The sequence below is a fragment of the Streptococcus sp. Marseille-Q4154 genome (assembly GCF_916700545.1).
Lineage (GTDB): Bacteria > Bacillota > Bacilli > Lactobacillales > Streptococcaceae > Streptococcus > Streptococcus infantis_I.
Genome location: NZ_CAKAKN010000002.1, coordinates 115,343 through 346,028 on the forward strand (window position 1 = coordinate 115,343; position 230,686 = coordinate 346,028).

The window sequence follows — 230,686 nt, forward strand, 5'->3', positions numbered from 1 at the left end:
AACTGGATTTTTATGTGGATAATAGCTGGGGCTGGCTTCCGTGGAACTGGTCGGACGGGATTGGAAAACAGGTCATGTATGGACTATATGCCATTACCAATTTTATTTGGACAATCAGTTTGTATGTTTCCAATGCGACAGGTTACTTAGTACAGGAAGCCTATTCCTTAGACTTCATTTCCGCTACAGCAGATTCCATTGGTAAGAATATGCAGACCTTAGCTGGTGTGAGTGCAAACGGATTTTCAACAGAGGGTTTCTATGTTGGATTCCTCTTACTCTTGATTTTGGTTCTTGGGGTTTATGTTGCCTATACGGGACTGATAAAGAGAGAAACCACAAAGGCAATTCATGCCATTATGAATTTTGTGCTGGTGTTTATCCTATCGGCTTCCTTTATTGCCTACGCTCCCGACTACATTAAAAAAATCAATGACTTTTCATCAGACATCAGTAATGCCAGTTTATCACTTGGCACGAAGATTGTCATGCCCCATTCCGATAGTCAAGGCAAGGACAGCGTGGACTTAATCAGAGATAGCCTGTTTTCCATACAGGTTCAGCAACCGTGGCTACTGCTTCAATACAACAGTTCAGACATTGAAAGTATCGGTATTGACCGTGTGGAAAGCCTGCTCTCCACCAGCCCAGATTCCAACAATGGCGAAGACAGAGAAAAAATTGTTGCGGAAGAAATTGAAGACAGAAGCAATACCAATCTAACCATTACAAAGACCATTAACCGTTTAGGTACAGTCTTCTTCCTATTTGTCTTCAATATTGGGATTTCCATATTTGTATTCCTATTAACAGGAATCATGATTTTCTCGCAGGTACTTTTTATCATCTATGCTATGTTTCTGCCTGTGAGCTTTATTTTAAGCATGATTCCATCATTTGATGGTATGTCAAAACGAGCCATAACAAAGCTCTTTAATACCATTTTGACACGAGCTGGAATCACATTGATTATTACGACAGCATTTAGTATTTCAACCATGCTCTATACCTTATCGGCTGGTTATCCGTTCTTTTTGATTGCTTTTCTACAGATTGTGACCTTTGCAGGAATCTACTTCAAGCTGGGCGATTTAATGAGTATGTTTTCTCTACAGAGTAACGATTCTCAAAGTGTGGGAAGTCGTGTGATGAGAAAACCTCGTATGCTTATGCACGCTCACATGCACCGTCTACAGCGGAAACTTGGACGTTCCATGACTACTCTAGGGGCTGGGTCTGCCATTGTTACAGGTAAAAAAGGACAGTCGGGTTCGGGGAGTTCTGCAAGGACACAAGCAGATCACTCCCGACCAGACGGAAAGGAAAAATCAACACTTGGAAAACGTATCGGTCAAACCATCGGTACAGTAGCTGATACCAAAGACAGAATGGTAGACACTGCTAGTGGTTTGAAAGAACAGGTTAAAGATTTGCCGACCAATGCAAGATATGCAGTATATCAAGGAAAATCCAAAGTAAAAGAGAATGTCCGTGATTTAACCAGTAGTATTTCTCAAACCAAAGCGGACAGAGCCAGTGGACGCAAGGAACAGCAGGAACAAAGGCGAAAAACCATTGCGAAGCGTCGCTCTGAAATGGAACAGGTCAAACAGAAAAAACAGCCTGCTTCTTCTGTTCATGAAAGACCGACTACAAGACAAGAACAATATCATGATGAACAGACCTCAAAACAGTCTAATATTCAGACTTCATATAAGGAATCTCAACAAGCCAAACAAGAGCGTCCAGCAGTTAAGTCCGATTTTTCAAGTCCAAAAGTGGAACGCCAAGGCAATACCGTTCAAGAAAAAACCGTTCAAAAGCCAGCAACTTCAACCACTACAGCAGATAGAACTTCACAACGTCCAATCACAAAAGAACGTCCGTCTACTGTTCAAAGAGTACCACTACAAAATACAAGAAGTAGACCACCAATCAAAACCGCCACCATTAAGAAAGTCGGTAAGAAACCATGAAGTTGAAAACTTTAGTGATTGGTGGTTCTGGATTATTCTTGATGGTCTTCTCACTGCTTCTGTTTGTTGCCATTTTATTTTCAGATGAACAGGACAGCGGAATTTCCAATATTCATTATGGAGGTGTGAATGTTTCCGCAGAAGTGCTGGCTCATAAGCCTATGGTAGAAAAATATGCCAAAGAATATGGCGTTGAAGAATATGTCAACATACTTCTTGCGATTATACAGGTGGAATCGGGCGGTACTGCGGAAGATGTTATGCAGTCCTCGGAATCCCTCGGTCTTCCACCTAATTCATTGAGTACAGAAGAATCCATTAAGCAAGGTGTGAAGTATTTCAGTGAATTATTAGCCAGTAGCGAAAGGCTCAGTGTAGATTTAGAATCGGTTATCCAGTCCTACAATTATGGTGGTGGTTTCTTAGGGTATGTGGCTAATCGTGGAAATAAATATACCTTTGAACTGGCTCAAAGTTTCTCAAAAGAGTATTCAGGTGGCGAAAAAGTGTCTTACCCCAATCCCATAGCCATACCTATCAATGGGGGCTGGCGATACAACTATGGCAATATGTTTTATGTGCAACTGGTAACGCAGTATCTTGTCACAACAGAGTTTGATGATGATACGGTACAAGCCATCATGGACGAAGCACTGAAATATGAGGGCTGGCGATACGTTTACGGTGGAGCTTCCCCGACTACTTCTTTTGATTGTAGCGGACTGACACAATGGACGTATGGAAAAGCTGGAATTAACTTACCACGAACCGCACAACAGCAATATGATGTGACCCAGCATATCCCACTATCGGAAGCACAAGCTGGCGATTTGGTTTTCTTTCATTCTACCTATAACGCTGGCTCTTATATTACTCATGTTGGGATATACCTTGGCAATAACCGTATGTTTCATGCAGGCGACCCAATCGGTTATGCCGACTTAACAAGCCCCTACTGGCAACAGCATTTAGTGGGAGCAGGACGAATCAAACAATGAGAAAGGAAGATTTAATGATGAAATTTAGAAAAAATCAGAATAAAGAAAAACAGATACCAAAGGAAAAGAAACCTCGTGTCTATAAGGTCAATCCTCATAAAAAGGTTGTGATTGCCTTGTGGGTACTTTTAGGGCTTAGTTTCAGCTTTGCGATATTCAAGCACTTTACAGCTATAGATACTCATACTATTCACGAAACAACTATCATAGAAAAGGAATACGTTGATACTCATCATGTAGAAAATTTTGTAGAGAACTTTGCGAAAGTCTACTATTCATGGGAGCAATCCGATAAGTCCATTGATAATCGAATGGAAAGTCTAAAAGGCTATCTGACAGATGAACTTCAAGCTCTCAATGTTGATACAGTACGCAAAGATATTCCTGTATCGTCTTCTGTAAGAGGATTTCAGATATGGACGGTAGAGCCAACTGGCGACAATGAGTTTAATGTAACCTACAGTGTAGACCAGCTCATTACAGAGGGAGAAAATACAAAGACCGTCCACTCTGCTTATATAGTGAGTGTCTATGTAGATGGTTCTGGAAATATGGTACTGGTTAAGAATCCGACCATTACCAACATACCTAAGAAATCAAGTTATAAACCAAAAGCCATTGAAAGTGAGGGGACGGTTGATTCCATTACAACCAATGAAATCAATGAGTTTTTAACGACGTTCTTCAAGCTCTATCCTACAGCGACAGCCAGTGAACTTTCCTACTATGTGAATGACGGGATATTAAAACCAATCGGAAAAGAGTACATCTTTCAAGAACTGGTAAATCCTATTCACAATCGTAAGGATAATCAAGTCACGGTATCGCTGACAGTGGAGTATATCGACCAGCAGACCAAAGCAACGCAGGTATCTCAATTTGATTTGGTACTTGAAAAGAACGGGAGTAATTGGAAGATTATAGAATAACAAATATTGGTACATTATTACAGCTATTTTGTAATCACGTACTCTCTTTGATAAAAAATTGGAGATTCCTTTACAAATATGCTCTTACGTGCTATTATTTAAGTATCTATTTAAAAGGAGTTAATAAATATGCGGCAAGGTATTCTTAAATAAACTGTCAATTTGATAGTGGGAACAAATAATTGGATGTCCTTTTTTAGGAGGGCTTAGTTTTTTGTACCCAGTTTAAGAATACCTTTATCATGTGATTCTAAAGTATCCGGAGAATATCTGTATGCTTTGTATGCCTATGGTTATGCATAAAAATCCCAGTGATAAGAGTATTTATCACTGGGATTTTTATGCCCTTTTGGGCTTTTGAATGGAGGAAAATCACATGAAAATTATTAATATTGGAGTTTTAGCTCATGTTGATGCGGGAAAAACTACCTTAACAGAAAGCTTATTATATAACAGTGGAGCGATTACAGAATTAGGAAGCGTGGACAAAGGTACAACGAGGACGGATAATACGCTTTTAGAACGTCAGAGAGGAATTACAATTCAGACAGGAATAACCTCTTTTCAGTGGGAAAATACGAAGGTGAACATCATAGACACGCCAGGACATATGGATTTCTTAGCAGAAGTATATCGTTCATTATCAGTTTTAGATGGGGCAATTCTACTGATTTCTGCAAAAGATGGCGTACAAGCACAAACTCGTATATTATTTCATGCACTTAGGAAAATGGGGATTCCCACAATCTTTTTTATCAATAAGATTGACCAAAATGGAATTGATTTATCAACGGTTTATCAGGATATTAAAGAGAAACTTTCTGCCGAAATTGTAATCAAACAGAAGGTAGAACTGTATCCTAATATGTGTGTGACGAACTTTACCGAATCTGAACAATGGGATACGGTAATAGAGGGAAACGATGACCTTTTAGAGAAATATATGTCCGGTAAATCATTAGAAGCATTGGAACTCGAACAAGAGGAAAGCATAAGATTTCAGAATTGTTCCCTGTTCCCTGTTTATCACGGAAGTGCAAAAAACAATATAGGGATTGATAACCTTATAGAAGTGATTACGAATAAATTTTATTCATCAACACATCGAGGTCAGTCTGAACTTTGCGGAAATGTTTTCAAAATTGAATATACAAAAAAAAGACAACGTCTTGCATATATACGTCTTTATAGTGGCGTACTGCATTTGCGAGATTCGGTTAGAATATCGGAAAAGGAAAAAATAAAAATTACAGAAATGTATACTTCAATAAATGGTGAATTATGTAAAATCGATAAGGCTTATTCCGGGGAAATTGTTATTTTGCAGAATGAGTTTTTGAAGTTAAATAGTGTTCTTGGAGATACAAAGCTATTGCCACAGAGAGAGAGAATTGAAAATCCCCTCCCTCTGCTGCAAACGACTGTTGAACCGAGCAAACCTCAACAAAGGGAAATGTTGCTTGATGCCCTTTTGGAAATCTCAGATAGTGATCCGCTTCTACGATATTACGTGGATTCTACGACACATGAAATTATACTTTCTTTCTTAGGGAAAGTACAAATGGAAGTGATTAGTGCACTGTTGCAAGAAAAGTATCATGTGGAGATAGAACTAAAAGAGCCTACAGTCATTTATATGGAGAGACCGTTAAAAAATGCAGAATATACCATTCACATCGAAGTGCCGCCAAATCCTTTCTGGGCTTCCATTGGTTTATCTGTATCACCGCTTCCATTAGGGAGCGGAGTGCAGTATGAGAGCTCGGTTTCTCTTGGATACTTAAATCAATCGTTTCAAAATGCAGTTATGGAGGGGATACGCTATGGCTGTGAACAAGGATTGTATGGTTGGAATGTGACGGACTGTAAAATCTGTTTTAAGTATGGCTTATACTATAGCCCTGTTAGTACCCCAGCAGATTTTCGGATGCTTGCTCCTATTGTATTGGAACAAGTCTTAAAAAAAGCTGGAACAGAATTGTTAGAGCCATATCTTAGTTTTAAAATTTATGCGCCAAAGGAATATCTTTCACGAGCATACAACGATGCTCCTAAATATTGTGCGAACATCGTAGACACTCAATTGAAAAATAATGAGGTCATTCTTAGTGGAGAAATCCCTGCTCGGTGTATTCAAGAATATCGTAGTGATTTAACTTTCTTTACAAATGGACGTAGTGTTTGTTTAACAGAGTTAAAAGGGTACCATGTTACTACCGGTGAACCTGTTTGCCAGCCCCGTCGTCCAAATAGTCGGATAGATAAAGTACGATATATGTTCAATAAAATAACTTAGTGTATTTTATGTTGTTATATAAATATGGTTTCTTGTTAAATAAGATGAAATATTTTTTAATAAAGATTTGAATTAAAGTGTAAAGGAGGAGATAGTTATTATAAACTACAAGTGGATATTGTGTCCTGTATGTGGAAATAAAACACGATTAAAGATAAGGGAAGATACTGAATTAAAAAAATTCCCCCTCTATTGTCCGAAATGCAGACAAGAAAATTTAATTGAAATAAAGCAGTTCAAAGTAACTGTGATTACAGAGCCAGACGCAAAGACGCAGAGCCGATAAAATGAGATTAATACAATCTCATTTTATCGGCTCTTTCCGTTATGTATGGATTCTTTTAATTAGTCTTCGATGTTTCTTGCTTCGTTGATACCGCTGGCTAAAGATTCCATTAAGGATAGTTCTTTGTCTGTAAAGCTATCCATGTATTTCTCTATCTGTAATCGTCGGGTGCTTTTTACCAAGTTATTAGCAGGTAGGGGTCCCGAGCGCCTACGAGGAATTTGTATCGATAAGAAATAGATTTAAAAATTTCGCTGTTATTTTGTACATTTAACTTGACGGTGACATCTCTCTATTGTGAGTTATTAGTGGTACAGTTTTCAACCGTTTTAATTATAAAAAAGTGGTGCATTTTTAAATTGGCACAAACAGGTAACGGTTATTGCAGGTGTATTTCTTATCTATGGGTTTAACATGGATTTTATCATTAAAATCATGAGTATTGTCCGAGAGTGATTGGTCTTGCGTATGGTTAACCCTAAAGTTATGGAAATAAGACTTAGAAGCAAACTTAAGAGTGTGTTGATTGTGCATTATCTTAAAATTTTGTATAATAGGAATTGAAGTTAAATTAGATGCTAAAAATTTGTAATTAAGAAGGAGGGATTCGTCATGTTGGTATTCCAAATGCGTAATGTAGATAAAACATCTACTGTTTTGAAACAGACTAAAAACAGTGATTACGCAGATAAATAAATACGTTAGATTAATTCCTACCAGTGACTAATCTTATGACTTTTTAAACAGATAACTAAAATTACAAACAAATCGTTTAACTTCTGTATTTATTTATAGATGTAATCACTTCAGGAGTGATTACATGAACAAAAATATAAAATATTCTCAAAACTTTTTAACGAGTGAAAAAGTACTCAACCAAATAATAAAACAATTGAATTTAAAAGAAACCGATACCGTTTACGAAATTGGAACAGGTAAAGGGCATTTAACGACGAAACTGGCTAAAATAAGTAAACAGGTAACGTCTATTGAATTAGACAGTCATCTATTCAACTTATCGTCAGAAAAATTAAAACTGAATACTCGTGTCACTTTAATTCACCAAGATATTCTACAGTTTCAATTCCCTAACAAACAGAGGTATAAAATTGTTGGGAGTATTCCTTACCATTTAAGCACACAAATTATTAAAAAAGTGGTTTTTGAAAGCCGTGCGTCTGACATCTATCTGATTGTTGAAGAAGGATTCTACAAGCGTACCTTGGATATTCACCGAACACTAGGGTTGCTCTTGCACACTCAAGTCTCGATTCAGCAATTGCTTAAGCTGCCAGCGGAATGCTTTCATCCTAAACCAAAAGTAAACAGTGTCTTAATAAAACTTACCCGCCATACCACAGATGTTCCAGATAAATATTGGAAGCTATATACGTACTTTGTTTCAAAATGGGTCAATCGAGAATATCGTCAACTGTTTACTAAAAATCAGTTTCATCAAGCAATGAAACACGCCAAAGTAAACAATTTAAGTACCGTTACTTATGAGCAAGTATTGTCTATTTTTAATAGTTATCTATTATTTAACGGGAGGAAATAATTCTATGAGTCGCTTTTGTAAATTTGGAAAGTTACACGTTACTAAAGGGAATGTAGATAAATTATTAGGTATACTACTGACAGCTTCCAAGGAGCTAAAGAGGTCCCTAGCGCCTACGGGGAATTTGTATCGATAAGGAATAGATTTAAAAATTTCGCTGTTATTTTGTACAATAAGGATAAATTTGAATGGTACCATAAACGACCGTTTATGGTACCTTTTCATTTTCCTGCTTTTTCTAAATGTTTTTTAAGTAAATCAAGTACCAAAATCCGTTCCTTTTTCATAGTTCCTATATAGTTATACTTAATGAGTTATGGTACATTTAAATTATAAAATTAAGGAGGTTTTTTTATGATTTTTGGCTATGCTCGAGTGAGTACGGATGATCAAAATCTTAGTTTACAAATTGATGCACTTACTCATTATGGAATTGATAAATTATTTCAAGAAAAAGTAACTGGTGCGAAAAAAGACCGACCGCAATTAGAAGAAATGATCAACCTACTACGTGAAGGAGATTCTGTTGTCATTTACAAGTTAGATCGAATTTCACGATCAACTAAACATTTGATTGAACTTTCTGAATTATTTGAAGAACTTAGTGTCAATTTTATATCTATTCAAGATAACGTAGATACTTCAACGTCTATGGGAAGATTCTTTTTCCGAGTTATGGCTAGTTTAGCAGAACTGGAACGGGATATTATTATTGAACGAACTAACTCTGGTCTTAAGGCAGCCAGAGTCCGAGGAAAAAAAGGGGGCCGTCCAAGTAAAGGTAAGCTATCAATTGATTTAGCTTTAAAAATGTATGACAGCAAAGAGTATTCTATTCGTCAAATTCTTGATGCCTCTAAATTAAGCAAAACAACCTTTTACCGTTACCTCAATAAAAGGAATGCTTAAGATATGGCTATGAAAAGAATTTTAACTACTTCACAGCGTGAACAACTTCTTTCTGTAGACCACTTATCAGAAGAGGATTTTAAAGCGTATTTTAGTTTTTCTGATTATGATCTGGAGGTTATTAATCAACACCGTGGAAAGGTCAATAAACTAGGATTTGCGATACAACTTTGTTTGGCCCGGTATCCTGGGTGTTCTTTAAGTAATTGGCCGATTAAATCAACCAGACTAACTTCTTATGTGAGTCGACAGCTCCATCTTGATGCAATTGATTTAAATTCATATGATCATAGAAATACACGTGCAAATCACTTCAACGAGATCTTAGAAGTATTCAACTATCATCGATTCGGTAGTGCTAATACACAAAAACAGTTAATAGAATATTTAATTGAACTAGCTTTAGAAAATGATGACTCTATCTATCTAATGAAAAAAACAATTGATTTCTTAACTCGAAAAAGAATTATTTTTCCATCTATAGCTACACTTGAAGACATTATAAGCCGCTGTCGAGATAAAGCAGAAAACAACTTATTTTCAATATTACTCTGTTCATTAACAGATATACAAATTGAAAAACTAGAGAGTTTGTTTCAAATTTATGAAGAGACGAAAATAACTAAACTCGCTTGGCTAAAAGACATTCCAGGTAAGGCAAATCCAGAAAGCTTTATGAGTATTTGTAAAAAAGTGGAAGTGATTGCTTCCATGGGACTCGGGACAATTAATGTCTCCCATATTAATCGGAACAGGTTTCTTCAGCTAGCTAGACTAGGGGAAAATTATGATGCATATGACTTCTCCCGTTTTGAGCTTGAAAAAAGATACTCTTTACTTATTGCTTTTTTAGTCAATCATCATCAATATCTGATCGATCAACTGATTGAGATTAATGACCGCATTTTAGCAAGTATTAAACGCAAAGGGACACGTGATTCACAAGAACAGTTAAAAGAAAAAGGAAAATTGGCTACTAAAAAATTGGAACATTATGCTTCTTTAATTGATGCTCTTCACTTTGCAAAAGATAATGATAGTAATCCTTTTGACGAAATTGAACGAATCATGCCTTGGGAAGATTTAGTACAAGATGGAGAAGAAGCTAAAAAAATTACAGGTAATAAAAATCATGGCTATTTAGAAATGGTTCGAAATAAAGCTAATTACCTCCGAAGATACACGCCAATGTTATTGAGGACCCTTTCGTTCAAAGCAACTCCGGCAGCAAATCCAGTCCTCATGGCCCTAACTCAACTAACTGATTTACACAATAGTGGTAAAAGAAAAATACCGGCAGATACTTCTACTGATTTTGTGAGTAAAAAATGGAAAAGCCTTGTTCGGCCAGAAGAGGGGAAAATAGATCGGTCTTACTATGAGTTAGTAGCTTTCACCGAGCTAAAGAACAATATTCGATCAGGAGATATTTCAGTTGAAGGAAGTATGATCCATCGAAATATTGATGATTACTTAGTTGATTTATCTGCTTGTATTGATTCAGAAACTATTCCAGACACGTTTGAGGACTATTTAAAGGATCGGGAAATAATTTTAGATTTACAGCTTCAATTTTATTCGACAGTTGATAAGAGAATTTCAAGAGCAAACCTTAAAAAGTTGGAAAAAGTTACACCTAGCGAAGCAGAAATATATAGAAAAAAACTTTATTCAATAATTCCTAAGATAAGGCTTAGTGATCTTTTAATTGAGGTGGACAGTTGGACCAACTTTTCACAAGAATTTAGTCATGATTCTACAGGGAAACCGCCGAGTGAACAAGAAAGAAAAATTATTTTTGCTGCTTTGCTGGGTTTAGGGATGAATATTGGTCTTGAAAAAATGGCCCAATCAACTCCTGGAATTTCTTATTCTCAGTTAGCCAATGCCAAACAATGGCGCTTTTATAAAGAAGCTCTGACTCGTGCTCAATCTGTTTTGGTTAATTATCAGTTAAAGCTTCCTGTTGCAGACTTTTGGGGTGAAGGAAAAACCACTGCTTCAGACGGAATGCGCGTCCCAGTGGGCGTCTCAGCTCTAAAATCCGATGTTAATCCACATTACAAAAGTATGGAAAAAGGAGCTACAATGATTCGATCAATAAATGATAGGCATACGACTCATCATATCGAGGTTGCTTCAACTAATACAAGGGAAGCTACTCATACCCTTGATGGCCTACTTTATCATGAAACAGATCTAGATATTGAGGAACATTTTACTGATACAAATGGGTATTCTGATCAGGTGTTTGGAATGACCGCATTACTAGGCTTTGATTTTGAACCTCGCATCAGAAATATAAAAAAATCACAATTATTTTCTATCAAATCACCTTCCTACTACCCTAACTTATCAGAAGATATAAGCGGAAAAATCAATGTAAAAATTATTGAAGAAAACTATGATGAAATTAAACGAATCGCCTATTCGATTCAAACAGGAAAAGTATCTAGTTCTTTACTATTAGGAAAGCTAGGCTCATACGCACGTAAGAATAGAGTAGCTCTTGCACTGAGAGAACTAGGTCGCATTGAAAAGAGCATTTTTATGATAGATTATATTACAGATAGTGAGCTACGGCGAAGGATCACTCATGGACTAAATAAGACAGAAGCGATTAATGCTTTAGCTAGAGAACTATTTTTTGGGCGACGCGGAAAATTTATGGAGCGCGATATTCGCCGACAACTTCAAAGTGCTAGTGCGCTTAATGTGTTAATAAATGCAATAAGTATATGGAACGCCGTCTACTTACAAGCAGCTTATAATTATCTCGTCAAAATAGATCCCGAAGTAACTAAGTATATGAAGCATGTATCTCCTATTAATTGGGAGCATATCACTTTTCTTGGAGAGTATAAATTTGACTTGTTATCTATTCCTAAACACTTAAGAGAATTGAATATAAAAAATAAATAGGCCTTGAAACATTGGTTTAGTGGGAATTTGTACCCCTTATCGATACAAATTCCCACTAAGCGCTCGGGACCCCAGGTAAGAAAAATTCATCAACGGAAACATGAAGTAACGATACAAGGTCATAAAGAACTTGTATGCTGGGGTGTTGCCCTTTATTTTCAATATTAGTTAAGTACCGTGGGTCAATTTCAATCAATGCTCCCACTTGTTCACGAGTTAAACCTCGTTTCAATCGAGCTTCTTTAATGGCTAAACCAAAGGCTCTAAAATCATATTTATCTTCTTTTTTACGCATAGTAGACCACCTCTATACATTTTATTGTTCCTACTGAATTAAAAACAGGTATAGAAAAACGTGTTATATGGTTTATAGGTTTATATTTAATAAAAAGCACTACTAAACGCCAATAAAAAAAACCGTTATATGGTAGTGCTATTTACGCTGTTAAAATATTGTATATTACTTCCAAATGGCGGTTTGTTGGAGGTCAACGTCGCCATGAAGTACATCATATACAATAAATTTCCTTACATTGGGTTCTTGTCAAAAAAAGTCGTCTATCTGCAATAGATAAGTACGTCCACCAATGTGGTTTTATAAATCATATAGATAGAATAACAGAAGCATGTAAACAGAGAAATAAATCTGTTTATATGCTTTTTTGGCTATTCAGAACTTTTTTACAAAGTTTATTTATCAGTAATGCAACAAATCCCCCTTTCACATTGGGACTAAGAGTGAAAGGAGATAAACGAGCAAGGCTCACTTCCTTTCCTAGACAGAAAGGGGGTGAGAAACATGAAACCATCTTCTTTTCAGACCACAATAGAAAATCAGTTTGACTATATCTGTAAACGTGCTATGGAAGACGAGCGAAAGAATTATATGCTTTATCTTTCAAGGATTGCAAAGCGTGAGGTGTCCTTTTCGGATGTTGGCGATTATCTTGTTAGCCAGTTTGCGACAACAGATAACTATTCAACTGACTTTCAGATTTTTACACTCAATGGGTTATCAGTAGGCGTTGAAAATGATTTGTTGAGTGAAGCATTACGTGAGTTGCCAGACAAGAAACGTGAAATTCTACTGCTGTTTTACTTTATGGACATGAGCGATTCAGAAATTGCAGACCTGTTGAAATTGAACCGTTCTACTGTCTATCGGCATAGAACCAGTGGACTAGCCTTAATTAAAAAGTTTATGGAGGAATTTGAAGAATGAAAACACAATATCCTATGATTCCCTTTCCTCTCATTGTAAAGGCAACAGATGGCGATACCGAAGCGATTAACCAGATTCTACATCATTACAGAGGGTACATAACGAAGCGTTCCCTACGACTTATGAAAGATGAATATGGCAATCAAAGTATGGTCGTTGATGAAGTCTTACGTGGAAGAATGGAAACCAGACTGATTACAAAGATTTTGTCATTTGAAATTAAGTAATATCCTCTCTCCTTTCGTGGAAGCGTGCTAAACCATTCCACGCTTCCCGAACAGGGAGGTTTGTTATTCCACCAAAGCATATTGAGCTTTCAATGTGTTTTGATAGGCTAACGAGCCATTGTTCTTTGAAAACTGAATAAAAGTAATCGAATACGTTTCGATAAGAAAAGAGCCAACGGAACTAACCGCCATGACCTATCTTATAAAGATAGCGAGCGATTCATGTTAGTGATCCGAGAAGCAATCTTTAGCAGGATTGCCTGCAACGACATTCTTATCGTGATAATGATACTCCCATACAGTCAATAGTCCGAGCGTGATAAAACCGTCGCAGGCAATGAGTATGGCTACATGAGAACCATGCAGGGGTGGAACTCCCGTGAGCTTTGCTAAAGCTGTTCGATTGCTGGTAAAACAACTTTTATGAAATCCAAATAAGTGATTTGGAAAGGAGGATTTTATGAAGCAGACTGACATTCCTATTTGGGAACGTTATACCCTAACCATTGAAGAAGCGTCAAAATATTTTCGTATTGGCGAAAACAAGCTGCGTCGTTTGGCAGAAGAAAATAAAAATGCAAACTGGCTGATTATGAATGGCAATCGTATTCAGGTTAAACGAAAACAATTTGAAAAAATTATAGATACATTGAACGCAATCTAGCGTAGCCAAAGGGTCTTGTATATGATAAAATAGTATTAAGTCGTATCAGGGCTCTTTCCATAATGGAAAGGAGCAAATGCCATGTCAGAAAAAAGACGTGACAATAAAGGTCGAATTTTAAAGACTGGAGAGAGCCAACGAAAAGACGGAAGATACTTATACAAATATACAGATTCATTTGGAGAACCGCAATTTGTTTACTCGTGGAAACTTGTGGCTACAGACAGAGTACCAGCAGGAAAGCGTGATTGTATCTCACTTAGGGAGAAAATCGCAGAGTTACAGAAAGACATTCATGATGGTATTGATGTTGTAGGAAAGAAAATGACACTCTGCCAGCTTTACGCAAAACAGAACGCTCAAAGACCAAAGGTTAGAAAAAACACTGAAACTGGACGCAAATATCTTATGGATATTTTGAAGAAAGACAAGTTAGGTGTAAGAAGTATTGACAGTATTAAGCCATCAGACGCTAAAGAATGGGCTATTAGAATGAGTGAAAATGGTTATGCTTATCAAACCATCAATAACTACAAACGTTCTTTAAAGGCTTCATTCTATATTGCTATACAAGATGATTGTGTTCGGAAGAATCCATTTGACTTTCAACTGAAAGCAGTTCTTGATGATGATACTGTCCCTAAGACCGTACTAACAGAAGAACAGGAAGAAAAACTGTTAGCCTTTGCAAAAGCTGATAAAACCTACAGCAAAAATTATGATGAAATTCTGATACTCTTAAAAACAGGTCTTCGTATTTCAGAGTTTGGTGGTTTGACACTTCCAGATTTAGATTTTGAGAATCGTCTTGTCAATATAGACCATCAGCTATTGAGAGATACTGAAATTGGGTACTACATTGAAACACCAAAGACCAAAAGTGGCGAACGTCAAGTTCCTATGGTTGAAGAAGCCTATCAAGCATTTAAGCGAGTGTTAGCGAATCGAAAGAATGATAAGCGTGTTGAGATTGATGGATATAGTGATTTCCTCTTTCTTAATAGAAAGAACTATCCAAAAGTGGCAAGTGATTACAACGGCATGATGAAAGGTCTTGTTAAGAAATACAATAAGTATAACGAGGATAAATTGCCACACATCACTCCACATAGTTTGCGACATACATTCTGTACCAACTATGCAAATGCAGGAATGAATCCAAAGGCATTACAGTACATTATGGGACATGCTAATATAGCCATGACGCTGAACTATTACGCACATGCAACATTCGATTCTGCAATGGCAGAAATGAAACGCTTGAATAAAGAGAAGCAACAGGAGCGTCTTGTTGCTTAGTAGTACAAATGAATTTACTACTTATTTACCACTTCTGACAGCTAAGACATGAGGAAATATGCAAAGAAACGTGAAGTATCTTCCTACAGTAAAAATACTCGAAAGCACATAGAATAAGGCTTTACGAGCATTTAAGAAAATATAAAAAGATAATTAGAAATTTATACTTTGTTTAGAACAAATAAAATAAACTCAGATAGTCAATACCTATCTGAGTTTTAATTTTACAGTTATATGTAAATCCAGTCATAGAGATTATATGCATAGCCTTATTAGTTGTATGTTTTGTAATATTTCAATTTTATCCAATATATTTCTTCGAGAATTGGTAATTTCGAACCATACCAATAATACTCCCTATGCTAAGACCAAATAAAATAAAAATAAACAGTGCAAACCCATCACCGATTGCTTTACTATTAAATAGATGATTAAATAGTAAAAATAGAGGTAGAACGATAGGGAGTAATACACTACTTACAGCTGCACGTCTCATCTCCTTTGTCTCTCCTGTAATAAACCAAGTAAAAGGTAAAAATCTCATCCAATTTAGATATTCTTTTTGTTGAATTTTTTCTTCAAACAAATGAGTAAATAGGGCATAAAATGGTAATGCGATGTAATAAGTTACTTTAACCAAGAAGTACATTGCACCAATAAATACTGCAACTCCCCACCACATTCCTTCCATTGTTTCTTCGTAATCGTGTTGATATTTTGGTTTTCTAGACATAATAGTTCTCCTTTAGTTTTTCATCCATTATTTCATTAAGTTTGTAAATGTATTGATCGTTGTCAATTTATTATTGTAACTAACTTGTCTTTGTAACTCTTGAAACTGATGATTTAATTGCTCATTTCTTTTCAGTTCTTCATATAAATTTTGAGCTTGACCAAGATTTTGGGCTCTACCTTGATCTATCAAATTAATCATGTATATAAAAGCATTAAAATGAACATCTAAGCCAGCTTGTTGTCTTGCATTAACAAATGGAAGACTATTAAATTTTTCTATAAAGTAATTTCGAGCATCAATAATTTCATCCTTATGATTTATCAACTGTTCAGCTTTTGGCTTATCCTTCTTTACTCGTTGAAAAGCAAAATATATTGGGGACCAAAGAGCCAGCCATAATCCTATCCAGACAGAATATTCAAAAGGTCTGCTAAAAACACCTAAGCCAGATGAGCTAAATTCACCAAGTCTAGGCATATATAATATCAAAAATAAAGAGCCTAATAGCCTAATAACCCATCCAAATCCACTTAGCTTTAGATGAATCAAATCAACGTATTTACTATGTACACTATAGAGATAATCTGTCGTTTCTTTAATACGCTTTGACCAAATTGCAGCATCGATGAGCAATTCTCTACTTCGCTCAGGCTCTTCAAGAGTTGAAACATGTTCTTGAATTACCGTCAGGTATGGTTGTGGATTAGCAATTGGGTAGTATTTATAAGTTTTACCGTCTTTAGTAATGATTTCCATTGAATGGTATTCCCCATTATCAAATACCTCTGACCAACGTTTATTTGGTAGCCTACCCCTCGCATATGCATCCCAAATTGTCCAATCATTAAAACTAGCTGATTTAAAATCTTCAGGAACAAGACCTAAAAAATAATCTAACTCCTTCTCCTCTTGAGAAAAAATACTTTTCATATAAAATTCTCCTTCCACACATATTTTAACATATTGTGGTTATATACACAATATGAAGAAGAGTTATTTTTACTTATAATTAAGTTGAAGGAGTTGATAACGATTATAAGTTTTAACCCACTTTGGGCTACAATGAAGAAAAAAGAAATTTCTCAATATAGATTATTAAAATCAGGGATTGATAACAAAACCCTAGATAGTTTGAAGAAAAATAAAAACATAACTTTACTGACATTAGAAAAGCTATGTTGTATTTTAGATTGTCTTCCAAATGATATCGTAGAATTTATCGAAGAAACTCCTGACTATAATCAAAATCAATAATACCATCTTGGTTAGTTAAAATATTTAATGTAATTAAATAACTATATAGAGTTATTTAACCAATAATTGTAATCAACTCTTGGTTAAATTATTCTAGAAAAAAACACATAAAATATAGATTTGAATTATCTTATTTTATGTGTTTTTTTGTTTTAGATATAATATTTCAGTTCAAATTAGAGTTTAAACCTTTGTATTTTCAATCTATTAGGCTCCTTGCCAATTTTCTTGGTCTTCTTTAAAGCGTTTGAGGAGAGCAAGTCCTTCTGGTGTGATGTAGCCTTCTTCTTGGGCTAGGTGAATGAGCTCACTGTAGTTTGAAAGAGTCACTAATTTGACACCAGCATCCGCAAAGTTTTTATCTGCTTTTGGTAATTGATAGCTGAAGATAGCCACGACACCAAGCACATCTGCTCCTTCACGTTTAGCAGCTGCTACGGCTTCAAGAACAGACCCACCAGTTGAAATTAGGTCTTCAACAACAACCATCTTTTGTCCTTGAGCTACACGGCCTTCAATTTGGTTTCCAGCGCCATGATCTTTTGGTTTGCTACGGATATAAGCAAATGGCAGATTCATCTTGTCAGCGATGATGGCACCGTGTGGGATACCCGCAGTCGCTGTTCCTGCAATCACTTCTACCTCTGGGAATTCTGCCTTGATGGCTTCCACAAAACCATTCTCAATCAAAGTTCGAGTTTCTGGGTAGGCAAGCGTCACACGGTTGTCCGTATAAATTGGTGACTTGATACCTGATGCCCAAGTGAAGGGCTCTTCTGGTTTGAGGTAAACAGCTTGAATTTTCAATAGATGGCTAGCAATGTCTTTAGCAAGTGTCATGGGTTTCTCCTTTGTATTTTAAACTATATTCTTATTTCCAGTCTTGTGTCCATTCATCCTTGATAGCATGATAAGCTACTACTGGATCAGTGGCTTGAGTGATTGGGCGTCCGACAACGATATAGTCACTACCAATATGATAAGCATCTGCGGGTGTCATGACTCGTTTTTGATCTCCTACTGCAGCGCCTGATGGACGAATGCCGGGTGTCAGGCAAATAAAGTCTGGACTGGTAGCTTCTTTGATGAGCTTCACTTCCTGAGCTGAACAAACCACACCATCTAATCCCGCTTCAGCGGTTTTCTTAGCATAATGAATAACCGATTCTTGAAGACTGGTTTGGATATTTTGAAAGTCTCTCATTTGTTCCTCAGAGGTTGAAGTTAACTGAGTGACAGCAATCAATTTGGCTTCTTTCCCAAGGCCTTCACGCGCAGCCTTCATCATCTCAACGCCACCTGCTGCATGAACATTGGTCATATCAACGCCCAGATGAGACAAGACCTTCATGGCTGATTTGACCGTATTTGGAATATCATGGAGTTTAAGATCCAGAAAGACACTATGTCCCAAATCTTTCAGATAAGAAACAATCTCAGGACCTGTAGCATAATAGAGTTCCATACCTACCTTTAGATAGAGGCTCTCTCCTGCTGGAAAAAGAGCTAAAAATAGCTTGACTGCCTCAAAACTTGGAAAATCAAGAGCAATAACTGGACGAGCTTCACGCATACTTTTCTCCTTTTACCTTTGTCAGCAAGAGAGCATGAAAAAAGGAACCTGCCTGCAGCAAGGTTCCACGAAAATTGGGTAGTCTCCACCCTTTCACCGTCTAACCTTAGCTGCCTCTCTGGACTGCTTTAAAGGTTTTTTACTATTCTATTATTTAAAGCGGTACTTGTCAAGTAAAAACCAGTAACTGAACAAATCATCTGAAACTTAGCGACTCTGTGTTGTTTGAGTCGTCTGTGTTGTTTGATCTTGATTTCCTTGATCAGCTTGTTTTTTCTTCTCTTCTTCCTGCTTCTTCTTTTCCTCTTCTTTGGCTTTGACTCTTTCGTCATCCAGAGCCTTATCCACTAGACTATAGCTATAGATACCGACCTCCATGTCAATACCGCTAGGAACTGTCAACTGTGGTTTTATCTTACTATAGTAAGGTAATTTCTTCCCTAGTTCTGATAATGGCACCAAAATCTCGTCTGTATCATACATGGTAATCTTTAGAAGGTCACTTGTTACCTTACTTGGTGCAAGTTCAATCTTCTCAATCTCTTGCTTAATTTCTGGACTAACTTCATTTAGCTGAGAAATTAAGGTTTTAATCTGTTCCTCATCGTTAAATAAAACAGATATATATTTCTCAGGTAAACTATCAGCATTAACAGCTGTTGATTCAATACTTCCACTAGATAAGATTGGATAATGGCTATCTCCAGAAACAGAGTAGGCTACAATCTCAAATTCCCTCACTTCAATGGTGAAGTGAACTGGGAATTGATAAACTATCTTAGCCGATTCAATCCAGTGATTCGATTTGACCATTTCCGCATGCTTATCTTTATTTAAGAGCAGGCTGATCGTATAGTCACTGTCACGAATACCAGACGCTTCTTTGACTTGGTCTGCACTTGTCTGAACGTTACCCGTAACCTCAATATGTTTCATTGTAGCTAGAGGACTTAGAAGATAAATAGACAAGAATAAGATTATAAAACTTGGGACGAGGATTGTAACTGCTCGCCAGATATGTACAGAAGGAATGGGAGGTTTAGGAGCTTTACTCTTGGTTTTTACCTTTTTCTGTTTCTTAACCTTTTCGTCAGCTTTTTCTTTCTCTACTTGATCCTGACTCTTAGAGTCTTCTTGAGGAGTTTCCTCCGAATCTTTCTCTTCATTTGAAGTCTCATCGCTAGTATCCGAATCCTTCTCTTCAGATTTTTCGGATTCTTCGTCCACTTCTTCAGAACTCGTAGATTGTTCTTCCATTCTTTTGCTCAAATACTCGTGGTGTTGTTTTTGCCATTCTGACAATTCTTGAGCACTTTCAGAAGACTCTGATACTTGTTCTTCTTTTTCACGAGATTCTTCTTCGGCACGTTTCGCCTCTTCTTCAGCTTTTTTTTGAAGATATTCTTGATTTCGTTTTTGCCACTCTGACAATTCCTTGCCTTGAGTGTGCTGATTCTTTTTATCCTTTGACATCAATTTTCCTTATGATAAATCTTTTTTGAGTAGCTCATAAAAATCTGCCACAGATTTTAATTCCTGAGAATTCTTCATCTTGTTTTGGTAAATCTCTTTGTTAGTCAAAAGTTGATTTACTTTTTCCTCCAAAGTAGACAAGGTCAAATCGCTCTCTTGCAATTCCTCTGCATAGCCTTTTTTCACAAAATAGGCTGCATTTTCGATTTGGTCCCCACGGCTAGCTTCACGTCCTAGAGGGACAATGACATGCAATTTAGCCATGGCAAGGAGCTCAAAAATAGTATTGGCGCCACCACGAGTAATGACCACATCAGCCAGATTCATGAGCGGTTGATAGAGGTCAGTCACATAGTCAACACGATAGAGATTTTGACTGAGTTCATTTAAACTAGCATCTCCTGTCAGGTTGATGATATTATAGCGACTAGTCAGTTCTTCCTTGTGGTCTGTAACTAATTGGTTAAAGACACGCGCACCAGCAGAACCACCGACGAAAAGAAGGGTTGGTAACTTGTCGTTGAAATAAGTTCGAATGTCTACCATTTCTTCAGGTTCTTCCACCGTAGGACCAGAAACCTTAGTCACAGCTCCTACATGCTCTACCTTAGTCAGACTAGACGCTTGTTCAAAAGTAGAGTACATCTTGGTCGCAAACTTATAGGCGATTTTATTGGCCAAGCCCATAGAGAGGTCAGACTCATGGATAAAGACTGGCACTCTACATACTCGCGCTGCAATAACAGGCGGCACAGATACAAATCCTCCCTTAGAAAAGAGAGCTTGTGGACGAAGTCGAAGCATGATAAAGAGCGATTGAATAATTCCAAACACAACTTTAAAGACGTCAACCATATTTTGCCATGAGAAATAACGACGTAATTTCCCTGTAGCAATAGAATGGAAGGTGACGTCCAAACCTGACTTGAGGATTTCATGATGCTCAATCCCGTTTTTATCACCAATATAATGGACTTCCCAACCATCTTCGATGAACTTAGGCATTAACAAAAGGTTGAGGGTAACGTGTCCAACCGTTCCCCCACCAGTAAATACTATTTTTTTCATATTATTCCTTTAACTCCGCTACAGTGTCGATGAAAAGATCTCCACGTACTTCAAAGTTAGCATACATATCCCAGCTAGCATTAGCAGGGCTGAGGAGAACCACATCTCCTTCTTCCGCAATTTCATAAGCCTTGCGGGTTGCATCTGCAATATCTGTCGCATCGACATAAGTTACACCTGCCTTATCGGCTGCACGTTTGACACGTTCTGCAGACTGGCCGAGGATGACCATTTTCTTAAGTCCAGTAATATCTGGCACCAATTCGTCAAATTCGTTACCACGGTCTAAACCACCGGCAATCAAAACAACCTTGCTATTGTCAAATCCAGACAAGGCTTTTTGAGTTGCTAAGATATTAGTTGACTTACTATCGTTGTAGAATTTCACACCCTTGATTTCGTCTACAAATTGGAGACGGTGCTTCACACCACCAAAGGCTGACAAGGTTTCCTTGATGGTTTCATTGTCCACACCACGAAGTTTAGCAACAGCAATGGTTGCAAGAGCATTTTCCACATTGTGGCTACCCGGAACACCGATTTCATCAGCTGCCATGACTTTTTCACCACGGAAGTAGAGAAGACCATCTTCAAGATAAGCTCCGTCGACCTTTTCAAGTGTTGAGAATGGCACTACAGTCGCATTTGTCTTTGTCGCAAGTTCTTTGGCTAATTCCTGATTAAAGTTCAATACTAGGTAATCAGTTGCTGTCATATTGCTTTGGATATTCCACTTTGCTTCAACATAAGCTTCAAAAGAACCGTGATAGTCAATATGTGTTGGCATAAGGTTGGTGATAACAGCAATTTCAGGATGGAATTCCTGGATTCCCATTAATTGGAAAGAAGAAAGTTCCATGACAAGGGTATCCTTATCTGTCGCAGTTTGGGCCACTTGACTAGCAGGATAACCGATGTTCCCTGATAAGAGGCCATTTTGCCCAGCCGCAGTCAGAACTTCTCCAATCATGGTTGTCGTCGTTGTCTTCCCATTTGAACCAGTTATACCGATGATTGGTGCTTCTGAAATCAAGTAAGCCAACTCAACTTCAGTCAATACTGGAATCCCTTTTTCTAGTGCTTTTTCAATCATCGGATTGCTATAAGGAATTCCTGGATTTTTTACCATAAGTGCAAAATCTTCATCCAATAATTCCAAAGGATGGCCGCCAGTGACAACCTTGATGCCCTCTTCCAAGAGACTTTGCGCAGCTGGATTTTCCTCAAAAGGCTTGCCATCATTCACTGTCACAATGGCACCTAGCTTGTCCAAAAGACGAGCTGCAGATTCACCAGATTTGGCCAAACCTAGGACTAATACTTTCTTATTTTCAAATTGATCAATTCGTTTCATATCTAGAACTCCATTTCTACTCTTACTATTTTACCATTTTTATGAAAATAAAAAAGCCACAAAGGGCTTTCTTATTTGTTTTTTGTTATAAAAAACCTATTCTACCGACTTGAGGGCTTCTAGCATATCGACCTTTCTGAGATAATGATTTACAAAAAATCCTAGGATGGTCAGAATGACACTAACTGCTAGAACTGGGATTAGATAAACTTCCCAGCCTACGTTTGGTTGAAAGCGGAAGGTCCCTGGTGCAATCATCTGAATGAGAAATTGATGGAGATAAAAACCTGAAAACAAGCCTACAATCATTCCAACTAGTGACAATATGATTGTTTCTCGATAAATATAAAGAGTGACTTCTTTATTATGGAAACCAAGAACCTTAATGGTTGAGAGTTCCCGAATCCGTTCAGCAACATTGATATTGGTCAGATTATAGAGAATCACAATAGCTAGTAGCACCGATACCAGCACCAAAATCGCCATGGTTTGATTCAAAGAATCGGCAAAACTTTCAAAGAGCTGAATGGTTGAAGCATTTTGAACGAGGCCACTGACAGCCGCCTGGTCCATAAATTCTCCTGCGACTCTTTCGGTATTGACTTCACTTTTATCCTTGAGTTGGACCAAATAGGTATTCATCTTGGGTGCTTGACCGTATATCTCCTCATAGGTCGCCTGATTCATATAGACAAAATGGCCCACATAGTGCTCGGTAATAGCACCTACTTTAAAGGTTTTCCCATCTATTGTAAAATTGTCACCAACAGAAACTCCTGCCAACTGGGCCAATTTTTCTGTCAAGACAACTCCATTAGATAAGCTCAGTTTTTCCCCATTTTTTTCCAAGAGGACAAAGGGAGCCAGGTCATCTTGATCCGTCACCATGATAGTCACGGTTTGAACACCTGCCTTGCCAGCATAGTCTTCCTCAATCTGTTTGGAAGAAATTAAACGATAGTTTTCAACTTCATCACTTTTCAGTTTTTCCTCTAGCTTGGCCTTGTCAGAATCAGAAGCTCGAGAATTGACAGAGAGAATCATTTGGTATTGTTGCAGATCCTTAAACTGCCTGTCGGCCACTCCAACAACAGAGGATTGAATCCCAAGTCCTGCAAAGAGGAGGGCTACTGAACCAGCAACTCCAAAAATGGTCATCAGCATGCGTTGTTTGTAACGGAAAATGTTGCGGGCTGTTACCTTCTGAGTAAAACTCAAACGTGACCAGATAAATGTTATCCGCTCCAAGAGAATTTTAGAACCCTTGACTGGTGGCTTAGGTAGTAATAATTGCGCTGTTTCTTCATGCAATTCTCTGCGAGATACAAGGTAGGCAGGTAAAACGCTAGCTATTAAGCTTAGTCCCAGAGCCAAGCAACTATAGGTCCAATAGAAATTCTGCTGACTCTCTCCAACAATCATTCGCTCGGTGATGATATGTGAGATTGTGGGTGCTAGGACATAATGGCCAATCAGAATCCCTAGAAGAGTTCCAAGAGTGCCAGCAAACAGACCATAAATTACAAACTTAGCGATGATGTCTTTGCTATGGTAGCCTAGAGCTTTGAAAATCCCAGCATTTGTTCTTTCCTCATCTACAAATCGAGTCATGGTGGTAAAGGTAACCATAGCTGCGACGGCATAGAGAACAACTGGAAAGATATTTCCCACGGCACGAATACTTATGGCTGAGTTACTATACATGAGATAACCTTGACCAGTAGGAGAGCTTTTTCGATTGTAAACATGATAGGTTGGCTCTGTGAGAAGATTGACTTCATTCTGGCTAGTCTGCCATTTAGCCTTCTCACTAGCAAAATCTGACTCAGCATGACTTAGTTTTTCCTTTTCTTGTTTCAATTGTTCTTTAGCTTCTTCTATCTGGCTCGAAACTTGGCTCTTTTGTGGTTCTGGAAGTTGGCTTAACTGTACTTCTTGTCCTTGAAGCTGAGTCTCGATTTCTTGTAGACGTTTCTTGCCAGCTACCAGGTTGGTCTCTACCTGGTCCAGTTGCTTCTTTCCTTCATCAAGTGATTTTTGAGCGTCTTTCTTCATTTTCTCAAGTCGAGCTTGACCATTATCAGCAACTAGTTCCTTTAAAGTCTCCTCTTCTTCCTCTAGCTTCTTTTCGTAATCACTAGAGAAAGGATTGACATCTGTTAGGCTAGCAAAACGCAGGCGGGCAATCGTGTAAACAGAGCTCTTAAAATTTTCTTCAGTTACAACACCATATGCTACTAAGTTCCCATTACCACTGGCTGAACTCCCCATATCTGATTTTGAAAAAATATCTGGAGAGTGGACAAAGCCTGTAATGGTATAACTATCCCGCTTTAATTGAGAATTACTGCCTTTTTTTTGACTCAAATAAATGACTTGACCAATCTGATATTGATCTTTCCAAAAGTCCGCCAAGGCCAATTCATCTTCTTTTTCAGGCAAACGACCTTCCGTTACTTGAAATTTTGAAATCTTATCAGTATTTGAAAAGATTCGTATGGCATCTTCACTATTTGCCAGAATCAAATCTGTCATATAACCAAACTCGACATCTGCTCCTGATAGAGTTTGCAATTCTGCCTGGTCTGCCTGATCAAGCCCATAATCTCCTATGACGGTCACATCTGCCGCATTGGTATTTTTCAGAAAAGTCCAAGCTGTTCGCTCCATATTGGGACTGGCCACTTTGAGACCGACTAGGGCCAAAGAACCTAACATCATCAAAGTTAGAATGGATAGAAATCGCCCTTTTGAACCTGTGAAAGACTGGAGCAGGTCTTTCCAATATATCTTCCTTTTCATATCAGTACTCCAAATCATCAATATCCTGTGGTTGAGGATTGATATCAACGCTCTTGACACTGGCATCATGCATCTGAATCACCCGATCAGCTATAGGAGCTAGGGAAGCATTGTGGGTCACGATGACAACGGTAGCGCCCTTCTTACATGACATTTCTTGAAGAATCTTTAAAACCTGCTTACCAGTCTGGTAGTCCAAAGCTCCCGTTGGTTCATCACAGAGGAGAATTTTGGGATTTTTAGCCACAGCTCGAGCTATTGCTACCCGTTGTTGTTCACCACCTGATAGCTGAGCTGGAAAATTATTGAGACGATGGCCTAGACCTACGTCCTTTAGAACTTGCTCAGGATCTAAGGCATCTAAGACAATTTCTGATGCCAACTCGACATTTTCTTTAGCAGTCAAGTTAGCAACCAAGTTATAAAACTGAAAGACAAAACCAACGTCATTTCTACGATAGTTGGTTCTCTGATGAGAAGTGAAATTCGAGATATTGATTCCGTCAATCCAAACTTGTCCTTCATCATTGGTATCCATTCCACCTAGAATATTTAAGACCGTTGACTTTCCTGCTCCAGATGAACCAAGGATAATGACCAGTTCTCCCTTTTCAATCTCGAAGTTGACGTCACGATTGGCTACAATTTCTGTTTCTCCAGTATGATATCTCTTATAGCTATTTTTCATTTCAATGTAAGCCATCCTATCTCCTCCTCTTCTATCCCTATTTTCATCTTTATTATAACTCTTTTGCAGTGAGAATTAAAGCAAATATAAGATAGAAAAGAGAGGACACTTTGGTCCTCTCTGCTTCAGTTTTTCTCATTACTTCCACGTGTGTGCTCAACAGAAGTGGAGATGGTATTCACCTAGAATATCTCCGTTTTCAGCCTTAACGACAACACGAACTGGATCCCCTTCACGCACGCTTGGAATCACTGTAGCAATACCATTATCTGATACACTTGCCGTTACAGTTGCTGCTTGGTCTTCTTTAGCTTCTAGATAATAGTCAGTCAAGCCAGGGTTGAAGTTTGGCAAATCTTTTCCATCTACTTGGATTTTAGCTTGAGCTTTCTTAGCTGCAGCTACTTGTTTAGAGAAGATTTGAATTTCTGTAATGGAAGTACCCCATTTGCCATCTGGTCTAACCATACGGATACGAACCGCATAGGTATTGACTTTATCAAAGCTAAAGTGATTCATTTCTCCAGCTCTCACTTGATCTGGAGCTTTAAGATTTGTCACTTGTTTCCAGTTATTGTCATCGTTAAAGACGTGGTCTTCACTAGCTACAAAGCTTGGGTTCTTAGGAACTATTGGAACATCTTTTCCTACATAGTATTCGATGACATAAGACTTAGGTGCACCAACACCGTGGTCTTCGTGGAAGGCAACATTGAGATTGTCAACCGAACGTTTAGACAGGATACCAGAATCACCAAATAGGATTCCGACCGATGCTTCACTTGTACGTTTCCAGTTTGTCCAGCGGTTTGCCGGTTGATCATTAAATGAGATTAGTTTGTCATTGACATTGGCTACTGAGTCACTTGGATTTGAGTCTGATGCAAAGGCAAGTGGCAACTCTGAACCTGTCCACTGGTCAGAAATATTAGCACCAGTTTCTGTCTGAGCAGACACACGAACATGAAGTTTTGTTGGTAAATGAGTACCTTCAACATGCCCTGTCACTGTAAAGCTGCCTTCATTTGCATATTGGCTTGGGTCAATTGCGTCCCAAGTTACCTTAGCTGAAGATACTTGGCCATTTGAGTGGTAAGTACGGACGCTTTCTGGTAATTGAGGAGCTTCTGAAACCGGAGTTGTTGTAGTCACTTCTTCGACTGCAATGATACTTTCTACAGAAACTTTAGCATGAGCTTCGTTCTCAATTCCTTCTACTTTACCAAGAACATCAAAGCTATGGTATTTAGCAAGGTCTTCCTTAGCAACTGCTTGCCAAGTTACCTTGTGAACTTTTGGAAATCCTTTATCGTACTCTACAGTTACTGTATCAGGTAGACTTGGTTCTTGGTTCAAACCTGTCACGACACTTACTGGACGAATGGCCTGGACAACTTTATTTTCAGTATTTGCCTGAATGTTCAAGTCAATCTGACCTTCAGCTCCTTCAAATTGAGCTTTCAAAGTTACTTGACCAGGTTTATGCAATTCAAGCATACCCTTACGAACAGCTACGTCTCCTTCACCTGATGTTGAGAAGGTTACCTTGTCAGCTTTTAATACGGCCTGAGTTCCATCTTGATAATGAGCCAAGACTTTGATACCAACTGTTTGGTCTTCTTTCAGTGCGTCTGCATTTTCAACTTCTAGGCTTAAACGTTCAATCTGAGGAGCTTCTTGTAAGAATTGGATAGCATAAGTCTGAAGTGCTCCACCATCATTTGGTTGAACATAAATACTAGCACGCATACCATTTGCTTCGTTAGCTTGAATAACAGTAACTTGCGCGTTTTCAGCTAAAGCTTTAACTTCAGACAAAGTAGCTCCATAAGCAAGTTTATGGTATAGAACTGGTTGATCAGTTGAGAGTCCTTCTACAGGCTGGTCTGCAACAGTTACAGTCGGTACTACTGGTGAAGCCGCTTGACCTTCGGCGACTACAAAGGTTGCAGCGATTTCATCATCACCTGAAATTCCTTTGGCTTGGATACGAGAGCCTGGGATAGTTAATTTAGCTTGATCTTCAGCTGCAACTTCCCACCTATCAACGTCATAGCTTCCTAGAGTACCATCTGACAATACATAGGTAACAGATGGATCAACCGTACTCAGATCTGTACTCGGTGCAATTCTCTTAACTACAGGTAATTCTGCTTCGAGTGCCAAGACTTCAACACGCGCTTCTACATCTCTTCCTTCTGCTACACCTTTAACAGCAAAAATACCAGGTTGGTTGACATCAACTGCGGACCATTCTACTGGAAGTTTTGCACGGTTGCCATCACTGTAGATAAATCCTACTTTTGAAGGCATTTTCGCTGCTTGACCGATTACTGTACGAACTTTAGGAACCTCTGTACCTAAAACAGTTTTTTCCTCTTGGTCTTTCTTACCTGTGAAGATAGTTGTTTGACCAGATTTCAAGAAATCAGATTGAGCAGTCAAGGTGAATTTACCCGCTTGCTCAGTTGATTTGACAATCACAACACCCTTACCATTAAAGGCTTTGCGAATCCATGAACCGTCTGCTTGTTCTTTGTAACGTTCACGGCTAGCTTGTTCCCCGTTATCCACACCGACAATCTGACCTTGTCCATGCAACTGGAAGCGAACAAGATTATTGGCTGTAGGAACTACGTTACCTTTACTGTCAACAATTTCGTAATAGATATAAGTGAGGTCTTTTCCGTCAGCTGCGATAGCATTTTCTTCTTTGATCAAACGAACTCCTGCAGGTTCTCCAGCAGTCACAATCTTATCACGAGCAACGATATTACCAGCTTCGTCACGAGCTACTGCTTCTAAAGTACCAACTTCAAAAGCAACCTTCCATTCAAGGTAAAGTTCATTCGGTTTAGCACCCTCTTGGTAAGTACGTCCATCACTTGTTTGTTTTTTAGTAAATGTCTTCTTGCCTAGAGTTTCACCATTCAAATATAGTTCTACACTTGCAGCATTAGAATAGGCACGGACTGGAATATTACCATCTGCATCCGCTACATTCGCTTTTAGAGTAGGATTTTCCCAGTTCCAGTGAGGAAGCAAGTGAACCATTGGTTTCTTCTGAGCAGAAACCCATTGGCTTTGGTACAAGTAGTAGTCATTCTTTGGAATGCCGGCTGTATCTACGATACCAAAGTACGAGCTTTTAACTGGAGTGTGGTTTTGGTTATGCCATGGAGTTGGTTCACCGATATAGTCAGTACCTGTCCAGATGAACTGACCTGCATAACCAGCATTGTCACGGTCAAAAGTCCAAGATGCAGTAGATGTTTTACCCCAAGCAACATGGTCATTACCATAGTCTGATTGTTCATAGTTACGATCGTCTTGGTTACTATGTACTAAGTCATTCTCTGGACGATAGTAACTTCCACGTGTACGAGTAGCTGAAGACGTTTCAGATCCGTAAATCAACCAATTTGGATGTTTGGCACGAAGTTTATGATAGTTGTCTTCTGAATAGTTAAATCCAACCGCGTCAAGTTCATTGGCAATCTTTTCATGGTCACCACTACCATCACCAAAACGGAACTTATCTGCTCCCATAGTGACATAGCGTGTCTTATCAACAGCCTTGATAACTTGAACCAAGCGTTTAACTGTTGCTAAAGAACGAGGTTTTCCGTCTGCTTCACCGATTTCATTACCGATTGACCACATAACGATAGCAGGGTTATTTTTTCCTCTTTCAACCATGGTACGAAGGTCGAAATCAGACCATTTTTCACCTTTCTTAGCATCTGGGTGAGTGGCATCTTTGTCAAAGAAGCAACCGTAGTCATATGGTTTCTTACCACCATACCAAGTATCGAAGGCTTCTTCTTGAACCAATAAACCAAGCTCAGCAGCAATCTGTAAAGTTTGCTCACTAGCTGGGTTGTGAGTTGTACGGATAGAGTTTACACCCATATCCTTCATTTGTTTCAGACGACGGTATTCTGCCTTATAGTTTTCTTCAGCCCCTAGAGCTCCATGGTCATGGTGAAGAGAAACCCCATGGAATTTAATGCGTTCACCATTCAAAGAGAAGCCTTCATTTGGTGTCCAGTTGTAATAACGATAACCAAACAAGTCCTTCTTAGCATCGACCAATTGACCATCACGATAGACACGTGTCACCAATTCGTAAAGGGCAGGCTTGTCGCTATTAACTGTCCAAAGTTTTGGTTTGTCAACTTGTAAAATAGCATTCAAGCTGGTTGATTGATGAGCTTTCAAGACTTGACTAGCGGTACGAACTAGATCAGTTACAGCTTGACCATTACGTTCAATGATTTGATACTCAGCAAGAATTTCATGATCTTTATCATCAGTATTGACGATCTTACTTGTTACATGAGTATCTACCTTACCATTTTGTTGTTTTTCAAGGTCTGGAGTTAAGATAGTTGTTCCGTTTTTCTCAGTATGGACTTTATCTGTGACTTGAAGGGTAACATCACGGTAAATCCCGCTTCCTGAGTACCAACGGCTACTTGGTTGTTTGTTGATAGCATGCACTGCTACGACATTCTCGCGACCGTCTTTATGGAGATAGTCAGTGATGTCATATGAGAATTGGTTGTAACCATTTGGATAGTGACCAACTAGCTGACCATTTACATAAACTTGAGAATCCATGTAAACCCCATCAAACGTGATGCGTACATTTTTATTGAGGTCTTCTTCATCGAGTTTAAAGGTCTTACGATACCAAGCATCACCACCATTGAGTTGCCCACCTTCGTTTTGGGCAGGTGAGTCATGGTCAAAGTCATTATAGATACTCCAGTCATGAGGAAGGTCTAATTTCTTCCAACTAGAAACATCGGCATCTGGCTTGACCGCATCTTTAGCATTGGCATTGAGCTTGAAATGCCAGTTTTGGTTGAATTCTCTTACTCGACTATCAATCAATATGTTCGCCCATCCTTGCTCTTTATTTTCATGAGTCATCATCTTCATTCATATTTTATACAATTATAATAGATACATCAATAGTTTCTCGAAAAAAGCATACTTCAGACTATGATTACTAAAATTAGTAGAAAATATTGGATATAAAAAACTGTATTGAGGCATTATGTAGAATTACTAAATCATATACAAAATAAAAGACTGCTCCTTTATAGAAACAACCTTCTAAATTATTTTTCACTGATATGACATAATACCCCAATGAACCATGCTAGTCTAGCATATAAACAACAAATCCATCTGGCAAGATGACTTGCTGACCATCTTCAAACTGGCAATGGCTCGCTAAGTCAACTGAATCTCTGTCTAAAGTATATTTCTCAGAAGACTGATTAAAGATTGCTTGAACTTCTTTCCCTTGGTAGTTCCACTTCAAAGATAGGACATCTGATTTCACTTCTTCCAAGCGATAATTTCCATGCTGAATAATACTTGCCACTTCCTTACGGACTTGGATCAATTTCTTCATAAAATTCAGCATGTCATTGTCTTCAGAAACACGGTCCCAACGCATGACACGACGGCAATCAGGGTCTGGTCCACCAATTAGTGCTAGCTCTGTTCCGTAATAGATACAAGGGGTTCCTTTTTGAAGATAGAGGAAAGTTAGGGCAGCCTTGACATGCTGGATATTTCCTTTGGCAGTTGTAAGGATACGCTCTGTATCATGAGAATCTAAAAGGTTAAACATCACCTCTGAGATTTGTTGCTTGTAGTACATAGACTGGCTGTTGATTTCTGAAATAAACTGCTCTGTCTTTTTACGCTGACGCAAGAAATAATCCTTGATACTTTCAGAGAGTGGGTAATTCATGACCGCATGGAACTCGTCCCCTTGTAGCCAAGGCTGAGAAGTATGCCAGATTTCACCTAAAATATACAAATCAGGCTTTTTAGCTAGAACTGCCTTTCTGAAATCTCTCCAGAACTGATGGTCAATTTCATTGGCAACGTCCAAGCGCCAAGCATCGATATCAAAATTCTCAATCCAGTAAGTTGCAACGCTGAGGAGATAGTCCCTTACCTCCGGATTTGCTGTATTTAACTTAGGCATGTAACTAGCAAAGGCAAAGGTATGATAAGGGAGTTCTCTCGCTTTCTTAAGCTTATCTTCTGTAATTGGAAATTCTTGGATATGGAACCAATCTTTATAAGGAGAATTTTCTCCGTTTTTTAAGACATCCTGCCATTGGGCTGACTGGTAGCCGATATGATTGAAAACAGCATCTAGCATAATCTTGATGCCCCGTTTGTGAGCTTCCTCGACTAGATTAGCAAAGACTTCCTTGTCTCCAAAGTGACGGTCAATTTCAAAATAATCCGTCGTGTCGTACTTATGATTGGTCGTAGCTTCAAAAATCGGACATAGGTAAAGTCCTGTGATTCCCAAATCTTTAAGATAGTCTAAGTGGTCAATAATCCCTTGTAAATCTCCACCAAAAAAATCATCAATATTAGGTGCAATGGCAGCATCCCACTCTCGAGCTCCATCTGGAGTCAGATTAGGATTTCCATTAGCAAATCGTTCTGGGAAAATCTGGTACCAAACGGTATTTGAAACCCAGTCAGGAACCTGACATCCGTCTATTTCGTGAATATAAGGAAGCTTAAAGCCGTTTCCATCAGCATCCAAGTTTTCTTGAGTATGTTCTACACAACCCTTATCCCCATAGTAGACACCATGACCTTCCTCATCGAGGAGCTCAAAGAGATACTGAATCCGTGCAAAATCAACCGAGACTGTAACCTGCCAATAGTCAAATAGGGCATCTGAGGTTACTTTGGTCATTTCTTTCTTGGCTTCATACTTATCCTCAATGAAAATAAAGGGATCTCCATAGTGTAAGATAACCTTCTGGACATCATTTATCTTGGTTCTAATTCGGATATGTAGCTGATCTTCCTTGTAAAGATATGCATACTCTGATTCTGGTCTATGATAAATAGCTGTTAATTCCATCATTTGTCTCCTAAATAATCTATCATCAACAAAAACGCAAACGTTTTCATAATTAACAGAACTAGTATACTATTTTAGCTGTTTATTTGCAAATTTTATACCAGTTTTACGATAGATATATAAGATGGACAAGGGTAAAATTGAGTAGACTCTTTTTGAGCTTTAAAAAGAGAGTTTCCATGAACTGAAAAACTCTCTCATCATTACGAATCAGATGATTAAAATAAAAGCTATCTGATATCTTTAATCTTCTAAAATGAAAATTTCTTCAACATGTAGTCGTAGCAACCTTGCAATTTTCATTGCTAGTTCAAGTGTAGGATTGTACTTGTCATTCTCTATAGCAATTATGGTTTGTCGACTAACGCCTAATATTCTTGCCATATCTTCCTGACGTAGTCCCTCAGACTTTCTTAACTGTTTGATGTTATTTTTCATACAGCATTAGTCTTTCTGAAAAAAATAAACGCCAACAGCCAATACTACGATAACAGTGACAACTGCTAGAATGACTCCTTGAACAAGTTTATTTGGTTCTTTATACTCTTCATCACCAGCAATCATATTGCGTTTTATTGCGGTTTGAGCAAATCCTTGCACACTTACAGATAAGATCAAAATTAAGCAAGGAAGCATTTCAAGTTTGCCACCAACAACAAGTGCTTGATAGATATTAAATCCTGTCCATGCACATAAACCCAAAAGCGCTGTTTTATAGCCCCACTCCTCAGAACGCAACTGAATATCTCTGTCCATTTCATCCATCTTTTTCATGGCTTTGTTCCTCCAAATTTTTGTAATAATGTCAAGAGCTCTTTACATTTCTTATTATACTCTAAATCGATAAAATGTCAAGATATTTTAACATTTTTACTTTTTTTATTTTCTTCATCTATTCTAAGAATATTCCTAACTCCAATTTACAGTCTAATCAATCTGACAAAGGGCAAGTTCTTTTAATCCTATTTTATCTTGACTTCATAAGCTTCGGCTATAGATATACTTTCAGTTATGTTAGACTCGAAGTTTATCCTCTCTTTTCTGCTTTTTTATCTCTATTTATACCTTAAATGGGCTTAATCGTTATAAACTGCCTGTTTATCATGTGGTATTTTTCTACAAATTAGCAACCGAAAAAAATAAAAAGCCATTCCTCAAGGGAACAGCCTTTTCACTTATAATTAAAGGTTTCCCCAGCCAACTTATCTGCTAACTTGGGAAAGAGGGTATAAAACTTATGGGCTAGATTCAGTAAGAGCGGAAGATTGATTTCACGTTTGTTTTTGCCTATGGTCTTAACAATCTTTTGCGCGACAGCATCTGGTTCCAATAGAAAACGGTCGACCGATTTGAGGTAGGTCCCATCTGGGTCTGCCTGGTCAAAAAATCCTGTACGGATAGGTCCTGGATTAACAGTTGTCACATAGACACCATAGGGCATGAGCTCAAGGCGAAGAGCATTTGAAAAACCGATAGCCGCAAACTTAGTCGCAGAGTATAGACTAGACTTGCCAGTTGCTATCAAACCTGCCATGCTGACGATATTGATGATATGGCCTTTTCGAATCTCCTTCATACGAGAAGCAACCAAACGAGAAAGGTTCATGAGGGCAAAAGTATTGACTTCAAACATCTGGTGAATGTCTTGATCAGAAATTTTGTCAAAATCTTCAAAAATTCCGTATCCAGCGTTGTTAATCAAGACATCAATCTTGCTATAACGCTGATAAAGTTCAGTTACTAGTTCTTCTAAAGCTTGAGCATCAGTAATGTCAATCTCGACCAATTCTGCCTGAGGATGATTTCCGTATAGTTGAGCTAGTTTTTCCTTATCTCTACCTAGCAAAATGAGTTGGTCTTGAGGCAAGAGTTTGACCATTTCTTGGGCTAGACCACCACTAGCACCTGTAATGAGAATAGTAGACATACTTTTCCTTTCTCAAGATTCTAGATTTCCACTTCTTCCAAGTCTTTGACCACATGGACATTTTCAAAGATACTAGAGGCATCCTTTTTAAGCTGGCTGATATCTTTTGAAAGAAAACGAGCACTGATATGGTTGAGTAAGAGGCGTTTAGCTCCCGCTTCTGTTGCCACCTGCGCAGCCTGCATATTGGTTGAGTGGCCATGATTGCGGGCAATTTTCTCATCACCTTTACCATAAGTGGATTCATGTACAAGGACATCTGAATTGACAGCCAAACGCACACTGGCATTGGTTTTTCGAGTATCACCCAGGATAGTGATAATCTTACCTGGACGTGGCGCTGAGATATAGTCTGAAGCCTTGATCTCGGTGCCGTCTTCTAGGACTACATCCTGCCCGTTTTTGATTTTACCAAAAAGCGGTCCAAATGGTACGCCGGCAGCTTTGAGTTTTTCAGCATCCAAGGTCCCTTCTAGGTCCTTTTGCATAACACGATAACCAACGCAGAAAATAGTGTGATCCAACTCTTCCGCATATACTGTAAATTTATCTGTTTCAAGAATTTTCCCAAGAGAAGCTTGGTCAAATTCATGGAAATGAATCTTATAGGGCAGGCGTGAACCTGACACTCGTAGACTGGTCAAGACAAAAGATTTGATGCCTTGGGGACCATAGATTTCCAAATCTGTTTGCTCTTCATTGGCTTGAAAGGCACGACTAGAGAGAAAACCAGGCAATCCAAAGATATGGTCTCCATGTAAGTGGGTGATAAAGATTTTGCTGATCTTTCGTGGTCGAATCGTAGTTTCCAGAATGCGATTTTGCGTTCCTTCTCCACAGTCAAAGAGCCAGACTTCGTTAATCTCGTCCAAGAGTTTCAGGGCAAGACTTGAAACGTTGCGGGCTTTAGAGGGCTGACCAGCCCCCGTTCCTAAAAATTGAATATCCATTCGATACTTTCTAATTAATCAATATATAACATAGCAGTGCGATTTTCTGAGCGATAATAAAACTTGCCAGAAAAAGCTCTAGCTTCTTGCAGTAAATCCTCTTGGCTATATCCCTTAAGTAGCTTTCTTCCATCTGCTAAATTTTCCAAATCTGTCAAAGCTGTGAGATTTTCCAGGCTAACTACTTCCTCTTCACCAATCGCCTTCATGTAAATCTTACCAGACTCTACAAAAACTAACTGATGGGGAAAAATTTGCGCTATCTCAAAGAGTAATTCATCCGTAATTGCTTCCTCGTTCTCTGAGAAAATCCTCCCCAGTCCTTCACTCTCGTAGCAAAATCCAAAGGATTTACCAGATAGGTTAAGGCGAATAAAAGGCTTATTCTCTATGGTAAAACTTGGCTCAGCATTGTAGAGGTTCAGTTCTTGGCTGACTTCTGCAAAATAATCGGTCGCAGCCTCTGGGCTCTTTTTCTGGTAGAGCTCGGCAAAGTAGGCATTCACTACGCTAGGTGGAGGTGTAATGAGAGCTAGTTGCTCCTCTTCAGACCTACCAGCTAAAAGTTGGTCCAGATAGACCTTGTCTAGACTTGTATAGCCACCATACTTGAGAGCTAATGTTTTGATATCAGTCATAAAATTCCGCTAATCTCCATTTGTTTCTATCTGCAATGTAGCCAGTGATGACCTCACAGTCATCTTGGTAGTCACGCTCTTCTAGAATCGCAACACTTTCCAAATCATGAATCTTATAAGACTTAGAAAAAGGCACGCGCAGGGTAAATGCTTCAAAAATTTCCTTGATCTTATCTAGCAATAAAGCTTGCAACTGTTCTCGACTATCCTTGGACTTTGCCGAAATCAAGGCATAAGGCGTTTGAGTAGGCGTAAAGTCTTCCACCAAATCTGCTTTATTATAAAGGGTCAAGCGAGGAATATCCTCCATGTCCAAGTCTTTCATGATAGAGAGGACTGTTTTTTCATGTTCCTCATGATAAGGATTGCTGGCATCGATGACATGGACCAGGAGATCTACATGCTTGCTTTCTTCTAGGGTTGATTTAAAACTCGACACCAACTCTGTCGGTAGGTCTTGGATAAATCCAACGGTATCTGTCAAGGTTACCTGTAGATTGCCCCCCAGATGGATGCTCTTAGTCGTCGCATCCAAAGTCGCAAATAATTCATCTGCTTCATACTGGGTCTTGCTGGTCAAGGTGTTCATAATAGTTGACTTCCCAGCATTGGTGTAACCAATCAAACCAATCTTAAAGGTACTTGACTCCAAGCGTTTTTCTCGAACTGTCGCTCGATTTTTCTCAACTACCTTGAGTTGACGTTCGATATCTGTAATCTGATTTCGAACGCTACGACGGTTAAGCTCCAGCTGACTCTCACCTGGACCACGGGAACCAATTCCCCCTGCCTGACGGCTGAGCATAATCCCCTGACCAACCAAACGAGGCAAGAGATACTTGAGTTGTGCAAGATGAACTTGTAGCTTACCTTCATGGCTTCGAGCTCTCATAGCAAAGATATCCAAAATCAACTGCATACGGTCAATGACCTTGACACCTAAGACTTCCTCTAAATTGACATTTTGCCGTGGAGTCAAGCGATTATTGACGATGACAGTTGTGATTTCTTCTGCGTCCACCATTTGAGCAATTTCTTCCAACTTACCAGATCCGACGAAGGTCTTGGAATCGTATTTTTCACGTTTTTGTCTGTAACTATCGACTACAACTGCCCCTGCTGTTTTAGCTAGACTAGCCAGTTCTTCCATGGAGAGATCAAAATTATCCATGCCCTGGAGTTCAACACCAATCAGCAGGACTCGCTCCTCTTTTTTCTCCGTTTCAATCATTTAAAAACTCCTCAATCTGGCTTAAAATACGCTCTTTTACACCAGATTCTCCTATCTGATAAAAGGTCACCTGCATGCGATTGCGGAACCAGGTTAGCTGGCGCTTGGCAAATCGACGAGTCGCCTGCTTGAGACTATCGCTAGCCTCCTCCAAACTTTGCTCCCCTCTAAAATAAGGAAAAAGTTCCTTGTATCCAATACCTTTGGCTGCCTGCACATCTGGATAATGGTCAAACAACCACTTGGCCTCATCCAATAGTCCAGCTTCAAACATGAAATCCACACGATGGTTAATCCGTTCATACAATTGACTGCGCTCATCGTCCAAACAAATAACCAGTGGCTCATATAAAGTCTCTTGATTTTCCAAATCTTGAGCAAAATGGGCAATTTCCAAGGCACGCATAGCACGGCGACGATTAAATTGGGGAATTTCAAGGCCTGCTTGATCCACCAGATGTGCTAACTCCTCATCTGAAAAAGGTTCTAGACTAGCACGATAAGCTAAAATATCCTCATGGGGTGTCTCCCCACCAAGATGATAGCCTTCTAGCAGACTCTGGATATAAAGTCCAGTCCCACCAGCAATAATTGCAAGCTTACCTCGGCTTTGAATATCCTCAATAGCTGTCTTGGCCTCTGAAACAAAATCAAAAGCCGAGTAAGACTCGGTTACATCTCTCACATCAATCAAGTGATGAGGGACAGTTGCCTGCTCCTCTGGACTAGCCTTGGCCGTTCCAATATCTAGCCCTCGGTAGACTTGTTGGCTATCTCCACTGACTACTTCGCCATTAAATCGCTGAGCAACTTCAATGGCTAGTGCAGTCTTTCCAACAGCTGTTGGACCAACAATCACAATTATTTTTGTTTTCATCGTTTTTCCTTGAAAAATTCCCATTTTTTCGTTACTATTATTATATCACAAAATGGACAGGCAGAAAAATGCTATCTCTTAAGCTATTTCCGTCTGATTTATAAATAAAAGGAGGAAGACTCATGGCTAAAGGATTTGCTAAAGGTCTCGTAACAGGTGTTGCAGGAACTGTGGCTGCTGTTGCAGGTGCAGTATACGCATTCAAAAAGAAAGTGATTGAACCAGAAGAACAAAAAGCAGCTTTCATCGAAGAAAACCGTAAAAAAGCAGCTCGCCGTCGCGTATCACGCTAATAAACAAAAAGAAGTTGGAAATTCCAACTTCTTTTGTTGTTCTTAAATAGCCAAATCAAATTTCAATTGCGGTTTCACTGGATCATAGTCAACCAACTCAAAATCTTCTGCTTTAATATCAAAGAAGTTGGTCTTGTCTGGTACATTCAAGACCAAACGTGGTTGGCAATTTGAAGGTTCACGACGGAGCAATTCCTGAGCTTGTTCAAATTGATTGTCATAGATATGAAGGTTATTGATAAAATAGAAGAATTTTCCAACTTTCCAACCAAAGTGTTTGGCAATCATCATTTGAAGAGCTACATACTGCATGGCATTGATGTGATGAGCAACCAGCATATCGTTAGAACGCTGGGTCAAGGTTGCATCCAGGTAAATTTCCCCATCTACTCGACGGACATCAAACATGGTCTGGAAGGCACACGGAAGAAGGCCATCTGTTTCTTCGAAGGCTTGGTAGTCCCAGAGAGAGATGATATTACGACGGTTCCAAGGATTAGCTTCCAACTGTTTGAGAATCTTGTTAATGATGTCATGCTTCTTAACAACAGCCCCGTAACGCTCACCGATTGTCCCTGTATCTCCTACTTCCCAGTCATTCCAGTAGTGAACATTGTACTTATCATTGAGAACTTCCAGGCTATTTGATTGATCTTGGTAAATCCAGAGCACTTCTTTAATGGCTGATTTGATAGCAATTGGACGCAAGGTTGTAATTGGAAATTCACCCTTAGACAAATCATACTCTGCAAAAGCACCTGTAATGTACTTGGAGTTGGCAACTGTTCCATCCTTATACTTGGGACGAGCTTGTTCTGAAAAGACTCCTTCATTGAGAATTCGCTCAATATTTTCTTTAAAAATCTTATCTGCTTTTGTCATTTACTCTCTCCTCAACGTTTATTCTTAACTAGTATAGCATAAAAAAAGAAAGGAGGAAAATCACTCGCTTCAAGATAGTGATTTTCTCCTTCTTTTGTTTCTTATTGCAAGACAAGAGATGCTGCTCCGATAACTCCAGCGTCATTTCCTAGAGTCGCAAGAGCTAATTTCGTTGTTGTACGAACTTGTGGGAAGGTATTTTCATCATAAACCTTTTGCACACCTTGGAGAAGGAATTCCCCAGCAGCTGAAACTCCACCACCGATAACGATTGTTGATGGATTTAGGATAGAACCGATGTTGGCACATGCAATACCCAAGTAACGTGAGAAGTTACGGTAAACGATCAAAGCGAGGTCGTCCCCTTCTTTTGCCAAATCAAAGACGGTTTTAGCAGTTACTTCTTCTCCGTCATCAATCAAGCGTTTTAAGGCTGCATCACCTTCATACTCATCTGCATAACGACGAGTCAAGTTGACAATACCTGTTGCTGAAGCTACTGTCTCAAGACAGCCTTTTTTACCACAAGTACATGGGATTGGTTGGTCAAAGTCAACAGTGATGTGTCCAAGTTCACCTGCAGCACCTGCAACACCGTGGAGCAATTTGCCTTCTGCCACGATACCGCCACCAACACCTGTACCCAGAGTCATAAAGACAACGTCTGGTTGGTTTTCACCGGCCCCCATCCAACGCTCACCAAGAGCAGCTACGTTAGCGTCATTGTCAATAAAGAATGGAATACCCAAGGCTTTTTCCATCTTTTCTTTGATTGGTTGAAGAGTTTTCCAGTTGAGGTTGTAGGCTCCGATAACAGTTCCATTTTCACGATCAACCACACCAGGTGAACCCATACCAATCCCTTGGAAATCCGTAGCTGACAATCCAAGCAAGTTCAAACGATGTTGAATTGATTCAATCATATCGTCTACGATATGGCTTCCTTCATCCAAAATGTTAGTTTTAATAGACCATTTTTCTTGGATTTCTCCTTCTTGAGTTAAAATTGCAAACTTGACAGAAGTTCCACCAAGGTCAATCCCAATAATCTTTTGACTCATCTTTTTCTCCTTTATATTTATTAATGGAAATGCTTACAGACATAGTATAACAAAATCGTTAGATTTGTGCAAAGCTTTGCATTACCTTTCCAGATTATTTCTACTCTATGGTTTCCACAAACCAGAAGCATCTACATAATAGCGTCCACCATCCACTCGCTCATTCTTAGCCATTTTACCATCCGATTTCAAATAGTAATTTCCTTGCCATGCATTGCGAGCATAAGATCCATCTGATTTCAAGTAATACCAGGCTTGGTAAGAAGAATCATAGATCCACTCACTCTGAGCCATTTTCCCATTTGACTTGAGGTAATATGAACCTTGCCAAGTATTATGCGCATAAGCTCCATCTGATTTGAGGTAATACCAGGCTTGGTAGTAAGAATCATAAATCCATTCACCCTGAGCCATCTTACCATCTGATTTGAGATAGTAACTTCCCTGCCAAGCATTACGTGCATAAGATCCATCTGATTTAAGGTAATACCAGGCTTGGTAATAGTTATCGTATACCCACTCATTCTCAGCCATTCTTCCATCTGACTTGAGATAGTAAGCACCCTGCCAAGTATTTGTTACTGTTTTCCCATTTTCAGAAAAATAGTACCAAGACCCATTTTGACGAACCCAGCCACTTTCAGCTGCTACACTTGGGGTAGGTGCTACATTGGCGTTAGTTTGAGATGTACTCGACTTTTTCTCTTTTAAAACACCCTTAGGCGCATTCTTTGATTCACAGGCAATCCCATCATGATCTTTATCTAAAGTAGCAGAATACCCTGGTTCTCCCTTATGAATATCTGCATAACCATTCTCCCAAGCTTCCTTACAGCTTGAAAAATGGATACTTTCATCTGCCACAACTGGATGTAAAAACAAAGCTAGAGCAGGTAAAGAAGCTAGACCAAGTTTTAATAAATGACGTTTGTTCATGATTTCCTCCTAAAATTATAATATTAATCTCGATATTATTTTATCAAACTTATTTCAGCAATTCAAGAAAACTTCTAGTTATTTCTGCAAACTCTTTTGGTTTGGCCCTATTCAAGATATGAGGGCCCTCAGGGATAATCTGGAACTGGGAATTTGGCATCAGTTCTTGAATAGCTTTCATTGAACTGAGATTAGGCTTATCCTGACTACCACAAATTAACAAGCTTGGATAGGGACAATTCCTTGCAATCTCTCTTAAATCAAGTGTCTTTAATTCCTCAGAAACTCCAACCATAAGAGCCTTATCTGCTCCCTGTTTCTCAAATATCCTTTTGGGAAGCAATTTAAATATCAGCAACTGAATATAAAAAGGAATGTTACCCGCTAGTTTCAGTGGACAGCCTGACAAAACCAAGGCCTGAAGATTTGATATATCAGAACTTGAAAGCTCCAATGCAAGTGCAGCCCCTAAGGACAAACCGATTAAGACAAAAGGTTCTGTCTCCTCTGACAAGTGCTGATAAATGCGCTCCTTAGCTTCTTGGTAGGTAGCAACTCCGGAAGGGAATAACTCTAGGGCTTCAGAGGGATAATCTGCGAGAAAATCCTGAACTTCTTTCCAACTATATGCTGACTGTCCTAAACCGTGTAAAAATATTAGTTTCATTTAGTCCTCCTTTACTGACAACTCATACAAGCCTCTCACTGCATTACAGCCATAGATGACTTCTGCTTGCTTCAAATCTTCTATGGTTAAGACCCTCTCTTCCAGCTGCCCGATTTCAAGTAAATGCTGGCGATAAATTCCTGGTAAAAGACCTAGCTGACTAGGAGGTGTATAGAGCTTGCCATCCATTTTTAAGACCAGATTCCCAATAGAGGTTTCAAGTAATTTTCCATCAGCAGTGTGATAGATGATTTCCTGCTCTCCCACTGTCAAATGTGGTCGGTGTGTCGTCTTAAAGTAGGTAAAGACCTGCTCCAAATCAGCTTCTTGCTGACAAAGCTTGGCCTGACAAAAACTAGAGCTAAGCGTTGTCAATACTTGTCGTTCAATTTCAATCTCTCCAGATTTGCTGAGACTGATTCGTATCCGATAATCTTGATGGACGCCACAAGACTGGTACTCCTTCTCTATTTTTTGTTTCAAAACTTCTTGGTCAAATGGAAAGGCAAAATAACGACTAGCCTTTTTCAATCTTTCTAGATGTTGCTTTTCAAAGAGCAATTTTTTCTGGCTGATTTTCCCTGTCGTAATCAATTTAAAACGAGGTTGTTTTCGGTAAAGAACAGCTGCCTTTTGATGGACTTCACGGTATTCTGACTCCCAAGTACTATCCCAAGTGATGCCACCTCCGACACCATAGATAGCTTGCCCTCCATGCAGTTGAATAGTTCGAATAGCTACATTGAAAATCCGTCGTCCATTGGGAAGTAGGAGGCCAACAGTTCCACAGTAAACTCCTCTAGCTTGTGGTTCCAAGTTTTTGATAATTTCCATGGTCGCTATCTTGGGAGCTCCTGTGATGGAGCCACATGGAAAGAGCGAACGGAAGATTTCTACTAGATCAACATCCGGTCGTAACTGACTCTTGATAGTCGAAGTCATCTGCCACACTGTAGAATACTGCTCTACTTGGCATAAATGCTCCACATGCTCACTACCAACCTCAGAAATACGATTCATATCATTTCGCAAGAGGTCTACTATCATCATGTTTTCTGAACGATTTTTGGGATCCTGTTCCAGCCAAGTGGCCTCTTTCAAGTCTTTATCGTCAGTCAGACCACGTTTAGTCGTCCCCTTCATAGGACGAGTCGTCAACTCACGACCATTTTGCTCAAAAAAGAGTTCTGGACTCATGGAAATCACTGCCATATCATCATGCTCTACGTAAGCATTATATCCCGCTTCCTGCTCCACCACCATACGATTATAGATAGCAAAAGGATTTGTAGACAACTCCTGCTTGAGTTGGACAGTATAATTGACCTGATAGGTATCTCCTTGTCTTAAATGATGGTGAATTTGCGTAATCGCCATTTCATAGGCCTCTGGAGATGTTACTTCCTGCCAGTCTGATGGCAAATCCACCTCCTCATAAGTCAGAGGGATACTGGATTTTTCTACACTATCATGAATAGTGAAATAGAGGAGATACTCTCCTAACAAGGGACCCTCGTGAACCACTAACTTCTCATCAAAAGCAGGTGCAGCCTCATAGCTGACATAACCCACCACATAATAGCCCTGTTCTTGGTAGCTTTCCACTTGTGCCAGTAAGTCTGTCACTTCTGCTAAATCTCTGGTTTTTAACTCTTTGATAGGCTTGGTAAAGGTGTATCTCTCGCCCAAAGCCCTAAAATCAATCACTGTTTTTCTATGCATATCCTAAGTATACCATAAAAGCCAGACCCCAAACAGGAGATCTGGCTTTTTAACTAATATGGTTGAGAAAACTTACTCAACATAATCCAACAAATAACCATAACCTTTTTCTTCCATTTGATCCTTCGGAATAAAGCGGATGGATAGACTATTGATACAATAGCGTAGACCTCCCTTGTCCTGAGGTCCGTCTGTAAAGACATGTCCTAAGTGGGAATCACCAGTTCGGCTTCTGACTTCTGTTCTGACCATATTATAAGACTTGTCTTCCTTGTAGGTCGCAACATCTGGACTGATAGGCTGGGTAAAACTTGGCCAACCACAGCCCGATTCAAATTTATCTTTCGAAGAAAAGAGAGGTTCACCTGTTGCTACATCCACATAAATACCTGCTTCAAATTTATCCCAGTAACGATTTGAAAAGGCCCGTTCTGTTTGACTATTTTGAGTCACTGCATATTCCTCAGGAGAGAGGAGTTTTTTCAATTCATCGTCACTCGGTTTTGGATATTTACTCGCATCAATAACAGGATAGGCTGCTTGATTGACATTGATATGGCAATATCCATTTGGATTTTTCTGGAGATAATCTTGGTGGTAGTCTTCAGCCACGATAAAATTACTTAAGGCTTCCTTTTCAACCGCTAGAGGTTGCTCGTATTTCTTAGAAACTTGATCAAAGACTTGATTGATGACTTCTAGGTCCTGCTCGTCCTTATAGTAGACTCCTGTTCTGTACTGAGTTCCCACATCATTTCCCTGCTTATTCTTACTGATTGGATTGATAATGCGGAAATAATGGAGCAAGATTTCTTTTAGAGAAATTTGATTGGCATCGTAGGTCACATGAACAGTCTCAGCATGGCCTGTTTGGCCAATCAATTCATACTGGGTTGTTTCTCCTCTGCCATTCGCATAGCCAGAAACAGCATCTGTCACACCTGCTACTCTTGAAAAATACTCTTCAACTCCCCAGAAACAGCCTCCCGCTAGATAGATTTCATGTAAGTCAGCATCTTTACTTGGCTCAGTTTTTTTCGTGACTTTTTGCCCTTGACTAACTGCTGCCTTCTCAATTTGAGAGGTATCGGTGTAGCTAGCGCTTCTTCTTTCCAAAAGAAACAAAATTCCGATGATGATGCAAATGATCACTCCAATTAAGAGTATTGTTTTTAATTTATCATTCATAATAATCCTCTAATTCATAGTCTTTAAATTCTCTAAAATAGTTTCCTTGTCCATAAAGCCTGGCTGGGTCTTAACTAGTTTACCTTCTTTATCAATAAAGGCCTGAGTCGGATAAGAACGAACTCCGTAACTCGCTAAAAGTTGTCCCGAAGGGTCTAGAAGGACAGGGAGATTTTTATAGTCCAATCCTTGATACCATTTTTGGAAGGCTTCTTCTGCTTGTTCCCCTTTTTGACCAGGAGAAATCACTGTCAAGATGATATAGTCATCACTTTCTTCTTTAGCCAGCTCATCTGTATCAGGGAGGCTGGCTAGACAAATAGAGCACCAAGATGCCCAAAATTTGAGATAGACTTTTTTGCCTTTGTAATCTGATAGACGATAAGTTTTACCATCAACTCCAGTGAGCTCAAAGTCTGGAACTTCTTCCCCTTGTTTTGCCATTTGAGAGCTAACTTGCCCTTGTTTGTCTCCACTCTGATTATCAGCCTGGTTTGCTGACTGATTTTTACAAGCCGATAGACAAAGCAAACTAGCACAGACCAATACAGATGTTTGCCATTTTTTCATCTTCATCACCTTTCTCGTTCATCATATGAATATAGATATTGTATTATATCTCTATTATATAACTAGCGGACTAAAAATACTTGAAATCTGCTTGGAAAATAAGGCATCTTTTCTTGCACAAAAAACTCCCACCTGCTAAGCAGGTGAGAGTCAATTGATTATTTAAAGATAGAAGTTTTAAAGCTATCTGTTTGTTGAAGAAGTTTCTTAAAGAGTTTTTCTTTAAGTGATACGGTGTTGTCAAATTTGACAGAACCATTACTTAGAGTGGTCTTATCTTTATCAACTGCTTCAGCAAATGCACGCTTCAAGTCTTCATAGCTATTGTATGTTTTACCATCGATTTCAATAGATTGAATTCCATTTTTAGCGTTATTCACTACTTCTTCGAAGTAAGCTTTCTTCCAATCTTCGAGATTGTTGAATTTTCCTTCAGAAATCTTGTTAATGATGAAGTCATCACCTAGAGTATCTTTACCAGCTTTTTTAGATTCAGCTTTTAGCATGTTAGAAGCATAGTTTAGGAAGCCTTTTTCGTAGCCATAGTAACCCCAGATTCTAAAAGTATTATGTTTGAATGACATAGCTCCAGGAGCACCTTCACTGGTATTACCACCATAGATACCGGTCATCATTGGAACATTCACATAAGCAGAATCAAAGTCAGATGGATTATAAACTCTATTACCTGGACCACGATTGGTCATAAAGTTGTTGGTAATGAGATCATTTACTGTATGCAAAGGAATAGTCTTTTCATCATCACTTAAAGGTCGAACCTTATCGAATTGATTCTTGGTGTTGTTTCCTCGGTACTGTTTGTCTACTTTCTTGAACCAAGCATTGTTTAAATCTTGATTTGCTTTATTGAGGACAGCTTCTCCTTCAAGATAATCTAGAAGCATGAGAGTGTCATTATAGCCCTTCATGTAACGATCAATTTCATCACGTGATTTAAGGTCATTTGGATTAGTGTTATACCATTGATTTCCATCGTTTGGACGTTCATAAGCCATGTTGAGACCTAGGGCTTTGTACTCACCATTTGGATTTGATACTGACGGAGTTTGTAACATTCCTTGAGCAAATGCTTCAAGATCTGTTCCTTCACGGTGTCTTGAGCCACCTAGGTATACCATTCGGTCATTGACGTGAGTTGTTTCATGAGTAAAGGCAGATACCCCAAAATCACTAATCATGTCCGTCACCATAAAGAAGACAGAATCATCCTTATATGGATTCGCATAAACGCGAGCAACAGCTCCCATACGCCAATCAGTCGCATGGTAACGGTCTGTAGGTCCATACAATTCACGGATAGGTGCCACATCTTTACCACTGTTTGTATGGCCATAACGGTCAGTACTAATGCCTTTATAATTCTGGTTGTCCAGTACAGGTGTTGGAACCATATTATTGCTCTTCAAGAGCTGATTACGTACTTTATCTAGAGATAGACGTGACCAGAAATCTAGGTAATTCTGTTGTCCTTTAGCAACCTTATCAATTTCAGCTTTGAAGGCATTACGCTCTGCTTCAGTGTTCTTACCATACTTTTCAAATGAACTGTAGGCCATGGTATTATATGTTGAAATCAAGAACATATGGGCATCTTTTAAGTTCAAGAGTGGTAAAATCATCTTGCCATGCATATCGTTATTTAAGCCTTCGTAAGCTCTATGTTTCTTATCAGCAAAATCAGGATTTGTTGTTTTTGGTTCCACGATATAGACATTATCTTTAGTTGCTTTTATAAACCAATCATTCAAGTCTGTATCTTTTGTGAAGAGTTCCATGTTATATTTCAGGAAGTCATTTAGGTTGCCAGAAAGAGTATTTTTAGCAACTACTTCACGGAAGGCATCGTGTGTACGAGTTCCTTTGACATAATCTTCTTTTGAACCAATTTCAATCAAACGGTCTAATACACTTACATTCTTACCATAAAAGTCTGGCTTGAACAACATGAGTTGCTTGATATTGAAATCATCAAACTTCACTCCGTAATAACGGTTAAGGTAAGATAGTCCAAGGAGAACCGCTGCCTTGTTATCATCAATTTTCTTGATCAAAGCACGTTTAGCAGCTTCATCTGTGTTTAATTGATGATCCTCATTTTCAACTAACTGTTTCACAAATTTAGTAAGATTATCCTTAACTTCTTTGAAGGTTTCTTCAAGATAAAGGTTCTTAATAGCATTAACTTTATTTGGACCAGTTCTACCAAGGTGCGTGTAGATTGGATCAGATTGTAATTCCACAGGACTTAATTTTTCAACAATAGCATTGATGAGATCACGACGGTCCTTGTCAACCATATTCGGAGTATAAACAACTTCACCAAGTTCTGCAATACCATACTCTTTCACTTGTTTCACTTTTGAATCTTTAGGTGAAATGGTAAAGATATCTTTTGTCTTATCTGCATAGTGGATCATAATATGATCAGCATCAGCTAATTCCGTCACAAAGGTATTGCCTTTCATAGCAGTTACAGACAATACTTCTTTAGTCAAGAGAGGACTTCCTGCGGCTAATTTATTACCTTGGTCTACAATCCACTCCTTATTATAGAAAGGTTGAAGTTTTGCGATATTACGGTAAGCTAGCTCACGATTCGTATCATAACTATCAATTGCTTTGTACTGATCGTCTTTGTTTAGACTGTTATTAAGCTTGTCTTCAATAGGTTTGCTGCTGGTAAATTTATCAGCAGTGATTCCCATTGCTTCAATTTTCTTCTCGGCCTCAGCCAGTGAGATACTTGGAATTTTACGTGAATTGTTAAAGGATTTTTTACCTTCACTCACGCCATCAACACTATAATTACGTTTGGTTCTTGAATATGTGAAGTAGTCGTCAGCATCAATATCTGAGTGACCAAACACCATCTCACCTGTTTTGACTTTCATCATAGTGATGTTGTCTTCAATAGTACCTAAGGCCCAGTTAGTACCCAGCAATCCACCAGACTGAACGGCTTCTTTCAGTTCGATAGAACCTTTAGCAACTGAATTTCTTAGGACCCCTTCTGTACCGACCGTGTAGTTATTAGCACCATTTTGAGATGAATAGACTAGTCCTGCAGCTTTTGCTTTATTACCAGTGATCTCAGCATCAACGTATGCTTTCTCAACAACACCCTTCCAGTTTTCACCAAGAATACCAGCTAAATAGCCTCCTCTATTGCCAGCAGCGTGAAGTTTACCGATAAAGGCGACATTACTTACTTTTCCACTACCATCAATTTTATTGATAATACCAGCTACATCATTGTTACCAACAACACTTCCGGTTACTTTGACATTTTCAATAGTTGCATTGTTTTTGATAACACCTGCGATTGGAGCTACTCGATCAACTCCAGGCATATCAATATTGACATTTTCCAGTAAGAGATCCTTAACAGAACCACCTTCAATGTTTCCAAATAATGGTCTAGTGATATTATGAATAGCAAATTTATTACCATCAGTACTTCCTAATGAACCTTTAAAGGCATTGGTTACATAAGATTTGCCAGCCGGTGGTACATTATTAGCATTCATATTGCTACCAAGCTTAAAGGTACCAGTAGGATTTGCTTGCATAGCTTTTACAAGTTCATAAAAGTCGTAATACACATCACCTTCATGAGCTTTTGGTTTAGGCAAATAGTGTACATACTCTTCAGTGAAACGATTTTCTGCAGTACGTTGAATCAAATCTGGTGCTTTTGCAGTTACCTTGTATAGTTTATCTCCATCTACAGTAACTTCTTCGATTTTATCAACAGCTAGTTTCGTAACCTTGTTATCGTAAGTCGTAACTTTTAAGTAGTATGGCTTAACATTCGATGGTTTCTCGGACAAGAGACTACTATCGGTCTCATTACCTTGGTCATCCACACTGATTAAGCTTGTTTCCTTAATATTTTTGACTTCAACTTTTTTAAGGTCGATTCTCAATGGTTCTTCCTTAAGAACTTCTTCCTCGTCACCATTACCACGATCATACACCATGGTCGTTGCAAGTGTATAATCCTTGTAATAATCTAAATCAGCTAAAGCTGTCGCAAGATTAGACTCTGAAATAGCAAATGTCTTAATAACTTGATCGCCTTTTTTCAACACTGCTTGAATAGATTTGATAGTCACTCCATCTGGTTTTTTAAGGCTATAAGTTGCATTTGCACTTCGATTCAATTCTTCTGTATCAACTTTAGTTAATGTTAGAGTAGGTTTTTCTAATTCCTTAGTACCTTTTTTGATAATGTGGTCTTGTGCCTGTTCAAGAACTTCTTCTGAAACAGTAGGTGCATCTGCAGTTTTCACACCCTTGATAGTCTTGTAGACTTTAGTAATTTTCTTCTTACCATTCTTACCAACCTGAGCAACTGTTTCAGTTCCCTTGAGTAGACTAGAATCTTGTTCCGTTATCGTTTTAAAAGGAACTTCTTCAACAGAAACTTCTTCGGTTTGGCCTTCAATTGCTTTGGTTCCGCGACTGATTTTTTCAGCTACAGGAGCTTTAACAACTTCCGTACTAGTGGTGATAGCTTCGCCAACTTTCTCCCCATCTACAGTTTTATAGACACGATGTATGAGTTGACTACCAACTTCACCCTTTTGAACAACACTTTCTTCGTCTGTATAGCGATTAGAATCCGATAGGTATTCTGTAGAATATGGAATTGTAACAGTTTCTGTTTCAGTCACAGTTGACTCAGTCACATTGTATTCTGGCAAGCTCGGTTGAATGAGAGGTTCACCTTCGTGTCCTTCTTCTTGAGTGCCCTTAGCTGTTACTTCATCTGTATAGGCTGGGAGTTCCGGTTGGATTAGAGATTCGCCTACATGACCTTCTTCCTGAGTACCCTTGGCTGTTACTTCTCCTGTATAGGCTGGTAATTCCGGTTGGATTGGAGATTCGCCTACATGACCTTCTTCCTGAGTACCCTTGGCTGTTACTTCTCCTGTATAGGCTGGTAATTCCGGTTGGATTGGAGATTCGCCTACATGGCCTTCTTCTTGAGTTCCTTTATCAGTTACTTCTCCTGTATAGGCTGGTAATTCCGGTTGGATTGGAGATTCGCCTACATGACCTTCTTCTTGAGTACCCTTAGCTGTACTATTCTCTGGTTGGGCTGGAGACTCTGGTTTGACAGGGGATTCACCAATAGGAGCTTCTTCTTGGGTGCTCTCTGTTGTTTCTTCACTTGTATGAACAGGAGGTTCTGGCTGAACGAGAGATTCGCTTCCTTGAGTTTCTCCCTGTGTTGCTGTAGTTGTAGTCTCTTCGCTGTAGGTTGGAAGCTCTGGTTGAACAAGTGATTCGCCTTCACGAGCTTCTTGTGTCACTTTATCTGTAATCAAGTTATTGCCTTGATTATTTTCAGGCATTGAAACCTTCAAATCAGCTTCTTTGAAGTAACCAATGTAGTCATATCCATCAATTTGAATAACTCCGTTGGCTAAATCTTCTTGACTACAAGCAGAAATTGTTTGGTTATAAGATAAAAGAATTTGATTTTCAAAAGCTTGAATAGTCTGAGGAATGAAGTAGCTACCTCCAAGTGCACCAATAAAAAGAATACCTGCTATCTTATTAGGTCGCTTCTTAGAGAACACTAGTACAGCTAATGCAGCTGTCGCAAAGCCAAAACCAACGAGACCTAGCTCTTTACTTCCAGTTTTTGGTAATTCCTGAGAAATAGTGGCTTTCCTTCGGTAAACAAGATAAACAACATCATCTTGTTTTAAATCAGAAGGAAGTTCCTTATGAATAAGGGCCTTTTCAGCTTCTGTTAGCTCTTGCTCTGCTAAATAACGATAGTGTACCTGATTTGGCTCACAAACTTCATTAGCCACTACTGGATCAAGCAAGAGGTTGTTAGCACCGAAAAGTACGGCTCCGATAACAGCAGAACCGACTCCAACAGAGAACTTTCTAATAGAATATTTTATAACCTTTTCAATATGTTTCTTTTCCATTTTACAATTTCCTAATAGCATCTTGTGGGTATTGGGCACGCGCCCCTCCAATAAGCTTGGGACGACTAGCGAGGGCAGTTACATGTGCATGGCCGATTGATTTCAAGACTGGACGTATAGGCACTTGCACATGCTTTATATGCATCCCTATAGCCGTATCTCCAATATCGAGTCCTGCATCAGCTTTGATAAATTCGACCTCAACTGGGTCTTTCATATAGCGAAAGGCCGCCAATTGCCCTGATCCTCCAGCGTTCAGTGTCGGAAGAACACTAACAATCTCAAGATTGTATTTGATTGCAACCTCTCGTTCTACTACCAAGGCCCGATTAACATGTTCGCACCCTTGAACTGCTAGGTGGATTCCTTTAGCTGATAAGATTTCTAAGATTCTTTTAACAATTAATTCTCCAATTTCTTGACTAGAGGCTTTCCCGATGTGTCCTCCTATCACCTCACTGGAAGATAAGCCCAAAACAAAGAGAGCCCCCTCATGGAGAGAAGCCTTTGCCAACACATCTTCTAGGATTTCCTCTACCTCTTTTTGTAAATGTCCTTGGTCCATACTTTACCTCGCTTATTTCTTTCTATGATATCGTTTTTTCATTATTTTAGCAAGCTAAGTGACGTAATAGAAAGTATTCATCTATAGCACCTCAATTGAGTTTACAAAAATTATCGTATAGTCTAAACCTAATCAAATTCAAATCTAAAACGAAAAAACAGAGAATTCTATTTCTCTGTCTTTTTTCAAATACTTCAAACTTTTCGGAGTCCTTGGACGGCATCGTGATTGATGATGATTTGACCGTATTCTTGGAGAACTGAACGGCTAATATCACTATCATCTGCAAATTCACGCATGCGAGCCAATAACCAAGCTGGATAAATACTTGGATGATCTTCTACATCAACCAAGACTGTTAGATAGTATTGGTCGTTCATTTTGTAAAGTTCTGAAGTCTCCATTTGGTAATCAACTGTTTTCGCAAAAGAAACCAAACTAGTTAAGTCGTCAAAGCGTAGGATGTAGTAGACATAAGGTTCTCTTTTCCCTTCATCCACCTCAGCAATTTCATCAATCGCTGCTTCCTCTTCTTTTTCAACCTGCTCTAGAGATTGAATAGCTTCAATGTCTTCTTTAGTTTTCTCTGCCATGGTCTTTTCCAATGTTTTCAAGAACTCATCTGGAGACATTTTTGCTAGTTCATCCATGTCAGGAAGGTCTGCCAAATCCTCAAAATCCAAATTTTGGTCAATCTTAGACTTGGTTACAAAGACGTCGACCTTATCAGGCTTCGGTGTCACTCGGAAGCTAAGCATACCTGTATCCAAGAAACTATCTGGCATTTCTAACTCATCCAGAATGGCATAGAAAAACTCTTCTGTTTTTTCTTGTGGAACGAGAAAGTCTGCGATTTCCATTCCACGATCCATCAAATCTTCTAAAGACATGGTGATTTTTAGTGTGGTATCACTGATTTGTTTCATTTTCATAGTTCGTAACCTCATACTTTCAGTTCTATCTATTATACAAGATTTAAATGATTTTATCAAAAGAATGGCGTTTGAATGTGATATAATACTAGTATCTATTTTAGAATGTAAGAAAGAAAGTTCCATGAAAAATATAAAAGTTAATGCTTTGGCCAGCTTGCTGGTCAATATTTTAAACATCGTTTTTCCCCTGATTACTAATCCCTATCTAACGCGGATTCTTAGTAAATCAAATTATGGCTACTTTAACACAGCTAACACCTGGGCGAGCTTTGTCATTCCACTAGCTGCCTTTGGGATTTACAATTATGGGATTCGAGCAATTAGTAAAGTAAAGGATGACAAAAATAAGATTAATTATGTCTTTTCTAAGTTGTTCTATATTTCGCTCATTACTTCAGTTGTAACAACAGCTATCTATTTCCTCTTTATTTATTTTGATACTAGTATTGTCAATCTAAAAATTCTTTACTATATCCTTGGAATCCAAGCTCTCTTCCAATTTCTGAATATCGAATGGATGAATGAAGCCTATGAGAATTATTCTTTTATCCTTTATAAAACACTCGTGATTCGTATTGGAATGTTAGTCGCTATCTTCGCTTTCGTTAGGACACCTGATGATATTGTTCCTTATGCTACAATCATGAGTGCAACAACCATTATCAACTATCTACTCAGCTTCCTATGGATTAAACGAGAAGTTTCCTTTGTCAAGATCGAAGTTATTGAACTCATCAAAGCATCTAAGCCTCTTCTAACCATGTTGCTTCTAGCAAATGCCAATATGCTCTACACCTTGCTAGACCGTATGTTCATTACCAAAGGACCTGATGAGAATTACATCTCCTACTACACTATTGCTTCAAGTATTGTTATGCTGATTGCTAGTGTCCTGAGTGGAGCTATCAATGTCAGCATTCCTCGACTTGGTTACTACTTAGGAAAAAAAGATTTTCATTCTTATAAGTATCTGGTCAACCAAGGTGCATCTCTCTTTTTCTTCCTCATGATTCCGACTAGTATCGGAATCATGGTTTTAGGAACCTATGCGACTGTTATTTACTCTTCTGAGAAATATATAGAAGCAGGAATTGTAACAAGCGTCTTTGCCTTTCGAACCATTATCTGGGCTATCGAATTAATCCTTGGAAAGCAAATTATCTTTATCAATGACCATGAAAACCGATTAACAGCTTTCTACTTTATGGGGGGCGGTGTCAATGTCATCCTAAACTCTCTACTCCTTTTCAACAACATCTTTACTCCTGCCTACTACATCGGGACAACGATTATTGCTGAGGCAATTGTGGTTCTACTTGAAATCCGCTTTATTCAGAAGCATAAACTCTTGGATTTGAAAGAAATTTTTGGAACATTAACTCGCTACACAATTGTGTCACTAGGCTTTATTCCAATTTACTATATCTGTAAAATTCTCTTCCAAGTTCATTCATACACAGTGAATATGGCTATGCTCAGCATGGTGGCATCAACAATCGCCGGATGTGCAATCTATTATGCTTTCGCTCTCTTTGTAATTAAGGATAAAACCCTTCACTATGCACTAGATCTAGTTCGTGCAAAAATCAAACGAAGTTAACAAAACACCTATAAAGCTTAAGCTTTATAGGTGTTTTTATTGTAGAAAAAATTAATTAAAAATCAGTTAGAAACTTAATTCTATTCTTAGCTCGCTTGTGTTTTAGGTTCAGTAGATTAATTTTTTTCCTCAGATGTAACAGATAAGCTTTCTGTTTGTTGAGTTCTCTCAACTTCTGTTGTTTCGAAAATATGCCCCTGACTTCTTGCCACAGTTTGTTCCTGAGTTGTTTCCTCGGTTGTAACAGTCGTCCAAATTCCATCTGCATTGAGCTTGTACCCGTCAGGACTTGTTCCATTTCTTAGGAGAGAACCATTTGTTTGGAAATAGTACCAGTTACCATTCAGTTGTTTCCAGCCAGTTTCCATGGCACCACTTGCATTGAGGTAATAGCGTGCCCCATTTATCTCTTGAAGGCCTGTTTGCATGATACCATCCTTATCTAGATAGTACCAAAGTCCATTTTCTTTGAGCCAGCCTGTCTTCATCGCTCCACTATTTGTAAAGAATCTGTATGAGTCATCGAACCACTTCCAGCCCGTTTGCATAGCTCCACTTGCATTTAGATAATAGCGAGTACCTTCGATTTCTTGGAGGCCTGTTTGCATGATACCTTCTTTATCTAGATAGTACCAAAGTCCATTTTCTTTGAGCCAGCCTGTTTTCATCGCTCCACTGCTTGTAAAGTAGCTATAATGATTATCGAACCATTTCCAACCTGTTTGCATAGCTCCACTTGCATTTAGATAATAGCGAGTACCTTCGATTTCTTGGAGGCCTGTTTGCATGATACCTTCTTTATCTAGATAGTACCAAAGTCCATTTTCTTTGAGCCAACCTGTTTTCATCGCTCCACTGCTTGTAAAGTAGCTATAATGATTATCGAACCATTTCCAACCTGTTTGCATGGCTCCACTTGCATTTAGATAATAGTGAGTACCTTCTATTTTTTGAAGGCCTGTTTGCATGATTCCTTCTTTATCTAAGTAATACCAAGTATCTTTATCCTTGATCCAGCCTGTTTTCATTGCTCCGGAACTTGCAAAATAGCTCCAATGTCCTTCAATCGAGACCCAACCGGTTTGCATAACTCCCTTATTATCAAAGTAGTAGTTTACTCCATTGATTTCCTTTTTACCAACTATTTGTTTTCCATCTTCATCAAAGTAGTACCAGTTTGATTCAATTTTTTGCCATCCAGAGCCTGTCTCATCTGACTGTAATGCCCCACTACTTGCAAAGAACATTTTCTTACCATTAAAGACTTGTGAGCCAGTAAGCATTTTACCATCTTTATCAAATAGGTACTTTTTGCCACCTATTTCAGCTAGTTCATTGTAACGTCTTGCACCGTTTGACTGGATGTAGTACCAAGTATTATCATGATAGAACCAACCACCCGTCTGCATTTTACCATCATTGTTTAGATAGTAGTCATTAAATTTTGGTTCTCCATTCCATTCGTCAGTGATACGGAGCCAACGACCACTCTGCATTTGACCTTTTCCGTTAAAGAAATATGTAGCACCAGCAATATCTTGCCAACCGATAGCCATCTGACCATCTTTTAAACGATACTTCCAGTAACCATCTTCTTGATACCATTTCTCATCAACAGTAGGAATATTCGGAAAATCTCCTGAAACATTTGTAAAACCTTTATCACTAATATCAAATACAGTTGCATCCTGAGTTTTACTTGATGCATGAATCACTTGAATATTTTTATTTTTTAGATAGTCTCTCGTTGAAGCGAGGTTAATATCTCCTCCAGTTGTTTGGATAATCATACTAGGAGAAAGGTGATCTATGAAACCAATTGTATTAGAAACCTTGGCATCGTAGTGGTGATTCCATTTCATCATATCTACTTTTCCAATAACAGGCCCTAATTTATCTTCAGCTCCCTCAGCATTATCCAAATCACCACCAAGATAAATTCTTTTTCCTGCTACAGTTACTACTGCAACAATTGAATTGGAATTATCATCAAGAACTCTTTTTAAGTTCCCATCAGAATCATATTCATTTTTATAATTATAAAGCTGAATATCCATGTCCCCAAATTTGAACTTGCTATCTTCATCTTTTATGTCTTGAATAAGTGTAACTCCCTTATTCTGTGCAGCACGAAGAGCATTATCATAATTGAAGAGGTTATCCCACAATCCCCAAGTACTTGTAATTCGTTGATCCGAATATTTTTTCAAATAGAATTTATCGACTTGATAGCGATTAAGAATTTCATCTGCTCCACCTATATGGTCGCTATGAACATGAGTTCCTAATATAAAATCTAATTTCTTGACACCTAATTGATCAAGGTGGCGAATCAACCGATCTTCCAAAACTTGATAATTGTTAATAGAAATTCCCCATCGATTTGGATAACGTGTATCCGTTCCATCCGGAAAATCATAATCCTCTCCCATATCAATCAAAGCATAGTGGCCATTACTTTCTAGTAAAATAGCATCACTTCCAGAGTTAGCTTTTGTATTGATAAAGTGGATACGATTCCCTGAACCTGTTGAAATAGTATCTGCATTCACTGTTTGTGCTTGAATTATTGATGCCGATAAGATCAAGGCACTAAGTAATATTGATTTTTTCATAGTTTTCATAAGGCATTCAACTTTCTCTTTTTTATATACTCTTTCATTAATCAATCCAATAATTGTTTTCATTCCCTGGTGTCTGTTGGTCAACAGGGGGTGGGGTCATATAATCTTCACCAAACTCATAGACAAGAACCTCATGGTATCTTCTTGGTACTTTTAAAATTAGATTTTCATACGTCATATCAATTGTATCATACAACCATTCTTTTTTAATACCAGCTGGATAGTAAGAGTCATAAGTTGAACAAACTAAGTCTGTAGAATTATCAACACTATATTTTAATGCAAGTTGTTCAAGTTTTTGATTCCATAATTGAGGAGAAGAAAATCTAAATATTGCTGATGCAATATAACGAGGAAGATTTTTAATTCCTCCGTTTTCATATTTAATTCCCTTAAAGTTTAACGACGATAGACGAATTAATTGCTTATAGAGCTTCATTTTCTTACGATCTTGTTCATCTGTAACAAGACCATCATACGGGAAGACATCTACACAAGTTCCAAGAACAACACTTGAATCTAAAAGATTCGAATCTCTCCGTGTTCGAATATCGTAAACTCGCATATAACTATATGGATATCCCTTGGTTTCTCTAAAAGAAATCAGCTTATAGTATGGGTGGTTATCATTTTTTAGAACTGCATATAACTTTTCAAATTCATCTCTAGCTAAAGAAATGTCTGTATCATCATCCCAAGGAATAAAACCTTTATGACGAACTGCACCTAATAAAGTGCCAAAATCGATAAAATATTTGATATCATGTTTTTCACAAACTTGGTGTAAGTATTCTAGAATTCCAAGCTCAATTTGCTTGATTTCTTCAAGGCTTAAGATTTTTTCAGACATTATTTATCGCTCCTAATCTCTACTTCTTTGTTTAAATAATAATCTATTGGTTTTCAGTAATCTTCCACAATTTGAAGTCATGATGCGAAACTTGTTGCTCAACTGGTGGTAACTGCATATAATTTCCATAATCTGAAGTTAAAACTTCATGATAATGTTTTGGAATCATAAATTTCTTACCTTCAAAGCTACCAGCTTCAACTTGTTCTAACCACTCACGTTTCCAAACGGGCTTATTCATATCTTTATAGACAACATAGTCCACCAATTCATAATCTTCTACTTTTCTAGATTTAGCCAATTCATCAATCTGGGAAACATACTTATTTGTGTTAGTGAAATAAAAGATAATAACAGAAATATAGCGGATAATTGAATTTACTACACTTTTAGTATTGGTAATTCCTTTAAAAGTGTAACAACTTAATTGACGCTTTTTAATAATCTTGGTCATCTTGTCCTTAAATGCCTGATCATCTTCATAACCATCTACGGGGAAAATATCAACATAAATCCCCATATCTGAATCAATTCGAACATCTTCTTCAACCAAATAGGTGTGATTGTCTTGAACTTTCATAAATGGATAGACATAATTGACATTATTTTTATAAGACATTAATTCATAGCGCTCGTCTGGATGTGCAATCATATAATCTTGCAGCTTTTCATAATCATCACGAAGCATACAAATATCCATGTCATCGTCCCAAGGAATAAAGCCTTTATGACGAACTGCACCAATTAAACTACCATAGGACAAGAAGTATTTGACACCAATTTTATGACACACTTCATGGATATACTCCATGATTCCTAACTCCATTTGTTGAATTTCAGAAATATCAGTTACTTCTTTGTAACGAATATTTTTTTCTTTCTCACAAATCATTAGACCATATCCTACAACTAACCAAAAAATGATGTTGATGAAGTTGGTCGAATACATAATTTGGCTCTCAAACAACTGACCAAATAAAATTCCAAAGAATAGAATCATAATCAGTTTTTCAGTATTTTTCTTGGATTTAATCAAGTAAGAAACAAAGCGGAAACCTACATAAACAATGATAAGTATGAAAGAAAAGAGGCCCAAGAATCCAGAACTCACAAAAATGGTAACAAAGATATTGTGGAAATTACCTCCAATAAGTGAGTTTTTAATTTCAAATTTACTAAAATATTTTGTGTAATAATCTGATACGTTTCGAACACCATAACCAAATAGAGGTTTTGCACGTCCCATTTTGATTGCATTTTTCCAAATATATGTACGTCCACTTGGAGTTGTTTCAATCAAGTGAAGCTCCCCATTTTTCTTAGCAACATCCGAATCAGTTTCAGAATAAGATTCACCTTTATTTAAGTCAATTACAGTTGCCTTGGCCGCTGAAATATATACCGATGTTAAATAACTAATACCAATATTGCTACCTGTTAATAAGATACTAGCTACTAGAAAAGTTAGCCATTTTTTGGCAAATTTTCCCCTAGCGATAAAAACACAATAGAATACTAGCATTAGAAGAACTGATAAAAGTGCGCCCCTACTCTGCATAGCTGCAAAATAAACTAACTGAATGATATTATTAATTTTAAGATAAACAGAGTATTTGCTTCCCTTATGTATTAAATACATAGCAAAAACTATACTAATGTATGAGAAAATCGCACTGGCGTTAGGGTTAACAAGTCCCCATAATCGGCCATTCATTACTCCGTAATAATAAGAGTTCTCTCCAATCTGAAATAGAATTAAAACTCTTGAAAGTAATAAAGCAAAAGCAAATATAGCCGAAGCAAATGAGACAATCTGTATGGTTCCTGCAATCATACCTAACAACTTCCTTAGCTGGTTAGGTTTTACCATGGTAAATAATAAAACATAAGCCAGCATAAAGAAAATTTCAACCATATTTCCGAGCAGGTGTCCAGATCTATTAATGAGCGCTGATAAAAAGTGACTGCCCACTAAAAGACCAAATAGGGTAAGAAACTTCTTATCTATCTCTATTCGTTTCCAATTAAAAAATAAAGTTAAACAAATTGACAGAACAACAACTGCTGAAAGTCCCTTATAAATCGGATTGGTTACTTTATAAATTAGCGAACTCATACTTAAAATCGAAATGAAAATAAAAAGATAAGAAATCCACAGTTTTGATTTTTCAAAGCATTCATTCGTTTTTGAAAAATTCATCTTCAACTCCTTTAATAACATTATTTATTCAAGCCTACAATTTGTCTATAAATCCATGGAGAAATTCTTAGTGACAAAATGGCTATTTTCCGAAAACTAGTAAAATAAGGATCTCTCAATATTTGTGAGGTATGACTAAATATCCACTTTCTCAATTGAGTTTTCTCTTTTTTATATTCTGTCGAATCTGTGAAGATTATTTTATCGTAGACTGTAATATAGGACCAAGATTCTCTATTTACTAATTCGGGTTTTAATTGAGGGAAACATTGATAAACTTTAGGAATAATGATTTTATATACTTCTATAGTATCAAAAACATGATAATTAACAGATGTAGTTGCGCTCCCTTCTCTATGATCATAATAGTATATTGGTTTATCTATAAATACACTATTACATTTTGTTTCAAGCAAAACTTCTGTTAAGAATAGAGCATCTTCTGCTAAATGATAATCTGTACTAAATTTAAAATCTTCAATTAATTCCTTTTTAAATAATTTTGCAACAGGGAAAAAAGAAGTTCGAGTAGTCATCAAAAGTTCTTTCATGGTTTGCTCAGCAGACCATACTGACTCTTGACCTGAAAAACCAGGCAAATCTGTCACTTGTCCATTTTTTACATGATGCAAACGAGCAACTGAGAAACCAACAGAAATATCTGATCTTACTGCACTTATCAAAGTTTCCAAATAATCTGGCGTAATAAAATCATCACTATCAACAAAAGTTATCCATTCTCCGGTTGAGTTTTGAATACCTACATTTCTAGCATTGGAGACTCCAGCATTCTCAAGATGAAAAACCTTGATATTCTCATTTTTAGAAGCCAGCTGATCACACAAGTCACCACTCTGGTCTGTCGAACCATCATTAATAAGAAGCAATTCAAAATTGGTATAAGTCTGCTTTAAAATCGACTCAACACATCGTTCAAGATAATTTTCTACGTTGTATACAGGAACAATGATACTAATTTTTTCTTGCATTGTATTCTCCCTTATATTCTGTATAGCTCTTATCCATATCTGCTATTATGGCATCGTGGTGAGGTACTTGCTTGTCTGCAGGCGGTGGTGTCATATAGTCACCAAAAGCTGTGCTAAGATAAGCGTCATAACCAACCGGAATAGGCATTTCTGTTCCCTCGAATGGTAGGAAAACGTTGTCTTCAAAGGCCTGAATTGGATACTTTTTCTTCATGTATCCTGGCCCTGAACATAATTCTGTAATGCCATCACTTTCGGCTGGCCCATACTTGGTCATTTCTTTCTCAGCCTTTTTCCAGATACGATAGCGAAGCGATTTAGGAGTTAATCCTAGTAAAATGGTACTACCCCACTTCATGAGAGCTCCATGCTTTTCTGGAATGGTTTGTGCACAAAATAGAGAATAAATCAAAGCCCAGCGGACTTGTTTCTTGCGCTCTGCTGGATTTTTAGGGTAGTAGTCCAAGGGAAGAACATCCAAAGCCAAGCCGTGGGGAAGGTCCAAATCTTGTTGATAAGGCTTGATACAAGTCGTCTCCTTATCACGAATGGTGATAAAGAGGTTACGGTCTACATAGTCTTTAGAACTCTTTGATAGGAAGTAACGCTTATCCGCATATAGAGGCCATAACTCTGCTAGTTTTTCATAGTCCTTTCGTGGCATAAAAAAGTCCAAATCATCATCCCAAGGGATAAAACCTTTATTTCGTAAAGCTCCAATTGCTCCACCACCACACAAATAACAGAGCAAGTCATGTTCTTTACAAAAGGCGACAAAATATTCAGCCATCTCTAAGCTACGGGCTTGAATTGCCTTTAAATCACTCATCTCATTCTCATCCTCTTCTATAGAATTATATCATTTCATTATACCATAAAAATGGTCAAAAAATCCATCTAACCATGTGAAAAATCAAAGCCCGAGACACCCATTTAATGAGGTGTTTCAAGCTTTGATTTTAATGTTTTTATCATCTAAATCCCATTTGGGCTAGCTTATTCTGATAAGCTTTTTGATCCACTCGAAGGGCTTGGCCTCCATAGACATCATAGTCATCTACCCAGTCTCCAAGTTCCGGTACTGTTAGTCTTTCAATACCGTTCTGACCTCCTTCGAGGACGGATAAACCGTTGGTCAATAAGAAGGTATACGGAAGGTTTGTAGATGTCATGGCGAATACTTTACCAAGTGCTTCTGAACCTGTGAAAAGTTTTGTAGGATCTTTGATTTGCTGTAAAACAGCAGTCATGACTTGTTGCTGTCTACGAGTACGTCCATAGTCCCCTTCATCATCATCGCGGAAACGTGCATAGTTGAGAAGAGTTGAACCATTCATTTGTTGCGTTCCAACTTTAATAGTCTGTGTTGGTGATTCTGTCTCTGTTGCATGCAAGTCATCACCAACTGTAGCTTCTGTAACTGGAACTCCATTTAGGGTTGAAAATTGAGCATCAATGGTCACCCCGTCAGGGAAAAGCGTGTCAATAGCAGTCGCAAAGGCTTGGAAATCTACAAGAGCATAGTATTTGATATCTAGGTCAAAATTATCTTTAAGGACCTTACGCACCATTTCAGCACCTTGTTTTCCTTCTTGTTCACCTAATTCGTAGGCTAAGTTCAACTTGTGGTCAGTTTGTTTTTGTCCGTTAATAACTTGGCTATAACCATCAATATAAACTAGGTTATCTCGCATAAAACTTACAAGCTTAAGTTTTTTATCTTTACCACTTACATTCAGAACCATAATAGAATCTGTCCGTGTTTCTGCACTATTCTGCCCAATACGGCCATCTGTTCCTAAGATAAGAATATTGACACCATCTCTTGTATCCTGTCCATTAAAGACTTCAACTTGGGCAGCCTTGGCATCTTTCGACCCGATTGAACCATTCGGATTGGCTGACTGGAAACCTTTCAAGAACATGAAAATCATTCCTACTGCAGCACAAAGCAACAGCATTCCTAACCAAGCAAGTATGCGTTTAAAGCGAAAGACTCTTTTTTTCTTTGGTTTCTTCTGCTTAGGAATTTTAGCTTTTGGTTGCGGTAGACTACTACGTCGACTAGCACGACTTCGATTAGTATAACTCGGAAGACCTGTGTTAGGTTCCGTATAGTCTTGGTTTTCTGCTTCTTCTACGACAACTGAACGAGCTTCTTGTTGACCATCCAGCTTAGCTTGTAAAAAAGCAAACTCTCTGTTTTCTTTATCATTTAGATAGTGGATGTTTTTTAATAGATAGTCGTAACGTAGTTTCTCATGGTGTGTCAGAGGATTTTCTCTAGTCATTCCTTCTCCTTCCCTTTATCCTGTATAGTATAGATAGGGTAAGCTCCTAGTACTTTATAGTGGATCCCAATCGTTTCTAATTCTTTTTGAGCAAAATGGACCAATTCTTTATCAGTATAGTCCACATCAATGATAAAAAAGTACTCACCTAGTGCTGTTTTTAGGGGGCGACTCTCAATCTTAGTTAGGTCAATCCCGCGCCAAGAAAAGGTAGAAAGCGCCTTATATAAAGCTCCTGGAAGATTTTCTGGCAAGGTCAATGCTAGACTCATTTTCTTAGCATTTGCATTCAAGGGCATTTGCGGTGCCTTGGGACCTAACACCCAAAAGCGAGTGAAATTGGCTTCCATCTCTTGAATATCTTGAGCAATTAATTCCAAACCATATTCTCCAGCCGAACTTTTGGGGGCAATGGCCGCAAAAGGCTGATCTGGATGCTCGGAAACATAGCGCGCAGCGTAGGCTGTACTGGCAGTGACCTCCAGTTGAGCGTCTGGATAATGCTCATCGATAAATTTCTTTCCCTGCGCCAAAGCTTGTGGGTGAGAAAAGATTTTCTCAATTTTAACTTGCCCTGGCACTGCCATCAACTGTTGATGAATTGGCTGCACAATCTCCGCCACAGCTTGAATACGAGCTTGATGAAAAAGATAGTCTAAGGTCTCATGAACACTACCTTCTATAGAATTTTCAACTGGCACTACTGAATAGTCTACCAAACCTTGTTCATAGGCCTTGATAACGTCCGTAATATTTGAAAAAGGCTCTAGTTCCTCATGAGGAAAGGCCGTCTGCACCACATGGTGCGAAAAAGATCCTTTAGGACCTAGATAGGCAATTTTCATGTCAATTCCTCTATAATTTCCTCTGGGCTTAGCTTGGACACATCGATAACTTTACTAGCTACTTCCTGATACCAGGCCTGTCTTTCGTTAAAAATCGCAGCTAAACCTTCCTTGCTATTCTTTAAAAATAGTGGACGTTGATTGTCCTTATCAGCTGAAATTCGCTGGTAAAGTGTCTCAAAATCTGCTTTAAGGTAGATGTTGTCTGGATTTTGCTTAAGCAAGGCACGATTTCGAGGAGAAATGACTATTCCTCCTCCTGTGGAGATAACTTTATCTGTCTTTAGCAAGTCAGCTAGGACTTCTTCTTCTAGCTGGCGAAAGGCTACTTCTCCTTTTTCTTCAAAGAAACGAGCAATCGACATCCCCAGTCGGTCTTCCAGCAATGCATCCATATCTACGAAGTCAGAATCCAGCTTTCTAGCAATAGTAGTTTTTCCTGAACCCATAAAACCTAGTAAAACCTTAGCCATGAATCAAAGTCTCCAAATCATCAAAGAAGCTAGGATAGCTAGTATTAATAGCTTCAGCTCGATCCAATTCAACTTCTCCATCTGCAACTAAGAGAGATGCAATGGCTGTCATCATACCGATACGGTGGTCTCCAAAGGTGTTGACTTTGGCTCCATGGAGGGCAGATTTCCCTTTGATAATCATTCCGTCTGTTGTAGGAGTAATAGTTGCTCCCATGCTATTTAAAGCATCTGCGACAACTTGAATGCGATCCGTTTCTTTGACCTTTAGTTCTTCTGCATCTTTGATAACTGTTTGACCTTGAGCTTGGGTAGCAAGGAGCGCGATAATCGGCAATTCATCAATTAAACGTGGAATCAAGGCTCCACCAATCTCTGTTCCCTTCAAATCTGAAGTTTCAACAGTCAAGGTTGCAGATTTGGCAATTGGATCCATATCAGTAATCTCTAATTTCCCGCCCATAGCTCGGATAACATCGATAATACCTGTACGTGTTTCATTAATACCGACATTCTTAAGTACCACTCGAGAATTTGGCACAATCAAACCTGCTACCAACCAAAAAGCTGCACTAGAAATATCTCCTGGTACGACAACCGTTTGTCCACTAAGTTTCTGTGGTCCTTGAACAGTGATTTTCTTACCATCGACACTCAAATCACCTCCGAATTGTTGGAGCATATCTTCTGTGTGATTACGAGTGCACTCCTTTTCGATAATGACTGACTGTCCTTGAGCCTGCAAAGCCGCAAAAATCAAGGCTGACTTGACTTGAGCAGAGGCAATTGGCAATTCGTATCGAATAGGTCTTAAGTTTTTCGTTCCTTTTAAGTGCAACGGTGGCAAGTCTCGCTCTGTCTGACCAGAAATGCTAACTCCCATTTTTTTCAAGGGAAGAGTTACACGATCCATAGGGCGCTTGGAAAGACTATCGTCTCCAAACATCTCTACTTCAAAGTCTGCACCAGCAAGGACACCTGAAATTAAACGAATAGATGTCCCAGAATTCCCCATATCCAGGGCTTTCTGAGGTGCTTTCAATCCATCCATCCCAACACCTTGAATGGTAACGACACCATCCTTGTCCTCAATCTCTACGCCGAGGTCACGAAAAACTTGCATAGTTGATAAGACATCTTCTCCACGTAGGATATCATAAACCTTCGTTTCACCCTCAGCCAAGCTTCCAAAAATAATAGAGCGATGACTGATGGACTTATCTCCTGGTACGCGAATAGAGCCGTTCAAGTGGCTAATAGTTGTTTTTAACTTCATACTAGACCTCATACTGACAATACTTTTTCTTATTTTATCATAAAAAGTCAGAAATTTCTTAAAAATTCCTGACTTTATGAGGTAAATTCTTATTTTAAAAGTTCTGATATTGGTTCAAAGACAATTTTTTCAATATCAGAAAGGTAGATAGAAAGTTGTTGCTGTTTGGCAAAGAATTCTGACAGAAGAGAGTTGCCTTGAATCTGCTTGCCAAAATTTTCCATTTTTTCTTGGAAAGAAGCATCTGGAATTTGACCAGTTTGTGCCATGATTTGGATTTCATGTTGAAAAGCAATATAATCTGCAAAAATTTTGCTTGCTTCTGCATCGGCTTGGATGGCATCTCTAGCTTCTTTAACTGCCTTGTATTCAGGCAATTCGCGTAGTCCACGACTTAGTGCATTTGCACTATCATAAATATTTGACATAATTGTCCTCCTTATTTAATAACGACTGTGTAGTCAGTATTTTCTGTAATGACTTGCTCAGCACGTTTTAAATCCTGAGCATTCTTAAAGGAAATTTGCAGAATCCCGTGAACATCCTCACGGTTCTCCTCATTGATATGGATATTGACCAAAGAAGTTCCGCGTAGCAATTCCAAGATGCGTAAAATCACATCTTCTTCATCGGGAACATCTACATAAAGGTCAAATGAGCTATCTACTCCACCGCGTTTATGGATTTCCATAGCTTGACGTTGCTCACGCGCTTGATTGAAAAAATTCCAGATTTGGTTTTCGTCACCCTTACTGATAGCTTGTCCAATCTCGTCCAAACGACCCTTGAAGTCCTCGATGCGTTCTATAATGGTATCCCGATTGGATAAGAGGATAGAAGTCCACATACTAGGCTCACTTTCGGCAATCCGAGTCATATCTCGAAATCCACCGGCCGCAAAGCGTCGCACCATTTCATGCTCTTCAGCATAACTTGCAGTTTGTTCCATTAGGCCTGATGCTAAGATATGCGGAAAATGGCTAATCTGAGAAGTCACTCGGTCATGCTCTTCAGCATCGATTTCAATGAAACGAGCATGAAGGCCCGACAGCAAGTCTCTCATTTCTTCGAGCGTATTCGGAGTTGTCAGACTAGATGGCGTGAAGATATAATAGGCATTTTCAAAGAGGTTAACATCTGCAGAGGCAGCTCCTGTCTTATGGCTCCCTGCCATAGGATGAGCTCCAACAAAGCGAACAGACTTATCAGCAAAATACTTCTCTGCTGTAGTTACAATAGCTGACTTGGTCGATCCAGCATCAGAAATAATGACACCTTCTTTCAATCCCAAGTTGGCCAATTCCTTAATAAAGGCAATAGTTTGCTTGATTGGCAGGGTAAGAATGATGACGTCTGCAAGTGGAGCAAAACTGGCAAAATCATCCGTCGCACGATCAATCATCCCTCGCTCCAAGGCAATATCTCTAGACGCTTGACTACGATTGTATCCTAAAATTTCATAATCAGGATGATCCCGCTTGATTCCGAGTGCCATGGAAGCACCAATCAAACCAAGGCCTGCGATATAGATGGTTTTTGCCATAAGAACTCCTTAATAATTCTTTGTATACTCCCGATGTTTCGCAACAGCTTCTTTTAATTCTTCTAGATTATCAGATGAGAATTTCTCTAAGATTTCCTGGGCCAAAACCGTTGCTACGACTGCCTCCATAACGACACCTGCCGCTGGAAGAGCAGTAGGATCACTTCTCTCTACTGTTGCTTTATAAGGCTCGTGGGTTTCGATATCGACACTCATCAAGGGCTTGTAGAGAGTCGGAATTGGCTTCATAACTCCACGAACGATAATCGGTTGGCCGTTAGTCATACCACCTTCGAAACCTCCAAGGTTGTTAGTCCGACGAGTATAGCCATCTTCTGATGACCAGAGGATTTCATCCATGACTTGGCTACCCTTGAGAGAACCTGCTTTAAAACCAAGACCAAACTCCACACCCTTAAAGGCATTGATAGAAACAACAGCTTGAGCTAGCCTTGCATCTAGTTTACGATCCCATTGGACATAAGAACCAAGACCAACCGGAACACCTCCGACAACTGTTTCTACAACACCTCCGATGGTATCCCCATCTCGCTTAATCTGGTCAATATAGTCCTTAATCTCCTGCTCACGTTCTTGGTTGACGATAGAAATTTCAGACTGGGCAGTCAGTTTCTTAATCTCTGAGACTGTTAAGTTTTCTGGAACATTGATTTCCTTACCACCAAAGACAACAACATGGTTAGCAATTTCGATATCAAGCTCAGCTAAAAGCCTCTTGGCTACTGCTCCAACTGCAACCCGCATGGTCGTTTCACGGGCAGATGAACGTTCCAAAGAATTTCGCAAGTCATCAAAGCGGTATTTAATCCCGCCAACTAAATCTGCGTGACCTGGGCGCGGATGAGTGATTTTTCGTTTGCTTTTAAGTTTGTCCTCAATATCCTCGGTAGACATGATATCTAGCCATTTTTGATGATCCTTGTTAATGACATCCATGGTGATAGGAGCCCCTGTCGTCTTTCCGTGACGAACTCCAGAAGTAAAGACAACCTGATCAGTCTCAATCTTCATTCGTCCACCACGACCGTAACCGCCTTGGCGACGTTTGAGATCCTCATTGATATCTTCTGCAGTCAAAGGCAGTCCCGCTGGAATTCCTTCAATAATTGCTGTCAGACGAGGACCATGTGATTCTCCTGCTGTTAAATATCTCATACATTCTCCTTATTTTACTAAGTAATCTTTCATTTCTTCGAGAGAAACTGGGTGAATCATCGCTGAACCAAGTTCTGGTACCAAGACTAACTTCATGGTATTGCCACGCGCTTTTTTGTCATGAGTCAAAGCCTGATAGAGCTTGTCAACATCCCAGTTTTCATAATCAACAGGAAGACCAAACTTCTGACACATCTCTCGGATAGACCGAGTTATTCCAGCTGGCATGAGTCCTTTGCCTTCGGCTACCTTAGAGACCTGAACCATTCCCATAGCTACTGCCTCACCGTGCATGACTTTTCCATAACCAGCAGTTGCTTCAATAGCATGGCCAATTGTGTGACCAAAGTTGAGATATAAACGAATGCCATTATCCAACTCATCTTCAACTACCATCTTGCGCTTGACCTGGCAAGAATGCTCAATCAAACTCTCTGAATGTTCCAAAATGCTTTCCACAGAACCATCCAAATTAGATAATAGGTCCCAGAGCTCAGGATCTTCGATCAAGCCATACTTGATGACTTCACCCATTCCTTCAATCAACTCTCGCTTTCCTAAGCTTTCAAGAACAGTTGGGTCAATCAAAACGCCATCCGGCTGAGCAAAAGTTCCCACCATATTCTTGGCAAAAGGTGTATTCACACCTGTCTTACCACCGATTGAAGAATCCACCTGGGCCGTCAAACTAGTCGGAATTTGGACAAAGTGAATACCGCGCATATAGGTAGAGGCCACGAAGCCTGCCAAATCACCAACTACACCGCCACCTAGAGCCACAATTCCATCGCTACGAGTCAAATCCTGTTTGACCAAGAATTCATAAGCCTTTTGAACCGTGGTTAAATTTTTTCGCTCTTCACCCTCTAGGAAGTCAAAAACTGCCACTTGGAAACCAGCATCCTCTAAGCTCAATTTAACCTTTTCTGCATAGAGTGAAGCCACACGGTTATCCGTTATGATAACAATTTTTTGTGGTTGCCAAAGTTCTCGCAACCATTTTCCTGCTTGAGACAAGCATCCTTTTTCAATCTGAATATCGTAGGGATGATGTGGAAGGTCTATTCTAATTTTCATAGCAGGTCTCCTTTTTCTTTATTGGTACTTTTGTTTTAATAATTCCCAGATTTGATCTGTTGGCATTTCCTTGCCTGTCCATAACTCAAAAGCTTCAGCAGCTTGGTAAAGCAGCATGCCAAGGCCATTGATAGATTGATTTCCCTGGTTTTTTGCCCATTTTAAAAACGGTGTTTCAAAGGGTTGATAAATCACATCTGCCACCAAAAGCTTCTCTGGTAAAACGATGCTGGTCGGGATCGGCTGAGAAGATCCATCCATGCCCACACTAGTAGCATTAACCAAGAGGTCGGCTTGAGTGATGCTGTCTTGAAGATCTTGAACATCCTCTAATGCAAATAAATCTACTCTAAATCCAGTCGCATTCTGTATTTTTTCTAAGTAAGGTCTTGTTTTTTCCATGGATGAAGAACGAACAAAGATAGAAATCTGACTCACTCCATCCAAGATTGCCTGTGCCAAAATTGCCTTGGCTGCACCGCCTGCTCCTAACAAAACCAGTCTTTTCCTTGATATTTTAAAAGAAGGCAAGCTCTTAAAGAATCCCTTGCCATCTGTGTTATATCCAATTAATGTTCCTTCTCGATTCACAACTGTATTAACTGCACCAATTAAACAACCCTCTTCGCTCAACTGGTCCAGATAAGGAATCACTTGTTCCTTGTAAGGCATGGAAAGATTGATTCCATACATCTGGTAGCGACGAATATTAGCAACTGTTTCTGCTAGTTCAGTAGCATCTACTTCCCAAGCAAGATAAACACCACTGGTATTGGTTGCTTCAAAAGCGCTATTGTGAATAAAGGGAGAAATGGAGTGTTTGATAGGATTTGCGACTACAGCTGCTAAACGTGTGTAGCCATCAATCTTCATTTAGAAGCTCCCTAATTTTTTTCATACTAGATAGTGAAATTTGTCCTGGTGCACTAGCTTCATCTAGACTTGCAAAAGACCAACTAGAACCAGTCACATCTGAAGTAATACGAGAGACCTTGCCCACTTTTCCCATAGAAATCGTTACATATTCTTGTTCAGGATTCAGTGTTTTAAAGCCACGTGTAAAGTTCATCAGATCCAATACATCTTGTTCTGTATTAGCCATAACAGCTATTTTCACAACTTTAGGATTTAAACTTGTTAACTCAGACAATATTTCCATTAGATTTTCAGGTGTCTCTTGGAAGTTATGGTAGCTCAAGACGAGATTTGGAAAGTCCAACATCTGATCAAAAACATCCTTGTAGCTAAAATACTCAAAATCAATATAATCTGGTTGATAAAGCTGTGCCACTTCCTTGATAATTTGAACATACTCTTCTGAAGAGAGCTCAATTTGACCACCCTCGGCGCGAGTACGTAAAGTGAAAACAAGCTCACGACCTGCAAATTTTTCAAAAATAGCTGGCGCTACCTGCAAGATAGCTTCCTTGGGTAAGAAGTCTGCTCTCCACTCAATGATATCTGCATCATGATACCGCATAACATCAATAGCCTGAGCCTCTTCTATACTTCTTGGCATGACAGAAACAATTAATTTCATTTACTAACCTTCATGGTAATCACTTTGAGGTAATTACTACTTTCATCTTTTTCATTGTAGACAAAGTCTGCTGGAAGTCCATATTTATGAAGGACCTGATACTTTCTACCTGCAAATCCTTTGTCGATTTGTTCTGTGAATTTTTGACGGGAAACATTAGCAGCATTAGTACTAGCAATAATGATTCCACCTGGATTTAAAATCTCTAGGCTTTGGGAAATCAACTTGTGATAATCCTTAGCTACAGAGAATGTTTGTTTTTTATTTCGGGCAAAGCTAGGCGGATCCAGAACAATCACGTCATAGCTTAAACCTTTTCTTTTAGCATATTTAAAATATTCAAAGACATCCATGACAAGCAGTCGATGATTGTCTAGATTCAAACCGTTTGCATGAAAATGAGCTTCTGATAGTTCTCTTGAACGTTTGGCTAGGTCTACAGAGGTTGTTTCACTAGCTCCCCCCATAGCTGCAGCAACTGAGAAGGCCGCTGCATAGGAAAACATATTAAGCAAGGTTTTCCCCATTGCTAAACCATCAACTAAGCTCCCACGAACTTCATGCTGATCCAAGAAAATCCCTGTCATAAGACCATCATTCATAAAGACTTGGTATAAGACTCCATTCTCGAGAACAGTGAAATATTCAGCTGCTTCTTGACCATAGATATGAGCAGACTCATAGTCTAGACCTTTAAAGCGAATCTTTTCATAGGCACCTAAGACTTCCGGGAATACCTGAGAGAAGGCTGCTATAATCTCTTGGCGAATTCCATAGATATAGGAGTTATACCAAGAAAAGACAACATAATCTCCATAGAGATCCAGCGTCATTCCACCAAATCCATCACCTTCTTGATTAAACAAACGAAAGGCAGTTGTAAACTCATCTTGATAGTAGGAAGAACGTTTTAGTTTGGCTTGCTTAAACAAACTTTCAAAGAAGGTTTGTTTAAAAGAAATGTTCTGGTTGGTTACAAACCAACCAATCCCCTTATTTTGTCGGGATAAATAAGCCTTTCCTAAAAACTCATTGCTTTGGCTGAAAAGTTCAACTTCTTGATCAGTTTCAGATAAGTCTGGAAAATCAACTTCTTCCAGAAGAACCTGACCTTTGCGGAGCTTTTTTTCGACACGCCGACTGACGAATACTTTATTCATAGTTACAATTATATCAAATTTGTTGAAAATTCACAAAATAGAAAGTGATTTCTCCATTGATGTCATAGGAACTATCCAAACTTTTCGTTTCTGCTTGATTGATTTCTAAATGAGAATGGTCATTTGTGTTGAGAAATTTCATTTTATTACTGTAAAAATAGACATTCACATCCTGAGGTCTATTTTTCAGCGCAAACGTTTGCGCATTTGCTTGCTTTGTGGTAAAATGATTCTCAAATTGTTAAGTATGAGGACTATCTATGAAAAATCAAACCCTAATGCAGTATTTTGAGTGGTACCTTCCCCACGATGGACAACACTGGACGCGACTTACCGATGATGCTGAGCATCTTGCAAATCTAGGAATTAGCCACGTCTGGATGCCACCTGCCTTTAAAGCTACCAACGAAAAAGATGTCGGTTATGGTGTCTATGACCTTTTTGACCTCGGTGAGTTTGACCAAAAAGGAACTGTGCGTACCAAGTACGGTTTCAAAGAAGACTATCTTCAAGCCATTCAAACACTTAAATCACATGGGATTCAACCTATGGCTGACGTCGTCTTAAACCACAAGGCAGCTGCAGACCGTTTAGAATCCTTCCAGGTTATTGAAGTCGACCCAGAAGATCGCACAATTGAACTTGGAGAACCTTTTACCATCAATGGTTGGACAAACTTTACTTTTGATGGAAGACAAAACACCTACAATGATTTCCACTGGCACTGGTACCATTTCACTGGAACTGACTATGATGCCAAAAGACGGAAGTCTGGTATTTACCTTATCCAGGGAGATAATAAGGGGTGGGCCCACGAAGAATTAGTCGATAACGAAAATGGTAACTATGACTACCTCATGTATGCGGACTTAGATTTTAAGCATCCAGAAGTCATACAAAATATCTATGATTGGGCTGATTGGTTCATGGAAACGACTGGCGTAGCTGGTTTTCGTTTAGATGCAGTCAAGCATATCGACTCCTTCTTTATGCGCAATTTTATTCGCGATATGAAAGAAAAATATGGACAAGACTTCTATGTCTTTGGAGAATTCTGGAATCCAGATAAGGATGCCAACCTTGACTATCTCGAAAAGATTGAAGAGCGCTTTGATCTTGTCGATGTCCGACTCCATATGAATCTCTTTGAAGCAAGCCAAGCTGGTGCAGACTACGATTTGCGTACCATCTTTAATGATAGTCTGGTTCAAATCAAACCAGATAAGGCTGTAACCTTTGTCGAAAACCATGATACTCAACGAGGACAAGCTTTAGAATCTACTGTTGAAGAATGGTTCAAACCAGCAGCCTATGCCCTTATTCTCCTACGTCAAGAAGGGCTTCCATGTGTATTTTACGGAGACTACTATGGTATCTCTGGTCAATATGCTCAGCAAGATTTTAAAGAAGTTCTTGACCGTCTACTAGCTATCCGAAAAGATTTGGCTTATGGAGAGCAGACGGACTACTTTGATGACCCTAATTGTATCGGTTGGGTTCGTTCTGGAGCTGACAACCAATCGCCTCTTGCCATTCTTATCTCAAACGCTCAAGAGAATTACAAAACCATTTTTGTAGGTCCAGAATGGGCTGATCATACTTTTGTTGATTTACTTGACAACCATTCAGACCAAGTGACTATTAATGCTGAAGGATATGGTGATTTCCCAGTTGCTGAACGTTCTGTAAGTGTTTGGGGACTTGCTAATTAAAAATAAAAGAACTTGCCAAGCAGGCAAGTTCTTTTGTTATTCATTATTAGTCTTTCCATAGATCCATAGCATTTTTAAAATCAGATGAAACCTGAACATTTTGAGGGTTGGTTGCTTCTCTCTCCTGACGTTTCGCTTCTACCTGGGCTACACTCCTAATTCCTTCATGACGCCAATTTCGTAGGATAGCTTGGATATATTTCCAATTTGGTTTACCATTCAAAACAGCTTCTCGTAAGGCTTCTTTTATCAAATCCGCACTAGTTCCGTCTTCTTTCAAACTCTTTTCCAAGTCTTCAATTTCAAATGGGCTCAATAGACGACCTAGTTCCTGTTGGAAAGTATCTACCAAGCTCTTTAAGTCATTTGGAGCAGATTGCACCTGGTTTGGAGCTTGTTTTTCAAACAGTTGGTCTAAGCGCTCCAAGGCAAGAGTTGCATCGAAGATTACTTCTATTTCGCCATTAAGTTCAATGGTTCGGTATTGAAGCAACCCTTTCTCAGTCAATCGTGAAATAGCCTGATTGACTTCAGTGACATTTTTGCCGATTTTTTCAGCAATCTGACTTGGAGACAATTCACCTAAAGCCGTTGTATTCTGTAGGTAAAAGAATTGCCAAACCAAGAAATCATCGCTTGACGAGAACAGTTGATTGTAATGTAAGAGCAGGTCACTCGGTAACACTAAGTTTCCTGATTTGAAAGCATCTAAATATGTCATAATTCCTCTTATAAATATCCAAAATGAGACACATCATCTTCCACACTTTTCCACTCAAAAGGCGTTTCTTGGTAAACTGCATAATTTACCCAGTTACTAAAGAAGAGAGCTGCAGATGAACTCCAACGCATACATGGGAGTTCATGAATGTCATCATTTTTGAAATAATTTTCTGGTATATGTGGATCTAAACCAGCATCTAGATCTCTGAAATATTCCTTTGCAAGCGTATCGCGATCATACTCTAAATGCCCAAAACTATAGACTTCTCTCAAATCTCGACTCGCAAGGATAGAGATTCCCACCTCTTTTCCTGATGCTAAAATCTCTAGATTTGTTTTGTTCAGGATATCTTCTTTGTGAACTTCTGTATGGCGAGAATGAGGGGATACATATAAATCATCAAAACCTCTCAATAGGAGATGACCTTCTTTCAAAACATCTTGAGGATAAATCCCAGAAAGTTTCTGGTCCATCTGGTATTTATCTACGCCATAGCGATAGTATAGACCTGCCTGTGCTCCCCAACAAATATGCAAGGTCGAAAAGACATGAGTCTTAGACCAATCGATAACTTGGGTAAACTCTTGCCAATAGTCAACCTCCTCAAATGGAAGGTGCTCAACTGGAGCCCCTGTGATAATCAAGCCATCAAAATACTGGTCTTTGACTTCCGAGAAGGTCTTATAAAAAGTCTCCATATGCTCAGAACGAGTTGTTTTTGATTGGTGACTTTCCATATATAAGAAATCAATATCTAACTGCAGAGGAGTATTGGCCAAATGTCTTAAGAGTTGAGTCTCTGTTACAATTTTTTGTGGCATTAGATTTAAAATAAGAATTTTCAAGGGTCGGATATCCTGATGAGCCGCCCGTTGATCATCCATGACGAAAATATTTTCTGTTTGTAAAATCTCAACTGCTGGTAATTTTTTATCAATTCGAATCGGCATGGAAATCTCCTAACTGTATCATACTGGACTCAAGTAACCTGACTGTCATCAAATGGAATAATCCAGCTGATGACACTTCTTCCCTTTATTATACTGTAAGAAGATATAGTTTTCAATTATAGTTTTTCTCTAACTAGATATAGCCTTTTTTTATATCATCATTAAGAGAAAACAGCCCTAGGGACTGTTTTTCATTAATAATGCATCAAAACTTTATAATCGTAATCTCCGATTGCCTCACGACCTTTTAGCTCGTCAAGCTCAATCAAGAAGGCACAACCAGCTACGACACCACCTAATTTCTCAATCATTTCGATTGTCGCTTTAACAGTACCACCTGTTGCCAAGAGATCATCTACAATAAGAACACGTTGACCTGGTTTGATAGCATCTGCGTGCATGGTCAAAGTATCAACACCATATTCTTTTTCGTAGTCAGCTGAAATGACTTCGCGTGGCAATTTCCCTGGTTTACGAACAGGTGCAAAACCAATTCCCAACTCAAAAGCGACTGGACATCCAACGATAAATCCACGCGCTTCTGGCCCTACGATCATATCGATCTTTTTGTCAGTAGCATATTGAACAATTTCACGAACAGCGTAGCTGTAGGCATTGCCGTTAGCCATCAAAGGGCTGATATCACGGAATGTAATTCCTTCTTGTGGATAATTTTCAATACTTGCAATGTAATCTTTTAAGTTCATAGCGTTTCTTTCTTTTAAAGTTTTTACTCCCTATTATACCATAATTCCTAGAAAAGCAAAATAGAAAGAAGCCTTGGAATATCCTTCCAAAGCCCCTCAGCCCTTCATAAAATTCGGAGATTCGCTCGCTCAATGAAATCTTTACTTCTTTTTGCTTTTAGAAGTTTGATTCCGTTGACGATTCTGTTGGATGCGCCACTCTCGCTCAAAGTAAGACATGGTTTCAAATACTCTCTTTGGTAAGCCAACATCCAGCAAATAGATTGGGATTTTCAAAACGTTAGAATGTTTTGAACTTGTAAATCTACTTCGAAGACGATTCCAGAAAGAGTTGGATTTTAAAAGTTCCTTGTCATAAAACCGAACCTCAATCATATAAAAATCCCTTGCATTTCTACTACCCTTAATTCTCGTGAGAGCAAACTGTTCTACCTGTCCCCAGGAATAAAACTGCCAGTCTTTCTTTGGATATGGTTTATAGAAAAATCCTTGAGCCGTACATTTCAAATACTCTTTATCAGAAAAAAGCAGTCGCAAACGTTGATACAAAATGAAGCCAACGATGATGATTAAGAAACCAATAAAGAGAATGAAAGCCACCAATCCCATAGGTGGTTCTTCGGGATAGCTCAGCAAAAACGAAAAAATCCAAAGTAGAAGAGCCAATTCTAGTAGGTAAAGAATAAGGCTCAAAACGATTTTCTTACTACTCCATTTAATAATTGTTTCTTCCATTATATTAACTCACTTAAATATTCATAGCGTTCATATTTTTCCAGCAAGTCTTCATTTTTCTCGTCTAACTCTTTTTGAAGGGTAGCTAGTTTCCCAAAGTCAGAACCATTTGCTAGCATTTCTTCCTCTATAGAAGAAATGCTGTTTTCCAAGGCTTCGATGTCACCTTCAATACTTGCCCACTCCTGCTTTTCTTGGTAGGTCATCCGTTTCTTTTCTTCACGGACTTTAACGACTTTTTCCTTCTCAACTTTTTGACTTTGTGTTACTGCTTCTGCTTCAAAGGCCTTTTCATCTAGATAATCTGTATAATGGCCAAAGAAAGGACGGATGGTCCCGTCTTCAAAAGCAAGAATCTTAGTTGCTACCTTATCAAGGAAATAGCGGTCGTGACTAACTGTCAAGACTGGTCCTGCAAAACCTTGCAAGAAATTTTCTAGAACTGTTAAGGTTGCAATATCAAGGTCATTTGTTGGTTCATCTAATAAAAGCACATTGGGTTTTTCAAGGAGTAGTTTGAGGAGGTACAGACGCTTCTTCTCTCCACCTGACAGCTTCTCAATCAAGGTGCCGTGCGTTGAACGAGGGAAAAGAAATTGTTCTAATAATTCTGCAATGGATGTCGTGGTACCACCGCTAGTCTTAACCTCTTCTGCCACTTCTTGCAGGTAATTGATAACCCGCTTACTTTCATCTAAACCTTCGATTTGTTGAGAGAAATAAGCGATACGAACTGTTTCACCGATGATAACTTGTCCTTCAGTCGCTTCAAGTCTTCCTGCAATAAGGTTAAGAAGGGTTGACTTCCCAACACCATTGTCCCCGACGATTCCGATACGGTCTTTGGCTTGTACCAAAAGATTAAAATGTTTCAGAATCGGTTTATCGTCATAGGCAAAGGAAACATCCTTAAACTCGATAACTTTTTTACCGATACGGCTAGTTTCAAAATTCATGCTCAAGTCTGTCTCAACGCTAGTATTTGAAACTTCCTTTTTCAAGTCATGGAATCGATTGATACGAGCCTGTTGCTTGGTTGCACGAGCTTGAGGTTGCCGTCTCATCCAAGCTAATTCTTGTTTGTAAAGTTGTTCCTTTTTGTGAAGAAGAGCTGCGTCACGCTCATCCTGTTCAGCCTTAAGACGGACATAATCTTGATAATTCCCCTGATACTCTGTTAATCCACCTCTATCCAATTCAAAAATTCGCGTAGAAAGAGCATCTAGGAAATAACGATCGTGGGTGATGAAGAGGACGGTCTTCTTGGAATTCTTCAAGAAAAGTGTCAGCCACTCGATGGTCGCAATATCCAAGTGGTTGGTAGGCTCATCAAGAAGCAAGAGATCATGATTCCCTAAAAGCACTTGCGCCAATTGAACCCGTCTACGAAGACCACCCGACAAAGCTCCAACAGGAGTTGATAATTCTTGAATACCTAGTTTACTGAGAACAGTCTTGACCTGACTTTCAATTTCCCATGCTTGGAGAGAATCCATCTCCGCCATGACCCGTTCTAGACGCGCCTGCTTGTCCTCACTGTAGTTGAGCATAAGCAGTTCATACTCCCGAATCAACTGGATTTCTTTCAAATCACTTGATAAAACAGTATCCAAGACAGTCTTGCTGTCATCAAAATCGGGATTTTGAGTCAGGTAGCCAATCTTGTAATCACTCTTTGCTGAAAAAGGGCTAATATCGCCATCAAAACCTGAAACACCTGAAAGCACATCTAGAAGGGTTGTCTTTCCTGTTCCATTGACACCAATGAGTCCTATACGATCTAAGTCGTGGATGATAAAAGAAATATCCTTAAAAACGGTCTTGTCACCAACTGATTTACTTAGTTTTTCAACGATAAAATCACTCATTTTCTCTCCCTTAAGTATGCATGAATGGCTTCCACTTCATTATCTAGATTACCATCCACAATAGCGTACTCAATTTCCTCTAAAACATCTCCTAATTCTGGACCTGGATGATAGCCATATTCCTTGATGAGAATGCCACCATTAATTTGCATCTCTTTCTTATCATGAATAGTCAAGCTCTCGTAGGTTTCTGTGATCGCTTGTGGATTGACTTCCTTCCCTTGAGCTCTGCGAAGATTTTCAGCTTGTAGAAGCAAGTCCAAATTAAAACGGTAACAATCACGGTTACCTAGTTCCCCTTCTTCTCGAAGAGCCAAAATAGACAGCAAATCCTGTACCTGCTTAGCAAATTGGCGTGAAGTCTTCCAATGTTTCAAAAATTGTTGAGCATCTTCCACTTCTAAAACCCATAAAAGTGCTGCCCAAGCTTGCTCAGAAGATTCAAAAGTAAAATCTTTTTCTAAATCAAACAAAGACTGGAGTTTCTCCTGACTGCCTACCATATCTGGAAGATAATCATAAGCTTGACTCTCAATCATAGATGATAAACCTACTCGCCAATAGGGAGCCAGTAAAAGCTTATCAAACTCGACAAAGGTGCGCTCCACAGAGATTTTATCTAAGAGTGGCGTCAAGGCCTTCATCGCTTCAAACGTTTCTTGCTCGAGTTCAAAACCAAGACTAGCTTGGAAACGAAAGCCACGCATGATGCGTAGCGCATCTTCATTGAAACGTTCACTAGCTACACCAACTGCACGCAGGACCTGATTTTCTAAATCTTTGAGACCATCAAATAAATCGACGATTTCCCCTGTCTCATCCAAGGCAAAGGCATTGACTGTGAAATCTCGGCGTTTAAGATCTTCTTCGAGTGAACGAACAAAAGAAACAGAACTTGGTCTCCGATAGTCTACATAGACATCCTCTGTTCGAAAAGTAGTTACTTCGTACTCTTCATCTCCATCTAAAACCAAAACGGTCCCATGCTCAATGCCGATATCAGCTGTGCGTGGAAAAATCTGCTTAGTCTCTTCAGGATAAGATGAAGTCGCGATATCCACATCATGGATGGGACGATTGAGTAGGGCATCCCTAACAGAGCCACCCACAAAATAAGCCTCAAATCCTGCTTCTTTAATTTTTTCTAATACTGGTAAAGCCTTCTGAAATTCAGAAGGCATTTTTGTTAATTTCATAGTAAGTGTTCTAATCCATAGACAAGCTCATGACGCTTGACAACTTCTTTGATTCCCAAATTCACCCCTGTCATGAAGGAGCTACGATCATAGGAGTCATGACGCAGAGTCAATCCCTCTCCTTGATTTCCAAAAATGACCTCTTGATGAGCTACCAAACCTGGCAAGCGAACTGAGTGGATACGCATACCATCAAAGTTAGCCCCACGTGCTCCCGCAATGAGTTCTTCCTCATCAGGCGCACCTTGCTGAATAGACTCTCGGACTTCAGCCATCAACTCAGCTGTTTTGATAGCTGTCCCGCTCGGCGCATCTTTTTTCTTATCATGGTGAAGTTCAATAATCTCCACATTTGGGAAATATTTAGCTGCTTGTGCTGCAAACTGCATGAGTAAGACAGCACCCAAGGCAAAGTTAGGAGCAATCAAGCCACCCAAATCTTTTGAACGTGAAAATTCTTTTAATTCTTCGATTTCTTGACTGGTGAAACCTGTCGTTCCTACTACTGGAGCAAAGCCATTTTCAAGAGCAAAGCGTGTATTCTCATAGGCGACAGCTGGTGTAGTAAAGTCTACCCAAACATGGGCATCAAAGCCTGCTAAGTCATTTTTATCATTGAATACTGGAATTCCTTGCCATTCAGATGCAGACTCAAAAGGATCCAAAACAGCTACTAGTTCAAGTTCAGGATCAGACAAAACCATCTGACAAGCAGATTGGCCCATTCTTCCCTTAAAACCAGCAATAATCACTCGAATACTCATCTTTACTCCTATCTAAGATACAAAGCCTGTAAGAACACAAAGTGAAAATAGGAGTTCTGATCAAGGAGTTTCTTCTCCTTGGAAGAACTATCTTTTTCACACAGGGTTCCAGGCGTGTTCAATTCTAAGATACAAAGGACGTTAGCTGCCCACATTACGAGACTATACAATTGGAGTGTAACTCAGAGCGATACTACCTTCACCAAGGTGAGTCCCAATAACACTACCGAAGGTTGCAATTGAAATGTCTGTAGCTACTCCGCCGTCTAACAAAAGCTGACGCAAATCAGCTGCTTTTTGAGGAGCATTCCCATGAATGACAGTAATCTGATAATTTCCATCACTTGTTACTTCTTTGACAATTTCAACCAAACGTTTTGTTGCTTTCTTCTCTGTACGAACCTTCTCATAAACTTCGATAACACCTTGGTCATTGAAATATAGAATTGGTTTAATGCTAAGAAGGTTTCCTAAAATGGCTGCGCCATTTGATAAACGACCACCTTTAACCAGATGATCAAGGTCATCTACCATGATAAAGGCAGAAGTATTTTCAATCTGTTCTATTAACTTGTCTAGTATAGACTGGAAATCATCTCCCTGCTCAGACCATTGAAACACACTTTCCACCATGAATCCTAGTGGTGCACTTGTAATTCGAGTATCAGGAAAAGCAATGGTTAGACTTTCGAACTCATCCGTCATATACTGGATATTCTGGTGAAATCCTGAGATTCCAGAAGAAAGGAAGAGACCCAAAACATGAGTATAGCCTTTTTCTTTTAATGATGATAAAATTTCATCCAACTTTGCAATACTTGGTTGACTTGTTTTAGGTAGTTCAGATGAACGAGCCATTTTTTCATAAAATTCTTGAGCGGTTAGATTTACACCTTCAACATACTCCTGTCCGTCGATATTCACAGGAATGTCAAGCACAAATAAATCTTCTTTCCGCAAGGTTTCCGCTTGTAGAAAAGCAGATGAGTCTGTTATGACCGCTAATTTCATTTTTTTAAAACTCCAAATTAATTCCTGGTAAGTCTAGTGCAATTTCCGTTACTTCATAAGTCAAACGGTTTAGCATATCCAAAGAAGGACGAGCAAGCGTCTCAACTTCTTCTTGACTAAAGTCACTTGGTTGATCTACGATACGACCTTCAACGTGGTTGACTTGAGAAATAGTACCACTGATTACAAATTTATCAAAGACAATCATAAAGCTCAAAACAACTACGAGAGAAGTCACCTGATTTTCTTGGTCATGTTGAAGTAGTTGGAAGTTCACATCAACCTTTGTTTCAGGAATTCCGTTCTCATTTTCCCATTCAAAATTACGCGCATCAAAGTGATACTGACTTACAAATTCTTGTTCACGTTTTAAATTCATCATATTCTCCATGGTTACAATTTACTTTGACATTGTAACATATTTTCTTATTTTCTGCTAACTTTCCTAAATTCCGATTTCTGCTTTCACAACTTCAGCAATGGTATCCACATAGTAATCTACTTCTTCAGTTGTTGGTGCTTCAGCCATGACACGCAAGAGTGGCTCAGTTCCACTTGGGCGAACAAGAATACGTCCGTTCCCTGCCATCTCTTCTTCCATCTTATCGATAATAGCCTTGATAGCTGGTACTTCCATGGCCTTGTCTTTCATGGCATTTTCCACACGGATATTAACCAATTTTTGTGGGTAAATTGTTACTTCTGAAGCCAATTGAGATAAGCTCTTCCCTGTTTCTTGCATGATCTTAGTCAATTGAACTGCTGAAAGTTGACCATCACCAGTTGTATTATAGTCCATCAAGATAACGTGACCTGACTGTTCTCCACCGAGATTGTAGCCTGATTTTCTCATTTCTTCAACTACATAGCGGTCTCCAACAGCAGTGACAGCTTTATTAATGCCTTCACGATCCAAGGCTTTATGGAAACCAAGGTTGGACATAACTGTTGTTACAATTGTATTTTGTGCCAATTGACCTTTTTCAGAAAGGTATTTACCGATGATATACATAATCTTATCACCGTCGACAATCTCACCATTTTCATCTACTGCAATCAAACGATCGCTGTCCCCATCAAAGGCTAAACCAATGGCAGATTGACTTTCTTTTACAAGTTCTTGCAAAGCTTCTGGATGAGTCGAACCAACATTCAAGTTAATGTTCAAACCGTCTGGAGTTTCTCCAATGACAGTGATTTGAGCACCCAAATCTGCAAAAATTTGACGAGCACTTGTAGAGGCTGCTCCATTTGCAGTATCCAAGGCTACCTTCATCCCTTCAAGACCTGTTCCAGTTGAAACCAGGTAGGCTTCATACTTGCGTAATCCTTCTGGGTAATCAACAACAGTACCTAATCCTTCAGCACTTGGACGTGGGAGAGTATCTTCACTGGCGTCAAGCAAGGCTTCGATTTCTGCTTCTTTTTCATCGTCTAGCTTAAAGCCATCTCCACCAAAGAATTTAATCCCGTTATCAAGGGCTGGGTTGTGGCTAGCTGAAATCATGACACCTGCGCTCGCTCCTTCAGTTTTCACCAAATATGCTACTGCAGGCGTAGCAAGTACACCAAGTTTATAAACGTGAATTCCCACAGAAAGAAGACCAGCAATCAAGGCTGCTTCTAACATTTCCCCTGAAATACGTGTATCGCGTCCAACAAAAACCTTAGGCGCTTCTGTCGCATGTTGACTGAGGACATATCCTCCAAAGCGACCCAATTTAAAGGCCAATTCTGGCGTTAATTCTACGTTTGCTTCTCCACGAACTCCGTCCGTTCCAAAATATTTACCCATTTTATCATTCCTTTTCTAGTATAATATTTATTTTAAGATTCTGACTTCGTCTCTGCTGCTGTCGTTGAAGAGTTTTCAGTAGATGAAGTATTACTTGTTGTGGTTGTGCTACTTGTTGTTCTTACAGCTTTGGTCGTTACTTTCATAGTAGTTTCAAAAGGTGTAATCACTGTTGGTAAGACAGCTCCATTTTTATCAACAGCTTGCAAAGGAACTGATCCAGAATAGTTCCCTGTAATCTGTTCACTCGTTGGTAAAACTGCAACAATCCGATCAATCTTAGATAGTGTATCCGCATCACTAGTTACTGAAACTTTTTCATCAGAAACAGTCACACGTTCGATTATAATCTTCTCATCAATTTGACTAGAATCAATTTGAGGTATAACAGGTACATTATCTCGAGTAACTTTCTTACCAACCTTGACTGTGATCTTTTGTGGTGTTGCTACAGCTGTCAAACCACTTGGAAGATTTTCAATGGTCAAGGGAACTTCAATCGTTCCTTCTGTAGCTTGCGTCAAATCAGCAGTCACTTTAAATTTACGAGTGCTCTCTTGCATCTCACTAGCCAAGGTGACTCGATTCGAACCCGTCAAAAATACCGTTACTTCTGAGCTGAAACCACTGATAAAATATTGCTCACTATCATACTGAATATCAATCGGTACATTGACTACTGTATTGGTATAGGTTTCAGTTTTAGTTTGTCTTGCGTTGGTATTGTTTTGATAATTGATTGATGTTGCATAGATAAACAGGACACATGCAAAGAGGAGTGAGGAGATGATATAAAGACTATTTCTTTTCATTATTCCAGCCTCCTAATAGACGTTCTTTTAAGCTTAGTTCTTGTTCATCCTTAGGTATCAGAATACGACGTAGTTCTTCCTCGAATTCTTCCAAACTTAGATCATGTTTGAAGACACCGTTATAGGTGATGGATATACCTCCAGTTTCTTCAGATACAATAAAAGTAAGGGCATCTGAAACTTCTGATAAACCTATGGCTGCACGGTGACGAGTTCCGAACTCTTTGGAAATACCTGTGTTTTCAGTCAGTGGTAAATAGGCAGAAGTTACTGCAATCCGATCTCCACTGATAATGACTGCACCGTCATGGAGAGGCGTATTAGGGATAAAGATGTTAATTAATAACTCAGCAGAAATCTTAGCATCCAAAGGAATTCCTGTAACGATGTACTCCTGCAAGGTTCTCACACGTTGAACAGCTACTAAAGCTCCAATCTTTCGCGGGCTCATATACTCAACCGATTTTACAAAAGCCTGGACCATTTGCTCTTCTGAACTCATAGGAGTATTTGAAAAGAAGTCCGTAGCTCGACCTAATCGTTCCAAACCTGTCCGAATTTCTGGAGAAAAGATAACAACCGCTGCGATAACTCCATAGGTAATCAATTGGTTAATCAACCAGGAAATAGTCGTCAAGCCCAAAAAATTAGCCGCAATCTGAGCTAAGATAAAAACTAAAACGCCTCGAACCAGAATCATAATCTTGGTTCCTGCAATTGATTTTGTAAATTGATATAAGATATAAGCGACGATTAGAATATCAATCACATTTATCGCAATACTCCAAGGACTGGAAAACAAACTAGACCAGTATTGAAGATTAGATAATTGCTGAAAATTCATCCTGTGTCCCCTCTCCAAAAAAGCTTCTCTTCATTATACCATTTTTAATGGAAATTTTCTCCCCCCTACCTCATTTTAAATTGGCAGAATATATGATAGAATAAAATGATAAAAATGAAATAAGGAGAAACCATGTCTGAATTATATGATATTACCATCATAGGGGGTGGCCCAGTTGGTCTTTTCGCAACCTTTTATGCAAATTTACGTCAAGCTAAAGTACAAATCATTGACTCTCTTCCTCAATTAGGTGGCCAACCTGCCATTCTTTATCCTGAAAAACAAATTCTTGATGTCCCAGGTTTCCCAAATCTCACTGGTGAAGAACTAACTAATCGCCTCTTAGAACAACTAAAAGGTTTTGATACACCAGCACATCTCAATGAAACTGTTCTTGACATTGAAAAAGAGAATGATGTATTTAAGATAACAACTACTAAAGGTATTCATAGTAGTAAAGCTGTCATTATCGCTATGGGTGGAGGTGCCTTTAAACCACGTCCACTTGAATTAGAAGGTGTTGATAGTTATGAAAATATCCATTACCACGTTTCTAACATTCAACAATATGCTGGCAAGAAAGTAACCATCCTGGGTGGAGGAGACTCTGCTGTGGACTGGGCCTTAGCTTTTGAAAAGATTGCTCCAACTACACTTGTTCACCGTCGAGATAACTTCCGGGCTCTCGAACATAGTGTCCAAGCCCTTCAAGAATCATCTGTTAGCATCAAAACACCATTTGTACCAAGTCAACTTCTTGGAGATGGAAAAACTCTTGACAAGCTTGAAATCACAAAAGTCAAATCCGATGAGACTGAAACTATTGAACTCGATCACCTCTTTGTCAACTATGGCTTCAAATCATCAGTTGGTAATCTTAAAAACTGGGGATTAGAACTGAATCGCCATAAGATTATTGTCAATAGCAAGCAAGAGTCAAGCCAAGCTGGAATTTACGCTATCGGTGACTGCTGCTACTATGAAGGTAAGATTGACTTGATTGCAACAGGTCTTGGTGAAGCACCAACTGCTGTCAACAATGCTATTAACTACATTGACCCTCAACAAAAAGTGCAACCAAAACACTCAACAAGTCTATAAGAAAAAAACCACGAATCCTAGGATTCGTGGTTTTATAGTTCATCAGCAATTTTATTGATTTTTCGTAATCTATGATTGACACCGCTTTTGGTGAGTGGATTTGTCAAACTGTCTGCCAATTGCTGGATAGAGTAGTCCGGATGTTGGATACGCAAATGTGCTACTTCTTGCAAATCTACTGGTAGGCTATCTAGACCAACGGTATCTATGATTTTACTGATATTGTTGATGGTTTTCATGCTCGCAGAAACCGTACGAGCAATATTTGCTGTCTCTGCATTATTAGCACGATTGAGATCATTGCGAGTTTCTCGGAGAATCTTGACGCCTTCAAAAGTATCTCTCGCCTCCATGGCTCCCACTAAAATCAGGAAATCCATAATATCTTCCGCTCGCTGAAGATAGGTCACTGCCCCCTTTTTTCGTTCGATCACTTTAGCATCTAGCAAGAACTGCTGCAAGAGCGAAGCAATCCCTTGGGCGTGGTCCAGATAAACAGAACTTATTTCTAACTGATACTTGCCTGACTCAGGATCCCGAATACTCCCATTTGCCAAAAAGGCACCACAGAGATAGGCACGACCTGCTTCCTCATCTCCTAAAATATCTGGATCAATACCTGTTTCCAAACCAAAGAAAGAATCGGCCAAACGCAAATCTGCTAAAAGTTCCTGGACTCGCTCATCCGTAAATACAGTATAGACGCGATTTTTCCGTAAATTACTTCTCTGGTGGTGACGAATCTCAGACTTGATGCCGTAAAAGTGCAAGAAAGATTCATAGAGATGACGGGCCAACTTAGCATTTTCTGTAATGACGGACAAGGTCAAACCAGAGCTAGATAAACCAATACTACCGGACATCTTGATAATAGCTGACAATTCATGACGACTCAGGTGATGCTGACTTAAAATTTCTTCTTTTACTGCTACTGTAAAACTCATTTTCTCACCTGTATGATATGCATGAGCTCATCTACGATTAAATCACCATCGTGAAAGGCTCCCCCATTTTCCAAGCGTAGAAAGTTGGATGAAATGACACGTGGGACTTGCTTACGCAAACCTTCAAAATCATGCTCAACCTGCACCAAATACTCATCAAAACGGTTGGTATCCATATAGTCCCTCGGAACCTTTTCGATGTTAACAAGGACAGTATCGATAAATGGACGGCCCAAATGACGATGCAAGACTGCTACGTGATCACTATCTGAGAAATGCTCCGTTTCTCCACGTTGAGTCATAATATTGCAGACATAGGCAACCTCTGCCTTAGTCTCTAGAAGAGCCTGTCCAATTTCTTCAATAACAATATTTGGTAAGATGGATGTAAAGAGCGATCCCGGTCCCAAAACAATCATATCACTCTCAAGAATAGTATTGACAACTCGGCGACTTGCCTGTGGCTTTTCATCATCCAGAGTGTTTGTCACATAGACATGGTCAATCATACCTGGATGATCTGCAATGTGACTTTCCCCAGCTACTTCTGAACCATCTTTAAAGACAGCATGGAGTGTCAAAGGATGGTCACTTGATGGGAAAATTTTCCCTGTAGTATGGAAGAATTTACTCAGCAATTGCATGGCATTATAGGTCGAACCCTGCATTTCAGATAATCCAGCTATGATAATGTTTCCTAATGGATGACCTGCAAAAGCACCTGCATCCTCTGAAAAACGGTATTGAAAGACCTTTTCATAGAATTTTGGCATATCTGACATGGCTACAAGGACATTACGTAAATCCCCTGGAGGTGTCAACTGTTGAATATTCTTACGCAATTCACCTGAAGAACCACCATCATCCGCAACGGTTACTATGGCTGCAATTTCGACGTCTTTTTCCCGTAGACTATTTAAAATAACAGGGATTCCGGTTCCTCCACCGATCACCGTAATTTTGGGTTTTCTCATGAACGGTTTACCGTTTCCTTTCTTCGATCTTTATCACGATGACTTTCGTTTACAGGCCACTTTTTAGCTAAATCATTGGCTAATCGTTTCGCAAAAGCAACACTTCGGTGTTGACCACCAGTACAACCAATCGCAATAGTTAAGACTGATTTGCCTTCTTTTTTATAGCCTGGTAGGATTGGTTCAATCAAGGCTAACAAATGACGGTAGAAATCTTCAGATTCCTCATGGTTCATGACATAGTCATAAACTGCCTGATCTTCACCTGTCTGATTGCGAAGTTCTGACAGATAGTAAGGGTTTGGTAAAAAGCGAACATCAAATACCAAATCGGCATCAATTGGAATGCCGTATTTAAACCCAAATGACATGACCTCGATACGGAAAGACTGCGTTTGTTCCTGGTCCGAAAATTGCTCTGCAATAGTCTTGCGAAGTTCACGAGGAGTTAACTCTGTTGTGTCAACCACATTTTGGCTCATATTTTTTAATGGAGCTAAGAGTTCACGTTCCAGCTTGATACCGTCCAAGATACGACCATCTGCTGCAAGAGGGTGACTTCTTCTAGTTTCCTTATAACGTGCCACCAATTCCTTATCAGCAGCATCCAAAAAGAGAATTTTGAAGTCCAAATCATCTTGATTTTCCAATTCATCCAAGACAGCCTGAATCTCTGAGAAGAAAGAGCGGCTTCGCATATCCACCACTAGGGCTAACTTGTGGTCGTCATCCTTGGTCTCTACCAACTGCAAAAACTTTGGCAATAGAGCTGGTGGCATATTATCAATAGTAAAATATCCTAAATCTTCAAAGGATTGAATGGCTACAGTTTTCCCTGCACCACTCATCCCTGTTACAATCACCAGGTGAAGTTGTTTCATTGTCATCATAGTCTCCTTATATCAAAAGAAGTTTGGAAGAACCAAACTTCAACTCGCTTATCCAATCTCAGCGATGACTTCAATTTCGACTTTTACATCGCGAGGAAGACGAGCTACTTCCACAGCTGAACGAGCTGGAAATTCCTTATTAAAGGCTGTTTGGTATACCTCATTGAAAGGTACAAAGTCGTTCATATCACTCAAGAAACAAGTTGTTTTAACAACATGGTCAAAATCTGTACCTGCTTCTGCTAAAATAGCTCCAATGTTTTTCAAAACTTGTTCAGTCTGTTCTTGAATCGTTTCTCCTACGATTTCTCCAGTTTCAGGAGATAAAGGAACTTGACCGCTAGCAAACAAAAGGTTCCCAACGATCTTTCCTTGAACGTAAGGCCCAATTGCCTTTGGAGCTTTATCTGTATGAATTGTTTTTGCCATATGTATTCCTCACAATTTTTCTAAAATAGCATCCCAAGCTTGATCCATTCCTGCTTTTGTTACGGATGAAAAGAGGACAAAATCATCACTTGGATCAAAGTTTAATTTCTTTTTAATGGCTGATTCGTGCTTGTTCCATTTACCTCGCGGAATCTTGTCTGCCTTGGTCGCCACAATGATGACAGGAATCTCATAATATTTAAGAAATTCGTACATCTGTACATCATCTGCTGACGGATCATGACGAAGGTCAACGAGACTAACCACTGCTCGAAGATTTTCTCGAGTGGTTAAGTACTCCTCAATCATGCGTCCCCATTTTTCGCGTTCCTTTTTGGACACACGGGCATAACCGTAACCAGGCACATCTACAAAACGCATCTTATCATCAATATTAAAGAAATTAAGTAGTTGTGTTTTCCCTGGCTTTCCAGAGGTACGAGCTAGATTTTTACGATTGAGCATGGTATTGATAAAGCTCGATTTACCAACATTTGAGCGTCCTGCAAGAGCAATTTCAGGGAGTTCATCCTGCGGATAGTGGGACTTATTGGCAGCACTCAATAAAATCTCAGCATTGTGTGTATTGATTTCCATAGTCACCTCTAGGCTGTCTCTAGGATTGGCTTAGCTGTTCCATCAACTGCTTCTTTTGTGATACGAACTGTTTTCACATTTTCTTGACTTGGAACTTCAAACATAACATCTAGCATGGTTTCTTCGATGATTGAGCGAAGACCACGAGCACCCGTTTTACGTTCAATAGCTTTGTTAGCAATCTCTTGGAGAGCCTCATCGTCAAATTCAAGCTCAACATCGTCATATGAAAGCAAGGTCTGGTATTGTTTAACCAAGGCATTTCTTGGCTCTTTCAAAATGCGAACCAAGTCATCCACTGTCAACTGCTCCAAGGCTGCAAAGACAGGCAAGCGTCCAATTAATTCAGGAATAATACCGAATTTCTGAATATCTTCTGCAATGATTTCTTGCATGTAAGAACTGTTTTCGTCAATAGCCTTGCTATTTTGTCCGAAACCGATAACTTTTTCACCAAGACGCTGTTTGACAATCTCTTCGATGCCATCGAAGGCTCCACCCACGATGAAGAGGATATTCTTGGTGTCTACTTGAATCATTTCTTGTTGTGGATGTTTGCGTCCACCTTGAGGAGGAACACTTGCTACTGTACCTTCGATAATCTTAAGGAGGGCTTGTTGCACACCTTCACCAGAAACATCACGTGTGATGGAAACATTTTCGCTCTTCTTAGCAATCTTATCAATCTCATCGACGTAGATAATCCCACGTTCTGCACGTTCAATGTTAAAGTCAGCTGTCTGCAAGAGTTTGAGGAGAATGTTTTCCACGTCCTCACCTACATAACCAGCCTCAGTAAGAGCCGTTGCATCAGCAATAGCAAAAGGTACATTCAAACTTCTAGCAAGAGTCTGAGCAAGGAAGGTCTTCCCTGATCCAGTTGGGCCAATCATTAGAATGTTTGACTTTTGCAAATCCACATCTTCAGTCTCTTCACGAGTGTCATGGAAATTGATGCGTTTGTAGTGGTTATATACAGCCACTGCCAGAGCCCGTTTGGCACGATCTTGACCGATCACATAGTGGTTCAAAATGTTTAGGAGTTCGATTGGTTTTGGTACCTCAGACAAGTCCGCCAAAACTTCCTCAGCCAACTCCTCACGAATAATTTCCTGGGCCAACTCCACACATTCATTACAGATAAAGGCATTGTTCCCAGCAATTATTTTTTTAACTTCTTCTTGGCTTTTGCCACAAAATGAGCAATAAACCATCATATCATTTTTCCTATTTGTAGGCATGATTCCCTTCCGTTCTAACTATTCTTTCTATCTAAAATAAGGTCATATAAAAAGCATGAATGCTATTCACCAAGTTTGTAAAAGCATTAAGCCAAAGCAGAGTAGCAAGTCCAAAGCGCTTTTTACGAAAAGCGTGTGTTCCAGCTACTAGACAGACAGCACACAAAAGAGCTGTAAAAAATCCAAAAATACTGCGCTCCATTAGACTTCCTTTCTCTTTCTATATTCGATGGTAAAATCATAGGCATTTTTTTCATCTTTGCTATAAGATTTACTTGTAATAGTTTCAAAAGCAGTCAAGTCAAAATCTTCTGGGAAATAGGTATCCCCTTCAACTTGAGCATGAATTTGTGTCACAATAAGCTCATCTAAGAAAGGTTCAAAAAGCTGAAAAATTTGCTTGCCACCAAGGATGTATAGATTTTTATCCTGATGATGATACCAGTCTAAAACATCCTCAACATTTTGGAAGACCAGAGCACCATCGATTGTTTCTTCGGGATTACGCGTCAAAATCAAGGTTTCACGTCCTGGAAGCAATCGTCGACCCATCCCATCAAAGGTTACACGACCCATTAAAATGGCATGATTCAAGGTTGTTTCTTTAAAATGTTTTAACTCTGCTGGCAAATGCCAAGGTAAACGATCCTCTTTCCCGATTACACCCTTTTCATCTTGAGCCCAAATGGCTACGATTTTCTTTGTCATGCTTTCATCCTTTTCATTGATAGTTCTATTTTATCAAAAATCTTCAAAAAAGACTGTTTTGGAATGCCCTCCTGAATAGAAAAAAACCGTAGAAAATTTCTACGGTTTTTTAGAAAAATACAGTATCTTACAAACCAGGTGTTTGTCCTAATTCTGCTGCAAGCATCCAGACTGTTTTTTCAAGGTCAGCTTTAGCACCAACGAAGATATCATTGGTTACATCATCACCTTCTTCATCTGTTACATCCAATGCTTTTTGGAAAAGAGTGATAAGGTAACGATAAATTTCAAGGACACGTTCCAAACTTTCTTCTACGTTACGGAACTCTCCAGCTCCTTCTTCGATTTCACTGTGTTGAAGGAATTCTGTCAAAGTAGAGTAAGGTTTGCCACCAAGAGTGATCAAGCGTTCGCTGATTTCATCAAGGTAACCATCAAGGCTATCCATGTATTCATCCATCTTAGGATGCCATACCATAAAACCACGTCCACGCATGTACCAGTGAACTTGATGAAGAGCGATATGCGCTACGTACAAGTCAGCCACGGCTTGATTCAAGACTTCCTTTGTTTTTACTAGCGCTTCAGGAGCTGTCTTAGATAATGTTGTTACATCTTTTAATGCATCTTTTTTCAATTCAACCATTTTTCTCACCTCATAATATTATTTTTGTAACCATATTTATTGATTACTACCTCAGTATACTACACCTAGTAGACAAAAGCAAGAAAATTAACCCATATTAAAAAAGTTGTAATTGACTGATAATTTAAGAAAATGAGTGGCTATTTATCCTAGCTATTTTCTCCGTTTTTATTCGAAAATTGGCTTTGATAAAGGTCATAATAGAAACCTTTTGCGTTTAAAAGACTTTCATGATTTCCTTGTTCGATAATCTGCCCATCTTTAAGGACCAATATCTTATCAGCTTCTTGTATCGTAGAAAGTCGATGTGCAATGACAAAGCTTGTTCTTCCCTTCATCAAACGCTTCATAGCTTTTTGAATCAAGAGTTCTAAACGGGTGTCAACTGATGATGTCGCTTCATCAAGGATTAGAATTTTTGGATCTGCCAAGAGGGCACGCGCAATGGTTAAAAGCTGTTTCTGACCAAGAGAAATATTACTTGATTCTTGGTTCATTTCCATGTTATAACCGCCAGGAAGAGTGCGGATAAAGTGGTCTACATTGGCAGCCTTAGCTGCTTCAACGATTTCGTCATCTGTTGCCTCAAGATTTCCAAAGCGAAGATTTTCCTTGATACTGCCTTCATAGAGCCAGGCATCCTGTAGGACCATACCAAACTGTCGACGATAGTCCTGACGAGACAAGTCACGAATATCTTGGCCATCCACTAAAATGGCACCAGCTGTCACATCGTAAAAACGCATGAGAAGGTTAATCAAGGTTGTTTTCCCTGCTCCAGTAGGTCCAACGATAGCTACCATCTCTCCAGGTTCAACATCTAAATTAAAATTGCGAATCAATGGTTTGTTTTCCACATATTGGAAATCGACATTTTTGAAACTAACTTGACCTGTCAATGGTGCTAGTTCTTTCAGTTCAGCGGTTTGGACTTCTTCCTGTTCATCTAGAACTTCAAAGACACGGTCAAGCGAAGACTTAGCACTTTGCATTTGTCCTGCTAATTGAGTAATATTTTGGATTGGTTGGCTGACTTGCCACACATACTGAACAAAAGCCTGCATATTACCAATGGTTAAGCGGCCTGCGATAACCTGCAATCCACCTAATACTGCAACAATTAAGTAAGTTAAATCAGACACGATATGAAGGGCAGGCATCATCAATCCTGAAATAAAGCTAGCCTTGAATCCGACTTGTTGCAATTCATCCGTAATCTTTTCAAATCTCTCTTGAGAGTTTTCTTCACGTCCGAAAAGTTTTAGAACATTGAAACCTGTCAAGCTTTCCTGTACAAATCCATTCATTTGTCCCAGAATGGCTGCTTGCTGTTTAAAGTATGGTTGCGAACGATTCAGAATCGTTTTAGCCCCAAAATAAGTTATCGGAATCGACAAGATAACAATGATAGCCAACTGAAGATTTAGATAGAGCACCATTCCCATAACAAAAAGAATGGTAAAGACTGCATTGACAATCTGTAAGAAGGATTGTTGAAGGGCATTTGAAACAGTCTCTACATCACTGGTAAAACGGCCTAACAAATCTCCAAACTGGTGCTTGTCAAAGTAAGACACAGGGATGCGGTTGATTTTTTCACTCATTTCATTTCGCAAATCCTGTACCATAGACTGCACAGCATTGGTCATAAAGTAGTTTGAGTAGTAAGAACCCAACTCATAGAGAAGACCACGCAAGAGATAGAACACTAGAATTGCTGCGATATAGCTGGTATTGATACCCGCTCCTGCAACACCATTTGCCATAGCAAGGAGATTGCTAGTTAATTCTGTGATGGCAAGCCCCAATATGAAAGGCTCGATAACACTCATAATGACGCTGACTATTTTCAAGAAGACTGCAAAGAAAACAGAGAAACGGTAGGCTTTTAAATAGCTCCATAGACGAGCTAGACTAGATTGTTGTTTCATCCTTTACCTCCTATTCTTCTGTCAGAGACGCATTTTTCAACTGCGACTCAGCAATTTCTCGATAGATGTCATTAGTTTCCATCAATTCTTCATGACGTCCACGACCAACGATTTCGCCCTTATCAAGGACGATAATCTGGTCCGCATCCATAATGGTTCCAACACGTTGCGCAACAATCAATACCGTAGCATCTTGAGTCACTTCCTTGAGACGACGACGCAAGATAGCATCTGTACGGTAGTCCAAGGCTGAGAAGGAATCATCAAAGATATAGATATCTGGCCCCTTGATGACTGCGCGGGCAATCGACAAGCGTTGCTTTTGACCACCTGATAGATTGCTTCCCCCTTCAGCCAGATGAGTTGCAAAACCTTCTTCTCGACTCTCGATAAAGTCCTTGGCTTGGGCTACATCAGCTGCTTGGTGCAAGTCCTCATGACTGGCGTCCTCTTTTCCGTAACGGAGATTATCTGCGATAGTCCCTGTAAAGAGCAAGGCTTTTTGTGGAATAAATCCAATCTTTTGGCGGAGTGATTTGAGTCGGTAATCTCGGACATCAACACCATCGACCTTAATTTTCCCTAGCGTAACATCGTAGAAACGAGGAATCAATTGAACTAGAGTAGACTTACCTGACCCAGTCGAACCGATAAAAGCAATGGTTTCTCCCGGTTTAGCAGTAAAGGAAATATTATGCAAAACAGGGCTTTCTGTTTCCCCAGGATAGGCAAAGGTTACATTATCAAATTCTAGATAACCATGGGTTTCTGTTTCTTGAATTCCGTCCTCATTTGGATCAATGGAAATCGGCATATCCATGATTTCCTTCAAGCGTTCACTGGATACGGCCGTTCTAGGATACATGGTAAAGAGGTTTGACAAGAAAAGGAAGGACAAGAGAGCGTGGAAACTATACTCGATAAAGGCCACCAAATCCCCAATCTGCAAACTTCCATGCTTCAGTGGATCAAGGGCAAACCAAACGATAGCTACAATCATGGCAATAATGATTTGCACAAAAAGTGGTTCCGTCAAACCAGTTAATTTGAACAAGCGATTCGAATTATCCGCATAGATTGCATTTTTCTCTTCGAAACGTTTTTCTTGGAAATCTTCACGAGCAAAGGCACGAATCACTCGTAGACCCATCAAATTTTCACGAACATACTGGTTAATCTTGTCCAGTGTTTTCTGTTGCTTTTCAGATAAAGGACGCGTTTTGACTGCCACATAAAAAACTACAACAGCTAGAAAAGGAACGGAAAAAGCGACAATCCAAGCTAATGAAGGGCTAGTCAAGAAAATCATGAGAATGCTCGACAGCATCATCATGGGAGTGATAACACCCAACTTAAGCGTCTGCTCTGCAAACTGCATAAGGACAAAGGCATCACTGGTAATACGAGTCACCAATGAAGAAACACCAATTTGTTCATATTCGTGATGAGAATACTCTTGCAGCTTAGCATAGACATCATTCCGCATGTCCTTAACCATATTTGTGGTCAGTTTACTAGCAGCATAGGATAGAACAACCCGCCCAAATGTCCCCAAGACGATAATAACCAACATGACGATAGCCCAAAAATAGAGCTTTTCTTCATTACCTTGATTAATCCCCTGGTCAATCATGCGCGCAAGAACAGTCGGTAGCCCAAGATTGACAATCACAAAGAAAATAGCTCCGAAGAAGTCTAACACTAACCACTTGGGATAACGTTTGAGATAAGACCAAATATAAAGCATAATTCTCCTTTCTTTTTCATTCAAAATGCAGAAAAGAGCGTGCTTTCGCACGCCTTTTTACTAAAAAGAAGACAGGCAGTCTTAACCTCGTGGGAGGGAACTGTCTGTCTCAGATATTTGAAGCTTATTTTACAAAGTCAAGTAATGCTAAGAAGCTTTCTGGATCAAGTGATGCACCACCAACAAGAGCTCCGTCAACGTCTGGACAAGCCATGTATTCTGCAACGTTTTCAGGTTTAACTGAACCACCGTATTGAACACGTACTTTATCAGCTACTTCTTGACCAAAGTCAGCTGCTACAACGTCACGAACAACTTTACACATTTTTTGTGCGTCGTCTTGTGAAGCTGATTTACCAGTACCGATAGCCCAGATTGGCTCATAAGCGATAACTGATGAAGCTACTTGTTCTGCAGTCAATTCTGCAAGAGCAGCTGAAACTTGAGCACCTACGAATTCAGCAGCTTTTCCTGCTTCGTAAGTTTCAAGTGACTCACCACAACAGATGATTGGAAGCATACCGTTAGCAAAGATTGCTTTTGCTTTTTTGTTGATGTCTTCATCTGTTTCGTGGAAGTAGTCACGACGCTCTGAGTGACCGATCACAACATAGTCAGTACCGATTTCTTTCAAAACTTGTGGGCTAGTTTCACCTGTGAAAGCACCTGCATTTTCAAAGTAGCAGTTTTGAGCAGCAACTTTAAGGTTTGAACCTTTAGCAGCAGCAAGAACAGTTGTCAAGTCAAGAGCAGGTACAGCAATCCCAGCTTCAACAAGGTCTGATGAAGGAAGTTTTGATGCTACAGCTTCAACGAATGCTTTTGCTTCTTCTGGGTTTTTGTTCATTTTCCAGTTACCAGCGATAAATGGTTTACGTGACATTTCACATACCTCTTTTTTCATTTTATTTTCTACTTATTTTATCATAAATAGAGGGAGCTTGCAAATCTTACTCTGTAACTAGAAGTCTTCTTTTCAAATACTTTCCAGTCGTCATTTCTATTTAGAGTCTAGCTTTTTCCTGGTCAATTTAACCACTGCTTCCGTCCGCGCAGTGTGTGGAAACATATCAACCGACTGGATATAATGCAGGTCATAGACTTCAACCAAGCGGACTAAATCACGCGCCAGGGTAGATACATTGCAGGAAATGTAGACCATCTTTTCAGGAGCGTATTTAACGATGGTATCTAAGAGTTTGTCATCTAAACCGGTACGAGGCGGGTCCACAATCAAGGCATCGGCACGATAGCCTTCCTTGTACCAACGAGGGATGATTTCTTCTGCAGTTCCAGCCTCATAGTGAGTATTGGTATAACCCATGCGCTTGGCATTTTCTTTGGCATCCTCAATAGCTTCTGGAATAATATCCATCCCCCTCAGACTTTTAACTTTTTTGGCAAAGGCAAAGCCAATAGTACCAACACCACAATAGGCATCAATCAGATGGTCATTCTCATTTACGTCCAAGGCCTTAACGGCTTCACTATAGAGGATTTCAGTCTGTTCAGGATTGAGTTGGTAAAAAGCTCGTGGTGAGAGAGAAAACTCATAGTCTAATACACCCTCACGAATACTATCCTGTCCCCAAATAATCTCTGTCTTGTCCCCATAAATCTCACTAGTTTTAGCGGTATTGGTATTGACTGCGACAGTCACTACTTCAGGATAATCCTTGACTAAATCTTTCACAAATTGAGTCAGATTTAATTGACGATTGGTCACAATGATAATCTGAACTTGCCCAGTTTTCCGTGCTCGACGAACCATGATGGTTCGAACTCCAAGGATTTTCCGTTCATCTGTAATCGGAATTTGATGATAGGTCAAGAGTTCAGCAATGCGATTAGCAATAGCTTGCGTTTCCTTGTCTTGGACTAGGCAGTCTTTTAACTCGACCAAATAATGGGAATTTTGAGCATATAATCCTGCCTTGACTTGACCCTTAAACTTTCGAGTTTGGAATTGTAGTTTAGCTCGATAATACTTGGGTTCCTGCATACCAATTGTTGGTCTAATCTCAAAGTTTTCATAGCCTGCAGGTGCAAATTTTTTCAGAGCTTGATGGAGAAGATCCGTCTTGAACTCCAGCTGCTTGTCATAGTGCAGGTGCATGATTTGACAGCCACCACACTCATTATAAATGGTGCAGTCTGGTACCACTCTAAACTTAGATTTTTTATTAACCTCAAGTAGTTTAGCCTCAACGTAGTTACGCTTAACGGAAGTCACCTGACAATAGATATCTTCTCCCTTGAGGGCTCCAGGTACAAAAACAAGGGTTTTCTGGAAAAATCCGATACCTTCCCCGTTAATCCCCATACGCTTGATTTTTAATGGAATTTTTTGTTTGACTTTAAGACTCATAAGTCTATTATACCACGTAGTTTCTCAATGTTTAAGAATATGTTACAATAAAACCATGAATACAAAGATATCTCATTTTTCCTCATTGGATTTTCCTGAGCAATTACGAACTTATATAGAGGGAGCAACTCTTTCTGACAGCTCTTCTCATTCAGGCGCAAGGGTTCTCTATCTTGATTCAGGTTACTATTTGAAAATTGATCAAAAGGGGAGATTAGAGCGAGAAGCTAGAATTGCAAGCTTGTTTGAACAAGAGGGAATAGGAACTCCAGTCATCCACTATCTATCTACAGATAAAGACTACCTTCTGACGAAAGAGGCTATTGGCCATGATGCTCTCGCTTTTTTAGATCAGCCAGAAAAAATTTGCCGAACCATGGCAGAGGCTCTTAAAAAACTTCACAGCTTTTATCCGCAAAATTTTCCATCAGAAAATCATTTACAGGCCTATAAAGACAGAACCTTTAAAAACTATGAAAAAGGTGAGTTCTATGCTAAGGCGCTCCTACCCCAATTCCGGATTAGCAGCCGCGAAGAGGCCTTCCAGCTCATTCGAGAACAAGGGCACCTTTTAAAGACAGATGCCTTTATTCACGGGGATGCCTGTCTACCGAACTTTATTCTAAAAGATGCTGACCACTTCTCTTGCTTTATTGACCTTGGCTTAGCTGATTTCAGTGACCGACATATCGATCTCTTTTGGGCAATTTGGTCCCTCAACTATAACCTACATGACCCTAAATACGCTGAACTATTTCTTGACTATTATGGGAGAGAACAGGTCGATGTACATAAACTTCGACTCGTTGCTGCCTTTGAAGCGTTTGGATAAAAGGAAAACCATGAAAATCACAAAACTAGAAAAGAAAAAACGTCTCTATCTGCTAGAACTTGATAGCGACCAAACTTGCTACATTACCGAGGATACCATTGTTCGCTTTATGTTGACCAAGGATAAGGAAATTAGTCCTCAAGAGTTTGCAGAAATTCAGACCTTTGCACAATTTTCCTACGGAAAAAACTTGGCACTCTATCACTTATCCTTTAAAGCTCGCACTGAAAAAGAGGTCAGAGGCTATTTAGTTAAACATGAGATTGATGAGAAAATCATACCACAAGTCATCCAAGCCCTCAAGGATGACAACTGGATCAATGACCGTCAGTATGCCTATGCAATCATCAATTCCAATCAGCTATCTGGTGACAAGGGAAGCTACATGCTGATACAAAAGATTTCTCAAAAAGGAGTTGCTAAGACCCTTATCCAAGACGTCTTACAAGAATTTGATCTGACGGAAGTCGCGGAGCGTACAGCCGAAAAACTACTGAAAAAATATCAGGGTAAATTGCCTGCTCGCGCTCTACAAGATAAGATAATCCAAAATCTTACCAACAAAGGGTTTTCCTACTCGGAAGCTAAAACAGCCTTTGACCAACTGGATAGCCAGGTAGAAGAGGAAACTGTTCAGGAACTAATCTTTAAAGAGTTGGAAAAGCAATATCGAAAATATTCGCGTAAGTATGAAGGATACGAACTCAAGCAGCGTTTGACCCAAGTTTTAGCACGAAAAGGCTACGATTTTTCGGATATAGCCAGCGCTCTCAGAGAATATCTTTAATTTTTTCATGAAAAACTAAGAACTTTAAACAAAAATGTGATACAATAGTAAACGATAAACTTATAAATTGTAGAAAGTTGGTTAGTTATGAAACTTCCAAAAGAAGGCGACTTTATTACAATTCAAAGTTATAAGCATGATGGGAGTCTTCACCGTACTTGGCGAGACACCATGGTACTAAAAACAACAGAGAACGCTATTATCGGCGTCAACGACCACACACTTGTTACCGAAAGTGACGGTCGTCGTTGGGTAACTCGAGAACCGGCTATTGTTTACTTTCACAAAAAATATTGGTTTAATATCATTGCCATGATTCGTGATAATGGGATTTCCTACTATTGCAATATGGCTAGCCCTTATTATCTAGACGAAGAAGCTTTAAAATACATCGACTATGATTTAGATGTTAAAGTTTTTACAGATGGCGAAAAACGCCTCTTGGACGTTGAAGAGTATGAGCGCCACAAGCGCAAGATGAATTATCCTGATGATTTAGACTATATTTTGAAAGAGCATGTTAAAATTCTTGTTGATTGGATCAACAATGAACGAGGCCCCTTCTCAGAAGCCTATGTCAACATTTGGTACAAACGCTACGTAGAACTAAAGAATCGGTAAAGTTGTCAAACTAGGGTGTCTGCCCTAGTTTTTTTAAAATCAAAAAACCTGCCTTAAGGCAGGTTTTCCTTTAAATGTCTAATTTTGTAACAGTGAACTTGATATGGGAGTAATCTTTCTCGATATCCTTATCTACCATAAAGGCTGTTGCATCCTTCTTGACCTGTACCAAGTCAATATTCTGTGCTTGAGCGGCATAGACACAGCCACAGTAACATTGACGATAGATATCGTACTCTTCACACATCTCTACAGAACGTTTGTAACCCTGATTTTTCTTAAAATCACTCGGAAGATAATGAGTGGTGTAAATTTTCTGCACATCGATCCCGATACTATTGATGGTTTGTGAATTTTTATGGGGACTGATAGTTAGGGCCGAACCAAAGTAATCAAATCCTAAGTCCATAGCCACCTGCGCTGTCTTATCCAAACGATAGTCAAAACAAACCTTGCAACGATCACCACCTTCAGGTTCTTCTTCCAAACCTCGAACCAGTTTACGGTACTCATTGGGTTCATAAGGTGCTTCTAGATATTGGACATTGTTGCCAGTTCGCTCATTAAAATCACTGACAAACTTTTGGGTCACATAAGCACGCTTATGATACTCAGCCTTGGGATGGATATTGGAATTAGCAAAATAAATGGTCACATCGGCATACTTAGTCAAGTACTCTAAAGTGTAGGTACTGCAGGGAGCACAACAGACGTGCATGAGAATAGTTGGTCTTTCTTCATTTTTTTCCCAAACTTGGACCATCTTTTGCATGACACGGTCATAGTTGATCTTTTGATTGGGATTCATCTTGCTTAGAATTTCTTCTACATCAATCATGCTCTTCTCCTTTTCTTCTTGTTATTGTACCACAGGATACTACTTTGAGCAAATAGGGTTTCGTGCTTTATTCAGTTTTCAAGTCCTGATTTAATAGCTTACCCATCTTTTTTAGGCTGATTATTAATATAGGATAAATTAAAAGTAAGATAAGGCCTAGAACTAAAAAGACAGCAACAAGACCCCAACGATCAATCAACCAACCTATCAATGGGAAAATGACAATCATGGAAAGACTAAAGAGCATGGAATTGATACTAAGCATAGTTGCTCTTACACTGGAAGGTAAATAACCTTGTAAGTCATTGAAATAGATAGGCTGATAAACTGCATAAAGTGTATTGGTTAAAAGATATACAAGAAGAAAAGCAAAGGGTGTTCCAGAAAACACCAATAGTAGGGACAAGCCCGTTAGTGCAACAAGAGTCGGAAAAACTAGATTGCTATTCCATTTTTTACCAATTTGACTAGCTACATAAACTGCTATAAGATTTAAGCCACTACCAATCAGCATGACCAGCGATACCTGCCATCCTACTAAGTCACTTATTTTCTGCTGATAGTAAAAGTAAAACATGCACATGAGAGTCCCGACTAGCTGATAAGTCATCATCCAGTAAAAGAGTACTGGTTTTTCCTGCCATTCTTTTCGAACTTGCAGGACAATCGTTTTAAAGGTTAAGACTTCATTTCTTCCTCTCTTAGCCATTGGTTCTTTCATAAAATAAATCAAGATTATAGAAAGAAAAGATAATCCAATAGCAATTAGATAGGTCCAAGCCAATGCTCCGTGAATAAAGAAGCCTGCGACAACTGTACCTAGAGTTCGGGTGACTTCTGCCACACCAGACAAAAAGCTAGAAATCTGAAGATATCGGTCCTTTTGACCCGCTTCTACCGCAGAATCATATAAGAAAGCGGTGCTGGTTCCCGAGTCAAAATTATAGGACCAAGCACTGACCATCATGGCAAGAGCATAGATCCAAAAATTCCCCTGACCAAACAAAATCAAGATAGAGGATACAATACTGGCCAAGCGAGCCAAATAGAGATTGGTCTTGTAGCTAAATCGATCGGCCAACATACCAGATGGGATTTCACATAAGAGACTTGTCCCATGAAAGATACTCTCTAATAGACCGATTTGAAGCAAGGAAAGACCATTCTGAATGAAAAATAAAATCCAAAAACTGGTGATTCCAAAATAAGATGTAAATTCCAGACCTGCTAGGAGTGGAATATTGCGTTTGTAAGTTCTTTTAAACATTGTTTTCTCTCTTTCAATAAGTAATATGATTGTTTCTAAAAGACTTACTTAGATTTGCCTACATTTTCTCCACCTCTTTCATTTAAAGTAATACTCAATGAAAATCAAAGAGCAAACTAGGAAGCTAGCCGCAGGCTGTACTTGAGTACGGCAAGGTGAAGCTGACGTAGTTTGAATTTGATTTTCGAAGAGTATAAAAACGCCAACTGGCGTTTTTATAGTTATTAAGGTTTGATACGGTGCAACATACGTGGGAATGGAATGGCTTCACGGATGTGTTTTGTTCCAGCTGCGAAGGTTACCATACGCTCGATACCGATACCAAATCCACCGTGTGGTACTGTACCATATTTACGAAGGTCAAGGTAGAATTCGTACTCTGTAAGATCCATTCCAAGTGATTCCATCTTAGCGACAAGCGCATCGTAGTCTTCCTCACGCATGGAACCACCAATAATTTCTCCGTAACCTTCTGGCGCAAGCAAGTCTGCACAAAGTACGCGATCTGGGTTCCCAGGAACTGGTTTCATGTAGAAAGCTTTGATGTCTGATGGATAGTTGATCACAAAGGTTGGTACACCAAAGTGGTTTGAAATCCACGTTTCGTGTGGTGAACCAAAGTCATCTCCATGCTCAAGATGTTCATAGTCTGCATCTTCGTCGTTTTCATGCTCTTGCAAGAGGTCAATGGCTTCATCGTAAGTAATGCGTTTAAATGGCTCAGCAATGTAGCGTTTCAAGAGCTCTGTATCACGTTCCAATGTTTCCAAAGCTTGAGGAGCACGGTCAAGAACACCTTGAAGCAATGCTTTTACATAAGCTTCTTGCAAGTCAAGTGACTCATCGTGTGTCAAGTATGAGTACTCAGCATCCATCATCCAGAACTCTGTCAAGTGACGGCGAGTCTTAGATTTCTCTGCACGGAATACTGGACCAAAGTCAAAGACGCGACCTAGAGCCATAGCACCTGCTTCAAGATAAAGCTGACCAGATTGACTCAAGTAAGCTGGTGTTCCAAAGTAGTCTGTTTCAAAAAGTTCTGTAGAATCTTCTGCAGCATTTCCTGAAAGGATTGGGCTATCGAATTTCATAAAGCCATTCTTATCAAAGAACTCATAAGTTGCATAGATAATAGCGTTACGGATTTGCATCACTGCTACTTGTTTGCGTGAACGCAACCACAAGTGGCGGTTATCCATCAAGAAGTCTGTTCCGTGTTCTTTTGGAGTAATTGGGTAGTCTTGAGATTCACCGATGACTTCGATGTCTGTAATATCCAACTCATAACCAAATTTTGAGCGCTCGTCTTCTTTAACAATCCCTGTTACAAAGACTGAAGTTTCTTGGCTCAAGTGTTTGATAGTTTCAAATTTTTCGAGACCTACTTCTTCACCGAATTTTTCGATAAAGTTTGGTTTGAAAGCCACACCTTGGAAGAAGGCTGTTCCGTCACGCAATTGCAAGAAGGCAATTTTCCCTTTTCCTGATTTGTTAGCAACCCAAGCACCAATAGTGACTTCTTGACCAACGTAGTCTTTTACTTCGATAATTGTTACACGTTTTGTCATGTTTTATCTTCCTTTTTTGTTTAACTTGTCTAGAGACATTATTACCCACTATTGTACCACAAATAATGCCTGATAGCTAGCTAGTTTGATAGAAATTCATAAGTTTTAACAACAAAAACCTCCGCCAATGAGGCAGAGGTTTTACTTCCTAATTTTCCATAAATTGGTGCAAGCGACGAATAGCTTCTTTGAGTGTATCTAGGTCTGTCGCATAGCTGAGACGGACATTCTCTGGTGCTCCAAATCCTGCTCCCGTAATCAAGGCCAGACCCACTTCCTCAAGAATAGCCGTTGTAAATGCTGTTACATCTGTATAGCCTTTCATCTCCATAGCTTTTTTAACATTTGGGAAGAGGTAGAAAGCTCCTTGCGGTTTGACTACTTCAAAGCCAGGGACTTGGCACAAGAGAGGATAAATGGTATTGAGACGTTCCTCGAAAGCCTGACGCATGGTTTCTACGGAGTCTTGTGAACCAGTTAAGGCCTCGATTGTTGCGTATTGTGAAACAGCGGTTAGGTTTGAAGTTGTTTGACCAGTCAATTTGCTCATAGCAGCAATAATTTCTGGATCACCTACTGCATAACCAACACGCCATCCTGTCATAGCGTAGGCCTTAGACACTCCATTGATGACAATAGTTTGTTTGCGAATATCTTCTGACAGACTAGAGATTGGAACGAACTCATTCCCGTTATAGACCAAACGTCCATAAATATCATCGGCCAGGATAAGAATATCATGCTTAACTGCCCAATTTCCAATGGCTAACAATTCCTCACGAGAATAGATCATCCCAGTCGGATTAGATGGTGAGTTTAGTACCAAGACTTTAGTCTTATCTGTTCGAGCTGCTTCTAATTGCTCCACAGTCACTTTAAAGTGATTGTCTTCCTTGGCTTGGACAAAGACTGGAAGGCCTTCGGCCATCTTAACCTGATCCCCATAGCTGACCCAGTATGGTGTTGGAATGATAACCTCATCACCTGGATTAATCACAGCCATAAAGAAAGTATAAAGGGAGAACTTGGCACCAGTCGCAAAAGTCACCTCGTTAGCTGCCACAGAATAACCATAATAACGTTCAAAATAGGTATTGACGGCTGCTTTTAACTCAGGCAAACCTGATGCTACCGTATAGAAAGACGCGCGACCATCTCGAATGGCTGCAACCGCAGCATCCTGAATATTTTCAGGAGTATGAAAATCGGGCTGACCTAAAGTCAAGAAAAGAACGTCTTTTCCTTCAGCCTTTAACTTCTTTGCTCTTGCATCACTAGCCAGAGTAACGCTTTCTTCCATCTCTAAGACACGTTTGGATAATTTCATTGTTTCTCCTTTTCGACTAAGGCGCCAGATTCAAAATCTACCAGATAATAGTCTCCTCCGGACTTGATTTCCCAGACAGGCTTTTCAGCGTATCGTCCGAAAGTAATCTTGTCGATTTCAGTTGCTCCTTTTTCTCTGACAACTGCTTCTGCTTTTTCTTGAGAAGTACCATTTTCTAGTTGATATACGTAAATATTGTTGCTACTTTTCTCTATTAAGACAGCAACTGGTTTCTGGTTCTTATCTTGGCCAAGAACACTATAATAGCTTTCTAAACCATTGAAGATATCAACCTGGCTAACCGTTTCTAAATTTGCATACTGCTTAGCGATTCTTTCACCTTCTACCTTTGCAGTTCGATATGGCTTCATGCTGAGCCATACCAAGTAGAGAAAGGAAGAAGTGATGACTAGAGTTAACAAAATTATACCAATAATGTACTGAAATAATAGGGAATTTTTTTCTTTTTTCTGTCTCTTTTTCACTCGTCTATTTTACCATCTATCCTAGGGAATTACAAGTGAAGTTAGGGGAGGAATCTGGATTTTCAATACGTTTTTAGGATATCATTACATAACTTCAAGCCGTGTTTTTATAGACTTTTCTACGGTCCTCATTTTTAATTAAAAACTTAGATTCTATTGATTTTATTTTCTGAGCATATCCCTTGCAAATGATTTTATCGTGTTGTAACATATATTATAACAACAGAGTGATTCTGATTAAAAGATTGAAATTTAAAGGAGACTCCCTATGTCTAAAAAAGTATTGTTTATCGTTGGTTCACTTCGTGAAGGTTCATTCAACCACCAAATGGCACTAGAAGCTGAAAAGGGACTTGCTGGCAAAGCTGAGGTAAGTTACCTTGACTACTCAGCCATTCCTCTCTTTATCCAAGACCTTGAAGTTCCTACACTTCCAGCTGTTGCAGCGGCTCGCGAAGCTGTTCAAGCTGCTGATGCTATCTGGATCTTCTCTCCAGTCTACAACTTCTCAATTCCAGGGACTGTGAAAAACTTACTTGACTGGCTTTCACGCGCCATTGACTTATCTGACACTCGTGGAGCATCTGCTCTTCAAGATAAGATTGTTACAGTATCATCTGTAGCTAACGCTGGACACGATCAACTCTTTGCGATTTACAAAGACCTCTTGCCATTTATCCGTGCACAGGTTGTTGGTGATTTTACCGCAGCTCGTGTTAATGATTCTGCATGGGCAGATGGTCAATTAATCCTTGAAGATAGTATCGCTGCTTCTCTAGAAAAACAAGCTGAAGATTTACTTCAAGCTATTCAATAATAAAAAAGATAGTAGAAAATCTCATTTCTACTATCTTTTTGTCTATTCAACAAATTCTCCAATCATACTATGTTTTAATGGCAAACTACACATTACTAAAAGGAAAATGAAGGAGGATTGAATCCAAAAGAGGGCCAAATCAAAAATCCCATGCACAGCAACTACTGTTAAGAACGAAAGATAAAGACCAACAATTGGACGCTTGCTCGACTCCTGACTCATATCAATTAATTTTCGAATTGGGTCTGAAGAAGCAATCCCTAATAATACCGTTCCTACCACACCGTAACTCAATATCGTATCAATGTATATACTATGAGCATGTTCGTGATAAGGAGCAAAAATACGAGGATAAGAGTGCATATAGGTTAGGGGCCCCTCACCCCAGAAGGGGTTTTGTTTGAATAAGGTCATACCTGCATTCCAAATTGACACTCGTTCTTCCATAGACGAATCGAGCGTTCCCATTCGAACTCCCAAATCACTCGAGAAGAGGAAGGCTAGACCAACACCAAATACTCCGATACTGAGCCAGAAGGCACGCCAGTTCTTAATGGTAGTGAAAAGATAAATAATCGCACCAAAGATAATGGCTGGAAAAGCTGTTCTATTTTGGGTGAAATTCAAGCCAAACAAATTCGCAAAGATTGCAATGAGAGAGAAAATTCTCAACCATCTCAATCGTGTCGTACTAATTAGGTAAAATCCAATCATAATACAGAAGCAACAGATAATCCCATAATAATTAGGATTAAAGAAGGCTACTTCTGCACGGTTCTGATGCCAGACCTGCATCTTAGGTGATAAGAAAGTATAATCAAATTTCTTTACAATCTGAAAATGCTCTAAAGCTGCAAAAACTGATGCTAGCACACTAAGCGACATAACCGATTGCAATATTAATCTGAAAAACTTAGGGGTTAAATGGGCTTGGTAATAGTAAAAGAAAATTGCAAAGAGGAACATTCCTAAGGTGGAAACCATCCCCATCACATTTTGAGCTAAAAGAGAGATAACACCACTATAGCCAATAAATAAAAGTAAGATAGAATGGTGGGATAATCGTTTTAATATCCCCTTCATCTCTCCTGTAAATATTAGACCTATTAAGTAGGCGATAAAAATAATAACAAAAATATAAAAAGGCAAGAAAATACTTAGAATAACAGCTAGCAAGACTAGTTCTTGCTTGGATAAGCCTTTCAATTTTTCAATGATACCTATTGATTTCACAACAGATCCTTTCTCTCTGCGCTATAAAGCTCAGATAAATAAACTATTAAAACATTTTACCATTTTTCAAATGATTTGAAAACCACTTTGTCCATGTCATCCTGACTAAAACTAGGTAAAATTTTATAGCGAGCTAAGATATCTCTCAAAGCGCGCATCCTTTTTTAAAAATATGGTACAATAAATCTAGTTGTTCCAGAAAGGACCTAGTATGAAATCCTACCAAGAAGTTTACAAAATCTTAGCTCATGAAACAGATTATTTAAGCGGAGAGAAAATCGCTGAAATATTAAACCTCTCTCGCACCTCTGTTTGGAAGGCTATCCAACGCCTCCAGCAGGAAGGGTTAGAAATTGACAGCATCAAAAACCGTGGCTACAAACTTCTTCACGGTGACCTAATCTTACCTCAAGAAATAGAAGCTAACAGCCCAATCTCAGTTCAATTTAAACCTATCACCAGATCAACCCAGAGTGATGCTAAGGAGGCCATGGAAGCTGGTGCCAAAGGAGATACACTCTACCTATCAACAGGCCAAACTATGGGACGTGGTCGATTTCAACGCCCCTACTATTCTCCAGAACAAGGTGGAATTTACATGTCTCTCCACCTCAAGCCCAATCTCTCTTATCTAGATTTGCCAGCTTATACACTCCTGACTGCAGCCGCAATTTATAAGGCTGTTAAAAACCTTTGTCTAATTGATTTAGATATCAAATGGGTAAATGATTTATACCTAAATCAGAAAAAAATAGCCGGTATTCTAACCGAAGCCATCACTTCTGTCGAGACAGGCCTTGTCACAGATGTTATTATTGGTGTTGGTATCAACTTTTCTATCGCTGATTTTCCCAAAAAACTACAAGGAAAAGCTGGAAGTCTCTTCTCTCAAAATAGCCCAATCACTCGCAACGAGCTGATTGCAGAAATCTGGAAATGCTTCTACGAAACTGAGGCCGATGAGCTGCTTTACCTTTATAAAAAACAATCAATTGTTTTAGGCAAAGAAATTTCCTTCAAGAAAGATCAAGAAATCATCTCAGGAAAAGCTTGTGATATCTCTGACCAGGGCCAACTACAGATCCAATTAGCTACTGGTGAAAAAATTTGGCTCAATAGTGGCGAAGTTTCGCTCACTAAATGGTGAAGATTTTTAAAAAATAAAAAATCGACCTCTCTTTCGAAAAGGTCGTTTTTCTTATCATTTATTTTTTCAAACGCTCAACATCACGCGCAATCACAAGTTCTTCATCAGTTGGGATGACAAGTACACGAAGTGTCGCAGCATCTGTAGAAATGTCTCCAGTTACTCCAAAGACATTTTTCTCTGGGTCTAGATCACAGCCAAACCAAGAGATACCTGAAATAACTTTCTCACGCACAAGAGTTGCATTTTCACCAACACCAGCAGTAAAGATAATAGCATCTGCCCCGTTTAGGACTGCCAAGTATTGTCCAATGTGTTTTTGGATACGGTCAACATACATTTCAAATGCCAAAGCAGCATCATGATCCCCTGCTTCCATTGCAGCAATCACATCACGCATATCACTAGACTTCCCTGAAACACCCAGCAATCCTGACTCACGATTAAGAATACGACTGATGTCCTCAGGCTTGTTAAAGTCCTCTGTATATTGCATTAAATAAGGAATGATGGCTGGATCAATATCCCCTGTACGAGTTCCCATCATAACACCACCAAGTGGAGTGAATCCCATTGATGTATCGATTGATTGACCACCTTTAACAGCTGTGATAGAAGCACCGTTACCAATATGGCAAGTGATCAACTTCAACTCTTCTAATGGACGTCCCAAAAGTTTTGCTGCTTCTTGAGCAACATATTGGTGACTTGTACCGTGTGCTCCATATTTACGAACCTTATTTTCTGTATAGTACTTAGTTGGTAATGGATAACGGTATGCTTTTTCTGGCATTGTTGTGTGGAATGATGTATCAAAGACTGCTACACTTGTAATATCTGGCAACAATTCTTTGAAGGCACGAATCCCAGCTGCATTGGCAGGGTTGTGCAATGGAGCAAGAAGTCCTAGTTCTTCAATTTTTTCTAAGACATCACCTTCAACAACTGTAGACTCTTTGAAGTACTCTCCACCTGCAACAACACGGTGTCCGACACCAGTAATTTCATCATAAGTTTTAATAATATTAAAACGAATCAAGTCATCAAGTAAAATCTTAACAGCCAAGGTATGGTTTTCAATATCAAGAACTTGTTCTTCAGAACGACCATCAAACTTAACTGTTGAAACAGAATCCTTCAATCCGATTCGCTCAATTAAACCTTTTGCAAGCACCTTTTCTTCTGGCATTTGATATAGTTGCCATTTCAAGCTAGAGCTTCCAGCGTTAATTGCAATGGTTTTTGTCATAAATTTATTCCCCTTTTTAAGCGTTTTCAACTATTATACCAAAATTTGCACTAGATTTCATGCCCTTGACACCAATTTTGAAAATTTTCCTTAAATTCCATCAAAATTTCAGGGTCACGAAGACTGGTAAGTGGATAAACAAATGGTTCAACTCCTTCTCCTGTCTTCTTTTGTAGGACAAAAATGCTCTTAGACTGAGCTCCTTGAGCGAAGAGATCCTCTGGTAAGGCCACAATAGCCACTAGTTGGGCCTGTTCAGTCAGCCATGATTTCAAAAGTTCACTCTGAGGACTTGTCAGGAGATCTGTTGGAGCTAGAAAAATCGCATAGCCTCCTGTTCTGAGATACTTGAGCGATTGTTCCATTAACAAATGATGAGCATAAGTATGTTCATTCTTAGCCGCTACTTGATAACGTGAGGCTATCTGATCATCTGGATAGTAACCGACAGGCAGGTCACTCACAATGATGTCACTTTCTTTTAATACTTGTGGACGTACTGCATCTCCTTGGACAAAGCCCATTTGAAGATCCATTACTTCCGCCATGCTTGCCGCCAAGTCAATCAAGAGGTCATCAAGTTCTATTCCCAGGTAGTCTACTTTTTTGTTTATAGATGTCAAGAAGCTAGTACCCAGAATTCCCATCCCAGATCCCAATTCCAATAAGCTCACATTTTCAGCAGGGAAAAGTTGTTCAATGATAAAAATCATCAAGTGACCAACCGCATCTGGTGTGAACTGGTGATTGGCTTGAAGAGGTTCTGTTTGAGCTGCCTTCATTAACAAAAATTGATAGGTCCGTAACCACTCCTCTTTTCGAAGTGCCAAACGTTTTAAGGCCTGGTTATTTTTTTTGACTTGCTCCAGAGCGGTTTGACCATCGAGATAGATCCCATTTTGTTCAATCAAGGCATCATAAAAGCTTGTCGCCAAATCGTTTTGAATGATTTGGACATTTTCTAGTAAATAGGTATATGCTTGTTCAATTTTTTCAAAATCCATAATCTTATCTTACCAAATTCAGAGCCGATTTTCCAGATTTTCATAATACTGAAAACAAATAAAAACCTCTGAGATGACTCTCAAAGGTTTATTCTACTATTTACTATTTTCAACAGCTGCTGTTACAAAAGCAGTGTAAAGTTCTTCAGGACGATTTGGACGACTTGAAAGTTCTGGATGGTACTGACAAGCCACAAAGAATTTGTTTTCTGGGATTTCCACAATTTCGACCAAGCGATTGTCTGGTGAAACACCCGAGAAGACAAATCCTGCACCTTCAAACTGTTCACGGAAGGCATTGTTAAACTCATAACGGTGGCGGTGGCGACGTTGGACCACTTCTTTGTTATGATAAGCTGCTGCTGCCTTAGAACCACGTTTCAACTTAGAAGGATAAAGTCCCAAACGAAGGGTTCCCCCCATGTCCTCAACATCAATCTGATCACGCATGATATCGATGATCGGATATTTTGTATCAGGATCAAGCTCTGCTGAATTAGCCCCTTCAAGTCCCAAAACATGACGGGCAAACTCGATACAAGTCAATTGCATTCCCAAGCAGACTCCCAACATTGGTACATCATTTTCTCGAGCATAGCGAATCGCTTGAATCTTACCTTCTGTCCCACGTTGACCAAAACCACCTGGAACGATAATTCCATCAGCGTCATCTAATAGTTCCGCTACATTATCAGCTGTCACATCGTTAGCATTGACCCAATCAATCTTGACTTCTGTATCATTGGCATAACCAGAGTGTTTCAAGGCCTCTACGACAGAAATGTAGGCATCTTGCAACTCGACATACTTACCAACAAGAGCAATTTTGACTTGTTTTTTTAGATTCATAACCTTATCAACCATAGCTGACCACTCTGTCATATCTGCTGCCGGTGCATCAATCTTCAAATGGTCACAGACGATTTGATCCATGCCTTGAGCTTGCAGATTAAGCGGAATTTGGTAAAGATGATCTACGTCTAAGGACTCGATAACTGCTTCTGGTGCCACATCACAGAACTGGGCTAGTTTGTTTTTAATCCCTTGTCCTGCTGGTTTTTCTGTACGAATGACTAACATATTTGGCTGGATTCCCAAACCTCGCAATTCTTTGACAGAGTGTTGAGTCGGCTTGGTCTTCATTTCTCCAGCCGCCTTGAGGTAAGGAAGCAAGGTTGTATGGATATACATGACATTTTCTGCACCCACATCAGACTTCATCTGACGAAGCGCCTCTAAGAATGGAAGGGACTCAATATCGCCAACTGTTCCACCAACCTCTGTAATAATAACATCAGAGTCCGTCGTTAGAGCGGCACGCTTGATTTTTTCTTTCAAGGCATCTGTAATATGAGGAATGACTTGGACAGTTGCTCCCAAATACTCTCCACGACGTTCCTTGCGAAGAACTTCACTGTAGATTTTACCAGTTGTCACGTTGGAATATTTGTTGAGATTGATATCGATGAAACGTTCGTAGTGACCCAAGTCCAAATCTGTCTCAGCCCCATCATCTGTCACAAAGACTTCCCCGTGCTGATAAGGACTCATGGTTCCCGGATCGATATTGATATAAGGGTCAAACTTTTGAATGGTTACCTTCAAACCACGATTTTTCAAGAGCCGTCCTAGGCTCGCCGCAACGATCCCTTTTCCAATAGACGACACCACACCACCAGTTACAAAAATATATTTCGTAGACATAGATTCCTCTTTCTAAAATGCTCAAAACCCTGTTTCCTAGAAGGGGAGATCGGAAACAAGATCTTCATCAAATACTACAATCCAAGATAAAAGTTCCCGGAAAAACAAAAATAGCTCCCTAATAACTAGGGAGCTCCGACCTCTAAAAGAGGTGCCCGAACAATATCTTACCTCAATTTGGTACATTTGTCAAATGTCATTCTTTACTAGATTTATAGTTCTACTGCAGAAAAGAAAACAACAAGGAGATTTCCTTGTTGTTTGGTATTATTCTTCTTCTTCCTCAGAATCCTCGTCATCTTCTTCAACAAGATCAACATCTTCCCCAAGATCATCTGGTGCGATTTCGTTGATTTCGGCGTCGTAGGCTTCTACTTCGTTCTTCTCATCGTCTGGATTTTCATCATCATAAGAAAGAGCTGGATCTTCTTCGTAGGCGTCCTCATCCTCTGGATCATCTGCACCGTAATCAATGGCATCAGCATCTCCATCCATAAAGGCATTAACACGTTTTTTCTTAGCCTTAGGTGCTACTTCTTCATCGTCACTTTCTTCAAGAGCAATGATTTCTTCGTCAATTTCATCTACTCCATACCATGAACGAAGGCCCCATTTGTTATCTCCAAGAGAGATGAAGCTACCATCAAAATTCAACTCTGTATAGAACAAAGGTAGTGCTTCGCGAATATCGCTATTAGAGGTACCAAGATAGTTTTGGATTTCATTGACCAAATCGCTAAAATGCATCTCGTGATCGCGACCACGTTGTTCCAAGATGGCACGAGCCACCTCAATCATAGATAGTTCACTTTTTTCTTGCCCAGCAAATACTTCTAATTCCAAAGCGTTTCTCCTCTTTTTTTACTACTAACGCCAGAGTATATAAACTCTGGTCTCATTTTATCACGTACTCTTTATTGTACGATAATTTTCTTTATTAGTCAAAGGTTTAGAAGAAATAATGTGAAATATTTCAGTTAAACGAAAGACCTGGGAGATACACTCACAGGTCTATTGATTTATTTATGACACAAGACCACAGCCCAATGCCAACCACAAACTGCCAGAGGATCCCTACAGAGATAAAGGACCATTTATTGCGCCAGATTAAGTAAAAGGCCCCTTTCAGGTTCTGCTAGTAACTCCGTTTCATCTCAATCCCTTTCCTTTTCTTTCATTCCCCTAGAATAGCGGAAAAGCCTCCCTTGTCAATGCGTTTCAAAAGAAAAAGGCTGGGTAAGCCAACCTTTTCTATTTATTCAGCTAAGAGCACTTCTTTGATGGTTTGTTTTTGGAGTTTTCTGTTGGATAGATAAAAGAGACTTTCATAAACCACAGCAAAAACGATCAAAGTCCAAAAGCACACATTCCAGTCAAAGTTATGCTCAATCTTTTCAGGAACGGTGTCTTTGATCACACCAATCAAGATTTCCATGATGCCATATTGATAAGCCGTCCCAAGAACAAATCCTAGATAGGCCCAGAAACGATAGGGAGAGAGAATATGACTTTGGCATTCACGATCGGTGTAGCCAAAAGCCTTCATCAAGGCCAAGGTTTCACGACTTTCTGAAACGACAATCCCCAATGACAAAAAGAGGATCGAGAAAGAAAGGATCAAACCAATCATAATCATCATGGTTTGGATGATGTCATCTGTGTAGTCCCTTAGCCCAAAAGACAATTGAACCATGGCCGCGAAACACATGGAGCCAAAGACCACAAAAAACAGGATCGATTTTCTCCCCCAAATCAGCGACAAAGACAGCTCTTTTAGGAAGGATTTTTCTTTCTTAGGAGCACTTTTTTTTCTTTTGACCTTAATCGGTGTTGGGTATTTTTTCAATAGGCGAAGGGCCGGCGTTTGTAGTTGTCTTCTAGCATAGCCAATCGCAAGAACCATAAAGAAAGTCGTTGGCAGTATCACTAAAGCGACCAGGAGCTGCCAGTGAAAATGAATGGTAATGTCTGGCAAAATCCCCTTCTCATTGCGAAAGTCATAAAAATGCCCCATCATAAGAAAAGAAGCGAAATAGCCAAGAAGCGCTCCAACTCCAAAACTGAGCCCAAAAGCCCAAAATCGTTTCGCCAACTGGCCCTTGCTATACCCCAAAGCCTTTAAAATTCCTAATTGTTCCTTGTGGTCATCGACAAATTGTTTGATATAAAAACACATGAGAAGGATCGACGTCAAGGACAAGACAACCCCACTGACCATGGCTACCATCCAAGATAGCGAAACCTGGGCATCATAGTAGGTCTGAATCATCGGATTGGTTTTAGAAATCTCCAACTGCTCGATATCCAGATAAAAATTCAAGAAGAGATTGGCCACAAAGACTGCACAAGCCCCAATGATACTGACGACAACTAATTTTCGAATATCTTTTACTGAAAACATGGCTTACCATCCAATCTCATAAGCTGTCTGTGGCTGATCATTGGTCACAACTTGAGTAATCTTGCCACTATTGACGCGAATGACGGTTCTGGCCATATCCGCAATATTTTGGTTGTGCGTCACCATGATGAGGGTAAAACCAAGCTTTTCCTTTAACTTCCAGATATAGTCGAGAATCTTGCGCCCTCTTTCTTCATCCAGGGCCCCCGTCGGCTCATCTAAGAAAAGAATCTCTGGCTTTTTGGCCAGGGCACGTGCAATGGAGACTCTCTGCTGTTCCCCACCAGACAATTCACTTGGATACTTGTCTAGCTTATCGCCAAGACCCAAATCTTCGATAATTTGCAAAAAATCATGATTGTTTGCCAGGTCAGCTCCCATCTTTACATTTTGTCTGACCGTAAGATTCGGCAATAAATAATACTGCTGGAAAATAAAGGCAATCTTCTCACGTCTAAAGGCCGTCAATTGAGCATCCGTGAGCTGCGATAAATCCTGTCCTTGAATGAGAATATGCCCCTCATCTACCTTTTCTAATCCGGATAACACGTTTAAGAGGGTTGACTTTCCTGATCCAGAAGGACCTAGTATAACCACATCATCCTGGTCTTGAATCTGTAGATCAATCCCTTTTAAGACCTTGCTTTGGCCGTAGCCTTTGTGAACATTTTCTAGTTGAATCATTTCTTTCCTACCATTTCTTTGATGAGAGATTGACAAACTTCTGTCAATAAACCAATCACTTCTTCCATGCTGAACTGATAAATACCAGAAGCAACCATAGAGGCCATACCGTGTGAGTAGATGAATAGATGCTGGTACAAGCGACTAGCTTCCTCTAGCGTCAACGGATAGTCTGCGACAATCGAATCCAGAACCAATTGGTAACTATGATCCTTCATGGAAAGAAAATCTTGAAAGCGACGAATCGGATCTTTGCTAGGATTTTGGAAAAGCAATTGAAAAAGTTGGGGCTCTTTTGAGGCAAACAGGATATAAGCAACTCCGACAGATCGAAAAGGCTTCTCATCTTCTAAAGCCTTTCGTATATACTCCACCACCACCATCTCCGCAGCAACAATAACCTCTGCTTGTAACTCAGCCATATTTGCAAATTGCCCAAAAATGACTCTTGGTGTGGCTCTCAATTTCTCTGCTAATGCTCGAGCCGTCAAACTAGCTATTCCCTCTTCTCTCACCAATTGTAAAGCTGTCCCAATCATAGCCTCTTTACTAAATTTAACCTTAGGTGGCATAAGACTCCTTTCACGCAACGTTTGTTGCGCAACGTTTGTTACCTAAAAGATTACCATAACAAAGAAAACTTGTCAAGAAAAATCTGTAAAGCATAGAACAAAAAAACCAGCCCACTGATACAAGTGACGTCTGGTATACTAAATCTAGTCCCGAAGATTCGAACGGCGCTTGAAAACTTTACCCAGCAGAAGCTCACAATAGCCATAGCCATAGATATCCGTTAGATTAAGGTGTTGATGCCAATCGACAAGGCCGCCTCCACCTCATCTTCACTCATCTGGCTGATCAGCATCATCCTAAGGACAATGATTAACAAATGCTCATTTTCAGCAACATCCATATAGTTCATGTCCTTCTCATTTTCATTCTTTTTTCATTATAAAGTAAAGAAGACCAGACAGCAATGAATTCGTAAAACAAAAACACCTCCAGTATTCACTGAAGGTGTCTCTTTTAGTGATAGCTTAAAGCTCGTTTAAAGGTTTTCCAGATACCTAAATCATCTGTTTGGAGGACTAGGCTGGCATACATACGTCCGATAAAGGCTGTTGCAGTCACAGCAAATACAACTGTTATCGCAAGAGAAATCCAAGCCTCGATACTATTTGCATAACCATTAATAGCTCTGAAAGGCATAAAGAAGGTTGAGATGAATGGGATATAAGATCCAATTTTCAAAACCAAATTATCCCCAGAAGCCCCTAAGGCGGTTACCCCTATAAAACCTACCATAATTAAGAGCATCAAAGGAGACAAGGCCTTACCAGAGTCTTCAGGTCGAGAAACCATAGAACCTAAGAAGGCAGCCAAGACAACGTACATGAAAAGACTAACCAAGACAAACAACAAGGTGTTCAGAGAAAAAGCTTCTCCCAAATGACTTAGAATACCTGAATTAGCCAAGAAAGGCATATCCTTAAAGAATAAGATAGCTCCAAGTCCGCCTACAACATAAATACCAATATGAGTCAAAATGACAAGAAGTAAGGCAATCATACGTGCGTAAAAGTAGTGACTAGCACGAATACTTGAGAAGACCACTTCCATAATTTTTGTCCCTTTTTCACTGGCTACCTCTTGAGCAGTGACACTGGCATAAGTAATCAAGATCATATAGAGGAAGAAGCCTAGTCCTGCTGCCGCAAAGGTTTGGACCATCTTTTTACTTTCCTTAGATTCATCAATCTGCTCTGAGAATTGAATCGTTTGTGCCAAGTGCTGTTCCTGTTCCTGAGATAAATGTGCCTCCGAACGATTGAGTTGGTATTGAAGCTCATTCAACTTAGTTGTCACAGCTAACTTAATGCCACTCTCTAGTGAAGTTTCACCGTGATAGACTGCCTTGAGAATACTACCTTCTTGATCAATGGTCAAATAACCTTTTATTTTTTCATCCTTGATGGCTTCTTGGGCGCTTGCTTCATCCTTATAGTCAACATTAATGCCATTGGTCGATTTAAGACTCTCTGTTACAGCAGGCACCGAACTAACTACAGCCACCTTATTATTCTGAGCCAGAGAGGAACCTTGAAGATAGCCAATTCCTCCAGATAAGCCGATAAAGAGAAAGGGCGAGATTACCATAAAGAAGAAACTCCAGGATTTGACATGACGTAGATAAGTTTCTTTGATTACAACCAACATATTTCTCATACTTCCACCCCTGATTCTAGTTTAAAGATTTCATCAATTGTCGGAGCTTGCTGGTCAAAGGTCGCGATATAGTGTCCTTGAGTCAAGATAGCAAAGAGCTCCTGTCCAGCATTTTCGTCATCTAGGATGAGCTTCCAAATTCCCTGCTTGGTCAAGCTAGCATGAATGACATGTGGGAGTTTTTCCAAGTCTTCCTGACTCTTTTCACTTGCAACAAAGAGTCGCGTTTTGCCGTATTGATTACGAACATCTTGGACTGGTCCATGCAAGACGACACGCCCATCACGAATCATAAGGATATCATCACATAGCTCTTCGACATTGGTCATGACGTGGTCTGAAAAGATAATGGTTGCACCACGTTCTTTTTCTTTGAGGATTACCTGCTTGAGCAATTCGGTATTGACTGGATCCAGACCACTAAAAGGTTCATCTAGGATAATCAGATCTGGTTCGTGCATTAAAGTAATAATCAACTGAATCTTTTGTTGATTCCCTTTTGAGAGACTCTTAATCTTGTCTGTCAATTTTCCCTTGACTTCCAGTTTCTCCATCCATTGAGGGAGTTTTTCTTTGACTTCTTTGGCATCCATGCCTTTTAACATGGCTAGGTAACGAACCTGCTCTAGAACTGTCAACTTAGGCATGAGACTACGTTCCTCGGGTAGATAGCCAATCCGAGCATAGGTTTCCTGACGAATTTCCTGGCCATCAAACTGAATTTCTCCTTGATAATCCAAAAATTTCAAAATACTGTGAAAAATGGTTGTTTTCCCAGCTCCATTTTTCCCAACCAGACCTAAAATTCTTCCAGGCTGAGCTTGAAAGTCAACGCCAAACAAGACTTGTTTGGGACCAAAACTTTTTTCAAGATTGCGGACTTCTAACATAATCCACCTCCTACTAATCTTACCCTCATTATACTCCTTTTTTTAGTCATTACAAGGATTTATGTACATTTTTATTAGTAGAATTTACTAGGCATTTTTTATATCAAGACGAATAAGATTCAACTTCATTTTTCTTTCTAATATTTGGCATTTACAAAGACAAAAAAATCCATCCCTCAGGATGGATTTTAGACTGTTAACGCACTTCTGCATTCACTTTTTCTTCAAGTGATGCTTGGATTTTTTCCATGTAGCGTGCGACTTCTTCGTCGGTCAAGCTATCTCCTGGATTTTGGAAGGTCAAGCTGTAGGCCATGGACTTCATACCAAGTCCTAGTTTTTCACCTGAGAAGACATCGAAAAGTTTGATATCTGTCAAACGTTTCACGCCAGCAGCTTTGATGGCGTCTACCACATCTTGGTGAGTCACTTCTGCTTTGAGGAGAAGGGCGATATCACGGCTGACTGCTGGGAATTTAGTAATTTCCACAAAGGCTTCTGCTGGTTGAAGGGCTGCCTCAATAGCCGAAAGGTTAAGCTCGGCTACATAAGTTTCAGGGATATCATAAGCCTTAGCAGTGACTGGATGCACTTGCCCAAGGAAACCAAGAACTTGGTCGCCGAGTGAGATCAAGGCTGTACGTCCTGGGTGAAGACTCTTAATCTCTTGCGTTGCTGTATAGGTCGCTACAAAACCCAAACGAGTAAAGAGTGCTTCAAGGATTCCCTTAGCATAGAAGAAGTCAACAGGAACAGCTGCTGTTTGGAAGTCTTTTTCAGCGACTAAACCAGTCAAAGCAAAGGCGAAACTGTTGATTTCATTTGGCAAGTCTTCTTTTGGGTTACCTGTTTGTTCAAAGACTTTTCCAATCTCATAAAGAGCCAAGTTTTTATTCTTACGCGCTACGTTGTAGGCAACTGTATCTAAAATACCTGAAACCATATTTTGACGGAGGACCGAACGATCCACAGTCATTGGCCACATGAGCTCTGTCAAATGAGTTGGTTGAATGGTAAACTCAACCGCTTTTTCAGGAGTTGTCAGTGCATAGGTGATGATTTCAGTTAAGCCTGCCCCTTCTGCAATGGTACGAACTTGACGGCGCAATTTTTGTGTCGCTGTTAATTCACCTGCTGTACCATCGTCTTTTGGAAGACTGGTTGGCAAACGGTCATATCCATAGATACGAGCGATTTCTTCAAAGAGGTCTGCTTCGATAGTGATATCCCAACGGCGACGTGGAACGCTAACTGTGAAGGATTCTGCATTTCCAGAAAGGCCAAATCCTAGACGACGGAAAACATCCTCTACATCCGCGTAGGAAAGCTCAGTACCAAGGACACGGTTAACGTCTGCAAGAGTTGAAGAAACTTCCACATCAGATGTATCCAAGTGGCCTGCTGAAACGATACCCTTCCGCACGGTCGCACCAGCCAATTCCGCAATCATACTTGCTGCCGCATCAAGGGCTTCATTAACGGTTGCCACGTTGATTCCCTTTTCAAAGCGAGAAGATGATTCTGAGCGAAGATTGAGGCAACCACTTGTCTTACGGATAGATTTGCCATTGAAGACAGCAGCTTCAAGAACTACACGAGTAGACTTTTCAGAGATTTCTGTAGCTTGTCCGCCCATGACACCTGCAAGGGCAACAGGTTTATCAGCAACAGTAATGACTAAGTCAGTTGTTTCCAACTCACGCTCTTCCCCATCCAAGGTCACTAATTTCTCACCAGCACGTGCTTCACGCACACGGATGTCGTTTCCTTCAAAGGTATCTAAGTCAAAGGCATGCATAGGCTGACCAAAGTAAAGCAGGATATAGTTGGTCACGTCGACGACATTGTTAATAGGACGAATACCTTCGTTCATGAGGAGGTTTTGCAACCATTGTGGACTTGGTGCAATCGTCACATTGTCCAAGATACGGGCTGCATAGTAAGGCGCCTTGTCTGTCTCAATGCTGACAGAAAGAGCATCCGCTGCAACTTGGTCTGTTTCTGTTAAAGTAAATTCTTTAAAATTGACTGACTTGTCATAGATAGCTGCTACTTCGTGAGCTACCCCACGCATAGAAAGAGCGTCTGCACGGTTTGGAGTGATGGAAAGTTCGATGATTTCATCATCCAAGTCTAGGTAAGAGAAGACTTCCTCACCTGGAACTGCATCATCTGGCAAGATTTGGATGCCATCTGCAAATTCTTTCGGTACAACAGAGTCAGAAATTCCTAATTCACCAAGTGAGCAGATCATTCCGAGAGATTCCAAACCACGGATTTTCCCTTTTTTGATTTTGTAGTTGTCAGCGATGCGAGCTCCTGGAAGAGCCACCATAACCTTGATACCAGCACGCACATTCGGTGCACCACAGACGATTTGACGGGCTTCTTCTTCGCCAACGTTAACCTGACAAACATGAAGGTGAGTTTCTGGCACATCTTCACAAGACAAGACTTCACCGACGACAATTTTTGAGAGACCAGCAGCAGGTGATTCCACGCCTTCTACTTCGATCCCTGTAGTTGACATTTTTTCAGCCAACTCTTGTGATGGAACATCAATGTCCACCAATTCTTTTAACCATTTATAAGATACAAGCATAATTTAATTCTCCAGAATGACAGTTGCCACTCTAGTTTTTTTCCTTTCCTATCATTTCATTAGAAGAATCATCTTCTTACCTTAATTTCTTTTTCAGTAACCAATCCGTATCTACCTTTTGCCCAACCATAAAACGATGTTGACTAAATTTTTCAAAACCATATCGATTATAAAATGCTTGAGCTTTTGTATTATGCTCCCAAACACCTAGCCAAGCCCAGGAAAAACCATTTTTTTCGGCATGTTCCAGAGCGAATTCAAATAGTTGCTTACCAAGTCCAAATCCTTGATATGTTTGTAGTACGTAGAGGCGTTGAATTTCAAAAGCGTTCTCTAATTCTCTCTCGGTTTGAGCATTACCCCAGTTGACTTTGAGAAAACCAGCTATCTCCTCTTCATGCATAATGAAATAGGTTTCGGAGTCAGGATCTTCCAACTCAGTTGACAAAACTCTCAGATTATAAGCCTCTTCAAAGTATTCCTGTAACTGCTCTTCCGTATTATCATGAGCAAATGTTTCACGAAAGGTTTGTTTGGCAATTTTTGCTAACACCTCAACATCTGCTATTTCTACTTTTCTAATCATTATTTAAACTGTTCTGAGAAGCGGACATCGCCTTGGTAGAATCCACGGATATCGTTGATTCCGTAACGAAGCATAGCGACACGCTCTTGACCAAGACCAAAGGCAAAGCCAGAGTAAACAGTTGCATCAATACCACTCATCTCAAGGACACGTGGGTGAACCATCCCGGCACCCATAATCTCGATCCAACCTGTTTTCTTACATACGTTACAGCCGGCTCCTCCACACTTGAAGCATGAAACATCCACCTCAACAGATGGCTCAGTGAATGGGAAATAAGATGGGCGTAAACGAATTTGACGCTCTTCACCAAACATTTTTTGTACAATCAACTGAAGGGTTCCTTGAAGGTCCGCCATAGAGATGTTTTTACCAACAACCAAACCTTCGATTTGGTGGAACTGGTGACTGTGGGTTGCATCATCCGTATCACGACGGAATACACGTCCTGGTGAGATCATCTTCAAAGGACCTTTTGAAAAATCATGGGCATCCATAGCACGCGCCTGAACTGGAGACGTGTGAGTACGAAGCAAGATTTCTTCTGTGATATAGAAAGTGTCCTGCATATCACGAGCTGGGTGATCCTTTGGAAGGTTCATACGTTCAAAGTTATAGTAGTCTTGCTCCACTTCAAAACCATCCACTACTTGGTAACCCATCCCGATGAAGATATCTTCTATTTCTTCACTAGTTTGTGTGAGGACGTGACGGTGACCAGTCGCAACTGGACGACCTGGAAGTGTAACATCAATGCTCTCACTTGCTAGTTGAGCTTCCACTTTCTTTTCTTCCAAGAGCTTAGCTGATTCTTCAAATGCAGCTGTCAAAACATCACGAGCTTCATTGACGTGTTTCCCGATAACAGGACGCATTTTTGCAGAAACATCTTTCATCCCTTTCAGGATTTCAGTAAGGGAACCTTTTTTACCAAGGACAGAGACGCGCAATTCTTGCAGCTCTTTTTCATTTTCAGCAGAAATCTGCTTCAAGCTAGCTAGCGTTTCTTCACGAAGCGCTTTTAATTGTTCTTCAATAGTTGACATAATTCCTCCATCAGTCACTCGTAAGATAAAAAGAAAACCACATGTCAAAAACTCCACTCGGAGCGTTGACACGCGGTACCATCCGTTTTTATCTGACAAGCCAGACCTTTATTTCTGAATCCATAGGCAAGTGAATTCACCCAGCTTTCATATAGAGAGCTTTCAGTCACGGCTCTCCTCCCTGATATACTTCCCCTGAGATACTAGTCTTGCAGATTCCTATTTAATTATTATTCATTTTATCAAATTTCAAGCATTCTTGCAAGGTGTTTTGCGACTAATCAACATAGTCTCCACCTTCAAAGCCGTAATACTCTTCCAAACTGAGGCCACTTGCAGCGATGTCCTTGGCTTCTTTCCCGACGTAGCGAAGATGCCATTCCTCAGCCATATAGCCTGTTTCTTTTTCCTTACCTTTGAGGTAACGAACGACAAAGCCATAGTCTGCAGCATGGTCCAATAGCCATTGGGCAGCCTTTTCTTCAGTCACTAAATCTCCATTTGTTCCAATTAGGTCAAAGGCAAGGCCAGTTTGGTGTTCACTGTAACCAGGTCTTGCAGAATAACGGTCAGCCTCAGCCTTGCCATCTTTATCTACATAGTTTTGATAAAGCTGAGTTTGAGTTTCATAACTTCTAAAACCACTATAGTTGTCGCTAATCGGGAATCCTGCTTGTTGCATAGCTGCAATGAGTTTCAACAGTTCTGCTTTAGCGGTAGGATTTTCCCCTGGATTATAGTCTTTTGACATAGGATAATGCTTATTAGCGACAACAATCTCATCGTACTTGCCTTGAATGCTGTAGTGATCTCCTTTGTCTACTACTTCTGCTTTCTTTTGACTAGCTGCCTGAGACTTACTTCCCGCAGTTCCTTCTTGGACAGTTTTTTCTTCCGTTGAAGTCTGAGTTTCTAAAGTTGCTGGCTTTTCTTGTGAGCAAGCCGCTAATGTCAAGGCTAATAATCCTGATAATACAAGATATCTTTTCTTCATCTTTAATCCTTTCATTTTACTATCTGGTTTAAAGTTTCTGATAATGTCGCAATCAAGTTTTCCAGTCTCCGATCTTTAACGTGATATTCCTCAGCAACCATTTCTTCCCATGGGACCCACCAAACTGGACCACGACCATTAAGACCATGTCCCTTCATATCACCCTCTCGTCTCGGAAAAATATGCCAGTGGACATGGGCATCTCCATTTCCCAACAACTCTACATTCATCTTTTCAGCAAAAAAGGCCTTAGAGACAGCTTCCTGAACTAAGCTCATTTCCTCTAAAAAGCGGAATTTGACAGTTGGATGCAGATGATGTAATTCTGTCACATGTTCTTTTGCCAGGAATAAAGTATAGCCTTCAAAATACTGGTGGTCTCCGATGACAACATAGCCTGTTTCCAGTTCTTTTACAAAGTAGGGATTTTCCCCTGCCTTAATCAATTCAATTCGATCACAAATCAAACACATATCAGTCCTCCAACTCACTCTTGAGATAAGCGTCCACCATACGCTCGGTAGCAAGAACAGAATCAATATGAGTTCGCTCGTAAGAGTGACTAGACTCGATACCCGCTCCGAGAAGAGCGTGTTTGACTTCTGCTCCAGCTGACATAGCTGCAGAAGCATCCGAACCGTAAAATGGATAGATATCGAGTTTAAATGGAATGTCTTGGTCTTTTGCTAGGGCAACCAGATGTTGACGGAATTCATAGTGGTAAGGTCCAGAAGCATCTTTGACACAGATTGACACTGTGTACTCATCCGTCTGCTGGTCATCTCCCATTGCTCCCATATCTACTGCTAGATATTCAACAACTTGACTTGGGATACTTGAGTTAGCACCATGCCCCACTTCTTCAAAGACTGAGAAGGCAAAATGCGTAGTGACAGGAAGTTCAATCCCTTCTTCCTTATAGACTTTAAGGAGATTTAGAAGGATAGCTGCACTGACCTTATCATCCAAATGACGCGATTTGATAAAGCCTGTCTCAGTTACGACAGTTCGTGGGTCAAAGCTGATAAAGTCACCAACCTCAATACCAAGTGCGCGTGTTTCTTTTTCATTGGTCACTTTTTCATCCAAACGTACTTCCATATTGTCCTGCGTGCGTTCAGCAGTACCAGCGTCCTTATATACATGACAAGAAGTCTGGTGGATCAAAATGGTACCTGAAATAGTCTTACCTGTACTAGCCACATGAACTGTACAGTTTTCGCCTTCAATCATGTTCCAAGGATAACCACCGATACGATCCATTTTGAGACGACCGTCTGCTTTAACAGCACGAACGATAGCTCCCAAAGTATCTACATGGGCAGTCACATAGCGTTGTTGTTCGTCATTTTTACCTTTAATGGTAACATTCACTCCACCTTTGGCAGTACGGATTGGTTGATAACCTAGTTTTTCAAGAGTCTCAACTAGATAATTCGTAATTTCACGTGTAAAACCTGTTGGCGATGCGATAGCAGTTAGTTCTTTGATATATTCTACAGTTTGATTCATTTCTTCACCTCTTGCTACCATTATATCATTTTTTACATCTTAGTATGTGTGAAAATAGAAAACTAGGATAATTTGAATATAAAAGTATTTTATGGTATAATAAAAGCAGTTCTTAAGAAGAAAGGAAAAAATATGAATAAATTTTTCAAAATGACGCTTCTCTTAGCTCTACCGCTGGCATTCTTGTTGGGATGTTCAAAACAGTCATCAACAACTTCTAACTCTTCATCAACTGAGGTAAAAACCACTGAGGCTGAAACAACTGAAAAGAAATCAGAGTTAAAAACTGTAACTTTTGTAAACGATTCTCAGCCTGGTGTCCAGTCAACATTGACCTATACAGTTGACGGTGATAACGTTGTGAAACAAACTGCTCACAATGTCGCTGACCCCGAAGTCCTAAACAATACTGCAGATGATTTAAAAAATTTTGTCGAAGAAACCTACAAAGGATATAAGGGCCTCAAGGGGGTAACTTTATCTGTCGAGATTAAAGATGGTAAAGTCGTACAAGATCTTGAGATTGACCTTTCAGTTGCAAGCATTGACGAACTTAGAAAAGCTTTACCAGAAGAATACTCAGGTGTAGGGAAAAACGTTAGCTTTAAAGCCTCTAAGAAAATGTTAACAGACCTTGGTTATAAGGAAAAAACTAACTAAGAGTAATAGAAAAAAACTTGGCCAACGCCAAGTTTTTTTTATTCCATCTCAAAAGCTTCACTCTTTTGCTTATTTGGAAGAACAAGGGAAAGTAAAATCCCAATAATCGCTGGTACTAACCATGGCAATGAAGCCTTAGCAAATGGTAGAGCATTCACAATGTTGACAAGGAAGGTCACCTCAAATGAACTTCCCAAGACACTAGCTACGGCAATAGCTGTAACAAGACCCATCGTCAATTGCATGCCTGGTTTTGAAAGTGGTACAAACTTGTTCACAATCACAATCATAACAATCACAATGGTAATTGGATACAAGATAACTAGGACGGGGATAGAGTATTTGATGATTGCATCAAGACCAAGGTTGGCAATTGCAAAACCAATCAAGGTAAAGACAGTCGCATAAACCTTATAGCTGAGTTGTGGGAAACGTCCGTTAAAGAATTCAGCAGTTGAAACAATCAAACCTACAGTAGTTGTAAAGCAAGTAACAGTTACCATAGCTGCTAGGAATAATTGAGCTGTTGAACCAAAGATTTCTTGAGTCGCTTGTGACAAGATATAAACCCCTGGAGTTCCACCCTTCATCGCTTCTTCTGTCATTGGGAAGTGATTTCCAAGGAAACCTAGGCCAATGTATAGAGCACTAAAGCCAAGCGCTACGACAATTCCGACTACCCAAATGGTTGAGATGTACTCTTTTTTACTAGAAAATCCAAGTTGTTTCAAGGTTTCAACCGCGATTACACTAAAGGCAACAGATGCGAGAGCATCTAGAGTATTATATCCTTCAAGGAATCCTGCTCCAAATGCTGAAGCTTGATAAGCTGCTGTAGCTGCTTGTGGAGCATTTCCACCATATTTGAGGGCTCCAAGGATTACCAAGATGATAATTAAGAGGGCAAAAACTGGTGTCAAAACACGACCGATACGATCCAAAATCTTTGAAGGATTAAGCGCGATTAAGAATGCTGCAACAAAGTAGATAAGGGTAAAGACAATCAAGCCTAGACCTTTGTCAGCATCTGCCAAGAGGGGACTAATCCCTACTGCATAAGAAGTTGTTGCAGTACGTGGAATGGCAAAGAATGGACCAATCGACAAGTATAAAACTGCTAGATAAATCGTTGCAAACCAAGGGGAAATCTTTGTAGAAATCTCATAGATATATCCCTTAGGATTTAAGGTCCCGATGATCAAGGTCAAGACGGCAAGTCCGACACCTGAAAGTACAAATCCTGCAATGGCAGGGAGAAAGTGTTCCCCAGATTGAGCACCTAGAGTAGGGGGGAAAATCAAATTACCCGCACCAAAAAATATTCCAAACAGGAGTAATCCTGTTAAAGCACCTTTTTTAGCCATAAACTCTCCTTATATAAAATAAAATACTTTCTTAGTATAACATGATTAAAGGCTTGAAAAGGCTATCTCGGAATAATTTTAAAATGTTTTCAATTTTCTGATTTTTAGAGCAAATAAACTCCCTTTAAAACCTTTCTTATTTTCGGTCTTAAAGGGAGTTTTTTCTTATTCTAAGGCATCCATGCCACCTTGGACATTGATAACCTCATATCCTTGTTCTGCTAAAAATTGACAAGCGCGTGCTGAACGCATTCCTGATTTACAAATCACGTAGTAAAGATTATCCTTATCTAGTTGTTTATAAGTATCAGCTAATTGGCTGAGAGGTAAATTACGAGCGCCTTCTAAATGAAGAGTCTCAAATTCCTCTACTTCTCTCACATCTAATACAGAAAGCGACTCTTTCTGGTATAGTTGGTAAAAATCATTAAAAGTAATTTCTTTCATTTTTCTTCTCCGAGAATTTTTTGAATTCTTTCTTTCAAGTCAGGCAAAACATCTGCTTCAAACCAAGGATTCTTTTTCATCCAGATTTGGTTCCGAGGTGACGGGTGCACCAAAGGGTAATAATCTGGCAAATAATCCTTAAAGCGATGCACACGGTCCGTTACCTTGCCACTGACCTTTTCATGCAGATAGTAAGCCTGCGCATACTGGCCAATCAAGAGTGTTAATTGAATATCTGGCAATTCCTTCAAGAGTTTTGGATGCCACTTTTCTGCAAAACCAGGTCTGGGCGGTAAGTCACTAGATTTCCCATGTCCCGGAAAATAGAAATCCATGGGCATGACAGCAAAGTAACCTGAATTGTAAAAAGTATCTTCGTCCACCCCCAACCACTCTCGCAAGCGGTCGCCACTTTTATCCTTCCAGTAAAGTCCTGCTTCTTGAGTTTTGAGACCAGGTGCCTGCCCAATGATATTGATTCGAGCAGTCTTTGGTGCTGCAAAAAGAGGTTGGATGCCTTGCTCAGTATAGCTGGCATTCTGTGGATCCTCTATAATAGCTTGCTTGATTCTTTCAATTTGAGACATTTTCTCCTCCAAAAAGAAGTCTAAGCATTAAATCTCAGACTTCTATATCATTATTTGATCAATTCATAGATAGCTTCAGCGTAGATGGCTGCTGCACGGAAAAGATCGTCCAAGGCGATAAATTCGTTGGCTTGGTGCATAGTATCGATAGAATCTGGGAACATAGCACCGTAGGCTACACCACGCTCTAAGAGACGTCCGAAGGTTCCACCACCGATAACTTGTTCATGCCCTTTAAGCCCAGTTTGTTTTTCATAAACATTTAACAAGGTTTGGACAAGTGGATCTTCCATTGGTACATAGTGAGGTGTGTGTCCATGTTCAGAAAGGCTAACTGAAGCAACTGGCAAGCTTTCAAGAACTGACTTGATTTGCTCTGGACTTGTTCCTTTTGGATAACGGAAGTTAAGGGCAATGGTATTGTCTGCACTTGTTTCATCAAAGCGGAAGACACCAGCATTCATAGAAAGAGCACCCATCTTTTCATCCACATAAGCCACTTTCAAGTTTTTGCCTTCATGGTCATTTAAAAGAATCTTACCAGCAATGTCAAGGAAGTCTTTTGCAGGTCCTTCAAAAGCAAACTGGCTGAGGAAGAGGGCTAGATAAGTTGCACCATTGACACCTGAAGCAGGCATAGCACCGTGAGCAGATTTACCAATTACAGTCACCTTGTACTGACCGTTCTCTTCTTGGATTTCTCCTCTGAGTTTGTGCTCTGCAACAAATGCGTCTAGTTTCGCTTGCAAGTCAGCCAAGTCACCTGAAACAACTGCAGTTGCTGATTCTGGCACCATGTTTTCACGCAAACCACCTGTGAAACTGTGAAGACGAGCTGCACCCTTGTTTTCACCAGCAAAGTGGAGGTATTCTGTGATATTTCCTTTTTCACCATTGATGATAGGGAATTCAGCATCTGGAGAGAAGCCAAAGTCTGGCTTCGCAAGTCCTACATGCTCAAAGTAGTAGTCCATATCTGCCCAACCTGATTCTTCATCAGTTCCGACGATAAAGCGAACTTTTTTAGAAGTCGGAAGTCCCAATTCTTTGATGATTTTCAAACCATAGTAACATGCTGTTGTTGGACCCTTGTCATCTGAAGCACCACGCGCATAGAGACGACCATCTTTGATAGTTGGAGTGTAAGGATCAGTGTCCCATCCGCTACCTGCTGGCACTACGTCCATGTGGGCAAAGATTCCGAGAACTTCTTCCCCTTCACCAAACTCAAAATGTCCTGCATAGTTATCGACATTTTTTGTTGGGTAACCATCACGGTCTGCGATTTCAAGGAATTTCTCCAAAGCTTTTACCGGACCAGGTCCAAATGGGTGCTCCGCATCTGCCTTACTGTCATCGCGTTCTGAGTTGATTTCCAAAAGGCTAAACAAGTCAGCCAAGAGGGCTTCTTTACGTTTTTCTACTTCTGCTGTAAAATCAATAACTGTCATTTTTACTTCCTATCTTTTTTCGATAATTTCATCTACTGGCAAGCGGTAGCTTGGTTCCAACTTCTCGTCTGTGTATCCTACTGTGATCAAAAGTTCTGGACGGAAGCGTTCTTCAATTTCCAAAACTTCATTAGTTTTTGATTTGTCAAAGCCAAGGATAATGTTTGAACCGATTCCCTGGTCAGTCAATGCAAGAACTAAGTTCATAGCAACTAAACCTGCATTAAGGGCTAGGTAGTCACTGATTTGTTGTTCATTGTAACGCGCAAACTCTGCTGGAAGATTTTTCATAAAGTACTGAAGTTGTTCTTCTGAGAAGTTCTTTGCTCCACCAACACGGGCAATCTTGCGAGCTCGTTTAGCTAGGTCAGTATCTGTAAACAAGGCAATGGTTACAGGGGCAGATGCTACCTGCTCAAAGTTTGAACCGTAAGCCAATTTTGCTAGTTCAGCATTTCTCTCTCGAACCACAACAAACTTCCAAGGCTGACTGTTGTGAGCACTCGGTGCCAAGGTTGCGATTTCAATAGCCGTACGCACATCCTTGGGATCAACTGGTTTATCAATAAAATGCTTAGTCTCATGACGTTTTTTATTTAACTCAAGAAATTTCATAATTGATTTCCTTTTCTATTTCTACTGCTTCCATTTTACCACATTCTGAAAGAGCTTGCAGAGATTTTTCATTTGTGACCTAAATTATCTTTTTCTTATCTGATTTAAATTTTAGATTACAAACTCAAACTGAAAATTATAATATTTTTCTATCACTTCCATAAAAAATATATATTGGCTATTTGATTGATTGTCTGGTAAGCTAGATACCATTAAGTAAAGGAGACACACATGAAAAAATTATTCTTATTATTAGCCATTAGTCCCTTGTTGGTGGCCTGTGGACAATCTAAACAGGATAGTGCTTCAACTTCTACTACTAGCCCTAAAACCATTGTCGTAGCCACTGCTGGAGACATTCCACCTTTTGATTTTGAAAAAGATGGTAATTTAACTGGATATGATGTTGAAGTTTTAAAAGCGGTCGATGAAAAACTAGATCAATACAAGATTGAATTTCAAAAAACAGCTTGGGAGAGTATCTTCCCTGGAGTTGATGCTGGCCGTTACCAAGCTGCTGCCAACAACTTGAGCTACACCAAAGAGAGAGCCGACAAATATCTCTACTCCCTACCTATCGCAAAAAATCCTTTGGTTCTCGTGAGCAGAAAAGACAAGGCTCTTACCTCTCTTCAAGACATCGCTGGTAAAACTACACAGGATGACACTGGAACTTCTACTGCCAAGGTTGTTACGGACTGGAATCAAAGCCACTCCGACAATCCTGCTAACATCCAATACTCTGGTGAAGATGTCGCTAAACGCCTGACTGACCTCGCCAACGGTGAATTTGATTTCCTAATCTTTGATAAAATCTCTGTTCAAAAGATTATCCAAGACCGAGGTTTAGACTTGAACGTAGTCGAATTGGAAAGCAATGACAATCCAAACAACTACATTATCTTCTCAAGCGACCAAAAAGAATTTAAAGAACAATTTGACAAGGTACTCAAAGAACTCTACCAAGACGGAACCCTTGAAAAACTCAGCAAGACTTATCTCGGTGGTTCTTACCTACCAGATGCATCAGACTTAAAATAAAAAGATTGGCTCTGCCAATCTTTTTTATTCTAACAAGAAAATTATCGAAAATGTCAAAAATAGTTGACATTTTCTTTTTTTAAAGATATACTATAGTCAAATATATGCGACACAACCAAAAAAGGAGGAAGCATGAATCGTGTGAAAGAATTTCGCAAGGAATTGGGCATATCCCAGCTCGAACTTGCAAAGGATATCGGTGTCTCTAGGCAAACCATCAACATGATTGAAAATGACAAGTACAATCCTACTCTAGAACTCTGTCTCAATCTCGCTCGTAGCCTCCAAACAGACCTCAACAGTCTCTTTTGGGAAGATGATTTTTAATAAAAGGAGAAAAAATGAAAAAAGAAACCTTCACTGAAAAACTGATCAAACGCACATATGGTATTTCTGGACCACTTGATGAACACAAGCAACGTGAGGCTGACCGCATCGGAAATAAAATCTTTATGGTTCTCTTTTATCTCATGATTTTTGGCAATCTCATTCCCTTTGTCCTTGCTTATAAATATCCACAAATCGTCGCGTTTGGATATCCAATCATCATTTTTCTGGTTTCTATAGTTTGTGCTATCTATGTCAGCATTCAAACTAAAAAAACAGGTATTACTGCTATCGACCCTGATATATTGAGCCAGAAAGAACAAAAACAATTGCGCTACCCTGGCCTTAAAGCTGGACTTATCTATGGAGTTTTGATGTTCTTTGGCATGCCACTTCTCAATGTCTTAACAGATGATAGCAAGGACTATTTCGCCTCTCTTTTCAATCTAGGTCATTTCACATCAATTCTTTTCGCAGCCTTCTTTTTCGGATTAATGATGCAACTTGTTGTCTGGCTTCGCATCCGAAAAGCCAAAGAAAATCAAGACGACTATTAGGAGGAAACTTATGAAATCATTACAAACTTTAATTCTCAGTCATATTTTGGTCAGCATCTTTGTTACCTTTTTCCTAGTTTATGGTCAAGTTACGCGTCCTTTTCTGATAGTCTTCCTTTTAGCCCTTCCGGTCTTGAATAAGGGACAAAGGTTTCAGAAAATCACATCAAAAAAAATACGCCTCTTAAACGCATCTCTCTGCTTTATCCTCGTATCTCTCCCACAACTAATTACGAATTCTATGGATTGGAGATATCTCCTATTTCTAACCATCTGTATCATTTTTAGTTTGGTCTACTTCTATACTCTCTATCAACTCTTTAAAGAATTTAAGCAAAAAGAATGTTATTAATCGCTCTAAAAATCACCCCCCTAACACTTCTCCGTGCTAGGGGTTCTTTTAGTTCCTTAAATATCGTATATACTCTACTAATACGTAGATGAGGATTGTTAAACAAATGATAATCTCTAACCAAACGAGGAGGTTGAGGACCGGAAACTGCAGAATGCCTTGGGACATTTTCAATGAAGTTGCTGTGATGATGGTTGGAAAGGTTAGGGCTGAGAAGGCTGGTTGGAAACCTTGTTTTAAAATCCTTGGCAAGCGACTAAGGACAAAGAAAAAGAAGGTCTGTGATGCAAGGATCATAACTAGTAAAATCCAACTAGGAAGACTGTATCCTCCTACTCTCACTAATGCTGCCAAAAGGAGAGAAAATGGAGCACAATAAATTCCTTCTTGCCCCAGCAAAGCGAGCGGTAATGGATTTTTCCTCAAATCTTGATAAATTAGAGGGTAAAGGATAAGAGTTAAGATAAAACCAAAAATCCAAGCTCCATAGGCAATCCCAACAATGCCCACTACCGGGTAGGTCAAACTTGCTACTGCTATTCCTACATAAAGAACCGTCCAAGTTGGTGTTGCACTGGCCCTTTGTTTAACCAATGCATAGTTCTTTGTAAAGTATAAGATGAGGTAAACATCTAGAAGAAAAGCAAACCACCAGAGAATCTGTGCAACAATGCTCAAGCTCATAGGTAACTCTCGTAGCAAATAAGTTGATAAAATCATCCCTGCCATGGGAAAGGTTGCCATTCCTGACAAAACAGGGGCTTTCTTTAATTCTTGCTTACTTTCATGCCAGTTATTGAGGTGGCTCACCAAAAAATAAAACCATAAAATCAAGCCTGACAAACTAAAGATGTGTGATAAAAGCGGAAAAATATCCAAGATGAGATTTCCTGCGCCAGCCAATCCCAATAAGCAACCTGAAAAGGCTAAGGGGAGTTTTTTCATACCAACCTCCGAAAATGACGTTACTATCAGTATAGCATAAATAAAGCTCAGCTAGACAAGGCTTCATAAATTTTTTTGGCTATAAAACGATTGTCCCCTTTTAAAATACTCACTAACAATAATGATTAAAATAAATTCATCAAAAAAGTACCTATCAAGTGATAGGTACTCTTTTGACATTTCATTCTATAGCTTGGTTAGCCTTTAAAGGTTACGATAGTCGCTCCAGAACCACCTGCATTTTGTGGCGCATAGCCAAAGCTCTTGACTTGCTTGTTTCTTTGGAGATATTTGGTTACTCCTTCACGGATGACTCCTGTACCGATACCATGGATGATGTCCACTTGGGCCATGTTGTTGAGCAGGGCTTGGTCGATAAAGGCATCCAAGGCTTCCATAGCCTCCTCATAGCGTTTGCCACGAAGATCAAGTCTAGCCTGCGGTGCTTTACCAGCAGCACGCTTGACCACGTTAACTTGTTTTTTCTTGACTGGCGCTTCTTGTTGAGCTTGTACTAAGTCAAACTCTTTTTCTTCAAGCGTCATCTTAATCAAGCCAACTTGAGCTTCCCAGCGACCATCCTTGAGTTGATTAGTCAAGGTACCTCGTTGACCATAGCTTAAAACGATGATATCATCCCCAACTTTTGGAGCTCGTTTTTTCTTAGCCTTTTGGAGGACCTTGTTTTTAGAAAGATCTACTTTTTCAGGTGCTAACTTCTTGAGTTTGGCCTTGGCTTCGATAATTTCATGTGGTTTTAGTTGAGATTTACTGTGAAGATTTTTAAGAATATCATCACTCTCAACTAGAGCCAATTCAACAATCTCCGCAGCTTGCTCACGCGCCTTATTGAGTTCTGTTTCCTTCTCACGATTGAGCTCATTGTAGAGTTTTTTAAGCGCACGGTTCATCTTGAGGTTTTCTTGCTCGACCTGGCGAATATTCTCAAGACGTTTACGGCTTTCAAGCGTCTGCTCTTCCAATTGCTCAATAATACGATTGACATCATTGTCTTGATTAATCTGCTTGCTAGCATCGCCTACAATGACATCTGACAACCCTAGACGTTTAGCAATCTCAAAGGCATTGCTTCGACCAGGTACTCCCTGCATAAAGCGATAGGTCGGGCGCAAGCTAGCTGTATCAAACTCCATGCTGGCATTTTGAACATAAGCCGTTTCAATCCCATAGGCCTTGAGTTCAGGATAGTGAGTGGTTGCCATAGTCTTGACCTGACGCAAACGCAAGTCTTCTAGGATAGACATGGCAAGGGCTGCACCTTCTTGGGGATCTGTTCCTGCTCCAAGCTCATCTAGCAACAAAAGCGAGTTTTGATTGACCTTACCAAGAATATCAACAATATTAGTCATGTGACTAGAGAAGGTTGAAAGACTTTGTTCGATGGATTGTTCGTCTCCAATATCCGCAAAGACTTCCTCAAAAATCCCCACACGACTTCCCTTATCCGCCAAAATCGGCAAACCTGACTGAGCCATCAATTGCGTCAAACCTAAGGTTTTAAGCATAATGGTCTTACCACCCGTATTGGGACCAGTGATAACGATGGCTGTTAGATCCTTACCAAAGTGTACATCATTAGCAACAGCATTTTGCACCAAGGGATGGCGAACATGGAGGAGTTGAATCTCCTGGTCCTCAGAGACTTGAGGAACTACTGATCCTGTCTCTTGGATAAAGCGAACCTTAGCCCGAATCAAGTCTAAATGTCCAATAATCCAGGCATCATTTGCGATTTCAGCTGCATGCGGTCTTACTCGTTCAGAGAGTTCCTGAAGGATACGCATCATCTCATATCGTTCATCTGCACGAAGACTGGCGATTTCCTCACTCAGCTTGACTACTTCACGCGGTTCGATATAGACAGTGTTCCCGCTGGCAGAAATATCATGAACCACACCGGCAATCTTATTACGATAGGTATTTTTGACAGGAAGAACCTGGCGACCATTTCTACTAGCGATGATGCCTTCAGTCAACATCTGAGCCTTTTGTTTGAGAAGGTCTTGCAAGACGTCACGAACTTGGCTCTCGCTATCATGGATTTTACGACGGATTCGTGCTAGTTCCTCACTAGCAAAATTCTCAATAAATCCAGCTTCATTGATGGCCTGGAGATTGCCCTGTAGATGTGGGAAATCATGAAGTTTCTCAAACCAATTTGCCAAGTGGTCCAAGCGTACATTTTCAAGATTATCATAGAAATTTTTCAGTTCACGGCTGGCAAATATGACACGTTTGAGAAGGAGAAATTCCTCTATGTTGAGATCAGCACCCATCTCCAAACGTTTACAGGTAGCCGCAATATCTTTTGTTGCGGAAATGCTGAAATGAGGATGCTCAACAAAGAGTTCTTGCATCTCCTTCATTTCTGCAAAGGCCTGTCTAATTTTATCAGCTTTATCTGTTGGGACTAGCTCTTTTAACTGTTCTAGTCCTTGTTCCGTCAAAAGATGAGGTTCAAATAAAGCCTTGACCTTGTTAAATTCTAACGTTTCTAGTATTTTTGTATTCATCTTATTTCCTTAGTATAAAAGTTATGGCTTTTCTTATTTTCAACTCTTTAAATCAATCTCTTACTTTTCAAAATTGTAAACAAAAGGCTAGGAATAGTTCCCGCCCTTTTATCCGATTATTTTAGTAACCCAAAGCTGTTTAATGAAACTAGTTGTGAATGGAATGCTTTGGATGATATGTCTAGCTACAAAGCTATTTTCAAGTGAATTTTGAACAATTTGTAATGGCACAGTCGAGAGAATCGTTAGCATCATCTGGAGGACAAACAAGGTCACACCGATTGATAGCACACCCGCACCGATACGGTAGTATTTCCCATCAAGTATCTCACTTGGTACTAGGTTTAGAAAAAGACCAAACAAACGGCCAATGCAGTAAAAAATCGTAAAGGCTAAGAGGAAGCCGACACCTGCATAAAAAACTTTATCTAGTTGGAAAAGTTGATTGGGTGGGAAAAAGAAAGTTCCCTGTCCTTCCTGCGGATTAGCATAAGGGATTAATAAATTGAACTTCTGTCCTAAAGCTAGGTAATATTTGCTTGCAAAATAAGCTGAGACAATCGTTGCTACAAGATAATATGCTTGTAAAATAATTCCTCTGCGGTAGCCAATATAAAAGCTCCAAGCAAGGATTAATAAGAGTAGAATGGAAATCATAGGGAATCCTCAATCTTACTCTGCTCTTGTTTAGCCGCAACCACTTTATAACGGAGCGATTCTAACTCTTGCTCCTTATCATCAAATTCAATCTCACGGCTGAGCTGTGTTGACAAGCAGTTAACCGCTAAGAGAATAGCTACTGTCTCATCATCAGCTCCAGGCATTTGTTCTTTGATTGCTTCATACTTTTCCGTCGCAACTTTAGCAATCTCCTCCATGAAAAGATTGTCATGTTCAGTTGTCAGCGTTAATGTTTTTTTCCCAAATGTAAACTTGAATCGATTTAAATTTGCCATAAAATTCACCTCACGATATTATACCAAATTTCACTTAGTTTGTCAGTTTTTACCAATTCTAGCGTTTTTATGGTACAATAGAGACTATGGCAAGTATCACATTAACTCCGAGTGAAAAGGAAATTCATGCATTTATTCAAAAGCATGAACATGCACTCACTCCTAGTAAAAATCCCTATATTCGCTACTTTTTAAAACTTCCGCAAGCTAGTGTTTCCGTCTATACATCTGGGAAAATCCTCTTGCAAGGAGAAGCCGCTGAAAGCTATGCTAGCTTTTTTGGTTATCAAGTAGAACAAATAGTTAGCGGGCAAAATTTCCCCTTGATTGGAACAGATGAGGTTGGAAATGGTTCCTACTTCGGTGGTCTGGCTGTAGTGGCGTCATTTGTAACTCCTGATCAACATGACTTTTTACGAAAACTCGGGGTTGGAGATTCTAAAACACTAACTGACCAAAAGATTCGTCAGCTTGCTTCCCTTCTTAAGGAGAAGATTCAGCATCAAGCACTCCTTCTTTCGCCAAGTAAGTATAACGAAGTCATCGGTGAGCGCTACAACGCCGTTTCTGTTAAGGTAGCTCTTCACAATCAAGCAATCTTTCTCCTCCTTCAAAAGGGAGTTGAGCCTGAGAAAATTGTTATTGACGCCTTTACCAGCTCACAGAACTATGATAAGTATCTAAAAAATGAAGCCAATCATTTTCCTAATCCAGTCACGCTAGAGGAAAAAGCTGAGGGCAAGTACTTGGCTGTTGCAGTTAGCTCCATTATTGCGCGTGATCTCTTCCTAGAAAATCTTGAAAACTTAGGACGAGAGTTAGGATATCAACTTCCAAGTGGTGCTGGTGCTGCTTCTGATAAGGTAGCCAGTCAAATTTTACAAGCATATGGAATGAAGGGCCTTAACTTCTGCGCCAAACTACACTTTAAAAATACTGAAAAAGCAAAAAAAATGCTAGAAAGGTAAATTATGAAATACATTATAAATTTTTTAAAAGAATGGGGAATTATCTTCCTACTTATCGCACTAGTAGGGCTTAGTCGTATCTTTCTTTGGAGTAATGTGCGTGTAGAAGGACACTCTATGGACCCTACTCTAGCTGATGGAGAAATCCTCTTTGTTGTCAAACACCTCCCTATCAATCGCTTCGATATCGTAGTTGCCCATGAGGACGACGGAAACAAGGATATCGTTAAGCGTGTTGTCGGTACACCGGGTGATACCGTACGTTTTGAAAACGACAAACTTTATATCAATGGTCAAGAAACTGATGAACCATATTTGGCAGAATACCTCAAACGATTTAAAGAGGATAAACTCCAATCTACCTATACTGGAGAAGGTTGGGATGGAAAAAAAGGCGAGTATTTCAGAAGCATTGCTGAAAAAGCTCAAGCTTTCACCTTAGATGTAAATTACAACACTAGTTTCACCTTCACTGTTCCAGAGGGGCAATACCTCCTACTTGGTGATGACCGTCTGGTATCTAGTGATAGCCGACATGTTGGTACTTTTAAAGCAAAAGATATCATTGGAGAGGCAAAATTCCGTTTTTGGCCACTCAAACGTATTGGAACAGTCTAATATCACTAAGAGGCCGAGAATACTAATCTCAGCCTCTTCTCATTCTATTCTGAATGATAGATTTCATTCAGAAATGTAAAGGAATTATATGGAAGTTTATTTTACAGGTACGATTGAACGTATTATTTTTGAAAATGTCAGCAACTTTTACCGTATTCTCCTTTTAGATATAGAGGATACCAATGCTGAGGACTTTGATGATTTCGAAATCATTGTTACAGGAACTATGGCTGATGTCATTGAGGGCGAAGAGTACACTTTTTGGGGCCAGATTGTCCAACACTCCAAATACGGAGAGCAACTACAAATTACCCGTTATGAAAGAGCAAAACCGACTAGCAAGGGCTTAGTTAAGTATTTCTCTAGTAGCCATTTCAAAGGGATTGGGCTCAAAACTGCTCAGAAGATTGTGGAACTCTATGGAGAAAATACCATCGATGAAATCCTAGAGCATCCTGAGAAACTCAAAACTATATCAGGGCTGTCTTCTAAAAGTCGTGAGGCCTTTGTATCTTCACTCCGTCTCAACTACGGGACTGAAATGATCTTGGCCAAGCTTGCCAACTATGGCATTCCTAATAAATTAGCTATTCAAATTCAGGATACCTACAAAGAGGAAACTATTGATATCGTTGAAAATTATCCCTACCAGTTGGTAGAAGATATCAAGGGCTTAGGCTTTACCATCGCTGACCAATTAGCACAAGAATTGGGCATTGAAAGCCAAGCACCTGAACGTTTCCGAGCAGGAATCATTCATAGCCTTTTAAACGCTTGTATGGAAAGTGGGGATACTTATGTTGAAGCTAGAGACTTATTAGAAAAGACTCTAAATCTACTGGAATCCTCACGTCCTGTAGAACTGGAACCAAGTCAACTTGCTCAAGAATTGTCCAATCTCATAGAAGAAGAAAAAGTCCAACAAGTTGACACCAAAATCTTTGATAACAGTCTCTTTTTTGCAGAGGAAGGGATTCACAATCACCTCATTCGTATCCTTGAAAAAGAAGAAAACGATAAACAAGAAACAGAAATCATCCAGGAGCAGATCGCAATTGTTGAGGAAGAATTAGGCATCCAATACGATGCCATTCAAAAACAGGCAATCTGCGATTCTATCCAAAACAAGGTCTTTATCCTGACCGGCGGACCTGGTACTGGAAAAACCACTGTTATCAATGGGATTATTGCCGTCTATGCTCTATTAGAAGGACTGGACCTTCGAAAGAAAAGTAATCTACCGATTCTCCTTGCTGCTCCAACTGGTCGTGCGGCTCGTCGCATGAATGAGCTAACAGACTTGCCAAGTGCAACCATTCACCGCCACTTGGGTATGACTGGAGATGACGACACTAGCCATTTAGAAGATTATCTAGATGCTGATTTTATCATCGTAGATGAGTTCTCAATGGTAGATACTTGGCTAGCCAATCAACTCTTCTCAAATATTTCCTCTACTAGTAAAATTCTCATCGTAGGAGATAGTGATCAGTTGCCTTCGGTTAGCCCAGGTCAAGTTCTAGCTGATTTGCTCCAGATTCCAAGTATTCCGCAAACACGCTTGGAACGAATCTACCGCCAGAGCGAAGAATCAACCATTGTCACACTTGCGAGTCAGATTCGTCAGGGAATTTTACCTGCAGATTTCACTCAGAAAAAAGCAGACCGTTCCTACTTTGAAATCGCTAGTAACCAGATCCCAGCGACCATTGAAAAAATCCTAGACGCTGCCATCAGAAGTGGCATCCCTGCACGAGACATCCAAGTTCTAGCTCCTATGTATCGTGGTACAGCAGGAATCGATGCCATCAATCAACTCATGCAAGAACTACTCAATCCTCTTCAAAAGGGACAGATTAGTTTTGAAGCAAGTCAGTTTCAGTATCGTAGTGGAGATAAGGTCATTCATTTGGTTAACGATGCAGAAGTCAACGTTTTTAACGGAGACCTAGGCTACATCACGGACCTCATTCCTGGAAAATACACTGAGTCCAAACAAGATGAGATGATGATTGATTTTGATGGGAACGAAGTCGTCTATCCACGCAACGAATGGTATAAAATTCGTCTTGCCTACGCCATGAGTATCCATAAATCTCAAGGAAGTGAATTCCCAGTTGTCTTTCTTCCCATCACCAGCGCTAGCAAGCGTATGCTGGAGCGCAACCTCATCTACACTGCTATTACTCGGGCTAAAAGCAAACTCATTCTACTCGGTGAACTTCAAGCCTTTGATTATGCGACTAAACATATCGGAACTGCTCGAAAAACCTATCTGATTGAACGTTTCAGCGACTTAACTGAAAGCTCTCAAGAAGTAAATGAGCCAATTCTTGAAACAGAAAACCAGATTGATCCACATCAACCTTATATCCTAACTGAAGAAAACTGGACTAGTATTCCAGCTATGATTGGAATTAGTCAAGATGACCTTGATGAGTTTTTCGGAAAATAAAGCACAAAAAAACCACCGAACCCGGTGGTTTTTTATCTTTTCAGATTATTTTACTGTTGCAGTGCTTGTGATCAATTCAACAGCTTTCTTGATTGTGATATCGTGTTTCAACATATCTGCTGAAAGCAAGCTTTGTACTTGGGCAACTTCCATGTTGTAATCTGCAGCCAATTGCTCGATTTCTTTTTGGATTTCTTCTTCAGTAGCGTCAAATCCTTCAGCTTTCGCAACTGCTTCGATAACAAGGTTAGTCTTAGTGCGTGACTCAGCTTCTGCTTCGTATTGTTTGTGAAGGTCTTCTTGAGTAGTTCCAGTGATTTGGAAGTACATGTCAGGGTTAATACCTTGACGTTGCAAGTTTCCAAGGAACTCATTTACTGAGCGGTGAACTTCTTCGTGGATCATTTCTTCTGGAAGTTCTACGATTTCAGCGTTTTCAACTGCTTTATCGATTGCTGCACCTTCAACGGCATCAGTGTATGCTTCTTCTTTAGCAGCAGCTAATTCTTTGCGGTATTTTTCTTTCAATTCGTCAAGAGTTTCAACTTCTTCGTCGATATCTTTTGCTAGTTCATCGTCAAGAGCTGGAACTTCTTTAGCTTTAACTTCGTGGATAGTTGTTACGAATTTAGCTTCTTTACCTGCAAGATCTTCTGCTTGGTAGTCTTCTGGGAATGTTACGATAACGTCAACAGTTTCACCAGCTGAATGTCCAACTAATTGGTCTTCGAAACCAGGGATGAATTGACCTGAACCAAGTCCAAGTGAGAAGTTTTCACCTTTTCCGCCATCAAATTCAACACCGTCGATAGAACCAACAAAGTCGATAACAACAGTGTCGCTGTTTTCAGCAGCACCTTCTTTGATTACCAATTCAGCCAAGTTGTTGCGTTCACGTTCGATACGCTCTTCAACATCAGCGTCAGTTACTTCTTTATCTACATCAACTGATACTTCAAGGTTTTTGTATTCACCCAATTTTACTTCAGGTTTTGTAACAACTTCAGCAGTGATAACCCAATCTTGACCTTTTTCCATAGAAGTTACGTCAATTTTTGGTTGAGCAACTACTTCAAGACCAGCTTCTTTAACAGCTGCTTCATAAGCGTCTGGTAAAAGAGCGTTCATTGCATCTTGGTAAAGTGCTTCTTCACCAAATTTTTGGTCGAAGATAGGACGTGGAAGGTGACCTTTACGGAAACCTGGAACGTTAAGAGTTTTCTTTACTGAGTTAAATACACGGTCCAATTCTGGTTTGATTTGGTCTTGAGAGATAGTGAAAGTCAAGACACCACGGTTTGTTTCTTTGTTTTCAAATGATACAGACATTCTGTCATTTCTCCTTAAAATTTTTAATACAGTCCATTATACCACATAGTAGCGAACTTTTTCAAGTAATGGATGCGCTTTTCGTCCATGCTTCAGTTACATCCTATATCCCTTAAAATTCATCAGAACCCACCAGATGATGTTGAAAAGCATAAACTGCTGCCTGGGTACGATCACTGACCTCAAGTTTGGCTAGGATATTGGAGACATGGGTCTTGACTGTCTTAAGGGAGATAAAGAGCTCATCTGCAATGCGCTGATTTTCATAGCCCTTGGCAATCAGTTGAAGGACATCGCGTTCTCGCGCAGTTAATTCTTCGTGAAGTTCCATATGATTGCGGTGGTATTCTACTTTCTTACTCACCTCTTGTTCGATCGCTAGCTCTCCAGCTGCCACCTTTTGAACAGCATGGAACAATTCATCGGCACTTGATGTCTTGAGCATATAACCCCTAGCCCCAGCATTTAAGACTGGCATGATTTTTTCATTGTCTAGATAAGAAGTCACAATCAAAATTTTAGCCTCTGGCCATTCTTTGAGAATAGCTAGAGTTGCGTCAATTCCGTTGACTTCAGGCATAACAATATCCATGACGATCACATCTGGACGAAGCTCCAAGGCCATGGAAATCCCTTCTGCTCCATTAGTTGCTTCTCCAACAACCTCTACATCATCTTGTAGTTCAAAATAACTTTTTAAACCAAGTCGCACCATTTGGTGGTCATCTACTAATAATAGTTTCATTTTATTTCCTTTTGTTCGTCAATCAAGCAAGGGGATCCGAATATCCACTGCCAAACCTTGCTTGGGTGCTGTTAGTAGTTGTATGCTCCCTGCCATATCTTCCACTCGTTCTTTGATATTGCGCAGTCCATAGCTCAGTTCATCAACATCATCTAACTGAAAACCGAGACCGTTGTCTACTACCTTTAACTGCAAGCCTGTTTCCGTTTGATAAAGATAAACATCTAGACAAGAAGCTTGGGCATGACGGAGAGTGTTACTAATCAATTCTTGGACAATACGAAAGACATGCTCCTCAATCTTTTTAGGCAATTCGTCTACCTGATATTTAAAACTGACTTTGAGTTCACTTTTTTCTTCAAGCTCTTTGAGAAGCAACTGAATCCCCTCAACTAGACTCTTTTGTTCCAGTTCAATAGGACGCAAATGCAAGAGTAGGATACGCAAATCTCTTTGGGCTGTCTCTAAAATAGCTGTTACACTCTGGAGTTGTGTCTGCATCTTCTCTTTGTCTAATCTGGAAGCTTGTTGACTGAGTCCTGATAAAATCATATGGGCAGCAAAAATTTCTTGGCTAACCGTATCATGCAAGTCACGCGCGATTCGCTTGCGCTCCTTTTCAATAATCACTTCTTCCTTGATCAAGGCTTGATTGTCCGCTTTTTGAATGGCTTCTGTCAATAAACCAAGCTTGCCTGACAAGTTTCTAAAACTTGCGTCTAAATCAGCATCTCCAAGGCTTTTAATATCTTTACCAGTTAGCAGACGTTTAAGATTTGCTTGGATTCTTCTTCTTGAAATTTCATCAACCATTGTCCAAAACAAGACCAATAAAAAGGCTAGAGCAAGACTAAACATCAAAGCTAGAAATAGGACTTTTTCTGTCTTCTCTAAATCTTGGAAGAGAGAAGTCCATTCCAAATCCAAGACTTTAAAAATGCTTCGAAATAGAAAAGCGACAAAGAGAAAAGAGGTGAGACCAATTAAAATATAGGGTTGTTTTTTCATCCTCTCACCACCTCAACATCTCCAACCATAGTTGTCAAAAGAATCTTAACACTCTTGGGACTCTTGAGATAGTCTCTGGTTTCTTGATGGAATTGTTCATTGCGCAAAGCTCGCTTAGGCTGGTCAAAGAAGGTTAAATCTCCGTACAGAGAATTGACGCTTAGACTGACTTCCACATCCACTGGTACAATAATTCTAGTTGTGCCGACTAGTTTTCTCAAGATGATGACATTATCATGATTACTTAAAATCACACGTTCTAGATGAATGGTATCCTTCCCCATGAGACGAAAAAGATTGATATCATCAAAGCGGCAAGTCTGGTAGCTTGAGAAGTGATGAAGATTCCCAAACCAGCGATTTTTCTCCCTCTTTACCGTCACTACTTCCTCAAAAACCAGATTGGTATCTTCTTTTTCTTGGTTCATCATAGGATAAAGCAAGAATAGGCTGTAAATCAGAGCTACAAAGATAGCTAAAATGACAAAGGGATTGAGCATGATGATAAAGAAAAATAGGATGCTCACCGCCACTAAAATGAAGTTATTCCCCTGTCTTCCAGTATAGTATCGAATCAGCAGTAAAAACAAGAGCAATATCAGTAGAAAACGGGAAAAATGCTCTGATACCATCATAATCAGAGCTCCTGTCAATAAACAAGCTTCAATAAATAGAAAAATTTGGAATTTTCGCATGTATCCGTCCTCTCCATTTAATTGTATCACAAATCCCAAAAGTCACATCCGTCTGAGGAATGATAAAGAGACCGGGACTAAAATCCCGACCTCCTTATAGTTGATCTTTTGCTTCTTTTAATTTTCCATAAAGGAGATAGTCGACCTGCTGCAAATCCTCAATTTTTGCACAATTAAGGGCACACATGATTAGACGTAGGTCTTCCTTCCAGCTTTCAACAATGGAAATAACGACATCAACAGAGTAATTTTCAACCAACTCTAACATGGTGCGTGAAAGCCCAACTGCCTTGGCTCCAAACACCAAGCATTTGATGATATCTAGTGGATTGCGAACTCCTCCACTAACTAAAAGTTCCATCTTGTCTTTCCAGTCTTGGGCATTCAGAAGAGCTTGCATGGTCGATTGACCCCAATCATTGAGGTAGTCACGTTGACCACTGCGACGGTTTTCGATATAGGCAAAGCTCGTTCCCCCACGACCAGACAAATCAACGGTTCGTATTCCCATCTCATAAGCCTTAGCAATGGTTTTCACATCCATGCCAAAGCCGACTTCTTTTAAAACAAGCGGTACAGAGATTTGCTCAACATAATCTTTCAGATTATGTTGCCATAACCTAAATTTACGCTCACCTTCTGGCATGAGCAATTCCTGCATGACATTAACATGAACTTGTAATAGAAGGGGATTCATCTCTTTTACTGTTTGTAGACCTAGTTCTACAGGTTTGTCTAAGCCAATATTGGTTCCAAGAAGGAGGTCAGGGTAACTAGTTTTGACTGAAAAAGAGACATCTGAAGGATCCTTGAGAGCAGCACTGTAGGAACCCGTTACAAATAAAATCCCACAGGCTTCAGCCACCTGAGCCAGCTTTTGATTGATTTCTCTCCCCTTATCGCTTCCACCCGTCATGGCATTGATATAAAAGGGGAAATCCCATTTTCGCCCTGCAAATTCTGTCGAAAGATCAATTTCATCTAAGTCATATAAGGGTAGCGAAGAATGAATCAGTTCAACTTCATCAAAACTATTATAAGTACTGTTTTGTTCAAGGGCATAGCGGATGTGTTCATCCTTCCGATTTGTCGTCATGTCCCATCCTTTCTTGATACAAGAGCTCAATTCCTAAATCAGCCCAGCGTTTTTTCAGTAATGTGGTCGAATCTTGGTCAAAGCTAAGTGCAATCCCACAGTCTCCACCACCAGCACCACTGCTCTTAGCAACAGCTTTCAAGTCTTGGCTGGCATTTTTTAATTGCCTGAGCGAAGGTGTGTAAATATCTGAACTCAAGCCTTCTAAAAGTTGGCTGGCTTGTTCCAGCAAGTCAATAATGGTTTCTTCTTGACCTACCTCCAAAGCCTTTACCAAGTTAGCTACTGTTTCTTTTGAAGCCTGTAAAAAGCTAGAGTTCATATTATCCTTGATTTGCTTGACCATGTGACTTGATACAGCCACTTCCTTGGTCCAACCAACCAGAAAGTCAAATGTCAAGACCGGTTCAACACTCCTAATAGAAAAGCCCCAGTCACGTGCTAATACAGCCTGCAAATCTTCTTTTTCTAGCCAATCTGCCACTTTCTCACGGTCAAATGACTGATAGAGGACGAGGTTTTCTGATACGATACAGGCAATGTCCCCCATGGAGCCATTGTCCCCACGTTTAAGAAGTACAGCACTCGCCAATTTAAACAAGAGTTCTCTGTCAGCTAATCTTTCATAGAAGGCAAGCATGGCCTTGATGACCAAAACAACCACACTGCCACTAGAACCTAGGCCAAATTTCTTCCCCTCACGCTCCATTTTCCCACGAATCTCTAAAGAAAAAGGCTGCAGTTCAACTCCTTGGGCAGTTAGATACTCCTCCACCAAGGCAACTGTTTCTTGAATCAAGGCATATGAAGAATCCGGTCGCAAGTCTACACTATAGGAAAACATATCTGAGTAGAGTCGATAATTATTAGACGCTTTAATCTCAGCCGTCATATAGATGGGAATAGCTTTTATTAGCGCCAACTGTCCTGGTTCTAAAATGGCATACTCCCCAGCCCAATAGAGCTTCCCACAAGTTTTAACAATCGTCATCTTGGCTCAAATCCTTTGTTTTTGAAACGATTAAGCGATAGCGTTGACCTAAAAGTTCTGATAAATGTTCCAAGTCCTCTTCCAAGCAAAGAACCTTGACATTAGGGCCCGCATCCATGGTAAAGTAGCAAGATTCTCCTTGTTCTCTAAGCTGACGAATAAAATCCATAGCCTCATAACTAGCATCTGTCAGATAAGAGAAGGATGGAGTTGCAGTTTTTGTCGTAGCATGCATAGCCAAGGCGTTTTTCTCTGTTAATTCTCCAACTTTCTTAAAGTCATTCTCCTTGAGGTAGACTAACATATCCTTGTAATCTTGTTCAGATTGACGAATCCACTCATCAAAAGTCGTAGAAGTTTCGACACAAAGTTTCATCCCATCTCGACTGGAAATTGGTTTTTTCTGGTCTTCCAAGACCAACATAATCATAGCTAGTTTCAAGTCAGTTTCAACAGGATAAATCTCTCCACTATCCTTGTCCCAGGCTGCCAAGGGGCCATAAAAACTACGAGATGAAGAACCCGATGCAAACTTAGCTTCCAAGGCCAATTCTCTGCGATTCAGCCCAAGTTGGAAAAATGCGTTACAAGCTTTGACCAAGGCAGATAAACCACTGGAACTTGAAGAAAGGCCTGCTGCTGTTGGCATATTGTTCTTAGTATCGATACGAACAAAACCTGCTCCTTCAGGACGGTAGCGGTCAATGATTTTACTCATCTTGTCATGCTCAGCTTCGTTTTGCAACTGACCATTGATGTAAAAGGCATCAGCGGTTTCATCTGCTGGTAAAGGAGAAAGTGTCGTCTCCGTATACATATTTTCTAAAGTCAGAGAGATACTGCTAGTCGCAGGAACCATCTCTTTTTCTGCCTTCTTTCCCCAATATTTAATAATAGCAATATTGGCATAGGAACGTACTGTTACAGGCTTTCGATCCATGTCTGAACAGCTCCTTTCTCTTCTAATCTTTCAGCTAAATCTTGAGCTAGGTGATAGTCGGCTACTAAGGCTATGATACAGCCACCTAAACCACCACCACTAATCTTAGCACCTAAAGCTCCATGTTGAAGAGCAGTTTCCACCAAGGCATCAGCCTCAAGGCTACTAACTCCTATTTCTTTTAGATTTCCATGTGCTTTTGTTAAAATCTCTCCCAGCATCACGGCATCTCTTACCTTTATTGCTTCTTCTGCTTGCTGGGTCGACTCTCCAAGTGCATACAAGAAAGGTAAAGCTTCCTTACCCTTGCTCTCTACAACTTGAATAGCTTCACGAGTGTGTCCATAGACTCCTGTATCTGCAATGACCAGATAAGCCGACAAGTCCATGGCTAGTTCTTCAAAACCAACATTCTTGATAAAACGAATAGGCTGGTCACTAAGGCAGGTCTTAGCATCCAATCCACTAGGATTCATATGGGCAATCATCTCAGCGCGATTGACCAGAATTTCTAACACATCTCGCGGTAGTTCTGCTTGGTAATAATCAAATACAGCGCGAATAGCCGCAATGCTAATGGCTGCCGAAGAACCCATTCCACGTTTTTCTGGAATAGCAGAGTCGATTTGGCAACGGATGTATGCATCTTTGATATTCAGATACTCTAGGGAAGCATAAACTGCCATGGACAAGGTGTCCTCTTCAAAAAGACGCCATGGTGTCGCTGCTGGAACCACCCGACAAGTCACTTTAACCTCTAAAAGAGGCAAAGAGATGGCTGGATAGCCGTAAACCACTGCATGCTCTCCTATTAAAATAATTTTACTATGTGCCTGACCGACACCAACTTCTTTTGTCATTTAATCCTACTATCAGACGAAAAGCGTCTGTTTCTAGATAAAATTTTAGAACTTTATTCCTTTCTATTTTATTATATTTTCACAAAAAAAGCGATTGTTTCCTTCACAATCGCTTGTTTTCATTACTGAACCCACTCACCATTATAGTTGACGTAGTAGCCACCTACAGTAGTATTCACAGCCAAGGCACCTGAACTATAAGCATAGTACCATTTCCCATTAACTTGGAACCAGCCTGTCACCATAGCTCCTGACGAACGAAGATAATACCAAGTATTATCGACATAAATCCAGCCAGTTTTCATATCACCATTTTGAGCATCTAAATAATACCAAGTTGAACCATCTAGATACCAACCGGTCGCCATAGCACCTGATGAACGGAGATAGTACCACTTGTTACCAAGATACTGCCAACCAGTTTGCATTGCAGCGGTTGTTGGATCGAGATAGTACCAAGTCGAATTGTCGTTAATCCAACCAGCACGTCTTTCTCCACCAAGGTAGTCTTTTCCTGAAGAACCTGTTTTTGCTAGGTAATACCAGTTAGACTGATCATAAAGCCAACCTGTTTTTAATGAGTGATCTTGATCAAAGTAGTAGTTTGCTAATTTAAGAACTTCTGGGCCTTCAAAGCCTTCACCATGCTTTTTGCCAACAGTTAACGAATACTTAGCCTCTAATTGTTGCCAGCCAACAAACTCTTGTAGTACGCCATCTTTATCAAAATAGTACCACTTGTGTTGAAGATCGATTTCATTAACTGGTTGGTTATCTAACAAATCATCACGATAACCTGTTCCAGGAATTTCTATATATTGCCAGCCAACTACCATTTCTCCTTTATCACCAAAATAGTAAGTTTTACCGTCTATTTTATGCCAATAGATTGCTTTATGGTCATCTTTTATATAATATTTTCTATTGTCCTTATCGACAAACTGTCCACCTGTAGTGTCCGCAAATACTGTATTTGTTGCTAACAGACCAAAGAAAAATACTGCTAGTCCAACTTGCATCATTTTTTTCAAAAATTTCATTCTTGCTTCCTCCAAAATGATTGTAGCAAAGACTAAACTATATGTCAATATATAATGATTTCAAAAAAACAATTACACAAGGTAACTGCTTTTCTATTCTTGCATGGTGTAACCCACACCGCGCACGGTTTTAATGTAACTTTTTTGACCTTTTACGTCAAGTTTGCTACGTAGATAACGGATATAAACATCCACGATATTGGTTTCGGTCGCACTTTCATACTTCCAAACACTTTCCAGCAACTGCTCTCGAGTTAAAACCTTCTTGCTTCCCATAAGGGTAGCCAAAAGGTCATATTCACGACGTGTGAGGGCGATCATTTCCTCACCACGATAGACAGTATGATGTTCTACGTCCATACGCAGATTGCGATAGGATGTCGGAACCTTCATTTGACTACAGTGTTGGTCGATAAAATCCCGACCTCGGAAAATTGCTGCAATACGAGCCACCAAATCATCAATAATGACTGGCTTGTAGATATATGAAACAGCGAAACGCTGGATTGTTTCAAGTTGGTCTTGCAATTCTTCTCGATGGTCCAAGACTATAATAACCGAAGCTGGCTTAGTCCGACTCAACTGTTCTGCAAAACCCTGGGCTGTCATATCCCCTAGATGAGCATTTAGTAAAATCAAGTCATAGTCAGTCTGAAGAGCCATGGAGAGGGCTTTTTGACCCTCTTCTACCTGATCAACTCGGTATTGCTCTTTTTGGAGTTCCAGACTTAAAAAATGAGCTAGATTTCTTTCTTTCTCAAGTAATAAAATCCGTTTCCCCATGGCTGACCTACTTATTTTTCGTCATACCAAGAGTAGTGGAATGTTCCTTCTTTGTCTTTACGTTGATATGTGTGGGCACCAAAGTAATCACGTTGTGCTTGGATCAAGTTTGCTGGAAGGTCAGCTGAACGGTAGCTATCAAAGTAAGTGATGGCAGCTGAGAAGGTTGGTACTGGTACACCTGCTTGAACAGCAAGAGCTACGATATCACGAACTGATTGTTGATACTTAGCTGTTACATCCAAGAAGTACTCATCCAAAAGAAGGTTAGCAAGGTCTGCATCACGGTTGTAAGCATCTGTAATCTTTTGCAAGAAACGAGAACGGATGATACATCCATCGCGCCAGATAGATGCGATATCTGCAAATGGCAAGTTCCAGTTATTTTCTTTAGAAGCTACACGCAATTGCGCAAAACCTTGTGCGTAAGAGATGATTTTTGAGAAGTAAAGGGCTTGACGGATCTTTTCAATCAACTCAGCCTTGTCTCCTTCAAATTTGAAAGCGGCTGGTTTTGGAAGTACCTTGCTAGCGTGTACACGTTCTTCTTTATAAGTTGAAATGTAGCGCGCAAATACTGACTCAGTAATAAGAGACAATGGCACACCAAGGTCAAGTGCTGATTGGCTAGTCCATTTACCTGTACCCTTGTTTCCTGCAGCATCCAAGATGTAGTCTACGATTGGACCATCTTGACCTTCGTCGTCTTTGCGTCCAAGGATATCCGCAGTGATTTCGATCAAGTAGCTGTCCAATTCACCCTTGTTCCACTCAGTAAAGATTTCAGCCATATCTTGAGCTGAAAGGCCAAGCAAGTGTTGCATGAGGTCATAGCTTTCTGCAATCAATTGCATATCACCGTACTCGATACCATTGTGGACCATTTTCACATAGTGACCAGCTCCATCAGGACCGATGTAAGTCACACATGGTTTTCCATCTTCTGGTGCTTTTGCAGAGATCTCTTCAAGAACATCTGCTACCAATTCATAAGCTTCTTTTTGTCCACCAGGCATGATAGAAGGACCTTCAAGGGCACCTTTTTCACCACCAGAAACCCCTGTACCGATAAAGTTGATACCAGAGTTTGCCAACTCTTCGTTCCGACGGATGGTATCTTTGTAGAAAGTATTTCCTCCGTCAATCAAGATATCGCCTTTATCCAAATGTGGAAGAAGGGCTTGGATGGTTGCATCTGTACCAGGTCCTGCTTGAACCATAAGCATGATACGACGTGGTTTTTCAATTGAGTTTACGAAGCTTTCAATATCATAGCTTGGCACAAAGTTTTTATCAGGGTGGCAAGCAATCACATCTTCAGTTTTCTCTTTACTACGGTTATAGATAGCAACTGTGTATCCACGAGATTCAATATTAAGGGCAAGGTTACGACCCATTACGGCCATACCAACAACACCAAAGTTTGCTTTTGTCATGTGACACTCCTCTTATTTAATAAGTTTTATTTTATCACGTTTATCTGTGAAAAGAAAGAATTTTATAACAATTTGACTAGTAGTCTAAATCATCCGCATGGCCAGAACCATTCCCAACAAAGTATCCTGTCTTACAGTTTAGAGTGAAGAGATAAGTTCCGTCTGGTTTGTAAAGATTGTAATATCCATTGCCATTCACAATATTTACAGGTTCCAAGATATATTGGTTTCCAGTGATATATCCACGTGTACGGGATGTCTCAAGTATTCGTTCAAGGACACCATCTGCAAAAGTCCAAGCAGGATTACTACTATCACTTACAGCAGATTGATTATACGGTACTCGACTGACACTTCTTTGCAAATTAACACCTTCGCTTGACAAGCCACTATTAGTAGATGCCGCAGTATCACTTGTTGAAGTAGATGGACTGCTTTCTGTTGTTGGGCTTGACGCTTCCTGGCTTGCTGCTGTTGTTGAGGCCGTTGTTGTACTTGCTAATTGACTCTTACCAAGGCTGATTGCTTTATCTAGAAGTTTATCAATTTCTGTATTACCAGTCTTGATATCTGTAAATTTAGCATCCACTTTAATTTTCGCATTTGTATCTAAGACGCCATCTGTAATTGCTGGGGTTTCAAATTGAGCATTCACTTCTTGGATAGCTTTTATTTGGGTTTCTAGACTATCGTATTTTGATTTAGCCAGAGTGTGTTCTCTCGCTCCTTCAAGTTTGTCTAGAAGTTCCTTCAATTGATTCAGTTGACTAAACTGGCTATTTTTAAGAGCTGTTTTGTTTTCATCAGTATAAAACGTGTCGTAGAGCGTATTAAATTGTTCATAGACTGACTGATTGCTTACCAAACCTGAATCCGCCGCCTTTGTTTGAAGCTCTTGAGAAGAACGCGTAATCTGACGATAAACGTAATAGCCACCTCCAAAAATTAAGAGGATTACTAAAATAATAGCTGACAAAATTGCCCATTTCTTTTTATTTTGTGGTTCATCATCTACTTGAGCAGAACGAGATAAGGGTTGAAGTTGATCTTCATTTTCCTCATAGACCACTGCAACTTCGGAGTTATCAACCTCAGCCATTTTCACAGCTTCCAATTCATCCTTAAAAGGTTGCTCGAGAACTCTCGCTTCCTCTTCTTCGGCTTCTTGGGCAACGATTTCAGTTGTATCTGTGGCTACTGCAAGAGCAATTGCTTCCTCTTCCGGACTTAACACATTCTCTTGTTCAGTAGTTTCTCTCACTTCTTGGATCATATCATCCAAGCTTTGAGTAGACTCCTCTTTTTTCGTTTGTAAATTTTCAAATTTGTCTGCTTCGATTTCTTCACGATGTTGTTTAATATATTTGTCCAAGACCGTATCTTCTGGAGTTACACCTGCCTCAACTTCTTCGTTCTTACGAATGGCCTGACCAACCGTTAAATCTTTCGCTTCTTCAAATTCAAATTTAGATTCTTGCTCACCCTTATGATGGTGGTTACGTCTTTTCTTACTCATTTGCATTCCTTTCTAATTTGACATCTTGTCTTTTCACTCGTTGACCAAAATATTGATATAAATCAACTTTCAAGGTACCGTTATAGAGTTTCCGTTTTTTATCTGCCTGACTACCATATTTACTTTCAAAAGCTTCATCACTAGTCAGGATAAATTTACTCCATGTTTTAAGGGGGGCAAATACTTCTCCCATCTCAGTATAGAGCTTGGTTACTCCTGCATCATCTGACAAGCGTTCTCCATACGGTGGATTCGAAATAATAACTCCATTGATCTTGTCCGTTCGCAAATCCTGCACGCGCATCTGCTTAAAGTGGATATCCTTAGAAACTCCCGCAGCCTGAGCATTTGCCTTCGCAATTTCTACCATACGACCATCAATATCGCAGCCCATGATATCTAGTTCAATCTCACGATTAATCTTCTTGCTAGCTTCCGTACGAATTTGCTGAATTAACCGGTCGCTAACCCAGTTCCAATCCTCGAAAGCAAAGGAACGGCGTAAGCCTGGCGCCATATTACGAGCAATCATAGCTGCCTCAATACAGAAGGTTCCTGAACCGCAGGTCGGATCAATCAAGGGTTTATCAGGATACCAGTTTGATAATTGCAGAATTGCTGCTGCCATGTTCTCTTTAATAGGAGCACCACCTTTTTCAGTACGATAACCTCGTTTGAAAAGACTAGAGCCACTTGTGTCAATCATGATAGTCGCAACATCTTTAAGAATTGAAACCTCTATTTTAAACTCTGGACCATTTTCCATCAGCGGAACACCTTCTGGTCGAGCATAATGTTTCTGCAATTTCTTGACAACTGCCTTTTTAGAGATAGCTTGAACACTAGGTTCATTATGAAGTTTTGATTTGACACACTTTGCCTTTGAAATTGGAAAACGCGCTCCAAGTGGTAAATAGTTTTCCCAATCTAAGGCAAAAACTCCTTGAAAAAGTTCTTCAAATGTTTTTGCAGGGAAAGTTCCAACAACAATCTTAATCCTATCTGCAGCTCGTAGCCACAAATTGGTTTCAATAATTGTCTTTACATCTCCTTCAAAGCGAACGCGACCATTCTCAACTTGACAATCATAGCCAAGTGCACGCACTTCCCGACCTACAACAGCCTCTAAGCCTGCTGCAGCAGTCGCTATTAAGTTAAATGTTTGTTTCATGTCAGTCTTTAAAGACCTTTCTCTTGTTCACCTTTAAAAAATGAGGTTGAGAAAATTTCTCAGCCCCAACCTATATGCAATTTTCTATAAGCCATGTTTTGTTCCAGAAGTGACTAGGACCACTTCTTTCGATAATCATCTGTCTACCACTAACAGCTAGAAGCTGCTAGCAGTCAGAGTACTACGTTCGTTTCCGCGCACTCCATGCCCCGACCAAAATTTGGGTTGCTAGCTTGAGGGGTTTACCGCGTTCCACTCTCTCTGTTTCCAGAGAGACTTCGTCACTGTGGCACTTTCAGAGCTACTAAAACATATCCGAAAACTTAGTCTATTCACTCGCCGTAACGATTTCTCGTCCCTAGGCTTATGGTTTCGCCTAGCACAAACACTACAGGCATCACAGCCTGTGCTAGCATGGACTTTCCTCATGAAAAGATAAACTCTCCACGCGATTATCCAAAAATTGCACAACTGTATGATTCTTAGAAATCAGAATTTTCTACGATTTGTTTTCCAAATACTTCTTTTTCAAGACGATTCAAGCGTTTCAAGATATCAAAGTTAGTCATAGAAGTCGTACTTCCAAGCTCAGCAGGCTCAGACGTTACAGATACAGGTGCCACTTGAGGTTTGTTCGCCAATTGTTCTTTCAATTCTGCGACTTCCAAGCGCAATGATTTAACCAACGCTGCATAGGTTTCATAATCCTTGATAACGTCATCTAAGAATTCATCTACCTCTGCTTTACTGTATCCACGTACCTCTCTTCCGAAATCCTGCTCAAAAATATCCTTTGCTGTAAAAATAATACTTGCCATGTCTCTCTCCATTCTCAGTTACTAGTATTATTATATAAAAAAAGGCAAACAAAAAGCAAGGTCAAAGCCTCAATTTTCGGAAAAATTTTCGGCTATTTCGTTTAAATCCTCAAATGTTAATCTTTTTGTAATATAGTTGTCTTTCTTTTTCATCAGTTCGTAAAAAAATCTCAGTTTTGTTTCGTTTTCTTGATCATAAAAAAGATAGGCTCCATCTGTATTTTCAAGTAAAAAAATCTGGTAATCTCTCAATTGGCTTTTATGCTCATAAGCCGGATAGGCATACTTGATAAAATCGACCTGTTTAAAATCACTCAATTTGATCTGATTTGCTTCATTCCAATTCGAGCCATGTGTTTCAAAATCAAAAATAGTCGCTAGTTGGAGTCCATAGTCATCTTTCATTTCCTTGGCGACTTCTAAAACCCAATATTCAAAACCAAGAGAACCTGTAAACACTAGCCATTGCAACCCTTCCTCAACCATTTTTTCCAAATCTCTTCGAATGGCTTTTTTGATAATTTTTAAGCGAATATCCTTTTCATTAAACACTCCCAAATCAAAAGCTGAGTATCCCAAAACCAAGGCTGTATGCATTTTTTCACCCTTTCTGAAAACCTTTGTGGTATAATAGAGTGATGTTATTGTACCAATAAGGAGGACTATGGTCAACTATCCACATAAACTTTCATCTAAACCAAGCAAAACTTCTCTACCTCAAACTAAAAATTTCGCAAATCGAGGTATGAGCTTTGAAAAGATGATTAATGCTACCAATGACTACTATCTATCACATGAAATAGCAGTCATTCACAAAAAGCCAACCCCAGTTCAGATTGTTCGGGTCGACTACCCTCAACGGAGTCGCACTAAAATTGTTGAAGCCTATTTTAGACAAGCTTCAACTACTGACTACTCGGGTGTTTATGAAGGATTTTACATCGATTTCGAAGCAAAGGAAACCAGACAAAAAAATGCGTTCCCGATGAAGAACTTTCATTCTCATCAGATTCAGCATATGGAACAGGTTCTTGAACAAAAGGGAATTTGCTTCGTCCTAATCCATTTTTCTTCTTATCAAGAAACATATTTATTACCGGCGATTGACCTTATCCGTTTTTATCAACAGGATATGGGGAAAAAATCAATGCCGCTTGATTATATTCGAGAGCATGGTTATGTGATTGAACAACAAGCCTTCCCTCAAATACCTTATCTCGATATCGTCAAACAACATTTACTAGGTGGTAAAACAATATGAACAAACAACTTATCTGGCGCATTGCTAAATATCTAGGAATTGGATTTTTAGCAGCCTTTATTGCTGCAATATTGATTGGTGGAAGTGTCTTCTTCTACTATGTATCTAAAGCACCAGAACTTTCTGAAAGCAAACTTGTCGCAACAACTTCAAGTAAGATTTACGACAGTAAAAACGAATTGATTGCTGACTTAGGAGCCGAGCGTCGTGTCAATGCTCAAAGCAATGAAGTTCCAATTGAATTGGTCAATGCAATTGTCTCTATCGAGGATCACCGCTTTTTTAACCATAGAGGAATCGATAGCATTCGAATAGCTGGAGCTTTCCTGCGAAACTTAACTAGTAGAGGTGGCCTCCAAGGTGGTTCAACATTGACGCAACAGTTGATAAAATTAACTTACTTTTCAACTTCTTCGTCAGACCAAACAATCTCACGTAAAGCCCAAGAAGCTTGGCTAGCTATTCAGTTAGAAAGAACTGCAACCAAACAAGAAATTTTGACATATTACATCAATAAAGTGTACATGTCAAATGGTAACTATGGTATGCAGACTGCATCTCAAAATTACTATGGTAAAGATTTAAAAGACCTATCAATTCCACAACTTGCTCTTCTAGCCGGAATGCCACAGGCTCCTAACCAATATGATCCTTATTCCCATCCAGAAGAAGCAACAGAACGTCGTAATCTAGTCCTATCAGAGATGCAAAAGCAAGGTTATTTAACAGCTGAGCAATATGAAACGGCTATAAACACACCTATCACTGATGGTTTACAAAGTCTTAAAGGAAGCAACTCCTATCCTCCATACTTAGACAATTACCTCAAAGAAGTGATTGAACAAGTTGAAACAGAGACAGGCTACAACCTTTTAACCACTGGAATGGATGTCTACACTAACGTAGACCAAGACGTTCAAAAACGACTTTGGGATGTATACAACACGGATGAATATGTAAACTATCCAGATGATGAAATCCAAGCAGCTTCTACCATTATTGATGTATCAAATGGTAAAGTTATTGCTCAACTCGGTTCTCGTCACCAAGCTAGTAACGTATCTTTCGGTATTAACCAAGCTGTTGAAACTAACCGTGACTGGGGTTCTACCATGAAACCAATCACAGACTATGCCCCTGCATTAGAGTATGATATTTATGACTCTACTGCCTACATGCTGAAGGATGTTCCGTACAACTATCCAGGCACTAACATTCCTGTTTATAACTGGGATAGAGGGTATTATGGTAACATTACCCTTCAAACTGCTATCCAACAATCTCGTAATGTACCAGCAGTTGAAACACTGGATAGAGTTGGACTCGATAAAGCAAAAGGTTTCCTAAATGGATTAGGCATTGATTATCCAACCATGGTATACGCAAATGCAATTTCAAGTAATACGACCGAATCAGGTAAACAGTACGGTGCAAGTAGTGAAAAAATGGCTGCTGCCTATGCTGCTTTTGCTAACGGTGGTATCTATTATAAACCAATGTACATCAATAAAATTGTCTTCAGTGACGGTAGTTCAAAAGAGTTCTCTAATCAAGGTGCTCGCGCTATGAAAGAAACAACTGCCTATATGATGACAGAAATGATGAAAACAGTATTATACTCTGGTATAGGTCGAGATGCTTATATTTCATGGCTTTCACAAGCAGGTAAGACTGGTACATCAAACTATACTGATGAAGAGATTGAAAATCATATTAAGAGATACGATTATGTCGCACCTGATGAAAATTTTGTAGGATATACCCGTAAGTATTCTATGGCTGTTTGGACAGGTTACTCTAATCGCCTTACTCCTATCACAGGAGATGATTTCAGAGTTGCTGCAAAGATCTACCGATCAATGATGGAGTACCTTTCCGAGGATGATCACCCAGGTGATTGGACAATGCCAGAAGGACTTTATAGAAGTGGAGATTACGTCTTTAAGAATGGGGCACGTAGCAACTGGATTCCTCAAACTACCCAACAAGCCACAACAGAAGCTGCTACTACAACGACCGAAAATCCAACTTCAGTTGTTGAAACGACTAATCCAAATACCGCACAGAACCCAACTGCTCCAAATACAAATCCTCAACAAAATCAAAATTCTCAAAGACAACAATAATCAATAAAAACCTAGGAAACATCTTCCTAGGTTTTTATTTACCAAAAGATGGAGTTAATCACTAACTCCACTTTCTTTTATTTGACATGGTTTGCAAGATCTTCTTGCGCTTTTTTATTGGATTCTTCTTTTTCTTTCTTCCATTTATCTTGAGCTTTTTGATATTCATCAGCAGTTACTGGTTTATCTTGAAGTTCAAGGTATTTGTACAAGAGAGGTTCAGTTGTTCCCTTGTTACCTGAGTAAGCAAATGGAAGCGTAAATGGTACCATCTTAGACAACATTGGACGTCCAGTTTGAGAAGATGTTGGAATAATCAAAGCGCTATCTGTCAACCAAGCTTGAGCTGCAGCATATTTGTCATAACGTTTTGAAACGTCAGTAGTTTCATTTCCAGCTTCAACAACCATCTTTTCGTAGTCTTCCAAACCAACTTGTTTGGCAGCAGCATTATTTGTTCCTGCATCAAATCCTAGGTAAGTCTTAGTATTTTCACCGACTGATGGTTTGATAATATCAAGGTAAGTAGATGGATCTGCAAAGTCTGGAGTCCAACCAACGTTATCTGAAAGGTCCCAATCTTCCCCAGCAGCTGACTCAGCAAAGTAAGTGACATTCTGAACTTCATCTTTTTGAAGTTGTTGGATATCAACGACTACGTTATCAGTTCCTAATGTTGCTTCAAGTGATTGTTTCAATGATTGAACACGTTGTACTTTTGTAGTACTTGTTTGGTCTACCGGCATATCCAAGTGAATTGGGAATTGAACACCTTCTGCTTGGAGAGCTGTCTTAGCTTTAGCAAATTCTGCTTTTGCTTTTTCTGGACTGTAAAGACCGTCTTGAGCATCGTCTAGGTTAACATCTTTCCACTCGTCACCATAAGTCACCAATTTTTCCTTAACTAACTCACCAAAGTTTTTACCATCTGCTTGAACAAATGTTGGTGGTACGAACAAGTTACGAAGAAGTTTTGTTGCTCCACTTTCTCCATTGATTTGAGAAGTATAAGCTGTTCTATCAATACCGAAGGCAATCGCTTGACGGAAGTCTTTGTTAAGGAGAGCTTTCTTAGTTGAAGTTTTTTGCTCATCTGTAGTCTTAGAAGTATATTTATAAGACTGACGATCAATATTGGTACCAATTAAGTAAGTTGAAGAATCTTGTGGTGTATAAACGATATTGTCTTTAAACTCTTTTTCAGTTTCAGGATAACTTGCACTTGTTGGGAATAGACGAGCCGTTGAGAAACCACCAGCCTTAAAGGTTTCTGCAGGTTTGTTTGTATCTTGACCATCCCAGAATGATAGTTTTACTTTATCAATATGAACATTGTCCTTATCCCAATAATTTGGATTCTTTTCAAATTCTACTGAAGATTTAGCTACCAATGATTTCAACAAGTAAGGACCGTTATAAAGGATACTACTTGGATCTGTTGCTTTGGCAAAGTCACTTCCTTTTGAAGTAAGGAATTCTTCATTGACCGGTGCAAGAACACCCATAGTTGTTTTAGAGTTCCAGAAGCTTTCAGGTTTGTTCAAAGTATATTGAACAGTCTGATCATCAATTGCTTTGATTCCAACTTCAGAAAAGTCTTTAACTTTACCTTTCACATATGCATCCAGACCCTTAATAGAATCTTGAACGAGATAAAGTGCTTCTGACTTGTTGTCAGCTGCATATTTAAGACCCGTTACAAAGTCTTGAGCTTTCACAGCTGCGTACTCTTCACCTTCAGAAGTATACCATTTAGCATCTTTACGGATTGTATAAGTGTATGTCAAACCATCTTGAGATACAGACCAATCTTCTGCAATTGATGGCACAAAGTTTCCGTAGCGGTCATTTTCCATCAAACCGTCAATGACGTTACTAGTGATATTAGAAGTTGCTGCTTTACCAGTTGTCAAATAGTTGAGGTTGTCTGGGTCGGTTTCATACGTGTAAGAAAAAGTTTTCTCACCTTTTGCGCTCGAACCTGAACAAGCCGCCAAAACACCTGACGCTAACAGAGTCACTCCTGCTAGGGCCATTACTTTTGAAAATTTCATAATAAACTCCTTTATGACTTTTTATACATTATAATCCCTTTTTAGCTAAGTGTCAATACAATTTTCAGAATTTTTCAAATTGATTTGAAAATATTTTCTTCCTCTATTTCTAATATGAAAATCTTTTTAGGAAAATTTCAATCATTGACATTTATCAACTATATCTTTATGATATAATGAAAGAAGAAAGTTGAAAGGAAATACCATGTCAAAAGAAGTTATTGTTGAAAGTTTTGAACTAGATCATACGATTGTAAAAGCTCCTTATGTCCGCTTGATTGGAGAAGAGACTGGACCGAAAGGAGATATCATTTCTAACTTTGATATCCGCTTGGTTCAACCAAATGAGGACTCTATTCCTACTGCTGGACTTCATACTATTGAGCACCTCTTGGCTAAGCTAATCCGTACTCGCATCGACGGTATGATCGATTGTTCACCATTTGGTTGTCGTACAGGGTTCCATATGATTATGTGGGGACGTCATTCTAGCGCTGAAATCGCAGCTGTCATCAAGGATTCATTGAAAGAAATCGCTGAGACAACAACTTGGGAAGATGTCCCAGGAACAACTATTGAATCTTGCGGAAACTACAAGGATCACAGCCTATTTTCAGCTAAAGAATGGGCAAAATTGATTCTCCAACAAGGAATCTCAGACGATGCCTTTGAACGTCATGTCATCTAATAATAAAAAAGAAACCAGCTTTTGAACTGGTTCCTTTTTTTATTTTCAAAATCTTGATTTAGGCTTTTTCACGAATGACCAAAACACCATCTTCCATATCAGCTTCTAGGTGTTTAGCATCAAGATTATCCAAGTGGAAGTCTGTGACTTTGTCACGGATTTGTTGTTCAACCACACGGCGGAGTGGACGAACACCCATGACTTCATCGTAGCCTTCTTCAGTCATGTATTCTTTAGCAGCTTCGCTCACTACCAAGTCAATGTCTTTCTTAGAAAGCGTCTTGTTAACTTCAACCAACATAAGGTCTACAATCTTAGAAAGATCTTCTTTGCTCAAGTGTGAGAATTCGATGACAGCATTGAAACGGTTCAAGAATTCTGGACGGAAGTATGGTTTCAAACGATCCATGAGTTCTGGTTTATCCGCATCTTCTGTCAAGTTAGCTTCGTAACCAAAGCCTGCGTTTGAAGTTGCGATAATCACCGTATTCTTGAAGTTGACAGTGTTACCTTGACCATCTGTCAAACGACCATCATCCAAGACTTGAAGAAGAAGGGTGATGACTTGAGGGTCAGCCTTTTCAATTTCGTCGAGAAGGACGATTGAGTATGGGTTACGGCGAACACGTTCTGTCAAAGTATTGTTATTGTCATCATAACCAACATAACCAGCTGTTGTACCAATCAATTTAGAAACGGCTGTACGGTCGCTATATTCTGACATGTCCAAACGGATGATAGCATCTTTCGTTCCGAACATATCAAGAGCCAATTGTTTAGCCAACTCAGTCTTACCAACACCAGTAGGACCTACAAAGAGGAAGCTACCGATTGGACGGTTACCTTCATCAAAACCAGCACGGTTACGACGGATAGCTTTTGCTACTGCCTCAACAGCTTTGTCTTGACCGATAACTTTCGTTTGCAAACGGTGACCCATATCTTTCAATCGTTCGATATCGGTTGCACCCATTTGTGATACTGGGATTCCAGTCATCCGTTCGACAGACTCAGCTACATCATTTACAGTAGCTGTAACCTTGTGATCTTCTGTATGATTAGCAATTTGCTTTTCAAGCTCTTCGATACGAACTTTTGCATTTAGAGCTGCTTCGTAATCTTCTTTAGCCGCAGCTTCTTCTTGTTTAGTTTTTTCCGCTTGAATTTCGTGCTCAACTGCATGTACGTCTGTCACTGGGTGTTGTGCTGCCAAGTGAGCAGCTGTCACATCCACAAGGTCAATAGCCTTATCAGGCAAGCTACGTTGTGGAATATATTGTACTGAGTAATCAACAGCCGCTTTCAAAACTTCATCTGGCAAAATAACATTGTGGTGTTGTTGATAAAGATCTCGAATACCTTGAAGAATCTTGAAAGTATCTTCAGCAGATGGAGCATTAACCTTCACTTCGTTGAAACGACGAGCAAGGGCTGCATTTTTCAAGATAGTATTACGGTATTCATCTTGAGTAGTTGCGCCAATCACTGTCAATTCTCCACGTGAAAGAGCTGGTTTCAAGATATCAGCAAGACCTTTAGACCCTTGACCATCACCTGTGCTACCAGCACCAAGAATTTGGTGAATTTCGTCGAAGAAAAGGATAATATTTCCAGCTTCTTTGACTTCGTTTACCAAGTTTTGAATATTTTCTTCAAAGCTACCACGGTATTGAGTACCAGCTTCAAGTCCAGAAATATCAATAGAAATGATCTCTTTGTTCTTGATTGCTGCAGGAACGTCACCGTTCACGATAGCTTGGGCCAATCCTTCTACTACTGCAGTTTTACCAACACCAGCATCACCGACGAGAACTGGATTATTCTTTGTGCGACGAGAAAGAATTTCAGAAGTTTCTTGGATTTCTTTATTACGTCCAATAACCGGATCTAACTTACCTTCACGTGCTTCTGCTGTTAAGTTACGTCCAAGTTTTGCAAGAATCCCATCTTGTTTCATACCTTTACCTTGAACGTACTGAGCTTGTTCACTTCCTTCGCTTGGAAGTTGACCAGTTTGACGGTAAATAGCGAATTCTTCAGGCGTTACTTCACGGCCGTTAATCAAGTAACGACGGTTTTCTGAACTGTATCCACGCATACCACCCATCAATTGGTTAAATAAATCATCCATGTTGTTAAAGTTATTAAAGTTGTTATTCATATTTCATACCTCGTTTGTTTTCAAATTTACTTAGTCAAAATAATTTGACCTTCTCTGACCTTTGTTTCAAAAAATTTAGACTAGCTATTTGCTACTCTACGTATAATTTCAGGTTTTTCTTTATCCAATACAGGTTTTTCGATTGGACTTCTAAAAATACTAATGTTAACCATAGGTTGTACCTCTTTTCTAGGTTTTACCCATACTTTGATCTTAAGATAGTATATGCAATCACCTTAAAATCAAGGTTTTCTAAGGACTTTTCTTATCCTTATGTTCTTAGTATATCACTTTAGTCAGTTTTAGTCAATAGTTTTGACCAAATTTGACTATTTTTTTTTAAAAAATTTTTATAACAAAAAAACCAGTCAGAGTGACTGGTTTTTGATTTACTATTTATAAATCTTAGCTCAATGCATCATCCATTGAAAGAACTTCGTGGAAGACACGTTGTGTTAATTCAGTTTTTTGTTCTGGAGTGAGGTATTTAGTGTTTACACAGTATCCAGAGATACGTACGATTACGTCTTCACCTGACATGATCTTTTCGTAAACATCGTTCAAGTCCATAACGTTCAAGTTAACGTGTTGTCCACCGTTTTCGAAGTAACCATCAAGGATTGTTACCAAGTTATCAACTTGTTCGTCACGAGTTTTACCAAGAGCACGTGGTGAAACTTGAGTTGTCAATGAGATACCATCAGCTGCATAACCAAAGTCAAGGCTAGCAAGTGAGTTCAAGTTTTGCAACCATCCACCTTTAGCTTTGTTAGATGGGTTAGCACCTGGTGAGAAGAATTCAAGTTTAGACAAGTTCACAGAACCATCTTCGTTGAGGTATACACCTTTGTGGACTGGTGAGTTACCAGTTTGTTTAGAGTAAGCAACGTTAGATGTGATTGTCAAAAGTGATACAGTAGCTTCTGCGTCTTTGTAAAGTTTGTGGCTACGTAGACGAGTTGTATAAGCTTCGATCAACCATTCTGCCAATTCGTTTGAACGTGGGTCATCTTCACCCCAACGTGGGTATTCACCGATTGTTTCGTAATCGTAGATGTAGCCATTTTCGTCACGGATTGGTTTAACTGTAGCGTACTTGATAGCTGACAATGTATCAACAGTGTTAGCAAATCCACAGATACCGAATCCCATGTTAGCACGTTGTTTAGTTGGCAAGAAGGCCATTTGAACAGCTTCGTAGTTGTACTTATCAGTCATGTAGTGGATGATGTTCAAAGCATCTACGTAAGTGTCAGTCAACCAGTCAAGAGATTTTTCAAAGTTTGCTTTAACTGATTCGAATTCAAGAACTTCGTCGCGGATTGGTTCGATGTCAAATACTTTATAATCTTTATGAACATCGTCGTAACCACCGTTCAAACCAGTAAGAAGAGCTTTAAGAACGTTAACGCGAGCACCGAAGTACTGGATGTTGTGACGTTGTTCTTCGTTTTCTGGGTCAAGTGGAGACACACAACATGAGATACAGCTCATTTCACCGTATCCATCTTTAGCCATTGTTGTAACACCTTCGTATTGGATTGAAGAGTGTTTGTGGCTCATGTGCATACAGTAGCGACGGAAGTTGTATGGCAATTTGTCAGTCCAAAGAACTGTCAAGTTTGGTTCTGGAGAGTTACCGATGTTATCAAGAGTGTTCAAGAAACGGTAATCCATTTTAGTAACACGGTGACGACCGTCGTTACCCATACCAGCCATAGAAGTTGTGATGAAGGTTGGGTCACCTGAGTACAATTGGTCATAAGCTTTTGTACGAGCAAATTTAACTGTACGAAGTTTCATAACGAAATCATCAATAAATTCTTGGATTTCTGATTCAGTAAATGTACCACGAGCAAGGTCACGTTCTGCGTAGATATCCAATACGATTGGCACACGTCCTAGAGATGTAGCTGCACCGTTAATAACACGGCAGACAGCCATGAAGGCAATGTTTACCCATTGGATAGCTTCTTTAACGTTCATCGCTGGTTTGCGAACGTCAACTCCGTAAAGATCACCCAAGCGTACAACTTGTTGCAATGCTTGATATTGAAGGTTGATTTCTTCACGAAGACGGATTGTTTCTTCATCGATTTCTTCGATTGAGTTCCAATCGTTTACTTTTTCTTGCATCAAGTAGTCTGCACCGTAAAGAGCAAGACGCGCATAAACACCGATGATGCGTCCACGTGAGTATGCATCTGGAAGACCAGTTACAGTGTGAGCGTGGCGAGCACGACGGATGTTTGAAGTGTAAGCACGGAAGATACCGTCGTTAACAGTTGTTACATATTTTGTAAAAATTTCGTGAACAGCTGGGTCTGGCTCGTATCCATTTTCTTTCAAAGTAGTTTCAGCCATACGGATACCACCTTTTGGCATGAAGTTCAATTTGAAGAGTTCGTCATTTTGGATACCAAAGATAACTTCGTTTTCTTTGTCGATGAATCCTGCAGGGATGTCAGCGATAGACGTTGGACGAGTGTCCATTGGGAAACGAGTTTCTTCGTAGTGTGCTTTAGTTTCTTCTACGATTTTTTTGATGTGAAGTGAACGCTCTGTTGGTCCTGCAAGGAAGCTTTCATCTCCATCATAAGGTGTGTAGTTAGCTTGTACAAAGCGTGATACACTTGCTTTTTCTTTCCAGTCAACACCTTTAAAGCCTTCCCAGGCTTTGTCAAAAATGTCCTGTGCTTCAACAACTGTCTTAACAACCATGTTAATGTCCTCTTTTATCTTTCTAGTAACAGCAATCTGTTACATTCATATATTCAGTATAACACACAGTAAACGATTTCAACAAGTGAAATCACACTTTTTAGACACTTTCTTTTATAATACAGTTGTTATTTCAGTGCAAACTGTAGTATATTTTTGAAAAGTAATTAGCTATTTCCTATTTTTTCAGAAAAAAGGTATAATAAGGCTAGATAAACTACCAAAGAAAGGCCATTTCATGCTGATATTTCCACTGATGAATGATTTATCCCGTAAAATTATCCATATTGACATGGATGCCTTTTTTGCTGCTGTAGAAATTCGTGACAATCCTAAACTTAAAGGCAAACCCGTTATTATTGGTAGCGACCCTAGGAAAACAGGTGGTCGGGGTGTTGTTTCAACCTGTAGTTATGAAGCCAGAGCATTCGGCATTCACTCAGCTATGAGTTCTAAAGAAGCTTATGAACGCTGTCCTCAAGCTATTTTTATTTCTGGGAACTACGAAAAATATACTACTGTTGGCCAACAGATTCGAGCTATTTTTAAACGATATACGGATAAAATTGAACCTATGAGTATCGACGAAGCTTATCTAGATGTAACTGAAAACAAGCTTGGTATCAAATCTGCTGTTAAAATTGCTCGTTTAATTCAGCAGGATATTTGGAATGAATTACAATTAACAGCTTCTGCTGGTGTATCATACAATAAATTTTTAGCTAAAATGGCAAGTGACTATCAAAAACCTCGTGGTTTGACAGTCATTCTTCCTGATGAAGCTGAAGATTTTCTCAAACAAATGGATATTGCTAAATTCCACGGTGTGGGCAAGAAAACAGTTGAAAAACTCCATCAAATGGGTGTATATACAGGTACTGACCTTTTAGAGATCTCTGAAATCACTCTCATTGATCGTTTCGGAAGACTCGGCTTTGATCTATATCGTAAGGCTCGAGGTATAGATAACTCTCCCGTCAAATCGAATCGTATCCGTAAGTCCATCGGTAAGGAAAAAACTTATAGTAAGATTCTAAGTCTAGATGAAGATATTAAAAAAGAGCTAACTCTCCTTTCGGAAAAAGTTGCTCTTAGTCTTCAAAAATATGAAAAAAGTGGTAAGATCGTCATTTTGAAAATCCGCTATGCCGACTTTTCTACTTTGACAAAACGAAAAACACTGAATCAACAAACACAAGACTCTGAAGAAATTGCTCAAAGCATTATCCAACTCTATGAAACACTGAGTGATAAAGACAAGGGAGTCCGTTTATTAGGAGTCACTGTGACTGGATTTTAAAAACCTTGAAGGATTCTTCCTTCAAGGTTTTTTTCTTATACAAATAGTCGAATGAAGCTATAAAGTAGTAATACACTACCAAGGACAATACGGTATTTACCAAACACGGTAAAGTCGTGTTTTTTGACATAGCTGGTCAAGAAACGAATAGCAACCATGCTGACTGCAAAAGCCACTACCATTGCTACCAAAAGCAAGAAGAATTGACCAAAACTCAAGACTTCTCCAGCCTTGATAAATTTAAAAATCTTCAAAGCGCTGGCTCCAAACATAACTGGAATTCCTAGATAGAAGGTAAATTCTGTTACCACTGAACGACTAGTACCGTTTAACAAACCACCAATGATTGTTGCACCAGAACGACTAGTTCCTGGTAAAAGGGACAAAACTTGGAAAAATCCAATATAGAGGGCTGTTTTATAAGGTAATTTATCTAACTCAGTAACTGTTGGCTCAATCGCTTGCGCTTTGTTACGTTTTTCAAGAAAGATAAAGGCAATCCCATAAACAATCAACATAATGGCTACTGAAACCTTGTTATGGAAATAGGTATCAAACCAATCATCAAACTTAAAGACTAAGAGAAGAGGAAGAGTCGCCACAAAAACTTTGGACCATAACTGCCAAGTTCTACGAACTTGAACTTTATCCTTACCTGGTTTGAAAGGATTAAGTTTATTAAAGTAGATAACCACAACTGCAAAGATGGCACCAAGTTGAATGACTACATTAAACAAAGACTTAAAAGCTTCAGTTTGGTCTTTATACTGGATAAACTCTTCTGCTAAAATCAAGTGACCCGTACTTGAAATCGGCAACCATTCCGTAATTCCTTCAACAATACCAAAAAAGATTGATTTTAAAATTTCAAAAAAATACATAGATTACTCCTTTTTCTATCCTCCATTATATCATACTTTTAAAGGCTGTGTTGAGTTTTCTTTAGAAAGCACCAACACTTCCACCACCGCCACCGCCTGAGAAACCACCACCAGAGCTACCGCTTCCGGATGATACAGAAAAGGTACTTGCTGTATTTGCGACACTGGCATAATGGCTCATTTGCGCTGTTGAATGGTAAAATATGCTATGCCAACCATAGGCTACATAGAGATTGATATCTGGATTTTCAACTTTGATCTGGTGAACCTTCATCAAATGGCTAACCTTGTCAGCATATCCAAACAAAGTTGCATACACTAATAGACGATTCCAAACAACAATACTTTCCAATTCAGCCTGATTCAGTCGTGCAATCTCACGTAACATATTTTCAAAACTCGTCCAAAGATAATAGACCTCCGCTCCCACTTCATTTAGAACACCATCACGATTATCTAGTCGAAGCTTCCAATAATAGAAAACAGCCAAAACTAAACCTAGAAAACCAAGTACTGGCAAAGGGAGGTAAAAATAAGCATGAACATCTAAACTGTACAAGAACAAACCAAATCCGATAAATAGAGGTAGAATAGTAGAGAGTCCCATACCCACTTGCAAGGCCTTTTCCACACCAGTTAAAGGACGATAGTAATCTGGTAGTCCCCAGAAGGTAACCCGATTTCTCACTCCTTCTTGCATCTCTTTCAATGCTTCTTCGAAAGAGGATTTGAGCTGACGCCCCCTTGCTTGAATCCGTTTTTCATCAGCAGTTTTGGCTCCACGATAAAGACTCTCAGATACCTTGTAATCTGCGAACAAATCGGAGAGAGTTGTTTCTTTTTTGCCTGAAAAGGCCAGATTTAGGCAGTCTTTTTCAAAGCTTGATAAACCATCTTCTTTTACCAGCCTCAAACCAACTGCGTCTCCTTCTGAAATAATAGAGACATTCCCACGGTCAATCACATCTAACAAGGTAGCTTGAATAAGTTGGTCAAAGGTGAATTTACCTGCTCCTTTGGTTAGAGGACTCACTTCCTCCAAGGAGGTCGAGTAGACAGCCTCTGATAAAACCATAGGTTCTAATTCCATCGGCGGTTCATAGAGACGATGATTTTTGGCATATTCGACTGAAGGAGTGGTTTTTCTTCTATAGATATAATAGAAGCAGATACTCAATAACAAGGAGATGGAAAGCATTGAAGGAAATACCCAAGTAACGAGTTGTTTACTCTGATCTTTTTCTCTAACAATCGACTCTTCTATCTTATTAAACTCTTCTAAACGATTCCCTTTTAAGCCCTGATCTGTAGCGCTAGCAAAATCAGTTCGAGGCCAGTATGCATGCAACTCAACTCCGCGCTTAGACGGAAGATTGTCTAAACGAATAGTATAGTCATGACCACTCTGTTCAATCCTTCCCTCTCTATAGAGTTGCCCTGTGTGGAAAAAGAGTTTTTCGGCCCCATTATCTCCCATCACATGAAACTCAAATTTTTCAATAGATTCTGAACTATCTGTTAAGGGTTGCCAATTTAATTCAGCGATATCATCATATAAAAAAAGAAGATTTTTCAATTGCCAGGTAAGTTCCACTTCGACCCTGTCCCCTTCCTGACCTGGATTATAGACTTTAACAGTATAACCATTCGTTTCTTCTGTCACTTCGCTAGTAAGATTTTCGATTTTATGACCATTTTTAGATGCCTCAACCTTTGGCTGAGAATCAATATAAAATCCACTAGGCATCTTGCCAGCACGTCCAAGTCCCACGATTTGGCCCTTAAAGTCCTCCTCAAACTGATAAACTATCTTCTGTCTAAATTCTGCTGTATTGTCTGCATGAATATACAGTTCTCCCTTATAGGATGGAATGCTGAAATCCACGGCAAAAACCAATTTTGGAACAATTATCAGACAAGTAAATATAAGTACTATTAACCATCTTTTTTTCATAATATAGCCTCTTTTGACCTTTTTCTCATTATATCATTTTTTTACAAGTAAGGGTTTACTAAGATTGAAAAAATTCCGCTTTTTCGATACAATAGAGGGAGCCATTTTTAGACTAGAAATAGGAGAAAACATGAAAAAATTATGCTTATCTATCCTTGCTAGCTTAGCCCTTACTCTAGGACTAGTTAGCCAGGTCCAAGCCGATGAATATTTACGCATCGGAATGGAGGCAGCTTACGCACCATTTAACTGGACTCAAGATGACGACAGTAACGGCGCTGTCAAGATTGATGGAACAAACCAATATGCTAACGGTTACGATGTTCAAATTGCAAAAAAAATCGCTAAAGATCTGGGTAAAGAACCACTCATTGTAAAAACAAAATGGGAAGGACTCGTTCCAGCTCTGACTTCTGGAAAGATTGATATGATTATTGCAGGTATGAGTCCAACCGCTGAACGTAAGCAAGAAATTGCCTTCTCAAGCAGTTACTATACCAGTGAACCAGTACTTTTAGTCAAAAAAGATTCAGCCTATGCAAACGCCAAAACACTAGATGATTTTAAAGATGCAAAAATCACTTCTCAACAAGGGGTTTACCTTTATGACTTGATTTCTCAAATTCCAGGCGCTAAAAAAGAAACTGCCATGGGTGATTTCGCTCAAATGCGTCAAGCTCTTGAAGCTGGTGTCATTGACGCTTATGTTTCTGAACGACCAGAAGCTCTAACTGCTGAGTCAGCAAATGCAAAGTTCAAAATGATTCAGCCTGAACCTGGTTTTAAAACTGGGGAAGAAGATACCTCTATCGCTATCGGTCTTCGTAAGGATGACGAACGTATCAGCCAAATCAATGCTAGCATCGAAACCATCTCTAAAGATGAACAAGTTGCCCTAATGGATCGTATGATTAAAGAGCAACCTGTAGAAGCTACAACTACCGAAGAAAACAGCAGTAATTTCTTTAGCCAAGTTGCTAAAATTCTAACTGAAAACTGGCAACAACTCTTACGTGGTGCTGGAATCACACTTTTAATTTCAATTATCGGTACCATCGTTGGTCTCGTTATTGGTCTTGCTATCGGTGTTTTCCGTACTGCGCCTCAATCTGAAAATCAATTTATCTACGTCATTCAAAATATAGTTGGTTGGATTCTCAATATCTATATTGAAATTTTCCGTGGAACTCCTATGATTGTACAATCTATGGTTATCTACTATGGAACTGCCCAGGCTTTCGGAATCAACCTAGACCGTACTCTGGCTGCTATCTTTATCGTTTCTATCAATACCGGTGCCTACATGACCGAAATCGTTCGTGGTGGTATCCTAGCTGTTGACAAAGGACAATTTGAAGCAGCTACTGCACTTGGTATGACTCATAATCAAACCATGCGTAAGATTGTTTTACCTCAGGTAGTTCGAAATATCCTACCTGCTACTGGTAATGAGTTCGTCATCAACATCAAGGATACTTCTGTATTGAATGTTATCTCTGTTGTAGAACTTTACTTCTCAGGAAATACAGTAGCAACACAGACTTACCAGTACTTCCAAACCTTTACTATTATCGCAGTTATCTACTTTGTCCTCACCTTTACAGTAACACGTATCCTACGCTATATCGAAAAACGGATGGATATGGATACTTACACTACAGGTGCTAACCAAATGCAAACGGAGGATTTGAAATAATGAATCAACCCATTCTTGAAATCAAACACCTCAAAAAATCCTATGGACAAAACGAGGTCCTAAAAGATATTTCGCTTACTATCCATAAAGGAGAAGTTATTTCTATCATTGGAAGTTCCGGTAGTGGTAAATCAACCTTCCTACGTTCAATCAACTTACTTGAAACACCCACTGAAGGTAAAATCCTTTATCACGGTGAAAATGTCCTCGAAAAAGGATATAACCTCACTCACTATCGAGAAAAACTAGGAATGGTCTTCCAGTCCTTCAACCTTTTTGAAAATCTAAACGTGCTTGAAAATACAATCGTTGCCCAAACAACTGTACTCAAACGTGATCGTTCAGAAGCAGAGAAAGTTGCTAAAGAGAACCTTGAAAAAGTTGGCATGGGAGAACGTTACTGGCAAGCCAAACCTAAACAACTTTCTGGTGGGCAAAAGCAGCGTGTCGCTATTGCTCGTGCACTTTCCATGAATCCTGATGCCATTCTCTTTGATGAGCCTACATCAGCCCTTGACCCTGAAATGGTTGGTGAGGTTCTTAAAATCATGCAAGATTTAGCTCAAGAAGGCTTGACCATGATCGTCGTAACCCACGAAATGGAATTTGCTCGCGATGTATCACACCGTGTCATCTTTATGGATAAGGGTGTCATTGCAGAAGAAGGCAAACCAGAAGATCTATTTACTAATCCCAAAGAAGAACGTACAAGAGAATTTTTACAACGCTATCTTCGATAAGAAAAAAGACTGCCATTGCAGTCTTTTTTTATATTCCAAAAAATTAAAAGGCAGATTCTTTTCGAACCTGCCTATATCCAAAGACTAATCTTCAAATTTTTCATGATTTTTATTGTAGAAATCAATTAAGCCGAGGGCTGTTTCAAAGGAAATGTTTTTAACTTTTGCACGTCCTTGAGCCAAAGCAATGATAGACATTTCACGCGCATTCGTTTCCTTAGAAATACGATACCCTGTGATCTTCTTATCACGAACCCAGCTAACAACTGCTTCTACTTTTTCAAAGTTAGACTTAGCCATGTTATTCTCCTATTTTTTTCTTTACGCAATTTTATTCTATATGTTTTTATAGTATTTGTCAATTGAAACACATATATTAATAAAGTTATTGCGTTAAGATTATAATTATTTAGCTTTCAAAGCTGATAATATATGGGTTCGAATATCTTCAACTCCATTAGGATTTGCTGGCAAGAATATTGTATTATTTCCTTGTTTATCTGCAAAATTATTCAATGTATCCAAATACTGATTGGTTAATAGGATTGACATAATTTGTTCTTCAGTTAATTCGACATTGGCTCCTTTTAACTCTTTAATAGAATCAGCAAGTCCATCAACAATTGCTTTCCGCTGCTCTGCGATCCCCACACCATGGAGGCGATCTTTTTCTGCCTCAGCTTCTGCCGCTGTAACGATCTTAATTTTATCTGCTTCAGCCAATTCTTGAGCTGCCACTCTCTTACGTTGGGCAGCATTAATTTCGTTCATTGATTGTTTGACTTCTGCATCCGGCTCAACTTTGGTAATGAGCGTCTTAACGATAATATACCCATACGTTGACATTTCTTCCGCTACTTGTTTTTGAACTTCTAATGCAATTTCATCTTTTTTCTCAAACAATTCATCCAAAGTTAACTTAGGAACAGATGAGCGCAATGCATCTTCAATATAAGATTTGATTTGAGCTTCAGGTCTCATCAATTTATAGTAAGCGTCTGTAACGTTTAACTCATTTACACGATACTGAGTTGCGACATTCATAGTCACAAAAACGTTATCTTGGGTTTTGGTTTCAACCACGATCTCACTTTGTAAAAGGCGTAGCTGCACACGAGCTGCAATTTTGTCAATGCCAAATGGTGCCCGTAGATGAATACCACTATTACTTAACTTTTGATACTTACCAAATCGTTCGATAATTGCAACAGACTGTTGACGAACGACATAAACAGAGCTCACTAACACAGCTCCTACAATAAGCATTAGAATCACTAGAACAAGTAAAACTTGTAAAACCATGGGAATCTCCCCCTTTCTTCACTTACATTATAGCACTCGTATATAGGTTAGGCAAATGATATGATAAAAATTTTATAGGATATTAAACAAGCATATTATATAGAGTTTCATTCCCATTCAAGTTAATATAAGACGGATCAAATTTCTCCATTCGGTGAATCAAACCCGCATAATCATGCTTGTTAGCAAGGGCAATCCCGATTAAGACTGGCCCTGTTCCCTTGCTAGCACGTTTAATATACTCAAAACGTGTGATGTCGTCATTCGGTCCTAAAATATCATTTACAAACTCGCGAAGTGCACCTGGACGTTGTGGGAAGTTTACCACAAAGTAATGCTTGATGCCATCATAAATCAAGGCACGCTCTTCCATCTCTGGCATACGGTTGATATCGTTATTTCCTCCAGAGATGATACAACAAATAGTCTTACCCTTTATATAATCTGACAGTACTTCCAAGGCTGCCACACTAGCAGCACCTGCAGGCTCAGCTACAATCCCCTGTTTAGAGTAAAGATCTATCAATGTCTCAGAGATTAAACCTTCATCCACTCCGATGAGCGTTTCAACATTTTTACGGGTTGCTTCATAGGTCAATTGCCCAACCTTCTGCACAGCAATCCCGTCTGCAAACTTATCAATTTCTTTAAGTTTAACCGGACCTCCAGCCTCAAAGGCTGCCTTCATGGAACGAGCTCCGTTGGCTTCTACACCTAGAACTTCAATATCCGGATTCATTTCCTTTATATAAGTAGAAACTCCTGCAATGAGTCCTCCACCTCCTACAGGCACCAAGACAGTATCAAAATCAATGGATTCTTTTCGCGCTTCTTCTAAAATTTCATAAGCTACTGTTCCTTGACCAGCTTGAACATAGGGATCATCAAAAGGATCAATAAACGTACGATTTTCAGCAACTGTATAGTCTTGAGCTGCCTTGGCCGAAGCATCAAAGGTATCTCCTACCAATTTGATAGTTACAAAATCTCCACCAAAGAAACGAACCTGACCAATTTTCTGTTGAGGCGTTGTAATTGGCATAAAGATTGTTGCAGGAATTTTCATCTCGTTACAAGTGTAGGCAACACCTTGAGCGTGATTTCCCGCTGATGCGCACACTACTCCACGTTCACGTTCTTCCTTAGTCAATTGTGAGATGGCATAATAAGCTCCACGAATTTTAAAAGAGCGGACTCGTTGAGCATTTTCTTTTTTGAGATAAATTTTAGCTCCGTATTTTTCTGATAAGTAATGATCATATTCTAGTGGCGTATTGACTACGACACCACTCAGAACCTTGTGGGCCTTCACCACATCTTTTGCACTAAGCATAATCTTCTCCTTGATTCTTTTTCAAGATAAAAAGCGGGTTAGGTACCCCCCAACTCGCCTTCTATTTTTATTCTCAAAAATTAGTTGTAGATTTTGAATGCGTCATCGTCGTTTTTACCAACAAATGGCATTGCTTTACGCAATTCTGCACCAACCTTTTCAATTTCAAGGTTAGCTGCTTGTTCACGGTAAGCAGTCAATTTTGGACGTCCAGCTTTGTAGTCGTTCACAAAGTCGTTGGCAAATGTACCATTTTGGATATCAGCAAGAACTGCTTTCATGTTTTCTTTCACTTGTTCAGTGATGACACGTGGACCTGAAACGTAGTCACCGTATTCAGCTGTGTTAGAAATTGATTGACGCATTTTCTTGAATCCACCCTCGTAGATCAAGTCAACGATGAGTTTCATTTCGTGAAGCACTTCAAAGTAAGCCAATTCTGGAGCATACCCAGCTTCAGTCAAAACTTCAAAACCAGCTTCGATAAGGGCAGTCAAACCACCACAAAGAACTGCTTGTTCACCAAACAAATCTTCTTCAGTTTCTTCTTTGTAAGTTGTTTCCAAAAGACCAACACGCGCTGCACCAACACCTTTACACCAGTCCATAGCGATGTCTTTAGCATTTCCTGTAGCATCTTGGTATACAGCGTAAAGTGCTGGAACACCAAAGCCTTCTTCGTAAGTACGACGTACCAAGTGTCCTGGCCCTTTAGGAGCACACATGAAGACATCTACATCTGCAGGAACTTTGATGAATTCGAAGTGGATGTTAAAACCATGCGCAAATCCAACTGCATTCCCAGCTTCCAAGTTTGGAGCAATTTCTGCTTCGTACAATTCTTGTTGGATTTCGTCTGGTGCCAAAATCATGATAACATCAGCCAATTTAGTTGCTTCTGCTACTGTATAAGTATCAAAACCATCTTCTTTTGCCTTATCAAAAGATTTACCTGGACGAACACCGATGATTACATCGTGACCTGAATCACGCAAGTTTTGAGCATGAGCATGACCTTGTGAACCATAACCGATAACAGCGATTTTTTTACCATCAAGTGCTGCTACTTTTACATCTTTTTCGTATTCCATTTGAACTGCCATAGTTTTTCTCTCTTTTCTATTATTTATTGCCTTTTAGGCTGGTTTAACAAATTTAAGTTATTTTTTACTCAATGAAAATCAAAGAGCAAATTAGGAAGCTAGGCGCAGGCTGTACTTGAGTACGGCAAGGCAAAGCTGACGTGATTTGAATTTGATTTTCGAAGAGTATTAATCGCGGGTAAATCCAGTTGCACCCGTACGAGCGATATTCTTGATACCGTACGGTCGAATAACCCGAATCAAAGCTTCACTCTTTTCCGCATTTCCAGTCATCTGAACAGTAATGGAGCTCGGAGCCACATCAACAACAGTTGCACGGAAAGGCTGGATAATAGCTAAAATTTCTGCCCGCTTCTCCGCAGGCGCTGAGACCTTGATCAGAATCACTTCACGCTCGAGATGCGGTTTATCTGTGATATCACGGACACGAATAACGTCGACCTGACGGTTGAGTTGTTTGATGATTTGCTCCACTTCATCGTGAGATGCAACATCAATGATAATGGTAATCCGTGACACATTAGGATTTTCTGTCGCCCCTACCGAGATACTCTCAATATTGACTTGGCGTCTAGACAAAACACCGGTAAAACGATTGAGAACTCCTGACCGGTTTTGAAGTTTGGCTGTTAACATTCTACGCATTAAACTTCACCCCCAACATCTCATGATTACTCTTACCAGCTGGTACCATCGGTAAAACATGCTCTTTACGAGAAATATCTACCTCGATAAACATTGGTACATCTTCCAAGATGACTTCCAAATCCTTTTCTAAGGTTTCAGGATTATCAAATTTATAATTCTTAATTCCATAGGCTTGAGCCATCAATTGGAAATCTGGGAGGCTATCAAAGACTGACTCTGATGTTCGACCATCGTAGAAGGCTTCTTGCCATTGACGAACCATCCCAAGTGAATGGTTATTAAGCATGATGACCTTGATTGGAATCTTGTAGATATTCAAGATTGCCAATTCCTGATTGGTCATTTGGAAACCACCATCACCGACAAAGAGCACGATCTCCTTATCTGGATTAGCAATTTTTGCCCCAATGGCTGCAGGAACTCCAAATCCCATGGTTCCTAGTCCACCTGAAGTTACGAGTTGACGCTCGTTTTGGTATGGATAGTATTGAGCTGTCCACATTTGGTGTTGTCCGACGTCAGTTACGACAATGGCATCACCCTTAGTCAATTCACCAATTCGTTCAATAACTGCTTGTGGTTGGACAACACGTTCCTTCTTATCATAAGAACGAACACGATTCTTATCTTTGGTAACTTTTTCAATCCATTTTTCAGTATTGTTACGAACGATTGGCTCCGCTAGTAACTGTTGCAAGGCCTTTTTAGCATCTCCAACAACTGGAATATCAACTGCGATAATCTTACCAATCTCTGCTGGATCGATATCGATATGCGCTACTTTGGCATTCTTCGCAAATGTCTTAGGATTGCCAGTCAAACGGTCATCAAAACGACAACCAATCGAAATCATAAAATCAGCTTCAGTCATTGCGATATTGGCTGCAAAGGAACCATGCATCCCACCCATTCCTAAAAATAGTGGATGGCTAGTTGCAATTGTCCCCTGTCCCAAAAGACTGGTAACAACAGGAATTTTATAACGCTCTGCAAATTCGTTTAACTCCGCTGCAGCCTCTGCATAGCTAATCCCACCACCAGCCAACAAAACTGGCTTCTTAGCCTTAGAGAGTTGCTTCAAGATCTTCTTGATTTGCATCTCATTAGGCTCTAGAGTTGGTTGATAACTTGGTAAATCTATCTCTGAAGAATAGACGAAGTCCGTTTCAAGAGCTGAAACATCTTTTGGCAAGTCAATAACAACTGGTCCTGGACGACCGGTAGTCGCAATGTGCACAGCCTCTGTAATCACACGTGGAATATCCGCCGTCTCTCGAACCTGGTAGTTGTACTTGGTAATCGGCATGGTAATACCGACAATATCTGCCTCTTGGAAAGCATCCTTACCGATTCCCGCTCTTGCCACCTGACCTGTGAAGACCAAAAGGGGAACACTGTCACTCATAGCATCTGCAATCCCAGTAATGGCATTGGTAGCTCCTGGTCCACTTGTGACGACTGCGACACCAAGTTTCCCTGTTGACTTAGCATAACCTTCTGCTTCATGAAGACAACCTTGTTCATGCCGACCTAGAATATGGCGAATGCCTTTAAAATTATAAATAGCATCATACAAAGGCAATACAGCCCCGCCTGGATAACCAAAAATCGTATCGATTCCTAGGTCACGGAGCGTTTCCAAAACGAGTTCTGAACCTGACTTTGGTGAGTCTAAAATGATTTTCTCCATCGTTCCCCTTTCTCTTCTCAATAAAATGACTTGTTTCTATAATACCATTTTTTCAAAAATTTTCAAGACAAAAGAAACAATTTTCTGAATTTTCTATCTAGATGCTTTACAATATCAAATAGATTAGAAAGTTTATACGTATTTTTACCTTTTAATAGAAAAAAGGTTGAGACAAAATGTCCCAACCTTTTGATTATTTACTAATTAAAGTGAGTTAACGTCAACCTTGATACCAACACCTTGAGTAGTTGTGATTGTCAAGCTTGTTACGTAAGTTCCTTTTGCTGTAGCTGGTTTAGCTTTTTGGATTGTTTCGTTGAATGCTTTGAAGTTTTCAACTAACTTGTCAGCTTCAAATGAAACTTTACCGATGATAGCTTGTACGATACCTGCACGGTCAGCACGGTAAGTGATTTTACCACCTTTAGACTCTTCAACTGCTTTAGCAACATCCATTGTTACAGTACCAGTTTTAGGGTTTGGCATCAAGTTACGTGGTCCAAGGACACGTCCAAGACGTCCAACAAGAGCCATCATGTCAGGTGTAGCGATAACTACGTCGAAGTCCAACCAACCGTCGTTGATTTTAGCAACAAGGTCGTCTTCACCAACGAAGTCTGCACCAGCAGCTTTAGCTTCTTCAGCTTTTGCACCACGTGCAAATACAAGAACGCGAGCTGTTTTACCAGTACCGTTTGGCAATACCATTGCTCCACGGATTTGTTGATCAGCTTTTTTCACGTCGATGTTCAAGTTGTATGCAACTTCTACAGTTGCGTCAAATTTTGCAAAGTTAGTTTCTTTTGCAAGAGCTACAGCTTCTTCTACGCTGTATGCTTTTGTGCTGTCGATTTTCTCAAGAGCAGCACGAAGTTGTTTGCTTTTTTTAGCCATTTTCTATTCTCCTTGTAAGTGGTTCAATCGATTTTCATCTCCCACGTCACTTCTCGAAATGATGAAGTCTTGCGGGTTATATAGGGAAGTTATTGATTAGTCAACAACAGTGAATCCCATAGAACGAGCAGTACCTTCGATCATACGCATTGCAGACTCAATGTTTGCAGCGTTCAAATCTGGCATCTTAGTTTCTGCAATTTCTTGTACTTGTGCACGAGTAACTGTAGCAACTTTAGTTTTGTTAGGTGTACCTGATCCTTTTTCAACACCTGCAGCTTTTTTCAAAAGAACAGCAGCTGGTGGTGTTTTAGTAACGAAAGTAAATGATTTATCTTCGTATACTGAGATAACAACTGGAATGATCATACCAGCTTGATCAGCTGTACGAGCGTTGAACTCTTTTGTGAATCCCATGATGTTGATACCAGCTTGACCAAGAGCAGGTCCAACCGGTGGAGCTGGTGTAGCTTTACCAGCAGGGATTTGCAATTTTACAAGTTTTTCGACTTTTTTAGCCATTTTTAAATCCTCCTTTGTGGTTTTGGCGGTAATTTAGAGATTTTTACCTCCCACAAGTATGTTTTACACATACCCTACTATTATACACTAATCTATCTCAAATGCAAGAGAAAAATTCTATTTTTAGAGAAATTTTATTACTGAATTTGGCTATTATTTCTTTCGTGAAAGAGTTCTGAACTACAAACAAAAAACCGCTCTGTTTTGAGCGATTATAAGAAATAATAAAGTTTAGTAGGAATCCAGTTTTAAGAGCAGGCTTTTCCCTTTTTCAGTACTTCCACTTTCCACAAATCCAAGGGACTCAAAACATCGTCTGGAGGCATAATTGAAATCATAGATTTCTTGAACTTTCAATTGTTTCCAACCCTTTTTCCGAGCTAGATCAATCAAAGTCTTCAATACCTTGCGTCCAATTCCTTGATGTTGATAAGTCGGATTGCCAATCACAATAGGAAGATTCTCCTGAGATAAGGTTACATCCCCAATTGGAAACCACTCTCCCTTTTCTCTAAACTCAATCCAAAACAAATCCCCGTGTTTTTCTAAATAGGAATACATAGCATTCAATTTTTCTACATTATAGGGGCTTCTGACTCCATCTACAAATTCAACCAAATCCACATCTTGATACCAGGCCAAAGCTGCATCCTGATGATCTGCTAAAAAATAAGGAACTAGACGTAGGAAATCATCTATCTGAATGATTTTTGTCATCATTTTCTACTCCTAATACTAGCTCCGCTGCTTGATTAAAACCATCACACCAGTTGTACCATTTTGCTTCATACTCATCTTGGGCTAAGATATGATTTTTTAAATCCAGAACAGAGTAAATCTTTCTTTCCTCACAAGCTTGTGCATAGAGATGATATAGTTCATCACCACCATCTTTATCCCACTCAGCAGAAATCGTATCCCGACCTGCTAACAAAGCTTGGTAAGCTCTGTGATGCCCATCTGTAATCAGCAAGCGATCTCCAAATGCAAGAACACTGATTGGATCCATATTGATGATTTCAGCCGACTGATAAAGCATCTGGATATCTTGCAACTTCTTTTCTGATAAGTATAGTTGAGTTGGATGAAGATTTTTTATCTTGACTTCCATTTTTTCTCCTCAAGAAGAGTTAATATCTACTTTTGTTTGCCTGTAAAGCGCCATTGAAAGCGAAGTTTGTCATAAAATGGAAATTCAATGAATAGAATTCCAAGACCCAGACAGAGACTGGCAAGAACATCTGATGGGTAATGAACTCCCAGATAGACTCTGGAAATGATTACACTTACTAGATAGATTCCCAGTAAAATCTGGAGAATGAGCTTTACAGTCCTATCTTTCACTCTCTGTCCCACAATGATAATTAGAGAACCGATTAGGAGGGTTACTGCTAGCGAGTGACCACTAGGGAAAGAAAAGCCCTCTTCTTCGACCAAGTGTAAAATTTCAGGTCGGGGACGTTGATAGATGTATTTTAAGGACACAATTAAAATTCCAGCCAAACTAAGATTGCCAGCTACTAAAAGGCTTTCTGACTTCCACTTTTTCAGATAAAAAATAACAGTCAATAGAATTGCCCAAGAAATAACGATTGGTAAGTCAATCAGACGAGTAATCCCTCGAAAGATAGTTGTCAATATAGCTGGTAAATCTCCACGGATTGCTGTCTGGATAGACGAATCAAATGGTATCAATTGTTCTGGATAAAACTTAACGACATAACCCAGAATTACAAATAGTAAAAGGGCAAAAGAGCCCTTTGTTAAATATGTTTGTTTATCTTTCATAGTATTTCAAAGTTGGTTTCAAGAGGACAAATAATAACCAGAATGAGATGGCAAAGATGACTCCTTCAATCAAATTAAATGGTAAGACCATTGCCAACAAGTAATTACTAAGTCCTAGAATGTTCTCTATATCGAAGTTAGCAAATTTTGCGTACAAAGGTACAGCATAAACGTAGTTTAGAACTAACATGGCTAAAGTAAGACCAATCGTCCCTGCTAATGAAGCTAGGACAAAACGCATGGTTGTACGCTCTTTTTTCCAAATCAGACCAAAAGCAAGAACAAAGACTCCTAAGGCTACGATATTCATCGGCAAACCAATATAGGTACTAACTCCTTGGTTGTTCAGAAGGATTTTCAGCAAGGACCGAAGGAATAGTACTCCTAAAGCAGCTGGTAAATCCAAGACTACCAAACCTACAAGAACTGGTAAGATACTGAACTCAATCCTTAAAAAGGCTGCTGCCGGTAGAAGCGGAAAGTCAAAGTACATCAACACAAATGAAAGTGCTGATAAAATTGCAATGGTCGAAAGTCGACGTGTGTTTGTCATAACAGGTTCCTCCAATTTTCTATAAAATCAGAAGAAGTTGGAAAGTTTCTCTCTATCTACTCTCTTAACTATCTCAAAAATAACCTAAGCTTACAAAGAAACTGGTTTTATTTCTATTATAATGAAGCAGAATAGACAAAGCTATCCTTTCGTCTTCTCCCATCCAGACTATACTGTCGGTTGTGGAATCTCACCACATCAGCTTGCGCTCGCGGACTTCTTTTAGAGTAAGGAAATGGAGATTTTTCTTTTAGACTAGGCGACAAGCTGTAGGCATAACTTTTGGTTAGGCAAAGCTTGGCAACAAAGTATAAAAGGAAAAGAACATTTCCGAGTAAAAGTCACCGCCGGTCGGGAATTACACCCTGCCCTGAAGACCTTTTTATGATAACAAAAAAAGCTTGCAAGCGCAAGCATTTTATCTCTTCTCAGTATCTATTTCAACTTATCCGTTTCGTAAGTATGAACCAGTTCGAGACCCGCAAAATTTTGTTGACGAAGGGCCTCATAGACTATCATACATACAGTATTGGATACATTGAGACTACGGACATGTTCATCATTCATAGGAATTCTGAGAGCTTTTTCCGGATGTTCCCGCATAAATTCCTCAGGCAAACCTTTATCTTCACGTCCAAAAAGAAAATAATGGTTTCCTTCTATCGTGAAGTCAGCATCTGAATAGACCTTTTCTGCAAACTTGGAAATCAAGTAGAGTTGACCATCCATTTTTTTCATAAATTCATCTAAACTATCATAAAAATAGATCTCAAGTTTGTCCCAATAGTCTAGCCCTGCTCGCTTCATTTTACGATCATCAATCGGAAAGCCCATCGGTTTGATAATATGAAGGGGCGCATTCGTCGCCGCACAGGTTCGTGCAATATTTCCCGTATTTTGTGGAATTTGTGGTTCAAACAATACAATATGATTGGCCATGCCTTGCTTCCTCTCACTAGTGCAAAAAAATAGCCACACTGCCCGGAGTCAAGCTCAGCAAACAGCGTGGTTAAGGCATCGTTAACTTACCTCACAACAGGTTTGAAGTAAATCAGCGAAACTACTTTTTTAGTATAACACTTTCAGCCTGATTGTCAATAGAAATGACTTGATTTTTTCATTTTTTTTACAAGCATATTTACAAAAGTTAAAATTTCAACTTTCAGCAAGCAATATCATAGAATTTACATTGATTAAGAATTTTCGGAACAAGTTTTTTCATAAACATACAATGTTTAAAGCAAAATATTTATTCGAATTCCCCTAATCCCTTTATTAAAGAAGGAAGCAGTCGGTTGTTGAGTGCATTTTTTTCTAAAAAAAGGTATGATAGAGACATATTGAAAAAGTAGGTTAACTAACTATGAAGATTATTCTTGTCGGAGGGGGAAAAGTAGGTTCCGCCCTCTGTCGTTCACTTGTTGCTGACAACCATGATGTTGTTTTAATTGAACAGAACGAAACTGTTCTAAAATACTTGACTAGCCGTTTTGATATTATGGGAATCGCAGGTAACGGAGCTGACTTTGCTATGTTAGAAGCAGCCAATGTTCAAGATTGTGATATTTTCATTGCCATGACTCAATACGACGAGGTCAATATGGTTTCGGCTGTTTTAGCCAAAAAAATGGGAGCAAAGGAAACCATTGTTCGTGTACGAAATCCTGAATATTCCAACCCTTACTTTAAAGAAAAAAATATTCTTGGATTTTCACTCATTGTAAACCCTGAACTCCTAGCAGCTCGTGCTATCGCTAATATTATAGACTTCCCAAATGCTCTTTCTGTTGAGCGTTTTGCAGGTGGATTAGTCAGCTTAATGGAATTCAAGGTACGAAATTTCAGTAATATTTGTCAGATGTCTATTGCTGATTTCCGTAAAAAGTTTGGTAATGTTATTGTCTGTGCTATCGAACGCGACCACAAACTCATGATTCCTAGTGGAGATATGATTTTAGAAGATAAAGACCGTATCTTTGTGACAGGACATCGTGTCGATATGATGCTCTTCCACAACTATATTAAGTCCAGAGTTGTTAAGAGTTTACTCATCATAGGAGCTGGGAAAATTGCTTACTATCTCTTAGGTATGTTAAAAGACAGTCGTATCGATACCAAGGTTATTGAGGTCAATCCTGAAAGAGCTGCCTTTTTCAGCGAAAAATTCCCTAAACTCTATATAGTCCAAGGTGATGGAACAACTAAGGACACCCTCTTAGAAGAAAGTGCACAAAACTATGATGCTGTTGCCACTTTGACAGGAGTCGACGAGGAAAATATCATTACCTCTATGTTTTTGGATAACATAGGTGTTCAGAAAAATATTACCAAAGTAAACCGCACTAGCTTATTAGAAATTATCCACGCAACAGATTTCTCAAGTATCATCACCCCTAAAACAATCGCTGTTGATACCATCATGCACTTTATCCATGGTCGTGTAAATGCGCAATATTCTGACCTTCAAGCTATGCACCATCTAGCAAATGGACAGGTAGAAACTCTTCAATTCCTGATCAAGGAAGCCAATAAAATGACTGGCAAGCCTTTATCTCAATTGAAGCTCAAAAAGGATATCTTGATTGCTGCTATTATCCGCAATGGAAAAACGATCTTCCCAACAGGAGAAGATACCCTCCAGGTCGGTGATAAGCTAGTGGTTATCACTTTGCTTTCAAATATCACCAAGATTTATGATTTGTTAGAGAGGTAAGCTATGAATAGAAGTATGGTACGCTTTCTTCTTGCAAAGCTACTCTTGATTGAAGCTGGGCTACTTTTAGTTCCGGTTGGTATTGCTCTCTACTATCGAGAATCTAATCAAGTTTTTACAGCTCTTTTCTCTACCATCAGGATTCTTGTTGTCCTAGGTCTTCTCGGAATCATCAAAAAACCTAAAAAACAACGTATCTATGCCAAAGAAGGAGTCTTAATTGTTGCCCTATGTTGGATCCTCTGGTCTTTCTTTGGCTCCCTTCCCTTTGTCTTTTCAGGTCAAATCCCCAATTTTATCGATGCCTTCTTCGAAACTAGTTCCGGCTTCACTACTACGGGAGCAACTATCTTAAATGACGTTTCTGTCTTAAGCCGTTCTCTTCTATTTTGGCGGAGCTTTACCCACCTCATTGGAGGTATGGGGGTGCTAGTTTTTGCCCTAGCTATTATGGACAATGCTAAAAACAGCCACTTAGAGGTTATGAAGGCCGAGGTCCCTGGACCAGTATTTGGTAAGGTGGTATCTAAGCTAAAAAATACAGCACAAATCCTCTACATCCTATATCTGGCAATGTTCGCCCTCTTTGTAGTGATTTATTATCTTGCCGGTATGCCACTCTACGATAGTTTTGTCATCGCTATGGGAACTGCTGGGACTGGTGGTTTCACTGTTTACAATGATGGAATCGCCCACTATAATAGTTCTCTCATTACCTATCTGACGAGTGTTGGGGTCTTGATGTTTGGTGTCAATTTCAACCTCTACTACTATCTCATGCTTCGTCGAGTCAAGGAATTCTTTTTCGATGAGGAGCTTCGTGCTTATCTCTTGATTGTCGTTGTTTCTACCGGCTTAATTACTCTCAATACACTTCACCTTTATAGTGGCGTTTCACAAAGTTTTGAGATGGCCTTCTTCCAAGTTTCTAATATCATTACGACAACTGGTTTCGGTTACGGAAACATAACCAATTGGCCTTTATTTTCTCAGTATATCCTACTGATGCTGATGGCCATTGGTGGTTCTGCTGGATCTACTGCTGGTGGTCTCAAAGTGATGCGTGGAGTTATTCTAGCTAAAATTGCTAAAAATCAATTTTTGTCTACCATATCCCCTCACCGTGTTTTAACTCTCCATGTTAATCAAACGGTAGTCGACAAGGACACCCAACACAAGATTCTCAAGTACTTTGTAGTTTACATTATAATTCTACTCAGCTTAATGTTCATTATCAGTTTAGATGCTAACAATTTAATGATTGTTACAAGTGCCGTTTTTAGTTGCTTTAACAATATCGGCCCAATTCTCGGAACAACTGCAAGTTTTTCAATATTTAGTCCATTTTCAAAACTCCTCCTATCCTTTGCAATGATTGCAGGACGTCTTGAAATTTATCCAATCATCCTACTCTTTATGAAGCGAACCTGGTCTAAGCGTTAACAATGTTATTATCAAAAAGCACATCCCTCAAAAATGAGGGATGTTTTTTTCTGTTGATAAGATTTTTAAAAGACAGTTGAGAGTCAAAAAATAACACTTTGGAAAAAGATGATTTTTCATGAAACATTTTAGTTATAATTTTTAAAAAACGTGGGGGTTTTATATGGAAAAAATGAACAAATCAATCCAACTTCTTTTATTGATTTCCTTGGTATATTTAGGTTGCTGTAGTTGCTTAGTTTGGCCTGGTATTGCTTTAACACTCAAACAATCCTGCTTTTACTTTTTACTTCTCTTACTATTTTTAGCAGGTATCTGTACATTTATCCACTATCTTTCAGGTCATAATCATGTAAAAAGTCAACTACATAATCGTAGTCGATCCTTCTTTTTATTGTATAGCAGCATGGTTATCATTAACGTTGCTGGAGTCTGTTTTATTTTATTTGAAAGTATAAGCACTGACACTCTACTACAAAAAGAAATCGTTGACTTGTTACTCATCTCTTTCTTTTTCCTTTTCGGACTTGATATTGCTACCTTTCTGCCGTTAAACAAATGGAGAAAATTACCAACTCATAAAAAGACAGGCAGGTTAACAACCCTTATCTTTCTTAGTTTATTTTTTCTGCACAATCCTTTAACCATATTTTCTGTCAGTTTTTATATCCTTTTGGGAGTCAGCTTTCTAAACTTTTTATTTCCTAAAACCTTAAGACAAGATTTATCCTTCTATAGTCATTTAATTCGAAATATCTTACTTGTTTTATCTACACTTATGTTCTGGTAGTTAATAGAATTCCTGTCAGAAGTATGCTATAATGAAATAAATTTTTTAGGAGATATATGAATGAATTTTTTTAAAGATTATCGTAAACGATTGATTTGGCTAGGAATCTTTCTTGTCGCTATGTGCCTATCGCAAGTTCCTATCGTAACTTTAATGTTACTTCAAAAAACTCAACTTGGATCTATCTGGTCATCTCTAATAGTGGGACTTGTCTCTACTGCTGTTGTTACACTCTTTTTATATGGTGCTCACAAAAGTAAGTTATTAAATCTAAAATCAAAACTCTTTACTATTAATGACGCCCCTCGAATTGCTCTTAGTTATGTAGCCATTGTCACAGGAAATCTGATTGGTGCGATTTGGTTACAACTTCTGAAGCAAACAACTACTTCGAATCAAGAGGCTATCAATAGCATCATGTCAGAAAGCTCTCTAATTTCCAGCATTTTCGTGGTTGCAATAGTGGCACCTATTTGTGAGGAAGTTATCTGTCGAGGTATCATCCCTACTAAACTCTTCGAAGGATACGAGAAAATTGGATATATTTTCGGTTGGTTTCTCTTCACTATAGCCCATATACCAAATAATCTTCCTTCTTTCTTGATATATGGCTGGATGTCTGCAGTCCTAACTTGGACTGCTTATCGCACCAAACGTCTAGAGATGTCTATCTTACTGCACCTAGTGAATAATGGAGTCAGCATTCTATTGCTTATCCTCCTTACATTCCTTATCAAGGTTGTTGGTATAGATGCTTTTCAATAAATAGAAGTTCCACTACTAATAAAAAGACTAGAAATCTATTTAATTTCTAGTCTTTTTATTTATTCTTTGAGTGATTCCAAACTAAGTTAGTGAGGCAGGTAGCTAGACTACTTTCTAACTATTACGACGAAAAAATCCACGAATCGATACCATTCGTGGATTTTTCCTAGTAAAGCGTTTAGATAAACTTCCATAGCGGTTACCGTTTATTAGATTACGACACTTAGTTTTACAAATCGATTCCATTTGTAAAACTAAGTTAGTAAGGCAGTTAGGCAAGTCTTATAGGACTTGCCGTAGTCTACTTAGATTGCTTTGCAATCAAGTAGACTTACTGAATTACATTTTTTCTTCCAACTCCACGTCTGGATATTTATCTGCAAACCAGCGAAGGGCAAAGTCGTTTTCAAAGAGAAAGACAGGCTGGTCAAAGCGGTCTTTGGCCAGAATGTTTCTACTTGAAGACATGCGCTCATCTAAGTCTTCTGGTTTGATCCAGCGAACGGTCTTTTTACCCATTGGAGTCATGACAACTTCAGCGTTATACTCGCCTTCCATACGGTGTTTAAAGACTTCGAACTGGAGTTGTCCAACAGCACCTAGCATATACTCACCTGTTTGGTAATTCTTATAAAGCTGAATGGCTCCTTCTTGTACCAACTGTTCCATTCCCTTGTGGAATGATTTCTGTTTCATGACGTTTTTAGGCGAAACCTTCATGAAAATCTCAGGTGTGAAGGTTGGTAGTGGTTCAAACTCAAACTTGTTCTTCCCAACAGTTAGCGTATCTCCAACCTGGTAGGTCCCTGTATCATAAACTCCGATGATATCTCCTGCTACGGCATTGGTCACATTTTCACGACTTTCCGCCATAAATTGGGTGACATTAGAAAGTTTAGCTCCCTTACCAGTACAAGGCAAATTGACACTCATACCGCGCTCAAATTCACCCGATACAATACGAACAAATGCGATGCGGTCACGGTGTCGAGGGTCCATGTTGGCTTGAATTTTAAAGACAAATCCTGAGAAGTCCTTATCATAAGGATCAACAATTTCTCCGTCTGTTTTCTTGTGTCCATGAGGTTCTGGAGCAAACTTGAGGAAGGTCTCAAGGAAGGTCTGCACCCCAAAATTAGTCAAGGCCGAGCCAAAGAAGACTGGTGTCAAATCACCTGCAAGAATGGCTTCCTCTGAGAATTCATTTCCTGCTTCATTCAAAAGCTCAATATCATCTTTCACTTGCTCATAGAAAGGGTTGCTAGCAAAGAGTTTATCGCCATCTTCTAGGCTGGCAAAACGTTCATCCCCTTTATAAAGTTCCAGACGTTGGTTATAAAGGTCATAAAGTCCTTCAAAGGCTTTCCCCATCCCAATCGGCCAGTTCATTGGGTAACTCGCAATTCCCAAGACTTCTTCCAATTCTTGCAAGAGATCTAGTGGTTCACGACCGTCACGGTCCAGCTTGTTCATAAAGGTAAAGACTGGAATCCCGCGGTGTTTGACAACCTCAAACAATTTCTTGGTTTGGGCCTCGATACCCTTGGCAGAGTCTACTACCATGACCGCAGCATCCACCGCCATCAAGGTACGATAGGTATCTTCTGAAAAGTCCTCGTGTCCTGGAGTGTCTAGGATGTTTACCCGTTTCCCATCGTAGTCAAACTGCATAACAGATGAAGTGACTGAAATCCCACGTTGTTTCTCGATATCCATCCAGTCTGACTTAGCAAAGTTTCCAGTTTTCTTCCCTTTTACAGTACCTGCCTCACGAATCTCTCCCCCAAAATAGAGCAATTGCTCAGTAATGGTTGTTTTCCCCGCGTCCGGGTGAGAGATGATGGCAAAGGTACGGCGTTTCTTAATTTCTTCTTGAATACTCATAACTTCTCTTTCTTTCTACTTTTTTAATTATTTTAATTTATAATCACTCTTTATTACATCGGACCCTAACATTCCTTTCAACACTCCATTATATCGGATTTTAGAGAGTTTTTCAATTGCTTACACAAGAAAAAGCAGGTCAAGATAGTAGACCTGCTCTTCAGATTCTTTATTCATTATTTATTTTGTATCGCTAGTTACAATCTCTTCAAAATTTAATTTTTTCTAGAGCAATTTTCTTTTCCCAACGTTTCTTAAACAAGATATCAAAAAATACTAGGGCTGCAGATAGAATGATTGAAACCAGAAGATACTTTATCCATATAGGGGCATTTGGAATAAACGGCGTCGTATTCAAGAGTCCGTAATTCCCACCTGTTACTTGATTGACCCCAACTAGGAAAAGGTTGAGAATAAAAGTGTAGGCAATAATTCGATACTTTTTCAGCAAGGTCTTATCGTAGTGATTCATGAGATAGACCAGGGAATTGACCAAGAGGGCATAATGGCCAATCAGGAAAGAAAAACTGGTAATATGCGGAAAGTCATAGGGATCAAAAACGGGATAACCCAAAGCAAACACTGCGCCGCTGGCTCCCAAAAGAGCAAAATACTGCTTGATTTTCCATTTGTCAGGTAAGAAAACAACCGCGAACATGGCCAAACGACAATGGTAAAGAGGCAAGCTGTTCGAAAACGGAATCCCAAATCCAATATACCAAGTATAGAGCGCTAGCAGTTGCGCTATTTGAATCCACTTAAACAATCGAACAAATTTGGGATTTTTGTAGTAAGTAAGAGAAGCATAAATAGACAAGGCAAGAAGTCCTATCATGACACCGTACCAAAAAATTGGAATAGGCGGTGGCGTCGTTTGGGTTCTTGTAATAAAATGATGCATAAAATCTCCTTAAGGTAACGAATTCAGTTGTATATTAACTATTCTTATGTTTATATTTAACGAGTTGATTGATAAGGATGAGAATACCTGTCATCAAACTGGTCACTATCAAATAGTTAAGCAAACTACCATGATCTCCAATCACAGGTGGCTTGCTCATAAAGCCATAATTTCCTCCTGTCAAGAGGTTGGCTATCAAGATAATGGCATTAACCCCAAAAGTCATCTGACATATTTTCCAAGTATCCCCTTTTTCAACTTTATAATATCTAACAAGATAAATCAAGCAGTTAGCCAAGAGGGCCCAGTGTCCGAAAACATTGTTCACAGACGAAACATGAGGGAAAGGAAAAGGATAAAAGACTGGATAAACCAAGGCCATGATAGAACCAAAAACTCCCACTAAGGCAAAATATTGCTTGAAAAAGGTCTTGTTAGGAGCAAAAAGAATCATCCACATAGCCATGCGACTATGGTAAAAAGGGAGAGCTTCAGATAGGGGCAGACGTGCAGCAATATACCAAGCGTTGATAATGAGCAACTGAATCAATTGTCCCCAATACCAAAAGTTTCTGTAACCTTTAGATGATGCGAAACGAATCGATAAAACAGCTATAATTACCAAAGAAGTAGGTAATAAAAAGTACCAGGCTCCCAAATGAGGAGGAACTGTCTTTTTACTGGTAAAAAGCAACTCCCAAATTGTCATATGTCATCCTTAACGTGCTCTAGTTGAGTCAATGCTACATCCTTTTTACCAACTAGAAACGACTGTTATTCTTTCTTCTAATTTCAACCATTATATCGAAATAAAAAGTATTTTTCAATTTCTGTTTCTTTTTAGCTTGGCTTGCCTTATTTATAGGAAAATATGGTAAAATAGAACAGATAAAGAATCATCATTTCACGAAAGGATATCCGATGAAAATTACGCAAGAAGAGGTAACTCACGTTGCCAATCTTTCAAAATTAAAATTCTCAGAAGAAGACACTGCTGCATTTGCGACAACACTCTCAAAAATTGTTGATATGGTCGAATTGCTTAGTGAAGTCGACACTACTGGTGTTGCACCTACTACAACGATGGCTGACCGTAAAACTGTTCTCCGACCTGATGTGGCCGAAGAAGGAACAGACCGTGACCGCTTGTTTAAAAATGTACCTGAAAAAGATAACTACTATATCAAGGTGCCAGCTATCCTAGATGATGGAGGAGATGCCTAATGACTTTTAACAATAAAACCATTGAAGAGTTGCACAATCTCCTTGTCTCTAAGGAAATTTCTGCAACTGAACTGACTCAAGCAACGCTTGAAGATATCAAATCTCGTGAGGAAACCCTCAATTCTTTTGTTACAATCGCTGAAGATCAAGCTCTTGCTCAGGCTAAAGCTATTGATGAAGCTGAAATCGATGCTGACAATGTTCTTTCTGGAATTCCGCTAGCTGTTAAGGACAACATTTCTACAGATGGTCTCTTAACAACAGCAGCTTCAAAAATGCTCTATAACTACGAACCTATCTTTGATGCCACAGCTGTTGCGAATGCAAAATCCAAGGGCATGATTGTCGTTGGGAAAACCAACATGGACGAATTTGCCATGGGTGGATCAGGTGAGACTTCTTACTACGGCGCAACCAAAAATGCTTGGGACCACAGCAAGGTTCCTGGTGGATCATCAAGTGGTTCTGCTGCAGCTGTAGCTTCTGGACAAGTCCGTTTATCACTTGGTTCTGATACTGGTGGTTCTATCCGCCAACCTGCTGCCTTTAACGGGATTGTTGGTCTCAAACCAACCTACGGAACAGTTTCACGTTTCGGTCTCATTGCCTTTGGTAGCTCATTAGACCAAATTGGTCCTTTTGCACCAACTGTTAAGGAAAATGCCCTCTTGCTCAATGCTATTGCTAGCGAAGATGCCAAAGACTCGACTTCTGCTCCAGTCCGCATTGCCGACTTTACTTCAAAAATCGGTCAAGACATCAAGGGCATGAAAATTGCTTTGCCTAAGGAATATCTTGGTGAAGGGATTGATCCAGAGGTTAAGGAGGCCATTCTGAATGCTGCTAAGCACTTTGAAAAGCTTGGTGCTATCGTCGAAGAAGTTAGCCTTCCCCACTCTAAATACGGGGTTGCGGTTTACTACATCATCGCTTCATCAGAAGCATCCTCAAACTTGCAACGTTTTGACGGTATTCGTTACGGCTACCGTGCAGAAGATGCAACTAATCTTGATGAAATCTATGTAAACAGCCGCAGTCAAGGTTTCGGTGAAGAGGTGAAACGTCGTATCATGCTTGGTACTTTCAGTCTTTCATCAGGTTACTACGATGCCTACTACAAGAAGGCTGGACAAGTTCGCACCCTTATCATCCAAGATTTCGAAAACGTCTTTGCGGACTATGACTTGATTTTGGGACCAACTGCTCCTAGCGTTGCCTACGACTTGGATTCACTCAACCATGATCCAGTTGCTATGTACTTGGCTGACCTCTTGACAATTCCTGTCAATTTGGCTGGTCTACCAGGGATTTCGCTTCCTGCTGGATTTGTTCAAGGTCTACCAGTAGGACTCCAATTGATTGGTCCTAAATACTCAGAAGAGACTATTTATCAAGCTGCTGCTGCGTTTGAAGCAACAACAGATTACCACAAACAACAACCCGTGATTTTTGGAGGTGATAACTAATGAACTTTGAAACAGTCATTGGACTTGAAGTCCACGTAGAGCTCAACACCAATTCAAAAATCTTCTCACCTACTTCTGCCCACTTTGGAAATGACCAAAATGCCAATACAAACGTGATTGACTGGTCTTTCCCTGGAGTACTACCAGTTCTCAATAAAGGCGTTGTCGATGCTGGTATCAAGGCTGCACTCGCTCTTAACATGGACATCCATAAGAAGATGCACTTTGACCGTAAGAACTACTTCTATCCAGATAATCCTAAAGCCTACCAAATTTCTCAGTTTGATGAGCCAATCGGTTACAACGGCTGGATTGAAGTGGAGCTAGAAGACGGTACAACTAAGAAAATTGGGATTGAACGCGCCCACCTAGAAGAAGACGCTGGTAAAAACACGCATGGTACAGATGGTTACTCTTATGTTGACCTCAACCGTCAAGGGGTGCCTTTGATTGAAATCGTATCTGAAGCAGACATGCGTTCACCAGAAGAAGCCTACGCTTATCTAACAGCCCTCAAGGAAGTGATCCAATATGCTGGCATTTCTGACGTTAAGATGGAAGAAGGTTCTATGCGTGTGGATGCCAACATCTCCCTTCGCCCTTATGGTCAAGAGAAATTCGGTACCAAGACAGAGTTGAAAAACCTCAACTCCTTCTCAAACGTTCGTAAGGGTCTTGAATACGAAGTCCAACGTCAAGCTGAAATCCTTCGTTCAGGTGGTCAAATCCGCCAAGAAACTCGCCGTTATGACGAAGCTAATAAAGCTACTATCCTCATGCGTGTTAAGGAAGGAGCTGCAGACTACCGCTACTTCCCAGAGCCAGACCTACCACTCTTTGAAATCTCTGATGAATGGATCGAAGAAATGCGTACTGAGTTGCCAGAGTTTCCAAAAGAGCGCCGTGCTCGCTATGTCTCTCAACTTGGATTATCAGACTACGATGCTAGCCAGTTGACTGCTAACAAAGTCACTTCTGACTTCTTTGAGAAAGCAGTTTCACTTGGTGGCGATGCTAAGCAAGTCTCTAACTGGCTCCAAGGCGAAGTTGCTCAGTTCTTGAATGCCGAAGGCAAGACACTGGAACAAATCGAATTGACACCAGAAAACTTGGTAGAAATGATCGCTATCATCGAAGACGGCACTATTTCATCTAAGATTGCCAAGAAAGTCTTTGTCCACCTTGCTAAAAATGGTGGAGGCGCTCGTGAATACGTTGAAAAAGCTGGTTTAGTTCAAATCTCAGATCCAGATATCTTGATTCCAATTATCCACCAAGTCTTTGCCGATAACGAAGCTGCTGTTGCCGACTTCAAGTCAGGAAAACGTAACGCCGACAAGGCCTTCACAGGATTCCTCATGAAAGCGACTAAAGGACAAGCCAACCCACAAGTAGCCCTCAAACTACTTGCCCAAGAATTGGCTAAGTTGAAAGAGAACGAGTAAATATACTTTCGCTAATAGACTTTTCTACTAAAAAATAGAAAGGAGAATAAATGAACAAATTTTTACGAGTACTATTTATTTTAGTTATCGTCGCCATGTTGGGTGCTTCTATTCTACAAATCTTTCTCCCATCATATATGGGAGAGCATTCTGGTTACGGTGTTTCTGCAGGATGGCAAAGAGAAATTGGAATTTGGAATCTAGCTGTCTTAATTATTATTCTTGCCGTTAATATTAAGTACGATTGGTTTTACCTGAGAATTGCCCTTCTTGCCCTCATTATTGGTGGTATAGGAATAGGAACAAATCATTTGTTAAATTTTATTGAATTTCATTCTCCTGTTAATGCGATTGGTGCTATCGAGAATTATATACTCGTATTTGGTTGGATTATAGGGTGGTTTATTGAAAATAAAACTATAAAACTCCAAAACTCTTTATAGACATAAATTTAGCAAAAACTATTTTTGTACTCACATAGTTAGGAGACATATGAAAAAGTTATATACTCTTATCGCTACCTTCTTGCTTCTTCTATTTGTGACACCTCTACAATCAATCGATGCGGGTGTTGGACATTCTCGAAGTGGTAGCTCTAGCCGTAGCAGTTCACGAAGTAGTAGTTCTAGTCGCAGTAGTTCACGAAGTAGTAGTTCTAGTCGTTCAAGTGGTAGTTCTTCTTCTAGAAGCAGCTATCGTTCTGGCGGTAGCTACTCAAGTTTAGATGGTTCTCTAGGGACAGGAATGAGCATTCTTATCATGTTTGGTGTCGGAGCTTTCTTACTCTTCATGCTCATCAAATATTTGAGTGACCAGAATTCATCATCTGGTAAATCTTATGGCAGCTCGCCTAGCTACAATGCTGAACCAACACTTCACCGTCGAGTGATAAACAACACCTTGGCTATCGATCGTGTCCGTTCTGGGGACCCAAACTTTGATGCAGACACTTTCACTTCATGGGTTAAAGAAGTCTATATCCAATTACAGGCAGCCTGGACTAAAAAAGATTGGAATTTGGTGCGTTCTCTTGAAAGTGCCAGCCTCTACTCTCAACATAGTGCCCAACTGGAAGACTATATCCAATCTCAAACAACGAATATTTTGGAACGAGTTTATGTCGAGAATGTTCGAATCAAAGATTTCTACGAAAATCCAGATGGAAATGATACTCTAGTTGTTATCCTTTCATCTACTTTGAGAGACTATGTCATCGAAGATAAGACTCGTAAGGTTATTGAGGGAGACCCTCAAAAAGATTTATTTACAGTTTATCAAATGAACTTCATCCGCAAACATGGCAGTCAAACCGAAAGCTCTGTCCAAGATGAAGCCGTTAGCGACCGCTGTCCAAACTGTGGCGCTCCACTGAAAATATCAGCTATCAGCAAATGTGACTATTGCGGATCTGATATCACCCGTAGTCCAAACCAATGGGTTCTTGATACCTATGAAGTTGTGGATGAAGACGAACTATATAATTAGGAGGAAATTATGGGATTTATTCGTATGGCCAAAGAGCAAATTAAGGGAGTTGTTGATGTTGCCAAATCTGCTGGAATTAATAGTCTTAATGACAGTAAATTTAAGGAAGCCGTTGTACTTCCAGAACACGTATCATCAGAAGCATTAGCTGTTAAAGGAATTCTTCTTACAAAAGACCCTGACGGAGTTTCTAGACAAGGTAATCAACATACAGGACTTTTAACAGATGGTTCTGTCGTAATTGTGCCACAAGGTTATGTTGCTATCCTTGTAAATAACGGTACTTTCCTTGGTGATGTTTTAGAAGCTGGTAGCCATGAATGGCGCTCTGGCGAAAACGCTTGGCTTCTAGAAAAAGGGGGAATTAAGGGCACTTGGGAAAACTTCAAGCACCGCTTTTCATTCGCTGGTCAAGTCGTTACTCAACAAGAAATCATCTTTGTCCGTATCCAACCGATTGCGGGTAATAAATTTGGTACCCAAAACGCTGTAGAATACTTCAGTGAACGTTACCAACAATTGCTCAACATCCGTTTCTATGGTTTATTTGATATCAAGATTTCTGATCCAGTCCTTTTCTACGTTAGCTCAATCAGTCAACAGATTGAAGAACATAAACCATTTACACTCCAAGATATTGCTCAAGGAACTCTTCGACAAAATATCTCTCCTAAAATTGCTATCGCAATTTCCAAATTCACTAATGAGTACCGAGTTGATATCTATAGCCTAAATGCTAATCAGGATACCTTCAATGAAATCGCTAAACAAGAAGTCAACAAGGTATGGACAGGACTTTACGGTATTGAAGCAACCAATATCCTTCTTGAGGATTTGAGCTACGACCAAGAAAGCTTGGAACTTGTTCGAAAACTTGACAGCGAACTCGTTGCAATGAAATACAATACCATCGAAATTGAAGAACGTCGTGCTCGTAACGAAGCTCTAATTGCGGCAGCCAATAACGAAGGTAATGGCAATGGTATGAACATGTTTATGGGTATGAATCTCGGTCAAACTCTCGGTGGCCAACTCACCCAACAAGCTCAACCTGTTAGTCCAAATCAAACTGTTCCCCCAGTACAACCTGCTGATCCAAACCAAGCATTTACTCCGACCCAAACTGCAAGTCCTGAGCAAGTTGCTAGCCCAGTAGAAACTGTTATCCCTGAACAACCCGCTAACTCAGTAGAAACTACTAATCCAGAAGTAACAACTCCTGTTCAAGAATCTACAACTCAAGAAGTAACAACTCCTTCAGTAGAAACTACTAGTCAAGAAAAACCAACTAATAAAAACTTCTACATCGAAGTCGATGGCAAGTACGTATTAGTAACCAAAGATGAAGAAGGAAACATCGTTCCTGTCAACTAATCTCACTTCCCTGATATTTGAGAAATCTTACGACTTATGATACAATAAAGAGTAAATTATTTTATTAAAGAGGTAAAAACATGATTGAAGCAAGTAAATTAAAGGCTGGTATGACCTTTGAAACAGCTGACGGAAAATTGATCCGCGTTTTGGAAGCTAGCCACCACAAACCAGGTAAAGGAAACACTATCATGCGTATGAAATTGCGTGATGTCCGTACTGGTTCAACATTTGAAACTAGCTACCGCCCAGAGGAAAAATTTGAACAAGCGATTATCGAAACTGTGCCAGCACAATACTTGTACAAAATGGATGATACAGCTTATTTCATGAACACTGAAACTTACGACCAATACGAAATTCCTGTTGTAAATGTTGAAAATGAATTGCTTTACATCCTTGAAAATTCTGAAGTTAAAATTCAATTTTATGGAACTGAAGTAATCGGTGTAACAGTACCTACAACTGTTGAATTGACAGTTGCTGAAACTCAACCTTCTATTAAAGGTGCTACTGTTACCGGTTCTGGTAAACCAGCTACAATGGAAACTGGACTTGTCGTTAACGTTCCAGACTTCATCGAAGCAGGACAAAAACTCGTTATCAACACTGCAGAAGGAACTTACGTTTCTCGTGCCTAATCTCTAGAAAGAGGTCATTCTATGGGAATTGAAGAACAATTAGGCGAAATCGTTATCGCCCCACGTGTACTTGAAAAAATCATTGCAATCGCTACAGCTAAAGTTGATGGTGTCCACTCTTTTTCAAACAAATCAGTATCTGACACCCTTTCAAAACTTTCACTCGGTCGTGGTGTCTATCTAAAAGAATCTGAAGAAGAACTAATAGCTGATATCTATCTCTATCTTGAGTATGGTGTCAAGGTTCCAAAGGTTGCAATGGCTATTCAAAAAGCTGTAAAAGATGCCGTTCGTAATATGGCTGATGTTGAACTCAATGCTGTGAATATTCACGTTGCTGGTATTGCACCAGATAAAACACCAAAACCAGCATTGACAGATTTATTTGATGAGGACTTCCTCAATGACTAGTCCATTATTAGAATCTAGACGCGAACTACGAAAATGTGCCTTCCAAGCACTGATGAGTCTTGAATATGGTTCTGATATTGAAACTGCTTGTCGCTTCGCTTATACTCATGATCGAGAAGACGACGAGGTAAAACTCCCTAGCTTCCTAATCGATCTTGTATCTGGTGTTCAAGCTCAAAAAGAGGAACTAGACAAACAAGTCACTCAGCATTTAAAGTCTGGTTGGACGATTGAACGTTTAACCTTAGTGGAAAAGAATTTATTGCGTTTAGGAGTTTTCGAAATCACTTCCTTTGATACTCCTCAACTTGTAGCTGTGAATGAAGCTATTGAACTTGCAAAAAGCTTTTCGGATCAAAAATCAGCTCGTTTCATTAACGGACTGCTCAGTCAATTCGTAACTGAAGAAAACTAACTATAAAAAGTGTTTGATAGATATCAAACACTTTTTATTTGTCTCCTCAAATGCTATCTAAAAAAACGATTATAGATTAAATTAGAAAGCAACAACCAGATGAAATTTGCATGAATGAGAAAGTTAATAAAACTATGGCACAGGATGGTGATTTTTAAATTCTTTGTCCAACGGTAGACTAAAGCAAAGAAAAGACCGAAAAAACAATAAATCATCAAACTGATAGGGTCACGATGGGACAATACCAAATGACTGAACCCAAATATCAGAGCTGATAAGATAACATCCAAGTAATACTTGGAATTAGGGAAGAAGGTATTCATAAAATAGCCTCTATGAACAATCTCCTCCAATATAGGCCCCAAAATGACAACGGAAATAAAAGAGAAGCAAGTCGTTAAAATAGTAGATTGCTCACTGAATATGACCGAAAGAAGGTCTTCAAAGATATAGTTGTTATTAATGAAGCGACTAAACTGTAAGTGAAAAGCACTTAACAACTGACGGACAAAATAAGCAGCCACTAAACTAACTAAAAGGTAAAAGAATCTGGATTTCTTCGAGCCCTTTTTTTCAAAAATATAGAGCATTCTTTTCTTTTTTAGCCAATAGATAACTAGTCCTAAAAGAGTTAGTTGCTCTACTGCTACAATAATAGAATAGCCATCCATACCCCAGACAAACATCTTAGCCAGATAAAGACTACTGAAATCTAGTAGATAAATTGATAGAAATACCAGTAATGTATAGATTCCCAAATGACCTATTTTTTTCATACTCACTCCCAAAAAGCTTTGTTGACTTATTTTTATAGCACACGCATCCCTTGTTATATTAACAGATATTTTTACAAGAGTCGATTTTTCATTCTGAAATGTATTTTATAGAATCCAAAAAGCTAGAACTATATCTTAGTCCTAGCTTACTTTTTAGTATTTTCTAAAGCGTTGGTAACGCTCCTCAATGAGCTGCTCTAGTGGCAGTTTACCAAGTTCATCAAGTTCTGCTCGGAGTTGTTCTTTGACTTGCTTGATCAGTTCTTTACTTGATAGACCTACCTCAGAGATAACCTTATCAACAATTTTCATATCTAGCAATTCGAAAGAAGTAATTTTCATCAACTCTGCAGCCTCCATGGCACGACTGCCGTCCTTCCAAAGAATAGACGCAAAGCCTTCAGGACTGAGAACTGCATAGATCGAGTTTTCTAACATCCAAACACGGTCAGCTACTGCAAGAGCTAAAGCCCCTCCTGAACCACCTTCACCGATAATAATGGCAATAATTGGCACCTTAAGATCGCTCATCTCCATGAGATTACGGGCAATAGCTTCACCTTGGCCACGCTCTTCTGCTCCGACACCAGGATAAGCACCAGCCGTGTTGATAAAAGTTACAACAGGACGGCCAAATTTTTCAGCCTGCTTCATCAAGCGAAGGGCTTTTCGATAACCTTCAGGATGAGGTTGTCCAAAGTTACGGTTAAGATTATCCTGTAAGCTTTTACCTTTTTGAATTCCAACAACAGTTACTGCTTGGTCTCCCAACCAACCGATACCACCAATAACAGCACCATCATCTCGGAAAGAGCGATCACCATGTAGCTCTACAAAGTCATCAAATATTCCTGTTGCGAAGTCCAAGGCAGTTAAGCGGGTTTGTTCACGTGCTTCTCTGACGATTTTTGCAATATTCATCAACAATCCCCCTTATGTAACCTTACTAATCGAGCAATCATCTCTGGCAATTCTCTCCGTTTAACAATCGCATCCACAAATCCATGTTCTAACAAAAACTCTGCCTTCTGGAAATCCTCTGGCAAATCTTCCCTTACGGTATTTTCAATGACACGACGTCCAGCAAATCCTACTAAACTTTGAGGCTCTGCCAAGATAATATCCCCTTCCATAGCAAAGGAAGCTGTAACACCACCAGTTGTTGGATCAGTAAGGATTGTTAGGTAAAAGAGACCTGCATTGGAATGACGTTTGACTGCTGCAGAGATTTTAGCCATCTGCATCAAACTCATGATTCCTTCTTGCATACGTGCTCCACCAGATGCTGTAAACAAGACGACTGGTAATTTTTCAGCTGTCGCGTATTCAAACAAACGAGTGGTTTTTTCACCAACTACTGTTCCCATAGACGCCATGATAAAATTAGAATCCATGATTCCGAGAGCAACTTTTTCACCCTTAATCAAAGCAGTTCCTGTAACAACAGCCTCATCAAGACCTGTTTTTTCACGCATAGAGGCTAATTTTTTCTGGTAGCCTGGAAATTCCAATGGATCTTGTGTCTCAATTCCTGTAAACATCTCTAGGAAGCTTCCCATGTCAATGGTTAAAGCAAGACGCTCTTGAGCTGAAATACGGAAGGTATAGCCACAGTGAGGACAAATACGGTCACTCCCCAAATCCTTTTGGTAAATGGTATGTTTACAACCTGGACATTTTGAGAAGAGTTCGTCTGGAACCTCAGGCTTGGCTTGGGGCTTTTCTCTAAGTGAACGATTGGGATTAATTCGTATATATTTATCTTTTTTACTAAATAGAGCCATACATCCCCCTTTTCAGTCTCATACTTTTTATATTATTCTTTTTCTTGATAGTGTGGTAAGAAAGTTTCCATCAAGAATGAAGTATCGTAGTCCCCTGCAATCACACGACGATCTGAAATCAAATCGAGTTGAAAATCAGCATTGGTGACGACTCCTTCAATTTCGAGTTCATAAAGAGCTCGTTGCATTTTCATGAGTGCATCAAAACGATTTTCACCATGAACAATAATTTTAGCAATCATACTATCATAGTATGGTGGAATGGTATACCCTGGATAAACTGCAGAGTCAACACGCAAGCCAACACCACCGCTTGGTAGATAAAGATTGGTAATCTTACCAGGGCTTGGTGCAAAATTAAAGGCTGGGTTTTCTGCGTTGATACGGCACTCAATAGCATGTCCTTTTAGAACAATGTCTTCTTGTTTCAGAGTCAAAGGTTGACCTGACGCAATACGGATTTGTTCCTTGACAATATCCACACCAGAAACAAATTCGGTTACTGGATGTTCTACTTGGACACGAGTATTCATCTCCATAAAGTAGAATTTGCCAGTTGCTTCATCTAGTAGGAATTCAATAGTACCAGCATTTTCATAACCAACAGACTCCGCCGCACGGACTGCTGCAGCACCAATTTCATTACGCAGTGTTTTCCCAATGGCAATCGAAGGACTTTCTTCTAAAACCTTTTGGTTATTCCGCTGAAGCGAACAGTCACGCTCACCTAGGTGAATAACATGTCCCATCTGGTCAGCTAGAATCTGTACCTCTATGTGGCGAGCAGGGTAAATCACACGCTCGAGGTACATAGCCCCATTTCCAAAGTTTGCTTTAGCTTCACTAGAGGCTGTTTCAAAGGCTGATACAAGATCTTCTGCCTTTTCAACCTTACGAATCCCTTTACCACCACCTCCAGCTGAAGCTTTAAGCATAACTGGATAACCAATTTTTTCGGCAACAGCAAGCGCTTCTTCTGCAGTATGGACTTCTCCATCTGATCCTGGAATGACAGGCACGTTTGCCTTAATCATTTGAGCACGGGCGTTAATTTTATCTCCCATGACATCCATTACTCGAGCTGATGGCCCAATAAATTTGATACCGACTTCTTCACACATAGTTGCAAATTTGGAATTTTCACTTAAAAAACCAAATCCAGGGTGAATAGCTTCAGCTTCAGTCAAGACCGCAGCTGATAGGATGGCATTGATGTTCAGATAAGATTCTGTAGCCTTTCCAGGGCCGATACAGATAGCCTCATCAGCCAAAAGCGTGTGGAGAGCTTCCTTGTCAGCAGTCGAATAGACAGCGACTGTTGCAATTCCTAACTCTCGTGCCGCACGGATAATACGAACAGCAATTTCACCACGATTGGCAATTAAAATCTTACGAAACATGGAAAACCTCCCTAGTTTCCAATAGCAAAGGTCAGAGTACCGCTTGCTGCAAGCTTACCATCTACTTCTGCCTTCGCTTCTACTACGGCGATTGTGCCACGACGTTTGACAAAAGTTGCTGTCATGACAAGCTGATCACCAGGAACAACTTGTTTCTTAAACTTAACCTTATCCATGCCAGCATAGAAGACGAGTTTCCCTTTGTTTTCAGGTTTAGACAATTCCAAAACACCTGCTGTCTGAGCCAAGGCTTCCATAATGAGTACTCCAGGCATAACTGGGTATTGTGGAAAATGACCATTGAAGAAAGGTTCGTTAATCGTTACATTTTTAATAGCAACAATTGTATCTTCACTAACTTCTAAGACACGATCTACTAAGAGCATGGGATAACGGTGTGGCAAAGCTTCTTTAATTTCTTGAATATCAATCATTTGATACGTACCAAGCCTTTCCCAAACTCAACCATTTCTTCATTTTCAACAAGAATTTCTGTTACAACACCGTCTTTAGGTGCTGGAATTTCGTTCATAACCTTCATAGCTTCGATGATGACCAAGGTTTGGCCTTTTTTAACAGTATCACCGACTGAAACAAAATTAGGTTTGTCTGGTCCGGCAGCCAAGTAAGCAACTCCGACAAGTGGACTTTCTACAAGGTCCCCCTCTGCTACAGATTCACTAGCACTTGATTCTGAAACTGCTTCTACAGCTGGTGTAGTTGGAGCTTGTGGTGTAACTGTAGGTACAGCTGCTGGAACCACAGGTTGAGGTGCTGGACTTGTTTCTGCCACAAGTTTCGCTTCATTCTTACTGAAGACCAACTCATCCGTTCCATTTTTATAAGAAAATTCTTTCAAGCTCGACTGGTCAAATTGTGCCATCAAGTCTTTGATTTCATTTAAATTCATTTTTACTTATTCTCCCAACGTTTGAAAGCAAGAACTGCATTATGCCCACCAAATCCAAAAGTATTTGAGATAGCATAAGGAATTTCACGTTCCAAGCCTTGTCCATAAATAACGTTTGCTTCAATGTAGTCTGACACTTCTGTTGTCCCAGCTGTCATTGGAACATAGTTGTTACGGATTGCTTCAATTGTTGCAATAGCCTCAACTGCACCTGCCGCACCGAGCAAGTGTCCTGTAAATGACTTGGTTGAAGATACAGGTACTTCCTTACCAAGAACCGCTACGATAGCACCACTTTCTCCCTTTTCATTAGCAGGAGTTGATGTACCGTGAGCATTGACATAAGCTACTTGGTCTGGTGTGATTTCAGCTTCCTCCAAGGCAAGTTTGATAGCTTTAATAGCACCTTGGCCTTCTGGATGTGGTGAAGTCATATGGTAGGCATCACAAGTATTCCCGTAACCGACAACTTCAGCTAGGATAGTTGCACCGCGTTTTTCAGCATGTTCTAAGCTCTCAAGAACCAACATCCCTGAACCTTCACCCATGACAAATCCATTACGGTCTTTATCAAATGGAATAGAAGCACGAGTTGGATCCTCTGTTGTTGAAAGAGCTGTTAAGGCTTGGAAACCAGCAATTGCAAATGGAGTAATTGAAGATTCTGATCCACCAACTAACATGATATCTTGGAAACCAAATTTGATAGAACGGAAGGCATCTCCGATAGCATCATTTGATGAAGCACAAGCTGTATTGATAGATTTACAGATACCATTGGCACCAAAGCGCATAGCTACATTTCCTGCAGCCATATTTGGTAAGGCTTTTGGAAGTGTTAATGGTTTAACACGTTTTGGTCCTTTTTCGTGAAGTCGAAGGACTTGGTCTTCGATTTCTCTGATTCCACCGATACCTGATGCAACGATGACACCAAAACGGTCCTTATCAAGCGCTTCTACGTCAAGATTTGCATTGTTCACTGCTTCTTGAGCTGCATACAAGGCATATAAAGAATAATCATCGAAACGATTGGTATCTTTTTTTACAAAATATTTGTCAAAAGGAAAATCGTTAATCTCTGCTGCATTATGAACATCAAAAGCGCTATGATCAAACTTGGTGATTTCACCAATCCCAATCTTTCCATTCTTTAAACTGTTCCAAAATTCTTCTGGCGTATTTCCAATTGGAGATGTTAATCCATAACCTGTTACTACTACACGATTTAGTTTCATTTTCATACCTCTATTTTAACTCTTATTGCATGGTAAGTCCACCATCAATTGCAATGACTTGTCCCGTTAGATAATCTTGGCTTGCAAGAAAGGCTGTGACCTCTGCCACTTGCTCAGCTTGACCAAATTGTTTCATCGGAATTTGTGCCAGCATGGCATCTTTTACCTTATCAGATAGGACTGCAGTCATATCTGATTCGATCATTCCTGGTGCAATGGCATTGACACGTACATTACGGTTGGCTACCTCACGTGCTACTGATTTGGTAAATCCAATTAGACCAGCCTTAGATGCAGCGTAGTTCGCTTGACCGATATTTCCCATCAAACCAACGACACTGGACATATTGATAATGGCCCCTTCACGAGCTTTTATCATCTGCTTCAAGACTGCTTGCGTCATGTTGAAGGCCCCCGTTAGATTGACTTTCAAGACCTTCTCAAAATCTTCTTCTGTCATCTTTAGCATGAGAGTGTCTTGAGTAATCCCGGCGTTATTAACTAGGACGTCAACTGAACCTAGCCCTTCAATAGCTTGGTCCACCATTCGTTTTGCATCCGTAAAATCAGAAACATCACCAGAAATAGCAAGTACCTTCACCCCGTAAGGTTTAAATTCGTTTAGAAGCTCCTCGGAGATTTCACCACGACTATTCAAGACAACATTGGCTCCCAAGCTGGCAAATTTATGAGCAATGGCAAGACCAATTCCTCGACTTGAGCCTGTAATAAAGACATTTTTCTGTTCTAGTTTCATTTTTCTCCTTTCAGAACTTCTATCATCCTGATCTAATTTTCTAAGAGTGCTTGTAAACTTGCTTGATCTTCCACATTTGCAAGTTGAGCAGTTTTATCAATCTTTTTAACAAATCCTGACAAGACTTTCCCAGGACCAATTTCGATAAAACGCGTCACACCAGCTTCTTGCATAACTGCAATGCTTTCATAGAAACGAACAGGTTCCTTGACTTGACGAGTCAAGAGTTCTGCAATTCGTTCTTTTTCCATGACCTTTGCTTCTGTATTACCAACAAGTGGACAAGCAAAGTCATTAAACTCAACATCTTCTAGGACTTGAGCTAATTTTTGACTAGCAGATTCCAATAAAGCTGTATGGAAAGGTCCAGAAACATTTAGCGGAATTAAGCGTTTTGCCCCTGCTTCTTGCAAGAGTTCAACTGCACGATCCACAGCAACCACCTCACCACCAATAACAATTTGGCTTGGGGTATTGTAGTTAGCTGGAGTCACAACTCCAAGTTGAGAAGCTTCTTGACAAGCTTGTTCAATAACTTCAACTGGAGTATTGAGTACGGCTACCATTTTACCAGACCCTGCAGGTGCTGCTTCTTCCATATAAGCTCCACGCTTAGCAACTAGAGCCACCGCATCTTCAAAATCCAAGGCGCCACTAGCTACAAGGGCAGAATATTCACCAAGAGACAGGCCTGCCACCATATCTGGTTGGTAACCTTTCTCCTTTAGTAGTCGGTAAATGGCAACGGATGTAGCCAAAATAGCTGGTTGTGTGTAACGAGTCTGATTTAGCTTCGTTTCATCGTTATCAATCAAGTCACGAAGATCATAACCTAAGACCTGGCTAGCTTGGTCGATTGTTTCTTTGACTATAGCATATTGGTCGTATAGTTCACGTCCCATTCCAAGGTACTGGGCTCCTTGACCTGCAAATAGAAAGGCTGTTTTAGTCATTTCTTGTAACTCCTGCCCAACGAGCGGCTTCTTTTTGAATTTTCTCAGCTGCACCATAGTAGATATCTTTTAAGATTTCTTCAACTGTTTCTTCTTTAGATACCAAACCTGCAATCTGGCCGGCCATTACTGAACCGCCATCTACATCACCATGGACAACAGCCTTAGCTAAGGCTCCAGCGCCCATTTGTTCAAAGATTTCTAGGTCTGGATTTTCTTGTTTAAAGGCATCTTTTTCAGCTTGCTCGAAATCACGAGTCAATTGATTTTTGATGGCACGAACTGCATGACCAAAATGTTGTGCTGAAATAGTTGTATCAATATCACGAGCTTTTAAAATCTTAGCTTTGTAGTTTGGATGAGCATTTGATTCTTTAGCAACTACAAAACGAGTTCCTACTTGCACAGCTTCCGCACCAAGCATAAATCCAGCAGCAGCTCCCTCACCGTCTGCAATACCACCTGCAGCGATAACAGGAATTGAAACAGCCGCCGCAACTTGACGAACCAAGGTCATGGTTGTTAATTTACCAATGTGTCCACCGGCTTCCATACCTTCAGCAATGACAGCATCTGCACCGATTTTTTCCATACGTTTAGCCAAAGCTACGCTAGGAACTACAGGAATAACGGTGATTCCCGCTTCATGAAATCTCTCCATATATTTACTTGGGTTCCCTGCACCAGTTGTGACTACCTTAACCCCTTCTTCAATAACGAGGTCGACAATATCCTCAACAAATGGAGACAAGAGCATGATATTGACACCAAAAGGCTTGTCTGTTAAAGATTTAATCTTATCGATGTTGGCTTTAACCACTTCTTTAGGTGCGTTTCCTCCACCAATGATACCGAGACCACCAGCTTTTGAAACAGCTCCAGCCAAATCACCATCTGCCACCCAGGCCATTCCACCTTGGAAGATAGGATATTTAATATTTAATAATTCAGTGATACGTGTTTTCATATTGCCTCCATAAGTCTTGCTTACGTAATAGTTCGACTTTATTATAATTTGACGGTCAAACTATTACCTAAACAAGAGGGAGCGGGTCTCCCCTACTCCTTCTTTATTTATTCTAATTATTTAGTTTGCTCTTCAACGTAAGCAACCAAGTCGCCAACTGTTTTCAAGTTGTCTTCAGCTTCGATTTGGATATCAAAAGCGTCTTCGATTTCTGAGATTACTTGGAACAAGTCCAATGAATCTGCATCCAAATCATCAAAAGTAGATTCAAGTGTTACTTCTGATGCATCTTTTCCAAGTTCTTCAACGATAATTTCTTGTACTTTTTCAAATACTGCCATGATAGACTCCTTTAAAATAAATAATTTTTTTATAACAATGTGATCACCACATGATTACCTAAATTGTAACAATAAGTGTGCCCCATGTCAAACCTCCACCGAAACCTGACAAGAGAATTTTTTGGCTACCATCCAAATGGATGAGCCCTTCTTCTACACACTCAGAAAGTAAAATCGGGATACTTGCCGCACTAGTATTTCCATACTTCATCATATTAGCAGGAAGCTTGTCACGATCGACACCGATTTTTCTAGCCATCTTATCTAAAATTCGAATATTAGCTTGATGAAGCAAGAGATAATCGAGTTCATCTGCTGATATTGGACTTTTTTCAATGGTCTGTTTAATAGATTTAGCCACGTCTCGAATTGCAAAGTCAAAAACTGCTCTCCCATCCATTTTCAAGAAAACATCTGGTTCTTCTTGAATCGAAAATGGTGAAATCAATCCTGTCTGTCCATAAGTGAGACACTCACCACGAGAACCATCGCTATTGAGACTTTCAGCTAAGAAATGTTTTTGATCACTTGCCTCAAGTAGTACACCACCAGCTCCATCTCCAAACAAGACAGCCGTTGAGCGGTCAGACCAATCCAATGATTTTGACATGGTCTCACTACCGATAACCAGACCCTTTCGATATGTTCCTGAAGAAATGAACTTTTCTGCAGTTGATAGGGCAAAAATAAATCCACTACAAGCAGCTGTTAAATCATAGGCAAAAGCCTTATGAGCGCCAATCTTTGCCTGAACACGAGCTGCGGTTGAAGGCATCATCGAGTCAGGTGTCATCGTCGCTATAATGATGAACTCTAGCTCATCAGCAGAGATCCCTGCCTTCTCTATAAGTTGTCTTGCAACCTCTGTCGCTAAATCTCCTGTTGATTTCGTCTTAGAAATATGGCGTTCTTTAATCCCTGTCCGACTTGAGATCCATTCATCACTCGTATCCATGACCTGAGCCAAGTCTTCGTTAGTGATAATCTGCTCTGGAGCATAATGAGCGACCTGGCTTATTTTTGCAAAAGCCATTACTTCAAATCCTCCAAAAAGTGATAAAGATTAGTCAAGCCTTTTCCCATAACTTCAATCTCTTCAGGACTCATGCCCTCGATAATTCTTTCGACCATGGCCTTATGGAAACGTTTATGAAGACGGTGAACGAGACGACCTTTCTTTGTCAAATGCAGATGTACTACACGACGATCTTGATCTGAACGGATACGTTCAATGTATCCTTTTCTCTCCAAATTGTTTAAACTCGTTGTCACAGTCCCTAGAGTTACCATCAACTCTTTGGAAACTTGACTCGGAGTCACTTCTGGATACTTTCCGATAACATCAATCGTGTGCATTTCTTTGATAGAGATGTCTTTGAAACGACTACCTCGCAAACTTACTTCCTCGATCACTAGGACGTTGTTAAAAATTGATGTTAAATAGTCATTGACTTGTTGGTAGTCCATTTCTCTTCCCTCCTTTATCAAAAAAAGTTTAATAATCAAAACATTTGACAAAAAAAGTATATCAAACTTCAAAGAATAGTGCAAGTATTTTTTATTTCCCGACAAATTTTGGACGTCTTCTTTCAGAATGTGCACGAACACCTTCTTTAAAATCTTCCGTATAGGATAGTGATTTTTGTAGTTCCAATTCAAGTTGAGCATATTCATGCCACTGCTTGAACTCACTTTCCCAAACAAGTTTCTTAATCGCAGCATAGGAATTTGAAGAACCACGTCTCAACTTTTTCAACAATTGTTCTCTTGTTTTTTCTAATTGTTCACTCGTACATAGACGGTATAGAGCTCCTGCGTCCATTGCCTTTTCAGCGGTGAAAGCTTCTCCAGTCATAGCTAATTGAGTTGCTCTAGTTGCACCGAGCGATCTTGTCAGCAAGAATAAGCCACCCGCGTCAGGAGCCAATCCTACACCTACAAAAGCCTGGATAAATTTAGACTTGTCAGATGCGATACAGAAATCAACTGCCAAGGCCATATTGGCTGCAGCTCCAGCAACTGCTCCATCCACCTCCATGATAACAGGCTTAGGAATCTGTTTAATCTTATAAGAAATAGTATTGACCAATTCAGCAATTCGAGTTAAGGAATCAATATCATCCTCATCGACAGCACGTTTCATTTCAACTAAATCACCACCGACAGAAAACACCTTACCAGCAGCATTGATGAGAATAAATGAAACAGAATCGTCTTTTTCAGCTAATTCCAGTGCTTCTAAAATTTCTTCACACATAGGAATATGGAAACCATTTGCCACCTCGGGACGATTTAAAGTAATCACCGCTAAATCGTCTTGAATTTGAAAGATAATATGATTCATAGCCACTCCTTTAATTTAAAAAGCTGATTAAATTATTTTATCTTCAAAGTATATCTTTTTCTTTTTAGTTATACAAGTAAAAATTGTATAAAAGTGTATCAGCCGATTTTTAAAGAGTCTTTTCTATACTAAAAATAACTAAGTTAAGCTAATCAGGTCCAGACCTCTAATAAGATGTAGCCTTTCCTATTGTAGATTGAAAAAAGCCCTTCTTTCTGCTATAATCGTATAAAATACAAACTGAGGAGTTTTTATGAAGGTTGTAAAATTTGGGGGAAGTTCACTCGCCTCTGCAAGCCAATTGAAAAAGGTTTTAAACATTGTAAAAAGTGACCCTGAACGTCGTTTTGTAGTTGTATCTGCACCAGGAAAGCGCGATGCTAAAGATACCAAGGTTACGGATGCTTTGATTAAATATTATCGTGATTATGTAGCAGGAAATGATATCAGTGCTAGTCAAAATTGGATTATCGATCGTTACGCTGCAATGGTTAGCGAACTAGGACTTAAACCAGCTGTTTTAGAACGAATCTCTAAAAGCATCCGAACTCTCGCTACCCTTCCAATTGAAAACAATGAATTTCTTTACGATACCTTCCTTGCTGCAGGGGAAAATAACAACGCTAAACTCATTGCAGCTTACTTTAACCAAAATGGATTAGAAGCTCGCTATGTTCATCCACGAGAGGCTGGTATTGTTGTTACAAGCGAACCTGGAAATGCTCGCATCATTCCTTCAAGTTATGATAAAATCGAAGAGCTCAATAATGGAACGGAAGTTCTGGTTATTCCGGGATTCTTCGGTGTGACTAAAGAGAATCAAATCTGTACCTTCTCACGTGGTGGATCTGATATTACTGGTTCAATTATCGCAGCTGGAGTTAAAGCTGACCTTTATGAAAACTTTACTGATGTTGACGGAATTTTTGCTGCCCACCCTGGTATCATTCACAAGCCACACTCAATCCCTGAATTGACTTACCGTGAAATGCGGGAATTGGCCTATGCAGGTTTCTCTGTACTGCATGACGAAGCACTCCTTCCAGCCTACCGTGGTAAAATTCCTCTCGTTATCAAAAATACCAATAACCCTGACCATCCAGGTACTCGTATCGTTCTGAAACACAGTAGTGATGAATTCCCAGTAGTGGGGATTGCTGGTGATTCTGGTTTTGTCAGCATCAATATGTCTAAGTACCTCATGAACCGCGAAGTTGGTTTTGGTCGTAAAGTACTTCAAATTCTAGAAGACCTGAATATTGGTTGGGAACATATGCCAACTGGTATCGATGACCTATCTATCATTTTACGTTCACGAGAATTAACTCCTATTAAAGAAGAAGAAATCCTTCGTCAATTAGTTCAAAAAGCAGAGGTCGACCACGCTGAAATCGAACATGACCTGTCTATCATCATGATTGTTGGCGAAAAAATGAAGCGCCATATCGGGGTAACTGCTACAGCCACTCGTGCCTTATCTGAAAACAATATCAACATTCAAATGATGTCACAAGGTTCTAGTGAAGTTTCTATCATGTTCGTTGTCCACAAAGACCAAGAAAAAGCGGCTCTTAAGGCTCTCTACCAAGCATTTTTCGGTGAAAGTAAGGAAGACTAAACATGGCACAATCTCTCAATAAAGTCGTTGACTTACAAACTACTGGAACTTCTTACCTCTCTATACAAGGAAAAGTTGGAAAATTTCTGGTAGGAGACCAAGCCTTGGAGTTTTACTCGGATCGCAATATTGAGGATTATATTCAAATCCCATGGTCTAGCGTTAATCAAATCGGAGCCAATGTTTCAGGCCGTAAGGTTAGTCGTCATTTTGAAGTTTTTACAGACCAAGGAAAATTCCTCTTTGCCTCAAAAGACTCCGGAAAAATTCTTAAAATTGCTCGGGAAAAAATCGGAAATGAAAAGGTTGTGAAGCTTCCAACCTTACTCCAAATCATCGGTCGTAAAATCAAAAATCTATTTGCAAAAAAATAGAAAGTTTAGTATAATCATAGAAACGGATAAGTAGGTTATCCTCTTCTTCCAGAAAGTCTGCGGATGCTGTGAGCAGATAGGAGAGATAGGTGAAATTCTACCGTTGTTTTAAATCAAATACAGAATCAAGTGCACACCTGTGAAGTTGGATGGAACCGTGGCTCTGCCACTCCAACGCTTTGTCAGGTGTGCTTTTTTCATAAAGGAGTTTATATGCTAGATATCAAACGTATTCGTACAGACTTTGATGCTGTCGCAGAAAAATTGGCTACACGTGGTGTAGATGCTGCTATCTTGAACGAGATGAAAGAAATCGATGCTAAACGTCGTGACATCTTGGTTAAGGTTGAAACCCTCAAGGCAGAGCGTAACACGGTTTCTGCTGAAATTGCTCAAGCTAAGCGCAACAAGGAAAATGCCGATGATAAGATCGCTGCCATGCAAACCCTATCTGCCGAAGTCAAAGCACTCGATGCAGAATTAGCTGAAATTGATGCTAAATTGACAGAATTTACCACTACTCTTCCAAACATCCCAGCTGACAGTGTTCCTATTGGGGCAGACGAAGATGATAACGTAGAAGTTCGCCGTTGGGGAACTCCTCGTGAGTTTGACTTTGAACCAAAAGCCCACTGGGATCTCGGAGAAGACCTTGGTATTCTTGACTGGGAACGTGGTGGAAAAGTCACTGGAGCTCGTTTCCTCTTCTATAAAGGCCTCGGAGCTCGCTTGGAACGTGCCATCTACAACTTTATGCTAGATGAGCATGGTAAGGAAGGTTATACTGAAGTCATCACCCCTTACATGGTTAACCATGATTCTATGTTTGGTACTGGCCAATATCCAAAATTCAAGGAAGATACTTTTGAGATCAGCGATACCAACTATGTCCTCATTCCTACAGCTGAAGTACCTTTGACTAACTACTACCGTGATGAAATTATTGATGGTAAGGAACTGCCAATCTACTTTACTGCTATGAGTCCATCATTCCGTTCTGAAGCTGGTTCTGCTGGTCGAGATACTCGCGGTTTGATTCGCTTGCACCAATTCCACAAGGTAGAAATGGTGAAATTTGCTAAACCTGAAGAGTCATATGAAGAACTAGAAAAGATGACAGCTAACGCTGAAAACATCCTTCAAAAACTCAACTTGCCATACCGTGTAGTTGCTCTTTCTACAGGAGATATGGGCTTCTCAGCTGCCAAGACTTACGACTTGGAAGTTTGGATCCCAGCGCAAAATACCTACCGAGAAATCTCAAGCTGTTCCAATACAGAAGATTTCCAAGCCCGTCGTGCTCAAATTCGCTACCGTGATGAAGCCGATGGCAAGGTGAAACTCCTTCATACCTTGAACGGTTCTGGACTTGCTGTTGGACGTACCGTTGCTGCAATTCTTGAAAACTATCAAAACGAAGATGGTTCTGTTACTATTCCTGAAGTCCTTCGTCCATACATGGGTGGAGCTGAAGTCATCAAACCATAACAATTTCAGATATAAAAGAGGCTGGGACAAAAGTCCTGGCCTCTCAATTGTCTTTGGATTGTCGTGCAAGACGCAGTGGTTGAGTGGGCTCCACTTCGCTGATTTTATCAGCTTTTACAGCCCTACTCAACTGTGCGGAGGTGAGACGACGAAATCGAATTCTAACGAATTACCGATTTCTGTCCCACTCTCTTTTAAGTGATTCAAAAGAAACAGGTAGAAATCATGATTTCTACCTGTTTTTATTTATTAGTAACCACCCATCATTGAAGGATCCATAGCTGGAGCTGGTGCTACTGGTTCTGGTTTGTTGGCCACAACGGCTTCTGTTGTTAGAATCAAACTTGCTACTGAAGCTGCGTTTTGAAGGGCTGAACGGCTAACCTTAACAGGATCGATAATACCTGCTTCAATCATGTTAACCCATTCACCTGTCGCAGCGTTGAAGCCTGTACCAGCTTCTGCATTTTTCAAACGATCAATAACAATTGAACCTTCATAGCCTGCATTGTAGGCAATTTGGCGGACTGGCTCTTCCAAGGCACGAAGAACAATGCTACGTCCTGTTGCTTCATCACCTGTCAATTCTAAAGCTTCAACAGCTGGAATGACATTCACAAGAGCAGTACCACCACCTGCAACAATACCTTCTTCCACTGCTGCACGGGTAGCGTTAAGGGCATCTTCGATGCGGAGTTTCATTTCTTTCAATTCAGTTTCAGTTGCAGCACCGACCTTGATAACTGCTACTCCACCTGATAATTTAGCCAAGCGTTCTTGGAGTTTTTCACGGTCGAATTCTGAAGTTGTTGTTTCGATTTGAGACTTGATGACAGCTACACGGTTAGCAATCGCTTCAGGATTTCCTGCACCTTCTACAATAACTGTGCTATCTTTATCTACAGACACTTTAGCTGCTTGACCTAAAGCTTCGATAGTAGCATCTTTCAATTCAAGACCAAGATCTTCTGTGATAACAGTTCCACCTGTCAAAATTGCGATGTCTTCCAACATTGCTTTTCGACGGTCCCCGAAACCTGGTGCCTTAACAGCAACTACGTTGAAAGTTCCACGAATCTTGTTCAAAACAAGGGTTGGCAGAGCTTCACCATCAACATCATCTGCAATAATTAAGAGCGGACGGCTACTTTGAAGAATACTTTCTAGAAGTGGCAAGATTTCTTGGATGTTTGAAATCTTCTTGTCTGTGATTAAAATGTACGGATTTTCAAGGTCTGCAACCATTTTTTCATTATCAGTAACCATGTATTGTGAGAGGTAACCACGGTCAAACTGCATTCCTTCTACAACTTCAAGCTCTGTTTCCATACCACGTGATTCTTCAATAGTGATAACTCCATCTTTACCAACTTTTTCCATGGCTTCAGAGATGTATTCACCCACTTTTTCAGAGCGAGAGGATACGGCAGCGACTTGTGCGATTGCTTCCTTGCTTGATACTGGAATGGCATTGTTCTTCAAGGCTTCTACAGCAGTTGCAACTGCTGCTTCAATCCCACGACGGATACCGATTGGGTTTGCTCCTGCTGTAACGTTCTTGATTCCTTCACGAACGATGGCTTGGGTCAAGACAGTTGCAGTGGTTGTCCCGTCACCAGCAATATCGTTGGTTTTAGAAGCTACTTCTGATACCAATTTGGCACCCATATTTTCAAAATGGTCTTCCAATTCGATTTCTTTGGCGATTGTTACACCGTCGTTGGTAATCAATGGAGAACCAAATGATTTTTCAAGAACAACGTTACGGCCTTTAGGTCCCAAGGTCACTTTAACAGTATCAGCTAGGATATCAACGCCACGGACCATTGCTGAGCGTGCATCAGATGAAAATTTAATCTCTTTTGACATACTTATTTCCTCCTATTATTCTTCCACAATTGCTAAGATGTTAGCCTCACCAACGATGACATATTTTTCATCACCATCTTTGACTTCAATACCCGCATGAGCTTCGACTAAAACTTGATCTCCAACTTTTACACTTGGAGCAACTAGTTCACCGCTCAAGGTACGAACACCTTGTCCAATAGCTACTACTTTAGCTGTTTTTGTTTTTTCTTGGGCTGATCCTGCAAGGACAAAGCCACCAACTGTTTGTTCTTTTTCTTCAATTTTCAAGACCACGCGGTCTCCTAATGGTTTCAACATCTGCTTTCCTCCATAAGATAATCATATTATTAGCACTCTTTGCATACGAGTGCTAAACCATAGTTCTATTGTATCACTTAGTCAGAAATAGTCAAGAAAAAAACACCTCAAAAATGAAAGAGATGTTCCTTTAATATTAATTGAGAATCGTCAACTTTTGATTGAAATCATCGATAACCTTTTGGAGATTGATCCGCCCGCGGTAGATACCATATCCAAAAACCACCATTCCTAATATTCCAATCAAGGCAAGTAAAATTCCGAAAATTAAGAGTGGGAGGAAGGTTTTATGAAAAAGATAAATCAATACCACACCAATACTAGCAGTGATAAAGAGCAAACTGAACCAACGACCCAAATTTTCAAGCATGTGGCGTTGATACTTAATTTCTGTTTCATATCCATTAACAAGTTCTTGTTTTGTAACCATGAAAATCCTCCTGATAAAAATTGAGAATGAAGTGTAAGAGAAGGAGATTAGTCTACTTCATTCTCAAAATTTTTACTAGTAAATATTGGGTTCTCTTGACCTTAGTAATTAAGATGTGGGTCAAAGATACCTAGAGCAACACCAATTAAGGCAACAACAACTAGAATTAACATGACTTTGTTTGGTGAAACTTTTTTCTTAGACATCAACCACCAGCAAATAGTGATGAAGGTTGCTGTCAAGAGACCTGGATAAACACCATCAATCTTTTCTTGAATTTTAAGGAAGGCTTCTCCATTAGCATTTTTGAATTCGAGTGCTGTTGTAACAGAGACCCAAGTCGCTGCTACGGCACCAATAACCATACCACCGACAACGCTGATTGCTTTACGAAGAGCTTGTCCTTTTGGTCCTACTAGGAATTCAACGGCTTTATCCCCTAATTGATATCCTTTGAAGAAGGCAAAGCGCATACCAAAGTAGACTAGGAAGTTCCATACGACGATGTAGAAGATAGCACCAGCGACGTTACCACCTTTAGAAAGACCAAGTGCAATCCCCAAAAGAACTGGAATCAAGGTACCAACGATCAAAGAGTCACCAATACCAGCGATTGGTCCCATCAAACCGGCACGCATCCCATTGATGGTTTCACCATCTACTGCATCTCCATTTGCACGTGCTTCTTCCAAACCAGCTGTAATCCCTACAACAAGAGATCCAAGTTGCGGTTCAGTATTGAAGAAAGCAGTATAGGTTTGCATAGCATCTTTTTGTTCTTCTTTTGTATCATACATTTCTTCTACGATTGGAAGCATAGAAGTCAAGTACCCAAAGGTTTGCATGTGTTCTTGAGAGAAACAAGTCAAATGACCATAATACCAATGATGAAATGCTTTTGCTAATGTTTTCTTTGAAATTTTCTTTCTATCAGCCATTTTAAATATCCTCCTCATCATCGTCTACGTAAACAGCCCCAGCTGGAACAGCTTTCATAGATTTGATTACTTCAAGTTCATAGTAGATTACTGCAAAGATCAATGAAACAACCGCACTCGCTACCAAGTTCAAGCCGAGAGATTTAGCCAAGGTAAATCCAACAAAGAATGGAATGAAGTCAGTTGCTTTTGTAACAATTTGTTTCAACAAGATAGCAATACCGACACATGGGAGAAGAGCTCCGACTGTAAAGAGAGCTTTCATCCAGAAACCATCCATAGGAAGGTAAAGTTTCATCAAATCAACCATGTTTTCACCATATTTAGTGATAATCATAGTTGGAAGGAAAGAGAAGAGGAAGTGAGAGATCCATGGGTAAACCCAGTCAACTGCGTAGAGTTTTTTGAAGTTTCCTTCTTCAACGGCTTTCCAACCAATGTGTTGCCAAAGCAAGTTCATGGTAGCTGTTCCGTAGAAAAGAACAGTACCGATTGTCCCAACGGCCGCACCGATTGGGGCTGCAGCTGCTGCAATTCCAGCTTCATCTGTGATGTGATTTGCATGCACAAACAAGATAGCAAGAGGAACACCGATATAAGAAATGGCACGAACATCCGCAGATACGGTTCCACCAGGTGTTACCAAGGCGATATAAACGACTTGAAGGGCAACCCCTACCATAATACCGGTTGTCACATCTCCAAGAATTAAACCTGAGATCAACCCACCAATCAAGGGACGACCGAGTGTATAGTTCCCGATACTGGAACCTCCCATACCAGGCATTGAAGACAAGCTGGCGAAAACTGCAAGCAAGATTGCTTGAATCCATGAAATTGTCATAACAAACGCTCCTTTTTGTTTGTAAATTTATTTACCTAATTAATAAAATTGTTAGGTTTAAAAACCAAATTTAGATTTGAAATCATCCCAGTAACCAATCGAAACATCAGGCAACAACTGGAATTTCACCTTATAGCCTGCTGCTTGAATGGCTTGGAAGGCTTCTGCTTCTTCCTGTGTGATGGATTGGTTATTACCCAATTTCACTGCACCAGGACGATCATTTGCAGGGCCTACGATGATTTCTTTAACATCCCCTGGAACAAAACCTTGGTCCACCAAAATTTCCTTCATATCGATTGGATTTTTGGTGATCAAGAAGTAACGACTATCTGATTCTGTTACTTTTGCTGATTTTTCTTTAAATGCTTCTTTTGTCCATACAAAGGTTTTTTTGTCTGATGCGCCTTTGTAAGCTTGGATCAAAACCTTGTTTGATGCTGCTGCATCGTTTACGGCAATCAAACCATCACATGGTTTTTCTTTTGCCCAGCGTGTGACTGTTTGACCGTGAATCATGCGGTCATCAATCCGTACAAATGTTACTACCATAAGGTACCTCCCTATTAAATATCGTCATCATCTTCTTCAGCACTAGTGGCTGAAACTTCAAAAGGCTGTAGTGCAGATCGTGCTTCTGATAAGATGGTGGCTGACAAATCGTCTCCATCCAACACATCCTTCATCACTACTGCTGTTAAAGCCATGGTAAGATTCATTCCACCAAGGATCAAAGCTTCATCTAGCTTCCCAACTTCTTCTAGGACAGTTGCTGCTGTGGTTAGTGGACTACCGCCTACAATATCTGCCAAGACCAGTACAGAATCATCTGCTGTCAATTCTGAAATGCTTTCTCTAAAATCAACTGCAAAATCATCGACCGACTTTCCTTCTTTGAGTCCAACTGCAATGACCTGGTTCATCTTATCACCAGCAAACATAGCTAGTGATGTTTTTAGGCCTTCTGCCAATCCTCCATGACTGACTAAAATGAGGTATTTCATTTTGCTACGCCTCCTTTATTTGACTCTATTGTAGATTATTTGAAAGCGTTTTTACATTGTCAAATGTCACATTATAAACATGACATTTAGCAATAAAAAAATGACATCTGTCACTTGACACGATGTCATCTTTTTTTCTTTAAAATCCTACCTGGAGACTACTTTCAATCTCCCTTTGAATTTGCGGCAGGCGGTTCTCAACATCTTGATTGCGCAAGGCATTGCCAATCAAGTAGTCCAGTTTTTCTAACACTTCTTTCGAGACATTCTTGGGACTACTTTCTACAGCTTGTTCCATGATTCGGTTCAAGGTCTGATTGGTTAAGGAATCTGCCCCAAAATCATCCACTTGCAGAAGGTCTTTACTAGAACGACTCTTGACTACATCAGGCATGACAGAAATCCCTTGAGATTCAGCAAAAAGAGTTTGTTGGATTTCTGGATCCTCTGTCAACACTTGCATCAACTCCCAAGCCAACTTTGAATGAGGAGTCCGAGCAGACATGGCAAAAGAAGTCGTCGTAACCAAGGTCGCCTTAGTGGTTTTTGACTTAGCAGGCATAGGAATACAGGTCCAGGTGAAGTTTGAATATTTGGAAACATGATAGGGATAAGGTTTATAAGTCCTATATTGAGCCAAAGTCATGGGGTAAAACGCTACTTTCCCCTGGTCAAAATCTTTGGAACTCACCTTATAATTTTTATTTAACTCTTCCAATTTTTGCAGAAAAGTCAAAGATTCTTTGACTTCTGGAGCCGTAAGTTTGAGCATCCCACCCTGAAAGAGACTACCCCCATTTGCTGCCAAAGCTTCTTTCCAGGTGTATTCTGTACTCCCAAACTGATCCAATTGACCATCTCCATTGGTATCTTTGGTTAGTTTTTTACAAATTGTATAGAACTCTTCCAAGCTCCAACCTTCTTTGGGAACCTCAATGCCTTCTTTATCCAGCAAATCTTTATTGACACACATCAAAATAGGATTACTTTCATATGGCAAGGCATAGGTTTGCCCCTGATAGACACCTGATTCAAATGCAACAGGATAAAAAGCAACTTGGTCTTCTTTATTCATATAGCCGTTTAACTTTTCTAAAACGCCACGTGCCGCCAATAAGGACAAATCTTTCTCAGAAACCATAAACACATCAGGGGTCTTTCCTGATACAATTTTTTCTGAGAGCCAGTTTGAATATTCCGACTGCGGAATTCCATTTTCATATTCCACACGAACATTAGGATGGGACTTTTCAAATTTTTGGATCGCAAGATCCAATGCATGGGAACGTTGACTGGTCGGTACATCCCAACTAGAACCTGCATAAACTCCTATATGAAGGACGGTCGGTTGCTGTTTCCACCAATAAAAACCAGCACTCAAAGAGAGCATAAAAAGGAGACAAATCCCTAAACAAAGTTGCTTTCGCTTCAATTTCATTCCGTATTTCCTTTTGAAAAATCACGTCGGGTCACTCCTGTTTGGACTGACCAAATCGCTAATTGCGTTCGATCTCTTAGGTTTAATTTCGACAAAATCGTTGATAAGTAATTACGAACAGTTCCTTCTGATAAGAAGAGTTTAGCCGCAATCTCTTTATTTGACTCACCATAGCCAATCTCTTGGATAATGCGCCATTCCGTCGTACTCAAATCCTTAACGTTATCCTCATCCACAGCAATAGAGAAATTTGATTTGGCCATTTGTGAGAAAATTTGAAAGACCTTGCTTGCGATATCAGGGTTGATCATTGCTCCTCCCTGATGTACCACCTTAATAGCTTCATAAAGCTCCTCTGTCGAGGCTCCTTTTAAGAGATACCCTGAAGCACCATACTTGAGCGCACTATAGATAAATTCATCATCGTCAAAGGTTGTTAAAATAATAATTTTGATATCCGGATAGTGCTCTTTTACTTCTTTTGTAGCCAAAACCCCATCCATGCCTGGCATCCGAATATCCATTAAGATTAAATCCGGATGCGAGTGTGGAATGCTAGACAAGACATGATTCCCATCTTCCACTGTGGCTACCACTTCAATATCTGAGTAGGCCGACAAAATAATTTTCAGAGATTCTCGAATCAAGGACTGGTCATCCGCCACCATTACTTTTATCATCATCTATTATCTCCCTTCTTTATATTTTGGTAAACTAACACGTGTGAAAAATCCATCGCGACTTTCAAATTGAAGCTGGCCTCCTAGAATTGAAATACGCTCCATCATCTGTTTGAGTCCGTAGCCATAGGTCAAGGTTTCAAACCCAACTCCATTATCCTGCAACTCAATCATGTAATCTTCTTCGTCCTCAAAAAAATGGAGGTCCATGTGGCTGGCATGACCGTGGCGAACCGCATTAGTCATAGACTCTTGTATCACACGAAAGATTGTATCTTCAATCATGACGTCCATATCGACATCGATCCATTCATAGTTGAGATCAACTTGCAAGTTTGAAAGAATTTGGTACTCGCGGATTGTCTTTTCTAAAGCATCTTTGAGAGTTCGCTCCTCAAGGGCTCCTGGACGAAGGCGATTGAGAGAGCCTCTCACATCCTGGATTCCTTCACGGACGACTTCTGATACGTTTTTTACCTGCTCTTTGGCACGACTTGGATTGATATCAATCAAGACCCCGACAGCATCTAAACCTGCTGAAATCCCTGTTAACGCGTGTCCCAAGGTATCGTGAATCTCCCGAGCAATCCGCTTGCGCTCCCGATCCTCTGCAATCTTCTCAGATAAGGCCATATAGTTGTTCAACTCGGTATTAACCTTGGACACCATGGCCAGCTCTTGTTCAACTTCATGGTTTTCCGCAAGGACATTCATGATATAAAATAAAAGTGAAATAATGAAGAGTACCATATTCAAGGCGTAGAGGGAATTCTTTAAGAAAAAGGCCAAAATACGGATAGATTCAGGATAAAAATGAATATAGGTATCAAGAGAAGGAATTGGGAAGAAAAGCGAAAAGACGTCTGAATTGGTTACAAGGAGCATCAAGAAGCTCACTAGGATAAAGGCAAACCAATACTTCCGATCTCTCTTGGTATTCAACTCTTTGGAGCCATAGAAGATATCTGCAAAAACCAAGAGAATGAGCCCGTTATAAGCTATGTTCTGAACCCACATCAACAGTAACATCAGGAGAATCTCTAGAAGATTCCTCTTATCAAAAATGGACCATCGACTTGTTTGAGGTCTATAACGACTCATTGAGATTAAGGCAATCCCAGCAAATAAGATTGCTGACAACCAAAAAGTCGTAGATGGAGCAAAAGGAATACGCTCTAGGCGCTCCAATAATAGAGAGGCTTGGCGTTGAGCAATGATATAGTTGGTTGCTTGAAGATAGATGATGCTGTTGAGCATAACAGCAATAAAATTCACGACCATAAGAATGGCCAAACTGTATCGAACACCTCTAAACTTTCTCATTACTGCCACCCATTCACATCAAACTGATCAATGTTTTCCTTTGTCATCATTTCAACTGGAATGATCACCTCTTTGGTATAGCTCTTCCCTTCAGAAATATCTTGGATAACTTCCATAACACGGTCTCCCATCTTCAAGGGAGATTGAGCAACGGTTCCCACTACATCATCCGTCGAGTGCAACAAGGATTTCATATCTGGTGAGCCATCGATTCCATAAATTGCAATGGACTGGCTATTTCCTTGCTCCTTAATTGCAGCTAAAGCTCCTATAGCCGAGCGGTCATTTAAGGCAACCAAGGTATCAATTTCAATCCCTGATTGTAAAAAATTCTGGACAGCCGGCATGGCGATCTCCGTTTGCCCCTTGGTTTCTAGTTCCGATACAATCTGATAAGAACTGTGCCCCTCTATAGTGTCTTTAAACCCCTGAATCCGCGTATCTGCTGAGACAGTCCCTTTATGCTCCAAAAGGAGGACTCGAGCGCTAGAAGAACGTTTCATGAGCTCTTTAGCAATCATTACTCCCGCTTGGTAGTTATCAGATACAATACTTGCATCGGGCTTAAAATTTTTCAATTGGGTATCGACTGCAATGATTTTAATTCCTTGTTTTCTAGCTTTTTCAAGAGCAGTTAAAATGGACTGGCTATCCCCCTTGACCGGATTGATCACAATCACATCAACTTTTTGAGCACAAAAATCATCAATCTGCTGGCTCTGCCTTTCTTCATCCAATTCTGGATCTCGGACGCAAACAAGAGCTCCTCTTTCATCGGAAATTCGACTAATTTCCGAATGAATACTTTTATAGAACTCATTGTTCATGGTCATATAGGTTACACCAATTTTAGTCTGATCCTTGATGCCACTTGTTTGACAACGGCCAAAAATCCAAAAGAGAATACAGACCACTGGGAGCAGCAATAATATACGCTTTATCAGCCATTTCAACAATTCTTTTTTCTCTTTATTTTCCTTCAAATTTCATTCCTTTTCTGAAAACTCTGAATATATAATACTTTATTCTACTACTTTTTCAAAAAAAATGCTTGATTTTATTGTACAAGTACATTTATTTGACCTATTTTAAGAAGTAATTTCCGAACAATAAAACTAGAAACAATAGAAAAAGCTGGTCTATAAACGAACCAGCTTTTTCTATAATCAATCCTAGAAGGGAAGTTCCTCCTCTTCCAAAACCAGATCTGCTAAGTCTTGACCAGCATTATTTTCACGCATAGCACGTTGGGCGCGACTTTCCAAAAGTTGAAATCCTGTAGCAAGAACTTCGGTCACGTAGTTGGTCTGACCATTCTTCTCGAACTTACGGGTACGAAGTTCCCCATCGATAGAAATGAGACTGCCTTTAGTCGCGTAGCTAGCCAAGGTTTCAGCCAATTTCCCCCAGACAACAATATTGATGAAGTCCGCTTCACGTTCCCCATTTTGGTCCTTGAAACGACGGTTAATAGCAATCGTCGCACGAGCTACAGACTTATCATTGTTGGTTTTGTGCAATTCGGGTGTAGACGTCAAGCGTCCAATCATAATCACTTTATTATACATTTTTCATCCTCCTACTTATCTATTCGAAGGAAATCAAAAAAAGTTACAAGATTTGTAACTTTTTTAAAAATAATATTAATCTCGATGAATCATAAACCCAGTTGCTTGTTGATTAGCCATGATGGTCATATCTGTGATTTGCACACGACGAGGTTGACTGGTCACATAAACCACTGCATCAGCGATATCTTGTGCCTGTAAGGCTTCAAGCCCCTGGTAAACAGTCGCAGCCCGTGCCTCATCTCCATGGAAACGGACTTTTGAAAAATCAGTCTCTACAATTCCTGGCTGAATAGTGGTCACCTTGATATCTGTCGCAATGGTGTCAATCCGAAGCCCGTCTGAAAAGGTTTTGACTGCAGCCTTGGTTGCTGAATAGACTGCTGCACCAGCATATGCGTAAATCCCTGCAGTAGAACCCATATTGATAATATGCCCTTGATTAGCCGCTACCATGGAAGGCAAGAGGCAACGCGTAACTGCCATTAAACCCTTGACATTGGTATCCAGCATGATCAACATATCCAACTCTTCATAGTCCTGATAGGGTGCTAAACCGAGAGCCAGTCCAGCATTATTGACCAAGATATCAACCTGACCTACTGTCTCTAAAATTTCTGAACAAACAGTCTTTACCATGCTCATATCTGTAACATCTAACGGAAAGGTCCAGACTTTTTGATTTGGAAAGGCTTCTGCGAACTCAGTTTTTAGAGTTTGGAGTCTTTCTGTTCGACGCCCTGTGAGTACAACATTCTCACCTTTTTCTAGATATGCACGCGCAATGGCTTCACCGATACCTGATGTTGCACCTGTAATGACTACATTTTTTGCCATCCTATTTTCCTCAAGCAAAGATTATAAATCACTTTTAGTGATTAAGCAGTCCAGTGCTTAGCCGGGTCAAAGGGTGTTCCAACTACCTGGTCGTCTGATAATTCAATGACACCACGTTTTTGGGGAGCATTTGGCAAGGCAAGCTCACGAGGACTACACATCATACCAAAACTCTTTTCCCCACGAAGTTCCCCCGGGAAAATGAGATTGCCTTTTGGCATCATGGCTCCAGGAAGAGCAACAATGGTTTTCAAACCAATACGTGCATTAGGAGCACCCGCAACGATTTGTACTGTTTTGTCATTTCCAACAGCAACTTGGCAGATATTCAAGTGATCACTATCTGGATGCGCAACCATCTCTACAATTTCTCCAACGACAAATTTTGGTTCCTTGTCATTGATGATTTCTTCAGTAAATCCTTGAGCCTGTAGTTCTTGATTCAAACGAGCCACTTGGTCGTCTGTTAGAAATACTTGACCACGATTCTCAATCTCAAATAAGCTAGAAACTTCAAAAATATTCCAAGCGACAGTTTCACCAGTTTCTTTTAGAAAAACACGCGCAATATTGCCTTTACGCTCAGCATCTAGCTTGGCATCACCACTGTTTTTCACGATAACCATAAGGACATCGCCTACATATTCTTTATTGTATGTAAAAATCATTCTTTTCTCCTATTTCAATCCTGCTAAAAAGTGATTAATCTCTTCCTTAGTTTTACGGTTACGATTGACAAAGCGCCCAATCTCCTTGTCCTTGTCTAAAACAACAAGACTTGGAATCCCGTATACATCCCAAAGTTTAGCAAGTTCCATGTACTCATCACGGTCGACCCGTATAAAAGTGAACTCTGGATTGGTCTCTTCAATCTCTGGCAAGGCGGGATAGATATAACGGCAATCGCCACACCAATCCGCAACAAAAAGGAAGACCTTCTTGCCATCCTGCTCTACTAAATCCGCTAATTCTTCTAAACTCTTAGGAGAAATCATAAGACTTCCTCCTCGTAGATGAGATCTTCATCTTCATAGACAAAAGTATAGTGACGGCCATCTTCAAAAATGACACCGCCAACGAGACGCTCTAGGCTGCTTTCATATACTTGGACATAGAGAGTCGCGATTTCACCCATCTCTGAAAAGTAGTCACGCACAATCGCAGTCAACTCTTCTTGCGTCTTCATGAGCTTGTGCTCATCAGCTACTTTCTTTGCTCCAAAAGCAAGTGCTCCAAGACCTACTAATGCCAAACCTGTTTTAATGATATTTTTCGTTTTCATGCTAACATTGTAACACAAAAAGGTTCTAGGAACAATGAAAAAGGGAGTTGAACTCCCTTTTCTAATTCCTAAATTTTAATAATGTCTCTCACCAAACAAACCTTCTGGTAAATCATGGAATCCCTTGCCTGCCTTGAAGTTTTCAAATTTACCTAGTAAGAACTGGTAGGCATCCAAGCGACTTTCGTAGCGAAGCATGGCATCCTTAGCACGCTCATCTTGATCTTCTTCATAGACTTTTTGGCTTTCTTTGAAGGCCATATCGTTAATCATGATTTGGGTATTGACCCAGGCTTCAAATTCCTTCATAAATTCTTGTTCGTAACTCATTGTCTCTCCTTATTCTATTCCTCGATAGTAGTCTGTATCAATCTCACGGTAAGGCTGGATGTCCTGAACATATTCCAAGACTCCTTGAAACTCTCCGTCTTCATCGTGTACCGCAGCATAAGTGATATGGACAAACTTGCCCCGTGACTCGGACTTGAACCACATCTCGTACTTGTCTTTTTTCCCCTCACGAAGACCTTGCATAATCGTTTTGACTTTATCCAAATATTTTGGCGGGTGGCAGAGTTCGACATTTCGCCCGACTTGGGATGGTGTCCGCTTGAAAATCATCTCATCTGCTGGCGTATTATCGTTATAATATTGGAAGATATCATCCTTATTAACAAAGGTAATCTCCATCGGCAAATGATTAAGGATAAGATTCGCCTGTTCAACTGATAGATAACCATTGCCAAAAGCCTGTTGGCTATTGCGATCTACTACTGTTTCCTTTTCCTTAGGTGTGAAGGTTATGGTAAACTGACCTTCTG

The 230,686-nt window shown here is 39.7% G+C and carries 221 protein-coding genes, 1 other RNA gene, 5 pseudogenes and 1 riboswitch (2 of these 228 cut by a window edge); of the genes and pseudogenes, 54 read left to right on the forward strand and 173 right to left on the reverse strand.

Going from position 1 to position 230,686, the window contains the following annotated elements; translation table 11 throughout:
- The 6 genes and pseudogenes from LG369_RS05765 to LG369_RS05795 form a co-directional block, all read left to right on the forward strand.
- A protein-coding gene (locus LG369_RS05765) for a CD3337/EF1877 family mobilome membrane protein (RefSeq protein WP_225750567.1) crosses the window boundary here: on the forward strand, positions 1 to 1,976 show its 3' portion. Its footprint begins 202 nt before the window's first position; 1,976 of the gene's 2,178 nt are visible here — the last part of the coding sequence; its start codon lies off the left edge, out of view; its stop codon occupies positions 1,974 to 1,976.
- Positions 1,973 to 2,974, forward strand: a complete 1,002-nt coding sequence (locus LG369_RS05770) for a lysozyme family protein (RefSeq protein WP_000769868.1) — start codon at positions 1,973 to 1,975, stop codon at positions 2,972 to 2,974. Before LG369_RS05765 ends, LG369_RS05770 begins: the two co-directional genes overlap by 4 nt.
- Positions 2,971 to 3,903 (forward strand): conjugal transfer protein, encoded by a 933-nt coding sequence (locus tag LG369_RS05775; RefSeq protein WP_001224318.1) that lies wholly within the window; start codon positions 2,971 to 2,973, stop codon positions 3,901 to 3,903. Before LG369_RS05770 ends, LG369_RS05775 begins: the two co-directional genes overlap by 4 nt.
- A 313-nt stretch (positions 3,904 to 4,216) precedes the next feature.
- A pseudogene (locus LG369_RS08535) lies at positions 4,217 to 4,264 on the forward strand (hypothetical protein); the annotation flags it as partial.
- A 15-nt stretch (positions 4,265 to 4,279) separates the two neighbouring features.
- Complete coding sequence (gene tet(M) / locus LG369_RS05790) at positions 4,280 to 6,199, forward strand: tetracycline resistance ribosomal protection protein Tet(M) (protein WP_225750568.1); 1,920 nt, start codon at positions 4,280 to 4,282, stop codon at positions 6,197 to 6,199.
- Positions 6,200 to 6,317: 118 nt separating this feature from the next.
- Positions 6,318 to 6,485, forward strand: coding sequence for a cysteine-rich KTR domain-containing protein (locus LG369_RS05795; RefSeq protein ID WP_000336323.1), 168 nt, complete (start codon positions 6,318 to 6,320; stop codon positions 6,483 to 6,485).
- Positions 6,486 to 6,544: 59 nt separating this feature from the next.
- On the opposite strand, the pseudogene LG369_RS05800 reads toward LG369_RS05795, so the two are convergent.
- Positions 6,545 to 6,682 (reverse strand): annotated as a pseudogene (locus tag LG369_RS05800) (XRE family transcriptional regulator); the annotation flags it as partial.
- 283 nt (positions 6,683 to 6,965) lie between these two features.
- On the opposite strand from LG369_RS05800, the pseudogene LG369_RS08525 reads away from it, so the two are divergent.
- From LG369_RS08525 to LG369_RS05825, 5 genes and pseudogenes are all read left to right on the forward strand, one after another.
- Positions 6,966 to 7,049 (forward strand): annotated as a pseudogene (locus LG369_RS08525) (MLS leader peptide); the annotation flags it as partial.
- Between the two features lie 48 nt (positions 7,050 to 7,097).
- Complete coding sequence (locus LG369_RS05810) at positions 7,098 to 7,181, forward strand: 23S rRNA methyltransferase attenuation leader peptide (protein WP_001814874.1); 84 nt, start codon at positions 7,098 to 7,100, stop codon at positions 7,179 to 7,181.
- Between the two features lie 124 nt (positions 7,182 to 7,305).
- Entirely contained in the window at positions 7,306 to 8,043 is a 738-nt protein-coding gene (gene erm(B), locus LG369_RS05815; RefSeq protein WP_010725603.1) for a 23S rRNA (adenine(2058)-N(6))-methyltransferase Erm(B), read from the forward strand.
- A gap of 354 nt (positions 8,044 to 8,397) precedes the next feature.
- A complete protein-coding gene (locus LG369_RS05820; protein ID WP_000576156.1) occupies positions 8,398 to 8,952 on the forward strand; it encodes a recombinase family protein in 555 nt (184 codons plus the stop codon).
- A gap of 3 nt (positions 8,953 to 8,955) precedes the next feature.
- Entirely contained in the window at positions 8,956 to 11,874 is a 2,919-nt protein-coding gene (locus LG369_RS05825) for a Tn3 family transposase (RefSeq protein WP_001240982.1), read from the forward strand.
- 73 nt (positions 11,875 to 11,947) lie between these two features.
- Here the strand turns inward: LG369_RS05825 and LG369_RS05830 are convergent.
- A pseudogene (locus LG369_RS05830) lies at positions 11,948 to 12,169 on the reverse strand (helix-turn-helix domain-containing protein); the annotation flags it as partial.
- A gap of 504 nt (positions 12,170 to 12,673) precedes the next feature.
- On the opposite strand from LG369_RS05830, the gene LG369_RS05835 reads away from it, so the two are divergent.
- Positions 12,674 to 13,096 (forward strand): sigma-70 family RNA polymerase sigma factor, encoded by a 423-nt coding sequence (locus tag LG369_RS05835; protein WP_000804885.1) that lies wholly within the window; start codon positions 12,674 to 12,676, stop codon positions 13,094 to 13,096.
- Positions 13,093 to 13,323: a helix-turn-helix domain-containing protein gene (locus LG369_RS05840; protein WP_000857133.1), complete on the forward strand. Its 231-nt coding sequence runs from the start codon at positions 13,093 to 13,095 to the stop codon at positions 13,321 to 13,323. Before LG369_RS05835 ends, LG369_RS05840 begins: the two co-directional genes overlap by 4 nt.
- A gap of 225 nt (positions 13,324 to 13,548) precedes the next feature.
- Here LG369_RS05840 and LG369_RS05845 read toward each other — a convergent pair whose 3' ends face one another.
- On the reverse strand, positions 13,549 to 13,800 hold the full coding sequence (locus LG369_RS05845) for a hypothetical protein (protein WP_001845478.1): 252 nt from the start codon (positions 13,798 to 13,800) through the stop codon (positions 13,549 to 13,551).
- Between LG369_RS05845 and LG369_RS05850 the strand changes: the two genes are divergently transcribed.
- Entirely contained in the window at positions 13,784 to 13,987 is a 204-nt protein-coding gene (locus tag LG369_RS05850; RefSeq protein ID WP_000814512.1) for an excisionase, read from the forward strand. The genes LG369_RS05845 and LG369_RS05850 overlap by 17 nt on opposite strands.
- Before the next feature lie 81 nt (positions 13,988 to 14,068).
- On the forward strand, positions 14,069 to 15,286 hold the full coding sequence (locus LG369_RS05855; RefSeq protein WP_001291568.1) for a tyrosine-type recombinase/integrase: 1,218 nt from the start codon (positions 14,069 to 14,071) through the stop codon (positions 15,284 to 15,286).
- A 301-nt stretch (positions 15,287 to 15,587) separates the two neighbouring features.
- Here LG369_RS05855 and LG369_RS05860 read toward each other — a convergent pair whose 3' ends face one another.
- Together LG369_RS05860 and LG369_RS05865 are read right to left on the reverse strand one after the other, a co-directional pair.
- Positions 15,588 to 16,019, reverse strand: coding sequence for a hypothetical protein (locus LG369_RS05860; RefSeq protein ID WP_225750570.1), 432 nt, complete (start codon positions 16,017 to 16,019; stop codon positions 15,588 to 15,590).
- A 27-nt stretch (positions 16,020 to 16,046) separates the two neighbouring features.
- Positions 16,047 to 16,952: a hypothetical protein gene (locus LG369_RS05865; RefSeq protein ID WP_225750571.1), complete on the reverse strand. Its 906-nt coding sequence runs from the start codon at positions 16,950 to 16,952 to the stop codon at positions 16,047 to 16,049.
- 132 nt (positions 16,953 to 17,084) lie between these two features.
- Between LG369_RS05865 and LG369_RS05870 the strand changes: the two genes are divergently transcribed.
- The gene (locus tag LG369_RS05870) at positions 17,085 to 17,276 is read left to right on the forward strand and encodes a helix-turn-helix domain-containing protein (protein WP_006155562.1); all 192 of its coding nucleotides are present in this window, start codon (positions 17,085 to 17,087) and stop codon (positions 17,274 to 17,276) included.
- A 207-nt stretch (positions 17,277 to 17,483) separates the two neighbouring features.
- Here LG369_RS05870 and pyrE read toward each other — a convergent pair whose 3' ends face one another.
- The 16 genes and pseudogenes from pyrE to miaA all read right to left on the reverse strand — a co-directional run bounded on the left by pyrE (position 17,484) and on the right by miaA (position 38,776).
- The gene (gene pyrE / locus LG369_RS05875; protein WP_225750572.1) at positions 17,484 to 18,116 is read right to left on the reverse strand and encodes an orotate phosphoribosyltransferase; all 633 of its coding nucleotides are present in this window, start codon (positions 18,114 to 18,116) and stop codon (positions 17,484 to 17,486) included.
- Between the two features lie 31 nt (positions 18,117 to 18,147).
- Complete coding sequence (gene pyrF, locus LG369_RS05880) at positions 18,148 to 18,849, reverse strand: orotidine-5'-phosphate decarboxylase (protein ID WP_225750573.1); 702 nt, start codon at positions 18,847 to 18,849, stop codon at positions 18,148 to 18,150.
- Between the two features lie 207 nt (positions 18,850 to 19,056).
- Entirely contained in the window at positions 19,057 to 20,322 is a 1,266-nt protein-coding gene (locus tag LG369_RS05885; RefSeq protein WP_225750574.1) for a cell division protein FtsQ/DivIB, read from the reverse strand.
- Positions 20,323 to 20,331: 9 nt separating this feature from the next.
- Positions 20,332 to 21,390 (reverse strand): UDP-N-acetylglucosamine--N-acetylmuramyl-(pentapeptide) pyrophosphoryl-undecaprenol N-acetylglucosamine transferase, encoded by a 1,059-nt coding sequence (locus LG369_RS05890; RefSeq protein ID WP_225750575.1) that lies wholly within the window; start codon positions 21,388 to 21,390, stop codon positions 20,332 to 20,334.
- A gap of 1 nt (position 21,391) precedes the next feature.
- Complete coding sequence (gene murD / locus LG369_RS05895) at positions 21,392 to 22,744, reverse strand: UDP-N-acetylmuramoyl-L-alanine--D-glutamate ligase (protein ID WP_225750576.1); 1,353 nt, start codon at positions 22,742 to 22,744, stop codon at positions 21,392 to 21,394.
- 96 nt (positions 22,745 to 22,840) lie between these two features.
- On the reverse strand, positions 22,841 to 25,546 hold the full coding sequence (locus tag LG369_RS05900; protein ID WP_225750577.1) for an ABC transporter permease: 2,706 nt from the start codon (positions 25,544 to 25,546) through the stop codon (positions 22,841 to 22,843).
- Between the two features lies 1 nt (position 25,547).
- The gene (locus tag LG369_RS05905) at positions 25,548 to 26,249 is read right to left on the reverse strand and encodes an ABC transporter ATP-binding protein (RefSeq protein WP_225750578.1); all 702 of its coding nucleotides are present in this window, start codon (positions 26,247 to 26,249) and stop codon (positions 25,548 to 25,550) included.
- 147 nt (positions 26,250 to 26,396) lie between these two features.
- Positions 26,397 to 31,115: pseudogene (locus tag LG369_RS05910) on the reverse strand (Ig-like domain-containing protein); the annotation flags it as partial.
- A 289-nt stretch (positions 31,116 to 31,404) separates the two neighbouring features.
- Positions 31,405 to 33,153, reverse strand: a complete 1,749-nt coding sequence (locus LG369_RS05915; RefSeq protein WP_225750753.1) for a glycoside hydrolase family 13 protein — start codon at positions 33,151 to 33,153, stop codon at positions 31,405 to 31,407.
- Between the two features lie 243 nt (positions 33,154 to 33,396).
- Positions 33,397 to 33,591, reverse strand: coding sequence for a helix-turn-helix transcriptional regulator (locus LG369_RS05920; RefSeq protein ID WP_006150191.1), 195 nt, complete (start codon positions 33,589 to 33,591; stop codon positions 33,397 to 33,399).
- Between the two features lie 6 nt (positions 33,592 to 33,597).
- Positions 33,598 to 33,927, reverse strand: coding sequence for a hypothetical protein (locus tag LG369_RS05925; RefSeq protein ID WP_004252308.1), 330 nt, complete (start codon positions 33,925 to 33,927; stop codon positions 33,598 to 33,600).
- Between the two features lie 397 nt (positions 33,928 to 34,324).
- Complete coding sequence (locus tag LG369_RS05930; RefSeq protein WP_225750579.1) at positions 34,325 to 35,080, reverse strand: SDR family NAD(P)-dependent oxidoreductase; 756 nt, start codon at positions 35,078 to 35,080, stop codon at positions 34,325 to 34,327.
- 20 nt (positions 35,081 to 35,100) lie between these two features.
- Positions 35,101 to 36,030 (reverse strand): ribonuclease Z, encoded by a 930-nt coding sequence (gene rnz, locus LG369_RS05935; RefSeq protein ID WP_225750580.1) that lies wholly within the window; start codon positions 36,028 to 36,030, stop codon positions 35,101 to 35,103.
- 14 nt (positions 36,031 to 36,044) lie between these two features.
- The gene (locus LG369_RS05940) at positions 36,045 to 36,668 is read right to left on the reverse strand and encodes a cystathionine beta-lyase (protein ID WP_225750581.1); all 624 of its coding nucleotides are present in this window, start codon (positions 36,666 to 36,668) and stop codon (positions 36,045 to 36,047) included.
- Positions 36,661 to 37,899: a GTPase HflX gene (gene hflX, locus LG369_RS05945; protein WP_225750582.1), complete on the reverse strand. Its 1,239-nt coding sequence runs from the start codon at positions 37,897 to 37,899 to the stop codon at positions 36,661 to 36,663. Before hflX ends, LG369_RS05940 begins: the two co-directional genes overlap by 8 nt.
- Positions 37,892 to 38,776 carry a tRNA (adenosine(37)-N6)-dimethylallyltransferase MiaA gene (gene miaA / locus LG369_RS05950; RefSeq protein ID WP_225750583.1) on the reverse strand — a complete coding sequence of 295 codons (885 nt, stop codon included), beginning with the start codon at positions 38,774 to 38,776 and terminating at the stop codon, positions 37,892 to 37,894. Before miaA ends, hflX begins: the two co-directional genes overlap by 8 nt.
- A gap of 122 nt (positions 38,777 to 38,898) precedes the next feature.
- On the opposite strand from miaA, the gene LG369_RS05955 reads away from it, so the two are divergent.
- Complete coding sequence (locus LG369_RS05955; RefSeq protein ID WP_001051780.1) at positions 38,899 to 39,069, forward strand: DUF3042 family protein; 171 nt, start codon at positions 38,899 to 38,901, stop codon at positions 39,067 to 39,069.
- A gap of 42 nt (positions 39,070 to 39,111) precedes the next feature.
- On the opposite strand, the gene LG369_RS05960 is transcribed toward LG369_RS05955, so the two are convergent.
- From LG369_RS05960 to mecA, 10 genes are all read right to left on the reverse strand, one after another.
- On the reverse strand, positions 39,112 to 39,951 hold the full coding sequence (locus LG369_RS05960; RefSeq protein ID WP_225750584.1) for a thymidylate synthase: 840 nt from the start codon (positions 39,949 to 39,951) through the stop codon (positions 39,112 to 39,114).
- A gap of 101 nt (positions 39,952 to 40,052) precedes the next feature.
- A complete protein-coding gene (locus LG369_RS05965) occupies positions 40,053 to 41,012 on the reverse strand; it encodes an ROK family glucokinase (protein WP_225750585.1) in 960 nt (319 codons plus the stop codon).
- Positions 41,013 to 41,117: 105 nt separating this feature from the next.
- Entirely contained in the window at positions 41,118 to 41,948 is an 831-nt protein-coding gene (locus LG369_RS05970) for an excalibur calcium-binding domain-containing protein (RefSeq protein WP_225750586.1), read from the reverse strand.
- Between the two features lie 49 nt (positions 41,949 to 41,997).
- Positions 41,998 to 42,615, reverse strand: a complete 618-nt coding sequence (locus tag LG369_RS05975) for an alpha/beta fold hydrolase (protein ID WP_225750587.1) — start codon at positions 42,613 to 42,615, stop codon at positions 41,998 to 42,000.
- Entirely contained in the window at positions 42,616 to 44,337 is a 1,722-nt protein-coding gene (gene pabB / locus LG369_RS05980; RefSeq protein ID WP_225750588.1) for an aminodeoxychorismate synthase component I, read from the reverse strand.
- A gap of 72 nt (positions 44,338 to 44,409) precedes the next feature.
- Entirely contained in the window at positions 44,410 to 45,525 is a 1,116-nt protein-coding gene (gene msrB / locus LG369_RS05985; RefSeq protein ID WP_070678022.1) for a peptide-methionine (R)-S-oxide reductase MsrB, read from the reverse strand.
- Between the two features lie 9 nt (positions 45,526 to 45,534).
- Complete coding sequence (locus LG369_RS05990; RefSeq protein ID WP_070678041.1) at positions 45,535 to 46,095, reverse strand: TlpA family protein disulfide reductase; 561 nt, start codon at positions 46,093 to 46,095, stop codon at positions 45,535 to 45,537.
- Between the two features lie 158 nt (positions 46,096 to 46,253).
- Positions 46,254 to 52,067, reverse strand: a complete 5,814-nt coding sequence (locus tag LG369_RS05995) for a ZmpA/ZmpB/ZmpC family metallo-endopeptidase (protein WP_225750589.1) — start codon at positions 52,065 to 52,067, stop codon at positions 46,254 to 46,256.
- A gap of 1 nt (position 52,068) precedes the next feature.
- The gene (locus tag LG369_RS06000; RefSeq protein ID WP_225750590.1) at positions 52,069 to 52,632 is read right to left on the reverse strand and encodes a TIGR01440 family protein; all 564 of its coding nucleotides are present in this window, start codon (positions 52,630 to 52,632) and stop codon (positions 52,069 to 52,071) included.
- Positions 52,633 to 52,826: 194 nt separating this feature from the next.
- Entirely contained in the window at positions 52,827 to 53,564 is a 738-nt protein-coding gene (gene mecA, locus LG369_RS06005; protein WP_225750591.1) for an adaptor protein MecA, read from the reverse strand.
- A gap of 124 nt (positions 53,565 to 53,688) precedes the next feature.
- Between mecA and LG369_RS06010 the strand changes: the two genes are divergently transcribed.
- A complete protein-coding gene (locus LG369_RS06010) occupies positions 53,689 to 55,167 on the forward strand; it encodes an oligosaccharide flippase family protein (RefSeq protein ID WP_225750592.1) in 1,479 nt (492 codons plus the stop codon).
- Positions 55,168 to 55,283: 116 nt separating this feature from the next.
- On the opposite strand, the gene LG369_RS06015 is transcribed toward LG369_RS06010, so the two are convergent.
- The 17 genes from LG369_RS06015 to LG369_RS08505 form a co-directional block, all read right to left on the reverse strand.
- Positions 55,284 to 57,791: an MBL fold metallo-hydrolase gene (locus tag LG369_RS06015; RefSeq protein ID WP_225750593.1), complete on the reverse strand. Its 2,508-nt coding sequence runs from the start codon at positions 57,789 to 57,791 to the stop codon at positions 55,284 to 55,286.
- Between the two features lie 37 nt (positions 57,792 to 57,828).
- Entirely contained in the window at positions 57,829 to 58,641 is an 813-nt protein-coding gene (locus LG369_RS06020) for a LicD family protein (RefSeq protein WP_070677144.1), read from the reverse strand.
- A gap of 43 nt (positions 58,642 to 58,684) precedes the next feature.
- Positions 58,685 to 60,841: a LicD family protein gene (locus LG369_RS06025; protein ID WP_225750594.1), complete on the reverse strand. Its 2,157-nt coding sequence runs from the start codon at positions 60,839 to 60,841 to the stop codon at positions 58,685 to 58,687.
- Between the two features lie 20 nt (positions 60,842 to 60,861).
- The gene (locus LG369_RS06030; protein ID WP_225750595.1) at positions 60,862 to 61,830 is read right to left on the reverse strand and encodes a glycosyltransferase family 2 protein; all 969 of its coding nucleotides are present in this window, start codon (positions 61,828 to 61,830) and stop codon (positions 60,862 to 60,864) included.
- The gene (locus LG369_RS06035) at positions 61,814 to 62,659 is read right to left on the reverse strand and encodes a LicD family protein (RefSeq protein WP_225750596.1); all 846 of its coding nucleotides are present in this window, start codon (positions 62,657 to 62,659) and stop codon (positions 61,814 to 61,816) included. Before LG369_RS06035 ends, LG369_RS06030 begins: the two co-directional genes overlap by 17 nt.
- A 142-nt stretch (positions 62,660 to 62,801) precedes the next feature.
- Positions 62,802 to 64,121, reverse strand: coding sequence for an LCP family protein (locus LG369_RS06040; RefSeq protein WP_225750597.1), 1,320 nt, complete (start codon positions 64,119 to 64,121; stop codon positions 62,802 to 62,804).
- Positions 64,118 to 64,966, reverse strand: coding sequence for a prephenate dehydratase (gene pheA / locus LG369_RS06045; RefSeq protein ID WP_225750598.1), 849 nt, complete (start codon positions 64,964 to 64,966; stop codon positions 64,118 to 64,120). Before pheA ends, LG369_RS06040 begins: the two co-directional genes overlap by 4 nt.
- Complete coding sequence (locus LG369_RS06050) at positions 64,963 to 65,439, reverse strand: shikimate kinase (protein ID WP_225750599.1); 477 nt, start codon at positions 65,437 to 65,439, stop codon at positions 64,963 to 64,965. The genes pheA and LG369_RS06050 overlap by 4 nt, the downstream gene beginning before the upstream one ends.
- Positions 65,432 to 66,715, reverse strand: coding sequence for a 3-phosphoshikimate 1-carboxyvinyltransferase (gene aroA / locus LG369_RS06055; RefSeq protein WP_225750600.1), 1,284 nt, complete (start codon positions 66,713 to 66,715; stop codon positions 65,432 to 65,434). Before aroA ends, LG369_RS06050 begins: the two co-directional genes overlap by 8 nt.
- Positions 66,716 to 66,804: 89 nt before the next feature.
- Entirely contained in the window at positions 66,805 to 67,143 is a 339-nt protein-coding gene (locus LG369_RS06060; protein WP_225750601.1) for a YlbF/YmcA family competence regulator, read from the reverse strand.
- Between the two features lie 11 nt (positions 67,144 to 67,154).
- Complete coding sequence (locus LG369_RS06065; protein WP_225750602.1) at positions 67,155 to 68,258, reverse strand: prephenate dehydrogenase; 1,104 nt, start codon at positions 68,256 to 68,258, stop codon at positions 67,155 to 67,157.
- 9 nt (positions 68,259 to 68,267) lie between these two features.
- Positions 68,268 to 69,434 (reverse strand): chorismate synthase, encoded by a 1,167-nt coding sequence (gene aroC, locus LG369_RS06070; protein WP_225750603.1) that lies wholly within the window; start codon positions 69,432 to 69,434, stop codon positions 68,268 to 68,270.
- Positions 69,435 to 69,443: 9 nt separating this feature from the next.
- The gene (gene aroB, locus LG369_RS06075) at positions 69,444 to 70,511 is read right to left on the reverse strand and encodes a 3-dehydroquinate synthase (RefSeq protein ID WP_225750604.1); all 1,068 of its coding nucleotides are present in this window, start codon (positions 70,509 to 70,511) and stop codon (positions 69,444 to 69,446) included.
- An 18-nt stretch (positions 70,512 to 70,529) separates the two neighbouring features.
- Positions 70,530 to 71,384, reverse strand: a complete 855-nt coding sequence (locus tag LG369_RS06080) for a shikimate dehydrogenase (RefSeq protein WP_225750605.1) — start codon at positions 71,382 to 71,384, stop codon at positions 70,530 to 70,532.
- A complete protein-coding gene (gene aroD / locus LG369_RS06085) occupies positions 71,374 to 72,051 on the reverse strand; it encodes a type I 3-dehydroquinate dehydratase (RefSeq protein ID WP_016466646.1) in 678 nt (225 codons plus the stop codon). The genes LG369_RS06080 and aroD overlap by 11 nt, the downstream gene beginning before the upstream one ends.
- On the reverse strand, positions 72,048 to 73,211 hold the full coding sequence (locus LG369_RS06090; protein ID WP_225750606.1) for a class I SAM-dependent rRNA methyltransferase: 1,164 nt from the start codon (positions 73,209 to 73,211) through the stop codon (positions 72,048 to 72,050). The genes aroD and LG369_RS06090 overlap by 4 nt, the downstream gene beginning before the upstream one ends.
- A gap of 13 nt (positions 73,212 to 73,224) precedes the next feature.
- On the reverse strand, positions 73,225 to 73,353 hold the full coding sequence (locus LG369_RS08505) for a hypothetical protein (protein ID WP_263973921.1): 129 nt from the start codon (positions 73,351 to 73,353) through the stop codon (positions 73,225 to 73,227).
- A gap of 118 nt (positions 73,354 to 73,471) precedes the next feature.
- On the opposite strand from LG369_RS08505, the gene LG369_RS06095 reads away from it, so the two are divergent.
- Positions 73,472 to 74,923, forward strand: coding sequence for an alpha-amylase (locus tag LG369_RS06095; RefSeq protein WP_225750607.1), 1,452 nt, complete (start codon positions 73,472 to 73,474; stop codon positions 74,921 to 74,923).
- Between the two features lie 46 nt (positions 74,924 to 74,969).
- Here LG369_RS06095 and LG369_RS06100 read toward each other — a convergent pair whose 3' ends face one another.
- From LG369_RS06100 to cdaA, 12 genes are all read right to left on the reverse strand, one after another.
- Positions 74,970 to 75,644 (reverse strand): DnaD domain-containing protein, encoded by a 675-nt coding sequence (locus tag LG369_RS06100; protein ID WP_004252223.1) that lies wholly within the window; start codon positions 75,642 to 75,644, stop codon positions 74,970 to 74,972.
- Positions 75,645 to 75,652: 8 nt separating this feature from the next.
- The gene (gene metA, locus LG369_RS06105) at positions 75,653 to 76,597 is read right to left on the reverse strand and encodes a homoserine O-acetyltransferase MetA (RefSeq protein ID WP_225750608.1); all 945 of its coding nucleotides are present in this window, start codon (positions 76,595 to 76,597) and stop codon (positions 75,653 to 75,655) included.
- A 194-nt stretch (positions 76,598 to 76,791) separates the two neighbouring features.
- Positions 76,792 to 77,304, reverse strand: a complete 513-nt coding sequence (locus tag LG369_RS06110; RefSeq protein WP_001049312.1) for an adenine phosphoribosyltransferase — start codon at positions 77,302 to 77,304, stop codon at positions 76,792 to 76,794.
- A 141-nt stretch (positions 77,305 to 77,445) separates the two neighbouring features.
- Positions 77,446 to 78,039, reverse strand: a complete 594-nt coding sequence (locus tag LG369_RS06115; RefSeq protein ID WP_225750609.1) for a hypothetical protein — start codon at positions 78,037 to 78,039, stop codon at positions 77,446 to 77,448.
- On the reverse strand, positions 78,039 to 79,907 hold the full coding sequence (locus LG369_RS06120) for an ABC-F family ATP-binding cassette domain-containing protein (protein ID WP_225750610.1): 1,869 nt from the start codon (positions 79,905 to 79,907) through the stop codon (positions 78,039 to 78,041). Before LG369_RS06120 ends, LG369_RS06115 begins: the two co-directional genes overlap by 1 nt.
- Positions 79,904 to 81,103 (reverse strand): CCA tRNA nucleotidyltransferase, encoded by a 1,200-nt coding sequence (locus LG369_RS06125; protein ID WP_225750611.1) that lies wholly within the window; start codon positions 81,101 to 81,103, stop codon positions 79,904 to 79,906. Before LG369_RS06125 ends, LG369_RS06120 begins: the two co-directional genes overlap by 4 nt.
- Complete coding sequence (dapB, locus tag LG369_RS06130; RefSeq protein WP_225750612.1) at positions 81,100 to 81,867, reverse strand: 4-hydroxy-tetrahydrodipicolinate reductase; 768 nt, start codon at positions 81,865 to 81,867, stop codon at positions 81,100 to 81,102. The genes LG369_RS06125 and dapB overlap by 4 nt, the downstream gene beginning before the upstream one ends.
- A gap of 162 nt (positions 81,868 to 82,029) precedes the next feature.
- Positions 82,030 to 82,878 (reverse strand): DegV family protein, encoded by an 849-nt coding sequence (locus tag LG369_RS06135; RefSeq protein ID WP_225750613.1) that lies wholly within the window; start codon positions 82,876 to 82,878, stop codon positions 82,030 to 82,032.
- 4 nt (positions 82,879 to 82,882) lie between these two features.
- Positions 82,883 to 83,257, reverse strand: coding sequence for a DUF1149 family protein (locus LG369_RS06140; RefSeq protein WP_004252208.1), 375 nt, complete (start codon positions 83,255 to 83,257; stop codon positions 82,883 to 82,885).
- Positions 83,258 to 83,323: 66 nt separating this feature from the next.
- Positions 83,324 to 84,673 carry a phosphoglucosamine mutase gene (gene glmM / locus LG369_RS06145; protein ID WP_225750614.1) on the reverse strand — a complete coding sequence of 450 codons (1,350 nt, stop codon included), beginning with the start codon at positions 84,671 to 84,673 and terminating at the stop codon, positions 83,324 to 83,326.
- A 32-nt stretch (positions 84,674 to 84,705) separates the two neighbouring features.
- Positions 84,706 to 85,485: a YbbR-like domain-containing protein gene (locus LG369_RS06150; RefSeq protein WP_049494704.1), complete on the reverse strand. Its 780-nt coding sequence runs from the start codon at positions 85,483 to 85,485 to the stop codon at positions 84,706 to 84,708.
- Positions 85,472 to 86,329, reverse strand: coding sequence for a diadenylate cyclase CdaA (cdaA, locus tag LG369_RS06155; protein WP_225750615.1), 858 nt, complete (start codon positions 86,327 to 86,329; stop codon positions 85,472 to 85,474). The genes LG369_RS06150 and cdaA overlap by 14 nt, the downstream gene beginning before the upstream one ends.
- Before the next feature lie 132 nt (positions 86,330 to 86,461).
- On the opposite strand from cdaA, the gene LG369_RS06160 reads away from it, so the two are divergent.
- Positions 86,462 to 87,430, forward strand: coding sequence for an NAD(P)/FAD-dependent oxidoreductase (locus LG369_RS06160; protein ID WP_225750616.1), 969 nt, complete (start codon positions 86,462 to 86,464; stop codon positions 87,428 to 87,430).
- 32 nt (positions 87,431 to 87,462) lie between these two features.
- Here LG369_RS06160 and whiA read toward each other — a convergent pair whose 3' ends face one another.
- The 13 genes from whiA to rlmD form a co-directional block, all read right to left on the reverse strand.
- Positions 87,463 to 88,374: a DNA-binding protein WhiA gene (whiA, locus tag LG369_RS06165; RefSeq protein ID WP_225750617.1), complete on the reverse strand. Its 912-nt coding sequence runs from the start codon at positions 88,372 to 88,374 to the stop codon at positions 87,463 to 87,465.
- Entirely contained in the window at positions 88,371 to 89,348 is a 978-nt protein-coding gene (locus LG369_RS06170) for a YvcK family protein (RefSeq protein WP_225750618.1), read from the reverse strand. Before LG369_RS06170 ends, whiA begins: the two co-directional genes overlap by 4 nt.
- On the reverse strand, positions 89,345 to 90,235 hold the full coding sequence (gene rapZ / locus LG369_RS06175; protein WP_049504730.1) for an RNase adapter RapZ: 891 nt from the start codon (positions 90,233 to 90,235) through the stop codon (positions 89,345 to 89,347). The genes LG369_RS06170 and rapZ overlap by 4 nt, the downstream gene beginning before the upstream one ends.
- A 51-nt stretch (positions 90,236 to 90,286) precedes the next feature.
- The gene (locus LG369_RS06180; protein WP_001140424.1) at positions 90,287 to 90,667 is read right to left on the reverse strand and encodes a RidA family protein; all 381 of its coding nucleotides are present in this window, start codon (positions 90,665 to 90,667) and stop codon (positions 90,287 to 90,289) included.
- A 9-nt stretch (positions 90,668 to 90,676) separates the two neighbouring features.
- Positions 90,677 to 91,264, reverse strand: a complete 588-nt coding sequence (yihA, locus tag LG369_RS06185; protein ID WP_049504729.1) for a ribosome biogenesis GTP-binding protein YihA/YsxC — start codon at positions 91,262 to 91,264, stop codon at positions 90,677 to 90,679.
- An 8-nt stretch (positions 91,265 to 91,272) separates the two neighbouring features.
- On the reverse strand, positions 91,273 to 92,505 hold the full coding sequence (clpX, locus tag LG369_RS06190) for an ATP-dependent Clp protease ATP-binding subunit ClpX (protein WP_225750619.1): 1,233 nt from the start codon (positions 92,503 to 92,505) through the stop codon (positions 91,273 to 91,275).
- Positions 92,506 to 92,536: 31 nt separating this feature from the next.
- The gene (locus LG369_RS06195) at positions 92,537 to 92,707 is read right to left on the reverse strand and encodes a hypothetical protein (protein ID WP_000442255.1); all 171 of its coding nucleotides are present in this window, start codon (positions 92,705 to 92,707) and stop codon (positions 92,537 to 92,539) included.
- Positions 92,707 to 93,213 (reverse strand): dihydrofolate reductase, encoded by a 507-nt coding sequence (locus LG369_RS06200; RefSeq protein WP_049527536.1) that lies wholly within the window; start codon positions 93,211 to 93,213, stop codon positions 92,707 to 92,709. The genes LG369_RS06195 and LG369_RS06200 overlap by 1 nt, the downstream gene beginning before the upstream one ends.
- Positions 93,214 to 93,340: 127 nt before the next feature.
- The gene (locus LG369_RS06205; RefSeq protein WP_225750620.1) at positions 93,341 to 93,859 is read right to left on the reverse strand and encodes a Dps family protein; all 519 of its coding nucleotides are present in this window, start codon (positions 93,857 to 93,859) and stop codon (positions 93,341 to 93,343) included.
- Between the two features lie 149 nt (positions 93,860 to 94,008).
- On the reverse strand, positions 94,009 to 95,790 hold the full coding sequence (locus LG369_RS06210) for an ABC transporter ATP-binding protein (RefSeq protein WP_225750621.1): 1,782 nt from the start codon (positions 95,788 to 95,790) through the stop codon (positions 94,009 to 94,011).
- Between the two features lie 10 nt (positions 95,791 to 95,800).
- Positions 95,801 to 97,537, reverse strand: coding sequence for an ABC transporter ATP-binding protein (locus tag LG369_RS06215; protein ID WP_225750622.1), 1,737 nt, complete (start codon positions 97,535 to 97,537; stop codon positions 95,801 to 95,803).
- Between the two features lie 124 nt (positions 97,538 to 97,661).
- Entirely contained in the window at positions 97,662 to 98,420 is a 759-nt protein-coding gene (gene tpiA / locus LG369_RS06220) for a triose-phosphate isomerase (RefSeq protein ID WP_225750623.1), read from the reverse strand.
- Positions 98,421 to 98,537: 117 nt separating this feature from the next.
- Positions 98,538 to 99,905, reverse strand: a complete 1,368-nt coding sequence (gene rlmD, locus LG369_RS06225; protein ID WP_225750624.1) for a 23S rRNA (uracil(1939)-C(5))-methyltransferase RlmD — start codon at positions 99,903 to 99,905, stop codon at positions 98,538 to 98,540.
- Between the two features lie 55 nt (positions 99,906 to 99,960).
- On the opposite strand from rlmD, the gene LG369_RS06230 reads away from it, so the two are divergent.
- From LG369_RS06230 to LG369_RS06240, 3 genes are all read left to right on the forward strand, one after another.
- The gene (locus LG369_RS06230) at positions 99,961 to 100,737 is read left to right on the forward strand and encodes an aminoglycoside 3'-phosphotransferase (RefSeq protein ID WP_225750625.1); all 777 of its coding nucleotides are present in this window, start codon (positions 99,961 to 99,963) and stop codon (positions 100,735 to 100,737) included.
- 10 nt (positions 100,738 to 100,747) lie between these two features.
- Positions 100,748 to 101,524, forward strand: coding sequence for a recombination regulator RecX (gene recX / locus LG369_RS06235; protein WP_225750626.1), 777 nt, complete (start codon positions 100,748 to 100,750; stop codon positions 101,522 to 101,524).
- Positions 101,525 to 101,611: 87 nt separating this feature from the next.
- A complete protein-coding gene (locus LG369_RS06240; protein WP_004252157.1) occupies positions 101,612 to 102,145 on the forward strand; it encodes a DUF402 domain-containing protein in 534 nt (177 codons plus the stop codon).
- Positions 102,146 to 102,215: 70 nt separating this feature from the next.
- Here the strand turns inward: LG369_RS06240 and LG369_RS06245 are convergent, their stop codons facing one another.
- The 5 genes from LG369_RS06245 to LG369_RS06265 all read right to left on the reverse strand — a co-directional run bounded on the left by LG369_RS06245 (position 102,216) and on the right by LG369_RS06265 (position 107,630).
- On the reverse strand, positions 102,216 to 102,983 hold the full coding sequence (locus LG369_RS06245; RefSeq protein ID WP_004252154.1) for an epoxyqueuosine reductase QueH: 768 nt from the start codon (positions 102,981 to 102,983) through the stop codon (positions 102,216 to 102,218).
- A gap of 67 nt (positions 102,984 to 103,050) precedes the next feature.
- Entirely contained in the window at positions 103,051 to 104,250 is a 1,200-nt protein-coding gene (locus tag LG369_RS06250) for an MFS transporter (RefSeq protein WP_225750627.1), read from the reverse strand.
- A 224-nt stretch (positions 104,251 to 104,474) separates the two neighbouring features.
- Positions 104,475 to 105,818 carry an asparagine--tRNA ligase gene (gene asnS / locus LG369_RS06255; protein ID WP_225750628.1) on the reverse strand — a complete coding sequence of 448 codons (1,344 nt, stop codon included), beginning with the start codon at positions 105,816 to 105,818 and terminating at the stop codon, positions 104,475 to 104,477.
- Positions 105,819 to 105,966: 148 nt separating this feature from the next.
- A complete protein-coding gene (locus tag LG369_RS06260) occupies positions 105,967 to 107,145 on the reverse strand; it encodes a pyridoxal phosphate-dependent aminotransferase (protein ID WP_225750629.1) in 1,179 nt (392 codons plus the stop codon).
- Positions 107,142 to 107,630 carry a DUF5590 domain-containing protein gene (locus LG369_RS06265; RefSeq protein ID WP_225750630.1) on the reverse strand — a complete coding sequence of 163 codons (489 nt, stop codon included), beginning with the start codon at positions 107,628 to 107,630 and terminating at the stop codon, positions 107,142 to 107,144. Before LG369_RS06265 ends, LG369_RS06260 begins: the two co-directional genes overlap by 4 nt.
- A 268-nt stretch (positions 107,631 to 107,898) precedes the next feature.
- Here LG369_RS06265 and LG369_RS06270 point away from each other — a divergent pair, with 268 nt between their 5' ends.
- Entirely contained in the window at positions 107,899 to 108,447 is a 549-nt protein-coding gene (locus LG369_RS06270) for an NADPH-dependent FMN reductase (RefSeq protein ID WP_225750631.1), read from the forward strand.
- Positions 108,448 to 108,489: 42 nt separating this feature from the next.
- Here LG369_RS06270 and LG369_RS06275 read toward each other — a convergent pair whose 3' ends face one another.
- The gene (locus LG369_RS06275) at positions 108,490 to 109,680 is read right to left on the reverse strand and encodes an O-antigen ligase family protein (RefSeq protein ID WP_049494171.1); all 1,191 of its coding nucleotides are present in this window, start codon (positions 109,678 to 109,680) and stop codon (positions 108,490 to 108,492) included.
- Positions 109,681 to 109,891: 211 nt separating this feature from the next.
- Here LG369_RS06275 and birA point away from each other — a divergent pair, with 211 nt between their 5' ends.
- Positions 109,892 to 110,827 carry a bifunctional biotin--[acetyl-CoA-carboxylase] ligase/biotin operon repressor BirA gene (birA, locus tag LG369_RS06280; RefSeq protein WP_225750632.1) on the forward strand — a complete coding sequence of 312 codons (936 nt, stop codon included), beginning with the start codon at positions 109,892 to 109,894 and terminating at the stop codon, positions 110,825 to 110,827.
- Positions 110,828 to 110,885: 58 nt separating this feature from the next.
- Here birA and LG369_RS06285 read toward each other — a convergent pair whose 3' ends face one another.
- The 16 genes from LG369_RS06285 to LG369_RS06360 all read right to left on the reverse strand — a co-directional run bounded on the left by LG369_RS06285 (position 110,886) and on the right by LG369_RS06360 (position 127,725).
- Positions 110,886 to 112,076: an acetate kinase gene (locus LG369_RS06285; protein WP_006155691.1), complete on the reverse strand. Its 1,191-nt coding sequence runs from the start codon at positions 112,074 to 112,076 to the stop codon at positions 110,886 to 110,888.
- 50 nt (positions 112,077 to 112,126) lie between these two features.
- A complete protein-coding gene (locus LG369_RS06290) occupies positions 112,127 to 113,080 on the reverse strand; it encodes a class I SAM-dependent methyltransferase (RefSeq protein ID WP_225750633.1) in 954 nt (317 codons plus the stop codon).
- Between the two features lie 96 nt (positions 113,081 to 113,176).
- Complete coding sequence (locus LG369_RS06295) at positions 113,177 to 114,784, reverse strand: CTP synthase (RefSeq protein ID WP_004252126.1); 1,608 nt, start codon at positions 114,782 to 114,784, stop codon at positions 113,177 to 113,179.
- Between the two features lie 267 nt (positions 114,785 to 115,051).
- The gene (gene rpoE, locus LG369_RS06300; protein ID WP_004252124.1) at positions 115,052 to 115,627 is read right to left on the reverse strand and encodes a DNA-directed RNA polymerase subunit delta; all 576 of its coding nucleotides are present in this window, start codon (positions 115,625 to 115,627) and stop codon (positions 115,052 to 115,054) included.
- 412 nt (positions 115,628 to 116,039) lie between these two features.
- Positions 116,040 to 117,185 carry an FtsX-like permease family protein gene (locus tag LG369_RS06305; protein WP_225750634.1) on the reverse strand — a complete coding sequence of 382 codons (1,146 nt, stop codon included), beginning with the start codon at positions 117,183 to 117,185 and terminating at the stop codon, positions 116,040 to 116,042.
- 3 nt (positions 117,186 to 117,188) lie between these two features.
- Positions 117,189 to 117,869 carry an ABC transporter ATP-binding protein gene (locus LG369_RS06310; RefSeq protein WP_225750635.1) on the reverse strand — a complete coding sequence of 227 codons (681 nt, stop codon included), beginning with the start codon at positions 117,867 to 117,869 and terminating at the stop codon, positions 117,189 to 117,191.
- A complete protein-coding gene (locus LG369_RS06315; protein WP_225750636.1) occupies positions 117,866 to 118,441 on the reverse strand; it encodes a TetR/AcrR family transcriptional regulator in 576 nt (191 codons plus the stop codon). Before LG369_RS06315 ends, LG369_RS06310 begins: the two co-directional genes overlap by 4 nt.
- A gap of 221 nt (positions 118,442 to 118,662) precedes the next feature.
- A complete protein-coding gene (locus LG369_RS06320; RefSeq protein WP_225750637.1) occupies positions 118,663 to 118,791 on the reverse strand; it encodes a glutamyl-tRNA amidotransferase in 129 nt (42 codons plus the stop codon).
- 104 nt (positions 118,792 to 118,895) lie between these two features.
- On the reverse strand, positions 118,896 to 120,095 hold the full coding sequence (locus tag LG369_RS06325; RefSeq protein ID WP_225750638.1) for an ABC transporter permease: 1,200 nt from the start codon (positions 120,093 to 120,095) through the stop codon (positions 118,896 to 118,898).
- The gene (locus LG369_RS06330) at positions 120,092 to 120,985 is read right to left on the reverse strand and encodes an ABC transporter ATP-binding protein (protein WP_036757078.1); all 894 of its coding nucleotides are present in this window, start codon (positions 120,983 to 120,985) and stop codon (positions 120,092 to 120,094) included. Before LG369_RS06330 ends, LG369_RS06325 begins: the two co-directional genes overlap by 4 nt.
- Positions 120,986 to 121,181: 196 nt before the next feature.
- A complete protein-coding gene (pheT, locus tag LG369_RS06335; RefSeq protein WP_225750639.1) occupies positions 121,182 to 123,587 on the reverse strand; it encodes a phenylalanine--tRNA ligase subunit beta in 2,406 nt (801 codons plus the stop codon).
- A 76-nt stretch (positions 123,588 to 123,663) separates the two neighbouring features.
- The gene (locus LG369_RS06340) at positions 123,664 to 124,173 is read right to left on the reverse strand and encodes a GNAT family N-acetyltransferase (RefSeq protein WP_225750640.1); all 510 of its coding nucleotides are present in this window, start codon (positions 124,171 to 124,173) and stop codon (positions 123,664 to 123,666) included.
- Entirely contained in the window at positions 124,173 to 125,219 is a 1,047-nt protein-coding gene (gene pheS, locus LG369_RS06345) for a phenylalanine--tRNA ligase subunit alpha (RefSeq protein WP_225750641.1), read from the reverse strand. The genes LG369_RS06340 and pheS overlap by 1 nt, the downstream gene beginning before the upstream one ends.
- A 277-nt stretch (positions 125,220 to 125,496) precedes the next feature.
- Positions 125,497 to 126,213: an LD-carboxypeptidase LdcB/DacB gene (gene ldcB / locus LG369_RS06350; RefSeq protein ID WP_225750642.1), complete on the reverse strand. Its 717-nt coding sequence runs from the start codon at positions 126,211 to 126,213 to the stop codon at positions 125,497 to 125,499.
- Between the two features lie 11 nt (positions 126,214 to 126,224).
- Positions 126,225 to 126,686 carry an HIT family protein gene (locus LG369_RS06355; RefSeq protein ID WP_225750643.1) on the reverse strand — a complete coding sequence of 154 codons (462 nt, stop codon included), beginning with the start codon at positions 126,684 to 126,686 and terminating at the stop codon, positions 126,225 to 126,227.
- A 1-nt stretch (position 126,687) separates the two neighbouring features.
- Positions 126,688 to 127,725, reverse strand: coding sequence for a M42 family metallopeptidase (locus LG369_RS06360; protein WP_225750644.1), 1,038 nt, complete (start codon positions 127,723 to 127,725; stop codon positions 126,688 to 126,690).
- A 132-nt stretch (positions 127,726 to 127,857) separates the two neighbouring features.
- On the opposite strand from LG369_RS06360, the gene LG369_RS06365 reads away from it, so the two are divergent.
- On the forward strand, positions 127,858 to 128,385 hold the full coding sequence (locus LG369_RS06365) for a DUF1307 domain-containing protein (RefSeq protein WP_225750645.1): 528 nt from the start codon (positions 127,858 to 127,860) through the stop codon (positions 128,383 to 128,385).
- Between the two features lie 38 nt (positions 128,386 to 128,423).
- Here LG369_RS06365 and brnQ read toward each other — a convergent pair whose 3' ends face one another.
- The 5 genes from brnQ to LG369_RS06390 all read right to left on the reverse strand — a co-directional run bounded on the left by brnQ (position 128,424) and on the right by LG369_RS06390 (position 132,849).
- A complete protein-coding gene (gene brnQ, locus LG369_RS06370) occupies positions 128,424 to 129,749 on the reverse strand; it encodes a branched-chain amino acid transport system II carrier protein (RefSeq protein ID WP_225750646.1) in 1,326 nt (441 codons plus the stop codon).
- A 165-nt stretch (positions 129,750 to 129,914) separates the two neighbouring features.
- The gene (locus tag LG369_RS06375; RefSeq protein WP_006152169.1) at positions 129,915 to 130,196 is read right to left on the reverse strand and encodes a rhodanese-like domain-containing protein; all 282 of its coding nucleotides are present in this window, start codon (positions 130,194 to 130,196) and stop codon (positions 129,915 to 129,917) included.
- A complete protein-coding gene (locus LG369_RS06380; protein ID WP_225750647.1) occupies positions 130,193 to 130,783 on the reverse strand; it encodes a uracil-DNA glycosylase family protein in 591 nt (196 codons plus the stop codon). Before LG369_RS06380 ends, LG369_RS06375 begins: the two co-directional genes overlap by 4 nt.
- 50 nt (positions 130,784 to 130,833) lie before the next feature.
- Positions 130,834 to 132,234: a dipeptidase PepV gene (gene pepV, locus LG369_RS06385; protein WP_225750648.1), complete on the reverse strand. Its 1,401-nt coding sequence runs from the start codon at positions 132,232 to 132,234 to the stop codon at positions 130,834 to 130,836.
- Between the two features lie 9 nt (positions 132,235 to 132,243).
- Positions 132,244 to 132,849, reverse strand: a complete 606-nt coding sequence (locus tag LG369_RS06390; protein ID WP_225750649.1) for a nitroreductase family protein — start codon at positions 132,847 to 132,849, stop codon at positions 132,244 to 132,246.
- A gap of 231 nt (positions 132,850 to 133,080) precedes the next feature.
- On the opposite strand from LG369_RS06390, the gene LG369_RS06395 reads away from it, so the two are divergent.
- From LG369_RS06395 to LG369_RS06410, 4 genes are all read left to right on the forward strand, one after another.
- Positions 133,081 to 133,890 (forward strand): amino acid ABC transporter substrate-binding protein, encoded by an 810-nt coding sequence (locus LG369_RS06395; protein ID WP_225750650.1) that lies wholly within the window; start codon positions 133,081 to 133,083, stop codon positions 133,888 to 133,890.
- A 132-nt stretch (positions 133,891 to 134,022) separates the two neighbouring features.
- Positions 134,023 to 134,217 carry a helix-turn-helix transcriptional regulator gene (locus LG369_RS06400; RefSeq protein WP_001082470.1) on the forward strand — a complete coding sequence of 65 codons (195 nt, stop codon included), beginning with the start codon at positions 134,023 to 134,025 and terminating at the stop codon, positions 134,215 to 134,217.
- 14 nt (positions 134,218 to 134,231) lie between these two features.
- Positions 134,232 to 134,774, forward strand: a complete 543-nt coding sequence (locus LG369_RS06405) for a DUF3278 domain-containing protein (RefSeq protein WP_225750651.1) — start codon at positions 134,232 to 134,234, stop codon at positions 134,772 to 134,774.
- A gap of 10 nt (positions 134,775 to 134,784) precedes the next feature.
- Complete coding sequence (locus LG369_RS06410; RefSeq protein ID WP_225750652.1) at positions 134,785 to 135,126, forward strand: hypothetical protein; 342 nt, start codon at positions 134,785 to 134,787, stop codon at positions 135,124 to 135,126.
- A gap of 48 nt (positions 135,127 to 135,174) precedes the next feature.
- Here the strand turns inward: LG369_RS06410 and LG369_RS06415 are convergent, their stop codons facing one another.
- The 4 genes from LG369_RS06415 to zapA all read right to left on the reverse strand — a co-directional run bounded on the left by LG369_RS06415 (position 135,175) and on the right by zapA (position 139,561).
- A complete protein-coding gene (locus LG369_RS06415) occupies positions 135,175 to 136,071 on the reverse strand; it encodes a TDT family transporter (RefSeq protein WP_225750653.1) in 897 nt (298 codons plus the stop codon).
- 197 nt (positions 136,072 to 136,268) lie between these two features.
- The gene (locus tag LG369_RS06420) at positions 136,269 to 138,605 is read right to left on the reverse strand and encodes an endonuclease MutS2 (protein ID WP_225750654.1); all 2,337 of its coding nucleotides are present in this window, start codon (positions 138,603 to 138,605) and stop codon (positions 136,269 to 136,271) included.
- A gap of 108 nt (positions 138,606 to 138,713) precedes the next feature.
- Positions 138,714 to 139,262, reverse strand: coding sequence for a CvpA family protein (locus tag LG369_RS06425; protein ID WP_225750655.1), 549 nt, complete (start codon positions 139,260 to 139,262; stop codon positions 138,714 to 138,716).
- Entirely contained in the window at positions 139,259 to 139,561 is a 303-nt protein-coding gene (zapA, locus tag LG369_RS06430) for a cell division protein ZapA (protein WP_004252047.1), read from the reverse strand. The genes LG369_RS06425 and zapA overlap by 4 nt, the downstream gene beginning before the upstream one ends.
- A gap of 86 nt (positions 139,562 to 139,647) precedes the next feature.
- Here zapA and rnhC point away from each other — a divergent pair, with 86 nt between their 5' ends.
- The 3 genes from rnhC (at position 139,648) to LG369_RS06445 (ending at position 143,602) form a co-directional block, all read left to right on the forward strand.
- The gene (rnhC, locus tag LG369_RS06435; RefSeq protein WP_225750656.1) at positions 139,648 to 140,529 is read left to right on the forward strand and encodes a ribonuclease HIII; all 882 of its coding nucleotides are present in this window, start codon (positions 139,648 to 139,650) and stop codon (positions 140,527 to 140,529) included.
- A 3-nt stretch (positions 140,530 to 140,532) separates the two neighbouring features.
- Positions 140,533 to 141,147, forward strand: coding sequence for a signal peptidase I (lepB, locus tag LG369_RS06440; protein ID WP_074324394.1), 615 nt, complete (start codon positions 140,533 to 140,535; stop codon positions 141,145 to 141,147).
- Positions 141,148 to 141,235: 88 nt separating this feature from the next.
- Complete coding sequence (locus tag LG369_RS06445; RefSeq protein WP_225750657.1) at positions 141,236 to 143,602, forward strand: ATP-dependent RecD-like DNA helicase; 2,367 nt, start codon at positions 141,236 to 141,238, stop codon at positions 143,600 to 143,602.
- Between the two features lie 45 nt (positions 143,603 to 143,647).
- Here LG369_RS06445 and tig read toward each other — a convergent pair whose 3' ends face one another.
- From tig to LG369_RS06525, 16 genes are all read right to left on the reverse strand, one after another.
- Positions 143,648 to 144,931 carry a trigger factor gene (gene tig, locus LG369_RS06450; protein WP_225750658.1) on the reverse strand — a complete coding sequence of 428 codons (1,284 nt, stop codon included), beginning with the start codon at positions 144,929 to 144,931 and terminating at the stop codon, positions 143,648 to 143,650.
- A 112-nt stretch (positions 144,932 to 145,043) separates the two neighbouring features.
- Positions 145,044 to 145,676 carry a response regulator gene (locus LG369_RS06455; protein WP_006147986.1) on the reverse strand — a complete coding sequence of 211 codons (633 nt, stop codon included), beginning with the start codon at positions 145,674 to 145,676 and terminating at the stop codon, positions 145,044 to 145,046.
- Between the two features lie 18 nt (positions 145,677 to 145,694).
- Positions 145,695 to 146,684: a sensor histidine kinase gene (locus LG369_RS06460; protein WP_225750659.1), complete on the reverse strand. Its 990-nt coding sequence runs from the start codon at positions 146,682 to 146,684 to the stop codon at positions 145,695 to 145,697.
- A complete protein-coding gene (liaF, locus tag LG369_RS06465) occupies positions 146,681 to 147,379 on the reverse strand; it encodes a cell wall-active antibiotics response protein LiaF (RefSeq protein ID WP_049494206.1) in 699 nt (232 codons plus the stop codon). Before liaF ends, LG369_RS06460 begins: the two co-directional genes overlap by 4 nt.
- Before the next feature lie 94 nt (positions 147,380 to 147,473).
- Positions 147,474 to 148,475, reverse strand: coding sequence for a type 2 isopentenyl-diphosphate Delta-isomerase (gene fni / locus LG369_RS06470; protein WP_225750660.1), 1,002 nt, complete (start codon positions 148,473 to 148,475; stop codon positions 147,474 to 147,476).
- Positions 148,453 to 149,466 carry a phosphomevalonate kinase gene (locus LG369_RS06475; protein WP_074324390.1) on the reverse strand — a complete coding sequence of 338 codons (1,014 nt, stop codon included), beginning with the start codon at positions 149,464 to 149,466 and terminating at the stop codon, positions 148,453 to 148,455. Before LG369_RS06475 ends, fni begins: the two co-directional genes overlap by 23 nt.
- Positions 149,453 to 150,406: a diphosphomevalonate decarboxylase gene (gene mvaD, locus LG369_RS06480; RefSeq protein WP_074324389.1), complete on the reverse strand. Its 954-nt coding sequence runs from the start codon at positions 150,404 to 150,406 to the stop codon at positions 149,453 to 149,455. The genes LG369_RS06475 and mvaD overlap by 14 nt, the downstream gene beginning before the upstream one ends.
- Positions 150,388 to 151,266, reverse strand: coding sequence for a mevalonate kinase (gene mvk / locus LG369_RS06485; RefSeq protein ID WP_225750661.1), 879 nt, complete (start codon positions 151,264 to 151,266; stop codon positions 150,388 to 150,390). The genes mvaD and mvk overlap by 19 nt, the downstream gene beginning before the upstream one ends.
- 122 nt (positions 151,267 to 151,388) lie before the next feature.
- A complete protein-coding gene (locus LG369_RS06490) occupies positions 151,389 to 152,306 on the reverse strand; it encodes an N-acetylmuramoyl-L-alanine amidase family protein (RefSeq protein WP_225750662.1) in 918 nt (305 codons plus the stop codon).
- A 93-nt stretch (positions 152,307 to 152,399) separates the two neighbouring features.
- Positions 152,400 to 153,089: a DNA-binding response regulator gene (locus tag LG369_RS06495; RefSeq protein ID WP_006147978.1), complete on the reverse strand. Its 690-nt coding sequence runs from the start codon at positions 153,087 to 153,089 to the stop codon at positions 152,400 to 152,402.
- 11 nt (positions 153,090 to 153,100) lie between these two features.
- Entirely contained in the window at positions 153,101 to 154,525 is a 1,425-nt protein-coding gene (gene gndA / locus LG369_RS06500; RefSeq protein ID WP_225750663.1) for an NADP-dependent phosphogluconate dehydrogenase, read from the reverse strand.
- Between the two features lie 76 nt (positions 154,526 to 154,601).
- Entirely contained in the window at positions 154,602 to 156,041 is a 1,440-nt protein-coding gene (mapZ, locus tag LG369_RS06505) for a cell division site-positioning protein MapZ (protein WP_225750664.1), read from the reverse strand.
- A complete protein-coding gene (locus tag LG369_RS06510; protein WP_225750665.1) occupies positions 156,034 to 157,212 on the reverse strand; it encodes a THUMP domain-containing class I SAM-dependent RNA methyltransferase in 1,179 nt (392 codons plus the stop codon). The genes mapZ and LG369_RS06510 overlap by 8 nt, the downstream gene beginning before the upstream one ends.
- Positions 157,213 to 157,294: 82 nt before the next feature.
- Positions 157,295 to 157,676: RNase P RNA component class B (gene rnpB, locus LG369_RS06515), an RNA gene on the reverse strand.
- Positions 157,677 to 157,694: 18 nt separating this feature from the next.
- On the reverse strand, positions 157,695 to 158,030 hold the full coding sequence (gpsB, locus tag LG369_RS06520; protein WP_302851808.1) for a cell division regulator GpsB: 336 nt from the start codon (positions 158,028 to 158,030) through the stop codon (positions 157,695 to 157,697).
- 69 nt (positions 158,031 to 158,099) lie between these two features.
- Complete coding sequence (locus LG369_RS06525) at positions 158,100 to 158,627, reverse strand: DUF1273 domain-containing protein (RefSeq protein ID WP_225750667.1); 528 nt, start codon at positions 158,625 to 158,627, stop codon at positions 158,100 to 158,102.
- A gap of 67 nt (positions 158,628 to 158,694) precedes the next feature.
- Between LG369_RS06525 and recU the strand changes: the two genes are divergently transcribed.
- Both recU and pbp1a read left to right on the forward strand, forming a co-directional pair.
- Positions 158,695 to 159,291 carry a Holliday junction resolvase RecU gene (recU, locus tag LG369_RS06530; RefSeq protein ID WP_225750668.1) on the forward strand — a complete coding sequence of 199 codons (597 nt, stop codon included), beginning with the start codon at positions 158,695 to 158,697 and terminating at the stop codon, positions 159,289 to 159,291.
- Positions 159,288 to 161,417, forward strand: a complete 2,130-nt coding sequence (gene pbp1a / locus LG369_RS06535; RefSeq protein ID WP_225750669.1) for a penicillin-binding protein PBP1A — start codon at positions 159,288 to 159,290, stop codon at positions 161,415 to 161,417. Before recU ends, pbp1a begins: the two co-directional genes overlap by 4 nt.
- 77 nt (positions 161,418 to 161,494) lie before the next feature.
- Here pbp1a and LG369_RS06540 read toward each other — a convergent pair whose 3' ends face one another.
- The gene (locus tag LG369_RS06540; RefSeq protein WP_225750670.1) at positions 161,495 to 163,471 is read right to left on the reverse strand and encodes a peptide ABC transporter substrate-binding protein; all 1,977 of its coding nucleotides are present in this window, start codon (positions 163,469 to 163,471) and stop codon (positions 161,495 to 161,497) included.
- Positions 163,472 to 163,676: 205 nt separating this feature from the next.
- Here LG369_RS06540 and LG369_RS06545 point away from each other — a divergent pair, with 205 nt between their 5' ends.
- Positions 163,677 to 164,159 carry an S-ribosylhomocysteine lyase gene (locus tag LG369_RS06545; protein WP_004251981.1) on the forward strand — a complete coding sequence of 161 codons (483 nt, stop codon included), beginning with the start codon at positions 163,677 to 163,679 and terminating at the stop codon, positions 164,157 to 164,159.
- Between the two features lie 58 nt (positions 164,160 to 164,217).
- Here LG369_RS06545 and LG369_RS06550 read toward each other — a convergent pair whose 3' ends face one another.
- Together LG369_RS06550 and pflB are read right to left on the reverse strand one after the other, a co-directional pair.
- Positions 164,218 to 166,320: an AAA family ATPase gene (locus LG369_RS06550; RefSeq protein ID WP_225750671.1), complete on the reverse strand. Its 2,103-nt coding sequence runs from the start codon at positions 166,318 to 166,320 to the stop codon at positions 164,218 to 164,220.
- Between the two features lie 405 nt (positions 166,321 to 166,725).
- On the reverse strand, positions 166,726 to 169,041 hold the full coding sequence (gene pflB / locus LG369_RS06555) for a formate C-acetyltransferase (protein WP_004251975.1): 2,316 nt from the start codon (positions 169,039 to 169,041) through the stop codon (positions 166,726 to 166,728).
- Between the two features lie 238 nt (positions 169,042 to 169,279).
- Between pflB and dinB the strand changes: the two genes are divergently transcribed.
- The gene (gene dinB, locus LG369_RS06560) at positions 169,280 to 170,341 is read left to right on the forward strand and encodes a DNA polymerase IV (protein ID WP_004251973.1); all 1,062 of its coding nucleotides are present in this window, start codon (positions 169,280 to 169,282) and stop codon (positions 170,339 to 170,341) included.
- Positions 170,342 to 170,376: 35 nt separating this feature from the next.
- Here dinB and LG369_RS06565 read toward each other — a convergent pair whose 3' ends face one another.
- Together LG369_RS06565 and LG369_RS06570 are read right to left on the reverse strand one after the other, a co-directional pair.
- Positions 170,377 to 171,222, reverse strand: coding sequence for an undecaprenyl-diphosphate phosphatase (locus tag LG369_RS06565; RefSeq protein ID WP_225750672.1), 846 nt, complete (start codon positions 171,220 to 171,222; stop codon positions 170,377 to 170,379).
- A gap of 61 nt (positions 171,223 to 171,283) precedes the next feature.
- On the reverse strand, positions 171,284 to 173,176 hold the full coding sequence (locus tag LG369_RS06570) for a DUF2207 domain-containing protein (RefSeq protein ID WP_225750673.1): 1,893 nt from the start codon (positions 173,174 to 173,176) through the stop codon (positions 171,284 to 171,286).
- Positions 173,177 to 173,306: 130 nt separating this feature from the next.
- Here LG369_RS06570 and LG369_RS06575 point away from each other — a divergent pair, with 130 nt between their 5' ends.
- Together LG369_RS06575 and LG369_RS06580 are read left to right on the forward strand one after the other, a co-directional pair.
- Positions 173,307 to 174,872 carry an ABC transporter substrate-binding protein/permease gene (locus tag LG369_RS06575; protein ID WP_225750674.1) on the forward strand — a complete coding sequence of 522 codons (1,566 nt, stop codon included), beginning with the start codon at positions 173,307 to 173,309 and terminating at the stop codon, positions 174,870 to 174,872.
- Entirely contained in the window at positions 174,872 to 175,612 is a 741-nt protein-coding gene (locus tag LG369_RS06580; RefSeq protein WP_004251965.1) for an amino acid ABC transporter ATP-binding protein, read from the forward strand. Before LG369_RS06575 ends, LG369_RS06580 begins: the two co-directional genes overlap by 1 nt.
- Positions 175,613 to 175,696: 84 nt before the next feature.
- Here LG369_RS06580 and LG369_RS06585 read toward each other — a convergent pair whose 3' ends face one another.
- From LG369_RS06585 to LG369_RS06645, 13 genes are all read right to left on the reverse strand, one after another.
- Positions 175,697 to 175,912: a hypothetical protein gene (locus LG369_RS06585; RefSeq protein ID WP_004251963.1), complete on the reverse strand. Its 216-nt coding sequence runs from the start codon at positions 175,910 to 175,912 to the stop codon at positions 175,697 to 175,699.
- 105 nt (positions 175,913 to 176,017) lie between these two features.
- Positions 176,018 to 176,914: an SPFH domain-containing protein gene (locus tag LG369_RS06590; RefSeq protein ID WP_178895385.1), complete on the reverse strand. Its 897-nt coding sequence runs from the start codon at positions 176,912 to 176,914 to the stop codon at positions 176,018 to 176,020.
- A gap of 82 nt (positions 176,915 to 176,996) precedes the next feature.
- Positions 176,997 to 178,247 carry a threonine ammonia-lyase IlvA gene (ilvA, locus tag LG369_RS06595; protein WP_225750675.1) on the reverse strand — a complete coding sequence of 417 codons (1,251 nt, stop codon included), beginning with the start codon at positions 178,245 to 178,247 and terminating at the stop codon, positions 176,997 to 176,999.
- A gap of 80 nt (positions 178,248 to 178,327) precedes the next feature.
- Positions 178,328 to 179,350 (reverse strand): ketol-acid reductoisomerase, encoded by a 1,023-nt coding sequence (gene ilvC / locus LG369_RS06600; RefSeq protein WP_004251959.1) that lies wholly within the window; start codon positions 179,348 to 179,350, stop codon positions 178,328 to 178,330.
- A 168-nt stretch (positions 179,351 to 179,518) separates the two neighbouring features.
- The gene (gene ilvN / locus LG369_RS06605; RefSeq protein WP_004251957.1) at positions 179,519 to 179,995 is read right to left on the reverse strand and encodes an acetolactate synthase small subunit; all 477 of its coding nucleotides are present in this window, start codon (positions 179,993 to 179,995) and stop codon (positions 179,519 to 179,521) included.
- A complete protein-coding gene (locus tag LG369_RS06610) occupies positions 179,988 to 181,688 on the reverse strand; it encodes an acetolactate synthase large subunit (protein WP_225750676.1) in 1,701 nt (566 codons plus the stop codon). The genes ilvN and LG369_RS06610 overlap by 8 nt, the downstream gene beginning before the upstream one ends.
- Positions 181,689 to 181,892: 204 nt before the next feature.
- Complete coding sequence (gene rplA, locus LG369_RS06615) at positions 181,893 to 182,582, reverse strand: 50S ribosomal protein L1 (protein WP_001085672.1); 690 nt, start codon at positions 182,580 to 182,582, stop codon at positions 181,893 to 181,895.
- A 96-nt stretch (positions 182,583 to 182,678) separates the two neighbouring features.
- Positions 182,679 to 183,104, reverse strand: coding sequence for a 50S ribosomal protein L11 (rplK, locus tag LG369_RS06620; RefSeq protein WP_001085808.1), 426 nt, complete (start codon positions 183,102 to 183,104; stop codon positions 182,679 to 182,681).
- A 231-nt stretch (positions 183,105 to 183,335) separates the two neighbouring features.
- Positions 183,336 to 183,821, reverse strand: a complete 486-nt coding sequence (locus LG369_RS06625) for a GNAT family N-acetyltransferase (RefSeq protein WP_225750754.1) — start codon at positions 183,819 to 183,821, stop codon at positions 183,336 to 183,338.
- Complete coding sequence (locus tag LG369_RS06630; protein WP_225750677.1) at positions 183,796 to 184,215, reverse strand: chromosome partitioning protein ParB; 420 nt, start codon at positions 184,213 to 184,215, stop codon at positions 183,796 to 183,798. The genes LG369_RS06625 and LG369_RS06630 overlap by 26 nt, the downstream gene beginning before the upstream one ends.
- Positions 184,216 to 184,241: 26 nt before the next feature.
- Positions 184,242 to 184,892: a phosphatase PAP2 family protein gene (locus tag LG369_RS06635; protein ID WP_006147957.1), complete on the reverse strand. Its 651-nt coding sequence runs from the start codon at positions 184,890 to 184,892 to the stop codon at positions 184,242 to 184,244.
- The gene (locus LG369_RS06640; RefSeq protein WP_006147956.1) at positions 184,882 to 185,445 is read right to left on the reverse strand and encodes an ECF transporter S component; all 564 of its coding nucleotides are present in this window, start codon (positions 185,443 to 185,445) and stop codon (positions 184,882 to 184,884) included. Before LG369_RS06640 ends, LG369_RS06635 begins: the two co-directional genes overlap by 11 nt.
- Positions 185,446 to 185,592: 147 nt before the next feature.
- Positions 185,593 to 185,827: riboswitch (FMN riboswitch) on the reverse strand.
- A 53-nt stretch (positions 185,828 to 185,880) separates the two neighbouring features.
- Positions 185,881 to 186,384, reverse strand: a complete 504-nt coding sequence (locus LG369_RS06645) for a tRNA (cytidine(34)-2'-O)-methyltransferase (RefSeq protein ID WP_049494228.1) — start codon at positions 186,382 to 186,384, stop codon at positions 185,881 to 185,883.
- A gap of 424 nt (positions 186,385 to 186,808) precedes the next feature.
- On the opposite strand from LG369_RS06645, the gene trkA reads away from it, so the two are divergent.
- From trkA to LG369_RS06660, 3 genes are all read left to right on the forward strand, one after another.
- Positions 186,809 to 188,158, forward strand: coding sequence for a Trk system potassium transporter TrkA (gene trkA, locus LG369_RS06650; protein WP_225750678.1), 1,350 nt, complete (start codon positions 186,809 to 186,811; stop codon positions 188,156 to 188,158).
- A gap of 3 nt (positions 188,159 to 188,161) precedes the next feature.
- Positions 188,162 to 189,601: a TrkH family potassium uptake protein gene (locus tag LG369_RS06655; protein ID WP_225750679.1), complete on the forward strand. Its 1,440-nt coding sequence runs from the start codon at positions 188,162 to 188,164 to the stop codon at positions 189,599 to 189,601.
- Between the two features lie 850 nt (positions 189,602 to 190,451).
- Positions 190,452 to 191,156, forward strand: coding sequence for a CPBP family intramembrane glutamic endopeptidase (locus tag LG369_RS06660; RefSeq protein ID WP_225750680.1), 705 nt, complete (start codon positions 190,452 to 190,454; stop codon positions 191,154 to 191,156).
- Between the two features lie 339 nt (positions 191,157 to 191,495).
- Here LG369_RS06660 and LG369_RS06665 read toward each other — a convergent pair whose 3' ends face one another.
- The 3 genes from LG369_RS06665 to LG369_RS06675 all read right to left on the reverse strand — a co-directional run bounded on the left by LG369_RS06665 (position 191,496) and on the right by LG369_RS06675 (position 194,650).
- Positions 191,496 to 193,040, reverse strand: a complete 1,545-nt coding sequence (locus tag LG369_RS06665) for a peptide chain release factor 3 (RefSeq protein WP_225750681.1) — start codon at positions 193,038 to 193,040, stop codon at positions 191,496 to 191,498.
- Between the two features lie 208 nt (positions 193,041 to 193,248).
- Positions 193,249 to 193,941 carry a TIGR02206 family membrane protein gene (locus LG369_RS06670; protein WP_225750682.1) on the reverse strand — a complete coding sequence of 231 codons (693 nt, stop codon included), beginning with the start codon at positions 193,939 to 193,941 and terminating at the stop codon, positions 193,249 to 193,251.
- Between the two features lie 34 nt (positions 193,942 to 193,975).
- Positions 193,976 to 194,650 (reverse strand): TIGR02206 family membrane protein, encoded by a 675-nt coding sequence (locus LG369_RS06675; RefSeq protein ID WP_225750683.1) that lies wholly within the window; start codon positions 194,648 to 194,650, stop codon positions 193,976 to 193,978.
- Positions 194,651 to 194,862: 212 nt separating this feature from the next.
- Between LG369_RS06675 and gatC the strand changes: the two genes are divergently transcribed.
- The 9 genes from gatC (at position 194,863) to nusB (ending at position 202,402) form a co-directional block, all read left to right on the forward strand.
- The gene (gatC, locus tag LG369_RS06680; protein ID WP_225750684.1) at positions 194,863 to 195,165 is read left to right on the forward strand and encodes an Asp-tRNA(Asn)/Glu-tRNA(Gln) amidotransferase subunit GatC; all 303 of its coding nucleotides are present in this window, start codon (positions 194,863 to 194,865) and stop codon (positions 195,163 to 195,165) included.
- Positions 195,165 to 196,631: an Asp-tRNA(Asn)/Glu-tRNA(Gln) amidotransferase subunit GatA gene (gatA, locus tag LG369_RS06685; protein ID WP_225750685.1), complete on the forward strand. Its 1,467-nt coding sequence runs from the start codon at positions 195,165 to 195,167 to the stop codon at positions 196,629 to 196,631. Before gatC ends, gatA begins: the two co-directional genes overlap by 1 nt.
- Complete coding sequence (gene gatB, locus LG369_RS06690; protein WP_225750686.1) at positions 196,631 to 198,076, forward strand: Asp-tRNA(Asn)/Glu-tRNA(Gln) amidotransferase subunit GatB; 1,446 nt, start codon at positions 196,631 to 196,633, stop codon at positions 198,074 to 198,076. Before gatA ends, gatB begins: the two co-directional genes overlap by 1 nt.
- Before the next feature lie 50 nt (positions 198,077 to 198,126).
- Positions 198,127 to 198,519: a hypothetical protein gene (locus LG369_RS06695; RefSeq protein WP_004251919.1), complete on the forward strand. Its 393-nt coding sequence runs from the start codon at positions 198,127 to 198,129 to the stop codon at positions 198,517 to 198,519.
- Between the two features lie 49 nt (positions 198,520 to 198,568).
- Entirely contained in the window at positions 198,569 to 199,561 is a 993-nt protein-coding gene (locus LG369_RS06700; RefSeq protein ID WP_225750687.1) for a zinc-ribbon domain-containing transport protein, read from the forward strand.
- Positions 199,562 to 199,570: 9 nt separating this feature from the next.
- Complete coding sequence (locus LG369_RS06705) at positions 199,571 to 200,935, forward strand: SPFH domain-containing protein (RefSeq protein ID WP_178895405.1); 1,365 nt, start codon at positions 199,571 to 199,573, stop codon at positions 200,933 to 200,935.
- 80 nt (positions 200,936 to 201,015) lie between these two features.
- Complete coding sequence (gene efp / locus LG369_RS06710) at positions 201,016 to 201,576, forward strand: elongation factor P (RefSeq protein ID WP_004251910.1); 561 nt, start codon at positions 201,016 to 201,018, stop codon at positions 201,574 to 201,576.
- Between the two features lie 21 nt (positions 201,577 to 201,597).
- On the forward strand, positions 201,598 to 201,987 hold the full coding sequence (locus LG369_RS06715; protein WP_036756919.1) for an Asp23/Gls24 family envelope stress response protein: 390 nt from the start codon (positions 201,598 to 201,600) through the stop codon (positions 201,985 to 201,987).
- Positions 201,980 to 202,402: a transcription antitermination factor NusB gene (nusB, locus tag LG369_RS06720; RefSeq protein ID WP_225750688.1), complete on the forward strand. Its 423-nt coding sequence runs from the start codon at positions 201,980 to 201,982 to the stop codon at positions 202,400 to 202,402. Before LG369_RS06715 ends, nusB begins: the two co-directional genes overlap by 8 nt.
- A gap of 53 nt (positions 202,403 to 202,455) precedes the next feature.
- Here the strand turns inward: nusB and LG369_RS06725 are convergent, their stop codons facing one another.
- From LG369_RS06725 to LG369_RS06790, 14 genes are all read right to left on the reverse strand, one after another.
- A complete protein-coding gene (locus LG369_RS06725; RefSeq protein WP_225750689.1) occupies positions 202,456 to 203,178 on the reverse strand; it encodes a CPBP family intramembrane glutamic endopeptidase in 723 nt (240 codons plus the stop codon).
- A 153-nt stretch (positions 203,179 to 203,331) separates the two neighbouring features.
- Positions 203,332 to 204,099, reverse strand: coding sequence for an acetyl-CoA carboxylase carboxyl transferase subunit alpha (locus LG369_RS06730; protein ID WP_225750690.1), 768 nt, complete (start codon positions 204,097 to 204,099; stop codon positions 203,332 to 203,334).
- On the reverse strand, positions 204,099 to 204,962 hold the full coding sequence (accD, locus tag LG369_RS06735; protein ID WP_225750691.1) for an acetyl-CoA carboxylase, carboxyltransferase subunit beta: 864 nt from the start codon (positions 204,960 to 204,962) through the stop codon (positions 204,099 to 204,101). Before accD ends, LG369_RS06730 begins: the two co-directional genes overlap by 1 nt.
- A gap of 32 nt (positions 204,963 to 204,994) precedes the next feature.
- A complete protein-coding gene (accC, locus tag LG369_RS06740; RefSeq protein WP_000488670.1) occupies positions 204,995 to 206,362 on the reverse strand; it encodes an acetyl-CoA carboxylase biotin carboxylase subunit in 1,368 nt (455 codons plus the stop codon).
- Positions 206,363 to 206,373: 11 nt separating this feature from the next.
- Positions 206,374 to 206,796 carry a 3-hydroxyacyl-ACP dehydratase FabZ gene (fabZ, locus tag LG369_RS06745; protein WP_050129038.1) on the reverse strand — a complete coding sequence of 141 codons (423 nt, stop codon included), beginning with the start codon at positions 206,794 to 206,796 and terminating at the stop codon, positions 206,374 to 206,376.
- The gene (gene accB / locus LG369_RS06750; protein ID WP_225750692.1) at positions 206,793 to 207,272 is read right to left on the reverse strand and encodes an acetyl-CoA carboxylase biotin carboxyl carrier protein; all 480 of its coding nucleotides are present in this window, start codon (positions 207,270 to 207,272) and stop codon (positions 206,793 to 206,795) included. The genes fabZ and accB overlap by 4 nt, the downstream gene beginning before the upstream one ends.
- Before the next feature lie 2 nt (positions 207,273 to 207,274).
- A complete protein-coding gene (gene fabF, locus LG369_RS06755; RefSeq protein ID WP_225750755.1) occupies positions 207,275 to 208,510 on the reverse strand; it encodes a beta-ketoacyl-ACP synthase II in 1,236 nt (411 codons plus the stop codon).
- Positions 208,511 to 208,532: 22 nt separating this feature from the next.
- Positions 208,533 to 209,267 (reverse strand): 3-oxoacyl-[acyl-carrier-protein] reductase, encoded by a 735-nt coding sequence (fabG, locus tag LG369_RS06760; protein WP_049494243.1) that lies wholly within the window; start codon positions 209,265 to 209,267, stop codon positions 208,533 to 208,535.
- A gap of 32 nt (positions 209,268 to 209,299) precedes the next feature.
- Positions 209,300 to 210,220, reverse strand: a complete 921-nt coding sequence (gene fabD / locus LG369_RS06765) for an ACP S-malonyltransferase (protein WP_225750693.1) — start codon at positions 210,218 to 210,220, stop codon at positions 209,300 to 209,302.
- Positions 210,213 to 211,187 carry an enoyl-[acyl-carrier-protein] reductase FabK gene (gene fabK / locus LG369_RS06770; RefSeq protein WP_225750694.1) on the reverse strand — a complete coding sequence of 325 codons (975 nt, stop codon included), beginning with the start codon at positions 211,185 to 211,187 and terminating at the stop codon, positions 210,213 to 210,215. The genes fabD and fabK overlap by 8 nt, the downstream gene beginning before the upstream one ends.
- A gap of 116 nt (positions 211,188 to 211,303) precedes the next feature.
- Positions 211,304 to 211,528, reverse strand: coding sequence for an acyl carrier protein (locus tag LG369_RS06775; protein WP_000257840.1), 225 nt, complete (start codon positions 211,526 to 211,528; stop codon positions 211,304 to 211,306).
- A 58-nt stretch (positions 211,529 to 211,586) separates the two neighbouring features.
- The gene (locus LG369_RS06780) at positions 211,587 to 212,561 is read right to left on the reverse strand and encodes a beta-ketoacyl-ACP synthase III (protein WP_225750695.1); all 975 of its coding nucleotides are present in this window, start codon (positions 212,559 to 212,561) and stop codon (positions 211,587 to 211,589) included.
- Positions 212,561 to 212,995, reverse strand: a complete 435-nt coding sequence (locus LG369_RS06785; RefSeq protein ID WP_004251873.1) for a MarR family winged helix-turn-helix transcriptional regulator — start codon at positions 212,993 to 212,995, stop codon at positions 212,561 to 212,563. The genes LG369_RS06780 and LG369_RS06785 overlap by 1 nt, the downstream gene beginning before the upstream one ends.
- A 91-nt stretch (positions 212,996 to 213,086) precedes the next feature.
- Positions 213,087 to 213,872 (reverse strand): enoyl-CoA hydratase, encoded by a 786-nt coding sequence (locus LG369_RS06790; RefSeq protein ID WP_225750696.1) that lies wholly within the window; start codon positions 213,870 to 213,872, stop codon positions 213,087 to 213,089.
- 253 nt (positions 213,873 to 214,125) lie between these two features.
- On the opposite strand from LG369_RS06790, the gene LG369_RS06795 reads away from it, so the two are divergent.
- The 3 genes from LG369_RS06795 to serS all read left to right on the forward strand — a co-directional run bounded on the left by LG369_RS06795 (position 214,126) and on the right by serS (position 217,352).
- Positions 214,126 to 215,490 (forward strand): aspartate kinase, encoded by a 1,365-nt coding sequence (locus tag LG369_RS06795; protein WP_006151997.1) that lies wholly within the window; start codon positions 214,126 to 214,128, stop codon positions 215,488 to 215,490.
- Between the two features lie 2 nt (positions 215,491 to 215,492).
- Positions 215,493 to 215,864: a DUF956 family protein gene (locus LG369_RS06800; protein ID WP_004251868.1), complete on the forward strand. Its 372-nt coding sequence runs from the start codon at positions 215,493 to 215,495 to the stop codon at positions 215,862 to 215,864.
- Between the two features lie 213 nt (positions 215,865 to 216,077).
- Positions 216,078 to 217,352 carry a serine--tRNA ligase gene (gene serS, locus LG369_RS06805; protein ID WP_225750697.1) on the forward strand — a complete coding sequence of 425 codons (1,275 nt, stop codon included), beginning with the start codon at positions 216,078 to 216,080 and terminating at the stop codon, positions 217,350 to 217,352.
- A 249-nt stretch (positions 217,353 to 217,601) separates the two neighbouring features.
- Here serS and groL read toward each other — a convergent pair whose 3' ends face one another.
- From groL to LG369_RS06895, 18 genes are all read right to left on the reverse strand, one after another.
- Complete coding sequence (groL, locus tag LG369_RS06810) at positions 217,602 to 219,221, reverse strand: chaperonin GroEL (RefSeq protein ID WP_225750698.1); 1,620 nt, start codon at positions 219,219 to 219,221, stop codon at positions 217,602 to 217,604.
- Positions 219,222 to 219,236: 15 nt separating this feature from the next.
- Complete coding sequence (gene groES, locus LG369_RS06815; protein WP_000917314.1) at positions 219,237 to 219,521, reverse strand: co-chaperone GroES; 285 nt, start codon at positions 219,519 to 219,521, stop codon at positions 219,237 to 219,239.
- Between the two features lie 136 nt (positions 219,522 to 219,657).
- Entirely contained in the window at positions 219,658 to 219,951 is a 294-nt protein-coding gene (locus LG369_RS06820; RefSeq protein WP_000256768.1) for a hypothetical protein, read from the reverse strand.
- 101 nt (positions 219,952 to 220,052) lie between these two features.
- Positions 220,053 to 220,907, reverse strand: coding sequence for a PTS system mannose/fructose/sorbose family transporter subunit IID (locus LG369_RS06825; protein ID WP_029689583.1), 855 nt, complete (start codon positions 220,905 to 220,907; stop codon positions 220,053 to 220,055).
- Positions 220,891 to 221,733 (reverse strand): PTS mannose/fructose/sorbose/N-acetylgalactosamine transporter subunit IIC, encoded by an 843-nt coding sequence (locus LG369_RS06830; protein WP_000156207.1) that lies wholly within the window; start codon positions 221,731 to 221,733, stop codon positions 220,891 to 220,893. The genes LG369_RS06825 and LG369_RS06830 overlap by 17 nt, the downstream gene beginning before the upstream one ends.
- Positions 221,734 to 221,790: 57 nt before the next feature.
- Positions 221,791 to 222,285, reverse strand: a complete 495-nt coding sequence (locus LG369_RS06835) for a PTS system mannose/fructose/N-acetylgalactosamine-transporter subunit IIB (RefSeq protein WP_000261775.1) — start codon at positions 222,283 to 222,285, stop codon at positions 221,791 to 221,793.
- Between the two features lie 14 nt (positions 222,286 to 222,299).
- Positions 222,300 to 222,737: a PTS sugar transporter subunit IIA gene (locus tag LG369_RS06840; protein WP_004251855.1), complete on the reverse strand. Its 438-nt coding sequence runs from the start codon at positions 222,735 to 222,737 to the stop codon at positions 222,300 to 222,302.
- 139 nt (positions 222,738 to 222,876) lie between these two features.
- Positions 222,877 to 224,175 carry an ABC transporter substrate-binding protein gene (locus tag LG369_RS06845; RefSeq protein ID WP_006150426.1) on the reverse strand — a complete coding sequence of 433 codons (1,299 nt, stop codon included), beginning with the start codon at positions 224,173 to 224,175 and terminating at the stop codon, positions 222,877 to 222,879.
- Positions 224,172 to 224,855, reverse strand: coding sequence for a response regulator transcription factor (locus tag LG369_RS06850; RefSeq protein ID WP_004251853.1), 684 nt, complete (start codon positions 224,853 to 224,855; stop codon positions 224,172 to 224,174). Before LG369_RS06850 ends, LG369_RS06845 begins: the two co-directional genes overlap by 4 nt.
- A 6-nt stretch (positions 224,856 to 224,861) precedes the next feature.
- Positions 224,862 to 226,178, reverse strand: coding sequence for a sensor histidine kinase (locus LG369_RS06855; RefSeq protein WP_004251849.1), 1,317 nt, complete (start codon positions 226,176 to 226,178; stop codon positions 224,862 to 224,864).
- Positions 226,178 to 227,161, reverse strand: a complete 984-nt coding sequence (locus LG369_RS06860; RefSeq protein WP_225750699.1) for a substrate-binding domain-containing protein — start codon at positions 227,159 to 227,161, stop codon at positions 226,178 to 226,180. The genes LG369_RS06855 and LG369_RS06860 overlap by 1 nt, the downstream gene beginning before the upstream one ends.
- Positions 227,162 to 227,350: 189 nt before the next feature.
- Positions 227,351 to 227,746, reverse strand: coding sequence for a single-stranded DNA-binding protein (locus LG369_RS06865; RefSeq protein ID WP_004251844.1), 396 nt, complete (start codon positions 227,744 to 227,746; stop codon positions 227,351 to 227,353).
- Positions 227,747 to 227,821: 75 nt separating this feature from the next.
- Positions 227,822 to 228,583 carry an SDR family NAD(P)-dependent oxidoreductase gene (locus LG369_RS06870; protein WP_225750700.1) on the reverse strand — a complete coding sequence of 254 codons (762 nt, stop codon included), beginning with the start codon at positions 228,581 to 228,583 and terminating at the stop codon, positions 227,822 to 227,824.
- A 41-nt stretch (positions 228,584 to 228,624) separates the two neighbouring features.
- Positions 228,625 to 229,251 (reverse strand): YtpR family tRNA-binding protein, encoded by a 627-nt coding sequence (ytpR, locus tag LG369_RS06875; RefSeq protein ID WP_225750701.1) that lies wholly within the window; start codon positions 229,249 to 229,251, stop codon positions 228,625 to 228,627.
- A gap of 9 nt (positions 229,252 to 229,260) precedes the next feature.
- On the reverse strand, positions 229,261 to 229,578 hold the full coding sequence (locus tag LG369_RS06880) for a thioredoxin family protein (protein ID WP_006147922.1): 318 nt from the start codon (positions 229,576 to 229,578) through the stop codon (positions 229,261 to 229,263).
- On the reverse strand, positions 229,575 to 229,865 hold the full coding sequence (locus LG369_RS06885) for a DUF4651 domain-containing protein (protein WP_195183835.1): 291 nt from the start codon (positions 229,863 to 229,865) through the stop codon (positions 229,575 to 229,577). Before LG369_RS06885 ends, LG369_RS06880 begins: the two co-directional genes overlap by 4 nt.
- Positions 229,866 to 229,940: 75 nt before the next feature.
- Positions 229,941 to 230,195 (reverse strand): DUF1912 family protein, encoded by a 255-nt coding sequence (locus tag LG369_RS06890; RefSeq protein WP_225750702.1) that lies wholly within the window; start codon positions 230,193 to 230,195, stop codon positions 229,941 to 229,943.
- 9 nt (positions 230,196 to 230,204) lie between these two features.
- Positions 230,205 to 230,686, reverse strand: the 3' end of a protein-coding gene (locus LG369_RS06895) for a DUF438 domain-containing protein (RefSeq protein WP_225750703.1). The gene runs 853 nt beyond the window's last position; the window shows 482 of its 1,335 coding nt (coding positions 854-1,335); its start codon lies beyond the right edge, outside the window — the gene reads right to left on this strand; the stop codon is at positions 230,205 to 230,207.

What these genes read in the sequence shown, in the direction of transcription:
- LG369_RS05770 (WP_000769868.1), top strand. Translation starts at nt 1,973, where the DNA reads ATGAAGTTGAAAACTTTAGTGATTGGTGGTTCTGGATTATTCTTGATG.
- LG369_RS05775 (WP_001224318.1), top strand. Translation starts at nt 2,971, where the DNA reads ATGAGAAAGGAAGATTTAATGATGAAATTTAGAAAAAATCAGAATAAA.
- LG369_RS05810 (WP_001814874.1), top strand. Translation starts at nt 7,098, where the DNA reads ATGTTGGTATTCCAAATGCGTAATGTAGATAAAACATCTACTGTTTTG.
- LG369_RS05820 (WP_000576156.1), top strand. Translation starts at nt 8,398, where the DNA reads ATGATTTTTGGCTATGCTCGAGTGAGTACGGATGATCAAAATCTTAGT.
- LG369_RS05825 (WP_001240982.1), top strand. Translation starts at nt 8,956, where the DNA reads ATGGCTATGAAAAGAATTTTAACTACTTCACAGCGTGAACAACTTCTT.
- LG369_RS05835 (WP_000804885.1), top strand. Translation starts at nt 12,674, where the DNA reads ATGAAACCATCTTCTTTTCAGACCACAATAGAAAATCAGTTTGACTAT.
- LG369_RS05840 (WP_000857133.1), top strand. Translation starts at nt 13,093, where the DNA reads ATGAAAACACAATATCCTATGATTCCCTTTCCTCTCATTGTAAAGGCA.
- LG369_RS05850 (WP_000814512.1), top strand. Translation starts at nt 13,784, where the DNA reads ATGAAGCAGACTGACATTCCTATTTGGGAACGTTATACCCTAACCATT.
- LG369_RS05845 (WP_001845478.1), bottom strand. Translation starts at nt 13,800, where the DNA reads ATGTCAGTCTGCTTCATAAAATCCTCCTTTCCAAATCACTTATTTGGA.
- LG369_RS05855 (WP_001291568.1), top strand. Translation starts at nt 14,069, where the DNA reads ATGTCAGAAAAAAGACGTGACAATAAAGGTCGAATTTTAAAGACTGGA.
- LG369_RS05860 (WP_225750570.1), bottom strand. Translation starts at nt 16,019, where the DNA reads ATGTCTAGAAAACCAAAATATCAACACGATTACGAAGAAACAATGGAA.
- LG369_RS05865 (WP_225750571.1), bottom strand. Translation starts at nt 16,952, where the DNA reads ATGAAAAGTATTTTTTCTCAAGAGGAGAAGGAGTTAGATTATTTTTTA.
- LG369_RS05870 (WP_006155562.1), top strand. Translation starts at nt 17,085, where the DNA reads ATGAAGAAAAAAGAAATTTCTCAATATAGATTATTAAAATCAGGGATT.
- pyrE (WP_225750572.1), bottom strand. Translation starts at nt 18,116, where the DNA reads ATGACACTTGCTAAAGACATTGCTAGCCATCTATTGAAAATTCAAGCT.
- pyrF (WP_225750573.1), bottom strand. Translation starts at nt 18,849, where the DNA reads ATGCGTGAAGCTCGTCCAGTTATTGCTCTTGATTTTCCAAGTTTTGAG.
- LG369_RS05885 (WP_225750574.1), bottom strand. Translation starts at nt 20,322, where the DNA reads ATGTCAAAGGATAAAAAGAATCAGCACACTCAAGGCAAGGAATTGTCA.
- LG369_RS05890 (WP_225750575.1), bottom strand. Translation starts at nt 21,390, where the DNA reads ATGAAAAAAATAGTATTTACTGGTGGGGGAACGGTTGGACACGTTACC.
- murD (WP_225750576.1), bottom strand. Translation starts at nt 22,744, where the DNA reads ATGAAACGAATTGATCAATTTGAAAATAAGAAAGTATTAGTCCTAGGT.
- LG369_RS05900 (WP_225750577.1), bottom strand. Translation starts at nt 25,546, where the DNA reads ATGAAAAGGAAGATATATTGGAAAGACCTGCTCCAGTCTTTCACAGGT.
- LG369_RS05905 (WP_225750578.1), bottom strand. Translation starts at nt 26,249, where the DNA reads ATGGCTTACATTGAAATGAAAAATAGCTATAAGAGATATCATACTGGA.
- LG369_RS05915 (WP_225750753.1), bottom strand. Translation starts at nt 33,153, where the DNA reads ATGGAATTAACAGCTATTTATCATAGACCAGAATCAGAGTATGCATAT.
- LG369_RS05920 (WP_006150191.1), bottom strand. Translation starts at nt 33,591, where the DNA reads ATGAAAAATAACATCAAACAGTTAAGAAAGTCTGAGGGACTACGTCAG.
- LG369_RS05925 (WP_004252308.1), bottom strand. Translation starts at nt 33,927, where the DNA reads ATGAAAAAGATGGATGAAATGGACAGAGATATTCAGTTGCGTTCTGAG.
- LG369_RS05930 (WP_225750579.1), bottom strand. Translation starts at nt 35,080, where the DNA reads ATGTCTACTATTCTCATTACAGGTGCTAGTGGTGGTCTAGCCCAAGAA.
- rnz (WP_225750580.1), bottom strand. Translation starts at nt 36,030, where the DNA reads ATGGATATTCAATTTTTAGGAACGGGGGCTGGTCAGCCCTCTAAAGCC.
- LG369_RS05940 (WP_225750581.1), bottom strand. Translation starts at nt 36,668, where the DNA reads ATGACTGATATCAAAACATTAGCTCTCAAGTATGGTGGCTATACAAGT.
- hflX (WP_225750582.1), bottom strand. Translation starts at nt 37,899, where the DNA reads ATGATTGAAACGGAGAAAAAAGAGGAGCGAGTCCTGCTGATTGGTGTT.
- miaA (WP_225750583.1), bottom strand. Translation starts at nt 38,776, where the DNA reads ATGAAAACAAAAATAATTGTGATTGTTGGTCCAACAGCTGTTGGAAAG.
- LG369_RS05955 (WP_001051780.1), top strand. Translation starts at nt 38,899, where the DNA reads ATGGCTAAAGGATTTGCTAAAGGTCTCGTAACAGGTGTTGCAGGAACT.
- LG369_RS05960 (WP_225750584.1), bottom strand. Translation starts at nt 39,951, where the DNA reads ATGACAAAAGCAGATAAGATTTTTAAAGAAAATATTGAGCGAATTCTC.
- LG369_RS05965 (WP_225750585.1), bottom strand. Translation starts at nt 41,012, where the DNA reads ATGAGTCAAAAGATTATTGGGATTGACCTTGGTGGAACTTCTGTCAAG.
- LG369_RS05970 (WP_225750586.1), bottom strand. Translation starts at nt 41,948, where the DNA reads ATGAACAAACGTCATTTATTAAAACTTGGTCTAGCTTCTTTACCTGCT.
- LG369_RS05975 (WP_225750587.1), bottom strand. Translation starts at nt 42,615, where the DNA reads ATGAAACTAATATTTTTACACGGTTTAGGACAGTCAGCATATAGTTGG.
- pabB (WP_225750588.1), bottom strand. Translation starts at nt 44,337, where the DNA reads ATGCATAGAAAAACAGTGATTGATTTTAGGGCTTTGGGCGAGAGATAC.
- msrB (WP_070678022.1), bottom strand. Translation starts at nt 45,525, where the DNA reads ATGAATGATAAATTAAAAACAATACTCTTAATTGGAGTGATCATTTGC.
- LG369_RS05990 (WP_070678041.1), bottom strand. Translation starts at nt 46,095, where the DNA reads ATGAAAAAATGGCAAACATCTGTATTGGTCTGTGCTAGTTTGCTTTGT.
- LG369_RS05995 (WP_225750589.1), bottom strand. Translation starts at nt 52,067, where the DNA reads ATGGAAAAGAAACATATTGAAAAGGTTATAAAATATTCTATTAGAAAG.
- LG369_RS06000 (WP_225750590.1), bottom strand. Translation starts at nt 52,632, where the DNA reads ATGGACCAAGGACATTTACAAAAAGAGGTAGAGGAAATCCTAGAAGAT.
- mecA (WP_225750591.1), bottom strand. Translation starts at nt 53,564, where the DNA reads ATGAAAATGAAACAAATCAGTGATACCACACTAAAAATCACCATGTCT.
- LG369_RS06010 (WP_225750592.1), top strand. Translation starts at nt 53,689, where the DNA reads ATGAAAAATATAAAAGTTAATGCTTTGGCCAGCTTGCTGGTCAATATT.
- LG369_RS06015 (WP_225750593.1), bottom strand. Translation starts at nt 57,791, where the DNA reads ATGAAAACTATGAAAAAATCAATATTACTTAGTGCCTTGATCTTATCG.
- LG369_RS06020 (WP_070677144.1), bottom strand. Translation starts at nt 58,641, where the DNA reads ATGTCTGAAAAAATCTTAAGCCTTGAAGAAATCAAGCAAATTGAGCTT.
- LG369_RS06025 (WP_225750594.1), bottom strand. Translation starts at nt 60,841, where the DNA reads ATGAATTTTTCAAAAACGAATGAATGCTTTGAAAAATCAAAACTGTGG.
- LG369_RS06030 (WP_225750595.1), bottom strand. Translation starts at nt 61,830, where the DNA reads ATGCAAGAAAAAATTAGTATCATTGTTCCTGTATACAACGTAGAAAAT.
- LG369_RS06035 (WP_225750596.1), bottom strand. Translation starts at nt 62,659, where the DNA reads ATGAGTGATTTAAAGGCAATTCAAGCCCGTAGCTTAGAGATGGCTGAA.
- LG369_RS06040 (WP_225750597.1), bottom strand. Translation starts at nt 64,121, where the DNA reads ATGACTAGAGAAAATCCTCTGACACACCATGAGAAACTACGTTACGAC.
- pheA (WP_225750598.1), bottom strand. Translation starts at nt 64,966, where the DNA reads ATGAAAATTGCCTATCTAGGTCCTAAAGGATCTTTTTCGCACCATGTG.
- LG369_RS06050 (WP_225750599.1), bottom strand. Translation starts at nt 65,439, where the DNA reads ATGGCTAAGGTTTTACTAGGTTTTATGGGTTCAGGAAAAACTACTATT.
- aroA (WP_225750600.1), bottom strand. Translation starts at nt 66,715, where the DNA reads ATGAAGTTAAAAACAACTATTAGCCACTTGAACGGCTCTATTCGCGTA.
- LG369_RS06060 (WP_225750601.1), bottom strand. Translation starts at nt 67,143, where the DNA reads ATGTCAAATATTTATGATAGTGCAAATGCACTAAGTCGTGGACTACGC.
- LG369_RS06065 (WP_225750602.1), bottom strand. Translation starts at nt 68,258, where the DNA reads ATGGCAAAAACCATCTATATCGCAGGCCTTGGTTTGATTGGTGCTTCC.
- aroC (WP_225750603.1), bottom strand. Translation starts at nt 69,434, where the DNA reads ATGAGATATTTAACAGCAGGAGAATCACATGGTCCTCGTCTGACAGCA.
- aroB (WP_225750604.1), bottom strand. Translation starts at nt 70,511, where the DNA reads ATGAAAATTAGAATAGACCTTCCACATCATCCCTACGATATTCAGATT.
- LG369_RS06080 (WP_225750605.1), bottom strand. Translation starts at nt 71,384, where the DNA reads ATGAAGATTGATGGCTACACACGTTTAGCAGCTGTAGTCGCAAATCCT.
- aroD (WP_016466646.1), bottom strand. Translation starts at nt 72,051, where the DNA reads ATGAAATTAATTGTTTCTGTCATGCCAAGAAGTATAGAAGAGGCTCAG.
- LG369_RS06090 (WP_225750606.1), bottom strand. Translation starts at nt 73,211, where the DNA reads ATGAATAAAGTATTCGTCAGTCGGCGTGTCGAAAAAAAGCTCCGCAAA.
- LG369_RS08505 (WP_263973921.1), bottom strand. Translation starts at nt 73,353, where the DNA reads ATGAAATTTCTCAACACAAATGACCATTCTCATTTAGAAATCAATCAA.
- LG369_RS06095 (WP_225750607.1), top strand. Translation starts at nt 73,472, where the DNA reads ATGAAAAATCAAACCCTAATGCAGTATTTTGAGTGGTACCTTCCCCAC.
- LG369_RS06100 (WP_004252223.1), bottom strand. Translation starts at nt 75,644, where the DNA reads ATGACATATTTAGATGCTTTCAAATCAGGAAACTTAGTGTTACCGAGT.
- metA (WP_225750608.1), bottom strand. Translation starts at nt 76,597, where the DNA reads ATGCCGATTCGAATTGATAAAAAATTACCAGCAGTTGAGATTTTACAA.
- LG369_RS06110 (WP_001049312.1), bottom strand. Translation starts at nt 77,304, where the DNA reads ATGAACTTAAAAGATTACATTGCAAGTATTGAAAATTATCCACAAGAA.
- LG369_RS06115 (WP_225750609.1), bottom strand. Translation starts at nt 78,039, where the DNA reads ATGGAAGAAACAATTATTAAATGGAGTAGTAAGAAAATCGTTTTGAGC.
- LG369_RS06120 (WP_225750610.1), bottom strand. Translation starts at nt 79,907, where the DNA reads ATGAGTGATTTTATCGTTGAAAAACTAAGTAAATCAGTTGGTGACAAG.
- LG369_RS06125 (WP_225750611.1), bottom strand. Translation starts at nt 81,103, where the DNA reads ATGAAATTAACAAAAATGCCTTCTGAATTTCAGAAGGCTTTACCAGTA.
- dapB (WP_225750612.1), bottom strand. Translation starts at nt 81,867, where the DNA reads ATGAGTATTCGAGTGATTATTGCTGGTTTTAAGGGAAGAATGGGCCAA.
- LG369_RS06135 (WP_225750613.1), bottom strand. Translation starts at nt 82,878, where the DNA reads ATGAAATTAGCGGTCATAACAGACTCATCTGCTTTTCTACAAGCGGAA.
- LG369_RS06140 (WP_004252208.1), bottom strand. Translation starts at nt 83,257, where the DNA reads ATGAATTTAAAACGTGAACAAGAATTTGTAAGTCAGTATCACTTTGAT.
- glmM (WP_225750614.1), bottom strand. Translation starts at nt 84,673, where the DNA reads ATGGGTAAATATTTTGGAACGGACGGAGTTCGTGGAGAAGCAAACGTA.
- LG369_RS06150 (WP_049494704.1), bottom strand. Translation starts at nt 85,485, where the DNA reads ATGAAAAGAAATAGTCTTTATATCATCTCCTCACTCCTCTTTGCATGT.
- cdaA (WP_225750615.1), bottom strand. Translation starts at nt 86,329, where the DNA reads ATGAATTTTCAGCAATTATCTAATCTTCAATACTGGTCTAGTTTGTTT.
- LG369_RS06160 (WP_225750616.1), top strand. Translation starts at nt 86,462, where the DNA reads ATGTCTGAATTATATGATATTACCATCATAGGGGGTGGCCCAGTTGGT.
- whiA (WP_225750617.1), bottom strand. Translation starts at nt 88,374, where the DNA reads ATGAGTTTTACAGTAGCAGTAAAAGAAGAAATTTTAAGTCAGCATCAC.
- LG369_RS06170 (WP_225750618.1), bottom strand. Translation starts at nt 89,348, where the DNA reads ATGAGAAAACCCAAAATTACGGTGATCGGTGGAGGAACCGGAATCCCT.
- rapZ (WP_049504730.1), bottom strand. Translation starts at nt 90,235, where the DNA reads ATGACAATGAAACAACTTCACCTGGTGATTGTAACAGGGATGAGTGGT.
- LG369_RS06180 (WP_001140424.1), bottom strand. Translation starts at nt 90,667, where the DNA reads ATGGCAAAAACAATTCATACAGATAAAGCTCCAAAGGCAATTGGGCCT.
- yihA (WP_049504729.1), bottom strand. Translation starts at nt 91,264, where the DNA reads ATGGAAATCAATACACACAATGCTGAGATTTTATTGAGTGCTGCCAAT.
- clpX (WP_225750619.1), bottom strand. Translation starts at nt 92,505, where the DNA reads ATGCCTACAAATAGGAAAAATGATATGATGGTTTATTGCTCATTTTGT.
- LG369_RS06195 (WP_000442255.1), bottom strand. Translation starts at nt 92,707, where the DNA reads ATGGAGCGCAGTATTTTTGGATTTTTTACAGCTCTTTTGTGTGCTGTC.
- LG369_RS06200 (WP_049527536.1), bottom strand. Translation starts at nt 93,213, where the DNA reads ATGACAAAGAAAATCGTAGCCATTTGGGCTCAAGATGAAAAGGGTGTA.
- LG369_RS06205 (WP_225750620.1), bottom strand. Translation starts at nt 93,859, where the DNA reads ATGGTTGAATTGAAAAAAGATGCATTAAAAGATGTAACAACATTATCT.
- LG369_RS06210 (WP_225750621.1), bottom strand. Translation starts at nt 95,790, where the DNA reads ATGAAACAACAATCTAGTCTAGCTCGTCTATGGAGCTATTTAAAAGCC.
- LG369_RS06215 (WP_225750622.1), bottom strand. Translation starts at nt 97,537, where the DNA reads ATGCTTTATATTTGGTCTTATCTCAAACGTTATCCCAAGTGGTTAGTG.
- tpiA (WP_225750623.1), bottom strand. Translation starts at nt 98,420, where the DNA reads ATGTCACGTAAACCATTTATCGCTGGTAACTGGAAAATGAACAAAAAC.
- rlmD (WP_225750624.1), bottom strand. Translation starts at nt 99,905, where the DNA reads ATGAGTCTTAAAGTCAAACAAAAAATTCCATTAAAAATCAAGCGTATG.
- LG369_RS06230 (WP_225750625.1), top strand. Translation starts at nt 99,961, where the DNA reads ATGAATACAAAGATATCTCATTTTTCCTCATTGGATTTTCCTGAGCAA.
- recX (WP_225750626.1), top strand. Translation starts at nt 100,748, where the DNA reads ATGAAAATCACAAAACTAGAAAAGAAAAAACGTCTCTATCTGCTAGAA.
- LG369_RS06240 (WP_004252157.1), top strand. Translation starts at nt 101,612, where the DNA reads ATGAAACTTCCAAAAGAAGGCGACTTTATTACAATTCAAAGTTATAAG.
- LG369_RS06245 (WP_004252154.1), bottom strand. Translation starts at nt 102,983, where the DNA reads ATGATTGATGTAGAAGAAATTCTAAGCAAGATGAATCCCAATCAAAAG.
- LG369_RS06250 (WP_225750627.1), bottom strand. Translation starts at nt 104,250, where the DNA reads ATGTTTAAAAGAACTTACAAACGCAATATTCCACTCCTAGCAGGTCTG.
- asnS (WP_225750628.1), bottom strand. Translation starts at nt 105,818, where the DNA reads ATGACAAAACGTGTAACAATTATCGAAGTAAAAGACTACGTTGGTCAA.
- LG369_RS06260 (WP_225750629.1), bottom strand. Translation starts at nt 107,145, where the DNA reads ATGAAATTATCCAAACGTGTCTTAGAGATGGAAGAAAGCGTTACTCTG.
- LG369_RS06270 (WP_225750631.1), top strand. Translation starts at nt 107,899, where the DNA reads ATGTCTAAAAAAGTATTGTTTATCGTTGGTTCACTTCGTGAAGGTTCA.
- birA (WP_225750632.1), top strand. Translation starts at nt 109,892, where the DNA reads ATGAAATCCTACCAAGAAGTTTACAAAATCTTAGCTCATGAAACAGAT.
- LG369_RS06285 (WP_006155691.1), bottom strand. Translation starts at nt 112,076, where the DNA reads ATGACAAAAACCATTGCAATTAACGCTGGAAGCTCTAGCTTGAAATGG.
- LG369_RS06290 (WP_225750633.1), bottom strand. Translation starts at nt 113,080, where the DNA reads ATGGATTTTGAAAAAATTGAACAAGCATATACCTATTTACTAGAAAAT.
- LG369_RS06295 (WP_004252126.1), bottom strand. Translation starts at nt 114,784, where the DNA reads ATGTCTACGAAATATATTTTTGTAACTGGTGGTGTGGTGTCGTCTATT.
- LG369_RS06305 (WP_225750634.1), bottom strand. Translation starts at nt 117,185, where the DNA reads ATGTTTTCAGTAAAAGATATTCGAAAATTAGTTGTCGTCAGTATCATT.
- LG369_RS06310 (WP_225750635.1), bottom strand. Translation starts at nt 117,869, where the DNA reads ATGATTCAACTAGAAAATGTTCACAAAGGCTACGGCCAAAGCAAGGTC.
- LG369_RS06315 (WP_225750636.1), bottom strand. Translation starts at nt 118,441, where the DNA reads ATGCCACCTAAGGTTAAATTTAGTAAAGAGGCTATGATTGGGACAGCT.
- LG369_RS06320 (WP_225750637.1), bottom strand. Translation starts at nt 118,791, where the DNA reads ATGAACTATATGGATGTTGCTGAAAATGAGCATTTGTTAATCATTGTC.
- LG369_RS06325 (WP_225750638.1), bottom strand. Translation starts at nt 120,095, where the DNA reads ATGAGAAATATGTTGGTTGTAATCAAAGAAACTTATCTACGTCATGTC.
- LG369_RS06330 (WP_036757078.1), bottom strand. Translation starts at nt 120,985, where the DNA reads ATGTTAGAAGTCCGCAATCTTGAAAAAAGTTTTGGTCCCAAACAAGTC.
- pheT (WP_225750639.1), bottom strand. Translation starts at nt 123,587, where the DNA reads ATGCTTGTATCTTATAAATGGTTAAAAGAATTGGTGGACATTGATGTT.
- LG369_RS06340 (WP_225750640.1), bottom strand. Translation starts at nt 124,173, where the DNA reads ATGATTAGAAAAGTAGAAATAGCAGATGTTGAGGTGTTAGCAAAAATT.
- pheS (WP_225750641.1), bottom strand. Translation starts at nt 125,219, where the DNA reads ATGTCAACTATTGAAGAACAATTAAAAGCGCTTCGTGAAGAAACGCTA.
- ldcB (WP_225750642.1), bottom strand. Translation starts at nt 126,213, where the DNA reads ATGAAGAAAAGATATCTTGTATTATCAGGATTATTAGCCTTGACATTA.
- LG369_RS06355 (WP_225750643.1), bottom strand. Translation starts at nt 126,686, where the DNA reads ATGTGTTTGATTTGTGATCGAATTGAATTGATTAAGGCAGGGGAAAAT.
- LG369_RS06360 (WP_225750644.1), bottom strand. Translation starts at nt 127,725, where the DNA reads ATGAATCAAACTGTAGAATATATCAAAGAACTAACTGCTATCGCATCG.
- LG369_RS06365 (WP_225750645.1), top strand. Translation starts at nt 127,858, where the DNA reads ATGAATAAATTTTTCAAAATGACGCTTCTCTTAGCTCTACCGCTGGCA.
- brnQ (WP_225750646.1), bottom strand. Translation starts at nt 129,749, where the DNA reads ATGGCTAAAAAAGGTGCTTTAACAGGATTACTCCTGTTTGGAATATTT.
- LG369_RS06375 (WP_006152169.1), bottom strand. Translation starts at nt 130,196, where the DNA reads ATGAAAGAAATTACTTTTAATGATTTTTACCAACTATACCAGAAAGAG.
- LG369_RS06380 (WP_225750647.1), bottom strand. Translation starts at nt 130,783, where the DNA reads ATGTCTCAAATTGAAAGAATCAAGCAAGCTATTATAGAGGATCCACAG.
- pepV (WP_225750648.1), bottom strand. Translation starts at nt 132,234, where the DNA reads ATGACAGTTATTGATTTTACAGCAGAAGTAGAAAAACGTAAAGAAGCC.
- LG369_RS06390 (WP_225750649.1), bottom strand. Translation starts at nt 132,849, where the DNA reads ATGAAATTTCTTGAGTTAAATAAAAAACGTCATGAGACTAAGCATTTT.
- LG369_RS06395 (WP_225750650.1), top strand. Translation starts at nt 133,081, where the DNA reads ATGAAAAAATTATTCTTATTATTAGCCATTAGTCCCTTGTTGGTGGCC.
- LG369_RS06400 (WP_001082470.1), top strand. Translation starts at nt 134,023, where the DNA reads ATGAATCGTGTGAAAGAATTTCGCAAGGAATTGGGCATATCCCAGCTC.
- LG369_RS06405 (WP_225750651.1), top strand. Translation starts at nt 134,232, where the DNA reads ATGAAAAAAGAAACCTTCACTGAAAAACTGATCAAACGCACATATGGT.
- LG369_RS06410 (WP_225750652.1), top strand. Translation starts at nt 134,785, where the DNA reads ATGAAATCATTACAAACTTTAATTCTCAGTCATATTTTGGTCAGCATC.
- LG369_RS06415 (WP_225750653.1), bottom strand. Translation starts at nt 136,071, where the DNA reads ATGAAAAAACTCCCCTTAGCCTTTTCAGGTTGCTTATTGGGATTGGCT.
- LG369_RS06420 (WP_225750654.1), bottom strand. Translation starts at nt 138,605, where the DNA reads ATGAATACAAAAATACTAGAAACGTTAGAATTTAACAAGGTCAAGGCT.
- LG369_RS06425 (WP_225750655.1), bottom strand. Translation starts at nt 139,262, where the DNA reads ATGATTTCCATTCTACTCTTATTAATCCTTGCTTGGAGCTTTTATATT.
- zapA (WP_004252047.1), bottom strand. Translation starts at nt 139,561, where the DNA reads ATGGCAAATTTAAATCGATTCAAGTTTACATTTGGGAAAAAAACATTA.
- rnhC (WP_225750656.1), top strand. Translation starts at nt 139,648, where the DNA reads ATGGCAAGTATCACATTAACTCCGAGTGAAAAGGAAATTCATGCATTT.
- lepB (WP_074324394.1), top strand. Translation starts at nt 140,533, where the DNA reads ATGAAATACATTATAAATTTTTTAAAAGAATGGGGAATTATCTTCCTA.
- LG369_RS06445 (WP_225750657.1), top strand. Translation starts at nt 141,236, where the DNA reads ATGGAAGTTTATTTTACAGGTACGATTGAACGTATTATTTTTGAAAAT.
- tig (WP_225750658.1), bottom strand. Translation starts at nt 144,931, where the DNA reads ATGTCTGTATCATTTGAAAACAAAGAAACAAACCGTGGTGTCTTGACT.
- LG369_RS06455 (WP_006147986.1), bottom strand. Translation starts at nt 145,676, where the DNA reads ATGAAACTATTATTAGTAGATGACCACCAAATGGTGCGACTTGGTTTA.
- LG369_RS06460 (WP_225750659.1), bottom strand. Translation starts at nt 146,684, where the DNA reads ATGAAAAAACAACCCTATATTTTAATTGGTCTCACCTCTTTTCTCTTT.
- liaF (WP_049494206.1), bottom strand. Translation starts at nt 147,379, where the DNA reads ATGCGAAAATTCCAAATTTTTCTATTTATTGAAGCTTGTTTATTGACA.
- fni (WP_225750660.1), bottom strand. Translation starts at nt 148,475, where the DNA reads ATGACGACAAATCGGAAGGATGAACACATCCGCTATGCCCTTGAACAA.
- LG369_RS06475 (WP_074324390.1), bottom strand. Translation starts at nt 149,466, where the DNA reads ATGACGATTGTTAAAACTTGTGGGAAGCTCTATTGGGCTGGGGAGTAT.
- mvaD (WP_074324389.1), bottom strand. Translation starts at nt 150,406, where the DNA reads ATGGATCGAAAGCCTGTAACAGTACGTTCCTATGCCAATATTGCTATT.
- mvk (WP_225750661.1), bottom strand. Translation starts at nt 151,266, where the DNA reads ATGACAAAAGAAGTTGGTGTCGGTCAGGCACATAGTAAAATTATTTTA.
- LG369_RS06490 (WP_225750662.1), bottom strand. Translation starts at nt 152,306, where the DNA reads ATGAAATTTTTGAAAAAAATGATGCAAGTTGGACTAGCAGTATTTTTC.
- LG369_RS06495 (WP_006147978.1), bottom strand. Translation starts at nt 153,089, where the DNA reads ATGGGGAAACGGATTTTATTACTTGAGAAAGAAAGAAATCTAGCTCAT.
- gndA (WP_225750663.1), bottom strand. Translation starts at nt 154,525, where the DNA reads ATGACAAAAGCAAACTTTGGTGTTGTTGGTATGGCCGTAATGGGTCGT.
- mapZ (WP_225750664.1), bottom strand. Translation starts at nt 156,041, where the DNA reads ATGAGTAAGAAAAGACGTAACCACCATCATAAGGGTGAGCAAGAATCT.
- LG369_RS06510 (WP_225750665.1), bottom strand. Translation starts at nt 157,212, where the DNA reads ATGAAACAAACATTTAACTTAATAGCGACTGCTGCAGCAGGCTTAGAG.
- gpsB (WP_302851808.1), bottom strand. Translation starts at nt 158,030, where the DNA reads ATGGCAAGTATTATTTTTACAGCAAAGGATATTTTTGAGCAGGATTTC.
- LG369_RS06525 (WP_225750667.1), bottom strand. Translation starts at nt 158,627, where the DNA reads ATGCATACAGCCTTGGTTTTGGGATACTCAGCTTTTGATTTGGGAGTG.
- recU (WP_225750668.1), top strand. Translation starts at nt 158,695, where the DNA reads ATGGTCAACTATCCACATAAACTTTCATCTAAACCAAGCAAAACTTCT.
- pbp1a (WP_225750669.1), top strand. Translation starts at nt 159,288, where the DNA reads ATGAACAAACAACTTATCTGGCGCATTGCTAAATATCTAGGAATTGGA.
- LG369_RS06540 (WP_225750670.1), bottom strand. Translation starts at nt 163,471, where the DNA reads ATGAAATTTTCAAAAGTAATGGCCCTAGCAGGAGTGACTCTGTTAGCG.
- LG369_RS06545 (WP_004251981.1), top strand. Translation starts at nt 163,677, where the DNA reads ATGTCAAAAGAAGTTATTGTTGAAAGTTTTGAACTAGATCATACGATT.
- LG369_RS06550 (WP_225750671.1), bottom strand. Translation starts at nt 166,320, where the DNA reads ATGAATAACAACTTTAATAACTTTAACAACATGGATGATTTATTTAAC.
- pflB (WP_004251975.1), bottom strand. Translation starts at nt 169,041, where the DNA reads ATGGTTGTTAAGACAGTTGTTGAAGCACAGGACATTTTTGACAAAGCC.
- dinB (WP_004251973.1), top strand. Translation starts at nt 169,280, where the DNA reads ATGCTGATATTTCCACTGATGAATGATTTATCCCGTAAAATTATCCAT.
- LG369_RS06565 (WP_225750672.1), bottom strand. Translation starts at nt 171,222, where the DNA reads ATGTATTTTTTTGAAATTTTAAAATCAATCTTTTTTGGTATTGTTGAA.
- LG369_RS06570 (WP_225750673.1), bottom strand. Translation starts at nt 173,176, where the DNA reads ATGAAAAAAAGATGGTTAATAGTACTTATATTTACTTGTCTGATAATT.
- LG369_RS06575 (WP_225750674.1), top strand. Translation starts at nt 173,307, where the DNA reads ATGAAAAAATTATGCTTATCTATCCTTGCTAGCTTAGCCCTTACTCTA.
- LG369_RS06580 (WP_004251965.1), top strand. Translation starts at nt 174,872, where the DNA reads ATGAATCAACCCATTCTTGAAATCAAACACCTCAAAAAATCCTATGGA.
- LG369_RS06585 (WP_004251963.1), bottom strand. Translation starts at nt 175,912, where the DNA reads ATGGCTAAGTCTAACTTTGAAAAAGTAGAAGCAGTTGTTAGCTGGGTT.
- LG369_RS06590 (WP_178895385.1), bottom strand. Translation starts at nt 176,914, where the DNA reads ATGGTTTTACAAGTTTTACTTGTTCTAGTGATTCTAATGCTTATTGTA.
- ilvA (WP_225750675.1), bottom strand. Translation starts at nt 178,247, where the DNA reads ATGCTTAGTGCAAAAGATGTGGTGAAGGCCCACAAGGTTCTGAGTGGT.
- ilvC (WP_004251959.1), bottom strand. Translation starts at nt 179,350, where the DNA reads ATGGCAGTTCAAATGGAATACGAAAAAGATGTAAAAGTAGCAGCACTT.
- ilvN (WP_004251957.1), bottom strand. Translation starts at nt 179,995, where the DNA reads ATGCGTAGAATGTTAACAGCCAAACTTCAAAACCGGTCAGGAGTTCTC.
- LG369_RS06610 (WP_225750676.1), bottom strand. Translation starts at nt 181,688, where the DNA reads ATGGAGAAAATCATTTTAGACTCACCAAAGTCAGGTTCAGAACTCGTT.
- rplA (WP_001085672.1), bottom strand. Translation starts at nt 182,582, where the DNA reads ATGGCTAAAAAAAGCAAACAACTTCGTGCTGCTCTTGAGAAAATCGAC.
- rplK (WP_001085808.1), bottom strand. Translation starts at nt 183,104, where the DNA reads ATGGCTAAAAAAGTCGAAAAACTTGTAAAATTGCAAATCCCTGCTGGT.
- LG369_RS06625 (WP_225750754.1), bottom strand. Translation starts at nt 183,821, where the DNA reads ATGACAAAAATCATTCAGATAGATGATTTCCTACGTCTAGTTCCTTAT.
- LG369_RS06630 (WP_225750677.1), bottom strand. Translation starts at nt 184,215, where the DNA reads ATGGAAGTCAAGATAAAAAATCTTCATCCAACTCAACTATACTTATCA.
- LG369_RS06635 (WP_006147957.1), bottom strand. Translation starts at nt 184,892, where the DNA reads ATGAAAGATAAACAAACATATTTAACAAAGGGCTCTTTTGCCCTTTTA.
- LG369_RS06640 (WP_006147956.1), bottom strand. Translation starts at nt 185,445, where the DNA reads ATGACAAACACACGTCGACTTTCGACCATTGCAATTTTATCAGCACTT.
- LG369_RS06645 (WP_049494228.1), bottom strand. Translation starts at nt 186,384, where the DNA reads ATGGCCAATCATATTGTATTGTTTGAACCACAAATTCCACAAAATACG.
- trkA (WP_225750678.1), top strand. Translation starts at nt 186,809, where the DNA reads ATGAAGATTATTCTTGTCGGAGGGGGAAAAGTAGGTTCCGCCCTCTGT.
- LG369_RS06655 (WP_225750679.1), top strand. Translation starts at nt 188,162, where the DNA reads ATGAATAGAAGTATGGTACGCTTTCTTCTTGCAAAGCTACTCTTGATT.
- LG369_RS06660 (WP_225750680.1), top strand. Translation starts at nt 190,452, where the DNA reads ATGAATTTTTTTAAAGATTATCGTAAACGATTGATTTGGCTAGGAATC.
- LG369_RS06665 (WP_225750681.1), bottom strand. Translation starts at nt 193,040, where the DNA reads ATGAGTATTCAAGAAGAAATTAAGAAACGCCGTACCTTTGCCATCATC.
- LG369_RS06670 (WP_225750682.1), bottom strand. Translation starts at nt 193,941, where the DNA reads ATGCATCATTTTATTACAAGAACCCAAACGACGCCACCGCCTATTCCA.
- LG369_RS06675 (WP_225750683.1), bottom strand. Translation starts at nt 194,650, where the DNA reads ATGACAATTTGGGAGTTGCTTTTTACCAGTAAAAAGACAGTTCCTCCT.
- gatC (WP_225750684.1), top strand. Translation starts at nt 194,863, where the DNA reads ATGAAAATTACGCAAGAAGAGGTAACTCACGTTGCCAATCTTTCAAAA.
- gatA (WP_225750685.1), top strand. Translation starts at nt 195,165, where the DNA reads ATGACTTTTAACAATAAAACCATTGAAGAGTTGCACAATCTCCTTGTC.
- gatB (WP_225750686.1), top strand. Translation starts at nt 196,631, where the DNA reads ATGAACTTTGAAACAGTCATTGGACTTGAAGTCCACGTAGAGCTCAAC.
- LG369_RS06695 (WP_004251919.1), top strand. Translation starts at nt 198,127, where the DNA reads ATGAACAAATTTTTACGAGTACTATTTATTTTAGTTATCGTCGCCATG.
- LG369_RS06700 (WP_225750687.1), top strand. Translation starts at nt 198,569, where the DNA reads ATGAAAAAGTTATATACTCTTATCGCTACCTTCTTGCTTCTTCTATTT.
- LG369_RS06705 (WP_178895405.1), top strand. Translation starts at nt 199,571, where the DNA reads ATGGGATTTATTCGTATGGCCAAAGAGCAAATTAAGGGAGTTGTTGAT.
- efp (WP_004251910.1), top strand. Translation starts at nt 201,016, where the DNA reads ATGATTGAAGCAAGTAAATTAAAGGCTGGTATGACCTTTGAAACAGCT.
- LG369_RS06715 (WP_036756919.1), top strand. Translation starts at nt 201,598, where the DNA reads ATGGGAATTGAAGAACAATTAGGCGAAATCGTTATCGCCCCACGTGTA.
- nusB (WP_225750688.1), top strand. Translation starts at nt 201,980, where the DNA reads ATGACTAGTCCATTATTAGAATCTAGACGCGAACTACGAAAATGTGCC.
- LG369_RS06725 (WP_225750689.1), bottom strand. Translation starts at nt 203,178, where the DNA reads ATGAAAAAAATAGGTCATTTGGGAATCTATACATTACTGGTATTTCTA.
- LG369_RS06730 (WP_225750690.1), bottom strand. Translation starts at nt 204,099, where the DNA reads ATGAATATTGCAAAAATCGTCAGAGAAGCACGTGAACAAACCCGCTTA.
- accD (WP_225750691.1), bottom strand. Translation starts at nt 204,962, where the DNA reads ATGGCTCTATTTAGTAAAAAAGATAAATATATACGAATTAATCCCAAT.
- accC (WP_000488670.1), bottom strand. Translation starts at nt 206,362, where the DNA reads ATGTTTCGTAAGATTTTAATTGCCAATCGTGGTGAAATTGCTGTTCGT.
- fabZ (WP_050129038.1), bottom strand. Translation starts at nt 206,796, where the DNA reads ATGATTGATATTCAAGAAATTAAAGAAGCTTTGCCACACCGTTATCCC.
- accB (WP_225750692.1), bottom strand. Translation starts at nt 207,272, where the DNA reads ATGAATTTAAATGAAATCAAAGACTTGATGGCACAATTTGACCAGTCG.
- fabF (WP_225750755.1), bottom strand. Translation starts at nt 208,510, where the DNA reads ATGAAACTAAATCGTGTAGTAGTAACAGGTTATGGATTAACATCTCCA.
- fabG (WP_049494243.1), bottom strand. Translation starts at nt 209,267, where the DNA reads ATGAAACTAGAACAGAAAAATGTCTTTATTACAGGCTCAAGTCGAGGA.
- fabD (WP_225750693.1), bottom strand. Translation starts at nt 210,220, where the DNA reads ATGACTAAAACAGCCTTTCTATTTGCAGGTCAAGGAGCCCAGTACCTT.
- fabK (WP_225750694.1), bottom strand. Translation starts at nt 211,187, where the DNA reads ATGAAAACACGTATCACTGAATTATTAAATATTAAATATCCTATCTTC.
- LG369_RS06775 (WP_000257840.1), bottom strand. Translation starts at nt 211,528, where the DNA reads ATGGCAGTATTTGAAAAAGTACAAGAAATTATCGTTGAAGAACTTGGA.
- LG369_RS06780 (WP_225750695.1), bottom strand. Translation starts at nt 212,561, where the DNA reads ATGGCTTTTGCAAAAATAAGCCAGGTCGCTCATTATGCTCCAGAGCAG.
- LG369_RS06785 (WP_004251873.1), bottom strand. Translation starts at nt 212,995, where the DNA reads ATGGACTACCAACAAGTCAATGACTATTTAACATCAATTTTTAACAAC.
- LG369_RS06790 (WP_225750696.1), bottom strand. Translation starts at nt 213,872, where the DNA reads ATGAATCATATTATCTTTCAAATTCAAGACGATTTAGCGGTGATTACT.
- LG369_RS06795 (WP_006151997.1), top strand. Translation starts at nt 214,126, where the DNA reads ATGAAGGTTGTAAAATTTGGGGGAAGTTCACTCGCCTCTGCAAGCCAA.
- LG369_RS06800 (WP_004251868.1), top strand. Translation starts at nt 215,493, where the DNA reads ATGGCACAATCTCTCAATAAAGTCGTTGACTTACAAACTACTGGAACT.
- serS (WP_225750697.1), top strand. Translation starts at nt 216,078, where the DNA reads ATGCTAGATATCAAACGTATTCGTACAGACTTTGATGCTGTCGCAGAA.
- groL (WP_225750698.1), bottom strand. Translation starts at nt 219,221, where the DNA reads ATGTCAAAAGAGATTAAATTTTCATCTGATGCACGCTCAGCAATGGTC.
- groES (WP_000917314.1), bottom strand. Translation starts at nt 219,521, where the DNA reads ATGTTGAAACCATTAGGAGACCGCGTGGTCTTGAAAATTGAAGAAAAA.
- LG369_RS06820 (WP_000256768.1), bottom strand. Translation starts at nt 219,951, where the DNA reads ATGGTTACAAAACAAGAACTTGTTAATGGATATGAAACAGAAATTAAG.
- LG369_RS06825 (WP_029689583.1), bottom strand. Translation starts at nt 220,907, where the DNA reads ATGAGGAGGATATTTAAAATGGCTGATAGAAAGAAAATTTCAAAGAAA.
- LG369_RS06830 (WP_000156207.1), bottom strand. Translation starts at nt 221,733, where the DNA reads ATGACAATTTCATGGATTCAAGCAATCTTGCTTGCAGTTTTCGCCAGC.
- LG369_RS06835 (WP_000261775.1), bottom strand. Translation starts at nt 222,285, where the DNA reads ATGGTAGTAACATTTGTACGGATTGATGACCGCATGATTCACGGTCAA.
- LG369_RS06840 (WP_004251855.1), bottom strand. Translation starts at nt 222,737, where the DNA reads ATGAAATACCTCATTTTAGTCAGTCATGGAGGATTGGCAGAAGGCCTA.
- LG369_RS06845 (WP_006150426.1), bottom strand. Translation starts at nt 224,175, where the DNA reads ATGAAATTGAAGCGAAAGCAACTTTGTTTAGGGATTTGTCTCCTTTTT.
- LG369_RS06850 (WP_004251853.1), bottom strand. Translation starts at nt 224,855, where the DNA reads ATGATAAAAGTAATGGTGGCGGATGACCAGTCCTTGATTCGAGAATCT.
- LG369_RS06855 (WP_004251849.1), bottom strand. Translation starts at nt 226,178, where the DNA reads ATGAGAAAGTTTAGAGGTGTTCGATACAGTTTGGCCATTCTTATGGTC.
- LG369_RS06865 (WP_004251844.1), bottom strand. Translation starts at nt 227,746, where the DNA reads ATGTATAATAAAGTGATTATGATTGGACGCTTGACGTCTACACCCGAA.
- LG369_RS06870 (WP_225750700.1), bottom strand. Translation starts at nt 228,583, where the DNA reads ATGGCAAAAAATGTAGTCATTACAGGTGCAACATCAGGTATCGGTGAA.
- ytpR (WP_225750701.1), bottom strand. Translation starts at nt 229,251, where the DNA reads ATGATTTTTACATACAATAAAGAATATGTAGGCGATGTCCTTATGGTT.
- LG369_RS06880 (WP_006147922.1), bottom strand. Translation starts at nt 229,578, where the DNA reads ATGATTTCTCCTAAGAGTTTAGAAGAATTAGCGGATTTAGTAGAGCAG.
- LG369_RS06885 (WP_195183835.1), bottom strand. Translation starts at nt 229,865, where the DNA reads ATGAAAACGAAAAATATCATTAAAACAGGTTTGGCATTAGTAGGTCTT.
- LG369_RS06890 (WP_225750702.1), bottom strand. Translation starts at nt 230,195, where the DNA reads ATGAGTTACGAACAAGAATTTATGAAGGAATTTGAAGCCTGGGTCAAT.